The organism is Sphingomonas sp. GW822-FHT03G08 (assembly GCF_058801135.1).
Window position 1 is genome coordinate 3409422 of sequence record NZ_JBXAMZ010000001.1, and the last position, 223634, is coordinate 3633055.

Here is a 223634-nt window from a genome sequence, read left to right on the forward strand (position 1 = left end):
GCGTCACCGCGAGCAAGCTCGGCCTGCCGTCGGACCTCGACAATTGGGGTGGCTTCCCGGCGGCGCGTGCGCGCTTCCTCAAGTCGGCCCAGGCGGCGAACGCCAATCTGCTGGTGATCTGCGGCGACAGCCACAATGCCTGGGCGTTCGACCTCGGTCAGGACGGCAAGCCGGCCGGCGTCGAGTTCGCCGGGCACAGCGTCACCTCGCCGGGCTATGAGAATGGCAGCAGCACCGATCCCAGGATCATTGCCGCCGCGCTCGTGGCCACCAATCCCGAGCTGAAATGGTGCGACACCAGCCGCCGCGGCTATATGGCGCTCACGCTGACGCCGGAAAAGGCGACCAACGACTGGGTGTTCATGGACACCATCCTCCAGCGCACCACCAAGGCGAGCGTCGGCCATACCGCGACGGTGACGCGCGGCCGGAACGTGATGGCCTAGGCCAGCAGCAACGCCGCTGCCAGGATCGCCGCCCCGCCCAGCAGCGCGGCGGCGATCCATCCGGTAGCGGTGCGGATTGCCGCTGCTGTAGCCGCGTCGCCAACCGGCTCCGCCTCGATCCGCCGTATCGCCGCGCGCACCAGCCGGGGTGCATCGTCACCCAGCCCGGCCAGCGTCCAGGCGAGCATCCCGCCGCTCGCCGCCAGCCGGCCCGGCGCGAAGCGCTCCGCCACCAGCCGCGCCTGCGCCCGCCGGATCGCGCCCGACAGGTCGAAGCCCGGCGCGATCCGCGCCAGCACCCCGTCCATCGTCATGAAGGCCTTGAACACCAGCAGCAGGTCGGGCGGCATCACCAGCCCTTCCTCGCGCAGCAGCCGCAGGAAATCGGGCACCATCTCGGCCATCACGATCCGCCCGCCGCCATGGCGCTGGACGATCTGCTCGGCGGCGCGGTCGATCGTGCGACGGGGCACGCCATGCCCTTCGGACCAGAGCGCCAGCGTCTCGGCCAGTGCGCGCGGATTGCCCGAGGCGAGCGACATCACAAAGCCCAGGAATTCCTCGCGCCGCCCCGGCCCTACATGGCCGATCGATCCCAGGTCGAGCAGCGCCAGCCTGTTGCCGGGCAGGCACAGCAGATTGCCGGGATGGGGATCACCGTGGAAGCGGCCATGGATCAGCACCATCTCGATGACGAGGTCGGCGCCGAGCTCGGCGATCGCGCGCGGGTCGATCCCGCGTTCCTGCAGTGCTTCCGCCGAGAGCGGCTTCACCCCCTCGATATAGTCCATCACCAGCAGCGTCTCGCTGGTCCACTCCCAATGGATCTCGGGCACTACCGCGCCGGGCTGGTTGGTCAGGTCGGCGCGGATGCGATCGGCGTTGCGCCCTTCCTGGGTGAAGTCGAGCTCCTCGAGCATCGCCTGGCGCAGCTGCCGGGCAAGCGCGACCGGCTCGAAGCGCCGCGCCTCGGCGCTGCTCCGCTCGACCAGGGCGGCGAGCTCGGCGATCAGCCGCATGTCCGCTTCCATCGCCTTGCGGATGCCCGGGCGGCGGACCTTGAGCACCACTTCGCGCCCGTCCTTGAGTTGGGCGCGGTGGACCTGCGCCATCGACGCGGCGGCAAGCGGTGCGGAATCGAAGCGCGCGAACGCTGCCTCGGGCGGCTCGCCGAGCGCTTCCTCCACGGCGGCGCGGATCGTCTCGAAGTCGAGCGTCGGCGCATCGCTGTGGAGCTGCTCCAGCTCGGCGATCCATTCGGGCGGCAGCAGGTCGCCGCGCGTCGCCAGGATCTGGCCGATCTTGACGAAGCTCGGCCCCAGCGCCTCCAGCGCCAGCCGGGTGCGGCGGGGCAGGGGCACGCCGCCATCGGGTTCGTCGCCTTCGCCGGCGAAGCCCAGCCGGGCAAGCAGCACGCCAAGCCCGAAGCGGGTGGCGACCCCGGCGATCTCGCGAACGCGGTGCTGGTCTCGAGCGGTGGCGGCAATCAGCTTGATCATGCCCCGCCAACGCGAGTGCCGGACGAACGCTCCCTAGCCGGTGCGGCCTTCGAGCTTCAGCAGATAGTCTTTGGCGTCCAGCCCGCCGGCGAAGCCGGTGAGCTTGCCGGACGATCCGATCACCCGGTGGCAGGGCGCGACGATCGAGATCGGGTTGCGGCCATTGGCGGCACCTACGGCACGGGATGCCTGGGGGCGGCCGAGCTTCATCGCGATCTCGCCATAGGAACGCGTCTCGCCGAAGGGGATGGCGAGCAGCTCGGCCCAGACCGATTTCTGGAAATCGGTACCGCGGAAATCGAGCGGAAGGTCGAACGCCGTCCGGCTGCCGGCGAAATATTCCTTCAGCTGTGTCTCGGTAGCGGCCAGCACGGGATGATCCGCGCCTTCGGCAACCGCGCCCAGCTTCACGCGATCGGGGGAGTCATTCTCCCACAGGATCGCCACCAGCCCCTTGCCGCTGGCGACCAGGGTGAGGTCGCCGACCGGCGAGGGGATCGTCTTGCTCGACAGGGTCATCGGGTTTCTCCTTCCCTGTCGATATGGCCTGCGCCGGGCCGAGCTACTTCCCGGCGCTTGCCACCAAAGCCTCAGTCGAGCGACTTGCTGGCCTGCTCGAACATGTCCTTGCTCAGCCCCGGCGTCGCGACGATCCGCTCCAGCTCGGCGCGCATCTTGGCGGCGCGGCCCGCGTCGAAGCGCTTCCAGCGGCCGAGCGGCGGGACCAGCTTGGCGGCGGTCTGCGGGTTGAGGCGATCGAGCGCGATCAGCTGGTCCGCCACGAAGCGATAGCCCCGGCCCGACACGTCGTGGAACGCCCGCTGGTTGACGCTGAACGCACCGATCAGCGCACGGGCGCGGTTCGGATTGGCGAGGGTGAAGTCCTTGTGGTTCGCCAGTGCCTCGACGGCCTGCGCCGTATCGTCGCGCGAGGACAGCGCCTGGGTCTGGAACCACTTGTCGAGGACCAGAAAATTGCTCTGGTAGCGTTGGTAGAAGGATTCGAGCGCCTCTGTGCGTTTTTCCGAATTGCCGTTTACCAGCGTGGTAAGCGCGCCCTGGCGGTCGGTCATGTTGTCCGCCGCCTGGAACTGGCCATAACCGAGCTCTGCCGCGTCCGCCGCGCCGCTGGCGGCGATATAGCCGAGCGCCACCGTCTTCACCCGGCGCGCGCCCTTGGCCGCGGGCGAATATTCGAAGCGATTGGCCTGCGCCCCGTCATAGGCCGCGCGCCACTCCGCATTGAGCGCCTTGCCGAGATCGCCGCGCAGCGCCTCGCGCGCCGCGAAGATCGCGTCGGGATCGACTACGCCCATCTGGTCGCCGATGAAGCTGTCCGACGGCAGCAGCACCGCCTCGGCGATGAACGCCTGGTCGAGCGACGCGTCGGTGAGCGTGTTGCGCACCGCCTCGATCACCGCGCCATGCTCGCCCTTGCCGCTGGTCACCGCGGCGACCAGCGTATCGAGCATCAGCTGCTGCATCGCCTCGTAGCGGGCGAAGGGATCGTCATCATGCGCCGAGAGGAAGGCGAGGTCCTTCGCCGTCCGGTTGGTCTCGACGATCACCGGCGCCGAGAAGCCGCGGTTGATCGACAGCACCGGCGTCTCGGAGAGGTTCTCGAACACGATCTCCTGCGCCGCGTCCTTCAAAAGCACCAGCTGCTCGTCGCACATCGGCCGCCCGGTCACGCCGCCAAACAGCTTGAGCTTGAGCGGCAGCACCATCGGCTCCTTGACCGGCTGGCCCGGCGTCGGCGGCACGCTCTGGGCGAGCTTGAGACGCGCGCGCCCGCCTTCCTGGGTCAGGTTGGCCGAGACGCGCGGCGTGCCCGCCTGGCTGTACCAGCGGCGGAACTGGGTGAGGTCGACGCCGCCGGCCTCTTCCATGCAGCGCACGAAATCCTCGCAGGTCGCCGCCGTGCCGTCGAACCGGTCAAAATAGAGATCGGTCGCCGCGCGGAACTTCTGCGGGCCCAGGATGGTCGACATCATCCGGATCACTTCGGCGCCCTTGTTGTAGATGGTCGCCGTGTAGAAGTTCGAAATCTCGATATATTCGTCCGGGCGCACCGGATGCGCGAGCGGCCCCGAATCCTCCGGGAACTGCGAGGCGCGCAGGCCGCGCACATCCTCGATCCGCTTGACCGCCTTGCTGCCCTGGTCGCCCGAGAAGCTCTGGTCGCGGAAGACAGTGAAGCCTTCCTTCAACGAAAGCTGGAACCAGTCGCGGCAGGTCACGCGGTTGCCCGACCAGTTGTGGAAATATTCGTGCGCGACCACCGCGGCGATCGCGTCGTAGTCATAGTCGGTCGCGGTGTCGGGATCGGCGAGGATGTAGCGGCTGTTGAAGACGTTCAGCCCCTTGTTCTCCATCGCGCCGAAATTGAAATCATCGACCGCGACGATGTTGAACACGTCGAGATCATATTCGCGGCCATAGACGCTCTCGTCCCACGCCATCGATAGCTTGAGCGCGTGCAGCGCGTGATCGGTCTTGGGGAGGTCGGCTTCGCGCACCCAGATGCCGAGATCGACCTTGCGGCCGCTCATCGTGGTGAAATGCCCCTTGTTCGCCACCAGGTCGCCGGCGACCAGCGCGAACAGATAGCTCGGCTTGGGGAAGGGGTCATGCCACTCGGCCCAGTGGCGGCCGTCTTCGGCATCGCCCCCCTCACAATCTCCTTGGGCGATCGGATCGCCATTGGCGAGCAGCACCGGGAAGCGCGCCTTGTCGCCGGTCATGCGGACCTTGTACTTCGACAGCACGTCCGGCCGGTCCGGGAAGAAGGTGATGCGGCGGAAGCCCTCGGCCTCGCACTGGGTGCAGAGCATGCCCGACGAGGCGTAGAGCCCCTGCAGCTGGGTGTTGCGCTCGGGCGCGATCGTCACGACCGTCTCGATCACATGGGCGGTGCCGGTGAGCGGGATCACCAGGTCGGGCCCGTCCATCGTCCAGCCCTGCGCCTCGACGCCGTCGACGAGCACCGATTCCGCCGCCAGCGCATCGCCGTTGAGCACCAGCGGGCGATCATGCGCGCCGTTACGCTCGACCTTGAGCGTTGCGCGGACCTTGGTCGCGGTGGGGTCGAGATCGAAGTCGAGCGCGATCTCGGGAACAAACCAGTCCGGCGCGCGATAGTCTTCGCGACGAATGATCTGCGGGGCCTGCGGTGCGATGCGTGCGTCTGCCATGATCCCTCGGATATAGGGGCAACTATTGGATTGGGGACACCTAATTTGGTCGGGATCCCGGCTATTTTGCATCGTCATCCCCGCGCAGGCGGGGATCCATTGGCGTTGCGACCTGTGAGACTCACTGCGGCCAGCCAGAATGGATCCCCGCCTGCGGGGGGATGACGGCAGGTTTCAACGGCTCGCCGCGACTTCAATCTCCGCGCGCCGTCACGATATCTGCCGACTTGCGCCTGCGCCAAGCCGTGCTACCGAAGCGATATACCGAGTTTCTGCCGAGAGGTTCCCCCCAACATGATCCGCAACTCCATGCCGCTCGCCCTTGCGCTGTTGCTGGCGATGCCCGCCTATGCCCAGGATGCGGCCCCGGCACCTGCGCCGACTCCGACCGCCGCCGAGCGCAATGCGATCATCAATGCCGAGCTGCCGGCCGACCAGGCCGCGCTCAAGAGCCATGTGATGTTCCTCGCCTCGGACGCGCTCAAGGGCCGCGAGGCGGGCAGCAACGAGTTCAACATCGCCGCCCAATATGTCGCGTCGCAATTCTATGCGGCGGGCCTCAAGCCGGCGGGCGATGACGGTGGCTATCTGCAGAACGTGCCGCTGATCAGCGCCAAGCTCGACGGCCCCGGCACCTTCTCGCTCACTCGCAAGGGCGGCACGCCGGTCGCGCTCGAATTCGGCAAGGACTTCGTCTCCTCGGCCAATCCCGAGACGCCTAATTACACCGTCACCGCGCCGGTGGTGTTCGTCGGCTATGGCATCGTCGGCCAAGGCCGTGACGACTATAAGGGCGTCAATGTGAAGGGTAAGATCGTCGCCTATTTCGGCGGCGCGCCCGAGAGCTTCCCCGGCGAGGTTGCCGCGCATTTCTCCAACCCGGCTTCCAAGTCGGAGATCGCGGCGAAGCACGGTGCGGTCGCCACGATCACGCTCGAATCGCCGCGCACCGCCAAGACGCGCCCGTTCAGCGTCTATGCCGGCGCGGTGGCGCGCGCGCGCTTCACCTGGGGCAATGCCAACGGCACCGGTCATATCGCCGCGCCGGGCACGCCTTCGGCCGGCACGGTCAGCCTGGTCGGCGCCGAGAAGCTGTTCGCCGGCGCCAAGCAGAAATGGGCCGATATCGCCAAGGCGGCGGAAGCCGATGACGCGAAGTTCAAGGCCGAGGCGCTGCCGGTGAGCATCACCGTCGCCGCCAAGACCGCGCTGACCCCGGTGCAGAGCTACAATGTCGCCGGCATGCTGCCGGGCAGCGACCCGGCGCTGTCGAAGGAAGTCGTGGTCCTTTCCGCGCATCTCGATCACATCGGTGTCGGTCGCCCGGACAAGACCGGCGACACGATCAACAACGGCGCGCTCGACGACGCGGTCGGCATCGCCTCGCTGATCGAGGAAGCCAAGCGCTTCAAGACGGCCGGCACCAAGCCGCGCCGCTCGATCCTGTTCCTCGCGGTCACCGCCGAGGAGAAGGGCCTGGTCGGCTCGGACTATTTCGCCAACAACCCCACCGTGCCGCTGTCGAGCATCGTCGCCGATGTGAACCTCGACATGCCGATCATCACCTACAAGTTCCAGGACATCGTGGTGTACGGCGCCAGCCACTCGACGCTCGGCCCGATCGTCGAGCGCGCCGGCAAGGCGATCGGCGTGCCGCTGTCCGACGATCCGCTGCCCGGCGAGAACATCTTCGTCCGTTCGGACCATTACAACTTCGTTCGCAAGGGCGTGCCCTCGGTCTTCCTGTGGCCGGGTGCCGGCGGCCCGGGCCGCGCGGCGATCGATCACTTCATGAAGAACCACTATCACCAGCCTTCGGACGAAGTCGGCCAGTTGCCGGCGATCGACTGGGAATCGGGCGTGCGCTTCGTCGATGTGAACTATCGCATCGCCCGCGAGATCGCCGATGGCGACCAGAAGCCGGTGTGGAACAAGGGCGATTTCTTCGGCCTCACCTATGAAGGCGCGGGCGCGAAGTGATGATGAAGCGCGCACTCCTGCTCGCCGCGACCCTGCTCGCCGCGACTCCCGCTTTCGCCCAGGACCTCAGCAAGGACGAGGCGGCGCTCAAGGCGCATGTCCAGTTCCTCGCCTCGGATGCGATGAAGGGCCGCGACACCGGTTCGCCGGAGCTGACCATCGCCGAGCAATATGTCGCGGCGCAGATGCTCGCCGCCGGGCTCAAGCCGGCGGGCGTGGACGGGACGTGGTTCCAGCCGGTGCCGCTGGTCGCCTACAAGTCGGCCGATCACGGCACGCTCGTCATGACCCGGGGCGGCGTCCAGACCCCGCTCGAATGGGGCAAGGACTATGTCGCCCGCGCGGTGCCGTCCAACCCCAAGGTCGCGGTTGCCGGGCCGGTGGTGTTCGCCGGCTATGGCAGCGAGGCCGAATATAAGGGGCTGAACGCCAAGGGTGCGATCGTCGCGGTGCTGCGCGATTCGCCGCACGACCTGCCGAGCGACATCCGCGCGCATTCGTCGCAGCCCGACCAGCAGGCGGCGGTTGCCGCTCGCCATGGCGCGGTCGGCGTGATCCTGCTCGAGGGCAATGCCCGCCACGCGATCTTCCCGTTCGCGGTCAGCGTCGGCTACGCCCAGAGCGAGGCGATGACCTGGGCCGGATCGGACGCGGGCGGCGGCGCGCCGCCCTTCGCCTATCTGGGCTTTGACGGCGCGGCGAAGCTGTTCGCCGGCTCGAAGATCAAGTGGGACGCGGTGCTCGCCGCCGACAAGGCGGACAAGAAGCTGCCCACCGGCGCGATCGGCGTGACGATCACCGGCACCGCCAACACCGCGATCCGCAAGCTCAGCGCCAACAATGTCGCCGGCCTGCTGCCGGGCACCGACAAGGCGGGCGAATATGTGGTGATCTCCGCCCATCTCGATCATGTCGGCGTCGGCAAGCCCGATGCGAAGGGCGACACCATCTATAACGGCGCGATGGACAATGCCGTGGGCACCGCCTCGATGCTCGAGGTCGCCCGGCGTTTCCAGGCATCGGGCAAGGCGCCGAGCCGCTCGATCCTGTTCGTCGCGGTGACGGCGGAGGAGAAGGGGCTGGTCGGCTCCGAATATTTCGCCGCCAACCCGACCGTGCCCAAGGGATCGATCGTCGCCGACGTCAATCTCGACATGCCGATCCTGACCTACAATTTCGTCGATCTCGTCGCGTACGGTGCGGATCGCAGCACGGTGGGCAAGATCGTCGAGCAGGCCGCGGCGGCCGAGGGCGTCAAGCTGGTGCCCGATCCCACGCCAGAGGAAGCGAGCTTCGTCCGCTCGGATCACTACAGCTTCGTCAAGGCGGGCATCCCCGCGGTCTCGCTCGACCTCGGGCCGGGCGGCGAGGGGGCTGCCGCGACCAAGGAGTTCCTCGACAAGCACTACCACCAGCCTTCGGACCAGGTGGAGCTGATCAACTGGAAGCAGGGGCTGCGCTTCGTCGGCCTGAACTATGCGATCGCCCGCGCCATTGCCGATGGCGCGGACAAGCCGGTGTGGAACAAGGGCGACTTCTTCGGCACGCTGTACAAGGGCCCGATGGCTAAATGATCCTGCGCCGCCTCCTCCTCGCCGCCGCGCTGCTCGCGGCACCGCTCGCGCATGCGCAGACGGCGCCCCAGCCGCTGCCGCCCGAACAGGCGGCGCTGAAGGGGCATGTCCAGTTCCTTGCCTCGGATGCGATGCGCGGGCGCGAGGCGGGGACGCGCGACTATGAGATCGCGGCCGAATATGTCGCGGCGCAGATGCTCGCGATCGGGCTGCAGCCGGGGGTGGAGGGCAGCTGGTTCCAGCCGCTCAAGCTGGTGGCGTTCAAGCCGGCCGAGAAGGCGAAGTGGAGCCTGGTGCGCGGGTCGAGCGAGATCCCGCTCCAGTTCGGCATCGACTTCGTCAACACGCCGGCGCCGGCGACCCCGGACTTCAAGGCCGAGGGCGGGATGGTCTTTGCCGGCTACGGCATCGTCTATCCCGAGGGGAAGCGCGACGATTACAAGGGGCTCGACGTGAAGGGGAAGATCGTCGCGATCCTCCCCGGTGTGCCCAAGGGGCTGCCCAACGAAGTCGAGGCGCATTTCGGCGACGACGAGCAGAAGGCGGCGATCGCGCAGGCCAAGGGCGCGGTGGCGGTGGTCGTGCTGGAGTCCGTCGCGCAGCGCGAGCAGTTCCCGTTCGAAGCGATCGTTCCCTATTACGACTATGAGCGGAACAGCTGGGCGCGGCCGGACGGCACCGCCTTCGCCATCGCCGCGGGGGCGCCGCCGGTCGGCTATGTCGGCGGCACCGGCGCCGAGAAGCTGTTCCAGGGCGCGAAGATCAAATGGTCCGAGGTGCTGGCCGCCGAGCGCAAGGGCACGAAGATCCCGACCGGTCCGCTGATCGGCACGCTCAAGGTGGCGAGCAAGACGCGGCTGGTGACCCAGTCGACCCGCAACGTGGTCGGGATGATCCCGGGCAGCGATCCCACGCTCAAGGGCGAATATGTCGTGCTCTCCGCGCATCTCGATCATGTCGGGGTGGGCGACGCGGTGAACGGCGACCGCATCTATAATGGCGCGATGGACAATGCGGTGGGCGTCTCGACGATGCTCGAAGTGGCGCGCAAGTTCATCGCCTCGGGCGAGAAGCCGAAGCGCTCGATGCTGTTCGTGGCGCTGGCGGGCGAGGAGAAGGGGCTGCTCGGCTCCGACTATTTCGCGCATTATCCGCCGGTGCCGAAGGACAAGCTGGTCGCCGACGTCAACATGGACATGCCGATCCTCACCTATCCGCTGGTCGATGTGGTGGCGCTGGGCGGCGAGCGCTCGAGCCTGGGGCCGGTGATCGCGGCGGCGGCGGCGACCGAGGGGCTGAAGGTCGTGCCCGATCCGAGCCCGGAGGAGATGTTCTTTGTCCGCTCCGATCATTACAGCTTCGTCAAGTCGGGCGTGCCGGCGGTGTCGCTCGATACCGGGCCGGGCGGGCAGGGCGCCGAGGCGCAGAAGAAGTTCCTGGCCGAGAATTACCACAAGCCCTCCGACCAGATCGACCTGCCGTTCGACTGGAACTCGGCCGCCAAGTATATGCGGCTGAACTATGCGATCGCCCGCACCCTCACCGACGCGCCCGAGCGGCCGCGCTGGAACAAGGGCGATTTCTTCGGGGTCCAGTTCGGGGGCTATGGAGCGGAGTGACCTCTGCCCCCCTCCCTGGAAGGGAGGGGCCGGGGGTGGGTGGATTCCCGCGATGGGGCGGCCATTGCATCTTTGGCGGCAGTATTGCCTGGACGCGACCCACCCCTCGATCCCCTCCCTTCCAGGGAGGGGAAGCTAGATGCGGCTGCTGGTGTTCGGTCCGGGCTATAGCGCCAGCCACCTGATCGCGCGGCTGGCGGGGCAGGCGGAGATCGCCACCGTCACCCGTGAGGACTTCGCCGGGCGGGCGGGCGAGATCGCGGGTGCCACGCACATCTTCTCCACCGTTCCGCCGGGCGAGGATGACCCTGTCCTCGCCGCGTACGGCGCGCAGATCGCCGCGTCGGGCGCGTGGATCGGCTATCTCTCCTCGACCGGCGTCTATGGCGATACCGGCGGCGCCTGGGTGGACGAGACCGCGCCCACCGGCACCGGACGCCGGACCGCGCGCAGCGACGCTGACGCCGCCTGGCTGGCGCTGGGTGCCCGCGTCTTCCGCCTGCCCGGCATCTATGGCCCCGGCCGCTCGCCGCTCGACCGCATCCGCGCCGGCGAGGCCAGGCGGATCGACGTGCCGGGACAGGTGTTCAGCCGGGTGCATGTCGAGGATATCGTGGACGGCGTGATCGCCGGGTTCGACGGTCCGCCCGGCGCCTATAACCTTGCCGACGATTGCCCCGCGCCGCAGAGCGACGTCCTCGCCTATGGCTGCGCGCTGCTCCGCCTGCCGGTTCCGCCGCTGGTGCCGCTCGAACAGGCGAACCTCAGCCCCCAGGCCCGCGCCTTCTATGCGGAGAACCGGCGCGTCGCGAACGGGAAGGCGAAGCGCATTCTCGGCTGGCGCCCGCGCTATCCGGATTACCGGTTGGGCCTGCGCGCCTTGAGCGCCACGACCAGCCCGGCGACCACCAGCACCGCGCCGCCGGCCGCCAGCCACGACCAGCGATAGCCCTCGAACAGGGTGGAGAAGAGCATCGCGATCACCGGGATCAGTACCCCGGTATAGGCCGCCTTGGCCGGGCCGATCGTGCGGATCAGCCGGAAATAGAGGCTGAAGCTCACCGCCGATCCCAGCACGCCGAGATAGAGGATGCCGCCGGCATAGCTCGGCCGCCAGTCGAACACCGGCGCGCCGACCGTGGCGAGCGCGAACAGCGCGTCGAGCACCGCGCCGCTCAGCATCGCCCAGCCGAGCATCGTCGCCATCGGATAGGCCCTGGCGGTGCTCGTCGCCTGCATGACATTCGCCACCGACGCGCACATCACGCCGCCCAGCGCGATGCCGATGCCGAGCAGCGCCGCATGCGGCCCGACCGCGCTCAGCCGCGCCTCATGGACGAACAGCAGCGCGACGCCTGCCACCGCGATGGCGGAGCCGATCACCAGCTGGCGGCCCATCTTCTGGCCCAGGAAGATCCGCGCCAGCACCGCATTGGGCACCAGCAGCAGCGCATAGACCACCGCGACCACGCCCGAGGTGATGTACTGCTCCGAACGGTAGACCAGGTTGAAGTTGAGCACGAACTGCGCGAGCCCGAGCAGCACCGCGAAGCCGATGCCGCGCGTATCCATCGCCAGGCGCTCGCCGCGCAACAGCGCCCAGCCGAGCATCGTCACGCCCGCCACGGTGAAGCGATAGGTCACCGACCAGCTCGGCGGTACCACCAGCAGCTGGTCGCGGATCACGATCCAGGTCGAGCCCCAGATCAGCGTGACGATCGCGAACGGGATCAGGACGCTGAGGCGCGTCGATTGGGGAGCTGGTTCCGCGTTCACAGCGCCGCGATGGCGTCGGCCAGCGGCCGGATCGCGTCCTCGCTCTGGTCCCAGCTGGTCACCAGCCGCACTTCGCCTTCGGCCCAGTCGTAGAAGTCGAAGCCGAGCGCACGCAGCGCCGCGGCTTCCGCCGGGCTCACCTTGAGGAACACTTCGTTGGCCTGGACGGCGTGCACCAGCCGCTCGCCCGCCGCCTGCGCCAGCAGCGCCGCGCCGGCATTGGCCGCGCGGCCGTTGCGGAGCCACAGATCGTCCTCGAGCAGCGCGAGGATCTGCGCCGCCAGATAGCGGCCCTTGGAGAAGAGCAGCCCTGCGCGCTTGCGGCGATAAAGCGTGGCGTCCGCCAGCTCGGGCTTGAAGAACACCAGCGCCTCGGCGCTCATCCCGCCATTCTTGACGAAGCCGAAGCTCAGCGCGTCGACGCCCGCGCGCCAGGTCACGTCACCCGGATGGCAGCCGAGATGCGCGACGGCATTGGCGAAGCGCGCGCCGTCCATGTGCAGCCCGAGCTTGCGGTCCTTCGCCAGCGCCCCGATCGCCGCGACCTCGTCGGGCGTATAGGCCAGGCCATATTCGGTCGCGTTGGTGATCGAGATCGCGTGCGGCTGGACCTGGTGGACGTCCGGCCGGATCGGATCGATCACCGCGCGGATCGCTTCCGGGGTCAGCTTCGAGCCTGCGCCTTCGCCGACCAGCAGCTTGGCGCCGTGCGTGTAGAATTCGGGGGCGCCGCATTCGTCGACATTGATGTGCGCATCGCGGTGGCAGACCACGCCGCCATAGGGCGGGCAGAGCGCCGCCAATGCGAGGCTGTTCGCCGCCGTGCCGGTCGGCACCCAGAGCGCGCGCACCGCAGTGCCGAACAGGTCCGAGAACGCGCCGTCGAGCGACTGCGAGTATTTGTCGCCGTCATAGGCCGTGTCGAGCTGGTTCACCTTGCCGAGCGCGGCGAAGACCTCGGGGCAGACGGCGGCGGCGTTGTCGGAGAAGAAGCGCATGGGGAGGTCCATGCGAGGACCGCGCACCAAGGTCAACAAACCAGTGCCGCAGCCAGGTCCCTCACTCGTTCCCGTTACCCCAGTCGTATAGCGATGTGCTGCTTTCATCCCTGCCGGAGGGCGGCCCGCCGCCCCTGAGGAACTGGATGACGCACCAGAGCATCAGCGCGCCGATCGGGAGTATCCACCAAAGACTGCCCATGGACTTGTCTCGCGTGCAAGTGGCTCCGGGGGCAGGGCTATCGGAAATGGACGGCGAGCGGAAGGGCTGGTCAGGGGGCGTTACCCGACATTAGCTCAATCGATCCCCGGCGAAAGCCGGATGCCGATACCTGCTAGGGCTGGCGCTTCCTTATGGTCATCGATTTGAAATAGCCCTCGGACCCTGGCCCCACCCACAGGCCGATGCCCCCTTCCTCCGCGGGAAGCTTCAGGTCGTTGACGATCAGGCTCGGCTGGCCGGCGCCATTGATGTAGAGTTGCGCGGTGGTGCCGCGGACCACGAGCTTGAGCCTGGTCCATGCGCCGGATTCCAGATCGGCATAGGATTCATATTGTCCCGGATGCTCTTTCCGCAGCCGATGCCAGGGATAGTCGGGATGGGAGATATATTGGGTGCTGTGATTGCGCCGCAGCTGGTCGGTGGCCCTGCCATTGGTCGGGCGGATGTAGATGGCCTCGAATTTCTTCGAATCCTCCGAAATCCGGAAGGCGATTCCGACGAACCCCCTGGCATCCGTATCGTTCTTGACCGGTTGCCCGGCCAGCACCAGGTCGATCGTGAAATCCCTGGCCTGAACCCCATCGAGGCGCGCGAACGTGGCATCACTCGTGGCACCGGCCCGAACGACCTCCAGGCGAAGCGCGCGCGCACCACGATACCTCACGCGGGAAGCATCGACACCGACTGCAGTGATCTCCGCTCTGTCGAGCGACATGCTCCTTGCGGATGTCGCCGCGCGTTCCCGGGATTGCGCGGACGTACCGCCGGACGATGCAGCGAGCACCCCGAGGCACAATGCCGCGAGTTTCAAGGATCGGACTCTGGTGTCTCTCATCATCGGTGCGCTTTCCCCAGGTTGGATTCGCTATCCGTGCGCGCAGTATCCATCCATTGCCGTTCGTTCGGCGCCGCCCTTGCTGCTGCCAAGCTGAACGGAGGACGGCCAAGGCCCCCAAACCCGGGCGGTACCAGCTTTCAGTTTCCTTGGTTCCCCGGCGAAGGCCGGGGCCCAGGTCCGACGAACCATCGATGGCGCGGGAACCTCTTGAACGACATTGCAACTGGGCCCCGGCCTTTGTCGGGGAACTGGATTTCGATACGCCCTAGCGCTCCTCGCCCCGCCGGTCATCCGGCCGCGCGCGATCCTGCGGTCCCGGCGTATCCGGTGCACGGTCGCGGCGCGGGCGGCGGTCCTCGGCCGGGCGTGCGTCGATCGGCGCTTCGCCCTGCTCGTCGGGATCGACGCCCTGCGGCACCACCTGGGTCTCGATGCCCGATCCCTGGATGAACTCGCCGACGCCGTTCAGCACATCGTCGAGCGTGGTATCATTGCCGTCGGGTTCCACCGTCGGCTCGGGCGGCGGGATGCGCAGGTCGAGCGCGCGGGTCATGAAGTCGCGCCAGACGCGTGCCGGCAGGCCGCTGCCCGACAGGCCGGGATTGGGCGAATTGTCGTCATTGCCCAGCCACACGCCGCAGACGATGCCGCCCGCATAGCCGATGAACAGCGCGTCGCGATTGTCCTGGGTGGTGCCGGTCTTGCCATAGGTCGGGATCGGCAGCGCCGCGCCGCGTCCGGTGCCGGCCTCGACCACGGTACCGAGCAGGCTGCGCAGGTCGTCGAGCTGGCGGCCGTTGAACCGGGTCGGCCCGCCCAGGCGCCGCGCGAGCCAATCGCTCGCCGCCTCGTCCTCGCTCAGCCCCTGCGGGCGCACCGGATAGGAGCCGTTGGCGACCGAGGCATAGGCGGCGGTCAGCTCGAGCAGCGAGACGGTGGAGGTGCCGAGTGCGATCGAGGCGTCGTCGCCAATCGGGGTGGAGATGCCGAGGTCACGCGCCGCCTGGGTCACCGCGCGCACGCCGAACTTCTGGGTCAGCCGCGCCGCCACGACGTTGGACGAGCGGGCAAAGGCGCGGCGCAGCGTGATCTCGCCGGCGTAATCGCCGTGGGAGTTCTCGGGCTTCCAGTCGCCGATCTGGACGGGGCTGTCATCGACCATGCTGTCCGGCTCCATCCCGCCGCGCAGCGCGGCGAGATAGACGAACAGCTTGAAGGTCGAGCCCGGCTGGCGCCGTGCCTGGGTGGCGCGGTTGAACGGGCTCTCGCGATAGTTGCGGCCGCCGACCATCGCGATCACCCGGCCATCGGGATGCATCGCCACGATCGCGATCTGCGACTTGTTGAGCCCGGCGCCGCGCACCGCGCGCTCGGCGGCCTGCTGCGCGCTCAGCTCGAGCGTGGTCTGCACGGTCTGCTCGGTGCCGACGCCGCCGGCGCGGTCGCGCGCCTGGGGCAGCACCCAGTCGGCGAAATAGGTGCCGTTTGGCAGGTCGTCCTCGGACTTGGTGACGTTGAGCACCGCCGGGCGGATCGCGTCCGCCTTCGCCCTGGTCAGCAGCCCGGCATCGACCATCGAGGCGATCACCAGCTTCTGCCGGTCGCGCGCGCCCTTGAGGTTGCCGGTCGGCGCGAGGCGCGACGGGGCCTGCACCAGCCCGGCGAGCAGCGTCGCCTGGCTCAGGCTGAGGCCTTCGGGCTCGACGCTGAAATAATGGCGGGCGGCGGCGCGCAGGCCATAGACGTTGTCGCCGAAATAGACGTTGGAGAGATAGCGCGAGAGGATCTCGTCCTTGCTCAGCCAGGCTTCCAGCCAGAAGGCGATCAGCACTTCCTGCGCCTTGCGCCCGAAGGTGCGCTGCGAGTTGAGGAAGGCGTTCTTGGCGAGCTGCTGGGTGATAGTGCTGCCGCCCTGCGAGCCGCCGTCGCTGGTCACATTGTGGACGAAGGCGCGCATGATGCCGCGCGGATCGACGCCCCAATGGCCGTAGAAGCGCCGGTCCTCGATGCCGACGAACGCGTTGCGCACATAGTCGGGCAGCCTGGTCGCATCGACCGGGGCGGCGATCACCGCGCCGCGCCGGGCGATCGGCTTGCCCTCGGCGGAGAGCAGGGTGATCGAGGGCGGCGCCGGCGGCTGCAGCGACTTGGAGAGCGGCGCGGTCAGCGCCAGCCAGCCGACCGCGAGGAAGAACAGCACCAGCAGCCCGGCGATCGCCCAGCTCGCATAGCGCAGCCAGCTGCGCTTCTTGAGCACCACCGGCAGGTTGGTCGTGTAGCCGCCGGCGGGCAGCGGCGCGGCCGGGCCGGGCTGGATCGGCGGGGGTGGAGGCGGCGGCGGAGTCGCGGCGCGGCGCCAGCGCGGGGCATAGTCCTCGGGCGCGGGCATGCCACCCGACAGCTCGAGCGGCGGTTCGGGCTTTTGCGGCGTCACGCGCTTCAGGGCTTCGCCGATCCCCGCGCCGATCTTGTCGATCGAGGGCGGGCGCCAGGCACGCGGCTCGGGCTTCGGCGCCGGTGCGGGCGTCGGATCGGCATCGTCGCCGCCCCGGCGCAGCGGGAAGCGCACGTTCCGGGGATCGTTGCCGTCAGCCATTACTCGTCGAATCCGCCGCGTGCATGGCGCCCTTCTAGCGCAGCATCTGTGTTACTACAATAATACAGTTGATTACGAGACCGGCACGAATGCCAGGTGCTGGTAATCATAGCTGAAATCGGCGAGCGGCGAGAGCGCCTCCATGGTGATGCCGGTGATCCTGCCGTCCTTGACCTGGAAGCGGACGATCGCGTCCTCGCCGGCATCCTTGGCGAAGCGGGTGCGGAAGGTGTCGGGCCCCCAGGGCTCGAGCACGCTCTTGAACACCGGGGTCGGCGTGAAGTCGATCCACAGCTTGCCCGCCTTCTGGCTAACGACGACATCGCCGTACCAGGGATCGCGGTAACGCCCCGCATAGCTCGCCAGCGGCAGCGAGGGCGCGCCGGCCGGCGCCTTGTCGATGCCGCCCTCGACGCCGGCCAGCGCCTCGTCCTGCGCGGCCTTTTGCCGGGTCCGGTAGCTGGCGACCCAGTCGAACGCCGGCGCGTCGATCAGCCGGTCGAGGATCGCGTTGCGGATCGCGGCGGAGACGCTCTCCTCGACATTGCTCAGCACCGAGACGCCGATGCCGCGCGACGGCAGCATGCCGCTGTAGGTGACCTGGCCGGAAAGCCCGCCGCTGTGCTGGACCAGCCGCATGCCGCGGTAATCCTGGACGAACCAGCCGAGTGCATAGGCAGCAAGCACCGGGCGGGCGGGGTTGGTGTCGGTCGGGCCGTCGCTCGCCGAGGTGATCGTCTGCGGCTTCCACATCTCCTTGGCCTGCGCGGTGGACCAGAGCTGCTTGCCGTCGGGCAGCTTGCCCTGGGCGAGCTGGACCTGCAGCCACTTGGCCATGTCGCTCACGCTGGCGTTGATGCCGCCGGCGGCGTCGACCATCTTGCCTTCGTCGGGCTGCACCACTTCCTGCTTGCCGATCCCGCGCACCGGCGGCCCGAGCCGGGCATGGCGGCCGGCGACATTGTCGGTCTTGAGCGAAAGGCGCGAGCCGACCGCGTCCGTCATGCCGAGCGGGGCGAAGATCCGCGTCTCGACGAACTTGTCCCAGGGCGTGCCCGAGACGCGCTCGATCAGCAGCCCGGCGACGATGTAGAGGATGTTGTCATAGTCATAGCCGGCGCGGAAGCCGCGCGCGGGCTTGAGATGGGGCAGCGCGTTGAGCACGTCGGCGGCGACGTGGAGGCCTGCCGGGAAGAACATCAGGTCGCCGGCGCCCAGGGGAAGACCCGAGCGGTGGACCAGCAGGTCGCGCACCGTCATCATCTGGGTGACCGCGGGATCGGACATGCGGAACTCGGGCAGGTGCTTCACCACCGGGTCTTCCCAGCCGAGCTTGCCCTCATCGACCAGCAGCGCGAGCGCGGCGGCGGTGAACGCCTTGGAATGCGAGGCGATGCCGAAGCGGGTATGCGCATCGACCGCGCCGGGCTTGCCGAGGGTGCGGACGCCATAGCCCTTGGTGAAGGCGGGCATGCCGGGGCGGACGATCGCCACCGCGACGCCGGGCGTCTCGAACGCGGTGAGGAAGGGGGCGACGATCGCATCGATCGCCGCTTCGTCGAGCGCCGCCGCCAGCGCGAGGCGGGGGAAGGCGACCGTAGCCGCGCCGCCCAGCGAAAGCGCCAGCGCGGTGCGCCGGTCGATGGTGAAACCGCTCATGTTCCTATTCCCCGCAAGACATGGTTTGCGAGGATGCTAGCGCGCGCCTCTCGCTTCGTCACCCCGGCCTTGCCCCGCAGAAGAAGAAGCGGGATCCCGGCTCAAGGCCGGGATGACGGGGCAGGGAACACCAGAACAGGGCTACGCCAGCAGCTCCACATCCCAGTAGAGCCAGTCGCGCCAGGTATCGTGGAGATAATTGGGGGGATAGCGCCGGCCATGCTCCTGGAGCTGCCAGCTGGTCGGCCGTATCGGCTGGAGATAGAGGGGCATCGCGGCCTGCTGGGGAGTGCGCCCGCCCTTCTTGAGGTTGCAGGGCGCGCAGGCGGTGGCGACATTTTCCCAGGTGGTGCGCCCGCCCTGGGCGCGGGGAATGACATGGTCGAAGGTGAGGTCGCGGTGGCTGCCGCAATATTGGCAGGCGAACTTGTCGCGAAGGAACAGGTTGAACCGGGTGAAGGCGGGGAATTGCGAAGGTCTGACATATTGCTTGAGCGCGATGACCGAAGGAAGCTTCAGCCTCGCGCTGGGACTTCGCACCTCGCGTTCGTAATAGGAGACGACATCCACTCTATCGAGGAACAGCGCCTTGACCGCCGTCTGCCAGGGCCAGATGCTCAGCGGATAATAGCTCAGGGGCGTATAATCGGCGTTGAGCACAAGGGCAGGGCAGCTGTCCGGATGGCGGATCAGATCGGGATGATACATGCGCTCCCTCGCCCAGTTCGTGGTGGCACGCATCTCGCCGAGAAGCGTGACGCGGTGATGACAGCATATGCCGCGACTCGCGGTCAAGGGCCGTTCTGATGGTTGTCCACACCAGATTTGCACCGAGCCCGACGGGGCGCCTCCACCTCGGCCATGCCTGGTCGGCGCTGCAGGCGCACGACTTCGCGCGGGCGAACGGCGGGGCGTTTACCCTGCGTATCGAGGACATCGACGGCACCCGCTCGCGTCCCGAGCATGTCGAGGCGATCCTGCGCGATCTGGAGTGGCTGGGGCTAGGCTGGGACGGCGAGGTGACGTTCCAGTCCCGGAGGCTTGGCCTGTACGAGGAAGCTCTCGACGATCTGCGCGCGCGCGGCCTGCTCTATCCCTGTTTCTGCACCCGCGCCGACATCGCCGCGAGCCTGACCGCTCCGCACGGTCCCGACGGCGCGCTCTATCCGGGGACGTGCCGCGGGCTTGAAGCGCCCGACCTGAGCAAGCCCCATTGCTGGCGGCTGGATGTGGCGAAGGCGCTGGCGTCGCTCGGCGATCCCGAACTCCTATGGCACGACGCCTTTGCCGGCCAGGTCCGCGCCGACCCCGCCTCGGCCGGCGACGTCGTCCTCGCCCGCAAGGACGCGCCGGCCAGCTATCACCTCGCGGTCACGGTCGATGACGCCGCGCAGGGTGTCACCCATGTCGTGCGCGGGGTGGACCTGTTCGCCGCCACCCATGTCCACCGCCTGCTCCAGGCGCTGCTCGGCCTGCCGACACCCGAGTATCGCCACCACCCGCTCCTCCTCGGCCCCGACGGCACCCGCCTCGCCAAGCGCCACGGCGCGCCCAGCCTCGAGGCGATGCGGCTGGCGGGGGAGGATGGCCGCGCGCTCGCCGAGCGATTGCGCGCAGGACAACTGCCAGTTGGCATCGCCGCGGCACAGGCGTAGAGTCCGCGCATGATCTTCCTGGCCTTCCTGCTGCTCGCGGCGATGTTCGCCACCCTGTTCATCCTCATCAAGGGGCTGGTGAACATGGCGCAGACGACGAGCCAGGACCTTGAGGGCACCGGCGACGGTCCGAGCCCGCGCGCGCTCAAATCGCAAAAGCTGATGCAACAGCGCATCCTGTTCCAGGCGATCGCGATCGCCGTGATCGCGCTGATCCTGATCATGATGTCGGCCAAGGGCTGACGCGCGGGGCCACTGGCCCTTCATTCCCAAGGTTGCCTGCAATGACTCTCCAGACCTGGTGGCTGTTCGTCATGGCCGTGTTCCTGCTGTCGGGAACGCCGGGGCCGAACATGCTTCATATTCTCCAGCGCAGCGTCGATTTCGGCCTGCGCCGCACCGTCGCCGCGATGGCCGGGTGCCTGGCCGGGCTGGTGACGATCCTCGCCGCGTCGGCTGCGGGCCTGACGGCGCTGCTGCTCGCCATTCCCGGCGCGTTCGAAGTGCTGCGCTGGGGCGGCACCGCCTATCTGGTCTGGCTCGGCATCAAGGCATGGCGCGCCGACCCGACGCCGCTCGACGTCGGCGACGATGCCGCGCTCGCTGACCGGCGCCTCACCGCCGCCCAGCTGTTCCGCGGCGGCTTCGCGATCAGCATCTCCAACCCCAAGGCGCTGCTCTTCGCCGCCGCCTTCTTCCCCCAGTTCGTCAGCGCCGCCGCGCCCAAGGCCCCGCAGTTCGCGATACTGGTGCTCACCTTCGCCGTGGTCGAATGCTTCTGGTATCTGGTCTATGCGCTGGGCGGCCGCGGACTTGCCCGTCATCTCGAGCGGCCGTCGCTCAAGAAATGGTTCAATAGACTTACCGGCTCGATCTTCATCGGCTTTGGTGTGTTGCTGCTACGTTTCCGGCACAACTGAGTCCGCGGCGCTTCCTATAAGTTTGGGGTAAACAGGAGGATGCCCCATGACCTTCGGAACTTTCATCGCGCCTGACACCACGCTTCACGACGTCCCGGATCCTGCCGCCAAGCTCGGCGTGCCGATCCTCTCGGGCTATCAGACGCGCCACCAGATATCGGAGCTGCTCGGCCAGAACCGCATCTTCGATTCGATCGCCGAACGGGTCCGCCTGCTCAGCCTCGCCTATGAGGACCAGTGCTCGCCCCAATATTATTACGACATCGTCCGCACCCTGCGCGACTTCAACGGTCAGTTCGATCGGCTGGTCGAAGTCGGCGTCTATATGGGCGGCTCCACCGCCTATCTCGCCGGCTGCATCGATGCGTTCGACTTCGATCTCGACCTGGTCGATTTCCGCTCCGAATTCCTGCTCTTCACCTATGAGCGCGTCCGCCGCATGTTCCCGGAAGCCGCGCGCCGTATCCGCCTCTTCCATGGCGACGTGCCCAGCTATGTCCGCCATGTCATGCTCGAGGAGCGCGGCCGCCGGAACATCGTCCATCACGACGGCGCGCATGATTTCAACCAGGTGGTGAAGGACTTCTCCGCCTTGTCCTTCGCGAGGGAGGATCTGGTAGCGCTGATCGCGCAGGACACGCATCTGCGTGGCACGCTCGAGGAGATGAACTTCGTCGATCTGGCGCTCTACGCGGTGTTCGGCACCGAGCTGAACTATGCCTCGATCGGCGTCGCCTATCACGGCGATACCGAGATGACCCGGCCCAACCGCTTCCAGGGCAATTACTTCATGCCCGGCGTGGCCGAGGGGGTGGTGCTGCCGATGGCGGCCAACCAGTTCCTCTATCCCCATCCCGCGCTGGGGATGGAGCATTTCCTGCCGCCGCGCCGCGCGGATATCGCCCGGGCCGCCTGATCCGGCTTCCCCCGTCATCGCCCGGGGCGTAGAGTCCCGGGCGATGGTCAAGCTCAACAAGATCTACACCCGCACCGGCGACGACGGCACCACCGGGCTGGTGGACGGCTCGCGCGTCTCCAAGGCGAGCCTGATCATGGCGGCGATCGGCGATGTCGACGAGGCGAACTGCACGATCGGCGTCGCCCGCGCGACGCTCGGCCATCATGCGTTCGGCGGCATGCTAGCGCACATCCAGAACGACCTGTTCGACCTGGGCGCCGATCTCGCCACGCCCGCGGGGATCGAAGGCGCGCTGCGCATCACCCCCGGCCAGGTCACCTGGCTCGAGGAGCGGATCGACCATATCAATTCGGCTCTCGAACCGCTGACCAGCTTCGTCCTTCCGGCCGGCGCTCCAGGTGCCCCGGAACTCCATCTCGCCCGCGCCGTCACCCGTCGGGCCGAGCGCACCGCTGTCGCCGCCGGCGCCGGGGTGCAGCCGCTGGCCTATCTCAACCGCCTGTCCGATCTGCTGTTCGTCGCTGCCCGCGCGGTCAACCAGAGCGAGGCGGGGGACGTACTCTGGGTGCCCGGCGCGTCGCGCTGAGCATTTTCTAGTCAGGCGGAATCGCCTGACGACCCGGAAAATGCGAAAAACAAAAGATAAATCGCACGGATTCGATCTAATTCGAATCCGCGCGAAGCGATACCTTGGCATAGCTTTGCGCCAGGCCGGTGCGCGCTATCTCCCGGTAAATGAACAGGCTTTTGCGTGAACAAAATCGCGGGGGCTTTCGTTGACTCGACTACCGGGGGCAATCCGGACACCTATATCTCGCCGGTTGACGGTGATTGCGCGCGCCGCTAGGAGAACATAATGAGAACGGAAACGGGATCCGCTCCGGCTTCCAGCGCGCTCGGCGCGAAGTTCCTTCGCACCCGCGGGCTGAGCGAAGCGCTGGTCCGGCCGCTCTCCGATGCCGACGCGACGATCCAGTCGATGGACGATGCCTCGCCCGCCAAATGGCACCTCGCGCATACGACCTGGTTCTTCGAGACCTTCGTGCTGCGCGATCATGTGCCGGGCTATGCGCTGCACGACACACGCTGGCCCTTCCTGTTCAACAGCTATTACGAAGCCGAAGGCCAGCGCCACGCGCGTCCTCGCAGAGGAATGCTCTCGCGCCCCAGCCTCGACGAGGTGCTGGCGTACCGCGCCCATGTCGATGCCGCGCTGGCCGATGCGCTCCCCGATCTGCCGCCGGCGGCGCAGGCGCTGGTCCTGCTCGGCTGCAATCATGAAGAGCAGCACCAGGAACTGCTGCTCACCGACATCCTCCACCATTTCTCGGTCAATCCGCTCGAGCCCGCCGTCTGGCAGGGCGCGCCGAAGGTTCCGGTGGCGATGCCCGGCCCGGTCGGCTGGATCGAGGGGCGTGCCGGCCTGGTGGATGCGGGATTCGATTCAAGCGATTCAACATTTTCGTTCGATTGCGAGGGGCCGCGCCACCAGGCACTGCTTACGCCGCATGCGATTGCCGACCGCACGGTCACCAATGGCGAATGGGCGGCGTTCCTCGCCGATGGCGGCTATCGCGACCCGCGCCACTGGCTGTCGGATGGCTGGGCCTGGGTGAAGTCGGAGGGGATCGAAGCGCCGCTCTACTGGCGCCGAGACGGCGATGTCTGGACCCGCTTCGGGCTCGACGGCCGGCGCCCGGTCGATCCCGCTGCACCGGTTACCCATGTCAGCTTCTTCGAGGCGGATGCCTATGCCAGCTGGGCCGGCGCGCGCCTGCCCAGCGAGTTCGAATGGGAAGCGGCGGCATCCGCCTTCGACCCTGCGGGCGGCAACCAGCTCGACGCCGCCGGCCCGATCGAGCCGCGCCCGTCCACCGGCGGCCCGGCCTTTTTCGGCGATGTCTGGGAATGGACCGGCAGCGCCTTCCGGCCCTATCCCGGCTTTCGTCCGGTCGAGGGTGCGGTCGGCGAGTATAATGGCAAGTTCATGAGCGGGCAGTTCGTGCTGCGCGGCTCCTCCTGCGCCACGCCGCGCGGCCATAGCCGGGCGAGCTACCGCAACTTCTTCTACCCCCATCAGCGCTGGCAGTTCACCGGCGTGCGCCTAGCGAAGGACCTGTGATGGGTTCCGGGCGCCAGCACCCCTTCATCGTCATCCCCGCGCAGGCGGGGATCCAGGGTTTCTCTTGCGCGTCGCCCGGGGCTCTGGATCCCCGCCTGCGCGGGGATGACGGACAAAGCAGAAAGGCCGGCCGATAATGCTGAAACAGGAACTCGAAGACGGCCAGTCCAGCCTGGCCGATCCGCATTTCCGCGCCGATGTGCTGAGCGGCCTGGAAGCGCGGCCGCGGGCGATCCCGGCGCGCTGGTTCTATGATCGCCGCGGCTCGGAACTGTTCGAGGAGATCACCCGGCTCCCCGAATATTACCCCACCCGCACCGAGACCGAGCTGCTCCGCCAGACCGGCCCCGAGCTGGGCGCGCTGGCGGCGCGCGGCGCGGCGGTGGTCGAGTTCGGTTCGGGTTCCTCGGTGAAGACGCCCTTGCTGCTGCGGGCGATCGATCCCGCCGCCTATGTCCCGATCGACATCTCGGGCGATTTCCTCCGCCAGTCCGCCGCCGAGCTGGGCCAGGCCTTTCCGGGCCTGCCGGTCTATCCGGTCGAGGCGAATTTCCTGCGCCCCGTGCCGCTGCCCGAGCAGGTGACCGGCATGCCCAAGCTCGGTTTCTTCCCCGGCTCGACGATCGGCAACATGCAGGCCTGGCATGCGGTCAACCTGCTGCGCGCGATGCGCGAATGGCTGGGCGACGGCGCACGGCTGCTGATCGGGATGGACCGGGTCAAGTCGCCCGACGTGCTGGTGCCGGCCTATGACGATGCCCAGGGCATCACCGCAGCGTTCAACCTCAACCTGCTCGAGCGGATCAACCGCGAGCTGGACGGCACGATTCCGGTCGAGGCCTTCCGTCACGTCGCGCTGTGGAACGACGATGCCGCGCGGATCGAGATGCATCTCGAAGCGGTGCGCGACATGGAATTCACCGTCGAGGGCCGGCCGTTCCACATGGCGGCGGGCGAGACGATCCACACCGAGAACAGCCATAAATATGGCCGCAACGGTGCCCGCATGCTGCTGCGCGCCGGCGGCTGGACCCCGATCCGGGAGTGGACGGACGACAATGACTGGTTCGCGCTGATCCTCTGCGAAGCCCAGCCGCTGCGGGTGGCGCCGTGATTGGAACGGGCACTGCGTAGCCAGGCTCCTCGTTCCCCGGCGAAAGCCGGGGAGCGGGAACGGCTAAGTGCCTAAGGCTTCAATTCAGCGCCCGGCGCCGGTCCAGGCTGCGGCCGAACGCGACGAACAGGTAGATCGCGGCCGGCACCAGCACGATGCTCAGCACCACCTTGCTCAGCATCTGGCCGACCAGCAGTTCGCCGATCGGGAACACGCCGTAAAAGGCGACGGTGATGAAGATCAGCGTGTCGGCGATCTGGCTCAGCACCGATGCGATCGCGGCGCGCAGCCAGAGCAGCTTGCCGCCGCCGCTCTTGAGCGCGGAGAAGATGGTGACGTTGAGGATCTGCGAGATGCCATAGGCGATGATGCCGCCCAGCCAGATGCGCGGGGTGCCGCTCATCATCATCTCGAAGGCGTGCAGCCGGTCGGGCTCCATGCTCGGCGAGGCGGGGAGTGCCAGCACCAGCATCGAGAGCAGTACGGAAGTGACCAGCGGGACGAAGCCGATCAGCACCAGGCGGCGGGCGGTGTCCGGTCCGTGCAGCTCGGCGACGGCGCTGGAGACCGAGACGAGCAGCAGGAAGGCGAAGATGCCGGCTTCCACGGCAAGCGGGCCGACGCCCACCCAGTTGCCGATCTGCGAGATCGGACCGAGCGAGACCTGCTTGTTGCCCAGCACGCCGGCAATGCAGACCATGCCGCCATAGAAGATCGACAGGAAGAAGAGCGAACGCGGGATGCGAATGGTGTCCATGGGCGGACGCTAGCGAGAAATGCCCGCATCGCAAGCCCCGGGGTCATGGACCTCGGGCACCCACTGGGTGGCAACGGGCTTCCAATGTAGGGAATGTTCGCGCATTGTTCCTTGGTTGCCGCCTCTCGGGGTGGCGCCGCTCTTTGAACCGTCGATACGCTGACATTTGCGCCGGAGTTCCGGTGTGAAATCAATGCGTCGCCCTGCAACGCGCACCGGTCCGGTGTGAACTTCCGTGTCGCCTGGCGTTTGGGCGCAACTTTCGACTCCGCAGGATTCCTGCTGTTCCTGGCCGGGTTCCATAGCATCCGGCGGGATATTGCAGGCGCGCTCCGCACAAGCTTCGCAAGCGTCCGCGTATGGATGTGTCCGCTTGTGCGGGGAATGGAGCGGCTGGGCTCTGGCCTTGCGCCCTCCAGCGTGTATGGTGAGAGACTTGGGCGTTTGCCTGGGGGAATAAGCAGTTGAATCAGTTTCCGATCGGCATCTTCGGCGTGGTCGCGATCCTTGGGATCGCTTTCCTGTTCTCGTCGAACAAGCGCGCGATCAATCTGCGCGTGGTCGGCGCGGCCTTTGTCCTCCAGGCGGGCATCGCCGCGCTGGTGCTGCGGACCAGCTGGGGCCAGGCAGCGCTGCACGGCCTGTCCAACGGTGTCTCGGCGCTGCTCGGCTATGCCGGCGCCGGCACCAGCTTCCTGTTCGGCCCGCTCGCCAAGCCCGAGCTGGGCGGCCAGAGCTTCGCGATCGCCGCACTGCCGGTGATCATCTTCTTCGCGGCGCTCGTGTCGATCCTCTACCATCTGGGCGTGATGCAGTTCGTCGTCCGTTGGATCGGCGGCGCGATCGAGAAGGTGGTCGGCACCACCAAGGTCGAATCGCTGTGCGCAGCCGCGAACATCTTCGTCGGCCAGAGCGAATCGCCGCTGGTGATCCGCCCCTATCTCGCCCGGCTCACCCCGTCGCAGCTGTTCGCGGTGATGAGCGTCGGCATGGCGGGCGTCGCCGGCACTATCCTGGCCGCCTATGCCAGCCTGCTTGGACCGGCCTCGCTGCCCTATCTGCTCGCCGCCTCGTTCATGGCGGCGCCGGGCGGCCTGTTGATGGCCAAGATCATCATGCCCGACGAGCCGGTGAAGGCGGGCGAGCTTCCGCTCGGCGACGATGCCGAGGACGCGGCGATCAAGGTCGCCGAGCATGACATCGAGGAAGAGCGCGCTGCCAACATCATCATGGCGGCTGCTTCTGGTGCCTCGACCGGCGTGAAGATCGCCGTCGCGGTCGGTGCGATGGTGCTGGCCTTTGTCGCGCTGGTCGCGCTGGCCAATGGCCTGCTCGCCGGTGCCGGCAACTGGATCTACGACCTGACCGGCCATGCCGCCTGGGCGGGCTTCCTGCAGAATCTGAGCTTCCAGAAGATCATCGGCACGATCTTCGCCCCGGTCATGTACCTGCTCGGCATCTCCTGGCACGAGGCGACCGCGGCCGGCGGGCTGTTCGGCACCAAGGTGGTGCTCAACGAGTTCGTCGCCTTTATCGACCTGGGCGGGATGACCGATCTGGCGCCGCGCACCCGCGCGATCATCACCTTCGCGCTGTGTGGCTTCGCCAATTTCAGCTCGATCGCGATCCAGATGGCGGCCACCGGCAGCCTGGCGCCGAACCAGCGGCCGATGATCGCCAAGCTCGGCATCCGCGCGCTGCTCGCGGGCAGCCTGGCCAATCTGATGAGCGCGGCACTGGCGGGCCTGCTGCTGCCCTGATCCCTTGCGGGGTGCCGGCGTTAACCTTTTGGATACCGGCACCTCGTAAAACTACGTATATTCGCAGGCACAACGCTGCGCCGGGGGCGCGCTGTACCTGCCAAGAACAACCGACATCGGATGGAGAGCGGGTCGCGCGCCATCGAACGTACGTGCCGTGGATGCTCCGCGGCCTGGCGTCGGATGTGCGCTCTCCAGCACCTCAGTACCTGGAGTAAAGCGTGACCAATTTCATTGCCACCTGTCCGGACGCCCGTCCGCTCCGCATCCTGCGACGACCGCCGCCCACACCCGGCGAGGAGGCGCTGGCGCGGGTTCGGGACTGCCTGGCACTGGCCTTTGAACCCGCCACCGCCGCCGGTTCGCATGCGTCGCGGCATTTACCACGCCTCGTTGCGACTACGAAACGTTCCAGACATCTGACGGAAGCATATTCTCCGCGGGTCACAACAATCACGCCGTCGGAGGCCGACATCCGCACCGAAATCTCCTTCCAGCCCGAAGTGCCGACCATGGACCGCAGAACCGACGACCGTTCGAAAATCTCGGTCTATCGATCGGCGATGCTGCGATGGGATGGCTATGAGGCGCTGTGCCTGATCCGCAACATCTCGCCGGGTGGGCTGATGGGCAAGCTCCACACCAGCCTGCCGCCCGAGGAGCCGGTGACGGTGGAGATCCGATCGGGAAACCATATCGCGGGCCGCGTCGCCTGGTCGGCTGACGGTATGGTCGGCGTGCAGTTCGACGAGAAGATCGACGTGCTCGAGGTGCTGCATGCGCCGGTGCACGGCGAGCCCGGCCTGGTCCAGCGCATGCCGCGGCTGCACATCGCGTGCCCGGTAAGCCTGGTGGCCGAGGGCATGCGGGTGAGCGTCACCCTGATCGACGTGTCGCAGGGCGGAGTGAAGGTGGAAGCCGATTTCCTGCGCGAAGGCGACGAGGTCGTCGTCGGCGTGCATGGGCTTGAGGGCCGCCGCGGCATCGTGCGCTGGGCGCATGACGGTCGCGCGGGGATCGCCTTCCTTGCGGCGATCCCGTTCGACACGCTCGCCAAATGGGCGCTCGACCGCCAGGCCGAGCTGGCGGAAGCCGGCGGCGCCTAGCGCGTCGGCACCGGCTCCGCGCCCGTATAGTCATAGAAGCCGCGCTTGGTCTTGCGGCCATACCAGCCGGCTTCGACATATTTCACCAGCAGCGGCGCCGGGCGGAACTTGGGATCGCCGGTACCCTCGAACAGCACGCGAGTGATCTCGAGGCAGGTGTCGAGGCCGATGAAGTCGGCCAGGGTGAACGGCCCCATCGGATGGTTGAGGCCGAGCTGGCAGGCGGCGTCGATGTCGGGAATCGTCGCCACGCCCTCGCCCAGCGCGAAGCACGCCTCGTTGAGCATCGGCATCAGCACGCGATTGACGATGAAGCCGGGCGCGTCGTTCGCATGGACGATGCGCTTGCCGAGCGACTGGCCGAACTTCTCGACCGCGGCGACGGTGGCGTCCGACGTGGCAAGGCCGCGGATCAGTTCGATCAGGCCCATCACCGGCACCGGATTGAAGAAGTGCACGCCCATGAAGCGCGCCGGATCGGGCGATGCCTGGGCGAGGCGGGTGATCGGGATCGACGAGGTGTTGCTCGCCAGGATCGCGTCGGCGCCCAGCACCTTGCCCACCGCCTCGAAGATCTGGCGCTTGATCGCTTCCCGCTCGGTCGCCGCCTCGATCACCAGGTCGCAGGGTGCGAAGGCATCGGTGCCGCCGACACAACGGATATTCGCCAGTGCCGCCTCGGCATCGGCGGCGCTGATCTTTTCCTTCTCGACCGCGCGGGCGAGCTGCTTGGCGATTCCGGCCTTGCCCACTTCGGCGCGCGCCTGATCGACGTCCGAGAGCAGCACGGCATAGCCCGCCTGGGCCGAAACCTGCGCGATGCCCGCGCCCATCTGCCCTGCACCGATAACGCCAACCGTCTTCATGCCGTCTCTCCTTTGGGCCGCTCCTATCGATTCGGAGTCGAATCGGCTAGGCTTGGCGCATGCTGCTGCTCGCTCTCCTCCTCGCCGTCCCGGCCCCGCAAGACGATCCCGAAAAGCTCTACGGCGACTGGGTGGTGGCCTGCGACAATCTGCATGGCTGCGAGATGACTTCGCTCCAGCCGGGCGACCAGCCGGTGCCCGAGGACGATTCGGCCTGGGACGCCAGCATGTCGCTCACTCGCGCTGCCGGTCCGGCCGGCGGTTTCACCGTCGAGGTCTGGGCATCCGGCAAGCTGGGTGGCAAGGTCACGCTCAAGATCGACGATGCCGCGCTCGCCACCGCGCTCGCCAAGGATGAGAGCGTGATCTTTACCGGCGCCGACGCGGCGCGGATCGCCGCCGCCATGCCCAATGGCAAGGCGCTGGTGGTGACGGGCGCAGACGGCAGGGTTGCCGCGCGCATCTCGCTTGCCGGCTCCTCGGCGTCCCTGCGGCATATCGATGCCAATCAGGGCCGAGCCGGTACCGTGACCGCAGTGGTGGCCAAGGGTAGCAGGCCGGCCGGCGTCGTGCCTGCCGCTCCGGTAGCCGAGCGGGTCATGGGGATTCGCCCTGCAGGTGCGCCGGCCGTCGTGACCAAGGCGATGCGCGCGGGCATGGAAAAGCAGAGCGAGTGCGGCGGGCTCTATGACGGCGCCGACAGCGTGCCCGAGGTCGAGACCTTCGCGCTCGGCGGCGGCAAGACGCTGGCGCTGCTGCCCTGCGGCGCGGGGGCCTATAATTTCAGCAGCGTCGCCTTCATCGTCGCGGGCGGCAAAGCGGTGCGCGCCGTGTTCGATGGCGGCGACGGCACGCTGGTCAATGCCGGCTTCGGCAACGGCCGGCTCTCCAGCTACAACAAGGGGCGCGGCGTTGGGGATTGCGGCAATGCCGAAGTCTATGTGTGGGATGGACGGCGCTTCCGGCTGATCGAGGCACGCTCGATGGGCGAGTGCCGCGGCTCGTCCAATTGGCTTATCACCTACCGCGCGACGGCGGTCTTCCGCTGAAAGTTGCGGGCGCGTCCCACTGGCCCTATGGGGCCGGCATGACCAACGCCCCCGATCCCGCACTGCTTGCCAAGGCCGAAACGCTCACCGAGGCGCTGCCCTATCTGCAGCGCTATGCCGGTGCGACTTTCGTCGTGAAATATGGCGGCCACGCGATGGGTGATCCGGAGCTGCAGCGCGACTTTGCCGAGGACGTGGTGCTGCTCAAGGCGGTGGGCATCAACCCGATCGTCGTCCATGGCGGCGGCCCGCAGATCGGCGCCATGCTCAAGCGCCTCGGCGTCGAATCGAACTTCGTCGGCGGCCTGCGCGTCACCGATGCCGAGACCGCGCGCATCGCGGAGATGGTCCTGGCCGGCTCGATCAACAAGGAAATCGTCAGCTGGATCGGCGCCGCGGGCGGTCGCGCCGTCGGCATCTCGGGCAAGGATGCCGGCTTGGTCACTGCCGAGAAGGTCACCGGCCGCGAGGCCGATCCGCTCCAGGGCATCGAGCGCCATGTCGACCTGGGCTTTGTCGGCGAGCCGACCGGCGTCAATCCGGCGATCCTGCATTCGCTGGCGGCGCAGGGCTTCATCCCGGTGGTCGCGCCGATCGCGCTGGGCGCGGACGGCCACACCTACAACATCAATGCCGACACGATGGCGGGCGCGATCGCCAGCGCCTGCGGTGCGTCGCGCTTCTTCCTGCTGACCGATGTCGCCGGCGTGCTCGACAAGCAGGGCGAACTGCTGACCGATCTCGATCCTGCACGCGTCGATGTGCTCAAGGCCGATGGCACGATCAAGGGCGGCATGATCCCCAAGGTCGAAACCTGCGTCAACGCGGTGAGGTCGGGCGTTGACGCGGCGGTGATCCTGGACGGGCGCATCCCGCACGCGATGCTGCTCGAGATCTTCACCCGCCAGGGCGCGGGAACGCTGGTCCACGCCTGATCCGGCAAGCGCCGGGGTTGTTGCGGGGCGCGGCCTTGCCTAAGTTCCCGCCCAACCATTCTCGGAGATCGCCTTGTCCTTTCTCATCATGCTCCTGCAGGTCGCGCAGTATCTGCTGTGGGTGCTCAGCTGGATCATCATCGTCCAGGCGATCCTGTCCTGGCTGATCGTGTTCAACGTGATCAACACGTACAACGACTTCGTCCGCTCGGTGTGGCAGACGCTCGAGGCGATTACCCGGCCGATTTATCGGCCGATCCGGCGGATCATGCCCGATTTCGGCGCGCTCGACCTGAGCCCGCTGGTCGCCCTGCTGCTGATCATCATCCTCAAGGACTATGTGCTGAACTGGGCGATCGCCCAGCTCGCTCCGGCCGTCTACTGATCGGCCGGTGCCGGCCTGGCGGCGCATCGCGGACGGGATCGAGATCGCGGTCCGCGTGACGCCGCGCGCGTCGCGCGATGCCTTCCTTGCCGGCACCGACGCGCATTTCGTGGCAAGGCTCGCCGCGCCGCCGGTCGAGGGTGCGGCCAATGCGGCGCTGGTGCCACTGGTCGCCAAGGCGTTCGGGTTAGCGAAGCGCGAGGTGACGCTGATCGCGGGCGATACGTCGCGGCTCAAGCGACTTCGTGTCGAAGGCGACCCCACAGCGCTGGAAGAAGTGGCGCAACGTCTCTATGGCGGGGCGCATGACGGCTGACATCATCGACGGCAAGGCGTTCGCTGCGGGACTTCGCGCCCGCGTGGCCGAACTGGTTCCCGCATTCCAGGCGGCGGCAGGGCGCGTGCCCGGCCTAGCCGTGGTGCTGGTCGGCGAGGATCCGGCGAGTGCGGTCTATGTCCGCTCCAAGGGCAAGCAGACCCGCGAGTGCGGCATGGAGAGCTTCGAGTACAAGCTGCCCGCCGAGACGACGCAGGAAGCACTGATCGCGCTGGTCGATCAGCTCAATGCCGATCCGGCAGTGGACGGCATCCTCGTCCAGCTGCCGCTGCCGAAGCATATCGACGAGCAGGCGGTGCTGCTGCGGATCAACCCGGACAAGGACGTGGACGGCTTCCACCCGGTCAATGCCGGGCGGCTGGCGACGGGCCTGCATGGCTTCGTTCCCTGCACGCCGCTCGGCTGCCTGATGCTGCTAGAGGACCGGCTGGGCGATTTGACCGGGCTCGATGCGGTGGTGATCGGCCGCTCGAACATCGTCGGCAAGCCGATGGCGGCGCTGCTGACCCGGGCAAGCGCGACGGTGACCATCGTCCATTCCAGGACGCGCAACCTGCCGCATTATCTGAAGCATGCCGATATCGTCGTGGCAGCGGTGGGCCGGGCGCACTTCGTCAAGGGCGAGTGGCTGAAGCCGGGCGCGACCATGATCGATGTTGGCATCAACCGCACCGATGCGGGCCTGGTCGGCGATGTGGATTTCGACAGCGCGGCGAGCGTGGCGGGGGCGATCACGCCGGTGCCGGGCGGCGTCGGTCCGATGACCATCGCCTGCCTGCTGCGCAACACGCTGGTGGCGGCGCACCGCAATGCGGGCGTAACGCTGGAGAAGGGCACGATATGATCCTTGCCGCGCTGATCCTTCAGGCCACTGCTCCGCAGACTGCAGTGGATGCCGAGCGGGCGTTCAATGCCGCTGCGCAGGCCAAGGGGCAGTGGACGGCGTTCCGCGAATTTGCCGCGAGCGATGCGACGATGTTCGTGCCGCAACCGGTGAAGGCGCAGGATTGGCTGAAGGATCGCAAGGACCCGCCCAAGTCGGTCGAGTGGTGGCCGACGGCGAGCTATGTCTCGTGCGACGGCAGGTTGGCGGTGAATACCGGTGGCTGGAAGCGGCCGGACGGGTCGGTGGGTTATTTCAGCACGGTGTGGCGCAAGGAAACGGGCGGCAGCTGGAAATGGATCGTCGATGGCGGGGACGCCCTGAAGGAGGCGCGACCGCGCCCGGCCGAGCCGATCGTCGTACGGGCGACCTGCGGACCCGACGGGGGGAGCATCTCATCGATTGCCGCACCCGCCGATGCGAAGGTCGGTTATGGCGAGTCGCCCGATGCAACGATCAGCTGGTACTGGCAGGTTACGCCTGACGGCGCGCGGCACTTCAACGCCTCGATCTGGAACGGCGAGGCAGATACCTCCGTCCTGACCGACGACATCGCGGCGCCCGCCAAATGATCGAGCTTTTCATCTCCACCTTCATCACCTTCTTCGTGGTGATCGATCCGCCGGGCTGCGCGCCGATCTTCGCGGGGCTGACTGCGGGCACCAGCGTGGCGCATCGCCGCGCCATGGCGCTGCGTGCGGTGGTGGTCGCGGCGATCATCCTGTTCGGCTTCGCGCTGTTCGGCGAGGCGCTGCTGCGTGCGCTCGGCATCAGCCTCAATGCCTTCAAGATCGCCGGCGGCATCATGCTGTTCCTGATCGCGCTCGAGATGGTGTTCGAGAAGCGAACCGAGCGGCGCGAGGACCGGGCCGAGAAGATCAAGGCCGAGGAACCGACCGACATCTCGATCTTCCCGATGGCGATGCCGATGATCGCGGGGCCGGGTTCGATCGCCTCGACCATGCTGCTGATGTCGCAGAACAACGGCATCGAGCGCACCGCCGTGGTGCTGGCGGCTATGGCGGCGATTCTGGTGCTCACCCTGCTTGCGCTGCTGGCCGCGGGCCCGTTGATGCGGGTGGTCGGCGCCAAGATCGAGGCGGTGGTGTCGCGGCTGCTCGGCGTGTTGCTCGGCGCGCTGGCGGTGCAGTTCGTGATTGACGGGATCAGCGCCGCGCTGGTCGCCGGGCGGGCGGTTACGGGGCACTAGGTTTCGTCATCCCGGCCTTGAGTCGGGATCCCGCTTCTTCTTTGGCAGCCAGACAGCGGGACCCCGGCTCAAGGCCGGGGTGACGGTGTAGGTTAGCGAGTAGCGGCCTTCGCCGGCGCATCCGGCAAGTCGTAGCGGATCTTCCACAGCTGGAACGGCAGCGGCGTGCCCGGGCGGACTTCGCGCAGCGTCACCGGCTCGAGCCAGTTCGGCACCTGGCCCTTGATCAGCTGGGAGTAGAAGCCGTTGGGGCCGCGGGCGCGGTAGAGCGTCGTCTCGGACATGTTCGGGCAGATCAACAGATACTGCGCGCCATGCGCCTTGGCGATCGGGCGGAAGTTTGGCGTCGGCCAGGTGAAGGCGTGGTGGACGTCGAGGATCGCCCGGCCGTTGCGATGATAGGGGCCCGCGATCGCACTGTGGTGCGTGGTGACGATCAGGCGCGGCCCGAGATCGACATGGGTGAAGATCGTCGCGGCCGGGATGTCGTTGAGCATGCGCAGGTTGCTCAGCCGGGCGCAGGCGGCATTGGCGGCGACGATCTTGTCCGGTGCGGCAGGCTTGCCCGGCTTCACGCCCTTGTCCGCCGAGAAGAAGGGCACGACCAGGCCGGCCCAGAGGCCCGACAACAGCAGGAAGGCGAGGACGGTGCCGAACACCCGGATCAGCACGCCGAGGATGCGCGCGGGCACCGCGCCGATCCAGCGGGCGAAGGGCTCGCGGATGCCCAGGAACCAGGGCACGATCACCACCAGCAGCGCGACCGAGCCGGGCACGGCGAGCAGCTGTGCGGCCGGGGCGGCGCGGACCTGCCAGAGCAGCATCGCGCTGGCGAAGGCAGTGAACAGTGCAACCGCCGCCCAGCCGACCAGCGCCTCGCTGCGGCGTGCGCGCCAGGTGGCGAACAGCGCGCCGATCACGCCGATTACCGGCAGCACCGCCATCGGGAAGGCGGTCTTGAAGGCGTGCTTGTAGATCGGCCGCGCCTCGCGGACATTGTTGAGCCAGGTATTGGCCAGCTCGTCGGACACCTGCTCGGGTCGGCCCAGGCATTGCGGGAAGAGCAGGGCGAAGCCGGCGACGATCACCGCGCCGGCGGCCGCGGCCACGGCGAGGCGGACCCAGCGATTGGCCGGGTTGAGCAGCGACAGCCCGAACAGCAGCGCGCCGGCGGCGATCATGACGGTGAGCCAGACCGGGGTGAGCGCGTCGCAGCGCAGCACCTGGTTGGCGTTGGAGGCGAAGACCGCGAAGCCGAAGGCCGAGCCGCCGCCGAGAGTCAGCGCATAGACCTGCATGCGGCGGACATCTTCGCGGTCCCAGATCCAGCGCAGCGCGATGATCGCCCCGGCCATCGCGCAATAGGGCAGCATCTCGAGCCCGATAGTGAGCGAGGCGGCGCTGGCCAGGCCGACGGTGGCGCCGCCGCGGGCGCGCTTCGGGTCCGCCAGGCCGGCGACGGTGAGCGCCAGGAAGGCAAGCTGCCAGCCATGATGATCGATCCGCATCGGCGCGTACATCGACATGGTCGAGGTGCAGCCCATCAGCACGACCAGCGCCACCGGCCAGGCCCAGGGCGCGATCAGCCGGCGTACCGCGAGCGACAGCCCGGCCATCGCCACCGACAGGGGGAGCAACGGCGCGAGTCCGCACGCCCAGCGCTCCGCCGTGGCGATGCCGACGAACGGCTTGAAGGCGAGGATCAGCCCGGCGAGCGGCAGGTCGACCAGGCGCGACCAGTGGATGTCCGCTCCGCCCAGCGCCGGATCGAGGCGATACTGGCGAAGGTCGTACCAGCCCTGGCCGGCCAGCCAGGCGCGGACCTGCATCAGCCGCATATTGTCGTCGGTATCGCCGAGCAGCAGCCAATAGATGTTGCCCTGGCGATCGTGGAGGAACCAGGCGACGACGCAGAGCCAGAAGAGCGCCATCCAGCGCAGCCAGTTGCGGTCCAATTCTCGATCGAGGCGGAACCCGCCCAGTACGTCCGGCTTCAAAATCGCTTCCCTCGCATTGATGCAGGCATTAGGGCCGGCGCTCGGCACTGGGCAAGCGATAGTGACAGCAGTACTCAAGCGATTTGAAGAGATGTGGGCGAATGGCGTGCTGGGGCAGCTCGTCCGCTTCGGCATTGTGGGACTGGCGTCGACTTTCGTCTATGCCCTGGTCTACTGGCCGCTCGCCACCTATGCGATCCCGCCGGTGCTCGCCTCGATCGCGGGTTTCCTGGTCGCGGTCGTGTTCGGCTATGTCTTCCACAGCCGCTGGAGCTTCAAGGGGCATGAGGCCGAAGGCGGCGTCGGCACCCAGTCCAAGTTCGTCGCGGTCCAGTCGGTCGGCATGGCGATGAACGCTACCTTCACCTGGATCTGCACCGGCCCGCTGCATCAGCCGACCTGGGTTCCGCTGCTGCCCGTGGTCTTCGTGACCCCTGTCGTTACCTTCGCGCTCAACCGTTATCTGGTGTTCAAATAAGATGGACCGCATCGTCTACGAGCGCATGGCCGCGCATGACACCACCCATTGGTGGTACCGCGCCCGCCGCGAGATCCTTTCCGACTATCTGACGCGCTACGGCGCACTTCCAGACGGCGCGCGCATCCTCGAGATCGGCTGCGGCACCGGCCACAACCTGCCGATGCTCGCCCAGTTCGGCGAGATCGACGCGATCGAGATCGACGAGACCGCCGCCGCCAAGGCGAGCGAGCGGCTGGGCAAGCAGGTCGGCTCCTCGCCGCTGCCCGAGCTGACCGGCGTGGCCGATGCGAGCTACGACCTGGTCGCGGTGCTCGACGTGGTCGAGCATGTCGAGGACGATGTCGCGGCATTGAAGGCGATCGCGCGCGTGCTCAAGCCGGGCGGCAAGATCCTGATTACGGTGCCCGCGCACCAGTGGATGTGGAGCGCACATGACGTGGTGAACCACCACAAGCGCCGCTATTCCAAGGGCACGCTGGTCGCTTCGCTGCAAAAGGCGGGGCTGGGCTGGCGCAAGCTGCGCTGGTTCAACTCGCTGCTGTTCCCGGTCGCCGTGGCGGCGCGCTTCGTCGGCAAGCTGACGGGCAAGGACGACAGTGACGATTCGCCGCCACCCAAGCCGCTCAATGCCGCGTTCGAGGCGGTGTTCGGGCTGGAGCGCCACCTGCTCGGCCGGCTGCCGATGCCGCCGGGCCTGTCGATCATCGTGCTGGCCGAGCCGAAGAAGTAACCGTCATCCCGCCTTTCGCCAGGATGACGGAATTGGACTAGCTCTCGCTGCGCGGCGTCACCGGCGAGACGCTGACTTCGCCCGAATCGGCGTAGCGATAACCGAGCGAGGCGTGGCCCATCACGGGGCCGGCGACATCCGCCACGATGTAGAGCGGACGGCGCTTGGACTCGACGTACAATCGGCCGAGATATTCGCCGATCATGCCGAGCACGAACATCTGCACCGCGCCTAGTACCACCACGACCAGCATCAGCGAGGTCCAGCCCGGGATCGCCGCGCCCATCAGCCAGCCGGCGACGATGTAGAGCACCAGCAGCGCCGACAGGCCGGTGAGGATCAGGCCGACATGGCTGGCGAAGCGCAGCGGCGCGGTCGAGAAGCCGGTGATCGCGTCGAGGGCGAAGCGGATCATCTTGCCGAGCGGGTATTTGGTCTCGCCGGCATGGCGCTCGTGCCGGTCATAGGGGAAGGGCACCTGCTTGAAGCCCACCCAGGCGACCATGCCGCGGATGAAGCGCGCCTGCTCGGGCAGCGACAGGAAGGCATCGAGCGCGCGCCGCGTCATCAGGCGGAAGTCGCCGGTGTCGAGCGGGATCGGCGTGTCGGTGATCTTGTCGAGCATGCGGTAGAAGAAGGCAGCGGTGATCTTCTTGAAGATCGTCTCGCCGTCGCGCTTGCGGCGGACGGCATAGACCACGTCGGCACCCTGCGAGCGCATCGCGGCGCGCATGTCGGTCAGCAGCTCGGGCGGATCCTGGAGATCGGCGTCGATGATCAGAATCTCGTCGCCCGAGCAGAGGTCGAGCCCGGCGGTGAGCGCGAGCTGGTGGCCGTGGTTACGCGACAGGTTGATCGCGACGAGGCGGGGGTCGCCGGCCGAGAGGCGCTGCATGACTTCCCAGCTCTTGTCGCGCGAACCGTCGTTGATCAGCACGATCTCGTAATCGTCGCCCACCGCTGCCTTGGCCGCGCCGGAGACGCGACTGTGCAGCATCTCGAGACACTGCTCTTCATTGTAGCAGGGGATGACGACGGAGAGCTTGGGACGCTTTTGCATGACCGGACGCTCTAACGCTGCGACGGGCCGACGTCGAGCGGCCCGTTGCACAGGCTTGTGGACACGGATGTTTGCATCCGTTGCGCGAGTCGTCCTTCGGCGGAAGCCGGAAACGATATCGTCCGCGAGAGCGGCGCGGTTGCGCCAGCAGACGCATCCAACCGCGAAAGGTTGCGCGGCTCCATCGCGCCCGTGGCGGAACCCGCGCATTTCCGGGCGTTCGCGCAGTGCTGCGCTTGGGATCCACTGAGTCAAAGAGCGGCCCTGAGGCTGTAAGAACATTAGCGGAACAAGGCCCTGTAGGACAGGCCTTTCACCCGGCGACCTCGTTACGGGGTTGACGCTCTTTGCCCCCGCGCCTAACGAACACGCGATTGAGAATCACTTGCATTAGCATAAAGGGGTTTACGGGCATGGGGCGGCATATCGCGCTTGGGGTCAGTCTTTGGGCGTTGGCGGCGGCATTGCCGGCGCAGGCGCAGGACAAGAAGGACGCCGAGCAGCAGGACTCGACGATCACCGTCACCGCCACGCGCATCCCGGCCGACGTCAAGGAAGTGCCCGCCACGGTCACCGTGATCGACGAGCGCAAGATGGCCGATGAGCTGACCACCGACATCAAGGACCTGGTCCGCTACGAGCCCGGCATCAGCGTGCCGCGCGGCCCAACCCGCTTCGGCGCGGCGCAGGGCACCACCGGCCGCGCGGGCAATGAAGGCTTCGTCATCCGCGGCATCGGCGGCAACCGCGTGCTGATCCAGGTGGACGGCGTGCGCGTGCCCGATGGCTTCGCCTTTGGCGCGCAATCCACCGGGCGCGGCGACTATGTCGACCTCGGCCTGGTCAAGTCGGTCGAGATCCTGCGTGGCCCGGCATCGGCGCTGTACGGCAGCGATGGCCTGGCTGGCGCGGTGAGCTTCACCACCAGCGACCCCGCGGACTTCCTGCAGGGCGACAAGAAGGTCGGCGGGCTGGCGCGCGCCGCCTATAGCTCGGCGGACGATGAATTCTCCGAGACCGGCGTGATCGCCGGCCGCTTCGGCGACCTGTCCGCGATGGTCGCCTATACCCGCCGTGACTATCACGAGCTCGACAACAAGGGCACTACCGGCGGCATCGGCACGGCCCGCACCGAGCCCAATCCGCAGGACGGCCACTCCAATGCGGCGCTCGGCCGGCTCGTCTATGAGCCCGACGCACACAACCGCTTCCGGATCACCGGCGAATATGTCGACAGCCGGCTCGCCACCAATGTGCTGACCGGGCTTACGCCGCTGCCGGCCACCGGCACCACCATCGACCTGCTGCAGGCGCGCGACACCAGCAAGCGCGGCCGCATCGCCGGCGACTGGACCTGGAACGGCGAAGGCACACTCGAGTTCGCGCGGCTGAGCGGCTATTGGCAGAACAGCAAGGATCGCCAGTTCACCGACGAGGACCGCAGCCCCGTCGCCGATCGCGAGCGGCTCAACACCTTCGAGAACCGCGTCTATGGCGCCTCGGGCGAAGTGCGCCTCGGCTTTGGCGCGGAAGACGGGCTGCGCGCCAAGCTGACCCTGGCCGGGGATATTAGCTGGACCAACCAGAAGGGCCTGCGCGACGGCGTGACTCCGCCGGCGGGCGAGACCTTCCCGACCCGTGCCTTCCCCGAGACCGACTATATGCTCGCCGGCCTGGTCGCCGCTGCGGAAGTCACCTTCGGGCCGCTGACGCTCTATCCCGCTCTGCGCTTCGATGCGTACAAGCTGACGCCGGAGAAGGACCCGCTGCTGCCGACCTTCGTCGCATCGGGCCAGGACGGATCGCGCGTTTCGCCCAAGGTGGGCGCGGTGATCAAGCTGACCGAAGGCGCCCGGCTGTTTGCCAACTATGCCCAGGGCTTCAAGGCGCCCGAGCCGAGCCAGGTGAACAACTTCTTCGCCAATCCGCCGGTCGGCTACACCAGCATCTCGAACCCGAACCTGAAGCCCGAGACCAGCGAGAGCTTCGAAGGCGGCTTCCGCTATTTCAACGACTTCGTTTCGTTCGACCTGACCGGCTTCTACGCCCGCTATCACGACTTCATCGACCAGGTGGAAACGACCGGCCGCCCGTTCCCGTCGCCGGCCAATCCCTGGATCTACCAGTGGCGCAACCTGGGCGGGGTGAAGATCCGCGGCTTCGAGGCGCGCACCGAAGTGCGCCCGGTGCAGGGCGTAACCGCGACGCTGGCGCTGTCCTATGCCCATGGCGACACGATCGGCACCAATGGCGCGAAGCTGCCGCTCCAGTCGGTCGATCCGCTCAAGGTGGTGGGCGGCATCGGCTATGACGCGGCCGACCGGCGCTTCGGCGGCCGGCTGATGGCGACCTATGGCGGGCAGAAGGAGATCGCCCGGACGCGCGGATCGAGCTGCTACACCGGCACGGCGCCGGGCTGCTTCACCGGCACCGACTTCGTCACGCTAGACCTCACCGCCTATGTTCGCGTGACCAACGACGTGACGCTGCGCGGCGGCGTGTTCAACCTGACCGACCGCAAATACTGGCTGTGGCAGGACATTCGCGGCCTGGCCGCGAGCTCCACGGTGCGTGACGCCTATACCCAGCCGGGCCGCAACGGCTCGGTCTCGATCAGCTATCGTTTCTAACCCCGCTTCTGAGGACCAAGATCATGAAGCTGCTGCTCCCGATTGCCCTTTCGCTGCTCGCGCCGATGCCGGCGCTGGCCCAGACCACCAGCGCCGCTCCGGTGGCAAAGTCCGCCTTCGAGGCGGACCGCGCCGACATCCTGGCGATGGCCGGCACCTACAAGGTGAAGTTCGACATGCAGGAGAGCACCTCCTGGCGTGCCGACTACACCCCGATCCCGGTGAAGGTGTCGGGCGGCAACGAAGTCGTCCGGGTGATCGAGGACAATGGCAAGACCATCCGCCTCCAGCACCTGCTCGTCGTCGACATGGGCGAGGGCAAGAAGATGGTGATCAAGCACTGGCGCCAGGACTGGCAGTATGAGCCGGCGAAGGTGCTGGTCTATTCGGACCGCGACGCCTGGACCTGGACCGACGTGCCCGCCGCCGAGCGCAAGGGCGCCTGGTCGCAGACCGTCTACCAGGTGGATGACTCGCCGCGCTATGGCGGCTGGGGCAAGTGGGTTGCGGTTGGCGGCCAGCGCCGCTGGGTGTCGAACGAGACCTGGCGCCCGCTTGCCCGGCGCGACGCGGTGCGCGGGCCGGTCTATGACCGCTATCTGGGCGTCAACCGCCATGCCGTCTCGCCGGCCGGCTGGATCCACTGGCAGGACAATCTGAAGATGGACGGCGCCACCACGCCGGTCGTCCAGGAATATGTCCTCAACAGCTACACCAGGTTCAGCGACTTCGATGTGAAGGCGGCGGACGATTACTGGGCGGCGACCAAGGGCTATTGGGCAGCGATCCGCGGTGAATGGGACCGGATCGCCGCGACGAAAAAGGGCATCCGCATCACCGAGGAAGCCGATCACGGCACGGTGATCGCCGGCCGCGTGCTCGAGATCGCCGACGAGATCCAGCAGGGCAAGACCAGCGAGGCCGACGGCATCAAGACCGCCAAGGCGCTGATGGATCAGGCGACGAGGGCCGCCAACTAGAGTTCCCCCTCGGGAAAAGGCCCGCTTTCCTTGGTCGGAGCGGGTCGGGGGTGCGCACAGTTCCCAAGCCCGTGCGCACCCCCTTTTTTACCTGCGTTACAGCGCGGCGAGCATGAAGGTCAGCAACTCCTCGTAGCGCAGGCTGTAGCGCTCCCCGCCCGGCACGAAGGGCCTCAGGACGTTGTCGTCATCGTCCAGAAGCTCCGGCTGATCCGCCCATGTGTCGTGGCAGAAGAGGCCATAGGCGTGGGCGTCCAGCCCTTCCTGGGCAAAGGCGTCCCGCACTTCCTGCGCGATGACGCCGAAATGCCACCGGGCATCGTCGCCCTTGTCGGCGACGGCGTCCCGGAACTTGTAGGCGCGGACCAGCGCCTTGCAGCGGATGGCGGCCGCGCGCTCCGCCGCGTCGAGGTCGCGGATCTGCTCCTTGGCATTGGCGTCGGAGGTGGAGATCGTGCCGCTGGCGGCATAGATGGTCGACCAGCGCAGCGGCCCGGAGCCGTTGGTGACGGTATTATCCGCACCGGGCTCGATCGCATTGCCGCCGCCGCGACCGACGAAGAGCAGCGTCACGCCATGGCCGCCCAGGGCGATGCCGCCGGCCGCATTGTCGTTGGTGAGATAATGATCGCCGGTGGCCGAGGTCTGGAAATAGCCGACCCGGGTGCCGTTCGCCCTTTCGAAACGGAGCTGGACGACATCCGATCGGAAGTTCGCCGCGATGTTCGATGCCGCGACGATGCTGGCGGACTGGATATTGATGCAGGGATCGCTCGGTGTCGGGTTGATGCCGAAGCCGATGCGGCCCGAGCGGATGCAGACCACGCCGGACAAGGTACCGTTGATATCGCCCTCGACGTCGATCAGCGTGCCCGAAGCGTTGGCACCGAAATAGGTGCCGAGCTTTCCGCCGGTGGCGATGCGGGATGCGATCAGGGTGGCGCGGCCGCGCTCGACATGCACCTGCCGGGCGGCGCCGGCGACGACCTGGCACCCTGCCATCAGCAGGTTCTTCGTGGTGTCGGCGCCGTTGTAGTAGAGGTTGTACTGGCCGGGATTGGCTTCGAAGTGCGAGCCGAAATAGTTGATGTTGCCGGCATCGTCATGTTCGGTGACCTTGATCCCGTCGCTGTCGGTTCCGAGCTGGTTGTTGCCTTCGATCTCGGAATTGAAGAAGTTGACGATGCCGTTCGGATTGGCGTGCGAATAGCCGCCGCGATCATTGTTGATCGCGCGGAGCCCGAAAAAGCCCAGACTGTTGGGCGCGAAACTGGCCGTTTCGCTCAGGTGGAAGCCGAAGCCGCTGTCGCGAAGCGTCAGGCCGTAAAAGTCGCTGATCAGGCCACCGGTGGTTTTCAGGGCGTAGTCATAGCTCGAGACCAGGCCGTCCTGGACATAGACATCGGCGGTGTCGTTGACGGCGATGCCGACCGAGCTGGTCGTCGTGCTGCGGTCCGGGCCGGTGAGATTGAGGTTATGGAGCCGGAGGTTCAGCCGATACTCCGGAGCCGGGTCGCTCAGGTCGCCCAGTTTCAGCGCCGGCCCATCCTGCGTCGACGTAATCTTGACGTTGCCGGCGTCCAGCGCCGCGGGGCCGCCGAGGTCGCCCTTGATGACGATCGGTGTGGTGATCGTGGTCGGAGTGGTGGGGAAGGAAGGCAGGGACATCGCGATCTCCTTTGGTTGCGAATCGATGTTCCCATTATGTTCTTAGTCAGAATCCTACATTGCAAGCGCCGGAATCAAGGGCGCCGGGCCGGCGGATGACGGGCAATGGGCTTGACCAATGTAATAGTACAACATAACGGTGATTTTTGCGCTGCGGCATGTGCGGCGGCGCGCTATGGTCGTGTTGGCGATATGAGCTTGCGGTATCAGCGGAGCGCCTGGGCGCGTGGCGGAGGTCGGCTTGCCGGCCTGCGCGCGCTCTGGGCGGCGATGCTGCTGCTTACGCTGTTCGCCTTTGGCTGGCAGAGCTTCGTCACCCAGACCCATCGGCATTTCGGGCAAGCTGGCGTTTCGCTTGCGCTGTCCGTCCAGCAGCTGGGCGGGACCCGCGTCGAGAAGGGTGGGCAGGCGCCGGCCGATACGCCGGACAATTGCCCGATCTGCCAGGAAATCGCGCATGGCGGCGCCTATCTGCTGCCCGCGCCGATCGCCTTCCAGCCGCCGGCGGCGCTTGCCGCCTGGTTTGCCGTCACCCTGCTGCTCGCGCTGGCGCTGCGCCAGCAATCGCATGCCTGGCGCAGTCGCGCGCCGCCCCTCCGCTCCAAGGCCTGAACCCACATAGTCGCGAAGGGCAGAGCATGCCCTCGCACCCCGCCGGGCCGCTGATGCGTGCCCGACGCCAAGGTCCTTGGAGTTTGTCTACATGCGTTATCTCTTCCTGCTGGGCGCGGCTTCCGCTGCCCTGATCCCGGCCGTCGCTTCCGCGCAGGACGCGCCTGCCTCGCCGCCCAAGCCTGACAGCAACACGATCATCGTCACCGGATCGCCGCTCGGCTCGCAGACGCCGACGATCGTCGCCACGGTCGATCGCGACACGATCGTCCAGACCGGCGGCGGCAATATCGCCGATGCGCTGAGCCAGGTGCCCGGGATCGCCGGCACCGGCTTTGCCTCGGGCGCGAGCCGGCCGATCATCCGCGGCATGGACGCGACGCGCGTGCGCATGCTCGAGGATGGCAGCAGCGCTTCCGACGTCTCCGATATCGGCCCCGATCACGGCGTGCCGATCGATCCGCTCTCGGCGCGGCGCATCGAGGTTGTGCGCGGTGCCGCGACGCTGCGCTATGGCAGCCAGGCGATCGGCGGCGTGGTCAATGTGCTCAACAACCGCGTGCCGACCGAGCTGCCGACCAAGGACCTGTCGGGCGAGCTGAGCGGCAGCTATGCGACCAATGCCGATACCTGGCAGACGGCGGGCCTCGTCGATGCCAAGGCTGGCGACCTCGCGCTGCACGCCGACGGTTTCTATCGGCATGCCGGCGACTATGAGACGCCGCTCGGCACGCAGGAGAACAGCTTCGTGCGCGGCTGGGGCGGGTCGCTGGGTGGTTCGGTGTTCTTCGGGCCGGACAAGGGCAGCCATATCGGCGCCGCGGTGATCCACTACGACAGCGAATACGGCATCCCGGCCGACACCGCCTGGATCGACATGCGCCAGACCAAGGTGATCGGCCGCTCGTCGTTCGCGCTGGGCGACGGGCTGCTCAAGTCGCTCGACGTCGATGCCAGCTATGGCGATTACCAGCACCAGGAGAAGAACCCGGACGGCTCGGTCAACACGACCTTCAAGAACAAGGAGTTCGACAGCCGCGCCGAGCTGCTGCTCGGCCAGATCGGCTTCCTCTCCAAGACCGCGCTCGGCATCCAGGTGGGCCACCGCGACTTCTCGGCGATCGGCGCGGACAGCTCGTATTTGTCGCCGGCGACGTCGCAGAGCGAAGCGGCCTATCTGTTCACCGAGATCCCGCTGAGCGGTGTGCTGCACATCCAGGCGAGCGGGCGGGTGGAGAATGTCCATATCGAGGGCACGCCGGCATCGGACGTGTTCACCAAGCGCGACTATACGCCGTTGAGCGGGGCGATCGGCGCGCTGCTCGAAGTGACGCCGGCAGTGAAGCTGGGCGTGACCTTCTCGAGCACGGGCCGCGCGCCGGCGCTGACCGAGCTGTTCGCGCGCGGCGGGCATGACGGGCCGCAGACTTTCGAGACGGGCGACCCCGCGCTCAAGATCGAGCGGGCCAATTCGCTCGAAGGCACGATCCGCGTGAACTCCGGGCCGTTCCGCTTCGAAGGCAGCGTCTATGGCACCTGGTTCCACAACTACATCTATGGCGACCTGACCGGGCGGACCTGCGACGATGACGGCGCGTGCGTGGTCGGCGACAGCGAGGAGCTGAAGGAGCTCAACTACGGCCAGCAGGGCGCGCATTTCTGGGGGCTGGAGGGCGACCTGCGCTACCAGCTGTTCAAGACTGCGGCCGGCGGGCTCGAGGCACATGTGCTGGGCGATTATACCCGGGCCAAGCTCGACGACGGCAACAATGTCCCGCGCATCCCGCCTTACCGGATCGGTGGCGGGCTCAACTGGAAGAGCGACCGGTTCGATGCCGGCTTCCTGTGGATGCATGTCGGCGAACAGGACAAGTTCGGCGTCTTCGACACCCCGACCGACGGCTACAACAACCTCAGCGCCAATCTGGCGGTGCGGCCGTTCAAGAGCCAGCCGGGGATCGAGCTGGCGATCGTGGGCCAGAACCTGACCAACGACGTGATCCGCAACGCATCGGCCTTCAACAAGGAAGATGTGGTGATGCCGGGGCGCACCGTCCGCTTCGTGCTGCGCGTCGCCACCTTCTGAGCCGCCGTGCCGCCGCCGTGACGGGTTCGCGGCGGCGGTGCCGCGCAGGGAGATTCCCATGCGTTGCGTACCGCGGGACAGGGGCGTGTCGCGGCTCGACTGGTTCGAGCGGGCGGCGGCGAGTGCGTCGATCCTGTGCCTGATCCATTGCGCCGGGCTGCCGCTGCTGCTGGCGGTGCTGCCGGCATTGTCGCGCGTGCTCGCGCTCCCCGAGAGCCTGCATCTGTGGCTGCTCGCCTTTGCCGTGCCGGCTTCGGGATCGGCATTGTTCTTCGGCTTCCGCCAACACCGGGCGTTGTGGCCGGTCCTCGCCGGCACGATCGGGCTGGCCCTGCTGGCTGTCGGCGCGTTGCTGCTGGAGGGCGGGCGATACGAGACGCTGGCGACGATGGCGGGGAGCATCAGCCTGGTCGCCGCGCATGTCGGCAACTGGCGGCGGCGCCATGGCGGGCGGCCGCATGGCGGGTAGGAAGCGCGGCGCCGGCTTCCTCCACGAGCGGGTGCTGCGGCTGCTCGAGCTGCGCTACCCGCGGCCGCTGACCGGGCTCGAGCTGGTCGAGATGCTGCTCGACACGGGCGAAGTGGTGCCGCCGAGTCAGGTCTATCGCGCGCTCAAGCGGCTGATCGACGCGGGCGAGGCGTGCAAGGTGCTGGTCGCGGGCGGCTATGTGCCGGCCGGTCCGGCGCCAGCGATGCTGTTCTGGTGTCGCGGCTGCGGGACGGTGCACGCGGTGGCGTGTCCCGAACTGTTCGCGCGGCTGGAGGCGGGGGCGACTGAGGCGGGGATGCGCGACGTGCGCAGCGTGATCGAGGTGCCGGGGCTCTGCGGCAGGTGCGCAGGGCGGAACCCGGCCTAGCTCCGCTCGGCCGAGCTCACCACATCGGCTGCGCGGAGCGCCGCGAGCAGGCGCATCAGATGCGCGGCGTTGCGCACTTCCAGGTCCATCGTGTTGGTGTGGAACGTGGTGTCGCGATTATCCATGCGCAGGCCGAGGATGTTCGCCTTTTGCTGGCCGATCAGCGTGGCGACCGCGCCGAGCGCGCCGGGCTCGTTCTTGAGCGTGATCTCGATCTGAGCGATGCCGCCCTCGGCCTTGTCGCCCCAGGTCAGATCGACCCAGTCTTCCTCGATCGTGTCGGCCAGGCTCGGGCAATCGATGCGGTGGACCTCGATCGGCTCGCCGGGGCGGCGGATGCCGACGATGCGGTCGCCAGGCACCGGGCGGCAATCGGGCGAGAAATGGAAGGCCACGCCGGGCGTGAGGCCCTTGATCTCGATCGCGTGCTGCTGCGGCGGCAGGTCATGCTCGTCCTCGCCCTCGGTCGAGCCGGGCATCAGCGCTTCCATCACCTGGAAATCGGTGAACTGGCGGCGCGCGATCGCTTCCATCAGCGTCGCCTCGTCCTGGACCTTGAGGCGCTTGAGCGCATCGGGGATCGCGCTTTCGCCCGGCGGCGTCGGCAGGCGCTCGACGATCTCGTCATAGAGCTTGCGGCCGAGCGCGATCGTCTCCTCGCGCTCCTTCAGGCGGATATGGCGACGGATCGCCGCGCGCGCCTTGCCGGTGATCGCGAAGTTGAGCCAGTTGGCCTGCGGCTCCTGCGCCTTGGAGCGGAGGATCTGGACCTGGTCGCCCTGCTCGATCTCGGTGCGCAGCGGCACGACGCGGCCATTGATCTTGGCGCCCACCGCCTGGTCGCCCAGGTTCGAGTGCACCGCATAGGCGAAGTCGATCGGCGTCGCGCCCTTGGGCAACTGGATAAGCTCGCCCTTCGGCGTGAAGGCGAAGATCCGGTCCTGGTACATCGCCATCCGGGTATGCTCGAGCAGTTCTTCGGGGCTGTCGGCATGCTCGAGGATTTCGATCAGGTCCTTGATCCAGCTGACCTGGGTATCCGGACGGACATTGCTGGTCTTGTAGGCCCAGTGGGCGGCGAGGCCGTACTCGGCCTGGGCATGCATGTCGCGCGTGCGGATCTGGATTTCGATGCGCGTGTCGCCAGCATGCATGATCGTGGTGTGCAGCGAGCGATAGCCGTTGCGCTTCGGCGTGGAGATGTAATCCTTGAACCGGCCCGGCACCATCGGCCAGCGGCGGTGGATCACGCCAAGCGCGCGATAGCATTCCTCTTCGGTATCGACGATCGCGCGGAAGGCCATGATGTCCGAAAGCTGTTCGAGCGACACGTGCCGCTCCGACATCTTCTTCCAGATCGAATAGGGATGCTTCTCTCGGCCGGTGATCTCGGCATCGATGCCGCCGCGCGAGAGGAGCAGTTTCAGGCCCGAGGAGATCTTGGCGATCCGGTCCTCGCCCTCGACCTTGAGGCTGTCGAGCAGCTTGGAGATCGATTCATAGGCTTCGGGCTCGATCTCCCGGAAGGCGAGCGTCTGCATCTCCTTCATGAACTCGTACATGCCGATCCGCTCGGCGAGCGGCGCGTAGATCTCCATCGTCTCGCGGGCGATGCGCTTGCGCTTGTCCGGGTTCTTGATGTGGACCAGCGTGCGCATGTTGTGCAGCCGGTCGGCCAGCTTGACGAGCAGCACGCGGACATCGTCCGACATGGCGAGCAGGAATTTCCGCAGATTCTCGGCGGCGCGTTCGCTCTCGGTCTGCGCCTCGATCTTGGAGAGCTTGGTGACGCCATCGACCATGCGCGCGACATTGTCGCCGAACAGGCGCTGGATGTCCTCGGGCGTGGCAACCGTGTCTTCCACCGTGTCGTGCAGGATCGCCGTGACGATCGTCTCGTCATCGAGGTGCAGGTCGGTGAGGATGCCGGCCACTTCGATCGGGTGGCTGAAATAGGGGTCGCCCGAGGCGCGCTTCTGGGTGCCGTGCGCATTCACCGAGAAGACATAGGCCCGGTTGAGCATAGCTTCATCGGCATCGGGGTCGTAGCTGAGGACCCGGTCTACAAGTTCATATTGACGCAGCACGATATCTAAATGGGGCGCTGCGCTGCTGCTTTGCAATGAAATTGAGCGCGATCCGGGAATTTCGGACCGCGCTCAATCACTTTAGCCGAACTGGTGTGGCGCCGGCGCCATAGGCTCAGTGCGCCTTGGCGTTGCACTTCTCGAGGCTGGCAGCGTCGAAATCGGTGCCATTGGCGCGGAAGGCCGAAAGCTTGCCGACTTCACGGGCGACGAGCTCGCAGACGATGCCGTCGCGGGCATTGGCCTTGGCGGCGGTGCAGGTGCCGCCATTGCACTTCCAGAGGGTCGAGCGGGTGACGAGGCTGGCCTTGGCCGGCGCGCTCACCGGAGTGGCGGCGTAATAGCCGTTCGGGGCACCCTGCGCGATGCCGGCGGCGGGGACGAGGGCCAGCGTGGCCGCGGCCGCTGCGGCGAAGAAGCGGGTCATGGAAACCTCCTGGGGTCGAATCACACTGCAACGGGTGTTGCGACTCAATATCTAATTGACACAAAGGTAAGTTGCAACGAGAAACTATTGCTGCAATGCAAGAAGTTACGGCATTCCGTAGCGTCATAAATTGCGATAGGGTGACAAGTCATGGGTGGTGCCATTCGAGAGTCCCTGCGCCAGCTGGCGAATGACTGCAGCCTTCCGGCGGCACTGGAAGCGATGGGCGAGCGCTGGTCGTTCCTGATCCTGCGCGGCTCGTTCAACGGGCTTCACCATTTCGAGGAATTCCAGTCCGAGCTGGGCATCGCGCGCAACATCCTCGCCAATCGGCTGGCGCGTCTGGTCGACAAGGGAATCCTGGTCCGCGAGCCCTGCGCCGACGATCGCCGCAAGATCGAATATCGCCTGACCGACAAAGGCTATGCGCTGCTGCCGGCGATGATCGCGCTCAGGCAATGGGGCGAGCGCTGGGAGACCGGCACCCCGGCCTATCCAGTGCTGGTCGATGCCCGCGACAGCCGCCCGATCCGGCCGGTGCAGGTGCTGAGCCATGACGGGCGCGCGCTGGGCAAGGGCGACCTGCTCTGGGCGCTGCCCGAGGACGTTGTGCGCGACGAGGAACTGGCCGAGGTGAAGGCGGCGGAGTAAATCTCTTATCCTCCCCCTGGCGGGGAAGGACTGAAGGTTAACCGCCCAACGCCTCCAGCCGGGCGCGGACGCCATCCGGGATCGGCTTCGACTTGCGCGTTTCCAGGTCGACATGGACGCTGACCATCTCGATCTCGGTGTGCAGCTCGCCGGTACTGGCGTGGCAGAGTTCGATGCGCATCGTCATGCTCGAGGTGCCGATGCGCTCGACGCGGGCGAAGCCTTCCACCATGTCGTCGAAGACGAAGGGCTTGCGGTAATCCACGCGCGCTCTGACGACGTTGAACTCGGCGTCGAGCCAGTCGGGGCCGATATCGCCCAGGTCCGCCCAGCGCCAGAATTCGCCGAGGGTGACGTCGGCATATTCGAGATAGCGCGAGTTGAAGACGATCTTCTGCCCGTCGATCTCGGAATAGCGGACACGGAAGCGGGTGGAGAATTGGAAGCCTGGGCGCATGGCGGTGGGTTGGCGCGGTGTGGGTGGCGCGTCAACCTGGGCGGTTCCCCGGCGAAGGCCGGGGGGCAGGATTTCGCTTCCGTGTCGCCTGAGGCCCTGGGCCCCGGCTTCCGGGGAACAGGAGGGAAGGCTAGGTCAGCAGCTTGACGCCGACGATCGCCAGCACCGTCGCCAGGATCGGCGTGAGCACCCGGTCGGACACGCGGGTCGCGATAAGGCTGCCGACGACGATGCCGGGGATCGAGCCGAGCAGCAGCGCCACCAGCAGGTTCAGATCGACCGAGCCCATCGACCAGTGGCCGAGCCCGGCGATGAAGGTGAGCGGCACGGCGTGCGCTATGTCCGAGCCAACCAGCCGGGCGACCGGCGAGCCGGGATAGAGGACGAGCAGGGCGGTCATCCCCAGCGCGCCGGCGCCGACCGAGGTGAGCGAGACCAGCACGCCAAGTACCACGCCGAGCAGCACGGTGAGCGCCGCCACCACCTGCTCGTCGAGCTTGGCGAAGCGCCGGCCCGCGGCGCGGACGATCTGGACACGGAACAGCACTGCAACTGCGGTGAATACCAGCGTGGCGCCGAGAATGACGGAGATCAGGTGCCCGGTATCCTTGGCGTCGCGGTGGGCGGCGGCGAGATAGAGCAAGGTGAGGATCGTCGCGGGTACGCTACCGGTCGCCAGCCGGCGGACCACTCGCCAATCGACCGAGCCGCGCCAGCCATGAACGGCGGTGCCGACCGCCTTGGTGCCCGAGGCATAGAGCAGGTCGGTGCCGACCGCGGTGGCCGGGTGGAAGCCGAAGGCGAGGACGAGCAAAGGCGTCATCAGCGATCCGCCGCCAACCCCGGTCAGCCCGACAAGCAGGCCGACCAGGATCCCGGCCAGCGAATAGAGCAGGTCGATATGCAGCACTGGCTGGGCTCAGCCTGCCTTTGCCGGGGTGTTGACGCCCATCGACTTCAGATACTGCTTCACGTTGCGCGCCGCCTGGCGCAGGCGCTGCTCGTTCTCGACCATCGCGATGCGCACAAAGCCCTCGCCATTCTCGCCGTACCCGACGCCGGGCGCGACCGCGACCTTGGCATGGGTGAGCAGCTGCTTGGAGAATTCGAGGCTGCCGAGATGCGCCAGCGCCGGGGGCAGCGGTGCCCAGGCAAACATCGAGGCGGGCGGGCTGGGGATATCCCAGCCGGCGCGGCCGAAGCTTTCGACCAGCACGTCGCGGCGCTTGTGGTAGAGTTGGCGGTTCGCCTCGACGATGTCCTGCGGGCCGTTAAGCGCTGCGCAGGCAGCGGCCTGGATCGGCGTGAAGGCACCGTAGTCGAGGTACGACTTCACTCGGGTCATCGCCGCGATCAGCTTCTTGTTGCCCACCGCGAATCCCATGCGCCAGCCGGCCATCGAATAGGTCTTGGAGAGCGAGGTGAACTCGATTGCCACGTCCTTGGCGCCCTTGACCTGCAGGATCGAGACAGTCGGCTTGCCGTCGAAATAGAGCTCGGAATAGGCGAGGTCGGAAAGGATCCACACCTTGTTCTCGCGCGCCCAAGCGACGAGCCGCTCGTAGAAGGCGAGGTCGACCGTCTCCGCCGTCGGGTTCGACGGATAGTTGACCACCAGGATCGAGGGGCGCGGCACGGTGAAGGCGATCGCGCGCTCGAGGCTCTCGAAATAATGCTCGTCCGGCGTGGTCGGCACCGCGCGGATCGTCGCGCCGGCGAGGATGAAGCCGAAGGTGTGGATCGGGTAGCTGGGGTTGGGTGCCAGCACGACGTCGCCCGGCGCGGTGATCGCGGTGGCGAGGCTGGCCAGGCCCTCCTTCGAGCCCATGGTCACCACGACTTCGGTCTCGGGGTCGATCTCGACCCCGAAGCGGCGGGCGTAGTAATTCGCCTGGGCCCGGCGCAGGCCGGGAATGCCGCGCGACTGGGAATAGCCGTGCGCATCGGGCTTCTGCGCGACTTCGACCAGCTTCTCGATCACGTGTGGCGGCGGCGGCAGGTCCGGGTTGCCCATGCCGAGATCGATGATGTCCTCTCCCGCCGCACGCGCCGCTGCCCGCATCGCATTCACTTCGGCGATGACATACGGGGGCAGGCGCTTCATGCGGTAGAATTCTTCGGACATTTCCTCATCTCTCAGGGGTTGGAGCGCGGCACGACGCTGTACCGTTCGGGTTCCCTACGCCATGTTCGCGTCTGCGGGAATGACGAGTTGGATGTGGTGCGCTAAAGCAGCGCTTGAAGAGGATGCGCATGGCCGAGACGACGACCCCGCCGATTCCCGACCTGGAAGACCTGCAGCACTGGACCTGGGTGCTGGGCCGGGCCCAGCAGATGATGCTGGAACACGGCTTCGACTGGGTGGAGCACATGCCGGCGGCGCCGCCGTTCGGCGCGCTGCTCGATCCGACGGCGGCGGTGAAGGCGAGCACCGATTTCTGGGCGGACACGATGAAGCTGTGGCAGCGCTTCCTCGACCCGAGCCATGCCGAGCCTTTCGAGGAATCGCCCGAGCAGGCGCGCGACAAGCGCTTCAAGGCGCCGCAATGGCGCGAGGAGCCGGTGTTCGACTTCCTGCGCCAGAGCTATTTCGTGATCGCCGATCACATGCTGCGTGGCATCGACGCGATGGAGGGGATGGATTCGAAACAGAAGGAGCAGGTGCGCTTCGCGACCAGGGGATTCATCGATGCGCTGAGCCCGACCAACTTCCCGGCGACCAATCCCGAAGTGCTCGAGAAGATCGTCGAGACCAAGGGCGAGAGTCTGCTCAAGGGCCTGTCCAACATGATGGGCGACATGGCCAAGGGCCAGATGACCCAGACGGCGGAAGGCGCCTATGAGCTGGGCCGCAACCTGGCGATGACGCCGGGCAAGGTGGTCAAGCGCACGCCGCTCTACGAGCTGATCCAGTATGCGCCGGCCGAGGGCGCCAAGCAGGTCTACGCCACCCCGCTGCTGATCTTCCCACCCTGGATCAACCGCTTCTACATCCTCGATCTCAACCCCGAGAAGAGCTTCATCCGCTGGGCGGTGGAGCAGGGGCTGACCGTGTTCGTCGTCTCGTGGAAGTCCGCCGATGCCACGATGAAGGACGTGGTGTGGGACGATTTCGTCGAAGGCGGGCAGATCGACGCGATCGACACGGTCCGCGATCTGCTCGGCGTCGAGGGCGTGCACACGATCGGCTATTGCGTCGCCGGCACCACGCTCGCGGCGACCCTGGCGGTGCTGCACGCGCGGGGCGAGGCAAGGAAGGTGGCGAGCGCGACCTTCTTCACCGCGCAGGTCGATTTCTCCGAGGCCGGCGAGCTCGGCATGTTCGTCGATGACGACCAGCTGGCGATGATCCGCAACCTGAGCGCCGACGGCTTTCTCGACGGGCGCTACATGGCGGCGACGTTCAACCTGCTGCGCGGCCGCGACCTGATCTGGAACTACGTCACCAACAACTACCTGATGGGCAAGGACTATGCCCCGTTCGACCTGCTCCACTGGAACTCGGACGTGACCAACCTGCCGGCACGCTGGCACATGAGCTACCTGACCGACCTGTACCGCGACAACAAGCTGGTCCAGCCCGGCGCGCTGACGATCAACGGGACGCCGCTCGACCTCTCAAAGGTGCTGACGCCGACCTATGTCCAGGCCGGGCGCGAGGACCATATCGCGCCGGCGCAGAGCGTCTGGAAGATGACCCATTACTTCAAGGGGCCGCTCAAGTTCGTGCTGGCGGGCTCCGGCCATATCGCGGGGGTGGTGAACCCCCCTTCGGCGCAAAAATACCAGTATTGGACCAATTCGGACAAGGTTGAGACGCTCGCGGAGTTCTTTGCGGGCGCAAAAGAGACTAAGGGGAGCTGGTGGCCCGACTGGATCGAATGGCTTGCAGCAATCGATTCGGAAAAGGTGCCGCCAAAGGGCGCTCGCGTGCCCGGCAAGGGGAAGCTTGCGGCGCTGGAAGATGCGCCCGGCAGCTACGTGCGTACGCGCTGATTTATCATCTAATTTGAACGCTTTGTGTATTTTTGTGCACTGCACAATAATGCTTGCAATGCCTGCCGGAAAAGCCTACATGTTGCATCGCAGCAATAGCTTTTAGGGAAGGCATATCATGGCCACCAAGGGACCGAAGACCGGCAAGCCAGCCGCTCCGAAGCCTGCGGCGCGCGCCAAGGCCGCGCCGGCGAAGGTTGCTGCGCCCAAGGCTGAGACGCCCGTGCAGGAGAAGGTTGCCAAACCGATCGTCGAGACGATCGTGGAAGCCCCCGTCGCCGAGCCGGCACCGGTCCTTGCGGACGCAACGCAGGAAGTGACTGAAACTGTTGAAGCCGTGGTCGAGCCGATCGTCGAGGCCGTCACGGAAACCGCAACCACCGCCGTGGAGATCGTCGAAGAGACGGTCGCCGCGCCGGCAGTGAAGGAAAAAGTGATGACCACCATCGAGAACGCCACCGGCAAGGCCCAGGCTCTGTTCGCCGAGTGGAACGACCGCACCAAGGCCGCTGTCGAGAAGTCGACCAAGCTGGTCGAGGAAGCCAATGACTTCGCCAAGGGCAATGTCGAGGCACTCGTCGAGTCGGGCCGCATCGCCGCCAAGGGCTTCGAAGGCCTTGGCCAGGACGCCGCCGAGTATAGCCGCAAGAGCTTCGAAAGCGCGACCGCCGCGCTGAAGAGCTTCTCGTCGGCCAAGACGCCGGCCGACTTCTTCAAGCTGCAGAGCGACTATTTCCGCGGCGCGTTCGACTCGTACGTCGCCGAGGCTTCGAAGAACACCGAGGCGCTGATCAAGCTCGCCAGCGACGCGGCCCAGCCGCTGTCGAACCGCGTTGCCGTCGCCGCCGAGAAGGTGAAGACCGCGGCGTAAGCCGGCGCTTCCCGCCAACCGGCGCAAGCCGGACAAATCGGCGCCGGAAGACACAGGATCAGGGCGGCCTTTCCTTCGGGAAGGGCCGCCCTTTCCTTTTGCGAAAAGCACCCGGCTGTTCTCAATCAGGGTTTACGCGTGCGGCGTGGCCTTGCCCTTGGGGACGCGAGCCCATATTTTCCGCGGCGTGACAGATCCCGTGACATTCGACACCAACATGCCGCTGCGCATGGCCGAGGACGGCAATGACGACGATCGGGGCAACAACCCCTCGATCGGCCTCGCCACGCGTACTCGCACGCGCACCAAGAAGCCGACGCCCTATCGGGTGCTGATGCTCAACGACGATTACACGCCGATGGAGTTCGTCGTGCTGTGCCTGCAGCGCTTCTTCCGGATGGACATGGAAGAGGCGACTCGGGTGATGCTCCACGTCCACCAGCGCGGCGTGGGCGTGTGCGGGGTGTTCAGCTATGAAGTCGCCGAGACCAAGGTGAGCCAGGTGATCGAGTTCGCCCGGCAGAATCAGCATCCGCTCCAGTGCACGCTGGAAAAGGCCTGATCCTTTCCTGACTTTTCGCGTGATTGAAGTTCCCCGGCGAAGGCCGGGGCCCAGCCGCAGTGCAGTTCGAGAGTCTCCGGCGCCGTCGACCGTTCGTTGATACTGGATCCCGGCCTCCGCCGGGGACCGGCGTATGATCGCCCGCTGGACCCGTGATGACGGGCCCTTTGATCGTTACACCCCCGCCTAAGGGCTTGTCCGCGTAGGCGTTTTTCCGGGCGACACAGCTTCGGGGCGAATCGGTAAAAGGCCCTCAGTTCCTGGGAACCGGGGGGTTTTGGGCGGGAACGCAGGGCCGGACGGCGCGACTTGTCACCGCTGACGTCCGGCCCGACTTTTTCCGAGAATCGATGGATGCCGCTCAGCGCGCCCTGGGGAGCCAGCTGAGATCGAGCCCTTCATAGCGATTGACGTAATTGGCGGCGCGGGCGAGCGCGCGTTCGTCGAGCAAGGTGACGCGACCGCCTTCGCGCGCGATCAAATGCTCCTCCTCGAGCTGGCGCAGCATCCGGTTGACGTGCACGGCGGTCAACCCGGTGGCGTCCCCCACTTCCTCCTGCGTCAGTCCCAGCGAGAAGACATTGGCCAGGCTCTTGTCGGTGGCGCGCAGGCGATTGCGCAGCTCGAGCAGCAGCGCGGCGACGCGCGCCTTGGCGCTGGTGCGGCCGAGCGCGGCGAGCCGGTCGGTGAGCGCCACCCGCTCGATCTGCGAATAGACGAACACCATCGCCGAGAGGCGGGGATGGGCGAGCATCAGATCCGACAGCACGCCGCGATCGAACGGGCATACGACGCAGTCCGAAAGCGCGGCGAGTGTCTCGGGGGCTTCCTGATAGACGGCGCTGGAGACGCCGAGCATGTCCCCCGGGAACATGAAGCGCAGGATCTGGCGGCTGCCGTCGTCGAGCAGCACATAGCTCATCATCAGGCCCTTGCGCAGGATGTAGAGCTCGCTGCAGCCCTCATTCTCACGCTGGAGCACCGCCCCGCGACGCACATGCCGCTGGCGTTCCTCCAGTTTTTCGAGCGCATTATGCTCGATCTCGGTCAGATCGATCAGCTCGCTCAGCTTTTCCGCAAAACAACTGCCGGACACGCGATGGCTTCCCCCCACGCGCCGATGCAAAGCAGTGCAATTGAATCAATGCATTAAAATCGATCAAGGGCGCAAAAAACGCCTGCACCCGAGCGGAGCGCCCCCTCAGACTTGCGTGCAGCGGGCGAGCGACTAGAAGCCCGGCATGGACCGTATTCTCATTCGTGGCGGCAATCGCCTCTCCGGCAAGATTCCCGTCTCCGGCGCCAAGAACGCCGCGCTCACGCTGATGCCCTGCGCGCTGCTCACCGACGAGCCGCTGACGCTGCGCAACCTGCCCCGCCTGGCCGACGTCGACAGCTTCGGCCACCTGCTCAACGAGCTGGGCGCCTCGACGGCGATCGAGGGCACGCGGCCGACCGATTTCGGGCGGGTGATGACGGTGCGCGCGGGCAAGCTGACCTCGACGGTCGCGCCCTATGACATCGTGCGGAAGATGCGCGCTTCGATCCTGGTGCTGGGTCCGCTGCTCGGCCGTGCCGGCGAGGCGACCGTCTCGCTGCCCGGCGGCTGCGCGATCGGCAACCGCCCGATCGACCTGCACCTGAAGGCGCTCGAGGCGATGGGCGCCGAGATCGAGATCGCTGCCGGCTATGTGAAGGCAAGCGCGCCGGGCGGGCGACTCAAGGGCGGGCGCTTCAGCTTCCCGGTGGTTTCGGTCGGCGCGACCGAGAATGCGCTGATGGCGGCGGTGACCTGCAAGGGTACCACCGTGCTCGACAACGCGGCGCGCGAGCCGGAGATCGTCGACCTGTGCAACCTGCTCGTCGCGATGGGCGCGCAGATCAGCGGCATCGGCACCGAGCGGCTGGAGATCGAAGGCGTCGATCGTCTGCACGGGGCGACCTATGCGGTGATGCCCGACCGGATCGAGGCGGGCAGCTATGCGTGCGCCGCCGCGATCACCGGCGGTGACGTCGAGCTGGTCGGCGCCGAGGCGAACGACATGCGCGCGACTCTCGATGCACTCGTGCAGGCCGGCGTCACGGTCGAGGAGACCAAGGGCGGCATCCGCGTCGCGGCCAATGGCCCGCTCAAGCCGCTGACGCTGTCGACCGCGCCCTTCCCGGGCTTCGCGACCGACATGCAGGCGCAGTTCATGGCGATGCAGCTGGTTGCCGAGGGCGCCAGCGTGTTCACCGAGACGATCTTCGAGAACCGCTACATGCACGTGCCCGAGCTCGCCCGCATGGGCGCGCATATCGACGTGCGCGGCCGCACCGCCGTGGTGCACGGGCCGACCAGGCTGGTCGGTGCCCAGGTGATGGCAACCGACCTGCGGGCCTCGATGAGCCTGATCCTTGCCGGCCTGGCCGCCGAGGGCGAGACCCAGGTCAATCGCGTCTATCATCTCGACCGCGGCTATGAGCGGCTCGAGGAGAAGCTGCAGGCCGTGGGCGCCGATATCGAGCGCGTCGGCGACGGTTAGGATGCCGCGGGGGCGGGGCATCAGGCTGGCGATGGGATCGGCGGCGCTGCTGCCGGCCCTTGTGCTTGCCGCAAGCTGGTTCCTCGCCTCCAAGATCGCCGCCGGCCATGCATCGGTAGTTACGCCGGCAGCGGCGCCGGCCGAGCAGGTGAAGCTGACGGCACGAGACGGCGTCGCGATCGCCGGCACCTATTGGCCGGGCCGAACGGCGAACGCGCCGGCGGTGCTGCTGCTCCACGGCGTCGGCGCCTCGCGCAACCAGACCGCGCCGATGGCCGAGGCGCTGGTCGCGCAGGGCTATGCGGCGCTGGCGATCGATCTGCGCGGGCATGGCGCATCGACGATCACCGATCACAGCTATGGTCTCGACGAGGGGCTGGACGCACGCGCCGCGTTCGACTGGCTGAAGGCCCGGCAGCATCGCGGCAAGGTGGCGGTGATCGGCGTCTCGCTGGGCGGGGCGGCGGCGCTGATCGGGCGCGACGGTCCGGTGCCGGCCGACGCGCTGGTGCTGGTCGCCGTGTTCCCGGACATCCGCCACGCCATCTACAACCGCATGGCTTCGGTGCTGACGCCGGTGGGCGGGACGATCGCCGAGCCGCTGCTCAGTTTCCAGTCGCTGCCGCGCTACGGCGTCTGGCCCGGGCGCATCGCGCCGATCGCGACGATCCGCGATTTCACCGCGCCGGTGCTGGTGATCGGCGGGGCGTCGGACCGCTACACGCCGCCGACGGAAACCCGCGCGCTGTTCGAGGCGGCGCCGCATCGCAAGGGGCTGTGGCTGGTGCCGGGGCTGAGCCACGGCGAGGTCAGCAACCTGCACGATGCCGAATGGGCCCGGCGGGTGAGCGGTTTCCTGCGCGGGACGATCGGGGCGCCCTAGCGGCTATTCCGCCGCGATCGCGATCGGCGGCAGGTCCTTGCGATGGGCCGAGGCGACCTGGTTCCGGCCATTCTCCTTGGCCTGATAGAGCGCCGCATCGGCCATGGTAAGCAGGTCGCCGGCGGTGCGGGTGGTCTCGGGGATCGAGGCGACACCGAACGAAGCCGAGATCCTGGCATCGTGGATCGCGGACAGCGCCTCGATGCGGGTGCGCAGCATCTCGCCGATCTGCATCGCATCGGCATGGTCGCATTCGGGCAGGATCACCACCAGCTCCTCGCCGCCATAGCGGCAGGCGACATCGGAGGGACGCAGTGCGCCGATGATCGCGCCGGCGACCGCGCGCAGCACGGCGTCGCCCATCGCATGGCCATGCTCGTCGTTGAGCTTCTTGAAATGATCGAGGTCGATCATGATCGCCGAAAGCGGCGTGCCGCTGCGCTCGGCAAGGCTGGCATAGCGTTCCAGGGCATCTTCCATGTAGCGGCGATTGTAGAGCCCGGTCAGGGGATCGCGCAGCGCCTGGGTGCGCAGCTTCTCGCGCAGCGCGATATTGGAGACGGCGAGCGACATCGCGTCGGCGACCGCTTCGGCGAGCGGGCGGATCTCGGCGAGGCGCGCCGTGGCGTCCTCCGCGCTGGTGGCGACCTTGAGCATGCCCTGGATCTCGCCATGGGCCATCATCGGCACTTCGAGCACCGTCAGGCCCGACGCATGATGCTCGCAGCGGAGCATGCCGGGGCCGTTGCCGTTGATATGCGCCTTGCCGCGCTTGAGTGCCCAGCAGAGCGAGGGCGAGAGCGTCTTGAGCAGCCGCTCGTCCTCCGGCCAGTTCCAGCTCGTCGACAGCTCGAGCCGGTCGCGCGAATTGTTGAAGATGTAGAGCGCGCCGCAAAAGCCGGCGAGCAGGGTCTCGACCGTGGCGCGCAGCACGGCATTGGCGTCGGCATAGCCATTGGCGCTCTGCAGCATGTCGGTCATCTGGAGCAGGCGCTGGACGCGGCGGCGCTCCGCCTCGGCTTCGACCGCGGCGAGGCGGCGCTGCTCCAGGCCTTCGTTGTTGCGCGGCGTGGCGAAGACCAGGATCGCCAGGGCGACGCTGCCGGCCAGCATCTCGACCGCATAGGCGATGAACTGGCCGAGTTCGCCCTGCACGAACATGCTCGTGCCGCGCGCGACCATCATCAGGACGACCGAACCGGCAAGCGCCGCCGGCACGACGCGCATCAGCCGGTCAAGCGCTTGGGAGGACTTCGAGTTCATCTTCACCCATCCGAGAGTACCCGCTCGAACGGGCATACCCACTCATTATAGGGCGATCTCGGATGGGGTGGCTCAGCGGGTGGCGGTGCTCATCGAATAGGGGCGGGCGGCCTTGCCGGTCGCCCAGCTTTTGTTGGGAGTGGCGGACATGGTGAACTTCAGCTCGCCGCCGGCGACGATCTCGCCATGGGTCAGATAGCCGCGCGCCAGCGGCTTGCCGTTGAGCGTGAGCTTGCCGACATATTTGTTGGCATCCGACAGGCCCTCGGCAACCACGGCGAAGCGCTTGCCGTTCGGCAGGTTGAGCGCGGCGCGATCGAGGAAGGGGCGGCCGATCACATACTGATTTGAGCCCGGTGCGACCGGATAGAAGCCGAGCGCGGTGAAGACGAGCCAGGCCGACATCTGGCCGAGATCGTCATTGCCCGACAGGCCGTCCGGCGTCGGCTTGTACTGGCTCTCGACAATCTGCTTCAGCCGCTCCTGGGTGCGCCAGGGCTGGCCGGCATAGCTGTAGAGATAGGCCACGTGATGGCTCGGCTCGTTGCCATGGATATACTGGCCGATCAGCCCGGCAATATCCTCGGCATGGCTGTAGTCGATCTTGGAATTGTCGAAGTCGAACATCGCATCGAGTTTCTTCACCACTGCGGCGTCGTTGCCGAGCAGCTTGAACATGCCGGCCTGGTCCTGGGGCACGAACCAGGAATATTGCCACGCATTGCCCTCGGTATAGTCCGATCCGTAGTTGATCGCCGTGGGATCGAAGGGGGTGCGGTAGCTGCCGTCCGACTTGCGGGCGCGCAGGAACCCGGTCTTCGCGTCGAAGCTGTTGCGCCAGTTGCCGGCGCGCTTCTCGAAGGTCGCGGCGATGTCGGCCTTGCCCATCGCGCTCGCCATGCGGGCGATGGTCCAGTCGTCATAGGCATATTCGACCGTCTTGGAGGCCGCTTCCGGCTCCTTGTCGATCGGGACGTAGCCGAGCTTCATATACTGATCGAGGCCGCCATAGGGGCCGTAGGTGGCGCTCTTCACCATCGCATCGAGCGCGGCGTTCGGATCGAAGCCCTTGATGCCCTTGAGATAGGCGTCGGCGATCACCGGGACGGCGTGATAGCCGATCATTGTCCAGGTCTCGCGGCCATGGAATTGCCAGAGCGGCAGGATGCCGAAGGGACTGACCTGCTGGCTGGCGATCAGCGAATTGACGAAATCGGCGTTCTTCTGCTCGCCCTGCGTGAGAAGAAGCAGCGGATGCTCGGCGCGGAACGTATCCCAGAGCGAGAAGGTGGAGTGGAAGGTGAAGCCTTTGGCGGCATGGACCTGATCGTCCGGCCCGCGCCAGCGGCCGTCGGCGTCGGAGAAGACGCTGGGGGCGATCAGGCTGTGATAGAGCGCTGTCGCCGCGATCTTCTGCATCGGCGCCGGACCCTTGAGCTCGACGGCGCCGAGCGCGGTTTCCCAGGCCTTGCGGGTAGCGGCGCGAACGGTATCGAAGCCGCCAGACTCGCTATCGAGATTGGCGATCGCGCCATCCTCATCGACCGCGGAGATCGCGACTTTCACTTCGAGCGGCGCATTGAGTGGCCCGAAATCGAGCCGGGCGACCAACGCGCGTCCGGCAAGCTGTTGGGCGTCGTCGGCGCCGCGGCTCGGGCCCTGGAAGCCGCGATACTCGACCTTCTCCTCCTTGTTGAGGAAGGCATGGCCGGTGAGCGGCCGCGACGGGCGGATCGCGAAGAACAACTTGCGCGCCGGCGCCCAGCCGCGCGTCTCGCGGACGCCCGTGATCGTGCCGTCCGGCCGGATGCGGATCGAGGACCAGAGCGTCTTGCCGGGATAATTGTAGAGCGAGCTGCGCAGATCGAGCAGCAGATGCGCGTCCTTGCCGGCGGGGAAGGCATAGCGCTGCACGCCGATACGGGTGCCCGCGGTCATCTCGGCGCGGATGCCCTGCTTCGCCAGGGTGACGGCATAATAGCCGGGCTTGGCCTGTTCGGTCTGGTGATCGAAGGGCGAGCGATAGTCGTCGGGCTCGATGCCCGCCACCTCGCCCGAGACCGGCTGGATCAGGAAGTCGCCCAGGTCCGAATGGCCGGCACCCGAGAAATGGGTCATCGAGAAGCCCTGGATCGTTGGGTCCTCGTAGCGATAGCCGGCGGCGTGGCTGTAGCATTCGCGGATCTTGCAGGTCGTGTCGGTGTCCGGGCTCAGCTGGATCATCCCGAACGGCGCGACGGCGCCCGGGAAGGTGTGCCCCTCACCACCGGTGCCGATCATCGGATCGACCGATTCATAGGTGGATCCGCTGTCGCTCGTCTGCGCCGAAACCGGTGCAGTGGTGGTGAGCAGCAGGGTGGCGAGCGCGGCGAGGCCGGTGCGGAGCGGGGCGTTCATGAGCGCGGGTTAGAGCATGGCCCGCGCCCGCGTCCAAGCGAGATCAGAGCTTCATCGTGCCGGTATCGATGAACCGTTGATGCCAGGACAGCGCCTCGCCGCAGAGCATCGGCGTCTGCAACCCGTAGCTGCCCTTGAGCGCGCGGTCATAGTAATCGCGGAGCATCGGGCGATAGTCGGGATGCGCGCATTTCTCGATCACCAGCTCGGCGCGGCGGCGCGGGGCGAGGCCGCGCAGATCGGCCAGGCCCTGTTCGGTGACGATCACCTGCACGTCCTGGGCGATATGATCGACATGACTGACATGTGGCACGATCGTGGAGATCTTTCCGTTCTTGGCGGTGGAGCCGGTCATGAAGATCGAGAGATAGGCGTTGCGCGCGAAATCGCCCGAGCCGCCGATGCCGTTCTGGATGCGCGAGCCCATGATATGGGTCGAGTTGACGTTGCCATAGATGTCGGCCTCGATCAGCCCGTTCATCGCGAGGCAGCCCAGGCGGCGGACGAGCTCGGGATGGTTGCTCATCTCCTGCGGGCGCAGGATGATGCGATCGCGGAACTGCGCCATCTCTGCATTGAGCCGCGCCGCGGCATCCGGGCTGAGCGAGAAGGCGGTGCACGACGCCATGCGCAGCTTGCCCGAGGCGAGCAGGTCGAGCATCCCGTCCTGCAGCACTTCGGTATAGGCAGTCATGTCGGTGAAGGGTGAATCGAGCAGCCCGGTGAGCACCGCATTGGCGATGTTGCCGACGCCCGACTGGATCGGCAGCAGGTTCGGGGGCAGTCGGCCCTTGCCGACTTCGTGCTTGAAGAACTCGATGATGTGGCCGGCGATCGCCATCGCGCATTCGTCTGGCTTGGCGAAGGGCAGGTTGCGATCGGGCGCATCGGTCTCGACTACGGCGATCACCTTGTCGGGATCGCAGCGGAAGCTCGGCTGGCCGAAGCGATCGTCGGGGCTGACCAGCGGGATCGGCACGCGGTTGGGCGGCAGCGCCGTGCCGTAATAGATGTCGTGCATCCCATCGAGCGCGGGGTTCTGCCAGCTGTTGACCTCGAGGATCACGGCATGGGCACGATCGAGCCAGGTCTTGTTGTTGCCGACCGAGGAGGAGGGGATCAGCGAGCCATCGGCATTGATGCCGGCGACTTCGATCACCGCGATGTCGAGCGGGCCGAGAAAGCCTTCCCAGGCCATCGGTGCGACCTGGCTCAAATGCATGTCGAGATATTCCATCTCGCCCTTGTTGATCCGCTCGCGCGCGGTGGGATCGGAGTTATAGGGCAGGCGCAGCTCGATGCCGTCAGCCGCGGCGAGCGCGCCGTCGAGCTCGGGGCCGGTCGAGGCGCCGGTCCACACCTTCACCCGCAGGTTGCGCCCTGCCTTGCGCTCGTCGGCGATCCGCTTCGCCAGCGCCATCGGCACCGCCTTGGGATAACCCGATCCGGTGAAACCGCTCATGCCGACGGTCATGTGATCGTCGATGAAGCTGGCGGCCTGCTCGGCGCTGGTGACCTTGGCGGCAAGTCCGGGATGGGCGATACGCGAAGTCATGGGTATCCTCTCGGGCGATGTTGCCCGCTCGCTAGCGCACGGTGGTTGCATGCACGAATGCAGGTTTCGCATGCTGCACGCGCGAGGCGAGCACGGGGCTGACGCGGGGCATCCGGCGCTCTAGGCTGGCGGTATGAAGATCGTCGCGCTGCTGCTGCCCGTCGCCCTTTCGGTTCCCGCGCCCGAGCAGGGCAAGCGCCTGCCGGTGCATATCGGCGGCCGCACCGTGGCCGAGGGGAAGGCGCTGCGCTTCGGCTGGCCGGGAACCTATTTCGAAGGACGCTTCCGCGGCACCGACGTGACCGTGGCCTTCGATACCAGGACCGATTTCTATCGCGTGCTGATCGACGGCAAGGTCTTCCAGACCTTGACCAAGCCTGAGCGGACCGAGCTGCGGGTGAAGGGGCTCAAGCCCGGTGTGCACACGGTCCGGCTGGAGAAGCTGACCGAAAGCCAGGCGGGCGGTGGCATCTTCCTGGGCTTCTTCACCAGCGGCACGCCGATGGCGGCGCCGGCGCTGCGCAACCAGATCGAGTTCATCGGCGATTCGCACAGCGTCGGCTATGGCAACACCTCGCCCACGCGCGACTGCAAGTCGCAGCAGGTGCATGATACGACCGATACCAGCGCGGCGTTCGGGCCGGTCCTGGCGAAGCGGCTGGGCGCGGACTACCGGGTGATCGCCTATTCGGGCTACGGCATCGTCCGCAACTATGCCGGCAAGTTCCCGGGCGAGAACCTGCCCTATCTCTATGCGCGTGCCATTCCGGGCGAGGCCGGAGCCGCCGCGCCGGACAAGGGCTGGCGGCCGGGCGTGATCGTCATCAACCTCGGTACCAACGATTTCTCGACGCCGGTCCATGCCGGTGAGGCCTGGGCGGATGACGCGGCGCTTCGGGCGGACTACCGGGCCAAATACATCGCATTCGTCAGGGCCCGGCAGGCAGCGCAGCCTGGCGCGCGCGTCCTCCTGATGGGCGCCGAGAATTTCTACGCCGATGTTGCCGCCGTCGCCGCCGCGACGGCGGCAACACCGGTGAAGGTGCCAGCGCTCGAAATGACCGGGTGCAACTGGCACCCGTCGCTCAAGGATCACCGGGTGATGGCGGACCTGCTCGCCGCGACGCTCAGAACGCCGAAGCGCTGAGCTTCACATCGGCGCGGACCCAGGCGGCGGCGAAGTCCTTTTCCGCCGTGCCGGCATCCTTGCCTTGCGCCTTCAATGCCTGGACGAGGCCGAACAGCGCCCAGCCGTTGTGCGGATTGCGCTTGAGGTCCTCGCGATACACTGCCTCGGCTTCCGCCGGCGTGTTGCTGCCGAGCAGGGCTGCGCCCAGCAAATGGCGGCTTGGGAAGAACGCGTCCGAAGGCTCGTTGTACGAGAGCGTATCCTCGACCTTCACGGCTTCGCGTAGCGCGGTGAGCGCAGCCGGCCTGTCGTCGCTATCCCAGGCGATCCGCGCTTCCGCGCGCAGCTCGGCGATGCGGAACAGCGGGGCGGCCATGTTCATGCCGGCCAGCGCATCGGCAGGGGCGCCGGCGATCTTCGCCTTGAGCTTTGCCAGTTCCGCCCTGGCTTCCTCGCGCTTGCCCGTGGCGGCGAATGCGATGGTGCGGGCGGAGAGCCAGTTGACGGTAAGGTCGAGCAACCGGGCGTCGGGCTGGGGCTCGGCCAGCATCTCGTCCCAGCGGCCAAAGCGGATCAGCGCCTCGTAGAGATAGCCGATGCTCCAATCCATGCCGGGCATCGCGGCGGCCTGATCGTCGGTGAATACCTTGCGGACGTCGCGCAGCGCCTTGATCGTCTCGGCGCTGCGACCCTCCATCGATGCGGCGGCGGCGAGGAACTGGAGATTGTGCGCCGAATACATCGGGTAATAATCGATCGCCGCGGTCTTCGCGTAATAGGCCTTGTCCGCGGCATCGGCGAGGCGATTGGCCTCGGCCGATTCCTCGTAGCGGCCCACGCGCTGGAGGATGTGCGAGGGCATGTGCACGACATGGCCGGCGCCTGGCATCATCGCCTTGAGCCGTTCGGCGGAGTCGATGGCCTTGCCCGGCGCGGTCGAGGCCTCGACGGCGTGGATATAATAATGGTTGGCGCCGGGATGATGCGGGTTGCGGGCGAGCACCGTCTCCAGCGTCGTCACGATCTCGGGCGTATCCCTGGCCGGGGTGCCGTCGGCGTTCCACAGCTTCCACGGCGTACGGTTCATCTGCGCTTCGGCGAACAGGGTCAGGATGTCGTCATCCTTGGGGAAGGCCCTGGCGGCATCGCGCATCGCGTCGCCGAACGCGGCGAGCAGGGGGGCGCTGTTCGTCGGATCGACCGGCTGGGGGCCGGTGTAGCGCTTCGCCAGCGCGAGGATCAGCGCGCGGTTCGCCGGGGTCGCGGAGGGCGCCATGGCTTCGGCCTTCTTGAGCGCGTCCCAGGCAACCCGGGCCCGCGCCTCGGCCATCATCGGCATGTTGTAGTTGGGACCCAGCGTCAGTGCGACGCCCCAATAGCAGATGCCGCATTTCGGATCGGTCTCGGCGGCCCTGGCGAAGCTGCGCGCGGCTTCGTCATGATTGAACGCCCAGAGCAGGCGCATGCCCTGGTCGAAATAGGCCTGGGCGGCGAGGACCTTGGTACCCGCATCGCGGTGGAAGCTGCCGAGATCGGGGAAGAGCTGGGCGCCGGCCGCCCAATCGGTGAGCGTCTGGGGGAAGCCGTGACCGGCGTGCATGCCGGCCATGTCGCTCGTCTGGGCGACGGCAGGCGGGGCCAGCAGCGGTGCGGCGAGCAGTGCGAGAAAGCGCGAAAGACGGATCATGGCCGAGTTCCCCCTCGGACCGGCAGGATACGCCTTTCGAGCCCTAACCTCAATCAGTCTCCCTGGCAGTTCCCCGGCGAAAGCCGGGGCCCAGGGTCACGAGTGAATCGGCCGGAAACCCTGGGCCCCGGCCTTCGCCGGGGATCCGTTCTCGCAAACCGATGACTCAGACCGCCTTCAGCGCCTCCTCGAAGTCAGCGATCAGGTCGTCGGCATCCTCGACGCCGATCGAGATGCGGACGAGATTGTCGGTGATGCCCAGCGCCTGCTTGCGCGCGTCCGGCACCGAGAGATGGGTCATGCCGGCGGGGTGGCTGGCCAGTGTCTCGGTGCCGCCGAGCGACACGGCGAGCTTGGCGATCTTGAGCGCGTCGAGGAAGGCGAAGGCCTCCTTCTCGCCGCCCTTCAGATAGAGCGAGAAGGTGGAGCCGGCGCCGGTGCAGTGGCGCTTGTAGATGTCCGCCTGGCGCGAGCCTTCCTCGAGGAAGCCGAGATAGCCGACATGCTCGACCTTGGGATGGTTGCGCAGGAACTCGCAGACCTTCACCGCATTCTCGCCGGCACGCGACATGCGCAGTTCCAGCGTCTCGAGGCTGCGGAGCAGCATCCAGGCGGTGTTGGGATCGCAGATCGTGCCGATCGTGTTGCGCATCAGCCGGATCGTGTTGATGTGCTCCTTCGAGCCGAGCACGCCGCCCGCCACCAGGTCCGAATGGCCGCCCGCATATTTGGTCAGCGAGTAGACGACGATGTCGGCACCCTGCTTGAGCGGCTGGGCCCAGAGCGGCCCGAGGAAGGTGTTGTCGATCGCGATCGGCGGCTTGTTGGCGCCGGTGAAGATCGCGTCGCGGCTGGCACGCACGGCCTCGACATCGACCAGCGCGTTGGTCGGGTTGGCCGGGCTCTCCAGATAGATCAGCGCGACATTGCCCGAGGCGGCCTTGCTCAGCACCGCGTCGATTTCCTCGCGGGTGGCGCCGGCGGGAAAGTCGAGCCAGTGGACACCGAAGCGGCCGAGGATGCGCGCGATCAGCGTCTCGGTTGCCGCATAGAGCGGGCCCGAATGGACGATCGTGTCGCCTGGCTTGACCATCGACAGGAACAACGTGGCGATCGCCGACATGCCCGAGGAGAAGGCCAGCGCATCCTCGGCGCCTTCCCAGATGCCGAGGCGATCCTCGAGGATCTCCTGGTTCGGGCCGTTGAAGCGCGAATAGACCAGCCCGTCGGCGCCGCCCGGGCGCTTGCCGGTGACGCCTTCGAAGTGGCGCTTGCCTGCCGCGGCATTGGGGAAGACGAAGGTCGAGGTGAGGAAGATCGGCGGCTTCAGTGAGCCTTCCGAGAGCATCGGATCATAGCCATGGCCCATCATCATCGTGCTGGGCTTGAGCTGGCGGCTGCCGATCTTGTCAGCCGAGGGCTTGGGGCGTCGCCGCGGGGTGCCGCCGGTCGGATCGGCTTCGGTTTCGTCAGTCATGCAGGCTCTCCGGGACTCGGGTTATTTTGTTTCAACTGTAACGATCCAGGCGGAGTTGGGGAGCCTGAAACGTCCTAGAAGCCACAAAGGTCGCGGCGTGGCGGCGGAGCCGGCGGTCTGTCGATCACGTCCATTTCGTCATGCTGAACTCGTTTCAGCATCCAAGGTGCCGCAGGCGGTATCGCTTGCGGGGCGGGCGCGTCGCCCAGCCCGGACTTGGACCCTGAAACAAGTTCAGGGTGACGGTGGATATGGGCTTAGGTGAGCCCGATCAGGCTGATCTGCCGGCCGTAATCCGGCTCCTGCCGGTGCGTCGCGCGGCGGAAGCTGTAGAAATGCTCCGGCTGGGCATAGGTGTCCTGCCCCAGCATCTCGATCGTGCGCAGGCCCGCGGCGGCGAGGCGGGAGGCGGCATAGGCCTCCAGGTCGAACTGCCAGTGATCCTCGCGCCGGCCTTCGGTGAAGAAGCGCTCATTGTCGGGATCGGCATCGGCGAAGCGCTGGAGGAAGCCGAGATCGACTTCGTAGGAAGCACGAGCGATGCACGGGCCGATCGCGGCGACGATCCGATCGCGGCTGGCGCCGAGGGCTTCCATCGCGGCGATCGTCGAATCGGTGACGCCGCCGACCGCGCCCTTCCATCCGGCATGAGCAGCGCCGATCACGCCGGCCTGCTTGTCGGCGAACAGCACCGGCGCGCAATCGGCGGTGAGGATGCCGAGCGCGAGGCCCGGGCGATCGGTGACCAGCGCATCGGCATGCGGGCGCACCCGCTCTTCCCAGGGCTCGGCAACGGTGACGCAATCGGCCGAATGGACCTGATAGAGCGAGACGAGCCGGCCGCCGGGCAGCACCGCTTCGGTCGCGCGGCGGCGGTTCTCGGCGATCAGATCGGGATCGTCGGTGGAGCCGAGCCCGACATTGAGGCTGGCCATCGCGTGGGTGGAGACGCCGCCTTTGCGGCCGAGAAAGCCATGCGCGATCCCGTCCAGCGCGCGGGCGCGGAAAACTTCGACTTCACTCGTCATGCCATCACTCACAATGCGCGGCGCATCAGCCGGTCTTCATCCTCATGCTCGCCGACCAGGAAGATATAGGGGCCGCGGTCCTCGAACCCGTTCTTCTCGTAGAAGCGCTTCGCCCGGTGGTTGTCGATATAGACCGACAGCCAGAGCTCGTCGGCGCCGCGCGCGCGCCCCTCTTCCACGGCCCATTCGAGCAGGACCTGCGCGGCGCCGCTGCCCTTGGCGCGCTCGTCGAGATAGAGCTGGCGGAGTTCGTGGGGGCGCGAAGTCACCGTTGCAGGCAGGGTGAGCGCGCTGGTCTTGGCGAAGCCGGCCAGTCCCTGTTCGTCCTCGGCGAGGTGGAAGCGCAGGTCGGGCTGAGCGAACTCGTCGGCCCAGGCCTCGGGGGTGAAGCCGGCGAAGAAAGCCGCGAGATTCTCCGGCGTGTAGAGATGGCCGAAGGTCGCGGTGAAGCTGACCCGGAACAGCGCGTCGATCGCGGGCAGATCGGCGGGGGTGGCGTCGCGGTAGATCATTCGCTGAATCCTGCCGGTACCGGCCAGCCCGGTGCGGTGAAGGCGATCACCTTGAACAGCTCGCCCATCTGCTCGGGATCGGTCAGCCGCTCGCGATCGGTCGCGAGCTGGCCGGCGCGGTCGGGCGAAGCGAGCGACAGGCTGGCGGTGCGTTCGGTGATGCCGAGGCGGGTGAGGAACTCGCCCTGGGTGACCGGTCCGTGGACGACCAGCCCTTCGGCGCGCGCGGCCTCGCCCAAGGTGGCGAAATCGACATGCGCGGTCAGGTCCGCCTCGCCGGGCTCTTCGAACGGGTTGGCATAGGCATGCCCCCTAACCGCCTGCAGCGTGTCGCCGAGGGCCGGGCCCATATAGCCATAGTCGATGACCAACGCCGCGCCGCCCTGGTCGTTCAGCCGCTTGGCGAGCTGGCGCAGCACCGCGACGCTTGCCGGCGAGGTCTCCATGATCGAGCCGGGCGCGGCATCCTTGTAGTCGCGCGGGATGATCATGTCGAAGCTGCGGTCGCCAGCGATCGGCAGGAATAGCGTGTCCTGGCATGCGATCAGCCGCTCTCGCCAGCCTTCCTGGGTGGCGATGAGCTGTCGGATCGGCAGTGCGTCGAAGAACTCGTTGGCGACGAAGACCAGCGGGGCATCGTCGGGCAGGCCGACCAGGTCGAGATGGAATTCGGCGCCCGGCACGCGCTCGGCCTGGGCGGCGCGCAGCGTCGGGCTGGTCTCGACGAGGTCGACGGGTGGGGCGAGGCCGATGCGCGACATCGCCCGCAGCGCGTCGGCCGCCAGCGTGCCGCGGCCCGGCCCGAGCTCGACATAGCGGATCGGCGGTTGCTCGGCGCGCTGCCAGATATCGGCGATCCACAGTCCGATCAGCTCGCCGAACATCTGGCTCACTTCGGGCGCGGTGGTGAAGTCGCCGCGTGCGCCCAGCGGATCGCGGGTGCCATAATAATGCGCGTTGGCGGCGCCCATGAACTGCGAGAGCGGGATCGGCCCGGCCATGGTGATGGCGCGGGCCAGCCGCTCGGCAAGCAGGGGCTCGGCGGCGTTGGCCGCGCGTTCCCCTGCCGGGGCGTCGAGAGGGTTCTCGCTCAGGCTACGCTCTCCGCGCCGAGGGTGGGCTCGACGCGCTGGCGGCGGCCCTTGGCGGTGACGATCAGATAGATGCCGCCGGCGATCATCGGCAGGCACAGCACCTGGCCCATATGGATGACATGCTCGAAGATCGTGCCGGCGAACTGCGAATCCGGCTCGCGGAAATATTCGACGAAGAAGCGGAAACAGCCATAGCCGAGCAGGAAGATGCCGACGAGCTTGCCGGGCTCGTAGCGCGCCTTGGTGCGCCAGAAGGCGTAGGCGAGGATGGCGAACAGGAGCGCGCCTTCGAGCAGGGCCTCGTAGAGCTGGCTCGGATGGCGGGCGAGCGGGCCGGCGCCGGGGAAGACGATCGCCCAGGGCAGTTCCGCCGGCTTGCCCCACAGCTCGCCGTTCACGAAGTTCGCGAGGCGGCCGAAGAACAGGCCGAAGGGCGCGCAGCAGGCGACATAGTCATGGACGCGCAGCCAGTTCAGCCCCTGCTGGCGGCACATCAGGATGATCGCCAGCGTGGTGCCGATCACGCCGCCATGGAAGGACATGCCGCCGTCCCACAGCCGCAGGATGCGCAGTGGCTCGAGGAACATTTCCGGCGCGTAGAAGATCACATAGCCAAGGCGTCCACCCAGGATGATGCCGAGCGTCGCGTAGAAGACGAGGTCGTCGGCGTGCTTCTTGCTCATCGGGGCGCCGGGTTGGCGGATCATGCGAAGCAGATACCACCAGCCGACCAGGATGCCGGCGATATAGGCCAGCGAATACCATTTGATCTGGAAGAAGCCGAGATCGAGCGCGACCTTGTTCAGGCCGAGATCCTGGAAGTGGATATGGTCGGCCGCCGCGGCAGCCAGGGTGGAAAGCAGCACTGTCGGTCCCTCCGGGTGTAGCGCCCCGATAGAACAGGCTCGGTGCAAACCCAAGTGCATCTTCAACTGGGGCGGGGATGACACATCAAGGGCCGCAGGATAGAGCGGGCGGGATGAAGGTCGATGTCGGCAAGCTCCAGAAGCTGGATCGGCGCACGCTGCTGATCGGCGGCGGCGTGGGCGTGGGGCTGGTGGTCGCCTGGGCGGTATGGCCGCGGACCTATCTCCCCAATCTCACCGCCGCGCCGGGCGAGAGCCTGTTTGGCGCCTGGATCAAGATCGGTACCGACGGGCATGTCTCGGTCGCGGTGCCGCAATGCGAGGAAGGGCAGGGCGTGTTCACCGCCATGCCGCAGATCATCGCCGACGAGTTGGGCGCGGACTGGAAGCTGGTCGGCGTCGAGCCGGCGCCGCTCAATCCGCTCTACGCCAATCCGCTGGCTGCCGAGGAATTGTTCGAGCTGGCGCTGGGCGGCTTGCCCGAGCAGCTGCGCCGCACCCATGCCGCACGTACGGGGCTGATGCTCACCGGTTGCTCGACGTCGATCCGCAGCTTCGAGGATCAGCTGCGCCATGCCGGCGCCACTGCGCGGGTGCTGCTGTGCAAGGCGGCCGCGCGCCGCTGGGGGACGGAATGGCAGAGCTGCGACACCGCCGCAGGCCAGGTGATCCACGGCAATTCGAAGCTCGGCTTCGGCGCATTGGCGGCGGAAGCCGCGGCGGAAAGCGTGCCCGGCGACGTGCCGCTGCGTACCGGCGAGACCAACCGGCTTTTCGGCCAGCCGCTGCCGCGGCTCGACGCGCCGGCCAAGGTTGATGGCAGCCTGGTCTATGCCGCCGATGTCCGTCTGCCGAACATGGTGTTCGCGTCGATCCGGATGGGGCCGATCGGCGAGACAGAGCTGGTGAAGCTGGATCGGGCGGCGGCCAACAGGATCCCCGGCATGCTCTCGATCGTGACCACGAAGGACTGGGTCGCGTCGATCGCCAACAATGGCTGGGCGGCGGAGAAGGCGATCGACGCGATGCGTCCGCGCTTCAAGACGCCCGAGGAGGTGATCAACAATGATTCGATCGCCGATGCGCTGAACGCCGCGTTCGATGCCGATGGCGCCCGCGTTCATGAGGCAGGGAACCTCGCCGCCGATTTCCGTGGCGCCAAGGTGGTGTCGGCCGAATATCGCGTCGATGTAGCGCTCCATGCCGCGCTCGAGCCGATGACCTGCACCGCGCATTATCATGACGGGCTGCTCTCGATCTGGCTGCCGACCCAGGCACCCGGGCTGGCGCGTGCCGCGGCGGCCCGGGCGGTCGGCATCTCGGAAGGCGCGGTGACGGTGCACGCAACGATGGCGGGCGGCTCGTTCGGCGCCAAGCTCGAGCATGAAGTGGCGGCGCAGGCAGCCCTGCTCAGCCAGAGCGTCGGCCGGCCGGTGCAGCTCACCTGGCCGCGCGGCGAGGACATGCGGCACGACCGCTATCGTCCGCCGGCGATCGGGCGGATGACCGGCAAGCTCAATCCGCAGGGACAGGTGACCGGCCTGCTTGCCAAGATCTCCACGCCGGAGACGGGGCGCGAGCTGGCGACGCGGCTGCTCGGCGGCGATCCGGTGGTGCAGGCGTCGCTAGCGCTGCCGGGCAAGGGCGATCCTTCGGCGGTGGCAGGTGCGCAGCCCGCCTATGGCATCGCCAATTATGCGGTGGACCATCATCCGGCCGCGATCGGCGTGCCGACCGGATACTGGCGCTCGGGCGCACACAGCTATACCTGCTTCTTCACCGAGAGCTTCATGGACGAGTTGGCGCATGTCGCCGAGCAGGACGCGGTCTCGTTCCGCATGGCGATGCTCGGCGGCGAGACGCGGCTTGCCCGATGCCTGCAGACCGCAGCCCAGCTCGGCGGCTGGCAGGGCGGGCAGCCCGGCAGCGGCCAGGGCATCGCCTGCCATGCGTTTCGCGGCTCCTATATCGCGGTGATGGCCGAGGCGCGGCTCGAGGGACGCAAGGTCAAGGTCGAGCGGCTGGTAGCGGCTGTGGACTGTGGGCGGGTGGTGAACCCGGACCTGGTCACCCAGCAGATCGAGGGCGGGCTGCTGTTCGGCATGGCGGCGGCGCTCGCGGGTTCGACCAGCTTCACCGAGAATGTCGCGGACGTACGCGAGCTCTCCGAGCTTGGCCTTCCGACACTGGCGGACGCACCGGACATCACCGTCGAGATCCTGCGCAACGGCGCCGATCCCGGCGGCGTGAGCGAGCTCGCGGTACCGCCGGTCGCGCCCGCCATCGCCAACGCGCTGCAATCGGCAAGCGGGGTGCGCTTCCGCGTGCTGCCGCTGCTCTCGGACGCCGAATGACCCTGCCCGCCGATCACCCGCCGGTTGCCGCGCCGAAGATCGGCGTATTGCTGGTCAACCTCGGTACGCCGGACGCGCCGGACGCGCCGTCGGTGCGGCGTTATCTTGGCGAGTTCCTGTCCGATCGGCGCGTCGTCGAGATTCCGCCGCTGCTCTGGCAGCCGATCCTGCGCGGCATCATCCTGCGCACCCGCCCGAAGAAGTCGGCGCATGCCTATCAGCAGGTCTGGCGCGAGGACGGTTCGCCGCTCGCCGCGATCACCAGGGCCCAGGCCCGGGCGCTCCAGGGTGTATGGGGTGCTCAGGTGCTGGTCGATTACGCGATGCGCTATGGCTCGCCCGCGATCGGCGAGCGGATCGCCGCACTGAAGGCGCAGGGTGCCGAGCGCATCCTGATCGCGCCGCTCTACCCGCAATATTGCGGGGCGACGACGGCGACCGCCAATGACAAGGCGTTCGAAGCGCTGGCCGCGCTGCGCTGGCAGCCGGCGATCCGCACGCTGCCGCCTTATCATGACCACCCGGCCTATATCGCCGCGCTGAAGGCGTCGGTGGAGGCTAGCCTCGCGAAGCTCGATTTCGAGCCCGATGCGATCCTGGCCAGTTTCCACGGCATGCCGGCGCGCACGCTGGAACTGGGCGATCCCTATCATTGCCACTGCCAGAAGACTGCGCGGCTGCTGCGCCAGGCGCTGGGCCGCGAACTGGTCATCACCTTCCAGTCACGCTTCGGCCGGGCGAAATGGCTCGAACCGGCGACCGATGCGACGCTGGCGGCGCTGCCGGGCAAGGGCGCGAAGAAGGTCGCGATCCTGGCACCGGGCTTCTCGGCCGACTGCCTCGAAACGCTGGAGGAGCTGGCGATCCGCGGGCGCGAGACGTTCCTCGGCGCGGGTGGCACTCATTTCGCCTATCTCCCCTGTCTCAACGACAGCGAAGGCGGCATGGCGATGTTGCGTACAATTTTGAGCGAGGAGCTTGCGGGCTGGAGCCAGCCTGCCTAGCGTTTCGCGAAACCCCGGTAATTGGAGAGGATAAGGCATGGCACGCGTAGCGATCGTGACGGGCGGCACCCGCGGCATTGGCGAGGCGATCAGCCTTGCCCTCAAGGACGCCGGGATGATCGTCGCCGCCAACTATGCCGGCAACGAGGAGAAGGCCAAGGCCTTCACCGAGCGCACCGGTATCGCTTCGTATAAATGGGATGTGGGCGATTATGACGCCTGCCATGCGGGCGTGAAGCAGGTCGAGGCCGAGCTCGGCCCGGTCGATGTGGTGGTCAACAATGCCGGCATCACCCGCGATGGCACCATCCTCAAGATGAGCCGTGACATGTGGGAGGATGTGATCCGCATCAACCTGGGCGGCTGCTTCAACATGGCGCATGCGGTGTTCCCGGGCATGCGCGCCCGGAAGTGGGGCCGCATCGTCAATATCGGCTCGATCAACGGCCAGGCCGGCCAGTACGGCCAGGTCAACTACGCCGCCGCCAAGTCGGGCATCCACGGCTTCACCAAGGCACTGTCGCAGGAAGGCGCGCGTTTCGGCGTGACCGTGAACGCGATCGCGCCGGGTTATATCGACACCGACATGGTCGCCGCGGTGCCGCCCGAAGTGCTCGAGAAGATCGTCGCCAAGATCCCGGTCGGCCGTCTCGGCCAGGCGCACGAGATCGCGCGCGGCGTTGCGTTCCTCTGCTCGGACGAGGCCGGCTTCGTCACCGGATCGACGCTGTCGATCAACGGCGGCCAGCACATGTACTGATATGACGAGGGCCGCCCCTTGGGGCGGCCCTCAGCCCTCGATACGCTACGCGAGGGAAAAACGGTTCTGCCTTAACAACACCCTTGTCCTAGCGCAGTTCCCTTTATTTTCTCCTGAACGCACTGGTCATCTGGCGTTCATCTTTCCGGCACTGGTCCTCGGGCGCCCAGTCGCTATGAGCGAGCGTGATGCTGTTTCGCTCCGCAATCGCCCTGTTCTCGCTGGCTTTCATCCTGCTGCTGTCGGCGTCGGGGCGCGAGGGCCGCGACCTGTTCGGCAGGACGCCGCGGATGACGGTGGAGCGGGTGCCGCTCGATCTGCACGATCCCGCGCGCACTCGGGTGGGGGCGCTCACCTATCTTGGCGGCATCAGGCTCAGGAGCCCGGAGCGGGCGTTCGGTGGCTTCTCCTCGATGCGGATCAAGGGCGATGACTTCACCCTGCTCAGCGATGGGGGCACCTTCATCCGCTTCCGCATGGGCAAGGACTGGGCGCCGCGCGACGTGCAGTTCGGCGACCTGCCGGATGGCCCGAGAAACGGCTGGCTCAAGGCGGATCGCGATTCGGAATCGATGACCAGCGATCCGGCCACCGGGCAGGTCTGGGTCGGTTTCGAGCAATATAACGCGATCTGGCGCTATGACGCGGACCTTATCCGTGCCGAGCGCAGTGCCCGCCCGCCCGCGATGCGCGACTGGTCGGACAATGGCGGGCCCGAATCACTGGTACGCCTGCATGATGGCAGCTTCGTCGTGTTCGGCGAGACTTCGCGGCCCAAGGGCAGCCGGATCGGTCGCGAGGGGCTGTTGTTTCCCGGTGACCCGACCATTCCGGGCACCAAGCCGGTCCGCTTCGTCTACATGCCGCCCAATGAGCTGTACGACCCCAGTGACGCGGTGCAGTTGCCGGATGGCCGGCTGATCGTGCTCAACCGGCGCTTCTCTGTGCCCGGGCTGTTCACCGCCAAGCTGACCCTTGTCGATCCCCGCGCGATCCGCCCCGGCGCGGTGCTGCGCGGCACCGAGATCGCCACGCTGGCCGCGCCGCTGCTCCACGACAATTACGAGGCGCTGGCAGTGACCCGCGAAGGCGACGACACGATCCTGTGGATCGCATCGGACGACAACCAGCAATTCTGGGAATGGTCGCTGCTGCTCAAGTTCCGGATCGAGTTCGCGAAGCGCTGAGGGTTGCCGGCGGCAGGGGATCGAACCCGCACCCGGTCTCCCGGGATCGCTGTGGCGATACGTCTACCAATTCCGTCACGCCGGCGGAATCCGCACATGCGAAAAGCCCGCCCTCCGCCTGGAGAACGGGCTCGCATTGAGCCGTCGAAGGAACGGGCTGTTAGGCCGCGGTCTTCTCGGCCGACGCCTTGCGCACTTCGCGCTTCAGGCGACGGGCACGCAGCGACAGATCGTCGTCGCTGGTCTTGAGCAGCCAGTTGTCGAGGCCGCCATTGTGCTCGACCGAACGCAGGCCGTGCGTCGAAACGCGCAGGCGCACGCTGCGGCCCAGCGAATCGCTGATCAGCGTGACGTTCTGCAGGTTCGGCAGGAACGTACGCTTGGTCTTGTTGTTGGCGTGGGAAACGTTGTTACCCACCTGCCGGCCCTTGCCGGTCAGCTCGCAAATGCGCGACATCGCTTGATATCCTGGTTTGAGCCCTGGCGAACCACGGCCGGAAAGGCGGCGCGAATAACCGTAATGGGACGGAGCGTCAACCGATTCGCTCGAAGAAACGCCTTGTACCCATGCAACCGCCATGGTTGATGCGGCGTTGATTACGCAAACGATTCAATTGGGGAGATGAAGCGATGCGTGGAATTCTCGTGCTTATCGGACTGATCGCGCTTGCCGTCGTGGTGCTGATGTCGGTCGGCATGCTGCGGATCGAGCAGCAGCAGGGCGCGACCATGCCCACGATCACCTTCGATGCAAAGGGCGGCCAGTTGCCCAAATTCAAGGCCGAAACGGGATCGGTGGGGATCGGAACCACCAACACGACCGTTGCAGTCCCGACGGTAGAGATGAAGAACACCACGGTCACCTTGCCCACCATCGAAGTGAAGCAGGCCGGCGCCACTCCGACGCCGACGCCCGCCGCGAAGTGATGGCAGTGCGCCCCGGACCCATCGTGGCGGCGATCCTGCTGCCGCCGCTGGGCACGTACCTGGCAAGGGGTGCGGGGCGCGACTTCTGGATTACGTGCGGACTGACGGTGCTCGGGTTCCTGCCCGGTGTCGCGTTCGCGCTGTGGAGCGTGCTGCGCGATTCGTCCGCGAAGCCTGCCGAACCGGCAACTGCTTAACTGATCCCCGGCTTTCGCCGGGGAACACTTGGGAAGAACAGCCGTCTCGGCTACGCACCTTTCCATGTTCCCGCTCCCCGAACCGATGCGCCTGGCGCTCGATGCCGCCCGAGCGGCCGCCGAGGCCGGCGAGGTGCCGGTGGGTGCGGTGCTGGTGCATGACGGCAAGGTAATCGCCACCGCGGCCAATGCGCCGCGCACGCTCCACGACCCCACCGCCCATGCCGAGATGCGGGTGATTCGCGCCGCTGCCGAGCGGCTGGGCCGCGAGCGGCTCGAGGACTGCGACCTGTGGGTGACGCTCGAGCCCTGCGCGATGTGCGCCGGCGCGATCGCGCATGCCCGGATCGCGCGGATCTATTACGGCGCCGGCGATCCCAAGGGCGGCGCGGTGGAGCATGGCCCCCGCTTCTTCAGCCAGCCCACCTGCCACCACCGCCCCGAGCTCTACCCCGGCATCGGCGAGGCCGAGGCGGGCGAGATCCTGCGCGATTTCTTCCGCGAACGGCGCGGCTAAGCTGTCATTTCATTGCGCGGATGCAACACCGGTTGCCGCATGGCCCCCTGTGCGGATATGAAGGCGCCACACCATGTTAGCGCCTTTCCCCTGGATAGACGTAGCGATCATCTTCGCGCTGATCGTTCTCAACGGCCTTTTTTCGATGTCCGAGCTGGCGATCGTCTCGTCGCGCACTGCGCGGCTGGAGGCCATGGCTCGGGCTGGTCGCAGCGGTGCGGGCGCCCGTACCGCGATCCAGCTCGCCGCCGATCCGGGCAAGTTCCTCTCCACCGTGCAGATCGGCATCACGCTGATCGGCATCATCGCCGGTGCCTATTCGGGCGCCAGCCTCGGCGAGCCGACCGCGCAGCGAATCGCGCTGCTGGGGGTCAGTGACGAGCTGGCGCATACGCTCGGCATCGCGATCGTCATCGGCCTCACCACCTTCGGCTCGCTGGTCGCGGGCGAACTGGTGCCCAAGCAGTTCGCGCTGCGCTCCCCCGAGCCGATCGCGGTGCTCGTGTCGGTGCCACTGCTGTGGATCAGCCGCCTGACCGCGCCGCTGGTCTGGCTGCTCGATTCGACGACCAAGCTGATCTTCCGCCTGATCGGGCTCGACCGCGAATCGGAGAACCGGGTCACCGCCGAGGAGCTGCACCTGCTGGTCGCCGAGGCCAGCAAGTCGGGCGTGATCGAGGAGCATGAGCGCTCGATCATCTCCAGCGTCGTCCGCCTTGCCGATCGGCCGGTGCGCGAAGTGATGACGCCGCGCACCGATGTCGACTGGGTCGATGTGAACCTCGACGCCGACGGCATCCGCGAGGCGCTGCTGCTCACGCCGCACACCCGTCTGCCGGTGGCCGAGGGCTCGGTCGATACGGTGATCGGCGTGGTCCAGGCCCGCGACATCGCCGCCGCGCTGTTCCGCGGCGAGGCGCTAGACCTGCGCAAGCTGATGCGCGAGGCGCCGATCCTGCCCGATACGGTCGATGCGATGGACGCGCTGGGCGCGCTGCGCCGGGCCGAGGTGCCGATGGGGCTGGTGCATGACGAATATGGCCATTTCGAAGGCATTGTGACCCCGGCCAACCTGCTCGCGGCGATCGCCGGCGAGCTGGCATCGGACGTCGAGCCGGGCGACAATCCCAATATCGTGACCCGCGAGGACGGCTCGCTGCTGGTCTCGGGCCAGATGCCGGCGGACCTGCTGGCCGAGAAGCTCGGCCTCGATCTCGACGAGGACCGCGACTACGCCACCGTCGCCGGCCTGGCGCTGGCGGTGCTCAAGCACCTGCCGACCGAGGGCGAGAGCTTTGTCGAGCAGGGCTGGCGTTTCGAGATCGTCGACATGGACGGGCGCAAGATCGACAAGCTGCTGGTCGACCGGGCGGAGAAGTAACGGGCGGGCGCTGCGCCGCCCGTGCTTCCAACAGCGCGTGCGCGGCGACTCGCGAAAGTACACGAAGTACAGGCCAAGAGCGGGTTTCGCGGCCCGCCATTTCCCCTGTTTTCCCGGGAGCGCGGTGCACCTCGCAACTTTCTTGCGCGGGCGTGATCCTATTTTTCCAACCGGTTCAAGGAGCGGCCGGCCCAGGGGGCTGGCCGCGCCGGCCAGCAGACGAAATCCTGCATTGCAAGCGCGGCAGAGCCGCTCCCCGGCGAAAGCCGGGGTCCAGGGTCGTAAGCGGGACGGCAGAGAAACCCTGGGCCCCGGCTTTCGCCGGGGAACCGAGGAACGGCAGTGTCAGAGCTTTCCGAACACGCCCTCGAAGCCGGCAATGTCTTCCTTCGCCAGGAAGCTTGCCTGCTCGATCCAGCGGTCGCGGTGGATGCGGCCCTGGAAGTCGCCGAGCTTGGCGTCGAGCGCATCGGCTTCCTCGGGAGTGAGCGCCGCGAGCTGGGCGAAGCTGGTGATGCCGACGCTGTTGAGCTTCTCGCCCAGCCGCGGGCCGACGCCCTTCATGCGAGTGAGGTCGTCCGCAGCCGGCGTGGCGGGGGCGACTGCCGGTTCGGGTGCCGCCGTGACCGGTTCGGGCGCGGCTTCGGGCGCGGCCGCGACAGGCTCGGGCTCCGGTGCGGGCGCCGGCTCGGCATGCGCGGGTTCGGCGATGTCCGAAGCGAGCGATGCGGGCGACGCCTCGAGCGGCGCGGCGGCGGCGATGGGTTCGTCGGCGAGCCGCTCCGCGACAGGTGCTTCCTCGACAACGGGCGGAAGCGGCGCCGGGACGATCTCGGCGGCCGGCTCGGGTGCGGTCACGGGCTCGGGCTCCGCAACCGGGGCGGGCGCCGGGGCTACAGGTTCGGGCTCCACAACCGGAGCGGGAATCTCGGCAACGGGCTCGGGTGCCGGCGGGGCGATGGGAGCCTCGGCGAGAGGCGGTGGCGGCGGAGCGACCGGCGGGGTGATCGGACGGGCGGTCGCTTCCTCGCGATATTCCTCGTTGAACTCCTCGATCTCCTCGCGCGCCTTGTTGCGGCGAGAGGCGAGGCGGGCCCCGAAGATCAGAATGAACAGCGCGAAGACCACTCCCGCCGCGATTGCCGCGAACGGGAGGGTCAGCCAGACCGGGGCTCCGTCAAAGAGCGGTTGCGTGCTGTCCATCTGCGCTTTCCCCGTCATGCAAGTTTGCGATTCCGGGCACCTGCATAACGTGGTGCGGCGCAGCGCGACAAGCTAGTCGCTCGACCCCGGCTTGGAGTGTCCCGAATCGGCAAGCTTCACCAGCCGGGTGAACTCGGCCCGCCAGTAGTTGCTGGAGGCCGGCGCGAGGGCGCCGATCTGGGTGTAGCTGTAGCCGTTGAGATATTTGTCGCCGCGCAGATGCTGGCCGAACGCGGCGACCGAGGTGACGAAGGCCATGTCGCCGCTGGGCGCACGGGCGCCCTGCATCAGGCTGGCCGGCACCGGGCGCTCGATCAGCTTCGAGGTCTCGCTGCCGGGCGCCTTGTAGCGGAGTTTGACGAAGGCCATCTCGCTGCCGCTCGAGGCTGCGGTGGCCGGGCGATTGGCATCGTAGCGCCGATCCGGCGTCCACCCCTGGGCATTGGCGGGGACGACTTCGTAGAGCGCGGTCACCTGATGCCCCGCGCCGATATCGCCGGCATCGACGGTATCGTTGTTGAAGTCCTCCTCGGCCAGCGCGCGGTTCTCATAGCCGATCAGGCGATACTGCTTCACCTGGGCGGGGTTGAACTCGACCTGGACCTTCACATCCTTGGCGATGGTGAAGAGCGTGGCGGAGAGCTCGTCGTCGAGCACCTTGCTCGCCTCCATCGCGCTGTCGATATAGGCATAGTTGCCGTTGCCGACATCGGCGATGCGTTCCATCATCGCTTCGTTGTAATTGCCCTGGCCGAAGCCGAGCGTGGTGAGGGTGATGCCGTCGTCGCGGTTCTTCTTCACCAGCGCCTCGAGCGCCTTCTTGTCGTTGATGCCGACGTTGAAGTCGCCATCCGTGGCCAGGAAGATGCGGTTGATCCCGCCTTTCATGTAGTTGGCCCGCGCCACCGAATAGGCGAGCTGGATGCCCTCGCCGCCCGCGGTGGAGCCGCCGGCCGAGAGGCAATCGAGCGCGGCCTTCACATATTCCTTCCTGTAGGTCGGCTCGAGCACCACGCCCGCCGCGCCCGCATAGACGACGATCGAGACGCGGTCCTTCGCGGTCAGCCCGTCGGCGAGCTGGGTGAGCGCCTTCTTGACCAGCGGAAGCTTGTCGGTGTCCTCCATCGATCCCGAGACATCGACGAGGAAGACGAGATTGGCCGGCGGGCGCCCCTTCGCGTCCACGTCATAGCCGCGCAGGCCGATGCGCAGCAGCCTCGTCTCGGCGTTCCACGGCGTGGTCGAGACGTCGGTGGTCACGCTGAACGGCACGTCCTGCGAGGTCGGGCGCGGATAATCGTAGCGGAAATAGTTGATCATCTCCTCGGTGCGCACCGCGTCGGCGGGCACGTCCTGACCCTGGGTCAGGAAGCGGCGGACATTGGAATAGGCGCCGGTATCGACATCGACCGAGAAGGTGGAGACGGGCTGCTCGGCAACCGCCTGGATCGAGGCGACGGCCTTGCCGTCACAGCGCTCGGTATTGCCTGGCGCGCCATAGGGCTGGGGGCCGGCGATCCTGCCGCCGGTTACCACGGGTGCTCCCGCGACATACCCGTTTGCGACGCGCTTCTGGGCGGTGACGCTCAGCGCTTCGGCCATTGGCGCGGACGGCGGCGGCGGCGGAGCCGGCATCGGTTCGGGCGTGGGCATCACCGTCGGCAAGGGCGGCGGAGCATAGGTCGGCACCGGCCGGCGACGGACGGTGTCGCGTGTCCGGTCATTGTCGTCGCGCACGCAGCGGACCGGCGAATGGCGGTCCTGGCTGGCGGCGACCGGCCCTGCCTTGGGCAAGGGCGGCGGCGCGGCGGAGGTGGTGAGCAGGGCGGAACAACCGATCAACAGTGCGGAACGCGACATGGCAACTCTCCCCTTCAGAGTGCGGCGCGCGAGTCGCTGCGCGCCCAGGGATGGAATGTCGCGTTTTCGAGATGAGCGCCAGATGAACGAGATGTTATCATGTATCATTTCAATTTGTGTAATTTGCGCGGATTTGCCGCATTGAATCGGGCGCCGCGGTCTGTCCGGCGGGCAAACCTCCTAAGATAGGAGGGAGAATGTGAGACAGAATTGCTTCAACGGATATCGCCCAGCCAGGTTAAGTTAGGAATGTTCATCCACGGGTTCGAAGGCTCGTGGCTGAAGCATCCCTTCTGGCGCTCGCGATTCCTGCTGGAGCGGCCGGCCGACCTGGTGCTGCTCCGGACATGCGACGTGACTGCGGTGGTGATCGATCTCAGCCGCGGTGTCGGCCCCGATCCGTCCGCGCCGCCACCGCCACCGGCGCCCATGTTCCTTCCCGAGCCGCTGGCCGAGGCCGTGAAGGCCGATCGCGACTATGCCCGGCGGACGATCGCCCGGGCGCATGGCGTGGCGCGTGGGATCTATGAGAGCGCCGGCCAGGGCCTGCCGATCGATGCGCGCGAGGCGACCGCGGTGGTGGCCGAGATCGCCGATTGCGTTGCGCGCAATCCCGGCATGTTCGTCGACATGGCGCGGCTCAAGTCCAAGGACGAATATACCTATCTCCACTCGGTCTCGGTCTGCGGGCTGATGGTCAATCTGGCGCGCCAGATCGGGCTCGACGAAGAGTCGATGCGCGCGATGGGGCTGGCCGGGCTGCTCCACGATGTCGGCAAGACCAGCGTGCCGGCCACGGTGCTCAACAAGCCCGGCCGGCTCGACGATGCCGAGTTCGCGCTGATCAAGCGGCACCCCGAGGCCGGCCATGCGATGCTGCGCGGTGCCGAGGGGATCAACCAGGAGGCGCTGGACGTCTGCCTGATGCATCATGAGAAGATGGACGGCAGCGGCTATCCGTTCGGCCTCAAGGGCGCGGAGATCAGCCTGGCCGCGCGGATGGGCGCGATCTGCGACGTGTTCGACGCGCTGACCTCCGACCGTGCCTACAAGGATCGCTGGACCCCGCTGCGTGCCGTCACCGAGATGTTCGGCTGGACCGGCCATTTCGATCCGGAACTGCTGTTCCAGTTCTGCCGCAGCATCGGCGTGGCGCCGACCGGGCTGCTGGTGCGGATGGCATCCGGCCGGCTCGGCGTGGTGCTGCCCGATGGCGGGCAGGGCCTGCGCAGCATGGTCCGCCTATTCTACTCGGCCGAGCACCGCCGGATGATCCCGCTCGAGGATATCTTCCGCGGGATGAAGGAAGTCGTGGTCGGGCTGGAAAACCCGGCGGACTGGGGCTTTTCCGATTGGGATGCCGCGGTCCGCCTGCTTTCCGAAGGCCATAACGCGCTGCCGGATTCGCAGCGTTAGCCCTCGCGCGCGATCTCCCGCCAGCCGATGTCGCGCCGGCAGAAACCCGTCGGGAACTCGATCGCATCGACCGCTACATAGGCCGCCGCCTGCGCGTCCTTCACCGTGTCGCCCAGCGCGGTCACGTTGAGCACGCGGCCCCCGCTTGCAACCAGCATGTCGCCGTCCATCCGGGTGCCGGCATGGAAGACCTTGGCGCCGGTGGCCTCCGCCTTGTCGATGCCGGTGATCGCGCCGCCGGTCTCGGGCGTGCCGGGATAGCCGTTGGCGGCCATCACCACGGTGAGCGCGGTCTTCGCGGCGAAGGTCGGGGCCGGCTGGCTGGCGAGCTCGCCCTTGGCTACCGCGAGCATCAGCGCGAGCAGGTCGCCGGTGAAGCGCAGCATCAGCACCTGGCATTCGGGATCGCCGAAGCGGGCGTTGTACTCGATCAGCTTCGGGCCGGTCGCGGTCAGCATCAGCCCGGCATAGAGCACGCCCGAATAGGGTGCCCCCATCCGTGCCAGTGCCTCGATCGTGGGGCGGACGATCTCGTCGATCGCCTGGGTCTCCAGCGCCGGGGTGAGCACCGGGGCGGGGCTGTAGGCGCCCATGCCGCCGGTGTTCGGGCCGGTATCGCCATCCCCGACGCGCTTGTGGTCCTGCGCCGATCCGAACGGGACGAGCGTCTCGCCATCGGTCAGCACGAACAGGCTGGCTTCCTCGCCTTCCAGGAATTCCTCGATCACCACGCTGGCGCCGGCATCGGCAAAGATCGCGCGGACCGCGCCTTCGGCTTCCTCATGGGTGAAGGCGACGGTGACGCCCTTGCCCGCGGCCAGGCCATCGGCCTTGATGACGACCGGCAGGCCGAAATCCTCGAGCGAAGCGAGCGCGCCGTCGCGGCTCTCGCAGCGGACATAGCCGGCGGTCGGGATCTTCTCGCGAGCGCACAGATCCTTGGTGAAGCCCTTCGATCCTTCGAGCTGGGCGGGCAGCTTGTTCGGCCCGAACACGGCGATGCCCATGGTGCGCAGATTGTCGCCGAGACCCGCGACCAGCGGTGCCTCGGGCCCGATCACGACGAAGCCGATCGAATGGCGAAGGCAGAAATCGATCACGCCGCGATGGTCGTTCACCGCGATGTCCACGATTTCGGCATGCTCGGCTATTCCCGGATTGCCCGGGGCGGCGTAGAGCCGTTCGAGCAGCGGCGATTGTGCGAGCTTCCATGCAAGAGCATGTTCGCGGCCGCCCGAGCCGAGCAACAGGACATTCATGAGCGACCCCTTCTTCGATACACCAGCGCGGCTCGTAGCCGAGCAGGTGGCGGGCGACAACGCACCGGCGCTATCGGTCAGCGAATTATCTCTGGCCCTCAAGCGAATGGTCGAAGGCGAGTTCGGCCATGTCCGCCTGCGCGGCGAGATTTCGGGCTGGAAGCGGGCCGCTTCGGGCCATGCCTATCTGGCGCTCAAGGATGCCGATGCGGTGATCGACGGGGTGATCTGGCGCGGTGCCGCCAGCGCAATCCCGTTCGCGCCGCAGGACGGGCTGGAGGTGATCGTCACCGGCAAGCTGACCATCTATCCGGGGCGCAGCAAATACCAGATCGTCATCGAGCGGATGGAGCTGGCCGGCGAAGGCGCGCTGATGGCGCTGTTCGAGAAATTGAAGGCCAAGCTCGCGGGCGAGGGGCTGTTCGACCGCGCCCGCAAGCAGCCATTGCCGTACATGCCCAGGGTGATCGGCGTGGTCACTTCGCCGACCGGCGCGGTGATCCGCGACATCCTGCATCGGCTCGCCGACCGCTTCCCGAGCCATGTGCTGGTCTGGCCGGTGAAGGTGCAGGGAGAGGGCGCGGGGCAGGAAGTCGCCAATGCGATCCGCGGCTTCGATGCGCTGGGCGAGGGCAGTGCGGTGCCGCGGCCCGACCTGCTGATCGTCGCGCGCGGCGGCGGCTCGATCGAGGATCTCTGGGCGTTCAACGAGGAGGTCGTGGTGCGCGCGGTCGCCGACTGCCGAATCCCGGTGATCTCCGCCGTCGGCCACGAGACCGATACCAGCCTGTGTGACTATGCCGCAGACCTGCGCGCGCCGACGCCGACCGCGGCGGCCGAGATCGCGGTGCCGGTGCTGGCGGACGTGCGCCACACCATCGCGACGCTCGCGCACCGCACCGAGCGCTGCGTGCGCCGCTATCATGAGCGCGCCGGCGAGCGGCTGGCGGCCTTGGTCCGCGTGCTGCCGCGCCGCGACGCGCTGCTCGGGCCGCAGCGCCAGAAGATGGACGATCTCGGCGGCCGGCTCGATCGCGCGCTGGAGCGCCGCGTCACCGTGGCGCGCGGGGTGCTCGATCGCTCCGCGGGCGCGCTGCGCCCGGCGATGCTCGACCAGAAACTCTCCGCGGCGCGGCAGCTGCTGGAAGGGATCGGCCGGCATCTTGACCTGGTTCATCCCAATCGCCCGCTCGAGAAGGGCTATGCCTGGGTCGAGGCGCGCGGCACCAGGAAGGTGATCGGCACCGCCGACGCCGCGCGCGGCGCCGGTGCCGTGACGCTCCACTTCATCGACGGGGCCGTCGATGCGCGGGTTGAGCGCCCGGGCGCCAAATCCTATGATGCGCCCAAGCCCGAACAGCCCAGCCTGTTGTAAGAGAAGAGCCATTTCGAGGATGCCGCGCCCATGCTGATGTCGAACCCCGTCGCCCGCGCGGCTCGCCTCCACTTCATGGCCAATGGCTTTCGCGTGCTGACCCCGGGCGATCACGTCGTCTGCGCGGTCAGCGGCGAGAAGGTGCCGCTGCAGATGCTGCGCTACTGGAGCGTCGCCCGGCAGGAACCCTATGCCTCCGCCGCGCTGGCGATGCAGGCGATGCAGGGTTGAGGGGGCACCGCTGATGGGACTCGCAGCACGACTGCCCGCCGCCGTTCTGGGCTTCGTGCTGCTCGGCAGTGCCCAGCTTCCCGCCCTGCCGGGCTCCCCGGTCGCGGAGGCGATCGCCGCGCCGATTCCCGCCGCCCCCAATGTCGCCGGGCCCTTCGCCTTCCAGGGCCAGCTGATCCAGGGCGGCGCCGTGATCGGCACCGCGCCCAAGGGCGCCAGCATGCTCACGCTCGATGGGGAACCGGTGCCGGTAACGCCGGATCGCAAGTTCCTGATCGCCTTTGATCGCGACCATGGCCCGAGCGCAACGCTGATCGCGACCATGGGCGACGGCAGCCAGCAGCGCCAGGTGCTGGCGATCGCGCCGCGTGCCTGGGATATTTCACGTTTGGATACACTTCCGAAATATCCGGTGCCGCGTCCGGAGTTCGAGCGGGTGCGCCCGGCCGAGCTCGCGCAGATCAACGCGGCGCGGAAAATGCAGACCGATGCGACCGGCTGGCGGCAGATGCCCTTCTTCTGGCCGGCGGTTGGGCGCATCTCCACGCTGTTCGGTTCGCAACGCATTTATCGCGGTGAGCCGGGGTCCTATCATTCCGGGATCGACATCGCCCGGCCGACCGGCACGGCGGTGCTTGCGCCGGCCGATGGCGTGGTCATCCTTGCTGCTGCCAAGCCCTTCACATTGGAGGGGAATTTGCTGATGATCGATCATGGCGCGGGGCTCAACAGCGCCTTCATGCACCTGTCGCGAATCGACGTGAAGCTGGGCGAGCATGTCCGCCGGGGCCAGCCGATCGGCGCCGTGGGGATGACGGGGCGCGCGACGGGGCCGCATTTACACTGGAGTCTCAAGTGGCGTGACGCGCGGATCGATCCGCTGCTTGTCGCGGGGTCGATGCCTGTTATCGATTGAGGCGCGAATGTGTCGCGCTGCAACATAAAGCAACATAAAACGAGGTTGTTGCGCAATATTCTGCCCGTTGTTGTGGCATTTTGGCTACAGGTTTGTTGAAAGCGCGCGCAGCATGGCCTTCCCAGTTTACAGGGAGGGGGTCCACATTCACGATCCGTTCAAGCTTCGCCATCCCGACACGTGAGTTGCACACGAATGGATGGTGAAGCGGGGAGACAATCCGGCTGTAAAACAGCCGGACAACAGAGGGATCATCATGAAGAACTCGCAGATCACCCTGCGCGGTAGCACGGCGCTGTTTGCGCTCGTACTCGCGGGCGCGACGGCGGCTACGCCGGCTTTCGCCCAGACCACGCCGACGCCGACCCCGTCGACGACCGTCCCGACCACTCAGGACAGCAGCAGCCAGGACGAAGGCACGATCGTCGTCACCGGCTCGATGTTCCAGAGCGCCGCCGGTGCGGCGACCCCGTCGCCGGTCACCGTCGTGACCGCCGAGAATCTCGACAAGCGCGGCATCTCGACGGTGCAGGACGCCATCCAGTCGCTCGCTTCGAACAACGGCCCGGCGCTGACCAACAGCTTCTCGGCCAACGGCGCGTTCGCTGCCGGCGCTTCGGCAGTGTCGCTGCGCGGCCTTTCGACCAACTCGACGCTCGTGCTGTTCGACGGCCTGCGCGCGGCCTACTACCCGCTCGCCGACGACGGTTCGCGTAACTTCGTCGACCTGAACACCATTCCCGACGACATCATCGAGCGCATCGAAGTGCTGCGCGACGGCGCTTCGTCGACCTACGGCGCAGACGCGATCGCGGGCGTGGTCAACATCATCACCAAGAAGGAAGTGAAGGGCTTCAGCGCACGCGCCGAAGCAGGCATTTCCGATCGCGGCGACGCTCCGAGCTATCGCCTGACGGCTTCGGCCGGCACCGGCGACCTCGATGAGGACGGCTACAACGCCTATATCTCGGGCTTCTGGTACAAGTCCGAAGCGCTGATGAACAAGGATCGTCCGTATCCGTACAACTCGGACGACCAGCAGGGCATCTGCTTCGAGGGTCACTGCGGCGGCACCTCGGTCCGCAACGCGATCAACCCGGCCACCGGCCAGGTCGCGCTCAGCACCGGCGCCAACTTCATGGTTCGCCCGTACGACATCACCAACACCACCACGCCTGCTGGCAGCCGTTACCAGAACCTGAGCGGTTGCGGCATCGGCACGCTGGTCAACCTGACCGCGGCGCAGCAGACCGCGACGTCGCCGTCTTCGGTCTGCCAGTATGACGCGACCAACCTGTGGGGCACCATCACGCCGAACATCGAGCGCTTCGGCGTTTCGGGCCGCGTGACCGCTCGCCTGGGTGACACGATCGAGGCATATGCCGAGGTCAACTTCATGCAGAGCAGCGTGGACTACACCGGCTTCCCGGCGACCATCTACGGCACTGCGCCGACCGGCATCAACTTCCCGACCTTCGCGACCAACTCGAACACCGTTCCGCCGCGCGCGGCCGGCTCGGGCATCCTGGCGCTTCCGGTCTATGTCTGCGCCCGCGCCAACGGCGCTTCGGCGACGATGGTCAACGGCGTCCCGACGGTTCCGGGCTGCACCGCGGCCAATGGCACGCTGAACCCGAACAACCCGTTCGCGGCAGCCGGCCAGGTCGCTCGCCTGATCGGTATGGACACCAGCGAAGTCACCTATAACGCGACCCGCAACCGTGCATATCGCGGCGCCCTCGGCGTCACCGGCAACCTCACCGACAACATCACCTTCAACGTCGGTGCGACTGCGATGCACACCGACCTGCGTCGCACGCAGGACGGCTATGTCTACATCCAGCACCTGCTCGATGTGATCGCGGACGGCACCTACAACTTCCGCAACCCGTCGGCGACGCCGCAGTCGGTCCGTGACTATCTGACCCCGGTCAACGTCACGAACGCCAGCTCGGATCAGTTCCAGTTCCAGGCGAGCGTCAGCGCTGCCGTGGTCGACCTTCCGGGTGGCCCGCTGCAGATCGGTGTCGGCGGCTCGATCCGTTACGAAGCCGTGGATGCCCCCAGCGGCAACTCGGACATCAACGGCCCGACCCAGCGCTACTTCACGCTGAACGCCTTCGGCACCAGCGGTAATCGTACCATCAGCTCGGCCTTCGCCGAACTCGATGCGCCGATCACCGAGTGGATCGGCCTGAACGCTTCGGGTCGCTATGACCGTTACTCGAGCGGCCAGGACGCCTTCTCGCCGAAGGTCGGCCTGAAGGTCACCCCGATCAAGCAGATCGTGGTGCGCGGCACCTACTCGCGCGGCTTCCGTATCCCGTCGTTCGGCGAAGCTAACGCTCTCCCGACCACCGGCTACGTCACGCCGTCGTCGAGCGCGTTCACCAACGCCTATCTGTCGCAGTACGGCGCGGCCTGCACCGTGGCCAACTTCGCAGCGGGCTGCCCGGCCTATGTGAAGCAGAGCTATGGTCTGACCACGCTCGCCAGCCCGAACCTGAAGCCCGAAAAGTCGCGCAGCTGGACTGCCGGCGCGATCTTCGAGCCGGTGCGCGGCATCTCGTTCACCGTCGACTACTACAACATCGAGAAGACCGGTGCGATCACCTCGCCGGATACCGGTTCGGCGCTGCAGGCATATTATGCCGGCACGGCGATCGATCCAACGATCACGATCATTCCGGACGCGCCGGACATCAACAACCCGACCGCGAAGCCGCGTGTTGCGTTCATCCAGTCGACGCTGATCAACGCCGACACGATCAAGGCGGAAGGCCTGGACTTCACCGCCAGCGCCGACTTCAAGGTCACGGATGGCTTCCGCGTCTCGACCTCGGTCGAAGCCAGCTACATCCTGAAGCTGTCGACGATCGTGAATGGTGTTGAGCAGCGCTATGACGGCACGCTCGGCAACTTCAACCTGACCTCGGGCAACGGCACGCAGAAGTGGCATGGCAGCTGGCTGACCACGCTCGACTTCGGCAGCCTGCAGGTGAACGGCACCGTCAACTATTTCGGCGGGTACAACCTGTCCGCGATGGACCAGGGCGATGCCTATAAGGATTGCGGATCGAGCCTCGGCATCACGCCGTGCGACGTCAGCGATTACATCACCTTCGACATGAGCGCTCGCGTGAAGATCAACGACAAGTTCACGATCTACGGTGTCGTGAACAACGTCTTCGATCGCCTGCCTCCGATCGATCCGGTCACCTACGGTGCCAACAACTACAACGCAGTCCAGGGCGGCAACGGCATCCTGGGCCGCTATCTGAAGATGGGCGTGAAGGTGAACTACTAAGTCTCACCGGACTGCCAGACAAAATGGGGGCGGCTCCTTCGGGAGCCGCCCCTTTCTTTTGCCTGCGATAGCGGGAAGCATCCGCCGCCCCGGAGCCAGCCGGAACGGCGGAAGGTCAGGCGACCGACAGCGCCAGCGCCCCGTCGCCTTCGTCGATCTTCACCGTCGATCCGTCCTTCACGTCGCCGCGCAGGATCATGTCGGCCAGCGGATCCTGGAGGTAGCGCTGCACCGCCCTTTTCAGGGGACGCGCGCCATAGACCGGATCGTACCCCACCCGACCCAGCCAGGCGCGGGCGGCATCGGTCAGGTCCAGCCCGATCTTGCGATCCTTGAGCAGCTTCGCGACGCGGTTCACCTGGATGTCGACGATCGGCGCCATGTGCTCGGCCGCCAGCCGGTGGAACAGGATGATCTCGTCCAGCCGGTTGAGGAACTCCGGGCGGAAATGCGCGCGGACGATCTCCATCACCTGCGGCTCGATGCTCTCGACCGACTGCCCCTCGCCGAGATTGGTGAGGAACTGGCTGCCCAGGTTCGAGGTCAGGATCACGATCGTGTTCGAGAAATCGACCGTGCGGCCCTGGCCGTCGGTCAGGCGCCCGTCGTCGAGCACCTGCAGCAGCACGTTGAACACGTCGCCATGCGCCTTCTCGACCTCGTCGAACAGCACGACCTGATAGGGCCGCCGCCGTACCGCCTCGGTCAGTACGCCGCCTTCCTCATAGCCGACATAGCCGGGAGGGGCGCCGATCAGCCGCGCGACCGCGTGCTTCTCCATGAACTCGCTCATGTCGATGCGCACCATCGCGTTGGGATCGTCGAACAGGAATTCGGCGAGCGCCTTGGTCAGCTCGGTCTTGCCGACGCCCGTCGGGCCGAGGAACAGGAAGCTGCCCAGCGGCCGGTTCGGGTCCTGCAGGCCGGCGCGCGAGCGGCGCACCGCGGTTGACACGGCCTTCACCGCATCGGCCTGGCCGATGACGCGCTTGCCGAGCTGCTCCTCCATGTTGAGGAGCTTCTCGCGCTCGCCTTCCATCATCTTGTCGACCGGGATGCCCGTCCAGCGCGCGACCACCGCGGCGATGTCCTCGGCGGTCACTTCCTCGCGCAGCATCGCGCCGCGGCTGGTGTTCCGGGCCTCCGCCAGCTGTTTCTCCAGCGCCGGAATCGCGCCGTAGCTGAGCTCGGCCATCTTCGCGAGATCGCCGGCGCGCTGCGCCTGGTCGAGCTCGCCGCGCGCGGCGTCGATCTGCGCCTTGATCTGCGCCTCGGCGTTGATCTTGTCCTTCTCGCCCTGCCAGCGCGTGGTCAGCTCGGCCGATTGCTGCTTGAGGTTGGCGAGTTCGCTCTCAAGCGAGGCGAGCCGGTCCCTGGACGCGGCATCGCTCTCCTTCTTCAGCGCTTCGCGCTCGATCTCAAGCTGCATGATCCGGCGATCGAGATTCTCGATCTCCTCGGGCTTGGACTCGACTTCCATGCGGATGCGCGACGCGGCCTCGTCCATCAGGTCGATCGCCTTGTCGGGCAGGAAGCGGTCGGTGATGTAGCGGTTGGACAGCGTGGCCGCCGCGACGATCGCGCCGTCGCTGATCCGCACGCCGTGGTGCAGGTCGTACTTCTCCTTGATCCCGCGCAGGATCGAGATCGTATCCTCGACCGTCGGCTCGCCGACGAACACCGGCTGGAAGCGCCGCTGCAGCGCGGGGTCCTTCTCGACGTACTTGCGATACTCGTCGAGCGTGGTCGCGCCGATGCAGTGCAGCTCGCCGCGGGCGAGCGCCGGTTTGAGCAGGTTGCCCGCGTCCATCGCGCCCTCGGTCTTGCCCGCGCCGATCAGCGTGTGCATCTCGTCGATGAACAGGATGATATGCCCTTCCGCGGCCTTGACCTCGTCGAGGACGCCCTTGAGCCGCTCCTCGAACTCGCCGCGATATTTCGCGCCGGCGATCAGCGAGCCCATGTCGAGCGACATGAGCGCGCGGTCCTTCAGCGTATCGGGCACGTCGCCATTGGCGATGCGCAGGGCGAGGCCTTCCGCGATCGCGGTCTTGCCGACGCCAGGCTCGCCGATCAGCACCGGATTGTTCTTGGTGCGGCGCGCCAGGATCTGGATGGTGCGGCGGATCTCCTCGTCGCGGCCGATCACCGGATCGAGCTTGCCGGCCCGCGCGGCTTCGGTCAGGTCGCGCGCGAACTTCTTGAGCGCGTCATAGCGATCCTCGGCGCCCGCCGTATCGGCGGTGCGCCCGCCGCGCAGCTGGTTGATCGCCGCATTGAGCGCCTCAGGCCGCGCGCCAGCCGCCTGCAACGCCTTGCCCGCCGCCGTATTCAGCGACAGCGCCAGCGCGACGAGCAGCCGCTCGACCGTGACGAAGCTGTCGCCGGCCTTCTGGGCGATCTGCTCGGCCTGGTCGAGCACGCGCACGGTGTCGTTGTCGAGCCCGGGTTGCTGCTGCGCGCCGCCACCCGAGACCGCGGGGATCTTGGAAAGCGCCAGATCGGTCTCGCTCAGCGCACGCTTCGCGTCGCCGCCGGCGGCGTTGATCAGCCCGCTGGCCATGCCCTGCTCGTCTTCGAGCAGCGCCTTCAGGAGGTGTTCGGGGGCAATCCGCTGATGGCTCATCCGGATCGCGACGGTAAGCGCCGACTGGAGGAAGCCCTTGGCGCGGTCGGTGAATTTCTCGAGGTTCATGCTCGTCCCTGTTGGTTCCTGCCCCGCGAGATAGTGTTGCAAAGATGCAACACAAGGGGCGCTTCCTGCGCTAGTCGTAACATGTAGTGACACAGCCGCCCGCGCCAAGTCACGGCGTGCGCTGGGCTTTGTTGCTTGTCCGAAACCTGTCACCGCACCGTCGCGCAAATGACATGCGGGCTACCCGATGTTGCAACGCACAATCCCTAGCGCCCGTGCAGCGGGGCATTGGGGCCCTGCCAATATTTTTCAGGGAAACATGCATGCGCAAGGCTGCAATCTGGCTGCTCGCCGGTACTTCGATTCTGATTTCCGGCACGGCGATGGCGCAGGACGTCCAGCCGGTCGCGCCGGCCTCGGCCGCCGACGAAGGCGGTGAAGAGGGCCAGATCGTCGTGATCGGGCGCGGCGAAACCCGTCAGGTCCAGCAGATCTCGGCGAGCGACATCGCCGAGCTCGCGGCCGGCACCAGCCCGCTCAAGGCGATCGAGAAGCTGCCCAGCGTCAACTTCCAGTCGGCCGATCCGTTCGGTGCCTATGAATGGGCGCAGCGCGTCTCGATCCGCGGCTTCAACCAGAACCAGCTCGGCTTCACGCTCGACGGCATCCCGCTCGGCGACGCCAGCTATGGCAACGTCAACGGCCTGCACATCAGCCGCGCGATCAGCAGCGAGAATGTCGGCGAGGTCCGCGTCTCGCAGGGCGCCGGCTCGATCGGTACCCAGGCGACCAACAATCTCGGCGGCACGCTGGAATTCTTCTCGCGCGATCCGTCGGACAGCTTCGGCCTCCATGCCGAGGGCACCTATGGCAGCGAGAACACGGTGCGCCTGTTCGGCCGTATCGAGAGCGGCGACCTGGGCGGCGGCGTGAAGGCCTATGCCTCCTATGTCTATTCGGACATGGACAAGTGGAAGGGCTGGGGTTCGCAGCGCACCAACCAGGCCAACGGCAAGATCGTCGCCCCGGTGGCCGCCGGCATCCGCCTGGTCGGCACGATCAGCTATTCGGATCGCCGCGAGAACGACTATCAGGACCTGTCGCTCGGCATGATCCAGCGCCTCGGCTATGACTGGGACAATATCTCGAACAACTATGCCCTGGCGGTGCGCATCGCCGACATCGCCAACAATCGCGGCGACACCGGCGCCCCGGTCTCGAACGCGGCCGCCGGCACGGTCTATCCGGCGCCGATCACCTCGGTCGACGATGCCTATTTCAACGCAGCGGGCCTGCGCCGCGACTGGCTGGGCTCGTTCGGGGTCGAGGGCGACACCGGCGGGCTGAACTTCGCGCTCAAGGGCTATTACCACAACAACCACGGCCAGGGCCTGTGGTACACGCCGTACGTCCCGAGCCCGGGTGCCGGCGCCTCGCCGATCTCGATCCGCACCACCGAATATGACATGGACCGCAAGGGCGTGTTCGGCCATCTCACCGGCGAGATCGGCGGCAACAACGCGCTGACCGTCGGCGCCTGGTACGAGAACAACGCCTTCCAGCAGGCCCGCCGCTTCTACGCGCTGAGCAGCCGCACCGAAGTGACCCGCGACAGCCTCGACTTCCAGTCGAACCCGTTCGCGACCCAGTGGGACTATGACTACACCACCGACACCTTCCAATATTATGTCCAGGACAAGCTGACGCTCGGCGCGCTGACGCTGAACCTGGGCTGGAAGGGCTTCAGCGTGAAGAACCAGGCCGATCCGAACGTCGCCGGCAGCCTCGCCTCGGGCGAGATCAAGGTGACCGACTGGTTCCAGCCGACCGCGGGCTTCAACTTCCGCCTCGGCAGCGGCGCCGAGCTGTTCGGCGGCTTCAGCCAGGTGACCCGCGCCTTCACCGCCTCGGCCACCACCGGCCCGTTCGCCACCACCCAGGCCGGCTTCAACGCGCTGCTCTCGGGCTCGACCAAGCTCAAGCCCGAACAGTCGGACACTTATGAGCTCGGCGGCCGCCTGCGCTCGGGCCCGTTCACCGGCTCGCTGGCCGGCTATTATGTCAACTTCCGCAACCGCCTGCTCGGCGTGACCACGGGTGCCGGCATCGTCGGCAATCCGGTGACGCTGCAGAATGTCGGCGACGTCCGCTCGCTCGGCTTCGAGGCGACCGGCGATCTGCGCCTGGGCAGCGGTTTCGGCGCCTTCGTGTCGTACAGCTACAATGACTCGACCTATCGCGACGACGTCCGCAACGCCGCCGGCACGCTGCTCGCGGCGACCAGGGGCAAGACCGTGGTCGATGCGCCCAAGCACCTGCTCAAGGGCGAGCTGACCTATGACCTGGGCGGCTTCAACGCCCGTGTCGGCGCCAACTATATGAGCAAGCGCTACTTCACCTACACCAACGACCAGTCGGTCGAGGGCCGCGTCGTGGTCGATGCCACGCTCGGCTACAAGTTCGACCTGGCCGGGCGCCAGCTCGAGATCCAGGCGAACGCGACCAACCTGTTCGACAAGAAGTACATCTCGACGATCGGCACGAACGGCTTCGGCAATTCGGGCGACAACATGACGCTGATGGTCGGCGCGCCGCAGCAGTTCTTCGTGACGCTCAAGGCCGGCTTCTAGGCGGCTTCTCTCTCCCGGACAGCAGGGAGGGAAGGGAAAGGCCGGGGCGAAAGCTCCGGCCTTTTCCGTTTGGGAGCGTCGCCGCCCAGTCCCGCCGTCACCCTGAACTTGTTTCAGGGTCCAAGGTTGGGCTTGGCGACAGCCTCGATAATCGAGCGCTGTCGCCCGCCGCGCGTTGGATGCTGAAACAAGTTCAGGGTGACGGTGATGGGAGATCAGTTCTTCTTCGGCGCAGCCACCGGAATCGTGATCACCGCCGGCGACCGTCCCGGAGCCGCAGCGGGCGCCCCCGCGGGCCGCGGGGCCTTGGGCGCGTCCTTGGCGAAGCGCTCGCCGAAGCTGTTGCCGACATACCAGCGCGGTTCCTGATCGGCATCGGCGATCTCGCGCGCGATCAGGTAATTGATCTTCGCGAACTTGGCGCCGGCCTTCCAGTCGAAGGGCTGGCGGATGTCGTCGCTCACCTTGTGGTAGTTGGTCTTCAGGAAGTCGCGGAACGCCTTCTCGCCGCCATTCTTGAAGCCGGTGACGAGGAACACCGAAGGCACGCCCGCCTTGACGAAGCTGTAGTGATCCGAGCGCAGGAACAGCTGCTCCTCGGGCATCGGATCGGGCGACAGGGTGACGCCCATCTTCGCCGCCGCGCGCTCGACGATCGGGCCAAGCGTCGAATGCTCCGCGCCGAAGGCGACGACGTCCTGGAAGTCGTAGAGCAGGATCGGCATGTCGAGATTGACGTCGGCCACCACCTTGCCGCTGCCGACCACCGGATAGCGGGCAAGATATTCCGAGCCGATCAGCCCGTCCTCCTCCGCGGTCAGCGCGACGAACAGGATCGAGCGACGCGGCCGCTTGCCGCTCTGGGTGAAGGCGCGGGCGGCTTCCAGCATCGAGGCGACGCCGGCGGCATTGTCCATCGCGCCGTTGAAGATCTTGTCCTCGCCTTCCACGTCGAGCTGGGTGCCCTCGTGATCGAGATGCGCGGAGAGCACGACATATTCATTGGCGAGCTTCGGGTCCGATCCCGGCAGGATGCCGATGACGTTGTTGCTCTTCTTGATGGTGACGGTGCTGGTCCGCTGCAGCGTGACCTTCTGCTTGAGCGCGAAGCTTGCCGGCGCCGCATCCGGCTTGGCGAGCGCGGCGTAGAGCTGCGCCGCACTGGTCGGCGCGCCCTTGAACAGCGCGTCGGCGGCGAGGCCCTTGATATAGGCGCCGATCTTGAGCCCGGGGTCCTCGCCCTTGGGGAATCCCTTTGCGTCGAGCCAGTTGCTCTGCGGCATCTGGAAATAGCTGATTGCCTGCGCCCAGGGGAAAGCGCCCTTCAGATTCTCGGGCGTCACCAGATAGATCATGCCGAGCGCGCCGTGCTTGCCGGCGATGCCCGGCTTGTCGATCTTGCCCGGCGCCATGCCCGGCGGCGTGCCGATCAGGGCGACGACGAACTTTCCGGTCACCTCGAGCCCGGCATAATCCTCCTCGCGGCCATGGCCGACGAACACGGCGTCGGCGGTGAGGGTCTGGGTCTCGTCGCCATAGAGCGGGCTCGGCCCGAACAGCACATCCTCGCCGCCCGCGAATTTCTTCGTGCCGATCGTCGCCGAGGCCGGTTTCTCGGCATCGAGCACATAGTCCGCGATGTTGACCGGCTGGTACCAGCCCTGGGTGCCGCCCGGCTTGAAGCCCATCGCGTCGAAGCGACTGGAGACATAGCGCGCCGCGATGTCGAAGCCTTCGGTGCCGTTGTCGCGTCCGCCGAGCAGGTCGTCGGCCAGGAACTCGACATGCGCGCGCACTTCGTCCGGGCTGAACACCGGCTCGCTTTGCGCCCAGGCGACAGCGGGCGCGAGGCCGAGCGACAGCGCGGCGATAAGAGGCTTCAGGCGCATGGATACTCCCGGAATGGCGCGATTTTTCCGCAGGCTAGAGGAAATGAAAGGCGGCGCAACTGACTTGCGGAGGTCATACACCGCGTTATGCTCGACCCCATCCAGACCGTTCGGGGGAATCAAGACAGATGAAATCGTTCCTGATGCTTTGCAGCGCGGCCAGCTGTGCGCTGGCGATCGGCGCCGCGATGCCGGCCGCTGCGCAGCAGGCACCTGCCGCCGCGCCGGCCACCGCTGAGGCCAAGCCGGTGCCGGTCGCCGAGCTCGTGAAGAAGGTCGACATCCCGTATGAGAGCTTCACGCTCAAGAACGGCCTGCGCGTGCTCGTCCACACCGATCGCAAGGCGCCGATCGTCGCGGTTTCGACCTGGTACGATGTCGGCTCGAAGCATGAGCCGACCGGCAAGACCGGCTTCGCCCATCTGTTCGAGCATCTGATGTTCAACGGCTCGGAAAACGCCCCGGGCGATTTCTTCGAGCCGCTCAAGCAGGTCGGCGCCACCGATTTCAACGGCACCACCAGCTTCGATCGCACCAATTATTTCGAGACCGTGCCGCGCCCGGCGCTCGATCGCGCGCTGTTCCTCGAGAGCGACCGCATGGGCTATCTGCTCGGCGCGATCACCCAGGACGTGCTCGATGAGCAGCGCGGCGTCGTCCAGAACGAGAAGCGCCAGGGCGACAACCAGCCTTATGGCCTGGTCTATTACAAGGTGCTCGAGGAACTGCTCGGCACCACGCCCTATGGCCATAACGTCATCGGCTCGATGGCCGATCTCGATGCCGCCAGCCTCGACGACGTGAAGAACTGGTTCCGCTCCCACTATGGCCCGAACAACGCGATCCTGGTGCTCGCCGGCGATATCGACGCGAAGGAAGCAAAGCCGCTCGTCGAGAAGTATTTCGGCGCGATCCCGGCCGGCCCCAAGAGCGTGCTGCCCAAGGTGACCGTGCCGACGCTGCCTGCGGCCAAGACGGTGACGATCAAGGACAGCGTGGCCGCCACCCTGATCCTGCGCAGCTGGGCGGTGCCCGGCCTGAACGACAAGGATGCGGTGCCGCTCAGCGTCTTCGCCTCGGTGCTCGGCGGCCTCGCCAGCTCGCGGCTCGACAATGAACTGGTCCGCAAGGACAAGACCGCGGTGCAGGTCTCGTCCGGTATCCAGTCGATGGCGCAGCTCGGCATCTTCACGGTCCAGGCCGTGGTGAAGCCCGGTGTCGACCCGGCGGTCGTCTCCAAGCGGCTCGACGAGATCCTCGCCGATCTGCTCAAGAGCGGCCCGACCGCGGACGAAGTGACCCGCGTCGCCACCACCAAGGTCTCGGGCCGTATCTCGGGGCTGGAATCGGTCGGCGGCTTCGGCGGCAAGGCCGTGGCGCTGGCTTCGGGCGAGCTCTATTCGAACGATCCGCTGTTCTTCAAGAAGGAGCTGGAGGCGACCGCGAAGGTCACGCCGGCCGAAGTGAAGGCCGCCGCGAACAAGTGGCTCAACCGCCCGGCGCTCACCGTGATGGTCGTCCCCGGCCAGCGCGAGGCCTATCAGGAAGCGACCGCGGTCGCCGCCAAGCCGGCCGAGGGTCCCAAGGCCGAGCCGGTCAAGGGCACGCGCGGCGCACTGCCGGCGGTGTCGCCGATCGGCGACCTCGTCTTCCCGAAGGTGGAGCGCACCAGGCTCTCCAACGGCATCGAGCTGATCTACGCCAACCGCACGGCGGTGCCGGTCACCCAGGTCGAGATGAGCTTCGACGCGGGCGTTGCCGCCGATCCGTCGGAGAAGCTGGGCACCCAGCGCCTGACGCTCAACATGATGGACGAGGGTACCACCAGCCTCGATTCGACGGCGCTGGCCGAAGCGCGCGAGCGCCTCGGCGCCGGGATCAGCTCGGGCAGCTCGGCGGACCGCACCTATCTCAGCGTCGACGCGCCGAGCCCCAATCTGGCGGGCGCGCTCGATCTGTTCGCCGATGTCGTCGAGCGTCCTGCCTTCGCCCCGGCGGAGCTGGAGCGCGTGCGCGGCCAGTCGCTCACCGGCATCGCCCAGGAGCTGACCACCCCGCAGAGCCTCGCTGCCCGCATGACCCCGCGCGTGCTCTACCCGGCCACCAGCCCCTATGCGAAGCTGGGCGCCGGCTCGGGTGACCCGGCGGTGGTCAAGACGATCACCCGCGACGATCTCGTCGCCTGGCACAAGGCGTGGATCCGCCCGGACAAGGCCAAGATCTTCGTCGTCAGCGATCGTCCGCTCGCCGAGATCAAGGCGGCGCTCGAGGCGCGCTTCGGCGGCTGGAAGGTCGATGGCCCGGCGGGCACCAAGGCGTTCGCCGCCGCCAGCCAGGCGGTGACGCCCAAGATCATCCTGATCGACCGGCCGAACTCGCCCCAGTCGCTGATCGTCGCGGCGCAGCTCACCCCGGTCGATCCCTTCGCGGACACGCTGGCGGTGGCGACCGCCAACCAGGCGCTCGGCTCGGGCTTCCTGTCGCGCATCAACATGGACCTGCGCGAGGCCAAGCACTGGTCCTACGGCGCCGGCGGCGGCTTCAACTTCATGGAGCACGCGGTTCCCTACACGATCAGCGCCCCGGTCCAGGCCGACAAGACGGGCGATTCGATCAAGGCGATCCAGCAGCAGGTGAAGGACTTCCTCACCACCAAGGGCGTCACGCCCGAGGAGCTGACCCGCGAAGTCAACGGCTCGACTCGCGAACTGCCCGGCCGCTTCGAAACCTCGGACGCGGTGCTCAACGCGATGCAGCAGAACGACATCCGGCGCCGTCCGGACGACTATTTCAGCACCATCGCGCAAAAATATCGCGCGCTCACCATTCCGCAGCTTGACGCTGCGGCACGCGCGGCTCTCGACCCGAACAAGTTCGTTTACGTGGTCGTGGGCGACGCTTCCAAGGTCCGGCCGCAGCTTGACAGCATCGGCCTCCCCGTCGAGGTGGTTCCGGCAGCGTCGCTGGCGAGCACCAAGCCGGCGGGCAACTAATCAGGAGAGCTCTCATGGCGAATGTGGATGGCAGCTGGAACACGGTCGTGAAGTCGCCGCTCGGCGACCAGGCGGCGGTGTTCACCGTGACCAGCAACGGCGATACCTTCACCGGCACCTTCTCGGGCGCGATGGGCAATGCCGAGGCCAAGGACGGCAAGGTCGATGGCGACAAGCTGACCTGGTCGATGGACGTCTCGGTTCCCATGCCGATGACGCTGACCGGCGAAGCGACCGTGGACGGCGACACGATCACCGGCACCGTCACCGCCGGCGCGTTCGGCGCTTTCCCGCTCACCGGCTCGCGCGCCTAAGCACGCGGCCGCAAGGCTAGACGAGGCGCCCGTCCCGCACCCGCGGGGCGGGCGCCTTGCTTTTGGGCTTCTCAAGCCCCTCCCCTTCAGGGGAGGGGCTTTCATAGGCCCTGCACTCCGCTATGGGCTGAACCCGGGTTCACAAAAGGGGATGACATGGCGGGCGGTCTGGTCGCATTGCTGGATGACGTGGCGGCGATAGCCAAGCTGGCGGCGGCGTCGCTCGACGATGTCGCGGGCGCCGCGGGCCGCGCCGGCACCAAGGCGGCGGGCGTGGTGATCGACGATGCCGCGGTCACCCCGCGCTACGTCGTCGGCCTCACCCCGGACCGCGAGCTGCCGATCATCTGGAAGATCACGCTCGGGTCGCTGCGCAACAAGCTGCTCTTCATCCTGCCGGTGGCGCTGCTGCTCAGTGCCTTCGCCCCCTGGGCGGTCACCCCGTTGCTGATGCTCGGCGGCTCCTATCTCTGCTTCGAGGCGGCCGAGAAGATCATCGAGGCGCTCGCCGGCCATCATGCCGAAGAGGAAGTTGCCGAGATCGCCAGCCCGGAGGAGCTCGAGCAGCGCCAGGTCAGCGGCGCGGTCCGCACCGATTTCATCCTCTCCGCCGAGATCATGGCGATCGCGCTCGCCGAGCTGCCCGACGCCTCGCTGCCGATGCGTGCCGCGGCGCTGGCGGCGGTGGCGATAGCGATCACTATCGGCGTCTATGGCGTGGTCGCGCTGATCGTGAAGATGGATGACATCGGCCTGCACCTCAGCCGTAAGCCGTCGGCCGGCGCGCGCCAGCTCGGCGCCGGGCTGGTCAAGGCGATGCCGGTGCTGCTCACCGCGCTGTCGCATATCGGCGTGGCCGCGATGGTCTGGGTCGGCGGCGGCATCCTGCTGCACGGGCTCGAGGTGTTCCACCTCGGCGCGATCCCGCACTTCGTCCACCATATCGCCGAGCTCGCCGGCCATGCCGTGCCGTTCGCCCAGGGCTTCGTGGAGTGGCTGGTCGGCGCGATCGGCGTGGGCATCTGCGGGCTGATCGTCGGCGCGGTGATCGCGGGGGTGCTCCACCTGGTACCGAAGAAGAAGGCGGCGCACTGACCTTAAACTCCCCTCCCTGGAAGGGAGGGGAAGAATCAGCCCCGCTTCACGCGCGTGACATGTCCCATCTTCCGCCCCGGACGCACATCGCCCTTGCCGTAGAGGTGCAGGTGCGTGCCCGGCTCGGCGAGCAGCTCGGCCCAGCGATGGGCGTCCTCGCCGATCAGGTTCTCCATCTCGATCGCGGTGCCGGTAAGCCCGGTCGAGCCCAGCGGCAGGCCGCAGATCGCGCGGATATGGTTCTCGAACTGCGAGCACTCGGCGCCTTCGATCGTCCAGTGGCCGGAGTTGTGCACGCGCGGTGCCATCTCGTTGAACACGGGGCCGTCCTCGGTTGCGAAGAATTCCAGCGTCAGCACGCCGACATGGCCCAGCGCCTCGGCGACGCGGCCGGCCAGCGTCGCCGCTTCGGTCCAGTGGCGGGCGATCTCGGCGGGAGCGGGCACGGTCGACTTGTCGAGGATGCCGTCCTTGTGCTCGTTCCAGGGCGGCGGATAGCTCGCCAGCGAGCCATCGACGCCGCGCACCGTGATGATCGAGAATTCGTGGCTGAACGTGACGAAGCCCTCGAGGATCGCCGGACGCTCGCCGATCTCCTCCCAGGCGCTCGCCGCTTCGGCCGCGTCGCGGATGCGCACCTGGCCCTTGCCGTCATAGCCGAGCCGCAGCGTCTTCAGGATCGACGGCGCGCCGATCTCGGCGATCGCCGCCTCGAGCTGCTCGCGCGTTTCGACCAGCGCCCAGGGTGCGGTGCGCCCGCCAAGCGCCGCGACGAACGCCTTCTCCCGCGCGCGGTCCTGCGCGATCGACAGGCTCTGCGCGCCGGGGCGCACCGGCACCTTGCCGGCGAGGAACTCGACCGGGCCGACCGCGATATTCTCGAACTCATAGGTGATCACGTCGCACTGGGCGGCGAGCTCATCGAGGACGATGCGGCTGTGATAATCGGCGCGGGTGTAGCTGGAAGCGGTCTGGGCGGCGACGCTCTCCTCGTCGGGCGCCAGCACATGGGTGCGATAGCCGAGCTGGGCTGCGGCGACCGCGAGCATGCGGCCGAGCTGGCCGCCGCCCAGGATGCCGATGGTCGAGCCGGGGGGAAGCGCGCCGCTCATTCGGGGTCGATCGCCACGCTCTCGGTCTGCGCCGCGCGCCACGCCTGGAGGCGTTCGCTCAGCGCCTCGTCCGACGTCGCCAGGATCGCGGCGGCGAGCAGGCCGGCATTGATCGCGCCCGCCTTGCCGATCGCCAGCGTGCCGACGGGGATGCCGCCGGGCATCTGGGCAATCGAGAGCAGGCTGTCCATGCCCTTCAGCGCCTTGGACTCCACCGGCACGCCCAGCACCGGCAGGTGCGTCATCGAAGCGGCCATGCCGGGCAGATGCGCTGCGCCGCCGGCGCCGGCGATGATCACCTTGAGCCCGCGATCGGCCGCGCCGGTCGCATAGTCATAGAGGCGCTGCGGGGTACGGTGCGCGCTGACCACCTTGGTCTCGTGCGGCACGCCGAGCTTCTCGAGCACTTTGGCGGCGTGGTGCATCGTCTCCCAATCGGAGGTGCTGCCCATGATGATGCCGACCAGAGGTGCCACGTCTTGCCCCAAGCTGTTGGAAGCGCGCTGACTAGAGCGAAGGGCGGGGGAGGGCAACACCCTTAACTCCCCTCCCTGGAAGGGAGGGGCGGGGGGTGGGTGGAATGCGCGCGATACGGAAAGGCCTGGCGATACGGCTCCGTATCACCAGGCCCTGACCCACCCCTCGGTCCCCTCCCTTCCAGGGAGGGGAAGAAGGATCACCGCTCGCTCAGATAATAACGATCCACCGCGTTCAGCTCGTCGTCCAGCTCATAGACGATCGGTGCGCCGGTCGGGATCTCGAGGCTGACGATCTCCTCGTCGGGAATGCCCGAGAGATGCTTGACCAGCGCGCGCAGCGAATTGCCGTGCGCCGCGATCAGTACGCGCTTGCCGGCCTTCAGCTCCGGCGCGATCGTCTCTTCCCAATAGGGCAGCACGCGCGCGATCGTGTCCTTCAGCGATTCGGTCTGCGGGATCGGCACGCCGTGATAGCGCTCGTCCTTGGCAAGGTCCCAGGGCGAGCCCTCTTCCGGCAGCGGCGGCGGCACGTCGAAGCTGCGGCGCCAGATCTTCACCTGCTCGTCGCCATGTTTCGCAGCTGTTTCCGCCTTGTTGAGCCCGGTCAGACCGCCATAATGGCGCTCGTTGAGCTTCCAGCTCTTCTCCTCTGGCAGCCACAGCCGGCCCATCGCTTCCAGCGCGAGGTGCAGCGTCTTGATCGCGCGGCTCTGGAAGCTGGTGAAGCACAGGTCGAAGTCGAGCCCCTTCTCCTTCATCAGCACGCCTGCGGCGGTCGCCTCGGCGACGCCCTGCTCGGTCAGGTCGACGTCCCACCAGCCGGTGAAGCGGTTCTCGAGGTTCCAGGCCGACTGGCCGTGGCGGATCAGGACAAGCGTGGGCATCGGGGAACTCCTTGCAACCGGTTGAGGGCGCTCTTAGCGGCAGCAGCGACAGGGACAAGCGCAAGGGAGTCGCAAGATGGCGATCATTCGGCAAACTCTGGTGTATCAAGGCTCCGGCGGCCCGTTCGAAGGCGTGATCGCCTATGAGGACGAAGTGACGACGGCGCGCCCCGGCGTGCTCGTCCTGCCGAACGTGCTCGGCCAGAAGGAAGCCGACAACGTCCATGCCGAGAATCTCGCCAAGCTCGGCTATGTCGCGCTGGCGGCCGACGTCTATGGCCAGGGCAAGCGGACGCAGCACGGCCCCGATGCCGGCGTCTACATGAACGAGCTCAACGCCGATCGCGCGCTGCTGCGCGACCGGCTGGAGGCATCGCTCGAGGCGCTGGCCAGCTTCGGCAATGTCGATCCCGGCAAGCTGGCGGCGATCGGCTTCTGCTTCGGCGGCAAATGCGTGCTCGACATGGCGCGCAGCGGCCTGCCGATCCTCGGCGGCGTTTCCTTCCACGGCGTCTATGACCAGCCGAACTATTTCACGGTCTCGCCGATCAAGACGAAGCTGCTGGTCTGCCATGGCTGGGAAGACCCGATCGCCCCGCCCGAGAAGACCGTGGCGCTGGCGCAGGAGCTGACCGAATCGGGCGCCGACTGGCAGATCCACGCCTATGGTCATGCCGGCCATGCCTTCACGGACCAGGACCGCAAGGAGTCCAAGGTCCCCGGCGTCGTCTATGAGCCCAAAGCCGATCGCCGCAGCTGGCAGGCGATGACCAACTTCCTCGAAGAGGTGTTCGCCTGAGCAGCGGGATTCCCGCGCTGCCCCCTCGCTGATCCCCGACGTTCGCCGGGGATCAGCGCACCGAAAGGCTGATTCATTGATCCGCACCGCTGATCGAGTCGGGACTTGGAAGAGATGACGCCGCCCCGCCCCAAGCTGCTGGACCGCGTCACCACCCGCACGGTCGACGAGGCGGAAGTCGTCGCCTCGGTGCTGCTGGCGATCGCGGTGGCGCACTGGCTGGGGGCGGCGAACGTCTATTGGGCGGCCTTTGCCGGTTATATGGTGATGCGCGGCCATGCCGGCGAGACGCTGGTGCGCGGGCTGCTGCGAGTCACCGGCACCGGCGCGGGTGGCCTGCTCGCGCTCGCCGCCGCGCCGTTCCTCGGCTGGTGGCCGGCCGCCGCGGCGGCCTTGTTCCTGGTCGGCGGCGGCGCGCTCTATGCGGCGATCACTGCCAGGCGCTCCTATGCCTGGCTGTTCTTCGGGCTCACCTTCGCAATGGTCGTGCTCGACAAGCTTGCCCATCCGCACGTCGCGCTTGCCAGCTTCGTCGAGACGCGGGTGCTGGAGACGGTGGCGGGCACGCTCGCCTGCGTCGCGGTCAGCCTTGCCTCCACGCTCACCCTGCGCCGGCGCTGGCCGGCGACGCCCGCGCCGCGTCCCGCCGGGCTCGGCTGGCACCCGGAAGCCGCGCGGCACGCGCTGCAGGCGGCGACCGCGCTGGCGCTGCTTGTCGGCCTGTCCGCCTGGCTGCATGTCCCGGCGCTGTCGCAGGCCGCGATCGGGATCATGGCGGTGATGCTGGTCCCCGCCGATTCGATCGGGGCGAGCGGGCTGCTGCCGGTCAGCCGCCGGCTGGTGCAGCGCTTCCTCGGCTGCCTGGCCGGTGCCGCGCTCGCCGCGCTCTTCCTGTTCGTCGCGCACGGATCGGCGCCGCTGCTGGTCCTCGGCACCGTGATCGGCGTGGTGATCGGCAAGCATCTCGAAAATGGCGACCATGCCCATCGCTATGTCGGCACCCAGTTCGCGCTGGCGATTCTCATCGTGCTGGTGCCGGACAGCTATGCCGATGCCGAGATCGGCCCCGCCCTGATGCGACTCGCCGGGGTGCTGATCGGCTTCGCGGTGCTCGAGCCGGTGCTGCTCGCCTGGCACTGGATCGCGCCGCGCCGGCAAGTAGTGCAACAGTCAAACAGCGACGGGCCCGGCGATATCTAAGGAAACCGGCGAGTCGCCCCGGATGGTTAACGAAATGCCTCCAGCAGCAACTAGGATTCATCCGTAAGGTGCGACTACCATAAGGGTCTGCGCCGAATATTCGCGGGTCCTTGCCCGGTTCATAAACCCCTCACGACAGCAGCCGAGCGGTTGCAGAAGCAGGGGATTGCAGACCATGTCGAAGACCACGATCGCGCTTGAAGCCGCCGTTGCCACCGTCCTTGAGAACACCCCCAAGGATGCGCCGCAGACCAATCGCCAGCGCGTCACTGTCGACCGTGCCTTCGCTCAGATCCTCAAGCTGATCGCCCCGCGCATCCGCCATTTCGTCCGCCAGTATGGCCTCACCGCGCACTGGGAAGACGCCGAGCAGTGCTGCGCCATCGCGGTGCACCGCGCGATCGAGAGCTATGACCCCACCAAGGCGCAGTTCACCACGTTCGTGAACTGGCAGATCCGCGGCGAGCTGCAGAGCCTGCGCTTCCGCCTGATGACCGACCAGCGCCCCTCGGCGAAGAAGGTCGAGGCGACCACGATTTCGCTCTCCGCCCTTGCAACTTCGCCCGACGGTGACGAGATCTCGCCCGAAGCGATGATCGAGGACGAGGATGCGCTGGGCCGCACCGAGGCCGGCGCGTCGGACTATCTCGCCGAGGGCGCGGTTTCCGACCTGATCGACGCCTATGTCGACCAACTCCGCAAGGTGGGTATCGAATCCCTCCGCCGCCGCCCCCGCGCCAAGGGTGCCGATGCGCCCGTCCGCCGCTCGGGCCCGTTCAAGACGGTCGATCCGGTCGAGATGGAGAAGCTCGAAGCCAAGCTGCAGCGCGACCGCGAGATCGTCGAGCGCCGCATCTTCGAAACCGCCACGCTCGACGAGATCTCGAACGACACCGGCGTAACCAAGGAGCGCATCCGCCAGATCACCAAGCGCGCCACCAAGACGCTGGTCGAGATCGCCACCGAGCAGCCCCGCTTCGCCGTGATGGCCGAGGATGCGCGCCGCGCCATGCCGCCGGCTCGTCCGCGCCGCAGCGCCGCGGTTGCCGCCGCCAAGGTCTCGCTGCTCCCCGATCCCAGCGCGCTCCACAACCGCCTGGCCCATGTCGAAGCGATCGAGGCCGAGCGCCGCTCCTACATCACCCCGGCGCTGCCGGTGATGCAGCTGGTGATGCACTGATCCCGCGCACCGGGCTGCACTGAACCGGAAAAGGCCGAGGCTGGGTGCCTCGGCCTTTTCCGTTTCCGGCGTTGGATCGGTCCTAGACCACCCGCGACAGGAAGCGGCTGAACGGATCCTCGCGATAGTCGCCGAACGGGCCGCAATCGGTGAAGCCGAACTGGCGGTAGAGCGCATGGGCGGCGTCGAATGCGTCGCCCGATCCGGTTTCCAGGCTCACCCGCTTGTAGCCGCGCGCGCGGGCGGTGGTCAGGATGTGTCCGACCAGCTTGGCCCCGGTGCCGCGGCGCAGATGCTCGGAGGCGGTGCGCATCGACTTGATCTCGCCATGCTCCGAATCGAGCTCGCGCAGCGCCCCGCAGCCGAGCAGGTCCTCGCCATCCCATACGCTCCAGAAGGTCACGTCGGGCGTGGCGAGGCCGGAGAGGTCGAGGAAATGGCAGCTGTCCTTGGGCGAATTCGCCAGCATCCCGGCGAAATGCGTCTCAAGCAGCGCACGGACCCGCGAATCGTCGAGCCCGCCCTCGCGGATTTCCATTTCCTGCTCCCCCTTCTTGTTTTCCTTGGGCTCAGATCTCGTCGATAAATCCTGCCAAAGTCTCAAGACACGAGTGCGCCAGCGTCTTGCACCGCGCCGGCGACCAGGCGAACTCGGGGTCCGCATTCACTTCGTGGTCCTTGAACGGCATCTCCAGCGTCATCGAGACCGCGCCGAAGCGCTCGGCGAGCTGGTTGGTCGACATCGAGAGATTGGCCTGGCCCGGCGCCGACTTCTCATAGCCCAGGTCGAGCTGGAAATCGGGGGTCTGCTTGGCGAGGCGGCGGGCATATTCGTAGAATTTCTCGCCATGTTCGTCGGTCCAGGACGCGATGCCCTCATAGCCGGCCAGGAAGTTGGCCGGGATCGCCTCGTCGCCATGGATGTCCATCGCGAAATCGACGCCGGTCCCGTCCATCGCCGCCTTGACGAGGAACACCTCGGGGCTCTTCTCCATCGTCGGCGCATGCCATTCGCGGTTGAGGTTGATGCCCGCCGCGTTGGTGCGCAGATGGCCGCGGCGCGAACCGTCGGGGTTCATGTTCGGCACGATGTGGAACACGGCCTTTTCGCGCAGGGCGAGCGCGGTCTGGTTGGTCGGATCGGTCAGGAACTCGAGCGCGCCTTCCATCCACCACTCGGCCATGGTCTCGCCCGGATGCTGGCGGGCATAGAGCCACACGGTCTTGGGGCCGGTGCCGAGCGTCAGCAGGTCCATCGGCTGGCCGTCGAGCGTCTTGCCGAGCTCGCGGTGCGCCACGCCGGGCATCAGCGCCATGCGGCTGACCAGGTCGTGGTGCCGCTCCATCGAATAGGGCGCGAAATAGGCGAACCAGACGAGATCGGTGTCGATCTCCTTGGTGAAGGTCAGCACGCCGTCGGCATAGGACGAATCGGCCGTCCGCCACGCCTCGCGGTCGGTCGACCAGCGCGCCTTGTAGCCCGGCCAGCCGAACGCATAGGCCGCGTTCCCCGCGTTCAGCAGGCGGAAGGTGAGCTTGCGCCCCTTCGCGCCCGCCACGCGGAAATGGAACCACTGGTAGAAGTCGGACAGGTGATCGGTGACGATCTCGAGGTCGACGCGGTCGCCCTCGATGCCGACGAGGCGGATGTTGCCGGAATCGAAACCGGAATTGATCTGGATGGTCATTTCACCGTGATAGTGATGCCGGACTCGCCGGGGAAGTCCTTGAACAGCGCCCGGGCCATGCGTGCCGCCGCAACCGCCGGCTGGTCGGGATCGGTGCCGCTCACGCTGCCGCTCTGGGCGCGGCCTTCCCACACCGTGGTGTTGTCGCTGCGCCGGCGCAGCTGCACCCACAGCTCGGTCTGGTAGAGCTCGCGCACCTTGCCGCCGATGCCGAATCCGACATCGCCGCCAACGCCCACGCCGCCGCGGCGCCCGCCGCTATAGCTGCCGCCGCCGACGCCGATGGTGACGGGCGGCGGCTCCTTGAAGGCGCCCTTGCTCGTGCGGCGGAAAGCGACCGCGGCGATATAGCCCGAGGGCGTGCTGCTCACCGACTGGACATAGCCCAGCCGCTCCAGCTCGGCACGCACCGCGTCCGAATAGGCCTGGTATTCGGGCCCGAACGTATCGGTGTTGGCCATCGGCTCGACCGCCACCGTGGTGCGCTCCAGCGGCGCGCCCAGATGGTAGCGGGTCACGTCGATCGGCTGGGGACGATAGGTGGGAGCGCAGGCCCCCAGCGCGACGAGCAAGGCGATGCTGAGCGGCTTCTTCACGCGACGAACTCCTGTTTCGCGAACGGAACGTCCCCGTTTGCCCTCCAACACCGACCGCGTCGAGTCGGTTCCGTAGGGCGATCGGGCGACTCCTGCCTTGACTTGCCCGGGATCGGACACTAGGCGAGCCCCTCTTTTCCGGCATTCCAAATTTGAGAAGCGAATCGGTCATGAAGATCGTGAATTCATTGAAGTCGCTCAAGGATCGGCATCGCGACAACCGCGTGATCCGTCGTCGTGGGCGCATCTACGTCATCAACAAGACCCAGAAGCGGTTCAAGGCCCGCCAGGGCTGATCCTGCGCGTGGAGGCCCCGTCGGCCGTCATCTTCGACGTCGGCAACGTCCTCTACGACTGGAATCCGCGGTACTTGTACGAGCGCCTGATCGGTGACGATCGGGCGCTCGACGCGTTTCTGGGTAACGTTGCCACCAAGGCGTGGCATTTCCAGCACGATGCTGGTCGCCCCTTTGCCGAGACCTCGGCAGAGCTGGCCGCCGCGCACCCCGAGTTCGCCGAGATGATCGCGCTCTGGGGTCCGCGATTCGACGAGCAGATCCCGCATGCGTTGCCGGGCATGCCGGAGCTGGTCACGGAGCTCGACGAATCGGGCGTGCCGCTCTTCGCGATCACCAATTTCTCGGGCGAGTTCTGGCCGCCCTTCCGCAACCGCGAATCGGCCTTGTTCGATCGTTTCCGCGACGTGGTCGTCTCGGGCGATGAGAAGCTGGTGAAGCCCGATCCCGCGATCTACGCGCTGGCGCTTGCCCGATTCGGGCTGGCGGGATCGGATGCGGTGTTCATCGACGATCGCGAGGACAATGTCGCCGCGGCCAATGACGCGGGCATCCATGGCCTGCTGTTCACCGGCGCGGACAAGCTGCGCGCGGACCTGAAAGGCCTGGGCCTCCTCTGAGCCCTTACCCGTTCCCCGGCGAAAGCCGGGGCCCAGGGTTTCTCGTCCGAATCGCTTGTGGTCCTGGGCCCCGGCTTTCGCCGGGGAACCAGCTTAATTCAGCACCGGCAGCAGCGAATCAGATCGCGTCCGGGCCTTCCTTGCCCGGGTGGTTCTTCAGTTCGTCGCCGACCAGGGTCACCACGTGCAGCACGTTGGTTGAGCCCGGCGTCTTGAACGGCACGCCGGCGCAAAGCACCACGCGGTCGCCCGATGCGGCGATGTGATGGCGCAGCGCCATCCGCTTCGACTTGGCGACCATCTCCTCGAACGAATCGACGTCGCGGGTGTGCACCGCGTGCACGCCCCACAGCAGGCCGAGCCGGCGCGCGGTGTCGATATGCGGGGTCAGCACCAGGATCGGCACCGCCGGACGCTCGCGGGCGATGCGGCGCGCGGTCGAGCCCGAGCTGGTGAAGCAGGCGATGCCCGATGCCGAAACCGTCTTGGCGATGTTCTTCGCCGCTTCGGCAAGGGCATCCGCGGTTGTGGGATCGGGGCGCAGCACGGTGAAGTGGACGCGGTCGCCATGCGCGGGGTCGCGCTCCACCGCATCGGCGATCGAGTTCATCATCGCCACCGATTCGACCGGCCACTTGCCCGCGGCGCTCTCGGCCGAGAGCATGATCGCGTCGGCGCCGTCGTACACGGCGGTGGCGACGTCCGAGACTTCGGCGCGGGTCGGCGACGGGCTCTCGATCATCGATTCGAGCATCTGGGTGGCGACGATCACCGGACGGCCCATGCGGCGGGCGGTCTCGACGATGCGCTTCTGCAGCGGCGGCACGGTCTGCGGCGGCAGCTCGACGCCCAGGTCGCCGCGCGCGACCATCACGCCGTCGCACTGCTCGACGATCTCGTCGAGGCGGGCGATCGCCGAGGGCTTCTCGATCTTGGCGAGCAAAGCCGCCTTGCCGCCGATCAGGCGGCGGGCTTCCATCAGGTCCTCGGGGCGCTGGACGAAGCTGAGCGCGATCCAGTCCGCGCCCTGCTCGACCGCGAAGGCCAGGTCGCTGCGGTCCTTCTCGGTGAGTGCCGCGAGCGGCAGCACCATGTCGGGCACGTTCAGGCCCTTGTTGTTCGACAGCGGGCCGCCGACCTCGACGATCGTGGTCAGCCGGTCGGGCGCGACCGAGATCACGCGCAGCACCAGCTTGCCGTCATCGAGCAGCAGGCGGGCATTCTCGTGCGCCGCCTCGAAGATCTCGCGGTGCGGGAGTTCCACACGGGTGGCGTCGCCCGGCGTCTTGTCGCGGTCGAGGATGAATTCGTGGCCGGTGACCAGCTGCACCTTGCCGTCGGCGAACTTGCCGACGCGCAGCTTCGGCCCCTGAAGGTCGGCCAGGATCGTGGTCGGTCGCCCGAACTTCTTCTCCAGGCCGCGGATCGCCTCGAACAACGGCACCTTCGATGCCTGGTCGCCATGGCTCATGTTGATGCGGAACGCGTCGGCGCCGGCTTCGAACAGCTTGGCGATCATCTCCGGGGACGCGCTGGCGGGGCCGAGCGTCGCGAGGATGCGAACCTTGCGGGTGCGGGGGCTGATTGCCTTTGTCATCGTTGTCATATCCTCGGCTTGTGCCTCGGTGCCTCTAACCTCATATCGCACAGGATCAACCGCCGAGGTGGAAAATGGACGAACTCGATCATCTGGATGACGCTACCGCCGCCAAGGCGTTCCGCACGCTTGTCCGCCACCTCCGCCATCGCACCGATGCGCAGAACATCGACCTGATGGGCCTTGCCGGCTTCTGCCGCAACTGCCTGGCCGACTGGATCACCGAGGCGGATCCGTCGATCGCGAAGGACGAGGCGCGCCGCATCATCTACGACATGCCCTTCTCGGAGTGGAAGGCGCAGCACCAGGGCGAGGCAACGCCCGAGCAGATCGCCCGGATGGAAGAGAGCCTCAGGAAGAACGAAGTCCGCGACGAGGAACTGGACGAAGCGCTCGATGAGAGTTTCCCGGCTAGCGACCCGCCTTCGATGACCGAACCGGGCCGCTGACCGGCTTTGCCGGCGGCTTGCCCGCGCCGTGTGTCGGTGGCTTGGGCAGCGCGCGCGGGGGCAGGGGCGCCAGCTTCCACTTCATCGCCTTGCCCACCGCCGCGCGCCAGATGTCATAGCCGGTACGGGTCATGTGCAGCCCGTCGCCGAGGAACAGTTCGGGGCGCGGCCTGCCGTCCGGCCCCAGCATCTGCGGCACGATGTCGACATAGCCGAGCAGCGGATCGGTCGCGGTGTATTCGCGCACCAGCGCGTTGGTCGCGCGGATGCCGTCGATCAGCCGCCAGCGCGAGATACTCGGCTTGATCGAAAGGAACAGGATGCGCGTGCCGGGCAGCTTCGCCCGGATCCTGGCCACCAGCGCCTGGAAATCGGCGAAGACCTCGTCGGGGGTGTGGCCCGCCTCCAGGTCGTTGTCGCCGGCGTAGAAGACCACCGTCTTCGGCGCATAGGGCGTGACGATGCGATCGACATAGCGCACGCTGTCCGGGATCGTGGAGCCGCCGAAGCCGCGGTTGATGACATTGTGGCCCGGGAAATCCTTGGCCAGGTCGGTCCACATCCGGATGCTCGAGCTGCCGAGGAACAGCACGCCGCCTTTCGCCGGCCTGGCGACCGCGTCGCGCGCCTCGAACGCGGCGATCTCGGCGGCGAAGGGCTGCTTCTCGACCGGGATCGGGGCGGGGCGGATCGGAGCCGGCACGCGCATCGTCGGCGGCAGCTGCACCGGCACGGCCGGTTTGGTCTGCGCTAGGACGGTGGCGGGCTGCAGGACAAGCGTCAGGGCGGCGAGAAGCGGGATTCGGCGGAAAAACGGCATGGCCCCGGGATAGCCGTCCCTGCCGCCGGGGGCAATCGACCGAAATGGATGGGGATGCGACCAGCGCGGAGCACGCGGATTGCGAGCTTGTGACTACAGGCGTAAACGTTCTTCATGACCCGCCTCGCCTCCCTTCTCGCCCTGTCGCTCCTGCTTGCCGGCGGCCCGGCGCCGGTCCGTGCGCAGGCGGCGGATCCGTCCGCCGAGATCGACAAGCTGATGGCGCCGTGGAGCAGGCCGGACCGGCCGGGCTGCGCGGTTTCCGTGATCCAGGGTGGAAAGTCGCTCCACGCGCGCGGCTACGGCGCCGCCAATGTCGAGGCGGGCATCGCCAACACGCCCGACACCGCCTTCCACATCGCCTCGCTTTCCAAGCAGTTCACGGCTTTCGCGGTGCTGCTGCTGCAGAGCGAGGGCAAGCTCTCGCTCCAGGACGATGTGCGCAAATATGTGCCTGAGCTGCACCGCTTCGCTCGGCCGATCACGCTGGCCCAGCTCCTGCACCACAGCAGCGGGCTGCGCGACCAGCTCAGCCTGTTCTGGCTGCAGGGGCGGCGCGGCGAAGACAGCGTCACCCAGCAGGACGCGCTGCGCGTGATCTTTGGCCAGCGCGAGCTCAATTTCGCGCCGGGCACGGCCTTTGGCTATTCCAATTCGAACTACACGCTGCTCGCGCTGGTGGTCGAGCGTGTCTCGGGCAGGTCCTTCGCCGATTTCCTCGCCGAGCGGGTGTTCCGGCCGCTCGGGATGGACCACAGCTATGTGGTCGACGACTATCACCGCATCCGCGCCGGCCAGGCAATGCCCTATGCGGCCGGCGAGAAGGAGGGGGCGCCTGGGGACAAGCTGCCCGAGCGCCGCTTCCTGCCCTATGCCAGCTATGGCTCCACCGATATCCGCTCCACCGCCGCGGACCTCGCCCGCTGGGCGGGCAATTTCCACGATCCGAAGGTCGGCGGCAGGGCGATCATCGACGCGATGCTGAAGGCCGATCCGGTCACCGGTTACGGCGGCGGCCTCTATATCGGCACGCATCGCGGCCTGGCGATCGCCGGGCATAGCGGCATCGATCCGGGTTTTGTCGGCCACTTCCTGGTGGTTCCCGCACAGGGCCTTTCGGTCTCGCTGGTCTGCAATATCGAGACCGAGGACCCCGTCTTCCTGGCGCGCCGCATCGCCGATCTCTATCTGGGCGGCCCCTTCACCGATCCGCCGCGCCCGGAAGTGAAGCTCGCCCCGGCCGAGCTGCGGCGCGTCGCGGGCAACTACCGCGATCCGCTCGGCGTCGGCTTCCTGATCGAGGCGCGCGAGGGAAAGCTGTGGATGCAGGGTTTCGCGCCGATGGTCGCGCGCGGCGCGGGCGCCTTCAGCGTGAAGGACGCGCCGGTGGCGATCCGCTTCTCCGGAGAAGTGCCGGCGCGCACGCTGACGATCGACGGCCCCGGTGGCGCCCAGGTAGCGACGCGCTATGTGAAGCGGCGCGCGGTGGCGCTCACCCCGGCGGGCATGGCCGACTATCTCGGAACCTATTACAGCCCCGAGCTCGCCACGCTGGTGACGGTCGCGCGGCGCAAGGATGCGCTCTGGATCATCGGGCCGGGCTGGGAAGCCAGGATCAGCCAGCCGCCCGAGAAATATCGCGAGCACGATATTTTCGACACCGACTCGGTGACCGGCACGGTCCGCTTCCGTCGCGATGCGCGTGGCAGGGTGGTCGCGCTGACCAGCACCAATGGCCGCATCGTCAACCTGCGCTTCCTGCGCGTGACCGGGTTGCCGCAGCTTGGCGCGCTTGGGGGTTGAGCGGCGGGGCCGGCTCCGATAATCGCGCCCCTTTCCCGACTCTATTCTTCCAGGAGCTTCCACCTTGTCCGATTCGATTTCCGCCGAGCAGCTGCGCCTTTTCATCGAGCGGATCGAGCGCCTCGAGGAAGAGAAGAAGGGCATCGCCGACGACATCAAGGATGTCTATGCCGAAGCCAAATCGACCGGCTTCGACGTGAAGACGATGCGCAACATCGTCCGCCTGCGTAAGATGGAGAAGCATCACCGCGACGAGGCGGAGATGCTGCTCGAGACCTACAAGCAGGCGCTGGGCATCTAGGACAACGCGTCATCCCGCCCCGGCCCCGATCCGGGGCGGGATCTCGTGCCACGGGCCGGGCAATTGCCGCCTGAGGTCCCGGCTTTCGCGGGATGACCCAGTGGGCCGGGATGCCGAAATGGGGCAGGCATTGCCCATCCCCCCGCGCCTGGCCTAAAGCCGCGCGACCAGATTCATAGAGAAGCGCAATGGCAGGCCATTCCAAGTTCAAGAACATCATGCACCGCAAGGGCGCGCAGGATAAGAAGCGCTCGAGCATGTTCTCCAAGCTCAGCCGCGAAATCACCGTCGCCGCCAAGATGGGCTTGCCCGATCCGGACATGAACCCGCGCCTGCGTGCCGCGATCGCCGCCGCCAAGGCGCAGTCGATGCCCAAGGACAACATCCAGCGCTCGATCGACAAGGCGAGCAAGGGCGATGCGGAGAATTACGAAGAGATCCGCTACGAGGGCTTCGGCCCGGGCGGCGTCTCGCTGATCATCGAGGCGCTGACCGACAATCGCAACCGCACCGCCACCAATGTGCGCACCGCGGTTTCGAAGAATGGCGGCAATCTCGGCACCGCCGGCTCGGTGAGCCACGGCTTCGACCGGATGGGCCTGATCAACTATCCCGCCAGCGCCGGCGACGCCGAGAAGGTATTCGAGGCGGCGCTCGAAGCGGGTGCCGAGGACGTGACCTCTTCAGAGGACGGCCACGAGATCTGGACCGCCCAGGGCGATCTCCACGAAGTCGCCAAGGCGCTCGAGCCGGTGCTCGGCGAGGCCGAGGGCGCGAAGCTCGCCTGGCGCCCGCAGACCATGGTCGATGTCAACGAAGACGACGCGACCAAGCTGTTCAAGCTGATCGACGCGCTCGACGATGACGACGACGTCCAGACCGTCTGGGGCAATTACGAAGTCTCCGACGCCGTGATGGAGAAGCTGGGTTGATCCAGTAAAAGCCCCTCCCCTTCAGGAGTTGCAGGCCGGTCATGCCCCGGGCATGACCTAAACGATGCGGGGCATCGTTTGCCTGCAACTGAGTTGGGGTGGGGCAGTGCTGACAGAGAAAGAACTTCTCGATCGAGCCCATCAAATGCGCCGCAACCCCACGGAGCTGGAGGTGCGGGTCTGGCGGCACCTCTCCAACTCCCGGCTCGGCCACAAATTCCGCCGCCAGCATGTGATCTTTCCGTACATCTGTGACTTCTTCTGTCCGTCGAAAGCGCTGGTCGTGGAGATCGACGGCGACACGCATGACGCGCCGTACGATGCGCGTCGTGACGTACGCCTTGCGACCAAGGGATTTGCGACGGTGCGATTCACCAACCACGAAGTCTGGGACAATCTGGACGGGGTCATAGCTTCGATCGCGAGCGTCCTTGCCGAGCGACCGGATCGCTGGTCCGGCATGCCCCACCCCAACCCCTCCCCCGAGGGGGAGGGGCTAGCCAAGCCGCAACCAAAGCCCCTCCCCTTCAGGGGAGGGGTTGGGGTGGGGCCTATCCTCAATCCTGAAAGCTCGACAAAATGATCATCCTCGGCCTCGATCCCGGCCTCGGCACCACCGGCTGGGGCCTGATCCGCGCCGAGGGCAATCGCCTGTCGCACCTCGCCAACGGCAAGCTGAAGACCGATACCAAGGCGGCGCTGCCCCGCCGCCTCGCGCATCTCGATGCCATGCTCGCCGCGCTGATCGCCGATCACGCGCCGGAAGCGGCGGCGGTCGAGGAAGTGTTCGTCAATTCCAATGCCCAGTCGACGCTCAAGCTCGGCCAGGCGCGCGGCGTGGTGCTGTGCGCCGCCGCGCGGATCGGCATCGATGTCGGCGAGTACAAGCCGAGCACGGTCAAGAAGTCGGTGGTCGGCGTCGGCAATGCCGAGAAGGAGCAGGTCCATGCCATGGTCTCGCGCCTGCTGCCCGGGGTGAAGATCGACGGGCCGGATGCGGCGGACGCGCTCGCCGTGGCGATCTGCCACGCGCACCATCTCGCCAGCGCGCGGCTGGGGTTGCGTTGAGTTTTTCTATCTCGTCACCCCGGCCCTGAGCCGGGGTCCCGCTGCCTCGCTCCCAGACGAGAGAAGAAAGAAGCGGGAGCCCGGCTCAAGGCCGGGATGACGGTGGAGATGAATCTAGGCAGCCAGCGCCAACCCCGCTCCATCCTCGTCATCATTGGAAGCCTCACGCCTCACCGGCCGAACCCGCCGCGCCCGCGTTGCCCGGCGCCCGATCGGCAACCGTGCCGCCACCCAGCCGCGCACCACGCCCAGTCGCAGCGTCGATGCCGCCGCTACCGTCACCACAAGCGCATCGACCAGCGCGCTGATCTCGAACATCGAGACCCAGCCGGCGATCTCGGGCATCGCCATGGTGAACAGGCGAAGGCCATCCTCCTCGAGGAACCAGAAGCACAGCAGCCCGATCACTCCGAGCAGCGCCCAGGTGATGACTGCGCCGCGCTCGATCCGCGCCAGCCGCGCCGCCGGCCATTCGACCAGCACCCGGCGCAGTATCCGCCCGATCGGCGTGCCTTCCGCCAGCGCCAGCATGCACCAAAGCCCAAGCAACGCGACGAACATCGAAAATCCCCCAATTCCCTGTCCGTGAATTGGGGAGGCGCGCGGCATTCCGCCAGAGCAGCCGGGGTGATTTCGCTTTCCTACACCCCGTTGTTCCGCTTATGTACCGGCCATGCGCCAGGCTCTCCCTTGTCCATCGATCCCGCTTCATGCGCGCATGCGTGGGGACTCAAGAGATTCAACATTTTTGCCCGGCTGCCCGGCTGGACAGGAGGGGGAGGCGGCATGATCGCGCATCTCAAGGGCCGCATCGAAGCGACCGGGATCGACAGCGTCGTGATCGACGTCAACGGCGTCGGCTATCTCGCCGGCGCTTCGGCGCGCACCCTGGCGGCGCTCGGTGCGGTCGGCGAGTTCGCGACGCTGCATACCGAGATGCTGGTCAGCGAGGACTCGATCCGGCTGATGGGCTTCGCCACTGCCGCCGAGCGGGACTGGTTCCGCCATCTGACCAGCGTGCAGGGCGTCGGCGCCAAGGTCGCGCTGGCGATCCTTTCGATCCTGTCCCCTGAGGAAGTGCAGACCGCCGTCGCCCGTGCCGATGCGGCGATGATCGCCCGCGCCAATGGCGTCGGGCCCAAGCTCGCCCAGCGCATCGTCAACGAACTCAAGGACAAGGCCGGTGGCGTCGCGCTCGGTGCCAGCGCCGGCGGTGCGGCTCCGGCGAGCGGCGCGGCGCAGGACGCCGTCTCGGCGATGCTCAACCTCGGCTTCAAGCCGGCCGAGGCGAGCGCCGCGGTCAATGCCGCCGCCGATGAGCTGGGCGCGGGCGCCACGCTCGACGCCTTGGTCCGCCTCGCCCTGCGCAAGGCCGCCAAGTGACCACCCGCACCGCCGCCTGCCGCTGCGGCCAGCTCCGCGCCGAATGCACGGGCGAGCCGGTGCGCGTCTCGGTCTGCCACTGTCTCAACTGCAAGCGGCGCAGCGGATCGGCCTTCGCCGTGCAGGCGCGCTTCCCCACGGATCAGGTGACGATAACGGGCCAGTCGACCGAATGGCTCGCCCCTTCGGAGAGTGGCGGTGCGCCGGCCAGCTTTCACTTCTGCCCGGTTTGCGGCGGCAATGTCTGGTACAGCGGCGGCGGCATCGCCGACACCATCGCCATTCCCATCGGCCATTTCGCCGACCCCGCTTTCCCGGCGCCGAGCATCTCGGTGTTCGAGGACCGGCAATGTGCCTGGCTCAGCATCACCGGCGTGGTCGAGCATTATGACTGAAAGGTCAGAGCAGAGGCGTCACCAGCCGCTGGCCCGCGAAATGCGCGTCGAGATTGGCGAGCACCAGCTTTCGCATCTCGGTGCGGCTTTCCTCGGTGGCGCTGCCCTGGTGCGGGGTGAGGACGACCCGGTCCATCGCCTTGAGGGCGTCGGGCACCTGCGGCTCATGCGCGAACACGTCGAGTCCGGCGCCGGCGATGCGGCCCTCGGCAAGGGCGGCCACCAGCGCCGCCTCGTCAACCAGGCTGCCCCGGGCGATATTGACCAGCACGCCGTCCGGCCCCAGCCGGTCGAGTATCTCGGCATCGACGATGTTCTGCGTGTCGCTCCCGCCCGGCGCCGCGATAATCAGCACGTCGCTGGCTTCGGCGAGCGCACCGATGTCGGGCACGAAACGCCACGGCACCGGCTTTGCGCTGCGGGCAGTGTAGAGCAGCTCGCCGGCGAAGGGCGCGGCGCGAAGGGCAATGGCGTGGCCGATCCGGCCCAGCCCGAAAATGCCGATGCGCCGACCGCTCGCCCGGCGCCCCAGCGGCGCGCTCCAGCCGCCGTTGCGCACCAGCGCGTCGTTCGCGGCAATCCGCCGGTGCACCGCGAGCATCAGCGCGATGGCAAGATCGGCGACATCCTCGGTCAGCACGTCCGGGGTCAGCGTCAGCGGAATGTTGCGAGCTCGCAGCGCCGCTGTGTCGATGCCGTCATGGCCGATGCCATGGATCGCGACGATCTCCAGATCGGGCAGCTGGTCGAGCAGCGCCGCGTCGAGCTTCGCCATGCCGCCGCCCACCACGGCGCGGATGCCGGGCACGGCCTCGCCTTCGTGCAAGGTGAAGCGTTCGGCCAGCGCCGCGCGGAGCGGGGCGGGCACGTTCGAGATCAGCAACAGGTCGGGGCGGGGCATGCACCGGCCCTAGCTCCTAGGGTGCAGGCAGGATAGGGCAGCGCGATGGAAATCGAAGTCAGCGCCGAGGCCAAGGACAAGTCGCTCAACCGCAAGGTGGCGATCACCGTGGTCGTGCTGTCGGTGTTCATGGGCCTGTGCGGGATCAAGGACGGCAATATCGTCCAGGCGATGCAACAGGCCCAGTCGGCCTCGGTCGACAAGTGGAATGAATATCAGGCGACCAAGACCAAGCAGCATGTCGCCGAGGCGAGCCGCGTCCAGATCGCCGCGCTCGCCGACCCGAAGCGCGCCGCCCCGGTCCTCGCCGGACTCGACGCCGATATCGCCAAGTACAAGGCCGAGGCGCCTCGCCTGGCCGCCGATGCGAAGGCGCAGGGCGACCAATATGACGCGCTCAATGTCCATGACGACCAGTTCGACGCCAGCGACGCGGCGGTCTCCACCGCCATCTCGATCGCGGCGGTGGCGGCGCTGGTCGAGAGCGGGTGGCTGCTCTGGGCCGGCTGGGCCTTCGGCGCCTTCGGCCTGTTCATGGGGCTATGCGGGTTCCTCGGCTGGGGTTTCCACCCGGCGCTGCTGAGCGGGGTGCTGGGGTGAGTAGGAGGGGAATCCATGAATGATGCGATAACCTTGCGTGCTCTGGCGTTGATCGAGGGCACGGACGACCCCGACGGTCTCAGGAAGATCGCGGCCAATGCCCGACGCCAGGGCAATGAAGTCGTTGCCCGTGCAGCAAAATTGCGCCTGTATTCTGTGTTGCCTTCGGAGGAGCCGGGCACGCTGGAATATGATGTTTGGCAGAGCATTTTTGCACTGGAAGGAACGCTTAGCGAGGAGCGGGGCAAGACCGTTCGCCTCTCCAGGACACGGCAGAAAATTTCCCGGGACCTTGAACAGCAAACCGTTGAGGATCTCGTGCTCGGAAAGCAGTCTGAAGGTTTCGATTTGCTGGTAGAGCGCGACATGGGTGAGCTGACATTTGAGGCATTGGCGCTTCGCCACCCGGATCGATTTGAAGCAGCGATACTCGACGCAGCAAAGTCGCGGCTGAGTGCCGCCGGTCTAGACGAACAAGGTAAAAAGTGACCGACACCGATCGCCTCCTTTCCTCCGGCCGACGCGCCGATGACGTGGACGCCGCGCTGCGCCCGAAGAGCCTCGACGAGTTCGTCGGCCAGCGGGCGGCGCGCGAGAATCTCCGGGTGTTCATCGATGCGGCCAAGTCGCGGGGCGATGCGCTGGACCATGTCCTGTTCTTCGGCCCCCCGGGGCTGGGCAAGACCACGCTCGCCCAGATCATCGCCCGCGAGATGGGGGTCGGCTTCCGCTCCACTTCGGGTCCCGTCATCGCCAAGTCCGGGGACCTCGCCGCGCTGTTGACCAATCTCGAGGATGGCGACGTCCTGTTCATCGACGAGATCCACCGGCTGAATCCCGCGGTCGAGGAAGTCCTCTATCCGGCGATGGAGGACCGCGCGCTCGACCTGATGATCGGCGAGGGGCCGTCGGCACGCAGCGTGCGGATCGACCTGCCGCGCTTTACCCTGGTCGGCGCCACCACCCGCCAGGGGCTGCTCACGCAACCGCTCCGGGATCGCTTCGGCATCCCGGTGCGCCTCAATTTCTATGGCGTCGATGAGCTGGAGAAGGTGGTCACCCGCGCCGCCACGTTGCTCGATCTCCATGTCGCCCCCGATGGCGCGCACGAGATCGCGCGGCGCTCGCGGGGCACGCCGCGCATCGCCGGCCGGCTGCTGCGCCGGGTGCGCGACTTCGCCAATGTGCTGGGCGAGGATGTGGTGCATGCCCGGGTGGCCGATCAGTCGCTCACCCGGCTCGAGGTGGACGCGCTCGGCCTCGATGCGATGGACCGGCGCTATCTGATGATGATCGCCGATATCTACAAGGGCGGTCCGGTCGGCGTGGAGACTCTGGCGGCGGGGCTCAGCGAGCCGCGCGACACGATCGAGGAAGTGATCGAGCCCTATCTGATCCAGATCGGGATGATCGCGCGGACGGCGCGCGGACGCTGCCTGAATGCGGCGGGATGGAAGCATCTCGGGCTCAATCCTCCGTCCACCGCGCAGGAAGGGCTGTTCGACTGAGGCAAGGGGTTCCCCCACGGTAAGCGCTGCGTTAGGGGCCGGGCATGGACGTCCGTTTCGCCCCTGGCCGGTTCGAGGGCCTCGAGCATCATTTCGTCCTGCGTGTCTATTTCGAGGACACCGATCTCAGCGGCGTGGTCTATCACGCCAACTATCTCAGGTTCATGGAGCGGGCCCGCTCGGATATGCTGGCCCTGGCCGGCGTCGACCAGCGCGCCGTCCATGAGGCCGGCACCGGCGCCTATGCGCTGCGCGAGGCGAACATTCGATTCCGGGCGCCGGCGCGCCTGGGTGACGAACTGGTGGTGGTCAGCCGGCTGGTCCAGCTGGGCCCCGCCGCAGTGGATATTCATCAACGAGTCATGCGCGACGTTACCATATTGGCCGAAGCGGAAGTCGAGGCGGTGTTCGTCTCCCCGTCCGGGCGGCCCCGCCGGCAGCCGGCGGAATGGATGGATCGATTCGCGCCGCTGGTCTGGAAGGGGAACTGAACCGATCATGGAATTTATCAGCACCGACGCCGCAACCATGTCGCCGATCGGCCTGTTCCTGCAGGCGGACTGGGTGGTGCGCGCCGTGATGATCGGCCTGCTGCTCGCCTCGCTATGGACCTGGACGATCATTCTGAGCTTCGGCTTCCGGGTCAGCTCGGTGAAGAAGGCGATCGACAAGTTCGAGGGCGAATATCGCGAAGCCGACGATATCGACGAGTTCCACCGCCGCGCCGCCGGCCGCGAGCAACCGATCGCTCGGGTCTTCGCCGCCGGCGTCACCGAATGGCGCCGCTCGACCTCGGGCAAGGCCATCGACCGCGAGGGCACCCGTGAGCGCCTGGCCACCGCGATGGGCGCGACGATCGCGAACGAGATCGACAAGCTGGCCGACCGGCTGAACTTCCTCGCCACCATCGCTTCGGCGGCGCCGTTCATCGGCTTGTTCGGCACGGTGTGGGGCATCATGCGCAGCTTCACCGGCATCGCCAAGGAGCAGAGCTCGTCGCTCGCCGTGGTCGCGCCGGGCATCGCCGAGGCCCTGTTCGCCACCGCGATCGGCCTGTTCGCCGCCATTCCCGCGCTGATCGCGTACAACCGCTATTCGCACGCCGTGAACCGCGTCGAGGCGCGGCTCAACCGCTTCGCCGACGGCTTCCACGCGACGCTCAGCCGTCGCCTGGAGATGGAGGCCTAAGCCGGTGTCGATGCATCTCCCTTCGAACAAGGGGCGCGGCCGCCGCGCGCCGATGGCCGACATTAACGTCACGCCGCTGGTCGACGTGATGCTGGTGCTGCTGATCATCTTCATGGTCACGGCACCGCTGCTCACCGCCGGCGTGCCGGTGAACCTGCCCGAGAGCCGCGCCAAGCCGGTCGACCAGGACCAGAAGCCCGTCCAGATCTCGATCGACGACAAGGGCCAGGTGTTCGTCGACAACGAGCTGACCGCGGACGCCGCGCTGCCCGCAAAGCTCGAGGAAATCGCCGGCCGCGCGCCGGGCCCGGACGGCAAGCCGGTCGCGGTGTTCCTGCGCGCCGATCAGGGCCTGGGCTATGGCAAGGTCATGAAGGTGATGGGCGAGCTCAACCATGCCGGGCTCAACCGCGTCTCGCTGATCACCGACGCGAGCAGCAAGCCGTGAACCGGACCGAGGGAGCAGGGCTGACCGTTGCGCTGATCGGGCATGTCGCCCTGTTCGGCCTGTTGTCGGTCGGTTTCCTCGCCACCCCCAATCCGATGAAGCTGAAGCCGACGCCGATCGAAGTCGCGCTGGTCGATCAGGTCGCGCTGGAAAGCACGTCGCCGACGCCGACCAGCGAGGAGCCGGCCGCCAAGCTCTCGCCGGTGGAAGCGCCGATCGAGCCGGACAGCGCGCCGCCCGAGCCCGCGCCCAATCCCCAGCCTATCGCCAAGCCGCAGCCTGCCCCGCCCAAGCCGGCACCGGCGCCCGATGCGGTAAAGCCCGCGCCGAAGACGCCGCCCAAGGCAGCCCCGGCTCAGGCGCCGTCGCGCCCGTCCAACCGCCCGGTCGCGCCGACCGGCCGGCTCGACGGCCTGCTCAACGGCATCAACGACAAGCCGGCAAAGAGCACGTCGGTCACGCCGCCGGCCGCCACGGTCGGGCCGGAGCAGAAGGCTGCGCTCAGCGCCGCGATCATCCGCCAGATCCGCCCCCATTGGGCTCCGCCCAGCGGCGCCGATTCGGACAAGCTGCGCACGACGGTGACGGTGCGCCTCAACGAGGACGGCTCGCTTGCGGGCGAGCCGCGCGTCACGGCGCAGACCGGCATCACCGACAGCAACCGCGCCCAGGCCGATCTCGCCCGGGACCGCGCGATCCGAGCGGTGAAGCTGGCGGCCCCTTTCAAGCTGCCGCCGCAATTCTACAGCGCGTGGCGAGTCATAGCCCCGGTTTTGTACGAGGACCTGTGAAGATGAAATTTGCCCATCTGACGATCGCGGCCCTGCTGGCGAGCACCGTGGCCACCGTCGCGCAGGCGCAGGATGTGCCGGCGCCCGCGCCGATCCCGACCCCGGACCAGGACACGCCGCTCAGCGTCGATGTGAGCAACACGGCGGCCAAGGATCTCGTCATCGCGATCCCGGCGATGCCGACCTCGCAGTCGGTCGACACGCCGGCGGGCCCTACCGATCAGCTTGGCGCCAAGCTCGCCCAGGTGGTCGAGGACGATCTGCGCAACACCGGCCTGTTCAAGACGCGCGGGCCCTCGGCCAGCCGCGGCATCGCGTACAGCGAAGTCGCCGCGCCCAACTATGGCAGCTGGAACGGCAATCAGGCGATCATCCAGGGCTATGTCCGCGCCAATGGCAACGGTTCGCTGACCGTGGGCTGCTACCTCTACGACGTGCTGCTGCAGAGCGAGCTGGTGCGCCAGGGCTTCGTCGTCTCGCCGGGTGACTGGCGCCGCGCGGCGCATAAGTGCGCCGACGCGGTCTATTCGAAGCTGACCGGCGAGGGTCCCTATTTCGACAGCCAGGTGGTGTACGTCGCGGAGACCGGCCCCAAGAACAAGCGTCGCAAGCAGCTGGCGATCATGGACCAGGACGGTGCCAACCACCGCTTCCTGACCAACGGACAGTCGATCGTGCTGACGCCGCGCATGTCGCCGAAGCAGAACGCGATCGTGTACATGAGCTACACCCAGCGCAAGCCGTCCATCTATGTCTATGACATGGCGGCGCGCTCGAACCGGCTGCTTGTCTCCAATGTCAGCCTCAGCTTCGCGCCGCGCTTCTCGCCGGACGGCCGCTGGGTGCTGTTCTCGATGTCGCAGGCCGGCAATACCGACATCTATCGCATCGCGGCGGCGGGCGGCGAATCGCAGCGGCTCACCAATTCGCCGGGCATCGATACCGGCGGCAGCTATTCGCCCGACGGCTCGAAGATCGTGTTCGAGAGCGATCGCGGCGGCACCCAGCAGCTCTATGTGATGAACGCCGATGGCTCGAACCAGCACCGGATCAGCTTCGGCGGTGGCCGCTACGCCACGCCGGTGTGGAGCCCGCGCGGCGACCTGATCGCCTTCACCCGCACCGGCGGCGGCGCCTTCCGGATCGGCGTGATGAACCCTTCGGGCGGCGGCGAGAAGCTGCTGACCAACAGCTGGGGCGACGAGGCACCGAGCTGGTCGCCCAACGGCCGCGTGCTGATGTTCTTCCGTTCGGCCCAGGGTTCGGGCCGGCCGGACCTTTGGTCGGTGGACCTCACCGGCACCAATGCGCGGCGCATTCCCACGCCGCTCGACGGATCGGATCCCAGCTGGGGACCGATTCGCCCCTGAAACGTTACCGCATCTGTGCTAGCGTCCGGGCAAGCGGACGAGATGCGACCAGAGAAGGAGGAAAGACCATGTCCAAGATCACGACTGGCCTGGTGCTCGGCATCGCGCTGATCGCCACTGCGGGTTGCACCAAGAAGCGCAATGTCGCCGACATTCCGCCCGCGCCGTCGGATACCGGTCCGGTCAATGCCGGCGAGGGCGACAGCGACACGGTTGCGGCGCCGATCAACGAGCAGTTCCGCCGCGAAGTGGCGAGCGACACGATCCACTTCTCGTTCGACCAGTATGACATCGATCCGGAAGCGCGCGCGATCCTGGACAGCCAGGCGCAGTGGCTGACCAGCCACCCGAACACGCGCATCACGATCGAGGGGCATTGCGACGAGCGCGGCACCCGCGAGTACAATCTCGGCCTGGGCGATCGCCGCGCCAATGCCGCGAAGAACTACCTCGCTTCGCGCGGCATCTCGCCCGCGCGGATCACCACGATCAGCTATGGCAAGGAGCGCCCGATCGCGCTCGGCTCGGACGACGCCAGCTGGGCACAGAACCGCCGCGCTGTGACCATCGTCATCAGCTGAGGCGTTTCGCCTGACAGGAAACGGGCCGCCGGACCAATTCCGGCGGCCTTTTTCGTGTTCAGGGCTGGCGAGGCAGCGGCAGTGCCGGGCCTTCGCCGCGGGCGAAATAGTCGAGCCGGATCACCGCGCCCTCCGCATCGCGTACCGGAAGGAAATAGCTGAGCTCGTCGGGCACGAAGCGGAGCGCGCCGTCGCTGCCCAGCACGGCCGGGATGCCGCCGCGATTGGGGCGGCTGATCACCAGCCTGCCGTCCTGCACCGCGATCGTGCGGGACGTTGCCGGATCGCTGCCATAGCTGCCGGCAAGCGGCCTCAGCGATTCGGCTGGAACGGCGCTGGGGCGTGGCAGCGGATAGGGCTTGCCGATCACGATCGCCGCCATTCGCCGGGCGAGCGTCTGCGCGTCGAAGCTGTCGCTGTTGGCCAGCACCACCACCGTCGCGTCTCCGGCGGGCAGGTAGAACAGCGCCGAGGTGAAGCCGTTGATCTGGCCCGTATGCCCGATCGCGTCCTGACCGCGGATCTGCCAGCGATAGAGGCCCAGCCCATAGCGCTCCTGCACACCGACGCTTGCCAGCGCAGGTTTGCTCATCTCGGCAAAGCCAGCTGTGCCGACCACCCGGCCCTGCGACAAGGCCCGCATCCAGCGCAGCAGGTTCGCAGCCGTCGAGCGGAGTGATCCGGCGGTCTTGGGGATCGAGACGTTGAACGGCGCGGCATTGCGCAGCACGCCCTTGTCACTGGAATAGCCGCTCGTCCGGCCGGGCACGATGTCGTCCAAGCGGTCATAGGCGGTTTCGGCCAGTCCGAGTGGCACGAACAGGCGCGTCCGCATCGCCTCGTCCCAGCTTTGCCTGGTCACTTTCTCGATCACTGCCGCGAGCAGGATATAGCCGGCGTTCGAATAGCGCTGCGCGGTACCGGGCTCGAAGGCGAGTGGTCGCGCGGCGATCCGCCGCACCTGCTCGGCGATCGGTACTTCGCCATTGCCGAAGGGCGGCTGCGGCACTGCGTCGGTCTCGCTGACGCCGGCAGTATGGCTGAGCAGCTGGCGCAGCGTGATCCGCGGATCCAGAGGCAGGTCGCTCAGGTAACGCACCGCCGGCGCATCGAGCGAGACTTCGCCGCGTGCCGCCATCTGGACGAGCAGCGCGCCGGTGAAGCTCTTGGTGATCGAAGCGATGCGAAACACCTGGTCGGGCGCGAGCGGCACGCCCAGCTCGACTTCGGCCATGCCGCGTGCCTTGCGATAGAGCACCGTGTCGCCCCGCGCGATCAGCACCACCGCGCCCGATCCCTTCGCATCGATTGCCGCGGCCATCGCCGAATCGGCATCGCGGGCGATCATTGCGGGGGAGGGCTGGGCCCAAGCCGGCGTCGCCAGCATCACGGTGCAGAGCATGGCAGGCAGAAAAGGTCGCATCGATTCCCCCTCTCGAACGGCGGGCACTCTCTCGAATGCGGATGAGCCGGGCATGAACCGCATTCCGATTCCGCTTGCGGGGCGTTCCGACTCGATATAAATACGATATCATAATTTCGGGAGGTAATGATGACTGACGTTCGTAGCGCCGCGCCGGCACTGCGCCAGAGCAGCGAGAAGACTGCAACCACGGCAAGCGGCTATGGCATGCTGCTCGTGGCGCTGCTCGCGATTGTCGCGGCGGGCGCGGCGCTCTCGCAGATCGACCGCATCGCCGACTGGATCGTGATCACCACGCTCCTTGTCGCGATCCTCGTCGAGCTGTTCGTGCTGTGCGGCTTCTACCTGCTCCAGCCCAACCAGGCGGCGGTGATCACGCTGTTCGGCGACTATCAGGGCACCGATCGCACCACCGGTCTGCGCTGGGCCATGCCGTGGCTGATCAAGAAGAAGGTCTCGGTGCGCGCCAACAACATCATTTCGGAGCGCATCAAGGTGAACGACCTGCGCGGCAACCCGATCGAGATGGCGGCGCAGGTGGTGTGGCGCGTGACCGACACGGCGCAGGCGCTGTTCGACGTCGACGACTACAAGGCGTTCGTGAACGTCCAGATCGAAGCGGCGGTGCGCACCATCGGTTCGCGCTACCCCTATGACGATTTCGAGCATCAGGAAGTCACGCTGCGCGGCAATCACGACCAGGTCGGCACCGAACTGCGCGGCGAGCTGATCGAGCGGCTGCGCGTCGCCGGCATCACCGTCGACGAGTGCGGCTTCACCCATCTGGCCTATGCCCAGGAGATCGCGGGTGCGATGCTCCGCCGCCAGCAGGCCCAGGCCGTGGTCGCCGCCCGCCAGACGCTGGTCGAAGGCGCGGTCGGCATGGTCGAGATGGCGCTGGCCCAGCTTTCGGCCAAGGACGTGGTGCATCTCGACGACGAGCGCCGCGCCGCCATGGTATCGAACCTGATGGTCGTGCTGTGCGGCGAGCGGGATACCCAGCCGGTGGTCAACACGGGCTCGCTCTACCAGTAAGTATCAAGGCGTCCCCCGTGTCCGAACCGCCCCAGAAGAAAGCTTTCCCGCTCCGGCTCGATCCCGCGCTCTATGCGGCGATCGAGCGGTCGGCGGCGGCCGACCTGCGCAGCGTCAATGCCCAGGTCGAATGCCTGCTGCGCGAGGCGCTGGGGCGCCGGGGCGTGAAGCTGGCCGAGCCGGTGCGTGCCCGGCGCGGCCGACCGCCCAAGGCAAGGGAAGACGAAGCATGACCCGGCCCCGGCGTCCCGATGCATGGTTCGTCCGGGTCCGCCGGGGCGCCAAATACAACATCACGCCGTGCACGCGGCAGGGCGGGGCGGTCACCATCGCCTATGTGCTGTTCAGCGTGGCGCTTACCCCGGTGATCCTTCCGCCCGAGCCGGTGCGGGTCGCCGCCTGGCTGATCCTGTTCCTTGCCGCGACGGCGCTGTTCCTGGTCGTCGCCTGGCGCACATCCTCGCCTGCCGCGGACGACGGCAAGGCTGACTGAAAGGGTTTCGCGATGTTGCTCGCCACGCATATCCGCCGCGTGCATCTCCCCTATGTGCTCGGCATCGCCGGGCTCGCGCTGGTCGCCGGCATCGCCCTGGCGCTGTTCCAGTGATGGGCGCCCGCTTCCGTGAGCAGGGCTCGGTTCGCCCCGGCTATTGGTTCCGTCCCAAGCGCTTCGGCCTGGGTGCGGTGCCGGTCACCTGGCAGGGCTGGGCGGCGACCTTTGCCTTTGTCGCGATCGTCGGCCTGATCGTCAATTTCGCGACGCACCGCGATCGGCTGTGGCTGGTGCTGCTCCTGCCGGTGATCGGCGCTTATCTGTGGCTGATTGCCAGCAAGACCGATGGCGACTGGCGTTTCCGCTGGGGCGGCGATGCGTAACGAACGATCAGTGCCCGGCACTGGAAGGAGAGGGACCATGCGGTCGAACAGCTGCCCGAAATGCCAGGGCTCGATGGAGGAAGGTTTCACGCTCGCCGATCGCGATAGCTATCGGCGGACAACGGGCTGGGTAGCCGGGCCGCCCCGCAAGGCGCTGCTGCTCGGCCTCAAGCTGCCGCACAAGCCGATCAGCATCCAGACCTGGCGCTGCCCGCGCTGTGGCTTCCTGGAGAACTACGCCAAGGGCTAGGCGGCGCGTCGCGCGCGGTTCCGGCCAGGGACGCAAGAAGGGAGGTTTCGCATGACTGGCAACGCATTCCGGGTTCGCCCCGGCCATTCTTCTCTGAAGGTTGTGCTGGCGCTGGCATTTGCCGCCGTGCCTCAGGCCTTTGCGCAGCAGGCGCCCGCGGGTGTCGAGATCACCGCGCCGGGGCCGCAGGGGGATCTCGCCGGCACGCTGATCGATCCAGACCCCAAGGCGCCGCTGGTGCTGATCGTGCCCGGCTCCGGCCCCACCGATCGCGACGGCAACAACCGTTATGGCGTCGCCGGCGGGCCCTATCGCCAGCTCGCCGATGGGCTGGCGAAGCGCGGTGTCGCCACGCTGCGTATCGACAAGCGCGGCATGTTTGGCAGCAGGGCGGCGGTCGCGGACGGCAATCATGTCACGATCGCCGATTACGCGGCGGATGTCCGCGCCTGGATCGAGGTCGCGCGCAAGCGTACCGGCCGTTCCTGCATCTGGCTGGGCGGGCATAGCGAGGGCGGGCTGGTCGTGCTCGCCGCCGCGCAGCAGCCCGAAGGGGTGTGCGGCGTGGTGCTGGTCGCTGCCGCCGGGCGGCCGCTCGCCGCGATCATGCGCGCGCAGTTTCGCGCCAATCCGGCCAATGCACCTTTGCTCGAGCCGCTGCTGTCGCTCGTCGACACGCTGGAGAGCGGCAAGCATGCCGACACCGCCGCAATGCCGCCGCCGCTGCCCGCCTTGTTTCCGGATTCGGTGCAGGACTTCCTGATCGACCAGTTCCGCTATGATCCGCCCAGGCTCGCGGCGTCGCTGAAGGTGCCGCTGCTCGTCACCCAGGGCGATCGCGACATCCAGATCGGTGTGCCGGACGCCCAGGCGCTTGCCGGGGCAAGGCCGGGTGCCAGGCTCGCGATCGTGCCGGGGATGACACATGTGCTCCGCATCGCCGCGAGCGAGGAGCGGATGGCGAGCATCGCGACCTATGGCGATGCGTCGCTGCCCGTTGCCCCGGCGCTGGTCGATGCCATCGCCGGGTTCGTCACGGAGAAGCGTTAGGCCAGGGCCTCGTCAAGCAGGCGAGCAAGGCGAAGGCCGCCCTTGATGACCTGGGTGCGTGCCTCGGGCACCCACTTCTCGATCATCGGCTCGGTGATCGCGATGCGGGTGGTGATCGGCTTGCAGGTCTCGCCGCCATTCAGGTCGGCATAGACGGTCTTGGCCAGCTCCCAGCTGTCCTTGCCCCAGTCCTGCACGGTGCCCCCGCCCAGTTCGGCGCGGTCCTTGCGGCTATAGGTGCGCACGATGCTCGGGCCCGAGGTGATCGCACGCTCGGCGAGCAGCCCGTCCCACACCGAATGGAGGTTCAGCCGGTCGGTGGTGTAGATGCCATAGCTGACCTGCGCCTTGTTGCCGCCGGCGTCATGGTCGTGCTCGGCGCCGTGCAGCGGCTGGCCGATATCGCCGACGAAATGGACGAGGAAGAGCAAGGCCTTCACCCGCTCGACCTGCGGCGCCTTGCGGTCCTTGAGGATCTTCACGTCGCGCTCGATCTGGGCGGAGACGCAATTGCCGTCCTTGCATTCGGCGGTCACGTCGAACGGCTTGCAGACGTCGGCGTCCTGATAGTGCCAGACCGAGGCGTAGCGCCAGTCATTGCCCAGCTTCTTGATGCAATCGGCCCAGACCGAAGCCTCTTCGATATTGGTCGCGGGGCAGCCCTCGGTCTTGAGCAGGTCGGTGTGGCGGAGCAGCTGGGTGATCTTCGCGCGGGTGGCCGGGGCGACGTTGCGCCAGGCGATCGCGGCGACCGTCTGGTGGCCATATTCCCAATAGGCGTTGGCGGGCGCGGCGAAGCCGATCAGGGCCGCGAGGATCACGAGAAAGCGCATCAGACTACTCCAGAGGCAGGCGCTGTCTCCCTAGCAGGATGTTCGGGCTTCGCCAGCCGGTTGAGTCCGATCAGCGGGCGCAGCCAGCCGATCCGTCGGCCGATCAGATAGGTCGCGGCACAGACGCTCGCCGTGCCGCCGAGCAGCAGCGCGAAGTCGAGCGGGGCACTCAGGTGCAGCGGCAGCGAATACCAGGCGATCAGCACGATCGCGGGATGGTGGACGATGTAGAAGGGGAACACCGCCTCGGCGAGCGGCTTGCGCAGCGGATGATCGCGGTTCCAGCGCGTCTCGGCAATGTGGAACAGCGCGAGGATCATGCCCCAGGCCATGGCGGTGCGGGCGGCGCGATCGAGCGCCATCACTTCATGCGGCGGCACGCTGGCGCCCGGCCAGGCCAGCTCGACCGATACGACCACCGCGCCGGCCAGCGCCGCCATCGCCGCGCCCGGCTTCCAGTTGCGCGCGATCGCCGCCCATAGTCCGGGCGATCCCGCCAGCGCGAAGCCGAACAGGAAGATCGGCACATATTGCGCATGTCCGCCCCAGTCGCGCAGCAGCCCCTGGCGTTCGGGCGCCACGAACAGCAGCGCCAGCCGCGCTACCGCCAGTGCCGCCACCGGCACCCAGAGCAGGCGGCGACCCTGGGTGAGCCATTCCGCCGCTGCGTCGATCGCGCGCAGCGTCCGCCCGCCAGCGCGCGCCAGCACCAGCGCGAGCAGCAAGGTGTAGGCGGCGAGATAGGCGACGAACCAGAGATGCTCCCAGCTCGGGAACTCGCGGCCCCAGAAGATGCCGCTGCGCCAGTAATCGAGCGCCCAGAAATGGAGATAGCCATGGGGATAGCCATTCTCCATCACCCGCACCCACATCTCGAGCGGCACCAGCACCGCCATGCCGAAGGCCAGCGGGATGAGCAGCCGCAGCGCACGGCTCCGCGCGAAGTCGCCGCGCGCGCGGTCATAGAGCTTGCGCGAGGCATAGCCGGAGACGGCGAACAGCAACGGCAGCCGCCAGGGGGTGAGCAGCGCCATGGGCGGGATCAGCCACTGGAAGGCATAGCCGGTCTTGATCACCCAGTCCCAGGGCGAGAAGGCCATGGCGATGTGATAGAGGATCAGCAGCCCGAACGCAGCGATCCGCAGCCAGTCCATGCCGTAATGGCGCTGGCTGGTTCGCGGTGCAGCTACGGGAACAGGATCGTGCCGCATCAGGCCTCGGGCTAATCGAACAGCCTGCAAGCTTAACCCGGGTTGCTTAGCATCGCGTAAAGCGCGGGGCGCGCATCTGCACGGAATCTCGATATTCTGGCGACTGGCCCCCCGGGACCAAAGCGCCTATATGGCCGCCATGTCCGTACGTCCCTGGCGCGATATCGTCCGGCGGCCCAGCCGTCAGATCATGGTGGGTAATGTGCCCGTTGGCGGCGATGCGCCGGTGACGGTGCAGACCATGACCAACACTGCCACCTCCGATGCCCGCGCGACGATCGACCAGATCCGCCGCTGCGAGGATGCCGGCGTGGATATCATCCGCGTTTCCTGCCCGGACGTCGAATCGACCGCGGCGCTAAAGCAGATCGTCCGTGCCAGCCGTGTGCCGATCGTCGCGGACATCCATTTCCACTACAAGCGCGCGCTCGAAGCCGCCGATGCCGGCGCCGCTTGCCTGCGCATCAATCCGGGCAATATCGGCTCGGCCGACCGCGTGAACGAAGTGGTCAACGCCGCCAAGGCCAATGGCTGCGCGATCCGCATCGGCGTGAATGCCGGCAGCCTCGAGAAGGACCTGCTCGAGAAATATGGCGAGCCGTGCCCCGAGGCGCTGGTCGAATCGGCGCTCGACCATATCAAGCTGCTCCAGGACCGTGACTTCCACGAGTTCAAGGTCGCGGTGAAGGCGTCGGACGTGTTCCTGGCCGTCGCCGCATACCAGCAGCTCGCCGACGCAGTGGATTGCCCGCTGCACCTCGGCATCACCGAGGCGGGCGGGTTCGTCGGCGGTACGGTCAAGTCGGCGATCGGCATCGGTTCGCTGCTGTGGTTCGGCATCGGCGACACGATCCGCGTCAGCCTTTCAGCCGAGCCGGAGGAAGAGGTCCGCGTCGGCTTCGAGATTTTGAAGGCGCTCGGTATCCGCAATCGCGGTGTCCGCGTCGTCAGCTGCCCCAGCTGCGCGCGCCAGGGCTTTGACGTGATCCGCACGGTGCAGGCGCTCGAGGACCGGCTCCAGCACATCCGCACGCCGCTGTCGCTCTCGGTGCTCGGCTGCGTGGTCAACGGTCCCGGCGAAGCGCGCGAGACCGATATCGGCCTCACCGGCGGCGGCAATGGCAAGCACATGGTCTATCTGTCGGGCGTCACCGATCACACAGTGAACGATGCCGACATGCTCGATCACATCGTCAAGCTGGTCGAGGCCAAGGCGGCGGAGATCGAGGCGGCCAGCGAGGCCGCTGCGCAAGCCGCGGAGTGACCGCACGGCAGCGCGTGGTCGCGGCGCTGCTCGCCGCCTGCGCGGGCATTGCGCTCTATTCGATCATGGACGCGGTGATGAAGGGGATCAGCCTCGTCATCGGCGCCTATGCCGCGATCTTCTGGCGGCTGGTAGCGGGCGCGGCGATCATGACGCCGCTGTTCGCCTTTTCCGGGCAGCGCCTGCCGTCGGCCCGGGTGCTCCGCATCCATGCGATCCGCAGCGTGGTGATCGCGGTGATGGCGATCGCCTTCTTCTGGGGGATCGTCCGCGTGCCGCTGGCCGAGGCGATCGCGCTCACCTTCATCGCCCCGCTGATCGCGCTCGCGCTCGCCGCGGTCTTCCTGCACGAGAAGATCGGCACCCGCTCGATCCTCGGCTCGCTGCTCGGCCTGGCCGGGGTCGGCATCATTCTGGCCGGGCAACTCGGCGCGCCGCACCGGCCCGATTCGGCGCTGGGCATGATCGCGATCCTCACCTCGGCGGTGTTCTACGCGGTCAATCTCGTCATCGCGCGGCACCAGGCGCAGCAGGCCGGGCCGATCGAGATCGCCTTCTTCCAGAACTGGATCATCCTCGGCCTGTTCGCGCTGCCGGCGCCCTGGCTGCTGGTGATGCCGGCACCCGGCCAATGGTGGCTGGTGGTGCTGGCGGCCGGCCTAGCGATCGTCTCCCTGCTGCTGCTGTCCTGGGCCTACGCCAGGGCGGAGGCCCAGGTGCTGCTCACTGTCGAATATACCGCCTTCATCTGGGCGGCACTGATGGGCTGGCTGTTTTTCCGCGAGCCGCTCACGCTACTCACCATCGGCGGCACCTTGCTGATCGTCGCCGGATGCGTGATGGCGGCGCGCAGCAAGCCCGGCATCGCCGAGCCCGAAGTGGAGCCCGCCCTTTCATGATCGCCATCCGCACCGCCACCCCCGACGACGTCGCGCTGATCCTCGGCCTGGTCCGCGAGCTTGCCGTCTATGAGCGCGAGCCCGACGCGGTGGTCGCGACCGAGGCGATGCTGCACAAGGCGCTGTTCGAGACCCGCGTTGCCGAAAGCCTGATCGCCGAGCTGGACGGCGTGGCCGTGGGCTTCGCGCTGTTCTTCCACAATTTCTCGACCTGGACCGGCAAGCCCGGCATCTATCTCGAAGACCTGTACGTCACCCCCGACGCGCGCGGCGCGGGGGCGGGCAAGGCGCTGCTCCGGCATCTGGCGGGCATCGCGCTTGACCGGGATTGCGGCCGCTTCGAATGGTCGGTGCTCGACTGGAACACGCCGGCGATCGATTTCTACCGGGCGATGGGCGCCGAGGCGATGGAAGAATGGACCGTGCAGCGCGTTGCGGGCGATGCGCTGCTCAAGCTGGCCGGACGCGGCTGATGGCGATCGACCAGGGCCTGGTCGATTGGGTGGCGGAGGCGATGGAGCCGATCGGCACGGTCACCTCGAAGCGGCTGTTCGGCGGCGCGGCGCTCTATTGCGACGGGCTGGCCTTCGCGATCCTCGCCTTCGACGCGCTGTGGCTCAAGGCGGATGCGGAGAGCGATGCCGAATGGGGCGATGCCGAGCGCTTCTCGGTCACGCGCGAGGACGGCAAGGTCCAGTCGCTCAACTATCGCCGCGCGCCCGACGAGACCTATGACGATGCCGACGAACTGCGCCGCTGGGCGCTGCTCGCGCTCGATGCGGCCCGTCGCGCACCGCCGAAGAAGCCCAAGGCAAAGCCAAGGAAGCGCTGACCGCATTCTTTGTCATGCTGAACTTGCGTCGGCATCCAACGTGCGGCGCGGGGAAGCGCTCGAGCCTCTTGCCCCTTCCTCGCGAAGGGTTCGACCCTGAAGCCAGTTCAGGGTGACGATCGCCTAGCCGCCGCCCAGCACGTTGATCGTGAACGCCAGGATGCCCAGGTTGAACACGAACGCCGCCAGGCAGTGCGCGGTCACCACGCGGCGCAGGCGCCGGCTGGAGATGGTCACGTCGCTGGTCTGGAAGGTCATGCCCAGGCAGACCGCGAAATAGAGGAAGTCCCAGTAATCGGGCTCCTTGGTGTCCGGGAATTCCAGCCCGCCCGAATCGGCGCCGTTCCGTGCCGCCGTGTAGAAGATATGCGCATAGTGCAGCGCGTAGATGGTGTTGCTGAACGTCCAGCTCAGCGCCAGTGTGCCGAGGATCGCGGGCAGCGCCCAGGGGTTGGACTTGATCCCGCTCAGCACTTCGGCGGCGATCGAGGTGAACACAGCGGCGCCCACCATTACCGTGATCAGCAGCAGCATCGGCCGGTTGGCATCGTTGCGGCAGGCGCTCTCACGCATCCCGCTGGCGCGGTGGCTCAGCAGGGGTATCGTCGAAATCAGGAAGGCGGCCGCGCCGATATCGAAGGCCAGCATGACGCCGAAATGCAGGCCAACCGCCGGCAACAGGATCCAGCCAGACGCGAGGGTCGCGGCGAGGAACAGCAGGAAGCGCGGCGGCGCCACGACATTGCCGATGCCGCGGCGATGCGGCGCGCTCATGCCCGGCGCACCCAGCGCGGGTTGATCGCACCCACCACGGCAAGCGCGAGCAGCGCCATCCAGCCATAGCTGTGCGCCTGCATCATCCAGGGATGGTGCGGTTCGCTCAGCAGGAACCAGAGCGAGACCAGCCCGCCTGCCGCCAGCGGCACGGCGGTAAGCTTGGCGACCAGGGTTCCGCGCCATGCCAGCAGCGACAACATCAGCTCGCCGATGCCGAGCAGCGCGAACTTGGTGCGCACCACGACGAACAGCATGTCGAACAGGCTCTGGGCATCGGGGCCGACCGGCAGGATCTGGAGCAGGATCACGCCCTCGACCTGGTCGAACAGCGCGGCGGCGAACAGCACGCCCATCGCGGCGAGGCCCAGCGTGCGTGCGCCGTGGCGCAGCGCCCAGGCGCCGAGGACCAGGAAGGTCGCGTAAGCGGGGATGAAGACGAGCGCGTCCCACCAGCTCGCGCTCAGCTGCGCGATGCGGAACTTCTCCGAACAGGGCGGGGCGCCGAACAGTTCGGCGAGCTCGGCGGGATTGCGGACCAGCTCGAGCGCAATGATCGGCCCGGCACCATGGGTGGGGCCGCAGGCGACGAGGTCCGGGATGCGCCCGAACCCCATCGACGCTGCCAGCGTCGCCAGCCCGGCCACTGCGCACAGTCGCCAGGCCAGCGCGCCATTCAAGCCGCGGCGGCCTCCTTGGCCTTCTTCGCGGCTTCGATCGCTTCGATCACGATCTTCTTGGCTTCCTCGGCATCGCCCCACTGGCCGATGCGCACCCACTTCTCGGACTCGAGGTCCTTGTAGTGCTTGAAGAAGTGCTCGATCTGCTGGAGCACGATCGAGGGCAGGTCCTGCCGCTCGCCGATGTCCGAATAGTAAGGGAAGGTCGAGTCGACCGGCACGCAGATCAGCTTCTCGTCGCCGCCGGCCTCGTCCTCGAGCTTGAGCACGCCGATCGGGCGGGCGCGCACGACGCAGCCCGGCACGAAGGGCGAGCGCGCGATGACCAGCGCATCAAGCGGATCGCCGTCGGGCGACAGGGTGTGCGGCACGAAGCCGTAATTCGCCGGATAGCGCATCGGAGTGTGCAGGATGCGATCGACGAAGAGCGCACCGCTCTCCTTGTCGAACTCATACTTCACCGGCTCGCCGCCGACCGGCACTTCGATGATGACGTTCAGGCTGTTCGGCGGATCATCACCCACCGGAATAAGATCAATACGCACGCTGCTGTTATCCCTTAGCTGGGCGGTTGCGCCCCTCCGGCCTCACTTGGGCTGGAGGAGTTTGTCCAGGCCAGCCTCTCCTTCGCTTGTTTTTTCGAGGTGCGGATAGCGCAGCCCGTCATGATAGTCGATGGCCACGTCGCGGTAGCGCGAACCGCGCTTCACGGTGAGCTTGATCGGCTCCTTGCTGCCCTTGGCGGCCTTCACCGCGTCCCGCAGCTTGTCGCCGCTGAACACCGCGCCGTTCACCGCGACGATCTCGTCGGCCAGGGTGATGCCTGCGTCGAACGCCGGGCTGCCCCACATCACGCCCGTAATGCCCTTGGGCCCGATCGACAGGCCGATCGAATAGGACAGGTCGGTGGCGGTCTTGGGCGTCACCTTGTTGGGGGTGTCGTTATAGACCAGCTTGTAGCCGTTGCGCTCGAACCCGCTGAGCGGCGCATGCTCCGACACGTCGTTGACACGCTCCTTGAGCAGCGTGCGCCAGTCATAGGGCAGGACCTGGTTGAGCGTCGCGACGACATCGTCGAACGTGTAGGTCAGCTCGCCGAAATCGCCGTCACGGCCGCCGAAGAAGATATGCGCGAAATCGTCGATCGACTTGGTGCCGCCCGACTTCTCGCGCAGGATCGAATCGACTTCCATCCAGATCAGCAGGCCTTCGTTGTAATAGTCCTCGCTGCGCTGCCAGCTCACCCAGCCCTTTGGCGAACGCGGGGTGATCACCGGATCGTTGGTGGTGTCGCCCATCGGGCGCCAGGTGCGGCCCTGGCGATTGTCGAGGTTGGCGGCGATATTGGCATAGGCATCCAGGGTATCGGCCTTGCTCACCAGCCCAGAGCGCGCCTGTAACACATAGCCCCAGAACTGGGTCTGGCCCTCATAGACCCACAGCAGCGAGCCGCGCATCGGCACGCGATAGTCCGGGGTCCACAGGTCGGCGCCGCGGCGGAACTTGCCGTCCCAGCTATGGGTGTATTCGTGCGGCAGCAGGTTGCGGCTGGTCGCCTTCTCGTCCCACTTGGTGAAATAGCCCAGGCCCGTGCCGTTCTCCGAGCTGCGGTGATGCTCCACGCCGATCCCGCCCAGTTCCTCGCTGATCGAGAGCAGGAAGCGGTAGTGATCATAATGCTCGACGCCGAAGGTCTTCACTGCCTGGTCGACCAGCTTGGCATGCGCCGCGATCTGCTCGGGCTTGGCGGCCAGCTCCTCGGCACTGTCGGCATAGGTCTCGACGGTCACGCGGTCGCTCAGCGTGAGCTGGCGGTAATAGCGGCCGGCGAGCACCGGCGAGTCCATCAGGATGTCGTAGCTGGTCTTGTCATAGCTGTAGACATTGCCGGCCACCTTGGCGTCCACCGCCGAGCTGGCGGTCCAGCCCTGGGGATAGGTCACCTTCGCCTGGATCGGCACGCGGCGGACGAAATAGCCGGCCGGATAGAGGCTCAGCGAGAAGAACTGCAGGCTCATCAGGTTGGGCGTCATCACGATGCGGCCCTGGTCGCCCACGGTGGCCGAGACGAAGTTGAAGCTTACATCGAGCTTCTTCGCGCCCGCCGGCACGTCGATGTGGAAGGCATAGACGTCCACGGGATCGCGCTTCCACGGAATCACCTTGCCGTTCGCCTTGATGACGAGACCGCCGACCTTCTCGATCTCGCCGCGCGGGCCGTGCTTGCCGGGAATCCACTTCGGATAGAGCAGCACCATGTGCCCGCTCTTCGCGACCGGGATCGTCTCCTTCACGTTGAAGATGCCGCGCGTGATGTCGGTCGCGTCGATGTCGAGCGTCAGCGTGCCGGGATAGGCGACGTCGCGCGCATCGGGGATGGTGTTCGGATAGGGCGCGGTCTGCGCCGGCGCCGATTGGACCACCGAATTCTGGGCGATGGCGGGAGCGGAGACGGAGGCGAGCAGGGCAGCTGCGGCAAGCGCACGGATCATCGGTGGAAGCGACCTCTCATTTTCGAGTGGGAGGGTCATAGGACCCTGCGGGCGGAAGCGTAAAGACCTGCGCGTGACAGCAATCCTTCACGGGACGCTAACCATTGCGCGCTACTCGTTTCCGCCATGTATCACGATCCCAAGCTGACGGCGGAAAGCCAGGCCGATCCGCGGCCCCGCTCGGCGGTGAGTACCGGTGTCGGCATGGCGGGCCTGGCCGGCATGAGCCTGTGGACCGCGATCGCGACTTTCTACGGCATGGACGGGCCCTATTCGGCACTGGTCAATGTCGTCGCCTGTGCCCTGCCGATGGTGCTCTGGTCGATCTTTATCGACAAGGTCCACCTGAACCGCAGCACCGGTATCGACTGGTCCTCGAAGCGTACGCTCAGGGATACGCTCGACATCTCGATCACCAAGCTCACCGGCCTTTGGCTCACCTGGGGCGGGATCGCGCTGATCTATGCCACGTTCCGCTTCTGGTGGACGGGCCGCTACGCCAATTTCGGCTGGTCGATCTGGTGCATCGAGATGGCGGCGCCGGCGCTGTTCCTGCTCTCGATCCCCTATGTCCTGTGGCTCGATCGCAAGCTGGTCCAGCCGAAGGACGGCGCCTGGCACCTCGGCGCATGGCTGATGGGGGTCAAGGAGCCGATCGACATGCCGGCGATCCAGAACCATCTGCGCAGCTGGGCGATCAAGGGCTTCTTCCTCGCCTTCATGCTCTCGATCGTACCGCCCAATTTCGGCGATTTCGTCGGTTGGAACTTCGCGCGCATGTTCGACAGCCCGGCGGTGATCGCCAATTACTGCATCAGCTTCATGTTCGTGATCGACGTGGCCTTCGCCACCGCCGGCTACATCCTGACGATGCGCCCGCTCGATTCGCACATCCGCAGCGCCACGCCCTATGCGGCGGGCTGGACCGCGGCGCTGATCTGCTACCCGCCCTTCGTGCTGATGAACGAAGGCGGCGTGCTCGATTATCACCCGGGCAGCGCCGACTGGACCTTCTGGTTCGCCAATCATCCCTGGATCCTGGGCGGGCTCGGCGCGGTGCTGGTGGTGCTGACCGGCATCTATGCCTGGGCGACGATCGCCTTCGGCCTGCGCTTCTCCAACCTCACGCACCGCGGTGTCCTGACCCATGGGCCGTACGCGTGGAGCCGCCACCCGGCCTATCTGTCGAAGAACCTGTTCTGGTGGCTCTCGGGCCTGCCCTTCCTCGCCACCACCAGCTGGGTCGAGGGGCTGCGCAACGCGGCCATCATGGGCGTGGTCAGCGGCATCTATTATTGGCGCGCCCGCACCGAGGAGCTGCACCTGGGTGCCGATCCGGCCTATCAGGAATACAGCGCCTGGATGCAGCGCAACGCCCCGGTGCCGCGCTTCTTCGCCTGGGTGGGTAGCAAGCTGCGGCCGGCCTGATCCACTCCGTCATGCTGAACTTGTTTCAGCATCCAGCGCGCCTCGGAAGATATCGTTGGTGGAGAATTGGACCCTGAAACAAGTTCAGGGTGACGGTTGGTGATACGCGGCGATCACCAGTCCCCCGCAGCCCCCATCCACAGCGACACCGCCGCCGCCGCCGCCGTCTCCGCCCGCAGGATCCGCGGCCCCAGCGCGATCCCGATCGCTTTCGGATGCGCCCGGATCGCCTCGCGCTCGCTCTCGTCGAACCCGCCCTCGGGTCCGATCAGGATCGCCGCCGGTCCCGGATTGGCGCGCATCGCGTCCACCGCCGGCACGCCGCCGGTCTCGTCGGCGAAGAACAGCACCCGCTCCTCGGGCCAGTCGCGCAGCAGCGCGGGCAGCTTCACCATCTCGTCGAGCCGGGGCAGGGCGGTGCGCCCGCATTGCTCGGCCGCCTCGATCATGTGCGCACGCAGCCGCTCGAGGTTGAGCTTGTCGACCACCGCGCGCCGGGTCAGCACCGGCACCAGCCGGTCGACCCCCAGCTCGCAGGCCTTTTCCGCGATCCAGTCGATCCGTCCCTTCTTGATCGGCGCTGCGCACAGCCACAGGTCCGGCACCGGCTCGCGCTCGCGCAACTGGTCGGTCACTTCGAGGATCAGGTCGCGCTTGCCGATCGAGCGCGCCACCCCGGCCCATTCGCCGGTGCGATCGTCGAACAGCTTGATCGCCTCGCCGATCTTTATCCGCATCACCGAGATCAGATAATGCGCCTGCGGGCCGTCGATCTTGATCTCGCCGGGCGAAAGCTCGGTCTCGACGAACAGGCGCGGGGCGGACTGGGGCGGCCAGGCGGGCGTAGCGGGCATGGCAATGCTCTAGACTGGAACCCAATCCGGTTGAATCATTTTCCTGTCACCCCGGCCGTGAGCCGGGGTCCCGTTTCTGCTTGGTTTGGAAACAGCGGGACCCCCGGGTCGAGCCCGGGGTGACGAGAAAAGGCGGCCTTAGTCGCCCATACCACCCATGCCACCCATGCCACCGCCCGAGCCCATGCCGCCACCGCCATAGCCGCCGCCACCGCGACGCCCGCCGCCGCCATGTCCACCGCGTCCGCGACCACCACCGCTGCCGCGCTTGCCGGGCCTGAAGCTCGCCTTCTCGATCTTGGGCAGTTCGGACTTCTCCAGCTTGCCGTCGCCATTCTTGTCGAGCAGCGCGAAGCGCTTGTCGGCGGCGACGCGGAACTCGCGCGCATCCACGCCGCGGTCGAAATTGGTGTCGGCCACCACCACCGGCTCGGGATAGTCGAAATAGCCGAAGCGGGCGGCGCCCTGCGCGACATAGGCAGGCGCACGCTTCTGGCCGTCGCCATCGCCTTCGGTGCTTTCCGGCTGGTCGCCCATATAGCCGCCGACGCTGATCATCGGCGCGACCACCGTCTCGTAATTCTCGATCTCCTCGGGATCGAGCTCGCCATCCTTGTTCTTGTCGAGCGTCGCGAAGAAGCGCGCCGCATCGGCTTCCATTTCGTCCTGGGTAAGCACGCCGTCATGATTGGCATCGGCCTTGTCGAACCAGATATTGGGCGCGTCCGGCCCGCGGAACGGCTCGCCCATCGGGCTGATGAAGAAGCTCGGCGCATCATCGGCCAGGGCAGGGGTGGCGACAGCGGCGAGCGTCAGGCTGGCGAGGAAAAGGCGCATCGACTGTTTCCCGGGTGAAATAAAGGCAACCCGCGCCTGCGCCCGCTTTGTCGCAGGAGTATGCCAGAATGTTGCGGGCTTGATCTTTGGCGCGCAGGCGCGGAGGGACAGGCCATGGCCGAAGCGCAGCAGATCGTACCCGATACCGAGCATCGCGGGCTGGTGGGCCTGCTCCCCGCCGCCGCACGACCCTATGCCCTGCTCGCCCGGTTCGACCGGCCGATCGGCTGGTGGCTGCTGTTCTGGCCCGGCGCCTGGGCGGTCGCGCTGTCGGGCGGTGCGGTCGAGCGCTGGGATCTGATCCTCTGGCTTCTCCTCGGCAGCATCGCGATGCGCGGCGCCGGCTGCGTGTTCAACGACATCGTCGACCGCGATCTCGATCGCCAGGTCGCCCGCACCCGCAGCCGCCCGGTGGCGAGCGGCGCGGTGTCGGTGAAGGCTGCCCTGCTCTGGCTCGGCCTGCTCTGTCTGGTCGGGCTGGTCGTCTGGTTCCAGCTCCACTGGCCGGCGCGGCTGGTGGCGCTCGCCAGCATCGCGCCCGTCGCCGCCTATCCCTTCATGAAGCGGATCACCTGGTGGCCCCAGGCCTGGCTCGGCATGGTCTTCTCCTGGGCGGCTCTGGTCGGCTGGGCCGAGATCGGCACCCAGCCCTTGCTCCCGCTCGCCTTGCTCTATGCCGGCTGCATCGCCTGGGTGATCGGCTACGACACCATCTATGCGATCCAGGATATCGAGGATGACGCGCTGGTCGGCGTCCGCTCCTCGGCCCGCGCGATGGGCGCGCATATCCAGGGCGGCGTGACGGCGTTCTACGTCGTCGCGATAGCCTGCTGGGGCGCCGCGATCTGGCAGCTCCGCCCCGACTGGCTCGCGCTCCTCGCCCTGCTGCCGATGGCGCTCCACCTGCTCTGGCAGGTCGCGACGCTCGACACCGCCGACGGCGCCAACGCGCTCGCGCGCTTCCGGTCGAACCGCAATGCCGGGCTGCTGATGTTCGCCGCCTGCTTCGTCGTCGGCCAGACGCTTTGACTGCTGCCGCTTTGACCTTCGGCCCCGGCATACCTAAGTCGGCGCGATGCTGACCATTTCCGAAGCCTGTGAACGCGCCGCCGATGTCGTCGCGCGGGCGCGCCGGGCGGGCGCCGATGCCGCCGATGCCGTGTTCGCCGCCGACAGCTCGCAGTCCGTCTCCGTCCGCATGGGTGCGCTCGAGGATGTCGAGCGTTCCGAGAGCGAGGAACTCGGCCTGCGCGTCTTCATCGGCCAGCGCTCGGCCAGCGTCTCCACCTCGGACCTGAGTTCGGCCGCACTCGATATGCTGGTCGAGCGCGTCGTCGCGATGGCGAAGGAAGCGCCCGAGGACAAATGGGCCGGCCTCGCCCCGCAGGACAGGCTGCTCCACGGCGCCCCGCCCCAGCTCGATCTCGACGACGGCGCGCATGTCGATCCGCAGAGCCTCAAGGCCCTGGCCGAGCGCGCCGAGCAGGCCGCGCGCAGCGTCGAGGGCGTCACCAACAGCGAGGGTGCCAGCGCCGGCGCCTCGCGCTCGGTGATGACGCTCGCGACCAGCCACGGTTTCACCGGCGGCTATGCCCAGACCAGCCACGGCATCTCGGCCAGTGTCCTCGCCGGCGCCGGCGGCAACATGCAGCGCGATTATGCGCACCATTCGGCCCGCCACGCCGCCCAGCTCGAGGCGCCCGAGGCGATCGGCACGCTCGCCGGCGAGCGCGCGGTCGCCCGGCTCGATCCGGCCAGGATCCCCAGCGGCGCGATGCCGGTCGTCTTCGATCGCCGCGTCTCGGCCGGGCTGATCGGCCATTTCCTCGGCGCGATCTCGGGTGCCGCGATCACCCGCAAGACCAGCTTCCTGCTCGATCGGCTCGGCCAGCAGGTCTTCGCCAGGGGCGTGACGATCCGCGACGATCCGCACCGCCCGCGCGGGCTGCGCTCGCGCCCCTTCGATGGCGAGGGGCTGCCGGTCCAGCCGGTCAAGCTGGTCGATGCCGGCATGCTCGAGACCTGGCTGCTCGAAAGTGCCTCGGCCCGCCAGCTCGGTCTCGAGCCGACCGGCCATGCCTCGCGCGGCATCGGCGGCGCGCCGGGCGTGGCGCCGTCCAACCTCTATATGGAAGCCGGCCATATCCCGGCGGAAACGCTGGTCGGCGAGATCGACTATGGCATCCTGGTCACCGAGCTGATCGGCCAGGGCGTCAACGGCGTCACCGGCGACTATAGCCGCGGTGCCGCCGGCTATCTGATCGAGAAGGGCGAGATCACCCGCCCGGTTTCGGAGATCACGATCGCGAGCAACTTGAAGGACATGTTCCTCGCGATGACCCCGGCGAACGACCTCGAGTTCCGCTACGGGATCAACGCGCCGACGATCCGCATCGACTGGATGACGATCGCCGGTGCCTGAAGCCGGCCTCGCCTCCGAAGTCGCGGCGATCGCCGCGGAGGCGGGCCGCCTCGCCATGACGCGCTGGGAGACCGAGTTCAAACGCTGGGAGAAGGTGCCCGGCAGCCCGGTCTGCGATGTCGATCTCGAATTGGACGCTTTGCTCCGCGAACGGCTGAGTGCGCTGCTTCCCGATGCCGGCTGGCTGTCCGAGGAGACCGCCGATAGCCGCGCGCGGCTCGACGCCCGGCGCATCTGGGTGGTCGATCCGATCGACGGCACCCGCGACTATCTCCGCCACCGTCCCGGCTGGTCGGTCTCGGTCGCGCTGGTCGAGGACGGCGCGCCGGTGATCGGCGTGCTCGATGCGCCGGCGCGCGGCGAGCGCTGGATCGCCGAAGCGGGCAGGGGCGCCGCGCGCAACGGCGTGCAGCTCCACGTCACCCCGCGCGACCAGCTTGCCGGATCGCGCATGCCGACCGACCATTTGCCCAAGGTCGATGCCGACCTTGTGATCGTCGACAAGCCCAATTCGATCGCGCTGCGCATCGCGATGGTCGCGGCGGGCGAGGCGGACCTGCTCGCCACGATCCGCTGGGGCAATGAATGGGACGTCGCCGCCGCCGTGCTGCTGGTGCACGAGGCCGGCGGGGTGATCACCGACGTGCTCGGCCAGCCGCTCGCCTTCAACACGCCGAGCGCCAAGGCCTTCGGCCTGCTCGCGAGCGCGCCGGGCATCCACGAAGCCGCGATCGAGCGACTGGCGCACCGCGCGCGGGAAGCGCTGGAGAGCTAGTTAGTTTCCTCCCTTAAGTTCCCCGGCGAAGGCCGGGGCCCAGTTTCGGCGCAGCTGGTTGGCGCGGTCTAACCTCTCAGGCAACATTGCAACTGGGCCCCGGCCTTCGCCGGGGAACAGCTGATACTATTCCGTCATCAGAACTTCACCGCCCCGCCACCGCAATCAGCGCCGTCGAGGGTATCGGCAACACCGCTTGCCCATCGGCCATACGCCGCACCTCCTCGACCACCGCCGCCTGCTGCTCCGCATCCAGCGCCACCCAGTCCGGGCTCATCCCGAACAATTCGTCCGGCGTGTCGAGCTGCGACACGTCCAGCACGAAATCATGCGTCACTTGGCTGATCTCCGGCGCCGCGAACCCGGCATCGACCATCGCGGCCGACAGCCATTCGGGATCGCCCAGCGCCACCGCGCCCTCGGGCAGCCTGGTCTTGCCGTCGAGCCTGGGGAACAGTCGCCGCCGGATCTGCGAGAGCAGCAGGAACGTCGCCGCGCCTTCGCTCCGCCAGGTGGCGAGTACACCCAGCCCGCCGGGTTTCGTCACCCGCGCCATCTCGGCCAGCCCCTTGCGCCAGTCGGGGAACATGATGACTCCGAAGATCGAGAAGCTGATGTCGAAGCTCGCATCCGGCAGGTCGAGCGCCTGCCCGTCCATCACCTCCGCATCGACATTGGACAGCTTCGCGGCGGCGATCCGCGCGACCATCCCGGCCGAGAAATCGGTGGCGAGCACATAGGCGCCGCTCCGCGCAGCGGCCAGCGTCAGCGCTCCGGTCCCCGCCGCCACGTCGAGCACCTGCATGCCGGGCGTCAGCGTCACCCGCGCCAGCGCCGCCTCGGCGAACTGCGCGGTGAAGGGATGGGCGGTGCGCTCGTAATTGGCCGCCGTCTCGTCCCAATGCGCGGGGTTCTCGTGCTTCTTCTCGGTCATTGGCTGCCTTTCGCGAATCATGTAACAATACAAGTATCATGAAAGCACGCGCTTGCCAACCGGCCCGGCGCGCCCGAGGAAAGACAGGATGCGAAAGGACAGCCGCCTATCCCGGATGCTCCATGTGCTGCTCCACATGGCGCGGCACGACGGGCCGATGACGTCGGAGCACATCGCCCAGATGCTCCAGACCAATCCGGTGGTCGTCCGCCGGACGATGGCGGGGCTGCGTGATGCGGGCTATGTCCGCTCGGAAAAGGGCCATGGCGGCGGCTGGGCGATCGCCGCCGATCTCGACAAGGTCTCGCTGCTCGACATCCACCGCGCCGTCGGCGGCCCGACCCTGTTCGCGATCGGCAGCGAGCATGCGAACCCGGCCTGCGCGGTCGAGCAGGCGGTCAACGAAGCGCTGGACGATGCGCTGCGCGAGGCGGAGGCTTTATTGGTGGCGCGGCTGGGCTCGGTGAGCCTGGCCGAGCTGGCCCGCAGCTTCGACGCGCGCTGCGCGGCGGGCGGCTGGCCGCATTAGGCCCTGCCAACATACTTCTTCAGTTACCCGGCAAAGGCCGGGGCCCGGTTTCGGCGAAGCTGGTTGGGGCGGTCTACCCTCGCGGGCGACAGTGCAACTGGGTCCCGGCCTTCGCCGGGGAACAGTTGGAAGCACGACGCGCCCGGATAGGCCCGCGCCTAGCCCTCTTCGCCCTGATACTTGATCTGCAGGAACCGCCCGCGCGTCGCGAGATTGTCGAGGTCGCCCTGCGCCAGCTGCGCGGTCATCTCGGCGATCTCGTCGTCGATCAGCTGCAGGCCCTGGGCAAGCTGTTGGTCCGGGGTGAGGCCGTTGCGCTCCACCCGGCGCAGCGGCTCGGGTACGCGGCCATAGCCCTTGACCAGCTCGGGCAGCTGCTCGCCGACCAGCTTGCGCACTTCCACCGCCGCCGGGCTGTTCTCGTCGAGCGTTGCCAGCTGCGGCGCCAGCGTCTCCAGCTTCACCCCGATCGAATCGACCAGCCCGCGCACCGGCGAGGGCAGGGCCGGGCGCTGCGTCTCCAGCCAGCGCTCGGTCGAGCGCGGCAGCGCCTTGAGCGGGATCTCCGCCAGCTTCTCGACATTCACCGGCGTGCTCGCCGGCATTACGGCGAAGAGCATCGTCGCCGCGATCATCAGCACCGCCACCAGCATCGCGCCCATGATGCCCAGCGGCGCCACGATCAGTGCAAAGGCGATGGCGCCGACGAGGATCGCGCCGTCCGCCGCCGCGATCCGCCCGAGCCGGCGGACCACTTCGGCCTCGCGGTGCTGGCGGTTGCGGCTGGAGACGGCCAAGTCGGTGCGGCTGCGCACGCGGTCCAGCGTGCTCCCGATCCGGTTCAGTTCGCGATCGACATCGGTGGGCACGGCTTACATCGCCTCCAGCTTGAACGTCTCCGCCCCGCCCGAGACCTGGTTCTGCGAAGCCCCCTCGGCGCGGGCGATATAGCCCTTCGACTTCTCGACTTCGTTCGACAGCGTGTTGACCGTCACCTTCATGTTGTCGAGCGCCTTGAGCTTGAACGTGTCGATCGCGTCCATCGTGTCATAGATGTTCTGGAAGGCACGCTGCAGCGTCTCGACCGGGATGGTCGAGTTCGCCGCCTGTTCGTGGATCGCCGCCGACTGGCTCTTGAGCAGCGCGCCGGTCGAATCGATCAGCCCCGCGGTGGTGCTGTTCAGCGCGGTGATCTGGTCGAGCACCAGCTTCTGGTTGGTCAGCGCCTGCGCCACGGTCACCGCGGTACGCAGTGCCGAGACGGTGGTGGTGCTGGCGCGGTCGACGCCCTTCACCAGCTCGACATTGTTCTTCTTGACCAGGTCGAGCGCGAGATAGCCCTGCACCGTCACCGCCATCTGGGTGAGCAGGTCGGTGGTGCGCTGGCGGACATAGAAGAGCGCGGTCTCGCGCAGCGCCTTGGCCTTGGCGGGATCGGTGTGATCCAGCTCGTTGGCCTTGTCCTCGATCTTCGCGTCCATCGCCTTGGACAAGTAGATCATCTGCTCCAGCCGCCCCATCGACGCCCAGAGATTCTGCCGCTCGGTATCGATCGCGGCATTGTCCATCAGCAGCTCGTCCTTGCCGTTGGCCAGGCTCTTGAGGATGCCGTTGATGTGCGTCTGCGACGACTGGTACTTGCGGAAATATTGCTGCATCCCGCCGCCGAACAGCTTGGACAGGAAGCCCTGGCTGCCGCCGATCAGCTTGCCGTTCTGGCTGGGATCGAGCTCCTCCACCTTCTTGCGCAGCGCGAGCAGGTCGGCGCCGACGCCGTCATTGCCCATCGCCTTGACCGGCCGGTCGAGGAAGCGGTTGGACTGGCCCGCCGCGTCGCGGATCTCCTTCTGCCCCATCGCCGCGATCGCATCGACGCGCTTGCCGAACTCGGGGCTGTTGACGTCCTGCGCGACGAGATCCTCGATGAAGCTGTCGACGCGGGTCTCCAGCTCGGTCTTCTTGGTATCGTCCACCGGCACCAGCCCGGCTGCCTTTTCCGGCGCGACGACCTTCACCGGCTCGGGCGGGGTCAGCACCAGATCCTGTTCGGCCACCAAGGTCTCGCTTGCCATTCTCGCGTCTCCAAACTGTCCGGCCTAAGCATAGGGTGATCCGGACAACAGTCCAACTGTGTCGTTTATATAATACACCCACGGGCCAAGCCAAGGGGCGCTTATTTGCTCTCGGTCTTCACCCGGCTCGAGCGATAGATCTGCTCGCCGTCGCGCAGCGGCGTGAGGCTGCAGCCGTTCTGCGGCTCGGCCCCGCCGGCGCAGAAGCGCGCGCCCTCGGCCGCGCCGGTCGCCGATTCCGCCGTCTTGCCCTTCTCCGCGCTCAGCCGCACCGGCTCGCCCGATCCGGCGACCAGCACATGGCAGCTGCCGCTGCTCGAATCGCGGCAGGTCAGCAGCAGCGTGCCGGTGGTGAAATCGGCATCGAGCACCAGGTTCACGCTCTGCTTCTCGGTGGTCGTCGCGCCCGAGCAGCCCGCCAGCAGCGCCAGCCCGAGCAGCGCCATTCCCTTGTTCATTCCCTTACTCCCTTGCGTGCCACACCCGGCAGCGCCGCTTGTGATATAGCTATATATCACACTCTGTTCGCGTCACCCCGAAACAGCTGGGCTGGAACCACGGGGCTCAGCCTTGCTCCCGCCCGGCCCGCAGCGTCCGGCCCCACCAGGTCAGCTCGTCATAAAGGTGCTGGGTCCAGCGTGCATCCTTGTCGTCCGGCGCGAAGCGGCCGCCGGTCACCTTGCTCCACACGCTCATGATGTGCACCGACGCTTCCAGCGGCGCCATGCGCAGCTCGCGCGCCACCATCGTCGCCTGCTCGATCGATCGTGCCGCGCCATTGCCGCCATAGCCGACAAAGGCCACCGGCTTGCGGTGCCATTCGGCATAGACGAAATCGAGCGCGTTCTTGAGCACCGCCGGCAGCCCGTGATTATATTCGGGGCAGATCAGGATATAGCCGTCGGCGCTCGCGATCTTCTCCGCCCAGCGCTGCTGCAGCGGGTCCTGATAGTCCCCCGCCGCCGGCGGCTTGGCAAAGGCATAGAAGGGCAGGTTCCAGTCCTTGAGGTCGATCAGCTCGGGATCGAGCTCCGGCCGCGCCGCCGCGCCCTCGACCACCCATTGGCCCACCGGCTCGGCCATCCGCCCCTCGCGGATGCTCCCCAGGATGACGAGGATCTTGAGCGGCTCGGCCATGGTCTTCCCTTCATGCGGTTCGCGCTGTCCTACACGGCGCCTTTGTGGTTCAGAATGTCCGATGCGCGCACTTGCTCCAATCCCCCCATTTGGTGAACCCGGCTCCCCTTGCCGCCGGCAATGCGCCTGCCCATCTCCCCTGGGAGGCACCCCGCGTGCACGCATGGGGATTCAAGGGATTCAACATTTTCGGGGCGGCAGGTCTCGAAAGCCGCGGCGAATCACCGGGCTTCCCGCAACGCACAAATTGCTGTACGGGCCCGCCAACTTACTTCCAGGATAGCATCATGAACCTCCGCAACGTGGCGATCATCGCGCACGTCGACCACGGCAAGACCACGCTCGTCGACCAGCTCTTCCGTCAGTCCGGCACCTTCCGCGACAACCAGCGCGTCGAAGAGCGCGCGATGGATTCGAACGACCTCGAAAAGGAGCGCGGCATCACCATTCTGGCGAAGCCGACCTCGGTCGAGTGGGCGCCTCCGGGTGGCGGCGAGCCGGTTCGCATCAACATCGTCGACACGCCCGGCCACGCCGACTTCGGCGGCGAGGTGGAGCGCATCCTCTCGATGGTCGACGGCGTGATCCTGCTGGTCGATTCGTCGGAAGGCGCGATGCCGCAGACCAAGTTCGTCACCGGCAAGGCGCTCAAGCTCGGCCTGCGCCCGATCGTGGTCGTCAACAAGATCGACCGTTCGGACGCGCGCGTGCAGGAAGTGCTCGACGAAGTGTTCGACCTGTTCGTCACGCTCGAAGCCAATGACGACCAGCTCGACTTCCCGGTGCTCTACGCCTCGGGCCGCAACGGCTATGCCTCGGACGATGCCGATGCGCGCGAAGGCACGCTGCAGCCGCTGTTCGAGAAGATCGTCGAGCATGTGCCGCCGCCCGCGCTCGACCAGGACGCGCCGTTCAGCTTCCTCGTGACGCTGCTCGATCGCGACAACTTCCTCGGCCGTATCCTCACCGGCCGCGTCCAGTCGGGCACGGTCAAGCTCAACCAGCCGATCCATGCGCTCGACATGGACGGCAAGGTGATCGAGACCGGCCGCGCCTCGAAGATCATGACCTTCCAGGGCCTGGAGCGCGTGCCGACCGACGAAGCCAAGGCGGGCGACATCATCTCGCTGGCCGGCCTGACGGTCGCCACCGTGTCGAACACCATTGCCGACACCACGGTATCGACGCCGATCCAGGCGCAGCCGATCGATCCGCCGACGCTGTCGATGCGTTTCGCGGTGAACGATTCGCCGATGGCCGGCCGTGAAGGCTCGAAGGTCACCAGCCGCATGATCCGCGACCGTCTCGAGCGCGAAGCCGAGAGCAATGTCGCGATCAAGGTGACCGAGAGCGAGGACAAGGACTCGTTCGAAGTCGCCGGCCGCGGCGAACTCCAGCTCGGCGTGCTGATCGAGACGATGCGCCGCGAGGGCTTCGAGCTCGGCATCAGCCGTCCGCGCGTGCTGTTCGGCGAGGACGAGAACGGCAAGAAGACCGAGCCGTACGAAACCGTCGTGATCGACGTGGACGATGAATTCTCGGGCACGGTCGTCGACAAGATGAACCAGCGCAAGGCCGAGATGACCGACATGCGTCCCTCGGGCGGCGGCAAGACCCGCATCACCTTCTCGGCGCCGTCGCGCGGCCTGATCGGCTATCATGGCGAGTTCCTGTCGGACACCCGCGGTACCGGCATCATGAACCGCCTGTTCGAGAAGTACGGCCCCCACAAGGGCCAGATCGAAGGCCGCAAGAACGGCGTGCTGATCTCGAACGGCAATGGCGAAGCGCAGAGCTACGCCCTGGGCCCGCTCGAAGAGCGCGGCATCCTGTTCGTCGGCCATGGCGAGGCGCTGTACGAGGGCATGATCGTCGGCGAGAACGCCAAGACGGAAGACCTTGAGGTCAACCCGATGAAGGCGAAGCAGCTCACCAACTTCCGCGCTTCGGGCGGCAAGGACGACGCCGTCCGCCTCACCCCGCCGAAGAAGATGACGCTGGAGCAGGCTATCGCGTACATCGACGATGACGAGATGGTCGAGGTCACCCCGACCAAGATCCGCCTCCGCAAGCGCCACCTCGACCCGCACGAGCGCAAGCGCGCCAGCCGCGCGAAGAACGCGGCCTGAGGCTCGAAGACACGAAAGGCGCCGGAGGGAAACCCCGGCGCCTTTTGCTTTGGGGGAGCTTCCTCGCGGAAAGGCGGGGAGGGTGCGCGCGAATGCAAATGGGTCATTTGCGCGTTAACTTCGCTTGATTTCAGCGCTCCCTTTGCCATCCTCCAGGCGGGGCGGAGGGGGCGATGCCGAGCTGGTGGGGATCACTTAAGGCGATATTCGTTTCGGGCGGCGCGTTTCTTGGAGGCGGGGCCGTCGCGGTCGGTGCTGCCTATGACAAGATCAAGGATACGCCAGGCACGGATTGGTCTGACGCCTGTATCGCCGCCTTTACGCCCGGCTTCCCCCTGATCGGTAGCATCGCCGCGATCCTCGGTTTCGTGGCGACAGCGGCGCAATTGCTCGGGCCGAGGCCGGTCACGGCAAAGGAAGCCTTGGCGATCGTCACCGACGACGGAGACCGGACGCGAGCGCTGGCCGAGGAGACGCTTGCCAACACGGCGTTGCAGGGTGCGGAATCGGAGCAGCGCGACGCTGGGATGTCCGCACAGCTGGATGAAATCCTTGCGATCCTCAAGCAACAGGGCGGTGTCGGCGGGCAGCAGCTCGAGACCGCGGCGCGCACCGTCCAGCAACTCGCCGGATCGGAATCCGCCCGCGACCGCGAGATCGCGAACGAGGCGACCAGCGGCGACCCGGAAGGCGCCTACCGGGCGCTGGTTGCCGAAGCCGAAGCCGGCAAGCGCCGCAACGCCGAACGGTTCCGCCAGGCCGCGCGTCTCATCGCGCCATTCTCCCCCGGCAAGGCGCGTGACGCCTATCGATCCGCGGTCGAGCTCGATCCCGAGGATCTGTGGAGCTGGATTGAATTGGGCCGGCTGGAGGCGGTTTACTCTTCGCTCGCAGAGGCCCGAGCTTGTTTCTCCTCGGCACTTCAACGAGCTCCCGACGAGCGGAACCGGAGTGTGCTGCATAATGAGTTCGGCGACATTCTAATCGCAGAGGGGGAATTGCGCCTCGCTCGGGCTCAATTCGAGGCCGGCCTCGCCATCTCCGAACGACTGGCCGCGCAGGATCCGGAAAACCGCTTGTGGCAACATGACCTGACGGTGAGCTGCAACAAGCTCGGCAACGTCGAGGTGGCATCGGGCAATCTGGGGGCGGCGCGCGAACGTTACGAGGCAGGGCTTGCCATTTGTGACCGGCTTGCTGCGCAGGAGCCGGAGAATCGAGCGCTGCAGCGCGACCTAACGGTCAGCTACAATAAACTCGGTGACGTTGAAATGGCGTCGGGCAATTTGGGCGCAGCGCGTGAGCGTTTCGAGGCAGGGCTTGCCATTCGTGCACGGCTAGCTTCGCAAGAGCCGGGGAACGGCGAGTGGCAGCGCGACTTGTCCGTGAGCCACGACAGGCTGGGCAACGTCGAGATGGCGTCGGGCAATTTGGGCGCGGCACGTGAATGGTTTGAGACAGGTCTTGCCATTGCCGAGCGGCTAGCCGCGCAGGAGCCAGGAAACAGCGAGTGGCAGCGTGACCTAGCGGTGAGCTATGACAGGCTCGGCAACGTCGAGGCAGCATCGGGCAATTTGGGCGCGGCGCGCGAGTGGTTTGAGACGGGCCTCGCCATTTGCGAGCGGTTGGCCGCGCAGGAGCGAGAGAACGGCGTGTGGCAGCGTGACCTGTCGGTTAGCTACGACAGGCTCGGCAATCTAGAAGTCGCGTCGGGCAATTTGGACGTGGCACGTGAACGGTACGAAGCCGGCCTTGCTATTGCCGAGCGGCTGGCGGCGCAGGAACCGGGGAACAGTGAGTGGCAGCGCGACCTGGCGGTTAGCTACGACAGGCTCGGCAATGTCGAGGTGGTGTCAGGCAATATGGACACGGCGCGAGAATGGTTCGAGGCCGGCCTCGCCATTTGCGAGCGGCTGGCGGCGCAGGAACCGGGGAACGGCGTGTGGCAGCGCGATCTTTCGGTGGGCTATAATAAGCTCGGTGATGTCGAGGTAGCGTCAGGCGATCTGGATGTAGCGCGTGAACGATTCGAGGCGGGGCTTGCCATTCGCAAACGGCTTGCAGCGCAGGCGCCGGAGAACAGCGACTGGCAGCGTGATCTGGCTGTGAGCTATAATAAGCTCGGCGATGTCGAAGGGGCGTCCGGCAATCTGGGCGCGGCACGCAAACGATTTGAGTCGGGATTCGTGATTTCCGAACGGCTGGCGGCCCAGGAGCCAGAGAACAGCGAGTGGCAGCGCGACCTCTTCGTCAGCAACGCCAAGCTGGCGGCGCTTGCCGAAGCTGAGGGGGATGCCGAGGGGGCTCTTGTTCGGTTCGAAGTTGCCGAGAAGATGATGTTACGCTTGGCGGAGCGCTCGCCGGATCATCCCAGCTTCGCGCGCGATCTTGCGTTGGTTCGCAATGAAATCTCACGATTACGGACGACGGATAGGTGAGTCCGATTCTCCGGAGCGCTGGCGCCATTTGAGATATCGCGCTTCGCGATTTGCTTAGCCCCGAGATCGGGCGTGAGAATGGGAGAGGCAGAGTCCGCAAAGGCTGCTGACCACGCTCGCGCCGCCTTCGAGTGATTTCTCCACCCCAAGGGCTTCCCTACAGGCGGTTATCCATGGTTAGCTCCGTCTAGTCCCCGGTGGATGGGCGGAGTTTTTGATGCTGCTTGTGGTGCTGGTCCTGATTGCCGCGCAGGATGCGCCAGGCACCGTCAACCAGCCCAGGCAGGCGGCGGACGGCAAGCAGAGCTGGTCGATCCTCAACGATCCCTGCACCAGCGGCCCGCCGCGCAAGCAGAACGAGATCCTGGTCTGCGGCCAGGGCGCCGATTCGGTGCCGCGCCTGCCCTTGCCCGACGAGCGCGGGCCGCCCGACCGGCCGATGCCCAGCAACCCGGATGTCGCCGGCATCGGGGCGCTCAACGCCTCGATCGCGCCCTGCGCGACGCGGTCGGAAGGCTGCACCACCGGGATCAACATCTTCGGCATGGGTACCGCGCTGATCCGCGGCATCGGCAAGATCGTCGATCCGAACAGCTGCTGCGAGGAGCCCGGCGAGTCGACCAATCCGGTCAAGCTGGTCGGCGATGCGATCGGCGGGGTCGGGCGGGTGTTTCGGAAGAAGCCCGACAAGTCCGGCCGCGTCGCGATCGACCTGGACAACCTCCCGCCTCCAGAGCCCGCGGGGCTGCGCGATCTGGACATCCAGCTGCCCCTTCCTTGACCGTTGGCACCGGTGTCATCTAGCTCCTCGCGGCAAAGAGGATTCAGGAGGGATGGATGTCGAAATGGATGCTCGCCGGGCTCGGCCTGGTGCTTTCGGCCGGCATGGCCCAGGCCCAGACCCAGACGGGACCGCAGACGACCTCGCAAGTCGTGCCTTCCGAGCGTCCGCCGGCGGTGCCGATCAAGGCGTCGAAGATCATCCTGGTCGGCGATTCGACCACCCAGGTGCTGTCGGGCTGGGGCGGCAGCTTCTGCGCCTATCACGTCACCAGTTTCGCGGCGTGCGTGAACCTGGCGCGGGGCGGGCGGAGTACCTATAGTTATCGGGCGGAGGGCAGCTGGGATCTGGCGCTGGCCGAGATGAAGACGCCGGGCTTCGTGAAGACCTATGTGCTCATCCAGTTCGGTCATAACGACCAGCCGGGCAAGCCGGGCCGCTCGACCGATCTCGCCACCGAGTTCCCCGCGAACCTGCGGCGCTATGTGGCGGAAGCGCGGGCGGCCGGTGCCGAGCCGATATTGCTCACGCCACTTACGCGAAGGCAGTTCAAGGACGGAAAGCTGGACCGCGATCTCGAGCCCTGGTCGGAGTCGATCCGCAAGGTTGCTACTGAGTTGAATGTTCCGCTGATCGATTTGAATAAGCGCAGCGCGGACGCTGTCGAAGCACTGGGCTCCTCCATGGCAAACCGCTTCGCCCAGGTGCCGCCGGTGCGGGAAGTCTCGGCAGCCGCGCTGACCGGGACAACGATCGCGAACCCCACCGCCGTTGCCGCCTCGCTGGCGGCGCCGCAGAACAACGCTGCGGTGGAGCCGCTTGGCGATGCCAAGCTGGCCTTCGACTATACCCATCTCGGGCCGGTCGGTGCCGATTTCTTCTCCAAGATGGTTGCGGACGAACTTGCGGTGGCAGTGTCGAAAATGCGCCCGCTACTCGTGCCCTGAGGGTTTCGGCGGCCCGCGGGATTGCGGGCCGCCGGACGAGAGCTCAGTGGCGGCGGAAGCTTCGGCTGAGTGCAATCGAGCGGCCGCCGAATCCGGTCGAGGCCCGGCTGGCGCTCCAGCCGCCATCGCTGCGGACGCGGCTGTAGTTGTGCGAGGCGATTGCTCCGTCGGACTTGCCGACGACGCTGGTGCCGCGGCTGACATTGCCCTGGCCGTCCCGCGTGACGGTCCGCGAGCCTTGGTAATTGGGCCGGTCGACCGTGGTCGAGTGCGACGACTGGGCATGGGCGGGCAGGGCGATCAGGGCCAGGGGTGCGATAAACAACAGGCGCTTCATGGCTTTTCTCCGTGGGTTGCTGCTCCCCTAACGGTCGACTGGAAGATTCCCTTCGCGGTCCATTTCGATCCGACGTCGCTCCCGCCATGCGCGGCGGCGTTCGAAGCGCTCGCGGATCGCCTGGGCCTGCGGGCTCTCGGAAATGGCGCGAGCGATCGGATGCGGATCGCCTTCGTCGCGCAATTGCCGGGCACGAGCGGCGATCTCGGGATGCCGTTCGGCGACGCGGCGACGCAGCGCCTCGCGCTGCTCGGGCGGCATCGCCTCGATATGGGCGCGGATCGCCGCGCGCCGCTCCAGCCGGTGGATGAGGATGGGGTTGGTCTCCTCCGGAACAGCTGACGGAGTCGCCTGCGGCGCCGGTTTTGCCAACCTGGGTCGCGGGGGATGCACCACGGGCGCTGGCCTGGGGGCGGGCGAGAAGACAGCGGCGATGGCGGGGAGCGGATCCGGCAGCTTGCCGAGTACACCCGAGGCTGCCGCCGCAGCGCTGGTGAGCAGCAGCACGCCCGCTCCGGTGAAGAGCGCACGGTGGCGGCGGATACTTCCCCGCAGCGTCCGTCGTGGCGGGGGCAATTGGCCGGCCAGTGCCACCGCCGTCACGTCCCTGGCGAATCCGGCACGCAATGGCGGCGGGCTTGCCCGGTCGAGTGCGGCACGTTCGCCGGCGGTGAAGGGCTCGCCGCTCATGCCGCGTGCTCCAGCGATACCAGACCGCGTGCCGCCAGTGCTTCGCGCATGGCGGTACGGGCTCGAAGCAGGAGGGATTCGAAAGCCTTGAGGTTCATGTCCATCGCGGTGGCTGCGGCGTGGTTCGGCAGCTCCTCATAATAGGTCAGCACGATCGCCGCGCGGTGACGCTCGCGCAAAGCGCCGAGTGCCGCCACCGCCTGCGCCCGTAGCCGCTCGGCATCGAGCAGCGCGTCGGCGGCGGGGCTTTCATCGGCGCGCTCGGGCACGGCTTCGTCGCTGGCGAAGCGTCGGCGGCGTAGCCGATCCAGGCACAGGTTCATCGCCACCCGCGTCAGCCAGGCCGCGATCCCCGAGCGGCCGGTCTTCCATCCGCCCGCCTGGCTCCACAGCCGCAACAATGCTTCCTGCGCCACGTCCTCGGCCTCCGCGGCATCGCCGATCATCCGCCACGCGATGCGATGCAGCCGCTCGGCATGCAGATCGACGAGATGCGAGAAGGCCACCGCATCGCGCCGTGCGATCCGGGCCATCATCGCGTCGTCATCGCCACTCTGCATCAACACCCGACCGGCATAGACTGTCCTGCACTGCAGGGCCTTAACGGCCGGCGGCGCAAAACCCTTCGCGGCTTTTTCGGGTCAGGCGTCGCCCAGTTCGAGGATCACCGCCCACTCGTCCTCGCGCACCGGCGTCACCGAGAGGCGGGACTGGCGCAGCACCTCCAGCTTCGCGAGCCGGGGCTCGGCCTTGAGCATCGCAAGGGTGACAGGCTTGGCTAGCTTGCGCACGGGCTTCACCGCCACGCTCGCCCATTTGCCGTCGTCGCCATCCGGCTGCCAGGCGCGGGTGATCTCCATGATCCCGACCGCAGCCTTCTCCGTGTTCGAATGGTAGAACAGCGCCAGGTCGCCCGGCTCCATCTCCTTGAGGAAGTTGCGCGCGGTGTAGTTGCGCACGCCGTTCCACTCGGTGGCGCCCTCCTTGAGCAGGTCATCCCAGCCATAGACATCGGGTTCGGAGCGCAGCAGCCAGTATCGCATGCCCGGGGCTTAGCCGCCTAAACCGCCGCTTAACAACCGATTCCGAACCAGTTCAGCCACCGGGCGTTATCTCCATAACCTCAGCGCCGCGACTCGTCCCTCCTCGGGCAGCCGGAGGCGCCATCAGTTGAGGAGGATATGATGTTCAAGTTCACGCAGAGGGTGGTGCTCGGCTTCGCCATGGGTGCCGCGGCACTCACCGCCTTCGCACCGTCGGCCGAGGCGCAGCGCTATCGCGGCGGCTATTATGGCGACCGCCACCATTATCGCGGCCATGACGATACCGGCACCGCGATCGTCGCGGGCATCGCCGGCCTGGCCATCGGCGCCGCGATCGCCAACAACAATGACCGCCGCTACGACTATGATCGCGGCTATTACCGCGATCACGGCTACTACCCGACCGACGGCTATTACTACCGCAACCACTACCGCTCGTATCGCGGCTGGTGCGAGACCCGCCGCGTCTGGGATCCGTATCTCGATCGTCCGGTCCGGGTGCGTTACTGCCGCTAACACTTTCAGGGGGGTGGTCACCGGCCACCCCCTTGTTACGCTGCGGCCATGGGCACCGATTCGCACCTGCAGCCGCAGCTCGCCGCCGATCCTTCCGATCCCTATCGGCGGGAGGCCCAGACCTTTCCGGAACTCAATGACGACATGGCCGGGCGCGTCGCCGCGTTCGGCAGCGTCGAGGACTGGCCGGATGGCGGCATGCTGTTCGAGCGGGGCGAGCGCAGCGTCGACTTCTTCCTGGTCCTCGAAGGCGCGGTCGAAGTGCTCGATGCGAATGCCAAGGGCTGCGAGCATGTCGTCCATGTCCATGGGCCGCGCCAGTTCACCGGCGAGCTCGACCTGTTCAACGACCGCAAGATCCTCGTCTCCGCCCGGGCACGACCGGGCACCAGGGTCGCCCGGGTCGAGCGGCTCGATTTTCGCCGGCTGATCGCATCCGAGCCGGATATCGGCGAAGTGGTGATGCGCGCCTTCATCCTGCGCCGGGTGGGGATGATGCTCCATGGCGAGGCGGGCATCGCGCTGATCGGGCCCGCGCACGGCGCCGCCACCGCGCGGATCGAGAGCTTCCTGCGCCGCAACGGCCTGCCGCATCGCCAGATCGACACCGAGACCGACGCCGATGCCGGCGGCTTCCTCGAATGTTTCCAGCTCAGCCCCGAGGATCTGCCGGTGGTGGTGGTCCGCGGCCAGACGCTGCGCCGGCCGAGCAACGGCCAGGTCGCCGATGCGCTGGGCCTCACCGTCGAGCTCGACCCGAGCCATGTCCACGACGTTGCCGTGGTCGGCGGCGGACCGGCAGGGCTCGCCTCGGCGGTCTATGCCGCCTCGGAAGGGCTCGATACCATCGTCATCGAGTCGATCGCGCCGGGCGGACAGGCGGGGACCAGCTCCAAGATCGAGAACTATCTGGGCTTCCCGACCGGCATCTCGGGCCAGGCGCTGGCGGGGCGGGCGCAGGTGCAGGCGCAGAAATTCGGGGCGCGGCTGCTGATCTCGCGCGGCGCGGTGGGGCTCGACTGCTCGCAGACGCCATTCACCGTTCGGCTCGACGACGACACCGAGATCAAGGCCCGCGCCGTGGTCGTCGCCACCGGCGCCCGCTACCGCAAGCTCGACCTGCCCAATTATGCCGCGCTGGAAGGCAATGGCATCTATTACGCCGCGACCAACATGGAGGCCGGGCTGTGCGCCGGACAGGAAGTGGTGGTCGTCGGCGGCGGCAATTCGGCGGGGCAGGCGGCGATCTACCTCGCGCGCAGCGCCGGGCACGTCCATGTGCTGGTCCGCGGCAAGGGCCTGGCCGAGACCATGTCGCGCTATCTGATCGACCGGATCGAGGCATCGGACCGGATCACGCTCCATCCCTTTACCGAAGTGACCGAGCTGGAGGGCGAGCGGCACCTGGAAGGGCTGCGCTGGACCGACCGCAAGACCGGCGAGACCAGCCGCCGCCGGGTGGGGGCGCTGTTCGTCATGATCGGCGCGGTGCCCTCGACCGACTGGCTCGAGGACTGCCTGGCGCTCGATTCCTCCGGCTTCGTGCGGACGGGCAGCGGCGAGACCTTCTTCTGCTCGTCCAAGCCCGGCATCTTCGCGGTCGGCGATGTCCGCTCGGGATCGGTGAAGCGGGTCGCGTCCGGGGTGGGCGAGGGATCGGTGGTGGTCTCGTCGATCCACCGTTATCTTGAAAGCCTGCGCCAATAGCGGCAAAGGGCTCGGCCATGAGTGATACGCCTCCGGACCGCCTGTCGGTCAACCAGAACAGCCCCTTTTTCCAGCGCGAACTGCTGGAGCGCGGCATCGGCATCCGCTTCAAGGGCGTCGAGCGCCGCGACGTCGAGGAATATTGCATTTCCGAAGGCTGGATCCGCGCCGCGCTGGGCAACAAGGTCGACCGCAAGGGCAACCCGCTGACCATCAAGCTGAACGGCCCGGTGGAAGCCTGGTTCGAGCGCCCGGCCGCCGGCGAAGCGGAAGAGACGGCCGAGGGCTGATCTTCGGCCGGTTGGCTGCGCGATTCATTGAATCTCTTGATACCCCCACGCATGCGCGCGGGAGCACGGTTTCGTGCGCCTCGGGGGGTGTTCGACGATGAGAAAGAGCCTGTCGGGGGTGGCAGGCGGAATCCTACATTCCTAGCCCCTCCGCGCAGGAAAGACGGAGCATCAGAATTCCTCGTCACCCTGAACTTGTTTCAGGGTCCAAGGTCGGGCTTGGCCATGGCCTGGCGGATCAGGCGGTATCGCCTGCCGCGCGTTGGATGCTGAAACAAGTTCAGCATGACGGTGAGTTTGGGGCGGCGGTTCGGCAGTTCGCGGGCCGGCGCAGGTTCAGTCCGGACTTTCGAAGCTTGGCTGCCTCACCGGCGTCGCAACCCCGAACATGTTTCAGGGTCCAAGGCTGGGCCGGGCCGTAGCCTGGCGGATCAGGCGGCGTCGCCCGCCGCGCGTTGGATGCTGAAACGAGTTCAGCATGACGGTGGGGGTTGGGGCAGCGGCTCGGCAATTCCCAGACGCGGTGCCAGGTCGTTCCATTCGGGGTTCTGGCGTTCGATCAGGTTGAGCTTCCAGTCGCGGTGCCAGCGTTTGAGCTGCTTCTCGTGGGCGATGGCCGATTCCATGCATTCGGCGACTTCGTACCAGACCAGCCGGTAGACCCGGTGCTCGTGCACGAAGCCACCCGTGATGCCATTACGATGCTGGAAGAGCCGGCCGGGCAGGTCCGAGGTTACGCCGATATAGATCGTGCCTCTCGGACCGCTGGCGAGGATATAGACGCAGGGTGTTCGTTCCCGCGTCATCGGTTCATCCCCCGAACACCGCCCGTGCCGCGTCCTCGAAGGCCTTGAGCGCGGCCATGTGGGGGAAGGGGCCGTGGCTGATGCGGGCCACGCCGGTTTCCGCCACGGCCTTCGCCTCGGGCGCGCCGGGGAAGGCCATGAAGTTGACCGGGAGCGGCACGGCCTTGGCCACGCGCTCGAGCAGCGCCAGGTCGGCCAGGCCGGGGACGAAGAAGCCGCTGGCGCCGGCATCGGCATAGGCCTTGCCCCGCTCGATCGCCGCATCGGCCATCGCCGCGTCATGCGTGTCGCCCGGCGCGATCAGGAAGATGTCGGTGCGGGCGTTGAGGAAGAAATTCGGGCCCACCGTCCAGCGGATCGCGGCGATGCGGGCGGATTGCTCCGCGACGCCGTGCATCACCCGCGCCGCGGTGCCGTTGCTGGCGACGACCTGGTCTTCGAAATTGCAGCCGATCGCGCCGGTGGCGGCAAGCTTCTCGACATTGGCGGCAACCGCATCGGGATCGACGGCATAGCCGCCCTCGAAATCGACGCTGACCGGCAGCGCCACCGCGCCGACGGTGCGCCGGGCATTGGCGAGCGCGAGCTCGAGCGGCAGCGCCTCGGCATCGTCAAAGCCATGCGCGGTCGAGACCGAGGCGCTGCCGGTGGCGATCGCCTTCGCCCCCGCGCGCTCGGCGACGCGGGCGCTGCCCGCGTCCCACACGTTGAACAGGATCACCGGATCGCCGGGCACGTGCAGCGCGGCGAAGCTCTGGAACTTTGCGGACATTTGGGAACCCCTCTTGTTCTCTTATTGTTCTAGATCGGCATCAGAACAACCGCAAGAGTCCGTAGCGTCCTTTTGTGTTGGGTGGCGTTAGCTGGTGCGGGTTTCGCGACAGGTGCCGCGTGTTTGCGCTACCACCCCGGCGCGTGCCGGGGCGGCGGTGCAAGATGGAAGCGCAGTCGGCTCAATGCAGGCGGGTGCTCGCCGGGGCGTTGCGGCGAATCGGGTTCGCCGGGGCGTCCGCCACCTGGAACTGCGCGGCACTGTCGGCCAGTACCTCGACTTCGTCGCTGAGCTTGCGCGCGGTGGCGGAGGTTTCCTCGACCATTGCGGCGTTCTGGCGGGTGGTGGCGTCCATCGTGCCGATCGCGCTGCTGATCCGGCCGATCGCGGCGGCCTGGGTCTGGTTGTCCTCGGCCATGGCGCCGAGCAGCTGGTGGACCTGGGCGACATGCTCCGAGATGCTGCCGAGCGCGCCATCGACCTTGCCGACCGCGCCGACGGCGTTCTGGATGTCTTCCTGGGTGACGGTCAGCTGCTCGCGGGCGCGCTTGGCTTCCTCTTCCGCGCGCATCGCCAGCGCGGAGACGAGATCGGCGACCACGGCGAAACCGCGGCCCGCCTCGCCGGCACGGCCGGCTTCCACAGCGGCGTTCATCGCGAGCACGCGGGTCTGGAAGGCGATCTTGTCGAGGCCCTCGATCACATCGTCGATGCCCTTGGCGCTGTCCGACACGCGTCCCATCGCGCCGACGACTTCATCGGCCACGGTGCGGCTCTCGCGCACGGTGAGGATCGCTTCGTCGGCACGGGCGACGACGCCGTCGGCGCTGATCGCGATCGCCTTGAGCCGGTGGTCCATCTGGCCGATCGCCTCGCTGGTCTGCTCGAGGCTGGCGGCGGTGCTCTCGGTGCGGCGGGCAAGGTCTTCCGACGCGGCGGCGATCTCGCTCGAGGCGAGGCGGATCGCCTCGGTGCCCATGCCGACCGAGCCGATCAGCTTGCTCAGGCTTTCCACGGCCTGGGTGAAGTCGGCCTCGAGCGCGGCATAGGCGGCGGGCAGGTGCCCGGCGATGCCGCTGCGCAGATCGCCCCTGGCGAGCGCGGAGAGGCTGGCGCTGACCGTCTCGATGACGGTGGTGAGCTCGGCCTCGTGGCGCGCGCGCTCGGCGGCGGTGCGCGCTTCGATCTCGGCGCGCTGGCGGGTCTCGGTGTTGAGCGCGTCGATCAGCCCGGCGAGCTGGGCCGAGAGGAAGACGAGCGCACCGGTCTCGGCGATCAGGATCACCGCGTGGAGCAGGATGCGGCCGAGGCCGCCGCCGTTGAGGAACACCCAGTCGGGCACCAGCATGCCGAGCCCGAGATGGTGGAGCGCGACGACGGCCGCGCCGGCGACGATCGCGCGCCAGTCGACCAGCATCGCCGTGGTGGCGAGCGAGGCGAAGAACAGCATGTGCAGGTCGACCTGCCAGGGCTGGCCCTGGAAGACGAACAGCATCACCGCGGGCTGGGCGACCATCGTCATGGTCACCACCATGCGGGCCTGCGCATCGGTGCGGCCGCCCAGCGCCAGCCAGATCGGCCAGGCGGGCAGCGCCAGCGCGAGGAACAGGGCGATGCCCTCATTGCCCACGCTGGTGAAGAAGGTGCCGACGACGGTGGCAAGCGCCATCACGCCCATCAGGGCGGCGAGCAGCTTCATGCCCATGCGGCGCATCGCGTCGAGGGAGAGTTCGGTCATTGCTGGGGTTCCATCTGGAATTCGCCGCAGATGCGCGGCGATACGCTGACGAGAATCATGCCGCGGCGGAGCGCGGCGGGGAGCAGGCGGGCACGATCGCCCTCGACGAAGCGCGAGCGCGGCAGCGGGCCCACGGCGCCCGGGGTCCCGCCGGCTGCCAGGGCGGCATCCTCCACCGTGGCGGCGCTGGCCGGATAGAGCGGCACGAGCAGCATCGTGCCGTTCACGGGCGGCGCGAAGATCAGCAGGCCGGGGGCGAGCAGCAGCAGCGCCTGCCACGCGAGTGCGAGGGGCAGGCGGCCACGCGGCTTGGCTGTCGCCGGAGAGGCTGGGTGCTGGTGCACCCTCCATTATAGAAAAATCGCGGGCGCGCCGGTCCGGTCACGCCCGCGACTGCGGATTTTTCCTGAGGTGCGGCGCCTAGTGGACGAAGCGCGCGACGACGTCGCGGTAGCTGCGGCTCACCTTCACCTGCGCGCCCGAATCGAGCACCAGGAAACACTCGCCATTGGTGTGCGGCTTGACCTGGCGGACCAGGTCGAGGTTCACGATGGTCGAGCGGTGGACGCGCTGGAAGCGGCGCGGATCGAGCCGCTTCTCCAGGTCCTTCATCGTCTCGCGCAGGATCAGCGTGTTGTCGCCGGTGTAGATGCACATGTAATCGCCGGCCGCGTCGATCCGCTCGATCGTGTCGACGTCGACGCGGAAGATCTGGCCGCGATCCTTGATGTTGATGAGCTTCTCGAAGCGGCTCGACGCCATCTCGCCATCGACGGCGGAGGCGGCGATCTCGTCGGCCGCGTCGGGCGCGACTTCGGCGAGTACTTCCTTGAGCTTCTCGATCTCCTCGACGCCGCGCTTCTCGCTCAGGCGCTGGCGCACCCGCTCGATCGTGTCGGCGAGCCGGGCGGGTTCGACCGGCTTCATGAGGTAGTCCATCGCCTGCGCCTCGAAGGCGCGGATGGCATGATCGCTATAGGCGGTCACGAACACGAACAGCGGCGGTTCGACTTCCATCAGGCCCTGGACGACGGAGAACCCGTCGAAGCCGGGCATCTGGATGTCGAGGAAGACAAGGTCTGGCTTGTGCGTCTTGATCGAACGGATCGCTTCGCGCCCGTTCGAGCATTTGTCGATGATCTCGACATCTTCATGTTCCTGGAGCCGGAGCTCGAGCCCCTGAATTGCCAGGGATTCGTCGTCTACCAGGATGGTCCGAATGGTCATGCGGCCTCTCGATTAGGTTCCTCGATCTGGAACGGTATCTCGATCTCAACGCTGAACCCCTTCCCTGGGTCCGAACGCGCTTCAAATCGATGGTCAGGCCCGAAAGCCTGGGCCAACCGCTCCTTGATATTGGCGAGCCCCACGCCGGTTGAAAGAGTCGGCCGCTGCTTGGCTTCGATCAATCCCGGACCCGTGTCGGATACGGTGATCTGCACCCGTTCTCCGGCGAGCCGAGCGGAGACGGTGATTTCGGCGCCCTCTTCCTGCGGGGTCACCGCATATTTGATCGCGTTCTCGACCAAGGGCTGGAGCAGCAGCGACGGCAGCCGCGCCTTGGCGACGCGCTCGTCGATCTCGAACACCGGGCGCAGGCGATCGTCGAAGCGCATCTTCTCGATCTCGAGATAGAGCTTCAGCGTCTCGGCCTCCTGCTGGAGCGTGACATGCGCGGTCGGTTCGTTGGCGAGCGTGTAGCGCAGGAAGGAGGAGAGGCGGCTGAGCATGATGTTCGCCCGCTCGGTCTGCTTGAGCAGCACCAGCGTCGAGATCGAGTTCAGCGTGTTGAACAGGAAATGCGGGTTGAGCTGGTAGCGCAGCATCGCGAGCTGGGCCTGGCTGGCCTGCATCTCCAGCGCCTGCATCTGGTCGATCTGGCGCTCGACCACCAGGTAGAAGTTCACCGCGAAATAGAGCGCCGACCAGCCGGCCAGCACGGTGAAGTTGATGAACACCGTGCCGACGACGAGATTGATCGAGATGCTCGGCTCCGGCATCTTGATGAAGGAATAGATGAAGGCATCGAGCACAGCGTAGATCACGGTGGCGGTGCCGAGCGTCGCCAATGTCAGCAGGATCGCGGGGATGCGCGGCAGCCGGCGGTACGTGCCGTACAGCGTCGAGAGCAGCAGCGTGAGGCAATAGCCGATGATCGCCTCGATGATCACCGCGATCACGCCTTCGACGCTGAAGCCGTTGGACAGCGACACCACGGTGCGCAGCAGCAGATAGCCGGTCCAGCCGCCCGCCTGGAGCATCCAGAAGGCGCGGTTCTTGTCCTCGAAGAACGGACGCGACAGCGCGACCGGAGGCTTTACCGGCTGCGCGAAGAACGGAGAGCTTGGGTCGAGGGTCGCCACGAACCCGCCTCTACCATCGGCGCGGCGCGAGGGCAAAACCGTGAGTGCCCGAAACGAAAACCGCCGCCCCGGTTGCCCGGAGCGGCGGAATTCGTTGCCGTCAGGCGGGTCGCTTAGAAAGCGACGACCAGCGAGCCGGTGATCGAGCGCGGCGTGCCGATGATGGCGTTGCCGACCGAGTAGCGGTTCGGCAGGCCGACGAAGCCCGACGAGCCCGACAGGCCGCCAACGTAGAACCGGTCGAACAGGTTGCTAACGTTGAGCTGGAAGTAGGTCTTCTGGTTGTCGAGCAGCTTGCCCAGGTTGAAGCGGACGTCGAGGTCGACAACCGCATAGGCCGGGATCTTCGCATAGTAGATCACGTACTGCTGCGCGCTCGGGCAGAGACCGCCGCTGATGGTGCCAGCGCAACCATAGACCGGCAGGTTCTCGTCGTTGACGAAGCGCGGGCCGGTGTACTTCGACTGCACGCCGATGTCGAACAGGCCGATGGTGCCCTGGACGCGGCCACCGACGGTCCAGTCGGGCGAGCCGCCTTCACGCTTGCCGGCCGTCTGGAAGTAGTTGACGGTGCCGGTCGAGGTCACGCCGGCCTCGATGTTGTCCTTGATCTTCGAGTGCAGGTACGAAGTGAAGGCATAGACCGTCAGGTCGCGGACCGGACGATAGGCGATCGACGCTTCGAAGCCATACTTATCGACGGCGCCGAGGTTGCGATACACGCTGGTGTCGCTTTCGATGTCGTAGACCGAGACGGTGCGGTTCTGGAACTTGGTGTACCAGCCCGACAGCTGCGCCTGGATGCTGCCGGTGTTGTAGCGGAAGCCACCTTCGAAGCTGTCCGTGGTTTCCGGCACCGGCTTCGCCTGGGGCGAACCGGCCGCATAGTAGAACGAGTTGTACAGGTTGTCGGTGCCCGGGACCGAGAGGCCCTTCGCATAGCTGGCATAGACGCTGTAGCCGTCACCGAACTTGTAGGTGACGCCGACGTTCGGAAGCGCGCGGTTGTAGTTGAAGGTGCGCTTCTGCGGCGGGGCGAAGCCGACGACGCAGGCGCGGGTGGTGATGGCGCACGAACCGGTGGTCGGACGGACGACCGTGCCGACCGTGGTCACGCCCGGCGCGAAGTAGGTGTAGGGGTTGGCGGCCGCATAGGCGGCAACCTGGCTCGGCGAGATGCACGAGACGTTGCCGTTGCCCTGCACGGTGAAGCAGCGCTGGTCGAGACGACGCTCGAAGAACGGTGCACGGACGCCGACCTTGACGATCAGCTTCTCGTCCATGAACTGGCCGCGATATTCGCCCGACACCTGGTTGAGCATCGCGATCGACTTGCGGTCACGCTTCTCGATCAGGGCGCCCTTCGAGTCCAGGATCCCGTTGTTGACCGGGAACACGTCGAACGGCTCGCCGTCGGTGCCGACCAGGCCGGCTTCGCCGGTCTGACGGTGACGACCATAGTCGAAGGTGTAGGTCAGGCGAACGCGGTTGTTGTCGTTCAGGTCGTAGATCAGGTTGGCGACTGCGCCGAAGCGGCGGGTCTGGGTCTGGCTCGGCGCGATCGCGAGGATCGTGTCGAGGGTGTCGCCGTCACCGTTCAGGTCGCGGCCGACATAATAGCCGAAGCCGCCCGGCGAACCGTTGCCGGTGTTGCCGGTGGTGTTGATCACGCCGGTGTAGGTGCCCGCGCCGCAGGTGCGCAGCGTGGTGCTGCCCTGGGTGCCGCAGCCCTCGAGCAGGCTGACCGTGCCGCCGCCATTGGCCTTGGTGTACTGGTAGCTGGCGTCGAGCGTGAAGACGAGGCTGTCGGTCAGCGAGAAGCGCGAACCGAAGCGCAGGCTGCCCGTGTTCGACGGGTTGTAGCGACGATCGAATTCCTGGCCGCAGCTGGCGCCGGCGGTCGGAGCAGCCGGAGCGGCCGACGGCGTGTCGGCGAGACCCGGACGTGCCGCGGTGTTGATCGTGCACGGATAGTTGATGTTGTAGTAGCGCTCGTCGCGGTTCCACGGGAAGCGGTTGGCGCTGTTCGGACCGGTGATGCGGGTGCCCAGGCCCTGGATGAAGGCCGGGGTGGTCGGGGTCGCCGGAACGAGGGTGTAGCTCGCATAGCGATCGGTGCGCAGCGGAACCGAACCGAAGAAGTTGTTGCGGTTCTCGTTGTACTGGCCGGCGAGCGAGACGAAGTCGCCATTGTCGCCCAGGCTCTTGTAGATGCGGCCGTTATACTGCTGCTTCTTCAGGCGGCCATAGTTGTTGAACGGCTGGCGGGCTTCGAGGTTCGAAGCCGAGAAGAAGGCGCGGACGCCGGTGTGGGCGATGTCGCCGGTGTCGACCATGCCGAACATGCGGAACATCGGACGGCTCATGTTGTTGCCGATGCCGATATAGTCACCATAGGTGCCCGACAGCATCGCGCCGAACTGCTCCGAGGGAACGCGGGTGCGGATGTTGACGGTGCCGCCGACGGCCGATGCGGTGGGGCTGTCCACGTCGGTGGTGCCCAGGTTCACGCTCACCGATTCGAGCGTTTCCGGATCCTGCTGCTGGTTGGTGTAGATCGCATAGTTGCCGGTATCGTTCAGCGGAATGCCGTCCAGCGTCTGCGAGATGCGCGAGCTGTCGAAGCCGCGGATCGTGAAGGTGCCGCCCGCGGCGCCCGTCGCGTCGTTGTTCTGGAAGCTGACGCCCGGAACCAGGTTGATGATTTCGTTGACCGTCTGGCCGGGGCGCTGGCGCGAGATCGTCTCGGCGCCCACCGTGACGCGCGTCTTCGGCTCATCGGGGATGGTGATCTGACCCGTGTTCACACGCGAACCGGTGACGACGATTTCCTCGCCCTCGAAGTCCGCGGAACCGGTCGACTGCGCGAAGGCGGCCCCCGGGATCAGCAGCGCGGCAAAAGCCACGCCCGCAAAAAGCTTGGTGCGCATTAGAGGTGTTTCCCTTTCGGTGTGTGCTTATCGTGTGCACTGAACGCGGTGCGGTTCACCGTCGTCGCCGCCCATGCTATTGTTTTATGTCGGTCCTGTGACAGTCAATCCGAGTCATGCTGGGGCGGGCTGTTAATCTGTAATTCAGGATTGTTGCGTTGCAAAAAAGTCACGCCACCGTGGCGACGATTTGCAGCCATTCGCTCTCGGAAATGACGCGAATCCCGAGGTCCGCGGCCTTTTTCAGCTTCGATCCGGCGCCGGGCCCGGCAATCACCAGATCGGTCTTCGCGGACACCGATCCGGCGACTCGCGCGCCCAGCGATTCGGCCTGGGCCTTGGCTTCGTCGCGACTCAGCGCCTCCAGCGTGCCGGTGAAAACTAGCGTTTTTCCCGAGACTTCCGATTCGCGGGTTTCGACGATGTAGGGCGGCGGCGCCACCTCGCGCAGCAGGTCGTCCCACACCGCGCGATTGTGCGGCTCGTGGAAGAAATCCGCCAGCGCCTGGCCGACCGCACCGCCGACATTCTCGACGCCGATATGCTCGGCGATGGCCTTGTCGAGCCGGGCGCGATGCTTGGCCTCGGTCTCGCCGATCTGGGGCGGGGTGGCATCGCGCAGCGCGATCACCTCGTCGGCCAGCGCCTGCAGCGCGGGCAGGGTGGTGTAGCGCTTGAGCAGGTCGCGTGCCGTGATCGCGCCGATATGGCGGATGCCCAGACCGAACAGCAGCCGCGCCGCGTCGGGCGCGCGCTTGGCTTCGATCGCGGCGATCAGCGCATCGACCGACTTCTCCTGCCAGCCTTCGCGCCCGAGCAGCTCCTCGCGGTGCGCGGCAAGGCGGAAGATGTCCGCCGGCTCGGCGATCCAGCCGAGATCGAGGAACTCGACCAGCGTCTTCTCGCCCAGCCCCTCGATGTCGAGCGCGCCGCGGCTGACGAAATGCTTGAGCCGCTCGAGCCGCTGGGCCGGGCAGATCAGCCCGCCGGTGCAGCGGATATCGACTTCGCCTTCCTCCGCCACCGCTTCGGAATTGCAGATCGGGCAATGGGTCGGGAAGGCCCAGGGCTCGCGTGCCTCGTCGCGGGTAAGGTTCTCGACGATCTGCGGGATCACGTCGCCTGCGCGCTGGAGGACGACGCGGTCGCCGGGGCGCACGCCGAGCCGCGCGATCTCGTCGGCATTGTGCAGCGTGGCGTTGGTGACGACGACGCCGCCGACAGTGACCGGCTCGAGCCGCGCCACGGGCGTGAGCTTGCCGGTGCGGCCGACCTGGATGTCGATCGCGCGCAGGATCGTCTGGGCGCGCTCGGCGGGGAATTTGTGCGCCAGGCCCCAGCGCGGGAAGCGGCCGACGAAACCGAGTCGCGTCTGCCAGTCGAGCCGATCGACCTTGTAGACCACGCCGTCGATGTCGAAGGGCAGGTCGGCGCGCACCGCTTCGATCTTCCGGTACTGCGCCAGCGCGGCGTCGAGATCGACGGGGCCGACGAACAGGTCCGAGACCGGGAAGCCCATCGCCTCGATCGCGCGGATCACCGCGACCTGGGTCTCGCCCGGCAGCGCCGTGACTTCGCCCCAGCCCCAGGCCCAGAAGCGCAGGGGGCGCGAGGCGGTTACGGTCGCGTCCTTCTGGCGCAGCGAGCCGGCGGCGGCGTTGCGCGGATTGGCGAACTGGCGGGCTTCCTTGCCGCTTGCCTCGGCCTCGGCGAGCAGCCTGGCATTCAGGGCGGCGAAATCCTCCTTGGCCATATAGACTTCGCCGCGCACCTCGAAGATTTCGGGCGCACCGCTGATCTCATGCGGGATGTCCCGGATCGTGCGCGCATTGGCGGTCACGTCCTCGCCGATCTGGCCGTCGCCGCGGGTGAGCGCCTGGACCAGCTTGCCGTTCACATAGCGCAGCGAGCAGGACAGCCCGTCGATCTTGGGCTCCGCGGTCAGCGCGACCGGCTCGGCATCGCCAAGGTTGAGAAAGCGGCGGACGCGGCCGAGGAAGTCGGCGACATCCTCGTCGTTGAAGCCATTGTCGAGGCTGAACATCGGCCGGGCATGGGCGATCTTGGACAAGGCGCCCGACGGCGCCGCGCCGACCAGCTTCGACGGCGAATCGGCGCGGACCAGATCGGGGAAGGCCGCCTCGATCGCGGTGTTGCGCCGCATCAGCGCGTCATAGTCCGCGTCGCTGATCTCGGGCGCATCCTCGGCGTGGTAGAGCCGGTTGTGGTGCGCGATTTCGGCGGCGAGCTTCTCGAGCTCTGCTGCTGCCTGTTCCGGAGTCTGGGGAAGCGGATTCATGGCGCCGGGGTTAGGCTGGCGGGCCTGCCACGATCAAGCTTGAAGACGTGCGGAGGCGTAACGATAAAGTGGGGAATGCGCCTGATCCGGATTGCTCTCGCTTCGCTGCTCTGGATCGTGGTGGCGTTCTGCCTCGTCGCCACGGCCGCGCCCTTCTTCCTCGATCGCATCTACTATACCGGGCCGGTCAGCGGCCATTTCGACGGCAAGCGCTTCTTCAACCCGGACGGCGGCGATGCGCTCGATATTTCCGCCACGCGCCGCAACAAATTGCTCTGGCAGCAGATATTCGGCGATCCGACGCGACCGGCCTGGCCCGACAAGGTTGCGGTGACGCCCTCCAAGCCGCCGGCCAGCGTGGAGGGTGAACGGATGCGCGTGACCTGGATCGGCCATGCCAGCGTGCTGGTGCAGGCGAGCGGGCTCAACATCCTCACCGACCCGGTGTGGAGCGAGACGGTCGGCCCCTATGGCTTCGGCCCGAAGCGGGTGGCCGAGCCCGGCGTGCGCTTCGAGGATCTGCCGAAGATCGATATCGTCCTCGTCAGCCACAATCACTACGACCATATGGACCTGGCGACGCTCAAGCGGCTCTGGGACCGCGACCATCCGATCATCGTCACCAGCCTGGGCAACGACACGCTGCTGCATCAGGCGGGGATTCCGTCGCCGCCGATGTTTGATTGCGGCGATTGCCCGGGTGTCGTCGCGCGCGACTGGGGCGAGGAAGCGATCGCGATCCGTTCCGAGGAGCCCGAGAAGGGCAAGCCGTATCGGGCGCCGCGGCCGGCGGTCGTCCATGTGACGCGCAGCCACCATTGGGACAGCCGCTGGTTCGCCGATCGCAATCGTGCGCTCTGGTCGAGCTTCTTGGTGCGGCTGCCGTACGGCAATTTCTTCTTCGCCGGCGATACCGGCCTCGGCGACGGCAAATGGCCAGCCGAGGCAGCGGCGCTGGGTCCGATCCGCTTCGCTGCGATCCCGATCGGTGCCTTCCGCTTCGATGAAGGGCAGATGGAGAGCGGCAGCCATATCGGGCCGAAGGACGCGATCCGGGTATGGGACGGGCTGGGCCGCCCGCCTTCGCTGGCGGTGCATTGGGGCACCTTCCGCCTGTCGCGCGAAGGCTATGCGACCCCGCCGAAAATGCTGCGCGGCATGATGCAATGCGCGGGCGAGGATCCGGCCAGCTTTGCCGCGCATCCGATCGGGCAGGGCTTCGAGGTGCCGCCGATGGGTGCTGCGCCGCGCGCGCCCGATTATGCAGGGCTCGATCGCTGCATCCGAAACGGGAATTTCGACGCGCTGCGCTGACTTCCGCTTTGGCGCGGATGCGCTAGGCTGCGGCCTCTCGAAGGGGGAGAGACAGATGCGCAAGTTCATTGCCCTGGCCGTGATCGCGGCAATGGGGATCGCCGCCGCGCCGATCCAGGAGAAGCAGGAAGGCAAGCTGCCCAACAAGGGCCGCGACATGATGCTGTCGATGGGCGCGGGGATGAAGGGCAATAAGCTCGAAAAGGCGATCGCCAAGGCCGCGGAATCGCCGCTCGGCAGCAAGGCGAATCCGGTGCGCGAGAACATGCCCGAGGGGGAAGTCGCCTATCTGCGCAAGCTGCGCTGCGAGGATGGCACCGCGCCGAAATTCGATCGCGCCGGCAATGTCGGCGAAGGGCCCTATGGCTTCATTGTCGATCTCTACAAAGTGACCTGCCCCGGCAAGGACGCGGTCGATGTCCATATCGACATGTATCATGACGGCGGCGAGACGCGGCCGGTGCCCGGCTTCACCATCGTCAACTGAGCGCCGCGGGGGCCGTTCCGTTTCGGGCGGCCTCCGTATCTTTCAGGTGCTTGAAGGGACTCGGCGCCCGGGTTTATCCTCCCGCGAATCCGGGAGGGGGTCCCACGTGAACGACCGCGCCGCCAGCGCCGTGCGAAGCTATGACACGACCATCGACCGCGCCGGCCTGGCGCTGGGCGTGGGCAGTATGTTTGCCGGGCTGATCGTGCTCGGGCTGCTGCTGCTCGGCGGCAAACGCGACCCGCTCAGCCTGGTCGGCGGCTGGATGATCGGCAGCCTGATCGCCGGCATCGCGATCACCGCGGTGGGCGGGCCGGTCTGGGTGGCGATGCATGTCGCCGGGCTGCGCCGCGCGCGCCATGCCGCGCTGGTCGGCGCGCTGACCGCGCTCGCCATCTTCATCGGCGCGCAGACCTATGGCTTCGGGCTGTTCGAGATGCCGCCGATGGACAATCGCGCGCTCGTGCTGCGCTGGCTCAGCGCGCTGGCGACCAGCGGTATCCTGGCCCTGTTCGCTGCCGCTACCGCCACGCTGATGTGGCGCATCGCCTATCGTCGCGAATATTGACGCCGGCTGATCGGCGCATGCCCGAGCGGCATGCGCCGTGGCGGGTCACGCCTTGCACGCGCCCAGGCGCTTGCCGGTCAGGCGGATCGTCATCGACGATTCCTTGGTCTGGCCGGGCATGGTCATGCTGCGCTTCATCGTCAGGTCATAGGCGTTGGGACCCTGGGTGCCGCTGATCGACACGCGCGACGGGCCCGCCGGCGTGGTGCATTCCATCACCGCATCGACCTTGCCCGCCTTCGAAGCGAATTTGGGGAAGCGGCAGATGCTCTGCATCGCCGGGAATTGCGTGACGTCGAACGGCTTGACGTCCTGCGCGGTGCGGCAGCCGCTGCGCATCCGCGGCGGCTTGCCGATCTCGGCCTTGAGCGGGGCGACCTTCTCCTCGGGTGCGCCGCCGGCCTCGAGCGCGACCAGCTGCTCGCCTTCCTCCCACTGGCCCGCCGACTGGCCGGGCGCCTTGGTCTCGGCCGCCGCGCTCTGCTTGGCGACTTCCTCCATGCTGGCATTTTCCAGCTGGATCACCCCGGTCTGACGCGCGCTCTCCTCGGTCGAGGGCCCCTGGTTGCAGGCGGCGAGCGGGAGCAGCGCTCCGGCAGCGAGAATCGTCAGACGCATGATGTTCCCCTGGGGTTGGCGTGCGGGGCAGCCAGAACGGAACTTGCGGGGGATTACAAGGGGCGATTGGCGCCGCGGTCGGCGGGATACCCGGGACCCGCAATGAATTTGAACCAAATAGGTTCATTTGTTCTTGATATGTTCCATGGGGTCCCCACGTTGCTGCCCGGGGAGAGGTGGCACATGAAATTGAAGCGATCGAATTCCCGAAGGGCTGAGAGCGCCTTCGCGATCTATCTGCGGACGGGGTATCGTGCGGCGGCGGGCGTCGAGTTCAAGTTCAACCCCTGGCACGATACCGGGAACGGCCGTTTCACCTTTGTCGGACAGGGGCGGTTCTATCCGAATGGCTATGCGCCGCAGGATCACACGCAGCGCGACCGCGAGGCCGGCGCCAAGCTGATACGCGAAGATTATGGAGGGCGGCGGCAGCCGTCGGAGCGCGATCCCTATGTTCCGGATCGCAGCGATCTGAGTCCCTGGCATCCGGCGAACTGGAAAGTTTACGTTGTTCGACCGGGCGATAGCCTGACCAGCATCGCACGCATGCGGAAGGGGCTGACCGTTGAAGATCTCGCAGGGCTGAACCGCATTCCCGTGGGCAAGTTGCGCATTGGGCAAATGCTTATGTTGCCAACACAGCGCTCGTTGGATGAGGGGCGGGATGCTCGCAGCAAGTTCATGGCCCTGGCACTGTATATGGGAACCCATGATGGGCGGATGCCGCCCAACCCCGCGAAGCCTCCCTCGATTGAAGATCAGGCGAGAGAAACTCACACAAGGCTATCGAAGAATGGCTATCATTATGAACTTGATCTGTTGCTTCGGACCAAGCGTGTTCGTGGAGTTCTGACTCTTAATCCGGGGCAAGGGCGCTCTCGTCCCAATCAATTGGCTGCGGGCGGGGCGGATCGCCTGCCAACCGACCAAGGTGGGCATTTCATCGCGCGCCGCTTTAACGGCCCCAAAGAACCCTTCAACCATTTCGCTCAGGACTATTCATTCAACAAGAGCGAGTATGCCACGCTGGAGAATAAATGGGATGCGGCAATACGCGCGGGGCATCAGGTCAAAGTCGATATCAGTGCACATTACGAAAAGCTCTCACTCCGGCCGTCGGTGATCGAGGTCCGCTTCTGGATCGATGGCCAGTATAATATCCGACGGTTTCCCAATGCCGCGCAAAGGAAGCAACCATGAATGAGCAAGCACTGGAGAAGGGGCTGCAAGACATCGGGCAGGCGATTGCGGACGAAATCGGTGGCAACCCCGATGGAGCGTTCCTTTATGCCATCGCGAAGCCGGGGATGATGATGCAATCGCTTTTCCTTGATCGGGGCGATTACGTCGAATGTTTCATGGTCAGCGAGGCGCTGTCCGATGCGCTGTTTGGAGTTTGGTATGCCGCCGAACCGGGAAAGGAATGGGCGGTCCTATCCTATGTGATAACCGGTAATTCTTTTGATGCCGGTTTCGAGTTTCCAAACGAGATTCCGGAAGATGAGTGGCCGGAAGATCGGCGTGATCGCGTGCTCCGAGAAAGATACGGTGACAAGCCGATAAAATATCCTCCGCCGCCTGATGGTTGATTGGCCGCCTGCCCAATTGCCTGAGCCTCCCCCGCTTCCCATATTCCCCGCGATGGCAATCCAGATTCGCACCAGCCTGGCCGAGCCCGAGACCGGGCAGAGCTTTGTCCCCCACCGTCCGCAGCGCCCTGACAAGCTCGAGGGCGGGCGGCCGTTCAAGCTCGTCAGCGAATATGAGCCCTCGGGCGATCAGCGGTTCGCGATCCCCGAGCTGGTCGAGCAGGCGCGGCAGGGGGAGCGCGATCAGGTGCTGCTCGGCGTCACCGGCTCGGGCAAGACCTATACCATGGCCAAGGTGATCGAGACGCTGCAGCGCCCGGCGCTGGTGCTGGCGCCGAACAAGATCCTGGCCGCGCAGCTCTATGGCGAGATGAAGTCGTTCTTCCCGGAGAACGCGGTCGAGTATTTCGTCAGCTATTACGACTACTACCAGCCCGAAGCGTACGTTCCCAGATCGGACACCTATATCGAGAAGGAAAGCTCGGTGAACGAGGCGATCGACCGGATGCGCCACTCGGCGACGCGTTCGCTGCTCGAGCGCGACGACGTCATCATCGTCGCCTCGGTGTCGTGCCTCTACGGTATCGGCTCGGTCGAGACCTATTCGGCGATGATCTTCGATCTGAAGAAGGGCCAGTCGGTCGATCAGCGCGAGGTGATCCGCAAGCTGGTCGCGCTCCAGTACAAGCGCAACGACGCCGCCTTCGGGCGCGGTGCCTTCCGGGTGCGCGGCGACAGCCTGGAGATCTTCCCCTCGCACTATGAGGACAGCGCCTGGCGCATCTCCTTCTTCGGCGACGATATCGAGGAGATCACCGAGTTCGACCCGCTGACCGGCGCGAAGGTGGCGAGCCTCGACTATGTCCGCGTCTTCGCCAACTCGCACTATGTGACGCCCGGGCCGACGATGAAGCAGGCGATGGAGGGCATCCGCCACGAGCTGAGCGAGCGGCTCAAGGAGCTGGAGGCGGAGGGCAAGCTGCTCGAGCACCAGCGGCTGGAGCAGCGCACGAATTTCGACCTCGAGATGATCGCCGCGACGGGCAGCTGCGCGGGCATCGAGAACTACTCGCGTTTCCTCACCGGACGCCTGCCCGGCGAGCCGCCTCCCACGCTGTTCGAGTATCTGCCGGAGAACGCGCTGCTGTTCGTCGACGAGAGCCACCAGACGATCGGCCAGATCAACGGCATGTCGCGCGGCGACCATCGCCGCAAGGTGACGCTGGCCGAGTACGGCTTCCGCCTGCCGAGCGCGATCGACAACCGGCCGCTGCGCTTCAACGAATGGGAGGCGATGCGTCCGCAGACCGTCTATGTCTCGGCGACGCCGGGCGGCTGGGAGATGGAGCAGACCGGCGGCGTGTTCGTCGAGCAGGTGATCCGCCCGACCGGGCTCATCGATCCGCCGGTCGAGATCAAGCCGGTCGAGGAGCAGGTCCAGGACCTGATCCAGGAGTGCAAGGCGACCACGGCCAAGGGTTATCGCACGCTGGTGACGACGCTCACCAAGCGCATGGCCGAGGATTTGACCGAATATATGCACGAGGCGGGCGTGAAGGTCCGCTACATGCACTCGGACACCGAGACGCTGGAGCGCATCGAGCTGATCCGCGACCTGCGCATGGGCGTGTACGACGTGCTCGTCGGCATCAACCTGCTGCGCGAGGGCCTCGACATCCCGGAATGCGGCCTCGTCGCGATCCTCGATGCCGACAAGGAAGGCTTCCTGCGCAGCGAGACCTCGCTGATCCAGACGATCGGTCGCGCGGCGCGCAACGTCGAGGGGCGGGTGATCCTCTATGCCGATCGCATGACCGGCAGCATGGAGCGCGCGCTTGCCGAGACCGGCCGCCGCCGCGAGAAGCAGGAGGAATATAACCGCGAGCACGGCATCACGCCGGCGACGATCAAGCGCAATATCGGCGACATCATCGCGCACGTCGCCTCGAAGGACCAGGTGACGGTCGAGATCGACGCCGACCGTCCGCACATGGTCGGCCACAACCTGCGCGCGTATATCGAGGAACTCGAGAAGAAGATGCGCGACGCGGCGGCGAACCTCGAGTTCGAGGAAGCCGGGCGCCTGCGCGACGAGATCCGTGCGCTCGAAGCCGAGGAGCTCGGCCTGCCCGAGGACCAGCGCAAGGCGCCGGTCATGGGGCGGTCGAACGAAGGCAAGCCGGGCACGCGCAAGACGCGCTACGGCAAGGTGCAGAAGAAATGGGGCGGGAAGCGCTAGGCACGTCGCCACGCGCCGGCGGGCCGTTTCGTCGCCGCGGCGGTTGAGCCCTTCCGGTACTTCCCCCATAAGGCCGGGCATGCGCCGCCAATTGCTCGTCTTCGCCTCCGCGCTTGCCATTGCGGGCTGTTCGGAAACCCCGCCCATCGTGCCGCCGCCGGCACCCCGGCCGGTTCCCGTGCCCACGCCCGCTCCGGCACCCGCGCCCGCGCCGACCCCCACGCTGGGTGCCGACTGGCGCGATTGGCCGCTGACGCCCGGGACCTGGGCCTACAAGCAGGACGGGCGCGGCTCGGTCGCGCTCTATGGCGTGGCCGGGGCCGAGGCGGAGCTGATCCTGCGCTGCGACAATGCGCGCGGCCGGGTGGTGCTGTCGCGCCGCGGTGACGGTGCGGCGAACCTGACGGTGCGCACCACCAGCACGCTGCGCCAGCTTCCCGTCCAGCCGCTGCCTGCCGGCGCCACGCCCTGGCTGGCCGCCGATCTGGGGCCGCGCGATTCCGTCCTCGACGCCATGGGCTATAGCCGCGGGCGCTTCCTGGTGGAGGGCAGCGGGCTGCCGACCCTGGTGGTGCCGGCCTATGCCGAGATCCTGCGCGTCGCCGAGGATTGCCGCAGCTAGGCTGCGGGTCGCGGCGGCGGGCCTTTGGTAGCGATGCCGGGGGTGCCCGGGCCGGCTTCCGGCCCAGAATTCCAGAATCGCTCAGAAAAAGATTTTATACAAGACTTGTTCTGCGACTCGCGGTGATTCAAATAGTTGGCGTGCCCTTCGAGTGCACAGGCTTCTTCAACTAGCGAAAGGAGGTGATCCGATGTCTCATGGTTCAGCAATGGGGTCGGTTCAGTTCGTTCGGGAGACGCACCGCTAAGCTTCAGGCGCGATCGGAAGCCCTCCGATCGTACGGCGCCGGGAGGTATTCTCCTCCAATCAACGGCATCAGTCCGAAGCAAAGCGGTCCGCATGGTCTCCCGGGCTGGAGCTTCCGGCCGCTGACCATGTCGGAGGTCGCCGGGTCGTCGGGAGACGCCCCGGCGACCTCTTTCATTTTGGGGAAGGCGAGATGATCGATCGCGGCAGCCCGGCATGGCGCTGGATCCGCATTGCGGGCGGTGGCCTGGTGCTGGGCCTGATCGGCGTCGTCATCGGCAACCTGCTGTTCCCGGGCTCGGGAGCCGGCGAGGCACAGGCCCCGGCGCTGCTGCGCGACTTGCCCGGCGAATATGCCAAAGCGAGCCCGGCGCTGACGGCGCGGCTGCGTGCACGCTTCCCGAGGGGCAGTGACGAAGCAGCGCTGATCCGCGAGCTTGCCGCACAGGGTTTCACGGTCAGCCCGCCCTCGCACGGTGCCGACTGGCGGCGGGAGGGCTTCCCCTGCATCGAGATCGCCCGCGTCTGGTGGCAGGCCGACGCCGGCAGGATCACTGCGATCGAAGGCCTCAGGAACGCGATCTGCCCCTAGCGCGGATCGAAGATCGACCAGCCGGTGTGATGGACCAGCCGCTCGAGCGCCAGCGTGCCGAGCTGCGAATTGCCGCGCTCGTTGAGCCCCGGCGACCAGACCGCGATCGAAGCGATGCCAGGAGCGACCGCGAGGATCCCGCCGCCCACGCCCGACTTGCCCGGCAGGCCGACGCGGAAGGCGAATTCGCCCGATCCGTCATAATGGCCGCAGGTGAGCATCAGCGCGTTGATGCGGCGGGCGCGGCGCGTCGAGACGATGCTGAGCCCGGTATCGGGCTGGACCCCGCCCGCCATCAGGAAGCGGCCTGCGCGGGCGAGCTGGCGGCAGCTCATCGCGATGGCGCATTGGTGGAAATAGACGCCGAGCACTTCCTCGGCCGGGCGATGGAGGTTGCCGAAGGCGCGCATATACTGGGCAAGCGCGAAGTTGCGGAAGCCAGTGTCCTGCTCCGCCCGGGCGACGGTTTCGTCGACATGGATCGCCTCGTCGCCCGCCAGTCCGCGCACGAAGCGCAGCATCTCGCCGATGACTTCACGCGGGGCGCCGCGGCCGAGCAGGACATCGTCGACCACGATCGCGCCGGCGTTGACGAAGGGATTGCGCGGGATGCCGTGCTCGGTCTCGAGCTGGACGATCGAGTTGAACGCGCTTCCCGAAGGCTCGCGGCCGACGCGCTGCCAGAGCTGGTCCCCCACCGCGCCCAGCGCCTGGGTGAGCGCGAACACCTTGGAGACCGACTGGATCGAGAAGGGCAGATCCGCGTCGCCGGCGGCATATTCGCTGCCGTCCGCAAGGGTGATCGCGATGCCGAAATGCGCCGGATCCACGGCGGCGAGGGGCGGGATATACTGGGCCGGGGTGCCGCGATCGGGCGCTGCGGCCATCTCGGCGGCGATATCGGCAACGATCCGCGACAGGCTTTCCATCTGCCCTTGCTAGACGGCGCCGGCGCGAACGCAAATCATCGCGCCGAAATAGCCGCCGGCGCCCCGCCGCGCCCGACTAGGGGTTTGCCGGTTCGCCGGTGCTCTTGGCGACGCCGGAGGTGATCTGCCCCATCTGCGACGCCGCGCTGCGGTTGCCGCGGCCATAATAGAGGCCGGAAAGATAGGCACGGTCGCTGGCGGTCAGGGTCGTCGGGCCGGGCAGCGCGCCGGGCTCGAACAGGCGCAGGATGGTGTCGTCGTCGGTCGCCAGCTTTTCGGGGCGGCTCTGCATCAGGCCGCGCATCGCGGCATAATCGGCCACCTGCATCAGGTTCTTGCCGAGCGTCGCGCGCGTCTCGATCACGACATAGGCGAGCTCGATCTGCTGCTGGGTGGACTGGTTGATGATCGATGCCTGGGGGATGCGCAGCACCGGCTTGCCGTTGCCGATGGTGATCCGCGCGCCGTTCCCGCTGGTGTCGCTGTCGCTCGAACGGGATTCGCCGATCATCTGGCCATCCTCGTTATGGATGCGCGTGACGGTCCAGCTGCGCGCTGCCGCCGTGGAGGCGAGCAGGCGCTTGCGCTTGGTGGGGTCCATGTCGGTGAACTGGGTGGGATAGAGGCGGTAGAGCTCGCGAGTGAATTCGCGGCCGTCATCCACGATCACCACCACCAGATTGGGCCGGCACCTGGCGTCGCCGGGCTTCGCGCCCGCCTCCGTCGCCACCTTGCGAATGCGCGCGGCGACCTTCTGGGCATAGACATCGGTAAAGCCCGAGACGAAGGGGCAGACCTCGTCGCCGTAGCGCGCGAGCTGTCCCTCCACCGGCACCGACATCCGGCCGACCAGCGCCCGTGCCTGCTCCTTGGCATCGAGCACCTTGCCGCGGACGATGATCGTCGACTGGCCGTCGGAATCGGCGCGGTCCTGCGCGAAGGCCGGGGTGGCGAGGAGCAGCGCAGCCGCGCCGATTGCTTGAGACAGTTTCCGCACAGGTACCTCGTTGAACAAAGTGCGGCCCTTGTATCGCAAGCGATTGCGGCGGCCAACGGCGCGATGGGGTCTTTGCACCGCTCCGGAGCGAGCCGTTTCGATACCCGGACGGGGTCAGCGGGCGGGAAGGAGACGGAGCAGCCGCACATTGCCGGCGAACCCCGCGGAGCCAAGCACCAGCTTGTTGTTGCCGTCGAGCAGCGAGACCGGGGCGGGGAGGCGCAATTTCTGCCAGCCGGGCTTGCCGGGCACCGCAAGCGTAACCGGGGCGCCGCCGTTGAGCGTGATCCTCAGCGGGCCGCCGGTGTCGGATTTCACTTCGATCTCCACCGCGAAGCTGCCGCCGCCCTCGGCCACCAGCGTGTAGCGCATCCATTCGCCGGGCACGAAGTCGCTGACATACAGGCTCTCGCCCTCGCCACGGGCGATGTCGACCCCGTCGTTGCGCCAGGTCCGCCCGTTGTTCCACAGCGTGCGCGCCTTGCCGGTGGAGACATGGTAATTGGCGTTGTCGCTGTCGTGATAGGCGACGCCGTCCGGGCCGAGATCATAATCGGTGGCGCCGATCTCGGCGCCTTCGGCGGCTACCCCGAGCGGTGCGAAGGACCGGGGGCTGGGATCGTGCGGCTGGCGCAGCATCGCGTCGACCACGTCGGGATGGAAGACATTGTTCTCGTGCCGGATGTCGTGCCGGGCGAGCTGCATCAGCGTGGCATAGGCTTCCTCGGCGGTCGGGCGCGGGCCCTTGGCGGTCCAATAGGCGACCAGCTTCGCCCAGCCGGGATTGGGCACGATCTCCAGCGGGTTGTTGAAGCCGATCTTCTTGAGCGGCCAGAAGGCCCAGCCGATATCGTGCTTCTCGACCAGGCTGATCGCATCGCGGAACCAGACATTGGAATTCTCGCCCGATTCCCCCAGCCAGAGCGGCATGTCGTAGGTCTCGCGCAGCTTGAGCACGCCGGCGATCGAGGCTTCGTCGTTGGTGTTCCAGTATTTGTGGAAGCTGAGCGCGGTGTTCTTGTCGGCGAAGGGCAGCAGGCCCTGGTAATTGTTGCCCCAGCAATTGCCCTCGATGATGATCATGTGGCGCTTGTCGACCTGGCGGATCGCGGCGGCGATATCGGTATAGAGCTGCTTGAGCGGGGCGTTGCTCGTCTCCTTGCAGCCATGGTCGCCGCCGGGCGCGGTGAAGTCCCAATTGGGCTCGTTGAGCACGTCATAGGCGCCGATGCCGGGTTCGTCGGCGTAGCGCCGGGCAAGCTCGCGCCACAGTGCGATCGTCTTGCGGCGGTTCTCGGCGTTCTGCCACAGCGAAGGCTTGTCGGGATCACGGTCGGCGATCGGCAGGTCGTTGCCCTGGCCGCCGGGCGCGGCGTGCAGGTCGAGGATCAGGTACATGCCGTTCGCCCTGGTCCAGGCGAGCAGCGTGTCGATGCGCTTGAAGCCGTCCTCCAGCCAGCTGTCCTTGCCTGCGACGGGTTCCTTCTCGATCGGCAGCGTGAGCAGGTTGTAGTGGAGCGGCAGGCGGACCGAGTTCATGCCCCAGCGCGCCATCATGTCGATGTCCGCCTTGCGCGTGTGGTTGTCGATCCAGGCCTTGTAGAATTCCGCCGTCTTCTCCTCGCCGATCAGCTCGGCGATCGCGGCGCGGATGCGATATTGCTGGCCCGAGCCCAGCTGGCCGAGCTGGAGCATATAGCCTTCCTGCAGCATCCAGCCGCCCAGCCCCATGCCACGCAGCAGCACCGGGTTGCCGCTCTCGTCGACGATGCGCTGGCCATCGGCGCGCAGGAAGGTCTGGGCTGACGCTGGCAACGTTGTCATGCAAGCGAGCAAGGCGAGCGCGAGCTTCTTCATTCCGGGCGGTCCTCTCTGTTCGGTTTTGGAGGAACCTAGCGCGAAGCGCGGTTGAGAGCGATCACAATTGTCGATGGGGATGGCGCCGGAAGGCGGTTCTTGGCCTGTACTTCGTGTACTTCCGATTCGGATCAATCGATGATCGGGTGCTTGTCGCGCAGGCGATCGGCGATGCGCTCGATCGCGTCATTCTCGTCCGCCTCGCCGCCGGGGGTAATCGACCAGTTGCAATGCGGATGGGTCTCGGCGCTGTAGCGCTTCACCGGGCCGATGACGTTGCGCCAGCGCCGCCGCGTGCCACCCACTTCGCGCAGCAGGATGGCGAGAAACTGGTCGGTAAGGTCGAGCGCGTTCATGCGCCTTCCGCCGCCAGGCCCTTGAGCCGGTAGAGCATCTCCAGCGCCTCGCGGGGGGACAGGCTGTCGATGTCGAGCGCGCCGAGCTCGGTGCGCAGTACATCGACCGCTTCTTCCTCTTCCACTGCGGTGGCGGCGAATAGCGGCAGGTCGTCCAGCCCCGCCGCGAGCCCGCCGGTCTGGGCGCGGCCGGCCTCGAGCTTGTCGAGTACGGCCTTGGCGCGCTTGATCGTGATCGGGGGCAGGCCGGCGAGGCGCGCGACGGCCAGGCCATAGCTGCGATCGGCCGGGCCCTCGGCGACTTCGTGGAGGAGGACGAGATCGCCCTTCCACTCGCGCGCGCGGACATGGTGGAGGGTGAGCGCGTCGCAGCGCTCGGCCAGCCGGGTCAGCTCGTGATAGTGCGTGGCGAACAGGCAGCGGCAGCGATTGTCCTCATGGATCGCCTCGACCACCGACCAGGCGATGGCGAGGCCGTCATAGGTCGAGGTGCCGCGGCCGACCTCGTCGAGGATGACGAAGCTGCGCGGCGTCGCCTGGGCGAGGATCGCGGCGGTCTCGACCATCTCGACCATGAAGGTAGAGCGGCCCCGGGCGAGGTTGTCGGAAGCGCCGACGCGGCTGAACAGCCGGTCGACCATGCCGAGCGTCGCGCGGGCGGCGGGGACGTAGCTGCCGGCCTGGGCCAGCACCGCGATCAGCGCGTTCTGGCGCAGGAAGGTCGACTTGCCGCCCATGTTCGGGCCGGTGACCAGCCAGAGCCGGCTGCTCTCGGACAGGTTGCAGTCATTGGCGACGAAGCGCCCGCCGCTCTTCGCCACGGCGTCCTCGACCACCGGATGGCGTCCACCCTCGATCTCGAAACAGGCATGCTCGACGAGATGCGGGCGGGCCCAGCCGCCTTCGGCGGCGCGTTCGGCGAGGCCGGCGGAGACATCGATCCGGGCGAGCGCGTCGGCGGTACGGGCAATGGTCTCGCGGTCGCCGAGCGCCCGGTTGGTGAGGTCCTCGAGATGCGTGGCTTCGGCGGCGAGCGCATGGGCGCCGGCCTGGGTAACCTTGACCGCGACGTCGTGGAGCTCGGGCGCGTTGAAGCGGACCACGCCGGCCAGCGTCTGGCGATGGGTGAAGCCGCTGTCCTGCGCCATCAGCGGATCGGCATTCTTGGCCGGCACTTCGATATGATAGCCGAGCACGCCGTTATGGCGGATCTTGAGCGAGCCGATGCCGGTTCGGGTGCGATACTCGGCCTCGAGCGCGGCGATGGCGCGGCGGCCGCCGGCGCCGGCGTCGCGCAGGTCGTCGAGCGCTGCGTCATAGCCCTCGGCGATGTACCCGCCATTCGCGGCATCGACCGGCGGCTCCGGGACGAGCGCGCGGCTGAGCAGGTCGATCAGCGCACCGTGGCCGCGCATCTGCGGGATCAGGTCGGCGAGCAGTGGCGGAATGCCGGTCGCCTGGAGCCTTTCGGCAAGGCGCCAGGCGCCGTCCAGGCCGTCGCGCAGCTGGCCAAGGTCGCGCGGGGAGCCGCGCCCTGCGGCGAGACGGCCGAGCGCGCGGCCGATGTCGGGCATGGCCCGCAATGCGCCGCGGACCATGTCGCGTAGCAGGGCGTCGTCATGGAAATGGGTGACGAGATCGAGGCGGGCCTCGACGCCAGGGCGGTCCATCAGCGGCGCGGCGATGTCGCTGCCAAGCAGGCGCGCGCCGGCGCCGGTGACGGTACGGTCCACGCTGTCGAGCAGGCTGCCCTTGCGGGTGCCCGCCGAGCTGACGGTGAGTTCCAGGCTCTCGCGCGTCGCGGCGTCGATCGCCATCGCCGCTTCGGTGCGGGTGACGCGGGGCGGGCGCAGAAAGGGCAGCGAGCCCTTGGCGTTATGCTCGAGATAAGCCGTGAGGCCGCCCGCCGCGGCCAGCGCGGCACGGGAGAATTGCCCGAAGCCGTCGAGCGTCGCCACGCCGAACAGCCGCTTGAGCCGGTCCTCGCCGGCGGCGCTGTCGAAGTCGATGCGCGGGCGGGTGACGGTGGCGAGTTCGTCGAAGGACGATCCGTCGCCGACCACGGTTTCGGCGGGAGAGAGGCGGGCGATCTCGGCGCCGGCGCGGTCGGTCGTCGTCTCGATGATCTCGAAGCGGCCGGTGGAGATGTCGGCGCAGGCGATTGCGACGCTGCCGCCCGCTTCGCCGATCGCCGCGCACCAGTTTGCGGTGCGGCTGTCGAGCAGCGATTCCTCGGTCAGCGTGCCGGCGGTGACGACGCGGACGATGGCACGGTTGACCAGCGCCTTGGAGCCCATGCGCTTGCGCGCTTCCTCCGGCGTCTCGGTCTGGTTGGCGATGGCGACGCGGTGGCCGGCCTTGATCAGGCGGGCGAGATAGCCCTCCATCGCATGCACCGGCACGCCGCACATCGGGATGCGCTCGCCGTCATGCTCGCCGCGCGCGGTCAGTGCGATGTCGAGCACCGCGCTGGCGATCTTGGCGTCCTCGAAGAACAGCTCGAAGAAGTCGCCCATCCGGTAGAAGAGCAGGCAATCCTCGGCCTCGGCCTTGAGCGCCAGATATTGCGCCATCATCGGAGTGGGAGCGGTGGAGGACATGTCCGTTCCGGACTAGCCGAACGTCCCCGCCGATCAACACCTGCTCGTCGCTTTTCTGGGGAAAAGCGAGATGTGCGGTTTTCCGCACGGTTGCGCGAAATTATCAGACCAGGAACGCGGCAAACCTAGCGTCATTTGGCGGATTCCGCGCATTGCGACCTCGGAAACGCCCCCCTAAAGGAGGGGTAATCCGGGAGAGAGAAATGTCTGAGGAATCGAACGTCCAGTTTTCCGAGCGCGAGGCGCTGCTGTACCATTCGGAAGGACGTCCGGGTAAGATCGAGATCATCGCATCCACGCCGATGGCGACGCAGCGCGACCTCGCGCTGGCCTATTCGCCCGGCGTCGCCGTGCCGGTGCGCGCGATCGCCGAGGATCCGGCGACCGCCTATGACTATACCGCCAAGGGCAATCTGGTCGCCGTGATCTCCAACGGCACCGCGATCCTGGGCCTCGGCAATCTCGGCGCGCTGGCTTCCAAGCCGGTGATGGAAGGCAAGGCCGTGCTCTTCAAGCGCTTCGCCGACGTCGATTCGATCGACATCGAGCTGAAGACCGAGGACGTCGATCGCTTCATCGACGCGGTCGAGCTGATGGAGCCGACCTTTGGCGGCATCAACCTGGAGGACATCAAGTCCCCCGAGTGCTTCGTGATCGAGCAGACCCTGCGCGAGCGCATGAACATTCCCGTGTTCCATGACGACCAGCACGGCACCGCGATCATCGCCGCCGCCGGCCTGATCAACGCGCTCCACCTGACCGGGCGCGACATCAGGACGACCCGCGTTGTGGTGAACGGCGCCGGCGCGGCCGCGATCGCCTGTGCCGAGCTGATCAAGGCGATGGGCCTGCCGCACGACAATCTGCTGATGCTCGATCGTACCGGCGTGATCTACCAGGGCCGCGAAGGCATCAACCAGTGGCAGTCGGCGCATGCCGTCTCCACCGAGCGCCGCACCCTGGCCGATGCGCTGGAAGGCGCCGATGTTTTCCTGGGCCTCTCGGCCGCGGGGGCGCTGCCCGCCGAGCTGCTCAACCACATGGCGCTCAAGCCGATCATCTTCGCGATGGCCAATCCCGATCCCGAGATCACGCCGCCGGAAGCCAAGCGGGCCCGTCCGGATGTGATCATCGCCACCGGACGTTCGGACTATCCGAACCAGGTCAACAACGTGCTCGGCTTCCCGTTCATCTTCCGCGGCGCGCTCGACGTGCGCGCGACGACGATCAACGACGCGATGAAGGTCGCCGCCGCGCAGGCCATCGCCGAGCTCGCCCGCCAGCAGGTGCCCGAGGAAGTCGCCGCGGCCTATGGCACGCAGCACAGCTTCGGCCCCGACTATATCATCCCGGCGCCGTTCGATCCGCGCCTGATGGAACTGGTGCCCGCCGCCGTCGCGCAGGCGGCGATGGACTCGGGCGTGGCAACCAAGCCGATCACCGACATGAACGCCTATCGCCAGACGCTGCGCGCGCGCCTGAACCCGACGACGTCGGTGCTCAGCCTCGCCTATGAGGGCGCCAAGGCCAATCCGAAGCGCGTCATCTTCGCCGAAGCCGAAGAGGAAGTCGTGCTGCGCGCGGCGATCGCCTTCAAGGATGGCGGCTATGGCACGCCTGTGCTGGTCGGCCGCGAGAGCGTGCATGATCGGCTGCGGGTGCTTGGCGTCAATCCCGACGACTTCGAGGTCCACAACAGCGTCAACTCGCCGCTGGTGCCGGAAATGGTCGAGTTCCTCTATGCCCGCTTGCAGCGCCGCGGCTATCTCCGCCGCGACGCGGAGCGGATGGTCAATCGCGACCGCAACATCTTCGGTGGCCTGTTGCTCCAGCTCGGCCATGCCGATGCGATGATCACCGGCGTGACCCGCACCTGGGCCGAATCGATGCGCCAGGTGAAGCGCGTGATCGATCACCGCCCGGGCCAGACGCCGTTCGGCATGCACGTGCTGGTCGGCCAGTCGCACACCGTGTTCATCGCCGACACCACGGTGAACGAGCGGCCCAGTGCCGAGGAACTGGCCGACATCGCGGAGGGCGCTGCGACGGTTGCCCGTCGCATGGGCCATGAGCCGCGTGTCGCCTTCCTCAGTTACTCCAATTTCGGCAATCCCGAAGGCCAGTGGCTCGACAATGTCCGCGGCGCGATCAAGATTCTCGACGGGCGCGCGGTCGAGTTCGAATATGAGGGCGAGATGTCGCCGGACGTCGCGCTCAACGAGCGCCAGCTCGCCAACTATCCCTTCGCGCGGATCTCTGGCCCGGCCAATGTGCTGATCATGCCCGGCCTGCAGTCGGCCAACATCTCGGCCAAGCTGCTTCGCGAGCTGGGTGGCGATTCGACCATCGGCCCGATGCTGATCGGCATGGAGAAGCCGGTGCAGATCGCGCCGATGACTGCCACGGCCAGCGAACTGGTGACGCTGGCGGTGCTGGCTGCGGGCGGGATTGCCCGCTGATATAGCACGATAAAACACCTCTTGCCTGTTACATTTGTAGCATGCTACAAATGTAACAGGTTGAGGGAGGTCGAGTCGTGATCGAATCGCTGCCGCGCCGCGAGCGCGAGGTATTCGAGGCATTGTGCAGCCTGGGTGAGGGCACCGCCGCCGCCGTGCGCGGGGCGATGGCCGATCCGCCCAGTGACTCCGCGGTGCGCACCCTGCTCGGCCGGCTCGAGGCCAAGGGGCTGATCGGCCACAGCGCGCGCAACCAGGCCTATGTCTATGCCCCGGTGCCACAGGCCGATGCGGTGGCGGAGACGGCGCTGCAGCGGCTGGTGCAGACCTTCTTCCAGGGTTCCGCGGCACGCGCCGCCACGGCGCTGCTCGGCATGGAGACCCGGCTGACCCGGGATGAGATCGACGAGCTCCAGCGCGCGATCGACGAAGCACGGGGAGAAGCGAAATGAGCTTCGACCTGCTGATCGAGCTTGGCTGGAAATCCTCGCTGGCCTGTGCCGTTGCATTGTTCGCGAGCCATGCGCTGCGCGGGCGGCCGGCGGCGCAGCGGGTCGCGATGCTGCGTGCCGGGGTTGTGGCGCTGCTGTTGCTGCCGCTGCTGATCCTCACCGTGCCCGCGCTCGAGATCGCGGTGTTGCCCGCGAGCGCGCCGTTGCCGGCACTGCCGGAGGCGGCGGCTGCCGTCGTCTTGCCCGTGGCGACGGCAGCGCCCGCGCCCGAGATCGACTGGATCGCCCTTGCCTACATGATGGGTGGCACGCTCATCCTGCTTCGTCTCGCGCTCGGCCTGTTCACGCTGCACCGTTGGACCCGCCATGCGGTGCCCGTCTCCGATCCCGTGTGGATGGAGGCGATCGCACGGGCCGCCGAACCCTTGAGGCGGCCCGTGCGACTGCTCGTCTCGCCGCGCGTGCCCTCGCCGCTGAGCCTGGGCGTGGCGCCGGCGACGATCCTGATCGGACCCGATACCGAGCGTTCGCCCGACCGCGCCGCCGCGGTGGTTGCTCATGAGATGGCGCATGTCCGCCGCTTTGACTGGCCGGTGATGCTCGCCGCGCGGGTCGCGCTGGCGCTGTTCTGGTTCAATCCGCTCGCCTGGCTGCTAGTTACCGAGCTTGCCCGCCAGACCGAACTGGCGGCGGACGAGGATGCGGTGACGCGGGTGGCGCGGGCCGATTATGCGCAGACGCTGCTGGCGGTGGCCGGCGGCTGCGGCGCGCATTCGGCGTGCGGCATGGCGGTGACACGCAGCGCGCTTGGCCGGCGGATCCGGCTTGTGCTCGACGCGGCGCCGCGCAAGCCGGCGAGCGGGCTGCTCTGCACCGCGCTGATCGGCAGCATCCCGCTGGGCATCGCGCCGCTGGCGGCGATGCAGCTGGTCGAGAAGCCCTACGTGCAGGTGCCCCACATGGGCGGTGACCTGCGGGCGGCATTGGCCAGGCTCGAGACGCAGCCGAACCCGGCGCCGGGCGCGCTCAGGTTCCGGGCGGCGGCACCCGCCACGCAGGAGCGCCGACCGCTGCGTGCGCCGCGCGCTGTCGGGCCGGAGCGGGCTTCGCTCGTCGCGCCGACTGTCGCCAGGCAGGAGCGTGCTCCGCTCGTCACGCCACCTGCCGATGTCCGGGAGCAGGCGCCTCTTGATCGCAAGCCTGCGCCGGCAAAGCCTCCTGTGCCCGGCATGGAGGAGGTTTACCTGAGCGGGGCCAAGGCGCGCAGCATGGTCAAGGCGTCGCTGGAGGCAAGCAAGCCGGAAGCGAGTGCGCCGATCAAGCTGTCCTGGAAAACCGGGCCGGATGTGAAGGCCAAGGTGGCGCAGTTGATGGAGGCGGCGGGCCAGTTGCGCGCGGCGGCAAAGGAATATCGTGAAAAGGCGCAGGACCCCGGCCTCTCGCTCGATATCCGACAGGGGTACCGCAATGCCGCAGAGACGCTGCGGACCGAGGCCTGGAAAATGATGAAGCAGGCGGAGCAGATGAAGGGCGTCCTCTAGCCTCGCGCTGACCCAGCACCACCGAACCAAAGCGCGGCTTTCGCGCCACGGAGCCGGCTTGCCCGGCGCACTGAAGGGAGAATGACGATGCGTTCGATCCTGTTCCTGTCCCTTGTCCTGGCTGGCACCTGCGCGGCGCGGGAGCCCATGCAGCGGCCCGAGCCGTCGGCCCGGCTGGCCTATGCCGACCTTGCCCTCGACACCCCGGCGGGCCGCGACGTGCTGCGTGCCCGGGTGGAGACCGCGGTGCGCGCCTTTTGCCGGGCGCATGGCGATACCGTCACGCCGCAGCTGATCCGCAACGAGACGGGCTATTGCCTCGACACGCTGCGCCAGTCGATGGCCGACGCCATGCCCGAGCCGGTGCGTCGCGCCTATTATCGGCGTTAGGCCTCTCCAACATCGCTCGGGCGGCGACTCGCGAAAGTACACGAAGTACAGGCCAAGCGCGGGGTTTGGGGCGCCTCAAATTGATGCAATTCCCGCCAACGCCGCGCATCTCGCAACAATCTTGCGAGCGCGCGATCCTATTTTCCCAACGGCATCAAGGAGCGGCCGGCGATGGCGCCGGCTGCTCCAGCCCAGCAGGCCAGATCCTACATTGCAAGCGGCGTCAGCCGTCGATGCTAATCCCCAGCGAAGCGTTGACCAGTCCGCCATCGACCGTGATCGTGTCGCCCACGACATAGTCGCCGGCGCGGCTGGCCAGGAAGATCGCGGCGCCGGCCATGTCCTCGTCATAGCCGATGCGCCTGGCCGGGATCGCCTTGGCGACTTCGCCGCCATGGTCGCGCGCCGCCTTGTTCATGTCGCTTGCAAAGGCGCCGGGGGCGATCGAGGTGACGTTGATATGGTCGCGGATCAGCCGGGCGGCCATGCGCTTGGTCAGGTAGATCAGCGCCGACTTGGAGGCGTGATAGCTGTAGGTCTCCCAGGGATTGAGCCGCTGGCCGTCGATCGAGGTGATGTTGATCACCTTGGCCGGGCGCTCCGCCGAGCCGCCGGCCTTGAGCAGGTCGAACAGGGCCTGGGTGAGGAAGAAGGGGGACTTCACATTGAGGTCCATCACCTTGTCCCAGCCCTTTTCCGGGAAGGTGTCGAAGGGCTCGCCCCAGGCGGCGCCGGCATTGTTGACCAGGATGTCGAGCCGCTCCTCGCGCTCGGCAAGCGCAGCGGCGAGGGCCTTGCAGCCTTCCACGGTCGACACGTCCATCGGCAGGGCGATGCAGTTCGGGCCGAGCGCGGCGGCGGTTTCCTCACAGGCCTCGGCCTTGCGCGACGAGACATAGACCTTGGCGCCCTGGGCGACATAGCCCTCGGCGATCATCCGGCCGATGCCTCGCGAGCCGCCGGTGACGAGTGCGATCCGGCCGTCGAGGCGGAAGAGCGTGCTTGTGTCCATTCTGTCCTCTCCAAATTCGTCATCCCGGCGAAAGCCGGGATCCTGTGCGGCTCTTTCGCCGCGCTTCCGCCTGAGATCCCGGCGTTCGCCGGGATGACGGCTATTCTCTTCTACCCGCCCCGCTTCAGCGTCTCGCGGGCAATGATCAGCTGCTGGATCTGGCTGGTGCCCTCATAGATCCGGAACAGGCGGACATCGCGGTACAGCCGTTCGATGCCATAGTCTGCGATGTAACCGGCGCCGCCGAAGATCTGCACGGCGCGGTCGGCCACCCGGCCGACCATCTCGCTGGCGAAATATTTGGCGGCGGCGGCTTCCATCGTGGTGTTCTGGCCGGCGTCCTTGGCGGCGGCGGTCTCCAGCACCAGCGCCTTGGCGGCCAGGGCCTCGGTCTTGGAATCCGCGAGCATCGCCTGGATCAGCTGGTGCTCGGCGATCGGCTTGCCGAACTGCTTGCGCTCGCTCGCATAGGCCACGCAGTCGGCAATCAGCCGCTCCGCCACGCCGACGCACACCGCCGAGATATGGAGCCGGCCGCGGTCCAGCACCTGCATGGCGATCCTGAAGCCCTCGCCCTCGGCGCCGAGCCGGTTGGCGGCGGGGACGGGGGTGTCGTCGAACACGACATCGGCCACCCTTGCGCCCTTCTGGCCCATCTTCTTCTCGGGCTCGCCGATGCTCACCCCGGGCAGGTCGCGCGGCACCAGGAAAGCGGAGACGCCGCGGCCCCCCGGCTCGTCGCCGGTGCGGGCCATGACGGTGAAGAGCTCGGCCTTGTCGGCATTGGTGATGAAGCGCTTGGTGCCGGTGAGGCGGTAGACATCGCCATCCTTAACCGCCCGGGTCTTCACCGCGCCGCTGTCCGATCCGACATCGGGCTCGGTCAGGGCGAAGCTGGTGACGATCTCGCCGCTGGCGATCCTGGGCAGCCACTGCGCTTTCTGTTCCGGGGTGCCGGCCATGACGAGGCCCTGCGAGCCGATGCCGACATTGGTGCCGAAGCTCGAGCGGAACGCCGGGGTGGTGCGGCCGAGCTCGATGGCAACCCTGCACTCCTCGAGCATCGTCAGGCCCAGGCCGCCATAGTCCTCCGAGATCGACAGGCCGAACAGGCCGAGGGCCTTCATCTCGTCGATGACCTCCGCCGGGATGGCGTCGGCGGCCTCGACCTCGCCCTCCAGCGGGCGGAGGCGCTCGCTGACGAAGCGGCGGATAGTGTCGATCAGCGTATCGAAGACTTCGGGGTCGAGCGCCATTGCTTCACGTTCCTCAGGTTCGAAGCGGGACGCTATACCGCCAGCACAGGCTTGGGCAAGCCATACCCGATGTTCCAATCTGTTCCGGTTGACCCTCCGGGTGCGGCACCTATGCTGCGCGGCAAACGGGTCGAGAGGGAACGCAAGGGCATGGACACCAACCAGGCGGCAGTGCCCCCGACACGGCGAATCCGCACCCCCATCATGCTCGCCTATGGCTTCGGCACGGTGGCTTACGGCGTGAAGGATTTCTGCTTCTCGACCTTCCTGCTGTTCTTCTTCAACCAGGTGCTCGGCCTGCCGGCGACCGAGGTGGGCTTCGCGATCATGTGCGCGCTGCTGCTCGATGCGGTGGCCGATCCGGCGATCGGTTTCCTGTCGGACCGGACGCGGAGCCGCTGGGGGCGGCGCCATCCCTGGATGTATGCCTCCGCCATCCCGATCGCGGTGGGCTGGATCCTGCTGTGGAACCCGCCCTCGCTCTCGCATGGCAACATGCTGCTCTGGGTATTCGCCATGTCGGTGCTCGTCCGCACCGCGGTCTCGGCGTACGAAGTGCCGAGCCAGGCGCTGACCCCGGAACTTTCCGCCGATTACGAGGAGCGGACCCGGATCATGTCCTATCGCTTCCTGTTCGGCTGGGCCGGCGGGCTGGTGATGATGATCCTTGCCTATTCCTGGCTGCTCGGGCCCTCCCCGGGCCATCCCAACGGCCAGCTTGTCCGGGAGAACTACCCGGCCTTCTCGCTGGTGAGTGCCGGGCTGATGGTGTTCGCGATCCTGGTTTCGGCCTGGGGCACGCACGGCGAGATCAAGCGGCTGCCCCGTGCCGAGGGCACGCGCCAGTCGCTCGGTGCGCATTTCGGCGAGCTGGGCCGGACGGTGCGGAACCGCGCCTTCCTGATCCTGATGGCGGCGGGGCTCTGCTATTATTGCGCGCAGGGCGTCAGCTTCGCGCTGTCGAGCTATATCTACGCCCATGTCTGGCGCTTCCAGAACCAGGACTTCACGATCATCGCCTTCTCGCTGCTGGTCGGTGCCTATTTCGCCTTTCTCGTCGCGCCCCGGGTCTCGCGCCGGCTGGGCAAGCCCAGGGCGGCGATGTGGCTGATGGCGGCGGCCGCCTTCTGGGTGGCGCTGCCCTATGTCCTGCGCCTCGCTGGACTGTTTCCCGAGCCCGGCACGACGTGGATGCTGCCTTCGCTGTTCGTCATCTACGTCCTCAATGTGACGTGCAGCATCTCGGCGACGATCCTGGGTTCCTCGATGATGGCCGATGTCGTCGAGCACTCCGAGATCGAGACCGGGCGGCGCAACGAGGGCGTGTTCTTCGCCGGCGCCTTTTTCGTGCAGAAATGCTGCAGCGGCCTGGGCATCTGGGCGACCGGCATGCTGCTCGACCTGGTCGACTTCCCGGCGGTGGCCAAGGTGGGGCAGGTCGCCCCGGCGGCAGTGGATCGGCTGACCATCCTCTTCTCCGTCCTCTACGCCGTGCTCGCCCTGGCGGCGGCGGGCCTCTATCGCTTCTTCCCCTTCGGCAAGGCCGAGCATGAGGCCCGGGTGGCCGTGCTTGCCGGCCGAAGCGCGGAAATGTCCGCCGAGGGCTGACCCCCCGGCGGACATCCTTTCCTCCCCAGGAAAGTCGTTCCTCATCCCCTTCCGCCATCCCCGACCAAGCAGGGATGGCGCGGGGGAAGAGGGAAAGTCGGCGTCCTCAGGCCACGCGGCCCAGGCGGTGATAGAGGTTGGCGTATTTCACGCTCTCGGGAGCGTCCTTCACCTTCTCGAGATGGGTCGCCACCGCGTCGCGGATGAGGCGGAAATCCTCGGTCGAGAAGACGGCGCGGCTGCGCTGGGGTTCGGTCATGGCAATCACTCCTTTCTCAGGTTTCAGGCGGCTTCGGTGGTGACGAACTGGGCGGCTTCGGTGCTCTCGGCCAGCGCCGTGGTGCTGCTCGATCCGCCCGCCAGCGTGGTGGCGATCGCATCGAAATAGCCGGTGCCGACTTCGCGCTGGTGGCGGGTCGCGGTGTAGCCGTTTGCCTCGGCGGCGAACTCGGCCTGCTGCAGCTCCGAATAGGCCGCCATGCCGCGATCCTTGTAGCCCCGGGCCAGCTCGAACATGCCGTAGTTGAGCTGGTGGAAGCCCGCCAGGGTGACGAACTGGAACTTGTAGCCCATCGCGCCGATCTCGCGCTGGAAGCGGGCGATGTCGTCCTTGTCGAGATTCTTCTCCCAGTTGAAGCTGGGCGAGCAATTGTACGCCAGCATCTTGTTGGGGAACTCCTTCTTGATCGCCTCGGCGAAGCGGCGGGCATCGTCCAGGTTCGGCTTCGAGGTTTCCCACCACAGCAGGTCGGCATGCTCGGCAAACGCCAGGCCGCGCTTGATGCAGTGATCGACGCCGGTGCCTTCCCTGAGGCGGAAGAACCCTTCCGGGGTCCGCTCGCCGGTGAGGAACTCGCGGTCGCGCTCGTCGACATCCGAAGTGATCAGGCGCGCGCTCTCGGCATCGGTGCGGGCGCAGATCACCGTCGGCACGCCGGCGACGTCCGCCGCAAGCCGCGCCGCATCGAGGTTGCGGATATGCGCCTGGGTGGGGATCAGCACCTTGCCGCCGAGATGGCCGCACTTCTTCTCCGAGGCGAGCTGGTCCTCGTAATGCACGCCCGCGGCGCCGGCGGCGATATAGGCCTTCATGATCTCGAAGCAGTTGAGCGGCCCGCCGAAGCCGGCTTCGGCATCGGCGACGATCGGCATGAACCAGTCGCGCTTGGCGCCGCCTTCCATATGCTCGATCTGGTCGGCGCGCTGGAGCGTGGCGTTGATCCGCTTTGCCAGCTCCGGGCCGGCATTGGCGGGATAGAGCGACTGGTCGGGGTACATCTGGCCGGCGGTGTTGGCATCGGCCGCGACCTGCCAGCCCGACAGGTAGATCGCCTTGAGCCCGGCGCGGACCATCTGCATCGCCTGGTTGCCGCTGAGCGCGCCCAGGGCGTTGATGTAATCCTCGGTCTGGAGCAGCTCCCACAGCTTCAATGCGCCGCGGCGGGCGAGCGTGTGCTCGATGGGGAGCGAGCCGCGCAGCCGCTCGACATCCTCCGGCGTGTACGGACGCACGATGCCGTCGAACCGGCCGGTGGGGGCGGGGATCAGGTCTTCGAAGCGCGTCGGCATTGTGTGTTCCTTGACTAGGTTGCCCAGTCTGTATGGATATTTCTTGAGTCCCTTTGCAGTCGATGTGTGCATTCGTGAGGGTCTGGGTGTTGAGGCGGCTTTCCTTTGTCTTGAAAGGTTGTAAATTATTTACAATTTGGATCGACTCGTTCGGAGTGAACGTATCGGGAACATTTGGTGTAGGACAGCATCTATTCTCCTCCCTGGAAGGGAGCGGCAGGGACGGTTGGGGGCCTGGCGATACGGATGAGTCTGGTGTGACTGCACCCTATCGCGAGCATTCCACCCACCCCCGCCCCCTCCCTTCCAGGGAGGATAGTTTTTGAAGGCGGAATTGGATGGCCGAACAGAAGCTCTTCGCGGGACATGCCGTGCGCCGGCTGCGGCGGCAGCTGCTGCTGACCCAGGCGGCGATGGCCGAGGCGCTGGGGGTGTCGGCCAGCTACCTCAACCTGGTCGAGCGCAACCAGCGGCCGGTTTCCGCCGCGCTGATGCTGCGGCTGGCCGAAGTGTACGACTTCGATCCGCGCAAGCTGGCGGCGGCCGAGCCGGGCGGGGGGATGGAGGCGCTGCGGCGGCGGCTGGCGGATCCGCTGTTCGCCGATCTCGAGATCGACCGGCAGCAGATGGAGGAATGGCTGGCGGGCGCGCCGGGCGGGGCGGAGGCGTTCGCGCGCGCCTATGACCGGCTGGGCGGCGGCGGGCCGGCGGCGGATGCGGGGGCGGGCGATCCCGGGCGGCAGGTGCGCCGCGAGGTCGAGCGCTGGCGCAACCATTTCGCCGATCTCGACGCCGTGGCCGAGGCGCTGGCCGACGAGCTGCGCCAGACCGCCGGCGATCCCTATGGCGCGATGGCCGAGCGGCTGCGGGTGCGGCACCAGCTCTCCGTGCGCATCCTGCCGGCGGACGTGATGCCGGGGCTGCTCAAGCGGCTCGATCTGCATGCGCGGCAGGTGCAGCTCTCCGAGCTGCTCGACGTGCCGGGGCGGACCTTCGCGCTGGCCGAGCGGCTTTCGCAGGAAGCGCGGGGCGAGATCGAGGCGCTGGTGCGCGGTGCCGGGCTCGATCGCGCGGGCGAGCGGCTCTACACGCGGCATCTGGTCGGCTATTTCGCGGCGGCACTGGTGATGCCCTATGGCCGGTTCCTGCGGGCGTGCGAGCAGAGCGGCTATGATATGGAAGTGCTGCAGCGACGCTTCGGGGCGAGCTTCGAGCAGGTGGCGCACCGGCTGACCACCTTGCAGCGGGTGGGCGCGCGCGGCCTGCCCTTCTTCCTGATGCGGATCGACCGGGCAGGGCAGGTCTCCAAGCGCTTCGCCGGGGCGAGCGGATCGGCGCTGGTGGAAGGTCCCGGCCTGTGCCCGCTATGGAACCTCACCGAAGCGTTCGGCCGGGCGGACGAGACGCTGCGCCAGCTGGTCGAGACCGAGGACGGTGCGCGCTGGTTCACGCTGGCCCAGGCGCGGACCCCGCAGGGGGCGCGCGGGGTGAAGGCGCGCTTCTCGATCGGCATCGGGCTGGCGGCGGCTGAGGCGCGGGTGCTGTCCGCGGCGCGGGGCGTCGACCTGGCGGGCGAGGCGGTGCCGGTGGGGCTGGGCTGCCGGGCCTGTACCCGGCCGGATTGTGCGCAGCGCAGCGCGGTACCGGCGGGGCGCGCGGCGCTGGCGAGCGAGCGGGAGAGCGGGGTTACGCCGTTCGGCTTTGCGGGGGATTAGGCGCGCAGAGGCATGGCAGGCATCCCCCTTGTGGAGGCCTGCTTCATCGGTAGAATTCCAACATGCCCGGCCTGCTGATGATCTATCTGCTTTTCTTCTTCGCGGCGCTGATCGGGGTGCTGCCTGTCTTCGCGATCGCCTATCTGCTGCGCAACCAGCGGTTCAATGCATGGGTCTGGGCGTGGCTGGGCACCGGCGTCGGCGTCGTCCTGATCCTGCAGGTGACGGGTGTCATCTGGACGGTGCTCAGCTGGCAGTAGCTTCCGTCACTGGTGAGCGGGCGCTGACGAACGGGCGCGAGAGTTCGGGTTTGCGGGGGACCAGGGCCAGACGTTCCGTGCGATCAAAGACTGGAAGCCGGGAATGGCCCATGGCAGGATCGAGCGATGTGGTGGTGGAAGCTCAATCGGCAGCAGAAGCTGCGAAGGGTGGCGGTGTCGCTGTGGACCACGCCTATCGTCATGCTCTTCCCGCTCTGGCTTGGATATATTTTCTACCCCTCCCTGATCCTGGAAGCGCCGGAGGTGTTTTTCCTGTTTTTCGTCATACCCTTTGGCGCGGCTGCGTTTCTCTATTGGCTCGCTGCGCGCACGCCTGCCGGCTAGTTCTCGCTCATCGCCATTCCCAGCTGCGTAGGGAGAGCGGTATGTTTCAGATCGCGCTTTTCCGGCGAGCGAGCGCCCTTGAGGTCTGCGTGGGATTAGCACCGGAAGCGCGGCAATCGCGCTAACGCCGGTGCGGGCGACCGGATAGGAAGGGCGCGCAATTCCAGGGGGACGGGCGATGTCGATGAGCATGATCACGATCAATTTCCAGAACGCGATGCTGACGACGACGACGTCGCAGATCCTTGTGCAGAACGGCAATTTCGCGCTCGACACGACGAGCGCCCTGTCGATGTCCGGCACGCTCTCGTTCTCGTCGCTCTACATCACCTCGGGTGCGATCAACTTCAATGTCGAGAGCGGGACCAGCTTTGCCGCGAACATTATGGTGCCGCTGAATGCTCCCGGTGGCGCGCCGGTGCTCGAGATCACCAATTTCGCCGGCACCGTGATCGTGACCTGGCCGACGGCGATGGGTCTGCAGACGCAGACATTGATGTCGGGCGATCCGATCACGCTCAACGGTTTTGTGAACTAGCGCGCGCGATCGGCTTTGCTGTTCCCCGGCGAAGGCCGGGGCCCGGGGTAACCGAGCGAGACGGCAGAGAAACCCTGGGCCCCGGCTTTCGCCGGGGAGCAGTTTGGGGTGTTTGGGTTACGCCGCCTGTTCGGCCAGCAGTTCCGCCAGCTGGGCGAACTGTTCGGGCAGGCCTTCGCTGCCGCCGATATTGGCGTCGAGCGCTTCCTTGGAGGGGTGGCGTTCGTGGAAGGTGAGCAGGGTCTTGCCGTCCCGCTCCTCGAAGGTGACGGTGGAGATCGGGCCGTCCTCGCTCTCCTCGTTGGTCCAGACGATGCGCTGGTTGGGGACCACTTCGACGTACTTGCCGAAGAATGCCCAGACCTGGCCGCCCTCGCCGTCGAACTCGATGCGATAGCCGCCGCCGACGCGGACATCGAGCTCGCGGACATGCATCGGCGCGCCGAGCGAGGCGGGTACCCACCAGCGCTGGAACAGCTCGGGCGTGGTCCAGGCGCGCCAGACGAGGTGCGGCGGGGCGTCGAACAGGCGGGTGGCCTCGACTTCGGTGTCCGAGGTGCGCGTCACCTTGGTGGCGCCGAGTTCAGTGGCGTTCAGGCTCATCCAAATTCTCCTGGGCTTTGAGTTCCGCGATGACCTGGTCGAGCGCATCGAAGCGCGCGTTCCAGAGCTGGTGATAGCCGGCGATCCAGGCCGCCTCGTCGGCGAGGCCCTGCGCGCCGAGCCGGCAGGTGCGCACCCGGCCGATCTTCTCGGTGACGACCAGCCCGGCGCGCTCGAGGACGTGGATATGCTTCTTCATGCCGGTGAGGGTCATGTGGAAGCGTTCGGCAAGATCGGTGATCGACGCTTCCGCGCGTGCGAGTTGCTCGAGCACGCCGCGGCGCGTGGCGTCCGACAAAGCGGCGAAGGAAGCGTCGAGGCGGGCGGCGGCTGAAAACTGAACCATGTGGTTCAGTGTTAGCCTATCGCGGATTTGCATGCAAGCGCAGGGAACCGTGTGCGGCCGCTGCCGGTTGCCCCTGCCGAGAGAGGAGCATCCCCATGGAACCATGCAGCTGCATCGCGGGCGGTTGATCGATCATATCCAGCTGGTCGTGCGCGACCTGGGCGCCAGCCGGCGTTTCTACGGGAAGGTGTTCGAGGTGATCGGCGTGCCGATCGCGGGCGAGGGCGAGGATTATTTCTGGGCGGACGAGCTGTTCATCTCGATCGCCGACAGCGAAGCGGCGGCGGGCAAGCTCACCGGCAGGCACCATATCGCCTTCCAGGCCAGGGACCGGGCGATGGTCGACCGCTTCCATGCCGAGGGGCTGGCGGCGGGCGGCACCGACAATGGCGCGCCGGGCGAGCGGCCCTATCATCCCGGCTATTACGGCGCTTTCCTGATCGATCCCGACGGCAACAATATCGAGGCGGTGTTTCACGGCCCGGCCGAGGTTTCGGCGGAGAGCGTGGTGGTTACGTTCGAGGCGTAATCTCAGGCCGGCTCGGCGGACGAGGCCGCGGGTTTCCTGCGCGAACGCCGGCGGCGGGGCTTCCCGCTGATGAAATCGTTGATCCACCAGGCGACGAGGACCATGCTGATGACGATCTGCGCCGAGTACAGGGCGCGCACTATGCTGTGATTGGGCGCGATGTCCCCGAAGTTCGCGGTGGTCGCCCCGCCCAGGCTGAAATAGAGAAAGTCGAGATAGCCGAGCTTCGCCTTCGCTGCGGTGACATAGGCAGCGAACGCATCGTACAGCCTGCCGTTGAGATCGTAGATCGAGAGCTGGTGGTCCGACAGGCGCTTCTCGAGCGCGGCGGTCTCCCTGAGCCGGGCCAGATAGGCCTGCTGCGCGGGCTGGCGCTGGAACGCGTTCAGGTTCTTGAGGATGTGGTCGCTGGCATCGATGTCCGCCTGGATCGCCTTGACCCTGAGCTCCGCCGCCTTGATTGCCAGGTCCGCATGCCTGATGGCATCGGGGCCCGCCGGAAGCTCCTCGTTGGTCCTGGCGTGATGGGCGTCGAGAATGTCCTGCTGCTGCCTGGCGATCGCGGCGAGCTGGCTGTCGAACGGCGCGGTCCTGGACTTGCGATAGGCCTCGGCCTGGCGCCACATGCTGGCCTGGAACGGCACATTGTCCTGCTGCTCCGCCTTGCGCCGCGCGTCGAGCGCCCGGCGTTCGCCGTCGATCACGGCGGTGCGCGCCTGGAGATCGCGATAGGCGCCGCGGATCCGGGCGACGGCGGCATCGACATCGGGATCGGTGAATTGCGGCAGCGGGCGGCCCGAGGTGACGCTGTAGGAACGCGCGGCGGCATAGAGATCGAGCGGCAAGTCGTTGAGCTTGCTCTCGACGCGGAAATAGTCGGGCCGCCACTCCCAGATCTGCTGATAGACGAACGCCATCCCGACGACCTGCACGGCCAGGGCGATCGATTTACAGTGTCGGCCAATCCGGCCGGACCAGGTGCGCTTCATGTTTCCCCCGATGCCGCGGACCATAGGGGGCGGGCGCCGGGGGAGGCAATGGCGCCTGGCCGGCCTCAGCCCCTCTCCCGCATTTCCTTGAGCCAGCGGGCGCGGAGCTGGGCGGCGCTGCCGGGGATCGATGCGTCGAGGAACTCCGCCGCCAGGATCCGGTCGAGCCGGAAGGTGCGGAAATCGGCGCGCAGCTCGCACCAGGCGAGGACCATGCGGGTGGCGTCGGCATAGCCGATCATCAGCGGCCAGACCGTGCGGCTGGTCGCCCGGCCCTGCTCGTCGGCATAGTCCAGGCGCAGCTTGCGGCCGGCGCGGATCCAGGCGCGCAGCTGGGTGGCGTCGATGCCGTCGACCGGGCGATCGAAGGCGGGCACCGCGCGAGCGGCGGGATTGCCGAGGAACGGGCGCATCTCCTCGGGCAGCACCGCGGCGATCTTGGCGAGCAGGTCGCTGGCGGCGCGGGCGAGGCTCTCATCGGCATGGCCGGCGACCCAGGTGGCGCCGAGCGCGACCGCGTCGATCTCGTCGGCGGTGAGCATCAGCGGCGGCAGGTCGAAGCCGCTTTCGAGGACATAGCCGACACCCGCCTCGCCGCGGATCGGCACGCGCTGGCCGATCAGCGCGGCGATGTCGCGATAGACCGAGCGCTTCGACGTCTCGAGCTCGGCGGCGATCGCGTCGGCGGTCACCGGGCGCGGGGAGCGCCGAAGGATCTGGACGATCTGGAAGAGGCGATCCGCTTTCCGCATTTGCTTGTTCCTTGGCGGCGCCAGCCCGCTCCCCCACCCAGTGTTAGGTGAACAGCGCCCCGCGCTGTTCAGGTCATGCCGGGGGCATGACCGACCTAACACTCCCATAGAATACTGCCGTTGGGAGGCCGGGTGGGGGAGCGGGCCGGCACCGCAAATCTACTGCCACGCTGCTGACACCATGCTGGCAGCAGCGTGGCAGTAGGTCGAGTCCCGACACAGACAAACGGGAGTTCGGGACATGACGACGAAGACCTATCAGGGCAGCTGCCATTGCCGCGCGGTGACGTTCGAGGCGGATATCGACCTCGCGGCGGGCACCGGGAAGTGCAATTGCAGCTATTGCCGCAAGCGCCGCAACTGGGGCGTGGTGCTCAAGCCCGACCAGTTCCGGCTGCTCTCCGGCCGCGATGCGCTGGGCGAATATCAGTTCGGCACGAAGAGCGGGCATCACCGCTTCTGCGTCTATTGCGGGATCGCGCCGTTCGGCGACGGGCATGTCGAGGCGATCGGCGGCGATTTCGTCTCGGTGCAGGTCCTGTGCCTCGACGATGTGCCGCTGGCAGAGCTGGAGGCGGCGCCGGTCCGCTATGCCGACGGTCTGCACGACGCCTGGTGGCAGGAGGCCGAGGAGAAGGCGATCCTGTAGGAAGAGGCCGGCGGACGCGCCGGAGTTCTTCGCGGCCAATAGGCGGCGGATTTATTGAAGAGGACAATTATCAGATTGCGGATGTCGGCGCGGAGTAACTTGCGCTTCCGCTGTTCATGGTTACTATTTCCTTTGTTCGGGTAATCATGAGCTGGGGGGTAGCATGATATTTCGTTCGCATCTGACGGTTTTCACTCTGGTGGCGGCGTGCGCGCCGCTGCCTGTTCTGGCGCAGGGCGCCGAAGCCGTGTCCGGTTTCCGGAACGGGCTGAAGGGGCGGATCGTCGAGCAGCGCGCGCAGGGCGTGGATCCGCAGCGCGATTCGGCCAACAAGATCGATGCCGGCTATTATCGGCTGCGTTTCGAGCAGACCGCCATCGCCGACGCGGCGATCTGCCCGCGCGCGGCGTTCAAGTCGGGAGAAGAGTTCGCGAAATGGCGAAGCGACGAGGGCGGGCTCTACCAGCAGATCTTCGACAAGAAGGGCGTCTGGAGCCTCACCGCGCGGGTGGGCCTGCGCGCGCGGGGAAGCGAGCGGACGTCGCGCGAGCTGCGCCTGATCGCGGTCGAGAATCCCGAGGAGAAGAACTGCAAGCTGAAGATCGCCGGCAGCCAACAGGGCGATGACGATGTGCTGGACGCGGCTTCGCTGCTGGTACCGTTCGACCCGACCAACACGATCTACGAGGACCGGCTCACGGTCGCGTTCAAGTCGGTCTACAAGCTGGAGCCCAACAGCCAGCGGCTCGACCAGCTCTGGGCGGGGATCAACCTGTTCGCCACCACGATCTCGGCGGGGCTCGGCCCGATCGTCGGCGCGGCGACCCCGCTGGGGAAGACCGAGACGGCGAAGCTGCTGACGACCGATGTCGAGACGGAAGCGCCGGCCAGCTTCGAGGCCGACCCCGGCCAGGGCACCCGGGCGAACCGGGTGTTCGTCTATCTGGGGTTCCCGCCGCTGCCCAGGACGCTCCCCGCGACGCTCACGGGCGGCATGACGATCTCGCTCAACTATCAGGCGTCGCTGTTCCGCAAGGGGCAATATTATTCGACGACCTTCACCCAGACCAATCCGATCCGCGCCAATGAGGTGCTCAACGCGACGCCGATCCCGGCCGAAGCCGCGGGGGGCAATTTGCGCACGGTGCGCCAGGCGCTGGCGACGGGCGTGTTCGACGGCCTGAACAATGCCACTTCGGCCGCGGGCTTCGACGGGGCCTGCTCGACCGCCCGGCCGGCGCTGAAGGCGCTCGACCTGTCCGAAGTCGATATCGATGCGTTCCTCTGGGCGGTCGCGGCCAGGTCCAGCCATGAAGCGGTGCGCGATCATCCCGGCAAGCTCACCTGTTTCGGTACCGAGGGGCGCGCCAATCTGGCCAAGCTGGGGGTCGTCGTCACCGATGAGGTGCCGCCGCCGCCACCCACGACGCAGGCGCCCCTTCTGGCGATGCATGCCGCGATGACCAGCTTCGGCGGGATCATCCAGGCGCCCCCGGGGACGCCGCTCAATCCCGACCTGACGGTGCGCTTCGCCGACAAGATCAGGATCGTCCTGGCCGACGATGCGGCGCAGGCGCTGATGCCGCAGTCCGAGATCAGCTTCGAGCGCCCGCGCGACGAAGCGCTGACTCTGCTCAACCAGAACTTCTCCAATATCGGCTGCTTCGCGCCGCGACAGGGCAGCGATACGCTGATGCTGCCGCTGCGGCCGAACTTCTTCCCACTCCCGGCCAATGGCCGGGCGGCGGCGGCGCTGGTGCTGTCTCGCGAAGCCACGCCGCGACCCTTCATCTTCTCGTTCGGCTTCGATCCGGTGCTTCAGGGCGGGAATGCGAAGATCGCGACGATCCTGATCGGACGGCGCGGGGCGGGAACCGATGATGTGGTCAAGGAACTGACCGTCAACCGGCGCCCGAAGAGCTGCACCGAGACCTGGATGAACGACGCGTTCAATCCCTGAGGCCGGGTGCGGCGGAGCCGTGGAAAATGCGAAAGGCGGGGGCGCGAACCCCGGCCTTTCCGTTTGCGTGGACCGGCGATCAGAAGGACGTGCTGAGCGTGCCGAACACCTGGCGCGGGGCCGAGGAGTGGAACACCACGATGCTGCCCGCCGCGTCGTCCGGCGCGAAGACGCTGCTGTCGAAGTTCGACGCGTAGCGCTTGTCGGTCAGGTTGGTGACGTTCAGGGAAAGCTTGAGGCTCTTGAGCCCGGCGAGATCGCCGAAATCATAGCCCATGCCGAGATCGACGGTGGTGTAGCCGCCGAAGCTCTGGTCGTTGGTGTAGGTATAGTAGCGGCGGCCGGTATACTTGCCCTGGACCGAGGCGGAGAAGCCGCCGGTGTGGAGGGTGAGCACGCTGGCAAGCATCTCCTTGGGCGTGTCCACCTGCTGCTTGCCGGCAGTCATCTTCACCACGCAGGTGGTGGTGCACCAGTTGAGATTCTCGTCATAGGTCGATTTGTTGTACGACGCCGAATTGTACCAGCTCAGCCAGGGCGTCGCCTTCCACAGCACGCCGAGCTCGACACCCTTGCTGGTGACGCCGCCGGCATTGTGGAAGCTGTTGCCGCAGCCCGGGTTCTGCTGCTGGTTGGTCGGGCAGGGGTTGTACTGCAGCAGGCGGTTCTCGAACTTGACGTAATAGCCGCTGAGCGCGACCTGGAGCGGGCCGCCGACATAGCGATAGCCGCCCTCGACGCTCTTCGAGGTTTCGGGCTTGAGATACTGGCCCTGCTGGTTCCACACGGTCTGCGAGACCGACTGCGGCCCGAGTTTGAAGCCGCCCTGGTACATGGCCATGTTTTCTGCATAGCTGGCGAACAGCTCATGGCCGGGCGCGACGTTCCAGTGGACGCCGACCTCGGGAAGGAAATTGTCCTTGGCGACCAGCGAGCCGGTGGCGAACTGGCTCGAGGCGGGCGGCGCGGTGACGGCGATGCCGCGGATCGCATAGGCGTTCGAGCGCGAATAGGTGCTCTTGAAGCCGAAATCGACGGTCAGCGCGTCGTCGAACAGGCGCACCGTGTCCTGCACGAAGAACTGGTGGGTCTTCCAGCGGGTCTCCTGCACCCACTGGGCGGTGTTGGGCACGCCGCCGAGGAACTGGGCGAGGCTGAACACGCCGGTGACGTTGGTCCAGATATAGCGCGCGGCGCTGCTGGTGTTCTGCTCGACCCACAGGCCGGCCTGGAGCTCGTTGAAGCCCAGCTTCCAGGTCAGGCTGCCGACCACGCCGGTGCGATCGATCGTGTAGCGCGTGTCGCGGATCTGGACGGGCAGGTCGTCCGCGGTCGATGTGGTGCCCTGGTTCGACAGGCCCGCGATCCAGTTGTTGCCCGCGCCCTTGTCATTGTGATGATAGACCTGGGTGCGGACGCTGAGGTTGCCGGTCAGGTCGAAGTCGCCGGCCAGGTAGAACAAATTGTCGTTGCGCAGGATCTGGCCGTTGGTGAAGGTGACGTCCGAGTTCTTCTGCGGCGAGGGGGCGGCGGCGCACTTGATCGGCGTGGTGGTCACCGTGCAGGCGGCGACGCCGAGATAGCGGTTCCAGTCGGGCGCATAGCCGGCCCAGTCCCAGCCGAGCCGGTTCAGCATGTCCTTCGACAAATAGGGATCGTCGGCCTGGTTGGTGCGCGACACGTCGGCGAAGGCCGTGATCCTGATGCCATCGGCCTGGTACTGGAGCTTGGCGTTGAGCTGCTTGCCGTTCGACCAGTTATAGGCACCCTGGTTCACGAACAGGTCCTGCTCGACATATTGCGCCGAGACATAGGCCGAGAAGCCGCCATGCTCGCCGGTGTCGATGCGGACGAAGCCGCGACGGCTCTTCTCGCTGCCGGCGGTGATGCTGGCCGAGACGCCCATTTCCTTCTTCGGATCGCTGCTGAAATAGGTCAGCGCGCCGCCCAGATTGCTGGTCGAGGGGATGGCCAGGCCGGCGATGCCGGTGGCGAGATCGGCGCGGCCGAGATTCTCCGAGATCAGCGCGCGGCTGATCGTGAGGCCGTTGTAGTTGTTATAGGCACCGTCGCCGAGCGGCATGCCGTCGAGCGTGTAGCCGAGATGCGTGGTGTTGAAGCCGCGGACCTGCAGGGTGAGCGACTGCTCGTTGGTGCCGAGCGCGTCGATCGACTGGGCGCTGACACCCGGCAGGAAGTTGAGCGCCTTCTGCACGCTGGTGCCCGGCGGCAGCGTGTCGAGGTTCGAGGGGAGCAGGGTGGAGACCGAGCGGGTCTGGCCGCTGCCGATCACGACGATGGTGGCGTCGCTGCCGGTGTCCTCATCGGCGACGGCGACGGTGTTGTCGGCGGTCTGGGCATGCGCGGCGGGCGCGAGCGAAACCAGCGCGGCCGAGGCCATCAGAACGGCATAAGCGTGGCCATGGCGCAGCCGGCGGCGCGAAAATTCGGTCATGTGATCTTTCCCATCCCGGCGACCGGCTGGCCGCCCTCGACCGGGCGGCTAGGCAGGGTTGGGGACGGTACCGTTACGGGAGCGCGACAGTTTGATGACGCGGGGGCGGTTGGCCATGTTGCGTTGCCAAATGGCAACAATCCGCAAGGTTCGGGTTGGCGCTTTCGCTCCGGGGAACGGAGCGTCCGGTGCCGTTTGCAAGCAATCGCGGGCAAGCGTCGGTTTTTGTTGCTGCAGCACCGTGAACATGCAGGATGCCGCCCGAAAGAGGGGAGAGCGTTTCATGCGTCGAGTGGTGCGTTTCGGATTGATGGGGCTGCTGGCATTGGGAGCCGCCGCGCCGGCCGCGGCCAGGGGGCCGGACATGGATGCCGCGGTGAAGGCGGCGATGGCCGAGACCGGGGCGAAGGGCGTCGCGGTCGCGCTGATCGACAAGGGCAAGGTCGTCTCGGTGAAGACCTGGGGCGATCGCAACGCCAAGGGCGATCCGCTGACGCCCGACACGATCATGTACGGCGCGTCGCTGACCAAGGCGGTGTTCGGCTATCTGGTCACCCAGCTGGCGGAAGAGAAGAAGCTCGATCTCGACGCGCCGATCGCGGCGATGCTGCCCAGGCCGATCCCCGACTACGGCAATCTCGATGCCTATGGGCATTGGGGCGACCTGGCCGGCGATGCGCGCTGGCGGAAGGTGACGCCGCGCCACGTGCTCAACCACGCCACCGGTTTCGCCAATTTCGCGGTGCTCGAGCCCGACGGCAAGCTGCGCTTCCACTTCGATCCGGGCAGCAATTACGGCTATTCGGGCGAGGGCATCTCGCTGCTCCAGTTCGGGGTGGAGAAGGGGCTGGGGCTGAGCGTGGAGGCCGAGCTGCAGCGCCGCTTCTTCCAGCCGCTGGGCATGACCCGGACCAGCCTGATCTGGCAGGACAGCTTCGGCACCAATTTGGCGGACGGCTGGGACGAGAACGGCAAGACCGAGCCGCATGACGACCGCAGCCGGGTGCGCGCGGCGGGATCGATGGACACGACGATCCACGACCTGGCGATCCTGGCGGCGGCGATGGTGCGCGGCCAGGGCCTGTCACCGAAGTGGCGCGCCGAATATGTGCGCGGCACCCAGAAGATCCCGAGCCGGACGCAGTTCCCGACGCTGAACAACCCGGCCAAGCCGGGCGAGGGAACGCGCGCGAAGGCGGCGCTGGGCGTGATCGCCTTTACCGGGCCGCAGGGCGCGGGCTGGCTGAAGGGCGGGCATAACGAGGTGACCGCGAACACTTTGGTCTGCCTGGAGAAGGGCCAGCGCTGCGTGCTGATCCTGGGCAATGACGTGCGGATCGAGAAGGCCTTCCCGAAGCTGGTGAAGGCGGCGCTGGGCGATACCGGCGTGCCCTATGCCTGGGAATATGGCTTCAAGGACTGAGGCCGGAGGGTTGCGGCAGCCGGTGGCGCGCCGGCTGCCGCCTTCGCGCGACCCTCAGGGTTTGCCCGGCGCCGAGGACAGGTCGAATTCGGTGAGCGGCTTGCCGTAATAGTCGCGCACGACCAGGCGCACGGGCTTCACGTCGAACGGCATCGGATAGACATAGGTCAGCGGGGCGGTGCCGTCTTTCTCCAGATAGACGCTGGTCGTCATCCGGTCCGTGCCGTCGCGGCCATAGCCATTGCCGTCATGCTTGTAGGACTGGCCGTCCGAGCCGATGAGGGTCCAGCTGTTATAGTTGTTCCAGATGCTGCGCCGGATCGTCTGGTCGTTGCGCATCGTCAGCGTCACTTCGACTGCGCCCGAGCGCTGGCGGCGGACGGCGTCGAGCCGGGTGAGGAAATAGCCGGTGTTGCGGAAATCGCCGGTGACGCTTGCTGACGTCGCGGCCGGGGCGGGCGTCGGTGCCGGAGCCGGCGTCGGCGTTGGGGCCGGCGCAGGTGCCGGTGTGTCCTTCGTGGTCGCGGTGCCCGTCTTTCCCGTCGATGCCGGTGCCGGCGCCTTTCGCCGCGGCTGCACGGGGATATCGACACTGGTCGCGGCCTGCGCCTTGAGCAGCAGGCCCTGCTTGGGCTGGGCCAGTTCCTTGATCGTGATCGAGCTGACCATTTCCTGCTGGGCGCGCGGCAGGTCGAACGAAGGCGTGACGACGACTTCCTTGAGCGCCGCGACCGGAGAACTCGGCGCATAGACGATCTGCTTCGCGACGGTCCTGGTCGCGGCGCCGGCGCCGCTGTTGAGGGTGAACTCGAAGACGGACTGCGGCGGAAGCGACACCACCGTCTTGTTCTTCGCGGTGATGCTCACCGTCATGCTGGTGGGTGTCTTGTACTGCAGCTCGCTGACCCGCACGGTCCAGCGGCCCAGGCTGAAGAACCCCTGGTCGTTGAACTTGATGGGATCGCCGCTGGTATCGGGCGGCGGGGTATCGGCCGGCGGAGGGGTCTGCGTTGGCGTTGGGGTCGCGCCCGGCGGCGCCGGCAGGTCGACGACGGCGTTCGCCTGGCTTGCCGGGAAGAGCGGGCCCCGGATCCTGTCGATCGTGGTGACCTTGACCGATTTTAGCTTGGCCCGGTCCGCCGCGGGCAGGCGGAAGGACGCGTAGACGACCACTTCCTCGCCCGTCTTGACCTGCGGGGGAAGGGAGGAGCCGGGCATGGTCGTCCGCGCGAAATCGGCCTTGGGATTGCCGGTGGAAGGCGGGCGTGGGGCGCCGGCGGACAGGATGTCGTAGCTCAGCCCCGTCGCCTCATGGCTGCTCGCGCCGTTCAGGCTGAGCTGGAACGAACCGCTGGCGGTCTGCGGCAGGGGCGAAGCGTTCTTCGCGGCGATGGCGACGATGACGTTCGGGGTCTTCCCGTCGTCTTCCGGGCTATAGTAGACGCCGGCCTTGCGCAGCAGCCATCTGCCGAGCGTCTGCGGCTGCGCGCTGGCGAGGGTGAAGCCGGCAAGCGTGGCCTCGGGTGGCGGGGCCGGCGTCGGGTTCGGGTCCGATCCTGGCCCCGGATTGTTGGAGCCGCCGCCAGCCTCCTTCACCAGAAGCCGTATGCGGGGAAGGCCGTGGTCTGCCTGGAACTCGCTTGTGTAGCTGCTTGCCCATTGCCGCGGCGTGACCTCCGCGCTCACCAGCAGCGCCCGGCCGTTATAGGTCGCGCTGATTTCGTATTTGTCGGGCCGCAGGCCGCTTATGACATGGCCCTCGCCGCCCGTGTAACGCGCAGTGCGCGTGATCGGGGTGCCGCCGCCCACGGGTTTCGCCGTGACGACGACCTTGGACAGGTCCAGTGTTTCATAGGTCTGGGCAATGACGTTGATCACGCCGCCCAGGCCATAGTCGCTCAGCCGATCGGGGTTTCCCCGCAGCTCGACGAAGCGGAGCTGGAAGTTGCGGGTCGCGCCGGTGGCGCTGCTGAACTCCTCGCTGGTTTCGGGCAGCAGCTCGAACCGCCAGCCCCGATAGACGGCATAGGCATAGCCGGACCACTTGCCCTTTGGCTGGGTGACGGCAACGCGGTAATAGCCCTTGTCGTCGGTGGTGGTTGCCTTGTTGCTCTGGTTGTTGGTGCCGCCGCCGTCGGACGTGTAATAGGCCGAGACCTCGGCATTGGGGATGCCCTGGCCGTTCTCGTCGGTGACGCGGCCCTGCATATAGGTGTCTTCCTGCGCGGCGGCATCGACCGCCACCATGCAGGCCAGGGCCGCGAGGGAGACCGAGGCGGTCCGAACAAATCCCACCTGATACATGCTTACTCTCGCCACAGAAGATTTGAGCGGGACGCTGCTCCCGTGGCGACGGGCGGGACAGTAATAAGCGATGAAAGCGGAGCGTCGCGATGCGGGGCCCGCGGCGGCGCTAGCGGGCTGGCTCCGCCCGGCTCTGCAGATAGGCGATGATGTCCGCGCGATCGAGCGGATCGGAGACGCCCGAGAATTGCATGGTCGTGCCGGGGACGCGCCCGGCGGGATTGGCGATCCAGGCGTCGAGCGTCTGCGCGTCCCATGTGCCGCCGGCGTCGCGCAGGGCGGCCGAATAGCCGAAGCGCTGGCTGTTCCGCCCCATCGGCCGGCCATAGACGCCGTAGAGATTGGGGCCGCCAAGGTCGGGCGCGCCCGGGTTGATCCGGTGGCATGCCGCGCACCGCCCGAACTTGCGCGCGCCGATCTCGGCATCGGCTACCTTGAGCAGCGCCTCGAGCGACGGGTTGGGCCCGGCCTTTCGCAGCCGCGCGTCATGCTGGTCGCCCGAGCATCCGGCGAGGAGGGCGGTGGCGATCAGGGCACCGGCGGAAGCGACGCGCGCGAACATGGCGCGGAGCTAGGGGCTCCCGCGCCCGGTTCCCATGGGACGAATTGTCCGGGTGGTCAGGCGCCGGCGGCGGTGAGCCTGTCGAGCTGCGCCTTGCCGAGCGTGACGTTCCAGCTGCCGACCAGCTCCTCGGCCTGGGCGACCGAGGTGGCGCTGGCGATCGGCGCGGTGACGCCGGGCTGGGCGGCGAGCCAGGCCAGGGCGATCTGGGCGAGGGTGGCGCCGGTCTCGGCGGAGATTTCGTCCAGCGCGGCGAGCATGGCCGGGCCCTTGCCCTCCATGAACGCGGTCATCCGGCCGCCACGCACCGATTTGCCGAGATCGGCCTCGGAACGGTACTTGCCGGTGAGATAGCCCGAGGCGAGCCCGTAATAGGGCACGCAGCCGATATTATACTCGACGCACAGGTCCTGCAGCTCGCCTTCGTATTTGTGGCGGCTGAGCAGGTGATATTCGTTCTGCAGCGCGCGGTAGTGCGGCAACCCCTCGCGCGTGGCGATGTCGAGCGCGGACTTGAGGCGCATCGCGTGGAAGTTCGACGCGGCGATCGCCTGGACCTTGCCGGCCTGGATCAGCTTGTCGAACGCGGCGAGGACTTCCTCCTGCGGCACGTCCTCATCGTCCTGGTGCGCGAAATAGAGATCGATCGTCTCGACGCCGAGCCGCTTGAGGCTGGTGTCGCAGGCCGCGGCGATGCGCGCCGGGGCGAGCTTGGTGCCGCCCTCGCCATCGAGCATGCCGACCTTGGTGGCGACCTTGACCTTGCCCTGCTTGCCCGAGCCCTTCAGCCACTCGCCGATGATCGCCTCGGACTCGCCGCCCTGATGGCCGGGGACCCAGGCGGAATAGACATCGGCGGTGTCGACCAGCGTGCCGCCGGCCTCGGCGAAGCAGTCGAGGATCGCGAAGCTCGTCGCCTTGTCCGCGGTCCAGCCGAAGACGTTGCCGCCGAGGATCAGCGAAGGCGTCTGGATCCCGCTGGCGCCGAGGTCGCGAAGGGTTGTCATTGCTGGTTTCCGGTGCTGGCGTTGATGTCGGTCGCGGCCGCCGCCGCATCGAGGTCGCGCGACTGGCTGGCGCTCAACCCGCCATGGCCGTCATCGGAGCCGTCGCCGCCGCAGGCCGCAAGTGCGAGGAGCAGGAGGAGCGGGGCGAGACGCATGGCTTATTCGTCGCCCGAGCCTTCGTCGCCCGAACCGGCAGCGCCCGCGGCATTGCCGACCGGGACGGCCTGGTCGTAGTTGCTCTCGGCAGCGCCGAAGGCAGCGTTTTCGGCGGCGTTCACGTCGCCCACGGCTTCGCCCATCGTATTGCTGTCGCCGGCGACCGATTCATTGGCCTCGGCGGCCTCGTTCTTCGCGCTCTTGCCGCATGCCGAGAGGCCGAGCAGCGCGACCGCCGCGAGCGGGAGGAAGATCTTGCGCATGACGGGGACCCTTTTGCCGGAAAATTGCTCGCGCCAAGGGCTAACGGGGGCTGGACTCGCGTGCAAGGCGCATGCGATGCGTTGACCCCATATAAAGATATCTTTATATGTCTAACTGCCATGCAGCAGGCCCTCGCCATCTTCCGTGCCCTTGCCGATTCGACGCGGCTGCGCATCCTTGCGCTCGTCCGCTCGATGGAGCTGAGCGTGGGCGAGCTGGCGCAGGTGCTCGGGCAGAGCCAGCCGCGCGTCAGCCGGCATGTGAAGATCCTGTGCGACGCCGGGCTGCTCGAGCGGCGAAAGGAAGGCAGCTGGGTGTTCGTCGGCCTGGGCGCCGATGCCAAGGTGGCGCCGGTGCTCGCGGCGCTCGACCAGTGGAGCGAAGCCGATCACTGGATGGTCGCCGACGAGGCGCGCCTCGCGGCGGTGCGCGCCGACCGGGCGAGCGCGGCGGCCGAATGGTTCGAGAGCAATGCCGGCGAATGGGACGCGATCCGCTCGCTCCATGTCGCGGAGAGCGAAGTCGAGGCCGCGATGGCCCGGGCGCTGGGGGACGGCGAGATCGGCTATCTGGTCGATATCGGCACCGGGACCGGGCGGATGCTCGAGTTGTTCGCGCCGCGTGCCGAGCGGGCGCTGGGTATCGACCGCTCTTCCGAGATGCTGCGGCTTGCCCGCGCCAAGCTTTCCGAGCAGGGACTGGCCAATGCCGAGCTGCGCCAGGCCGATCTCTATGCGCTGCCGATCCAGGATGGCGGCGCCGATCTCGCTATATTGCATCATGTGCTCCACTTCGCGCAGCAGCCCGGTGCGGCGATCGGCGAGGCGGCACGCGTGCTGGCCCCCGGCGGCCGGCTGCTGATCGCCGATTTCGCGCCGCATGAGCGCGAGGAACTGCGCAGCAAGGACGCGCATACGCGCCTCGGCTTCTCGGACGAGCAGGTGCTCGGCTGGTTCGAGGCGCATGGGCTCGCTCCGATCCAGGTGGAAACGCTGGTGGGCGGCGAGCTGACGGTGAAATTGTGGCTCGGTCGCAAGACCGGGCAGGTGAATGAAAAGGTGAGGGCCGCATGACTATCCTGGACCCGCTGGCGGCGCCGCTCTTCGCGGATGTGGCGGGCGATATCGACGTGAGCTTCGAATTCTTCCCGCCCAAGACGGAGAAGATGGAGGAGACTTTGTGGGAGTCGATCGAGACGCTGAGCCCGCTCGGGCCGCGTTTCGTCAGCGTTACCTATGGCGCCGGCGGCACGACCCGCGAGCGCACCCACAATACGGTGGCGCGGATCGCGCGCGAGACCGGCATCCCGGCAGCCGCGCACCTCACCTGCGTGGAAGCGACGAAGGAAGAGATCGACCAGGTCGCCCAGGAATATTGGGCGGCGGGCGTGCGCCACATCGTGGCGCTGCGCGGCGATCCGCCGCGGGCGGGCGAGAAGTACCAGACCCATCCGGGCGGCTATGAGAATGCGGCGGACCTGGTGGCGGGGCTGCGCAAGCTGCATCCGTTCGAGATCTCGGTCGCGGCCTATCCCGAATGCCATCCGGATTCGCCCAATCCGACCGCGGACATCGAGAATTTGAAGCGCAAGATCGACGCCGGCGCCAACCGCGCGATCACCCAGTTCTTCTTCGAGCCCGACACCTTCTTCCGCTTCCGCGACGATGCGGCCAAGGCCGGCATCGACGCGGAGATCGTGCCGGGGATCATGCCGGTGATGAGCTTCGCCAGCGTGGTGCGCATGGCGGCGATGTGCGGCACCGAAGTGCCCGGCTGGATGGAGCGGCTGTTCGAGGGGCTCGACGAGCATCCGGCGGCGCGCCAGCTCGTCTCGGCGACGCTGGCGGCGGAGCTGTGCCGCAAGCTCTATGCCGGCGGGGTGCGCCAGTTCCACTTCTACACGCTGAACCGTGCGGAGCTGAGCTACGCGATCTGCCATCTGCTGGGCGTGCGGCCGAAGGTCGGCGCCGAGATTGTGGCGGCCTGAGCCGCATATAACCACCCGTCATGCTGAACTTGTTTCAGCATCCAACGCGCAACGGGCGATGGATTCGCGGGTGGAGAGTTGGACCCTGAAACAAGTTCAGGGTGACGAGGAATTTGGACGATGACTGCACGCGAGAAACTGCTGGCCGAGGCCGCCAAGCGCATCCTGATCACCGACGGGGCGTTCGGCACCGAGATCCAGAACTGGAAGCTCGACGAGGCCGCCTATGCCGGCGATCTCGGGCTGAGCCATGACCAGAAGGGCAACAACGACATCCTCGCGCTGACCAAGCCCGAGGTGCCGGCGAGCATCCACCGCGCCTATTTCGAGGCGGGGGCGGACATCGCCGAGACCAACACCTTCTCGGCCAACCGGATCAGCCAGGCCGATTATGGTGCCGAGCATCTGGTGCGCGAGATCAATGTCGAGAGCGCCAAGCTCGCGCGCAGCATCGCCGACGAATTCGAGGCGAAGGATGGCCGTCCGCGCTTCGTCGCCGGCGCGCTGGGGCCGACCAACAAGACGCTGTCGCTGAGCCCGGACGTCAACGATCCCGGCTATCGCGAGATCGACTTCGATTACCTCAAGGACGTGTACCGCGAGCAGATCGACGCGCTGGTCGAAGGCGGCGTCGACTTCATCCTGATCGAGACGGTGTTCGACACGCTCAACGCCAAGGCCGGGGTGATGGCGGCGATCGAAGCGGGCAACGACCTGGGCCGCGACCTGCCGATCATGCTGTCGATGACGCTGACCGATCTTTCGGGGCGCAACCTGTCGGGCCACACCGTCGAGGCGTTCTGGCATGCGGTGCGGCATGCGAAGCCGCTGACGATCGGGCTCAACTGCTCGTTCGGCGCCGAGCAGCTGCGCCCGCATGTGAAGACGCTGTCGGGCATCTGCGACACGCTGATCATGGTCTATCCCAACGCCGGCCTGCCCAACGAGCTCGGCGCCTATGACGAGGAGCCGGTGACCACCGCCGGGCTGGTCAAGGAATGGGCCGATGCCGGACAGGTCAATGTGCTGGGCGGCTGCTGCGGCTCGACGCCGGCGCATATCAAGGCGATCGCCGATGCCGTGGCCGGGCTGCCGGCGCGGCCGATCCCCCAGGTCGCGGTACGCACCCGGCTGGCCGGGCTCGAGCCGTTCACGATGGCGGCGGCCTAGCCGTCACCCCGGTGAAGGGGCCCATCAAAGTACTACTTTGATGGGGGCCCGATTGCCGGGGCCTCGCAGTTTTATAGCGTGCGCATGCGGCACGAGATCCCGGCTTTCGCCGGGATGACGATTGGAAGAACAGAATGACCACCGCCTCCTCCACCAACTTCGTCAATATCGGCGAGCGCACCAACGTCACCGGATCGGCGCGGTTCAAGAAGCTGATCATGGCCGGCGACTATGCCGCCGCCGTGGAAGTGGCGCTGCAGCAGGTGGAAGCCGGCGCGCAGGTGCTCGACGTCAACATGGACGAGGGCCTGCTCGACGCGTTCGAGGCGATGACCACCTTCCTCAAGCTGATCGCCGCCGAGCCCGACATCGCGCGCATCCCGGTGATGGTCGACAGCTCCAAGTGGGACGTGATCGAGGCGGGCCTGAAGTGCGTGTCGGGCAAGCCGATCGTCAACTCGATCAGCATGAAGGAAGGCGAGGCGCAGTTCCTCGAGCATGCCCGCAAGTGCATGCAATATGGCGCGGCCGTGGTCGTCATGGCGTTCGACGAGACCGGCCAGGCCGACACCCAGGCGCGCAAGGTCGAGATCTGCGAGCGCGCCTACAAGCTGCTGGTCGGCATCGGCTTCCCGCCCGAGGACATCATCTTCGATCCCAATGTGTTCGCGGTGGCGACAGGCATCGAGGAGCATAACAACTACGGCGTCGATTTCATCGAGGCGTGCCGCGAGATCAAGGCGCGCTGCCCGCATTGCCATATCTCGGGCGGCCTCTCGAACCTGAGCTTCTCGTTCCGCGGCAACGAGCCGGTGCGCAAGGCGATGCACTCGGTGTTCCTCTACCACGCGATCCCCGCGGGCATGGACATGGCGATCGTCAATGCCGGCCAGCTCGACGTCTATGACCAGATCGAGCCGGAACTGCGCACCGCCTGCGAGGACGTGATCCTCAACCGCGACCCCGAGGCGGGCGACCGCCTCGTCGCGCTCGCCGAGAAGTTCCGCGGCACAGATGCGACGGCCGAGAAGCAGGCGGCGGAATGGCGCGGCTGGCCGGTCGAGAAGCGGCTCGAGCATGCGCTGGTCAAGGGCATCGACGCGCATGTCGTCGAGGATACCGAGGAATGCCGCGCCGCGCTGATGGGCAGCGGCGGCCGCCCGATCCAGGTGATCGAAGGCCCGCTGATGGACGGCATGAACGTGGTCGGCGACCTGTTCGGATCGGGCAAGATGTTCCTGCCGCAGGTGGTGAAGTCCGCCCGCGTGATGAAGAAGGCGGTCGCGCACCTGATGCCGTTCATCGAGGCGGAGAAGGAAGCCGGCTCCAAGGCCAAGGGCCGGGTGATCATGGCGACCGTTAAGGGCGACGTGCATGATATCGGCAAGAACATCGTCGGCGTCGTCCTGCAGTGCAACGGCTTCGAAGTGATCGACATGGGCGTGATGGTGCCCTGGTCGGACATCCTCAAGGCCGCGAACGAGAATGACGCGGACATGATCGGCCTCAGCGGCCTGATCACGCCTTCGCTGGACGAGATGGTGACCGTCGCCGAGGAGATGCAGCGCGCGCAGATGACGATGCCGCTGCTGATCGGCGGCGCGACCACCAGCCGCGTCCATACCGCGCTGCGCATCGAGCCGGCGTATACGGGCCCGGTGGTGCATGTGCTCGACGCGTCGCGTGCGGTCGGCGTGGCGACGGCGCTCGTCTCGGAGACGCAGCGCGACGACTATGTCGCCAAGGTCGCGGCCGAATATGAGCAGGTGCGTGCAGCACGCGCCGGGCGCGGGCAGAGCGAGCTGCTGCCGCTGGAGAAGGCGCGCGACAACGCCTTCGAGGCGGACATGACCCTCAAGCCGGGCAAACCGCGCATGCCGGGCGTTCACACGTTCGACGACTGGGACCTGAAGGACCTGCGCGAGTATATCGACTGGACGCCGTTCTTCCGCGCCTGGGAGCTGGCGGGCAATTATCCGGCGATCCTGACCGACGAGGTGGTCGGCGAGAGCGCGTCCAGCCTGTTCGCCGACGCCCAGAAGATGCTCGACACGATCATCGCCGAGAAGTGGCTGACCGCGCGCGGCGTCGCCGGGCTGTGGCCGTGCCGCCGCAAGGGCGACGACATCATCGTCCATATCGGCGACGAGGAGCATGTTACCCTGCCGATGCTGCGCCAGCAGATCGCCAAGCGCGAGGGCCGGGCGAACATGTGCCTGGCGGACTTCATCGACACCCAGGGCGACTGGATCGGCGGCTTCGCGGTCTCGATCCACGGCATCGAGCCGCATCTCGCGCGCTTCAAGAACGCGATCGACGATTATTCGGACATCCTGCTCAAGGCGCTGGCCGACCGCCTGGCCGAGGCGTTCGCGGAGCGACTGCACCAGTTCACCCGCACGTCGCTATGGGGTTATGCCGAGGGCGAGCAGCTCGACAATGCCGCGCTGATCAAGGAAGAATATCGCGGCATCCGCCCGGCGCCGGGCTATCCGGCCT

The 223634-nt window shown here is 67.1% G+C and carries 213 protein-coding genes and 1 tRNA gene (2 of these 214 cut by a window edge); 122 read left to right on the top strand and 92 right to left on the bottom strand.

Features of this window, described 5'->3' with window-relative positions; translation table 11 throughout:
* Positions 1–446, top strand: the 3' portion of a protein-coding gene (locus AC1RJ5_RS16015; RefSeq protein ID WP_342249526.1) for an alkaline phosphatase D family protein. It extends 1174 nt beyond the left edge of the window; the window shows 446 of its 1620 coding nt (coding positions 1175–1620); its start codon lies beyond the left edge, outside the window; its stop codon occupies positions 444–446.
* On the opposite strand, the gene AC1RJ5_RS16020 is transcribed toward AC1RJ5_RS16015, so the two are convergent.
* From AC1RJ5_RS16020 to pepN, 3 genes are all read right to left on the bottom strand, one after another.
* Positions 443–1945: an ABC1 kinase family protein gene (locus AC1RJ5_RS16020; RefSeq protein ID WP_493114330.1), complete on the bottom strand. Its 1503-nt coding sequence runs from the start codon at positions 1943–1945 to the stop codon at positions 443–445. The two genes, AC1RJ5_RS16015 and AC1RJ5_RS16020, sit on opposite strands and share 4 nt — an antisense overlap.
* Before the next feature lie 33 nt (positions 1946–1978).
* Complete coding sequence (locus tag AC1RJ5_RS16025) at positions 1979–2464, bottom strand: methylated-DNA--[protein]-cysteine S-methyltransferase (protein WP_493114332.1); 486 nt, start codon at positions 2462–2464, stop codon at positions 1979–1981.
* A 71-nt stretch (positions 2465–2535) separates the two neighbouring features.
* Positions 2536–5139 (bottom strand): aminopeptidase N, encoded by a 2604-nt coding sequence (gene pepN, locus AC1RJ5_RS16030; RefSeq protein WP_493114334.1) that lies wholly within the window; start codon positions 5137–5139, stop codon positions 2536–2538.
* Positions 5140–5433: 294 nt separating this feature from the next.
* Here pepN and AC1RJ5_RS16035 point away from each other — a divergent pair, with 294 nt between their 5' ends.
* From AC1RJ5_RS16035 to AC1RJ5_RS16050, 4 genes are all read left to right on the top strand, one after another.
* Positions 5434–7119 (top strand): M28 family metallopeptidase, encoded by a 1686-nt coding sequence (locus AC1RJ5_RS16035; RefSeq protein ID WP_493114336.1) that lies wholly within the window; start codon positions 5434–5436, stop codon positions 7117–7119.
* A 2-nt stretch (positions 7120–7121) separates the two neighbouring features.
* A complete protein-coding gene (locus AC1RJ5_RS16040; RefSeq protein ID WP_311768413.1) occupies positions 7122–8693 on the top strand; it encodes a M20/M25/M40 family metallo-hydrolase in 1572 nt (523 codons plus the stop codon).
* Positions 8690–10312 carry a M28 family metallopeptidase gene (locus AC1RJ5_RS16045; RefSeq protein ID WP_493114339.1) on the top strand — a complete coding sequence of 541 codons (1623 nt, stop codon included), beginning with the start codon at positions 8690–8692 and terminating at the stop codon, positions 10310–10312. The genes AC1RJ5_RS16040 and AC1RJ5_RS16045 overlap by 4 nt, the downstream gene beginning before the upstream one ends.
* A gap of 139 nt (positions 10313–10451) precedes the next feature.
* Positions 10452–11261 carry a Rossmann-fold NAD(P)-binding domain-containing protein gene (locus AC1RJ5_RS16050; protein WP_493114341.1) on the top strand — a complete coding sequence of 270 codons (810 nt, stop codon included), beginning with the start codon at positions 10452–10454 and terminating at the stop codon, positions 11259–11261.
* On the opposite strand, the gene AC1RJ5_RS16055 is transcribed toward AC1RJ5_RS16050, so the two are convergent.
* From AC1RJ5_RS16055 to AC1RJ5_RS16080, 6 genes are all read right to left on the bottom strand, one after another.
* Positions 11171–12088 carry a DMT family transporter gene (locus tag AC1RJ5_RS16055; protein WP_493114343.1) on the bottom strand — a complete coding sequence of 306 codons (918 nt, stop codon included), beginning with the start codon at positions 12086–12088 and terminating at the stop codon, positions 11171–11173. The genes AC1RJ5_RS16050 and AC1RJ5_RS16055 overlap by 91 nt on opposite strands.
* A complete protein-coding gene (locus AC1RJ5_RS16060) occupies positions 12085–13086 on the bottom strand; it encodes a threonine aldolase family protein (RefSeq protein ID WP_493114345.1) in 1002 nt (333 codons plus the stop codon). Before AC1RJ5_RS16060 ends, AC1RJ5_RS16055 begins: the two co-directional genes overlap by 4 nt.
* Before the next feature lie 335 nt (positions 13087–13421).
* Positions 13422–14024: a hypothetical protein gene (locus AC1RJ5_RS16065; RefSeq protein ID WP_493114347.1), complete on the bottom strand. Its 603-nt coding sequence runs from the start codon at positions 14022–14024 to the stop codon at positions 13422–13424.
* Between the two features lie 388 nt (positions 14025–14412).
* Positions 14413–16536 (bottom strand): transglycosylase domain-containing protein, encoded by a 2124-nt coding sequence (locus AC1RJ5_RS16070; RefSeq protein ID WP_493114712.1) that lies wholly within the window; start codon positions 16534–16536, stop codon positions 14413–14415.
* 279 nt (positions 16537–16815) lie between these two features.
* The gene (locus AC1RJ5_RS16075) at positions 16816–18402 is read right to left on the bottom strand and encodes a serine hydrolase (protein ID WP_493114349.1); all 1587 of its coding nucleotides are present in this window, start codon (positions 18400–18402) and stop codon (positions 16816–16818) included.
* Between the two features lie 141 nt (positions 18403–18543).
* Positions 18544–19110 (bottom strand): HNH endonuclease, encoded by a 567-nt coding sequence (locus tag AC1RJ5_RS16080; protein ID WP_184164112.1) that lies wholly within the window; start codon positions 19108–19110, stop codon positions 18544–18546.
* Positions 19111–19208: 98 nt separating this feature from the next.
* Between AC1RJ5_RS16080 and gluQRS the strand changes: the two genes are divergently transcribed.
* From gluQRS to egtD, 7 genes are all read left to right on the top strand, one after another.
* Complete coding sequence (gene gluQRS / locus AC1RJ5_RS16085) at positions 19209–20057, top strand: tRNA glutamyl-Q(34) synthetase GluQRS (RefSeq protein ID WP_269573073.1); 849 nt, start codon at positions 19209–19211, stop codon at positions 20055–20057.
* A 9-nt stretch (positions 20058–20066) separates the two neighbouring features.
* A complete protein-coding gene (locus tag AC1RJ5_RS16090; protein ID WP_184000342.1) occupies positions 20067–20300 on the top strand; it encodes a twin transmembrane helix small protein in 234 nt (77 codons plus the stop codon).
* A 41-nt stretch (positions 20301–20341) separates the two neighbouring features.
* The gene (locus AC1RJ5_RS16095) at positions 20342–20977 is read left to right on the top strand and encodes a LysE family translocator (RefSeq protein ID WP_342249512.1); all 636 of its coding nucleotides are present in this window, start codon (positions 20342–20344) and stop codon (positions 20975–20977) included.
* 46 nt (positions 20978–21023) lie between these two features.
* Complete coding sequence (locus AC1RJ5_RS16100; protein WP_342249511.1) at positions 21024–21893, top strand: class I SAM-dependent methyltransferase; 870 nt, start codon at positions 21024–21026, stop codon at positions 21891–21893.
* 43 nt (positions 21894–21936) lie between these two features.
* Positions 21937–22482: a cob(I)yrinic acid a,c-diamide adenosyltransferase gene (locus AC1RJ5_RS16105; protein ID WP_269573070.1), complete on the top strand. Its 546-nt coding sequence runs from the start codon at positions 21937–21939 to the stop codon at positions 22480–22482.
* Positions 22483–22752: 270 nt separating this feature from the next.
* Entirely contained in the window at positions 22753–24018 is a 1266-nt protein-coding gene (egtB, locus tag AC1RJ5_RS16110; RefSeq protein WP_269573069.1) for an ergothioneine biosynthesis protein EgtB, read from the top strand.
* 136 nt (positions 24019–24154) lie between these two features.
* The gene (gene egtD / locus AC1RJ5_RS16115; RefSeq protein WP_493114353.1) at positions 24155–25132 is read left to right on the top strand and encodes an L-histidine N(alpha)-methyltransferase; all 978 of its coding nucleotides are present in this window, start codon (positions 24155–24157) and stop codon (positions 25130–25132) included.
* A 79-nt stretch (positions 25133–25211) separates the two neighbouring features.
* Here the strand turns inward: egtD and AC1RJ5_RS16120 are convergent, their stop codons facing one another.
* Positions 25212–25889 carry a queuosine precursor transporter gene (locus tag AC1RJ5_RS16120; RefSeq protein ID WP_184164132.1) on the bottom strand — a complete coding sequence of 226 codons (678 nt, stop codon included), beginning with the start codon at positions 25887–25889 and terminating at the stop codon, positions 25212–25214.
* Between the two features lie 464 nt (positions 25890–26353).
* Between AC1RJ5_RS16120 and AC1RJ5_RS16125 the strand changes: the two genes are divergently transcribed.
* Together AC1RJ5_RS16125 and AC1RJ5_RS16130 are read left to right on the top strand one after the other, a co-directional pair.
* The gene (locus AC1RJ5_RS16125) at positions 26354–27649 is read left to right on the top strand and encodes a NupC/NupG family nucleoside CNT transporter (RefSeq protein ID WP_184164135.1); all 1296 of its coding nucleotides are present in this window, start codon (positions 26354–26356) and stop codon (positions 27647–27649) included.
* 512 nt (positions 27650–28161) lie between these two features.
* Positions 28162–28755 (top strand): PilZ domain-containing protein, encoded by a 594-nt coding sequence (locus tag AC1RJ5_RS16130; RefSeq protein WP_493114356.1) that lies wholly within the window; start codon positions 28162–28164, stop codon positions 28753–28755.
* On the opposite strand, the gene AC1RJ5_RS16135 is transcribed toward AC1RJ5_RS16130, so the two are convergent.
* A complete protein-coding gene (locus tag AC1RJ5_RS16135) occupies positions 28752–29621 on the bottom strand; it encodes a 3-hydroxyacyl-CoA dehydrogenase NAD-binding domain-containing protein (RefSeq protein WP_269573066.1) in 870 nt (289 codons plus the stop codon). The two genes, AC1RJ5_RS16130 and AC1RJ5_RS16135, sit on opposite strands and share 4 nt — an antisense overlap.
* 59 nt (positions 29622–29680) lie before the next feature.
* Here AC1RJ5_RS16135 and AC1RJ5_RS16140 point away from each other — a divergent pair, with 59 nt between their 5' ends.
* From AC1RJ5_RS16140 to AC1RJ5_RS16170, 7 genes are all read left to right on the top strand, one after another.
* Complete coding sequence (locus tag AC1RJ5_RS16140; protein ID WP_493114358.1) at positions 29681–30670, top strand: DUF1176 domain-containing protein; 990 nt, start codon at positions 29681–29683, stop codon at positions 30668–30670.
* Positions 30671–30708: 38 nt separating this feature from the next.
* Entirely contained in the window at positions 30709–31605 is an 897-nt protein-coding gene (gene argB, locus AC1RJ5_RS16145) for an acetylglutamate kinase (RefSeq protein WP_269573064.1), read from the top strand.
* A gap of 88 nt (positions 31606–31693) precedes the next feature.
* Complete coding sequence (locus tag AC1RJ5_RS16150) at positions 31694–31990, top strand: YggT family protein (protein ID WP_184165130.1); 297 nt, start codon at positions 31694–31696, stop codon at positions 31988–31990.
* Positions 31991–31997: 7 nt separating this feature from the next.
* Positions 31998–32306, top strand: coding sequence for a DUF167 domain-containing protein (locus AC1RJ5_RS16155; protein WP_493114360.1), 309 nt, complete (start codon positions 31998–32000; stop codon positions 32304–32306).
* Complete coding sequence (gene folD, locus AC1RJ5_RS16160) at positions 32296–33171, top strand: bifunctional methylenetetrahydrofolate dehydrogenase/methenyltetrahydrofolate cyclohydrolase FolD (RefSeq protein WP_493114362.1); 876 nt, start codon at positions 32296–32298, stop codon at positions 33169–33171. Before AC1RJ5_RS16155 ends, folD begins: the two co-directional genes overlap by 11 nt.
* Complete coding sequence (locus AC1RJ5_RS16165; protein ID WP_269573061.1) at positions 33168–33782, top strand: Cif family virulence factor; 615 nt, start codon at positions 33168–33170, stop codon at positions 33780–33782. Before folD ends, AC1RJ5_RS16165 begins: the two co-directional genes overlap by 4 nt.
* Positions 33779–34420, top strand: coding sequence for a MarC family protein (locus AC1RJ5_RS16170; RefSeq protein ID WP_184164160.1), 642 nt, complete (start codon positions 33779–33781; stop codon positions 34418–34420). The genes AC1RJ5_RS16165 and AC1RJ5_RS16170 overlap by 4 nt, the downstream gene beginning before the upstream one ends.
* A gap of 92 nt (positions 34421–34512) precedes the next feature.
* On the opposite strand, the gene AC1RJ5_RS16175 is transcribed toward AC1RJ5_RS16170, so the two are convergent.
* Entirely contained in the window at positions 34513–36351 is a 1839-nt protein-coding gene (locus AC1RJ5_RS16175) for an AcrB/AcrD/AcrF family protein (RefSeq protein ID WP_493114714.1), read from the bottom strand.
* A 127-nt stretch (positions 36352–36478) separates the two neighbouring features.
* Here AC1RJ5_RS16175 and AC1RJ5_RS16180 point away from each other — a divergent pair, with 127 nt between their 5' ends.
* Both AC1RJ5_RS16180 and AC1RJ5_RS16185 read left to right on the top strand, forming a co-directional pair.
* Entirely contained in the window at positions 36479–36895 is a 417-nt protein-coding gene (locus AC1RJ5_RS16180; RefSeq protein ID WP_311768414.1) for a GtrA family protein, read from the top strand.
* Between the two features lies 1 nt (position 36896).
* Complete coding sequence (locus tag AC1RJ5_RS16185) at positions 36897–37628, top strand: class I SAM-dependent methyltransferase (RefSeq protein WP_342249507.1); 732 nt, start codon at positions 36897–36899, stop codon at positions 37626–37628.
* A gap of 37 nt (positions 37629–37665) precedes the next feature.
* Here the strand turns inward: AC1RJ5_RS16185 and AC1RJ5_RS16190 are convergent, their stop codons facing one another.
* The gene (locus AC1RJ5_RS16190) at positions 37666–38688 is read right to left on the bottom strand and encodes a glycosyltransferase family 2 protein (protein WP_342249506.1); all 1023 of its coding nucleotides are present in this window, start codon (positions 38686–38688) and stop codon (positions 37666–37668) included.
* Positions 38689–39101: 413 nt separating this feature from the next.
* Between AC1RJ5_RS16190 and AC1RJ5_RS16195 the strand changes: the two genes are divergently transcribed.
* A complete protein-coding gene (locus tag AC1RJ5_RS16195; protein WP_493114366.1) occupies positions 39102–41318 on the top strand; it encodes a TonB-dependent hemoglobin/transferrin/lactoferrin family receptor in 2217 nt (738 codons plus the stop codon).
* A 23-nt stretch (positions 41319–41341) separates the two neighbouring features.
* On the top strand, positions 41342–42298 hold the full coding sequence (locus AC1RJ5_RS16200) for a DUF6607 family protein (protein ID WP_493114368.1): 957 nt from the start codon (positions 41342–41344) through the stop codon (positions 42296–42298).
* 96 nt (positions 42299–42394) lie between these two features.
* On the opposite strand, the gene AC1RJ5_RS16205 is transcribed toward AC1RJ5_RS16200, so the two are convergent.
* A complete protein-coding gene (locus AC1RJ5_RS16205; RefSeq protein ID WP_493114370.1) occupies positions 42395–43966 on the bottom strand; it encodes a tail fiber domain-containing protein in 1572 nt (523 codons plus the stop codon).
* 192 nt (positions 43967–44158) lie between these two features.
* Between AC1RJ5_RS16205 and AC1RJ5_RS16210 the strand changes: the two genes are divergently transcribed.
* The 4 genes from AC1RJ5_RS16210 (at position 44159) to AC1RJ5_RS16225 (ending at position 47521) form a co-directional block, all read left to right on the top strand.
* Complete coding sequence (locus AC1RJ5_RS16210) at positions 44159–44578, top strand: DUF2946 family protein (protein WP_269573056.1); 420 nt, start codon at positions 44159–44161, stop codon at positions 44576–44578.
* Between the two features lie 91 nt (positions 44579–44669).
* Positions 44670–46664: a TonB-dependent receptor domain-containing protein gene (locus tag AC1RJ5_RS16215; RefSeq protein ID WP_493114372.1), complete on the top strand. Its 1995-nt coding sequence runs from the start codon at positions 44670–44672 to the stop codon at positions 46662–46664.
* A gap of 58 nt (positions 46665–46722) precedes the next feature.
* The gene (locus AC1RJ5_RS16220) at positions 46723–47133 is read left to right on the top strand and encodes a MerC domain-containing protein (protein ID WP_493114374.1); all 411 of its coding nucleotides are present in this window, start codon (positions 46723–46725) and stop codon (positions 47131–47133) included.
* Positions 47084–47521 (top strand): Fur family transcriptional regulator, encoded by a 438-nt coding sequence (locus tag AC1RJ5_RS16225; protein ID WP_269573053.1) that lies wholly within the window; start codon positions 47084–47086, stop codon positions 47519–47521. Before AC1RJ5_RS16220 ends, AC1RJ5_RS16225 begins: the two co-directional genes overlap by 50 nt.
* Here AC1RJ5_RS16225 and AC1RJ5_RS16230 read toward each other — a convergent pair.
* Positions 47518–49608, bottom strand: a complete 2091-nt coding sequence (locus tag AC1RJ5_RS16230; protein ID WP_493114376.1) for a RelA/SpoT family protein — start codon at positions 49606–49608, stop codon at positions 47518–47520. The genes AC1RJ5_RS16225 and AC1RJ5_RS16230 overlap by 4 nt on opposite strands.
* A gap of 115 nt (positions 49609–49723) precedes the next feature.
* Positions 49724–50035, bottom strand: a complete 312-nt coding sequence (locus AC1RJ5_RS16235) for a CC_3452 family protein (protein ID WP_184164190.1) — start codon at positions 50033–50035, stop codon at positions 49724–49726.
* A gap of 150 nt (positions 50036–50185) precedes the next feature.
* Between AC1RJ5_RS16235 and AC1RJ5_RS16240 the strand changes: the two genes are divergently transcribed.
* Complete coding sequence (locus AC1RJ5_RS16240; protein WP_184164193.1) at positions 50186–50686, top strand: winged helix-turn-helix transcriptional regulator; 501 nt, start codon at positions 50186–50188, stop codon at positions 50684–50686.
* A gap of 37 nt (positions 50687–50723) precedes the next feature.
* On the opposite strand, the gene AC1RJ5_RS16245 is transcribed toward AC1RJ5_RS16240, so the two are convergent.
* The 3 genes from AC1RJ5_RS16245 to AC1RJ5_RS16255 form a co-directional block, all read right to left on the bottom strand.
* Positions 50724–51143, bottom strand: coding sequence for an acyl-CoA thioesterase (locus AC1RJ5_RS16245; protein ID WP_269573051.1), 420 nt, complete (start codon positions 51141–51143; stop codon positions 50724–50726).
* Between the two features lie 130 nt (positions 51144–51273).
* Complete coding sequence (locus tag AC1RJ5_RS16250; protein WP_269576518.1) at positions 51274–52050, bottom strand: sulfite exporter TauE/SafE family protein; 777 nt, start codon at positions 52048–52050, stop codon at positions 51274–51276.
* Positions 52051–52062: 12 nt separating this feature from the next.
* Positions 52063–53268 (bottom strand): LL-diaminopimelate aminotransferase, encoded by a 1206-nt coding sequence (locus AC1RJ5_RS16255; protein ID WP_184164199.1) that lies wholly within the window; start codon positions 53266–53268, stop codon positions 52063–52065.
* A gap of 122 nt (positions 53269–53390) precedes the next feature.
* Here AC1RJ5_RS16255 and AC1RJ5_RS16260 point away from each other — a divergent pair, with 122 nt between their 5' ends.
* The 3 genes from AC1RJ5_RS16260 to clpS all read left to right on the top strand — a co-directional run bounded on the left by AC1RJ5_RS16260 (position 53391) and on the right by clpS (position 56572).
* The gene (locus tag AC1RJ5_RS16260) at positions 53391–55139 is read left to right on the top strand and encodes a PHA/PHB synthase family protein (RefSeq protein ID WP_493114717.1); all 1749 of its coding nucleotides are present in this window, start codon (positions 53391–53393) and stop codon (positions 55137–55139) included.
* A gap of 118 nt (positions 55140–55257) precedes the next feature.
* Positions 55258–56010, top strand: coding sequence for a phasin family protein (locus AC1RJ5_RS16265; protein WP_493114380.1), 753 nt, complete (start codon positions 55258–55260; stop codon positions 56008–56010).
* Positions 56011–56239: 229 nt separating this feature from the next.
* Positions 56240–56572 carry an ATP-dependent Clp protease adapter ClpS gene (gene clpS, locus AC1RJ5_RS16270; RefSeq protein WP_184165141.1) on the top strand — a complete coding sequence of 111 codons (333 nt, stop codon included), beginning with the start codon at positions 56240–56242 and terminating at the stop codon, positions 56570–56572.
* A gap of 361 nt (positions 56573–56933) precedes the next feature.
* Here the strand turns inward: clpS and AC1RJ5_RS16275 are convergent, their stop codons facing one another.
* A complete protein-coding gene (locus AC1RJ5_RS16275) occupies positions 56934–57668 on the bottom strand; it encodes a Crp/Fnr family transcriptional regulator (RefSeq protein WP_493114382.1) in 735 nt (244 codons plus the stop codon).
* 145 nt (positions 57669–57813) lie between these two features.
* On the opposite strand from AC1RJ5_RS16275, the gene murA reads away from it, so the two are divergent.
* Positions 57814–59097, top strand: a complete 1284-nt coding sequence (gene murA / locus AC1RJ5_RS16280) for a UDP-N-acetylglucosamine 1-carboxyvinyltransferase (RefSeq protein ID WP_184164208.1) — start codon at positions 57814–57816, stop codon at positions 59095–59097.
* Positions 59098–59128: 31 nt separating this feature from the next.
* Positions 59129–59980, top strand: coding sequence for an alpha/beta hydrolase (locus AC1RJ5_RS16285; RefSeq protein ID WP_493114384.1), 852 nt, complete (start codon positions 59129–59131; stop codon positions 59978–59980).
* Positions 59981–59983: 3 nt separating this feature from the next.
* On the opposite strand, the gene AC1RJ5_RS16290 is transcribed toward AC1RJ5_RS16285, so the two are convergent.
* The 3 genes from AC1RJ5_RS16290 to scpC all read right to left on the bottom strand — a co-directional run bounded on the left by AC1RJ5_RS16290 (position 59984) and on the right by scpC (position 65195).
* Positions 59984–61243 (bottom strand): GGDEF domain-containing protein, encoded by a 1260-nt coding sequence (locus tag AC1RJ5_RS16290; RefSeq protein ID WP_269573047.1) that lies wholly within the window; start codon positions 61241–61243, stop codon positions 59984–59986.
* Positions 61244–61315: 72 nt separating this feature from the next.
* A complete protein-coding gene (locus AC1RJ5_RS16295; RefSeq protein ID WP_493114386.1) occupies positions 61316–63640 on the bottom strand; it encodes a GH92 family glycosyl hydrolase in 2325 nt (774 codons plus the stop codon).
* 43 nt (positions 63641–63683) lie between these two features.
* Entirely contained in the window at positions 63684–65195 is a 1512-nt protein-coding gene (gene scpC / locus AC1RJ5_RS16300) for a succinyl-CoA:acetate CoA-transferase ScpC (protein WP_493114388.1), read from the bottom strand.
* A gap of 133 nt (positions 65196–65328) precedes the next feature.
* On the opposite strand from scpC, the gene AC1RJ5_RS16305 reads away from it, so the two are divergent.
* Positions 65329–66342 (top strand): SGNH/GDSL hydrolase family protein, encoded by a 1014-nt coding sequence (locus AC1RJ5_RS16305; protein ID WP_493114390.1) that lies wholly within the window; start codon positions 65329–65331, stop codon positions 66340–66342.
* On the opposite strand, the gene AC1RJ5_RS16310 is transcribed toward AC1RJ5_RS16305, so the two are convergent.
* The 6 genes from AC1RJ5_RS16310 to lgt form a co-directional block, all read right to left on the bottom strand.
* Positions 66323–68011: a hypothetical protein gene (locus tag AC1RJ5_RS16310; protein WP_493114392.1), complete on the bottom strand. Its 1689-nt coding sequence runs from the start codon at positions 68009–68011 to the stop codon at positions 66323–66325. The two genes, AC1RJ5_RS16305 and AC1RJ5_RS16310, sit on opposite strands and share 20 nt — an antisense overlap.
* A 166-nt stretch (positions 68012–68177) precedes the next feature.
* Entirely contained in the window at positions 68178–69488 is a 1311-nt protein-coding gene (locus tag AC1RJ5_RS16315; protein ID WP_493114394.1) for a cystathionine gamma-synthase family protein, read from the bottom strand.
* Positions 69489–69745: 257 nt separating this feature from the next.
* Complete coding sequence (gene pgeF, locus AC1RJ5_RS16320; protein WP_493114396.1) at positions 69746–70516, bottom strand: peptidoglycan editing factor PgeF; 771 nt, start codon at positions 70514–70516, stop codon at positions 69746–69748.
* Positions 70517–70524: 8 nt separating this feature from the next.
* Positions 70525–71028, bottom strand: a complete 504-nt coding sequence (locus tag AC1RJ5_RS16325) for a GNAT family N-acetyltransferase (RefSeq protein WP_269573040.1) — start codon at positions 71026–71028, stop codon at positions 70525–70527.
* Positions 71025–72029 (bottom strand): class I SAM-dependent methyltransferase, encoded by a 1005-nt coding sequence (locus AC1RJ5_RS16330; RefSeq protein ID WP_269573039.1) that lies wholly within the window; start codon positions 72027–72029, stop codon positions 71025–71027. Before AC1RJ5_RS16330 ends, AC1RJ5_RS16325 begins: the two co-directional genes overlap by 4 nt.
* Positions 72030–72118: 89 nt before the next feature.
* On the bottom strand, positions 72119–73048 hold the full coding sequence (lgt, locus tag AC1RJ5_RS16335) for a prolipoprotein diacylglyceryl transferase (protein ID WP_493114399.1): 930 nt from the start codon (positions 73046–73048) through the stop codon (positions 72119–72121).
* Positions 73049–73101: 53 nt separating this feature from the next.
* Here lgt and AC1RJ5_RS16340 point away from each other — a divergent pair, with 53 nt between their 5' ends.
* The 4 genes from AC1RJ5_RS16340 (at position 73102) to AC1RJ5_RS16355 (ending at position 78293) form a co-directional block, all read left to right on the top strand.
* Positions 73102–75342, top strand: coding sequence for a xanthine dehydrogenase family protein molybdopterin-binding subunit (locus AC1RJ5_RS16340; RefSeq protein WP_493114401.1), 2241 nt, complete (start codon positions 73102–73104; stop codon positions 75340–75342).
* A complete protein-coding gene (hemH, locus tag AC1RJ5_RS16345) occupies positions 75339–76346 on the top strand; it encodes a ferrochelatase (protein ID WP_493114403.1) in 1008 nt (335 codons plus the stop codon). Before AC1RJ5_RS16340 ends, hemH begins: the two co-directional genes overlap by 4 nt.
* 37 nt (positions 76347–76383) lie before the next feature.
* Entirely contained in the window at positions 76384–77106 is a 723-nt protein-coding gene (phbB, locus tag AC1RJ5_RS16350; protein WP_493114405.1) for an acetoacetyl-CoA reductase, read from the top strand.
* Between the two features lie 188 nt (positions 77107–77294).
* A complete protein-coding gene (locus tag AC1RJ5_RS16355; protein ID WP_493114407.1) occupies positions 77295–78293 on the top strand; it encodes an esterase-like activity of phytase family protein in 999 nt (332 codons plus the stop codon).
* Positions 78294–78297: 4 nt separating this feature from the next.
* Here AC1RJ5_RS16355 and AC1RJ5_RS16360 read toward each other — a convergent pair.
* Together AC1RJ5_RS16360 and rpmB are read right to left on the bottom strand one after the other, a co-directional pair.
* Positions 78298–78378, bottom strand: a tRNA-OTHER gene (locus AC1RJ5_RS16360).
* 75 nt (positions 78379–78453) lie between these two features.
* Positions 78454–78750 carry a 50S ribosomal protein L28 gene (gene rpmB / locus AC1RJ5_RS16365; RefSeq protein WP_116839891.1) on the bottom strand — a complete coding sequence of 99 codons (297 nt, stop codon included), beginning with the start codon at positions 78748–78750 and terminating at the stop codon, positions 78454–78456.
* Between the two features lie 173 nt (positions 78751–78923).
* On the opposite strand from rpmB, the gene AC1RJ5_RS16370 reads away from it, so the two are divergent.
* From AC1RJ5_RS16370 to AC1RJ5_RS16385, 4 genes are all read left to right on the top strand, one after another.
* The gene (locus AC1RJ5_RS16370) at positions 78924–79220 is read left to right on the top strand and encodes a hypothetical protein (protein WP_184164256.1); all 297 of its coding nucleotides are present in this window, start codon (positions 78924–78926) and stop codon (positions 79218–79220) included.
* 23 nt (positions 79221–79243) lie between these two features.
* Complete coding sequence (locus AC1RJ5_RS16375) at positions 79244–79417, top strand: YqaE/Pmp3 family membrane protein (RefSeq protein ID WP_269573033.1); 174 nt, start codon at positions 79244–79246, stop codon at positions 79415–79417.
* An 85-nt stretch (positions 79418–79502) separates the two neighbouring features.
* Positions 79503–79934, top strand: coding sequence for a nucleoside deaminase (locus tag AC1RJ5_RS16380; RefSeq protein WP_269576517.1), 432 nt, complete (start codon positions 79503–79505; stop codon positions 79932–79934).
* 73 nt (positions 79935–80007) lie between these two features.
* Positions 80008–81315, top strand: coding sequence for a hemolysin family protein (locus tag AC1RJ5_RS16385; RefSeq protein ID WP_184164262.1), 1308 nt, complete (start codon positions 80008–80010; stop codon positions 81313–81315).
* 345 nt (positions 81316–81660) lie between these two features.
* On the opposite strand, the gene AC1RJ5_RS16390 is transcribed toward AC1RJ5_RS16385, so the two are convergent.
* Both AC1RJ5_RS16390 and AC1RJ5_RS16395 read right to left on the bottom strand, forming a co-directional pair.
* Positions 81661–82518 carry a helix-hairpin-helix domain-containing protein gene (locus tag AC1RJ5_RS16390; protein WP_493114411.1) on the bottom strand — a complete coding sequence of 286 codons (858 nt, stop codon included), beginning with the start codon at positions 82516–82518 and terminating at the stop codon, positions 81661–81663.
* 72 nt (positions 82519–82590) lie between these two features.
* Positions 82591–84378, bottom strand: coding sequence for a vWA domain-containing protein (locus tag AC1RJ5_RS16395; protein ID WP_493114413.1), 1788 nt, complete (start codon positions 84376–84378; stop codon positions 82591–82593).
* A 210-nt stretch (positions 84379–84588) separates the two neighbouring features.
* On the opposite strand from AC1RJ5_RS16395, the gene AC1RJ5_RS16400 reads away from it, so the two are divergent.
* Entirely contained in the window at positions 84589–85794 is a 1206-nt protein-coding gene (locus AC1RJ5_RS16400) for an HD-GYP domain-containing protein (protein ID WP_342251532.1), read from the top strand.
* On the opposite strand, the gene purD is transcribed toward AC1RJ5_RS16400, so the two are convergent.
* The gene (purD, locus tag AC1RJ5_RS16405) at positions 85791–87053 is read right to left on the bottom strand and encodes a phosphoribosylamine--glycine ligase (protein ID WP_493114415.1); all 1263 of its coding nucleotides are present in this window, start codon (positions 87051–87053) and stop codon (positions 85791–85793) included. The genes AC1RJ5_RS16400 and purD overlap by 4 nt on opposite strands.
* On the opposite strand from purD, the gene xseA reads away from it, so the two are divergent.
* The 4 genes from xseA (at position 87052) to AC1RJ5_RS16425 (ending at position 92882) form a co-directional block, all read left to right on the top strand.
* Positions 87052–88428 carry an exodeoxyribonuclease VII large subunit gene (gene xseA / locus AC1RJ5_RS16410; protein WP_493114417.1) on the top strand — a complete coding sequence of 459 codons (1377 nt, stop codon included), beginning with the start codon at positions 87052–87054 and terminating at the stop codon, positions 88426–88428. The genes purD and xseA overlap by 2 nt on opposite strands.
* Before the next feature lie 30 nt (positions 88429–88458).
* Positions 88459–88659 carry a DUF2093 domain-containing protein gene (locus tag AC1RJ5_RS16415; RefSeq protein ID WP_269573027.1) on the top strand — a complete coding sequence of 67 codons (201 nt, stop codon included), beginning with the start codon at positions 88459–88461 and terminating at the stop codon, positions 88657–88659.
* A 13-nt stretch (positions 88660–88672) separates the two neighbouring features.
* Positions 88673–89575, top strand: coding sequence for a M23 family metallopeptidase (locus AC1RJ5_RS16420; RefSeq protein ID WP_269573026.1), 903 nt, complete (start codon positions 88673–88675; stop codon positions 89573–89575).
* A 256-nt stretch (positions 89576–89831) separates the two neighbouring features.
* Positions 89832–92882, top strand: a complete 3051-nt coding sequence (locus AC1RJ5_RS16425) for a TonB-dependent receptor domain-containing protein (protein WP_269573025.1) — start codon at positions 89832–89834, stop codon at positions 92880–92882.
* Positions 92883–92997: 115 nt separating this feature from the next.
* Here the strand turns inward: AC1RJ5_RS16425 and clpB are convergent, their stop codons facing one another.
* On the bottom strand, positions 92998–95577 hold the full coding sequence (clpB, locus tag AC1RJ5_RS16430) for an ATP-dependent chaperone ClpB (protein ID WP_342251348.1): 2580 nt from the start codon (positions 95575–95577) through the stop codon (positions 92998–93000).
* 263 nt (positions 95578–95840) lie between these two features.
* Here clpB and AC1RJ5_RS16435 point away from each other — a divergent pair, with 263 nt between their 5' ends.
* Positions 95841–98147 carry a TonB-dependent receptor gene (locus AC1RJ5_RS16435; RefSeq protein ID WP_493114420.1) on the top strand — a complete coding sequence of 769 codons (2307 nt, stop codon included), beginning with the start codon at positions 95841–95843 and terminating at the stop codon, positions 98145–98147.
* A gap of 215 nt (positions 98148–98362) precedes the next feature.
* Here AC1RJ5_RS16435 and AC1RJ5_RS16440 read toward each other — a convergent pair whose 3' ends face one another.
* Complete coding sequence (locus AC1RJ5_RS16440; protein ID WP_493114422.1) at positions 98363–100036, bottom strand: M20/M25/M40 family metallo-hydrolase; 1674 nt, start codon at positions 100034–100036, stop codon at positions 98363–98365.
* Positions 100037–100164: 128 nt separating this feature from the next.
* Between AC1RJ5_RS16440 and AC1RJ5_RS16445 the strand changes: the two genes are divergently transcribed.
* The 3 genes from AC1RJ5_RS16445 to AC1RJ5_RS16455 all read left to right on the top strand — a co-directional run bounded on the left by AC1RJ5_RS16445 (position 100165) and on the right by AC1RJ5_RS16455 (position 104438).
* Positions 100165–103029: a M16 family metallopeptidase gene (locus AC1RJ5_RS16445; protein WP_269573021.1), complete on the top strand. Its 2865-nt coding sequence runs from the start codon at positions 100165–100167 to the stop codon at positions 103027–103029.
* Positions 103030–103043: 14 nt separating this feature from the next.
* A complete protein-coding gene (locus tag AC1RJ5_RS16450; protein WP_269573020.1) occupies positions 103044–103343 on the top strand; it encodes a hypothetical protein in 300 nt (99 codons plus the stop codon).
* A gap of 156 nt (positions 103344–103499) precedes the next feature.
* On the top strand, positions 103500–104438 hold the full coding sequence (locus AC1RJ5_RS16455; protein ID WP_493114424.1) for a DUF808 domain-containing protein: 939 nt from the start codon (positions 103500–103502) through the stop codon (positions 104436–104438).
* Between the two features lie 35 nt (positions 104439–104473).
* Here AC1RJ5_RS16455 and AC1RJ5_RS16460 read toward each other — a convergent pair whose 3' ends face one another.
* From AC1RJ5_RS16460 to gpmA, 3 genes are all read right to left on the bottom strand, one after another.
* Complete coding sequence (locus AC1RJ5_RS16460) at positions 104474–105550, bottom strand: 5-(carboxyamino)imidazole ribonucleotide synthase (RefSeq protein WP_493114426.1); 1077 nt, start codon at positions 105548–105550, stop codon at positions 104474–104476.
* Entirely contained in the window at positions 105547–106002 is a 456-nt protein-coding gene (purE, locus tag AC1RJ5_RS16465) for a 5-(carboxyamino)imidazole ribonucleotide mutase (protein ID WP_269576516.1), read from the bottom strand. The genes AC1RJ5_RS16460 and purE overlap by 4 nt, the downstream gene beginning before the upstream one ends.
* Before the next feature lie 224 nt (positions 106003–106226).
* Entirely contained in the window at positions 106227–106913 is a 687-nt protein-coding gene (gpmA, locus tag AC1RJ5_RS16470; protein ID WP_269573017.1) for a 2,3-diphosphoglycerate-dependent phosphoglycerate mutase, read from the bottom strand.
* Between the two features lie 76 nt (positions 106914–106989).
* On the opposite strand from gpmA, the gene AC1RJ5_RS16475 reads away from it, so the two are divergent.
* The 3 genes from AC1RJ5_RS16475 to AC1RJ5_RS16485 all read left to right on the top strand — a co-directional run bounded on the left by AC1RJ5_RS16475 (position 106990) and on the right by AC1RJ5_RS16485 (position 110092).
* Positions 106990–107712, top strand: a complete 723-nt coding sequence (locus tag AC1RJ5_RS16475) for a dienelactone hydrolase family protein (protein WP_342251353.1) — start codon at positions 106990–106992, stop codon at positions 107710–107712.
* A 114-nt stretch (positions 107713–107826) separates the two neighbouring features.
* Positions 107827–108912 carry an FUSC family protein gene (locus AC1RJ5_RS16480; RefSeq protein ID WP_493114429.1) on the top strand — a complete coding sequence of 362 codons (1086 nt, stop codon included), beginning with the start codon at positions 107827–107829 and terminating at the stop codon, positions 108910–108912.
* A 175-nt stretch (positions 108913–109087) separates the two neighbouring features.
* Positions 109088–110092, top strand: coding sequence for a sigma-70 family RNA polymerase sigma factor (locus AC1RJ5_RS16485; protein ID WP_342251355.1), 1005 nt, complete (start codon positions 109088–109090; stop codon positions 110090–110092).
* 82 nt (positions 110093–110174) lie between these two features.
* Here the strand turns inward: AC1RJ5_RS16485 and AC1RJ5_RS16490 are convergent, their stop codons facing one another.
* Genes AC1RJ5_RS16490 through AC1RJ5_RS16500 form a run of 3 tightly spaced genes read right to left on the bottom strand, consistent with a single transcriptional unit; the run spans position 110175 to position 112376 of the window.
* Positions 110175–110630: a GNAT family N-acetyltransferase gene (locus AC1RJ5_RS16490; protein ID WP_269573013.1), complete on the bottom strand. Its 456-nt coding sequence runs from the start codon at positions 110628–110630 to the stop codon at positions 110175–110177.
* Positions 110631–110661: 31 nt separating this feature from the next.
* On the bottom strand, positions 110662–111780 hold the full coding sequence (locus AC1RJ5_RS16495; protein ID WP_493114431.1) for a M14 family metallopeptidase: 1119 nt from the start codon (positions 111778–111780) through the stop codon (positions 110662–110664).
* Positions 111777–112376: a DUF4136 domain-containing protein gene (locus AC1RJ5_RS16500; RefSeq protein ID WP_269573011.1), complete on the bottom strand. Its 600-nt coding sequence runs from the start codon at positions 112374–112376 to the stop codon at positions 111777–111779. Before AC1RJ5_RS16500 ends, AC1RJ5_RS16495 begins: the two co-directional genes overlap by 4 nt.
* Before the next feature lie 170 nt (positions 112377–112546).
* Here AC1RJ5_RS16500 and ykgO point away from each other — a divergent pair, with 170 nt between their 5' ends.
* Both ykgO and AC1RJ5_RS16510 read left to right on the top strand, forming a co-directional pair.
* The gene (ykgO, locus tag AC1RJ5_RS16505) at positions 112547–112672 is read left to right on the top strand and encodes a type B 50S ribosomal protein L36 (protein ID WP_086130464.1); all 126 of its coding nucleotides are present in this window, start codon (positions 112547–112549) and stop codon (positions 112670–112672) included.
* Positions 112673–112680: 8 nt separating this feature from the next.
* The gene (locus AC1RJ5_RS16510) at positions 112681–113292 is read left to right on the top strand and encodes an HAD family hydrolase (RefSeq protein ID WP_342251356.1); all 612 of its coding nucleotides are present in this window, start codon (positions 112681–112683) and stop codon (positions 113290–113292) included.
* Positions 113293–113410: 118 nt separating this feature from the next.
* Here AC1RJ5_RS16510 and pyk read toward each other — a convergent pair whose 3' ends face one another.
* A complete protein-coding gene (gene pyk / locus AC1RJ5_RS16515) occupies positions 113411–114889 on the bottom strand; it encodes a pyruvate kinase (protein ID WP_269573009.1) in 1479 nt (492 codons plus the stop codon).
* Between the two features lie 74 nt (positions 114890–114963).
* Here pyk and AC1RJ5_RS16520 point away from each other — a divergent pair, with 74 nt between their 5' ends.
* Positions 114964–115338, top strand: a complete 375-nt coding sequence (locus AC1RJ5_RS16520) for a DUF1244 domain-containing protein (protein ID WP_342250661.1) — start codon at positions 114964–114966, stop codon at positions 115336–115338.
* Here the strand turns inward: AC1RJ5_RS16520 and AC1RJ5_RS16525 are convergent.
* On the bottom strand, positions 115301–116158 hold the full coding sequence (locus AC1RJ5_RS16525) for an SGNH/GDSL hydrolase family protein (RefSeq protein WP_493114435.1): 858 nt from the start codon (positions 116156–116158) through the stop codon (positions 115301–115303). The genes AC1RJ5_RS16520 and AC1RJ5_RS16525 overlap by 38 nt on opposite strands.
* Positions 116159–116272: 114 nt before the next feature.
* Between AC1RJ5_RS16525 and AC1RJ5_RS16530 the strand changes: the two genes are divergently transcribed.
* From AC1RJ5_RS16530 to ruvC, 5 genes are all read left to right on the top strand, one after another.
* The gene (locus AC1RJ5_RS16530; RefSeq protein WP_493114437.1) at positions 116273–117961 is read left to right on the top strand and encodes a serine hydrolase domain-containing protein; all 1689 of its coding nucleotides are present in this window, start codon (positions 116273–116275) and stop codon (positions 117959–117961) included.
* Positions 117962–118025: 64 nt separating this feature from the next.
* Positions 118026–118262: a DUF2312 domain-containing protein gene (locus tag AC1RJ5_RS16535; RefSeq protein ID WP_183999475.1), complete on the top strand. Its 237-nt coding sequence runs from the start codon at positions 118026–118028 to the stop codon at positions 118260–118262.
* A 188-nt stretch (positions 118263–118450) separates the two neighbouring features.
* Positions 118451–119194 (top strand): YebC/PmpR family DNA-binding transcriptional regulator, encoded by a 744-nt coding sequence (locus tag AC1RJ5_RS16540; RefSeq protein WP_269573005.1) that lies wholly within the window; start codon positions 118451–118453, stop codon positions 119192–119194.
* A 64-nt stretch (positions 119195–119258) separates the two neighbouring features.
* Positions 119259–119777 (top strand): endonuclease domain-containing protein, encoded by a 519-nt coding sequence (locus tag AC1RJ5_RS16545; protein WP_493114439.1) that lies wholly within the window; start codon positions 119259–119261, stop codon positions 119775–119777.
* Complete coding sequence (ruvC, locus tag AC1RJ5_RS16550; protein WP_269573004.1) at positions 119774–120262, top strand: crossover junction endodeoxyribonuclease RuvC; 489 nt, start codon at positions 119774–119776, stop codon at positions 120260–120262. Before AC1RJ5_RS16545 ends, ruvC begins: the two co-directional genes overlap by 4 nt.
* A gap of 114 nt (positions 120263–120376) precedes the next feature.
* Here ruvC and AC1RJ5_RS16555 read toward each other — a convergent pair whose 3' ends face one another.
* Complete coding sequence (locus AC1RJ5_RS16555) at positions 120377–120823, bottom strand: hypothetical protein (RefSeq protein WP_493114441.1); 447 nt, start codon at positions 120821–120823, stop codon at positions 120377–120379.
* Between the two features lie 225 nt (positions 120824–121048).
* Here AC1RJ5_RS16555 and ruvA point away from each other — a divergent pair, with 225 nt between their 5' ends.
* Both ruvA and AC1RJ5_RS16565 read left to right on the top strand, forming a co-directional pair.
* Positions 121049–121645, top strand: coding sequence for a Holliday junction branch migration protein RuvA (ruvA, locus tag AC1RJ5_RS16560; RefSeq protein ID WP_269573002.1), 597 nt, complete (start codon positions 121049–121051; stop codon positions 121643–121645).
* Positions 121642–122040, top strand: coding sequence for a GFA family protein (locus tag AC1RJ5_RS16565; RefSeq protein ID WP_269573001.1), 399 nt, complete (start codon positions 121642–121644; stop codon positions 122038–122040). Before ruvA ends, AC1RJ5_RS16565 begins: the two co-directional genes overlap by 4 nt.
* A 4-nt stretch (positions 122041–122044) precedes the next feature.
* On the opposite strand, the gene AC1RJ5_RS16570 is transcribed toward AC1RJ5_RS16565, so the two are convergent.
* Positions 122045–122941: a 2-hydroxyacid dehydrogenase gene (locus AC1RJ5_RS16570; protein WP_493114444.1), complete on the bottom strand. Its 897-nt coding sequence runs from the start codon at positions 122939–122941 to the stop codon at positions 122045–122047.
* A 45-nt stretch (positions 122942–122986) separates the two neighbouring features.
* Between AC1RJ5_RS16570 and AC1RJ5_RS16575 the strand changes: the two genes are divergently transcribed.
* The 9 genes from AC1RJ5_RS16575 to pal all read left to right on the top strand — a co-directional run bounded on the left by AC1RJ5_RS16575 (position 122987) and on the right by pal (position 129427).
* On the top strand, positions 122987–123541 hold the full coding sequence (locus AC1RJ5_RS16575) for a DUF4337 domain-containing protein (RefSeq protein WP_269572999.1): 555 nt from the start codon (positions 122987–122989) through the stop codon (positions 123539–123541).
* 15 nt (positions 123542–123556) lie between these two features.
* On the top strand, positions 123557–124030 hold the full coding sequence (locus AC1RJ5_RS16580) for a hypothetical protein (RefSeq protein ID WP_493114446.1): 474 nt from the start codon (positions 123557–123559) through the stop codon (positions 124028–124030).
* Positions 124027–125049: a Holliday junction branch migration DNA helicase RuvB gene (gene ruvB / locus AC1RJ5_RS16585; protein WP_269572997.1), complete on the top strand. Its 1023-nt coding sequence runs from the start codon at positions 124027–124029 to the stop codon at positions 125047–125049. Before AC1RJ5_RS16580 ends, ruvB begins: the two co-directional genes overlap by 4 nt.
* 44 nt (positions 125050–125093) lie before the next feature.
* Complete coding sequence (locus AC1RJ5_RS16590) at positions 125094–125540, top strand: YbgC/FadM family acyl-CoA thioesterase (RefSeq protein WP_269572996.1); 447 nt, start codon at positions 125094–125096, stop codon at positions 125538–125540.
* A gap of 7 nt (positions 125541–125547) precedes the next feature.
* On the top strand, positions 125548–126237 hold the full coding sequence (gene tolQ / locus AC1RJ5_RS16595) for a protein TolQ (RefSeq protein WP_269572995.1): 690 nt from the start codon (positions 125548–125550) through the stop codon (positions 126235–126237).
* Positions 126238–126241: 4 nt separating this feature from the next.
* The gene (gene tolR, locus AC1RJ5_RS16600; RefSeq protein ID WP_493114449.1) at positions 126242–126685 is read left to right on the top strand and encodes a protein TolR; all 444 of its coding nucleotides are present in this window, start codon (positions 126242–126244) and stop codon (positions 126683–126685) included.
* On the top strand, positions 126682–127476 hold the full coding sequence (locus tag AC1RJ5_RS16605; RefSeq protein ID WP_493114451.1) for a UCP034077 family protein: 795 nt from the start codon (positions 126682–126684) through the stop codon (positions 127474–127476). The genes tolR and AC1RJ5_RS16605 overlap by 4 nt, the downstream gene beginning before the upstream one ends.
* 2 nt (positions 127477–127478) lie before the next feature.
* Positions 127479–128846, top strand: coding sequence for a Tol-Pal system beta propeller repeat protein TolB (tolB, locus tag AC1RJ5_RS16610; RefSeq protein ID WP_342250670.1), 1368 nt, complete (start codon positions 127479–127481; stop codon positions 128844–128846).
* 68 nt (positions 128847–128914) lie between these two features.
* Positions 128915–129427, top strand: coding sequence for a peptidoglycan-associated lipoprotein Pal (gene pal / locus AC1RJ5_RS16615; RefSeq protein ID WP_184164375.1), 513 nt, complete (start codon positions 128915–128917; stop codon positions 129425–129427).
* A 58-nt stretch (positions 129428–129485) separates the two neighbouring features.
* Here pal and AC1RJ5_RS16620 read toward each other — a convergent pair whose 3' ends face one another.
* On the bottom strand, positions 129486–130850 hold the full coding sequence (locus AC1RJ5_RS16620; RefSeq protein ID WP_342250671.1) for a serine hydrolase domain-containing protein: 1365 nt from the start codon (positions 130848–130850) through the stop codon (positions 129486–129488).
* 129 nt (positions 130851–130979) lie between these two features.
* On the opposite strand from AC1RJ5_RS16620, the gene AC1RJ5_RS16625 reads away from it, so the two are divergent.
* The 6 genes from AC1RJ5_RS16625 to AC1RJ5_RS16650 all read left to right on the top strand — a co-directional run bounded on the left by AC1RJ5_RS16625 (position 130980) and on the right by AC1RJ5_RS16650 (position 134061).
* Positions 130980–131885, top strand: a complete 906-nt coding sequence (locus tag AC1RJ5_RS16625; RefSeq protein WP_269572991.1) for an SPFH domain-containing protein — start codon at positions 130980–130982, stop codon at positions 131883–131885.
* A gap of 17 nt (positions 131886–131902) precedes the next feature.
* Complete coding sequence (locus AC1RJ5_RS16630; RefSeq protein WP_184164383.1) at positions 131903–132118, top strand: type II toxin-antitoxin system antitoxin; 216 nt, start codon at positions 131903–131905, stop codon at positions 132116–132118.
* On the top strand, positions 132115–132378 hold the full coding sequence (locus tag AC1RJ5_RS16635) for a hypothetical protein (protein ID WP_493114454.1): 264 nt from the start codon (positions 132115–132117) through the stop codon (positions 132376–132378). Before AC1RJ5_RS16630 ends, AC1RJ5_RS16635 begins: the two co-directional genes overlap by 4 nt.
* Positions 132379–132491: 113 nt before the next feature.
* The gene (locus AC1RJ5_RS16640) at positions 132492–132761 is read left to right on the top strand and encodes a hypothetical protein (protein WP_269572989.1); all 270 of its coding nucleotides are present in this window, start codon (positions 132492–132494) and stop codon (positions 132759–132761) included.
* Positions 132762–132798: 37 nt separating this feature from the next.
* The gene (locus AC1RJ5_RS16645) at positions 132799–133011 is read left to right on the top strand and encodes a PF20097 family protein (protein WP_269572988.1); all 213 of its coding nucleotides are present in this window, start codon (positions 132799–132801) and stop codon (positions 133009–133011) included.
* Positions 133012–133062: 51 nt separating this feature from the next.
* Positions 133063–134061 carry an alpha/beta hydrolase gene (locus tag AC1RJ5_RS16650; RefSeq protein ID WP_493114457.1) on the top strand — a complete coding sequence of 333 codons (999 nt, stop codon included), beginning with the start codon at positions 133063–133065 and terminating at the stop codon, positions 134059–134061.
* On the opposite strand, the gene AC1RJ5_RS16655 is transcribed toward AC1RJ5_RS16650, so the two are convergent.
* Both AC1RJ5_RS16655 and AC1RJ5_RS16660 read right to left on the bottom strand, forming a co-directional pair.
* Complete coding sequence (locus AC1RJ5_RS16655) at positions 134058–134894, bottom strand: S1/P1 nuclease (RefSeq protein ID WP_493114459.1); 837 nt, start codon at positions 134892–134894, stop codon at positions 134058–134060. The genes AC1RJ5_RS16650 and AC1RJ5_RS16655 overlap by 4 nt on opposite strands.
* The gene (locus tag AC1RJ5_RS16660; protein WP_493114461.1) at positions 134894–136105 is read right to left on the bottom strand and encodes an acyltransferase family protein; all 1212 of its coding nucleotides are present in this window, start codon (positions 136103–136105) and stop codon (positions 134894–134896) included. The genes AC1RJ5_RS16655 and AC1RJ5_RS16660 overlap by 1 nt, the downstream gene beginning before the upstream one ends.
* Positions 136106–136244: 139 nt before the next feature.
* Here AC1RJ5_RS16660 and ispG point away from each other — a divergent pair, with 139 nt between their 5' ends.
* Genes ispG through AC1RJ5_RS16680 form a run of 4 tightly spaced genes read left to right on the top strand, consistent with a single transcriptional unit; the run spans position 136245 to position 139100 of the window.
* On the top strand, positions 136245–137369 hold the full coding sequence (gene ispG, locus AC1RJ5_RS16665; protein ID WP_184164397.1) for a flavodoxin-dependent (E)-4-hydroxy-3-methylbut-2-enyl-diphosphate synthase: 1125 nt from the start codon (positions 136245–136247) through the stop codon (positions 137367–137369).
* On the top strand, positions 137366–138268 hold the full coding sequence (locus tag AC1RJ5_RS16670; RefSeq protein WP_342250676.1) for a DMT family transporter: 903 nt from the start codon (positions 137366–137368) through the stop codon (positions 138266–138268). Before ispG ends, AC1RJ5_RS16670 begins: the two co-directional genes overlap by 4 nt.
* A complete protein-coding gene (locus AC1RJ5_RS16675; RefSeq protein WP_493114464.1) occupies positions 138265–138741 on the top strand; it encodes a GNAT family N-acetyltransferase in 477 nt (158 codons plus the stop codon). The genes AC1RJ5_RS16670 and AC1RJ5_RS16675 overlap by 4 nt, the downstream gene beginning before the upstream one ends.
* Positions 138741–139100 carry a TfoX/Sxy family protein gene (locus AC1RJ5_RS16680; protein WP_493114466.1) on the top strand — a complete coding sequence of 120 codons (360 nt, stop codon included), beginning with the start codon at positions 138741–138743 and terminating at the stop codon, positions 139098–139100. Before AC1RJ5_RS16675 ends, AC1RJ5_RS16680 begins: the two co-directional genes overlap by 1 nt.
* A gap of 123 nt (positions 139101–139223) precedes the next feature.
* Here the strand turns inward: AC1RJ5_RS16680 and AC1RJ5_RS16685 are convergent, their stop codons facing one another.
* From AC1RJ5_RS16685 to AC1RJ5_RS16700, 4 genes are read right to left on the bottom strand one after another with little or no spacing between them, the layout of a single operon-like run.
* A complete protein-coding gene (locus AC1RJ5_RS16685; protein ID WP_269572983.1) occupies positions 139224–139874 on the bottom strand; it encodes a DUF1345 domain-containing protein in 651 nt (216 codons plus the stop codon).
* Positions 139871–140554 carry a hypothetical protein gene (locus AC1RJ5_RS16690; protein ID WP_269572982.1) on the bottom strand — a complete coding sequence of 228 codons (684 nt, stop codon included), beginning with the start codon at positions 140552–140554 and terminating at the stop codon, positions 139871–139873. Before AC1RJ5_RS16690 ends, AC1RJ5_RS16685 begins: the two co-directional genes overlap by 4 nt.
* Positions 140551–141099, bottom strand: coding sequence for an inorganic diphosphatase (ppa, locus tag AC1RJ5_RS16695; RefSeq protein ID WP_269572981.1), 549 nt, complete (start codon positions 141097–141099; stop codon positions 140551–140553). The genes AC1RJ5_RS16690 and ppa overlap by 4 nt, the downstream gene beginning before the upstream one ends.
* A gap of 42 nt (positions 141100–141141) precedes the next feature.
* Entirely contained in the window at positions 141142–143046 is a 1905-nt protein-coding gene (locus AC1RJ5_RS16700; RefSeq protein WP_493114469.1) for a M61 family metallopeptidase, read from the bottom strand.
* Between the two features lie 126 nt (positions 143047–143172).
* On the opposite strand from AC1RJ5_RS16700, the gene AC1RJ5_RS16705 reads away from it, so the two are divergent.
* Positions 143173–144474, top strand: a complete 1302-nt coding sequence (locus AC1RJ5_RS16705) for a methyltransferase family protein (RefSeq protein ID WP_493114471.1) — start codon at positions 143173–143175, stop codon at positions 144472–144474.
* A 113-nt stretch (positions 144475–144587) separates the two neighbouring features.
* On the opposite strand, the gene AC1RJ5_RS16710 is transcribed toward AC1RJ5_RS16705, so the two are convergent.
* Together AC1RJ5_RS16710 and AC1RJ5_RS16715 are read right to left on the bottom strand one after the other, a co-directional pair.
* Positions 144588–145328, bottom strand: a complete 741-nt coding sequence (locus AC1RJ5_RS16710) for a 16S rRNA (uracil(1498)-N(3))-methyltransferase (RefSeq protein WP_493114473.1) — start codon at positions 145326–145328, stop codon at positions 144588–144590.
* Between the two features lie 138 nt (positions 145329–145466).
* A complete protein-coding gene (locus AC1RJ5_RS16715) occupies positions 145467–146165 on the bottom strand; it encodes an EF-hand domain-containing protein (RefSeq protein ID WP_493114475.1) in 699 nt (232 codons plus the stop codon).
* 114 nt (positions 146166–146279) lie between these two features.
* On the opposite strand from AC1RJ5_RS16715, the gene ubiA reads away from it, so the two are divergent.
* Genes ubiA through AC1RJ5_RS16730 form a run of 3 tightly spaced genes read left to right on the top strand, consistent with a single transcriptional unit; the run spans position 146280 to position 149362 of the window.
* Entirely contained in the window at positions 146280–147194 is a 915-nt protein-coding gene (gene ubiA, locus AC1RJ5_RS16720) for a 4-hydroxybenzoate octaprenyltransferase (RefSeq protein WP_269572976.1), read from the top strand.
* 46 nt (positions 147195–147240) lie between these two features.
* Positions 147241–148587 carry a TldD/PmbA family protein gene (locus tag AC1RJ5_RS16725; protein ID WP_493114478.1) on the top strand — a complete coding sequence of 449 codons (1347 nt, stop codon included), beginning with the start codon at positions 147241–147243 and terminating at the stop codon, positions 148585–148587.
* Positions 148580–149362 carry a 3'(2'),5'-bisphosphate nucleotidase CysQ gene (locus AC1RJ5_RS16730; RefSeq protein ID WP_269572974.1) on the top strand — a complete coding sequence of 261 codons (783 nt, stop codon included), beginning with the start codon at positions 148580–148582 and terminating at the stop codon, positions 149360–149362. Before AC1RJ5_RS16725 ends, AC1RJ5_RS16730 begins: the two co-directional genes overlap by 8 nt.
* A gap of 145 nt (positions 149363–149507) precedes the next feature.
* Here the strand turns inward: AC1RJ5_RS16730 and AC1RJ5_RS16735 are convergent, their stop codons facing one another.
* Positions 149508–150296: a class I SAM-dependent methyltransferase gene (locus AC1RJ5_RS16735; protein ID WP_493114480.1), complete on the bottom strand. Its 789-nt coding sequence runs from the start codon at positions 150294–150296 to the stop codon at positions 149508–149510.
* Positions 150297–150384: 88 nt separating this feature from the next.
* On the opposite strand from AC1RJ5_RS16735, the gene AC1RJ5_RS16740 reads away from it, so the two are divergent.
* Positions 150385–150825 carry an Rrf2 family transcriptional regulator gene (locus tag AC1RJ5_RS16740; RefSeq protein ID WP_269572972.1) on the top strand — a complete coding sequence of 147 codons (441 nt, stop codon included), beginning with the start codon at positions 150385–150387 and terminating at the stop codon, positions 150823–150825.
* A gap of 158 nt (positions 150826–150983) precedes the next feature.
* Here AC1RJ5_RS16740 and AC1RJ5_RS16745 read toward each other — a convergent pair whose 3' ends face one another.
* The 4 genes from AC1RJ5_RS16745 to AC1RJ5_RS16760 all read right to left on the bottom strand — a co-directional run bounded on the left by AC1RJ5_RS16745 (position 150984) and on the right by AC1RJ5_RS16760 (position 154034).
* A complete protein-coding gene (locus tag AC1RJ5_RS16745) occupies positions 150984–151694 on the bottom strand; it encodes a hypothetical protein (RefSeq protein ID WP_342250686.1) in 711 nt (236 codons plus the stop codon).
* 3 nt (positions 151695–151697) lie between these two features.
* On the bottom strand, positions 151698–152897 hold the full coding sequence (locus AC1RJ5_RS16750) for a toxic anion resistance protein (protein ID WP_184164449.1): 1200 nt from the start codon (positions 152895–152897) through the stop codon (positions 151698–151700).
* 101 nt (positions 152898–152998) lie between these two features.
* On the bottom strand, positions 152999–153355 hold the full coding sequence (locus AC1RJ5_RS16755; protein ID WP_269572970.1) for a hypothetical protein: 357 nt from the start codon (positions 153353–153355) through the stop codon (positions 152999–153001).
* 106 nt (positions 153356–153461) lie between these two features.
* Positions 153462–154034, bottom strand: a complete 573-nt coding sequence (locus tag AC1RJ5_RS16760; protein ID WP_269572969.1) for an NADPH-dependent FMN reductase — start codon at positions 154032–154034, stop codon at positions 153462–153464.
* Between the two features lie 287 nt (positions 154035–154321).
* Here AC1RJ5_RS16760 and typA point away from each other — a divergent pair, with 287 nt between their 5' ends.
* The 4 genes from typA (at position 154322) to AC1RJ5_RS16780 (ending at position 160329) form a co-directional block, all read left to right on the top strand.
* Positions 154322–156163: a translational GTPase TypA gene (typA, locus tag AC1RJ5_RS16765; RefSeq protein ID WP_269572968.1), complete on the top strand. Its 1842-nt coding sequence runs from the start codon at positions 154322–154324 to the stop codon at positions 156161–156163.
* 173 nt (positions 156164–156336) lie between these two features.
* Positions 156337–158601 (top strand): tetratricopeptide repeat protein, encoded by a 2265-nt coding sequence (locus AC1RJ5_RS16770; RefSeq protein ID WP_342250688.1) that lies wholly within the window; start codon positions 156337–156339, stop codon positions 158599–158601.
* A gap of 217 nt (positions 158602–158818) precedes the next feature.
* Positions 158819–159382, top strand: a complete 564-nt coding sequence (locus tag AC1RJ5_RS16775; protein ID WP_493114485.1) for a hypothetical protein — start codon at positions 158819–158821, stop codon at positions 159380–159382.
* A 56-nt stretch (positions 159383–159438) separates the two neighbouring features.
* Positions 159439–160329 (top strand): rhamnogalacturonan acetylesterase, encoded by an 891-nt coding sequence (locus AC1RJ5_RS16780; protein WP_493114487.1) that lies wholly within the window; start codon positions 159439–159441, stop codon positions 160327–160329.
* 43 nt (positions 160330–160372) lie between these two features.
* Here AC1RJ5_RS16780 and AC1RJ5_RS16785 read toward each other — a convergent pair whose 3' ends face one another.
* The 4 genes from AC1RJ5_RS16785 to AC1RJ5_RS16800 form a co-directional block, all read right to left on the bottom strand.
* Positions 160373–160666: a hypothetical protein gene (locus tag AC1RJ5_RS16785; protein WP_493114489.1), complete on the bottom strand. Its 294-nt coding sequence runs from the start codon at positions 160664–160666 to the stop codon at positions 160373–160375.
* Between the two features lie 27 nt (positions 160667–160693).
* Positions 160694–161356, bottom strand: a complete 663-nt coding sequence (locus AC1RJ5_RS16790; RefSeq protein WP_493114491.1) for a hypothetical protein — start codon at positions 161354–161356, stop codon at positions 160694–160696.
* On the bottom strand, positions 161353–161916 hold the full coding sequence (locus AC1RJ5_RS16795; RefSeq protein ID WP_269576513.1) for a sigma-70 family RNA polymerase sigma factor: 564 nt from the start codon (positions 161914–161916) through the stop codon (positions 161353–161355). Before AC1RJ5_RS16795 ends, AC1RJ5_RS16790 begins: the two co-directional genes overlap by 4 nt.
* Positions 161917–161997: 81 nt before the next feature.
* Entirely contained in the window at positions 161998–162399 is a 402-nt protein-coding gene (locus AC1RJ5_RS16800) for an EVE domain-containing protein (protein WP_493114493.1), read from the bottom strand.
* A gap of 141 nt (positions 162400–162540) precedes the next feature.
* Here AC1RJ5_RS16800 and AC1RJ5_RS16805 point away from each other — a divergent pair, with 141 nt between their 5' ends.
* From AC1RJ5_RS16805 to AC1RJ5_RS16815, 3 genes are read left to right on the top strand one after another with little or no spacing between them, the layout of a single operon-like run.
* On the top strand, positions 162541–162915 hold the full coding sequence (locus AC1RJ5_RS16805; RefSeq protein ID WP_184164478.1) for a hypothetical protein: 375 nt from the start codon (positions 162541–162543) through the stop codon (positions 162913–162915).
* Between the two features lie 48 nt (positions 162916–162963).
* Positions 162964–164622, top strand: coding sequence for an FAD-dependent oxidoreductase (locus AC1RJ5_RS16810; RefSeq protein ID WP_493114495.1), 1659 nt, complete (start codon positions 162964–162966; stop codon positions 164620–164622).
* 17 nt (positions 164623–164639) lie between these two features.
* Positions 164640–164912 (top strand): DUF3297 family protein, encoded by a 273-nt coding sequence (locus AC1RJ5_RS16815; RefSeq protein WP_269572961.1) that lies wholly within the window; start codon positions 164640–164642, stop codon positions 164910–164912.
* 473 nt (positions 164913–165385) lie between these two features.
* On the opposite strand, the gene AC1RJ5_RS16820 is transcribed toward AC1RJ5_RS16815, so the two are convergent.
* The 8 genes from AC1RJ5_RS16820 to ligA all read right to left on the bottom strand — a co-directional run bounded on the left by AC1RJ5_RS16820 (position 165386) and on the right by ligA (position 175820).
* On the bottom strand, positions 165386–165718 hold the full coding sequence (locus tag AC1RJ5_RS16820) for a GIY-YIG nuclease family protein (RefSeq protein WP_493114497.1): 333 nt from the start codon (positions 165716–165718) through the stop codon (positions 165386–165388).
* A gap of 4 nt (positions 165719–165722) precedes the next feature.
* Positions 165723–166490, bottom strand: coding sequence for an isocitrate lyase/PEP mutase family protein (locus AC1RJ5_RS16825; RefSeq protein ID WP_493114499.1), 768 nt, complete (start codon positions 166488–166490; stop codon positions 165723–165725).
* A gap of 181 nt (positions 166491–166671) precedes the next feature.
* A complete protein-coding gene (locus AC1RJ5_RS16830; RefSeq protein ID WP_269572958.1) occupies positions 166672–168228 on the bottom strand; it encodes a methyl-accepting chemotaxis protein in 1557 nt (518 codons plus the stop codon).
* Entirely contained in the window at positions 168225–168572 is a 348-nt protein-coding gene (locus tag AC1RJ5_RS16835) for a hypothetical protein (protein WP_493114501.1), read from the bottom strand. The genes AC1RJ5_RS16830 and AC1RJ5_RS16835 overlap by 4 nt, the downstream gene beginning before the upstream one ends.
* A 76-nt stretch (positions 168573–168648) precedes the next feature.
* Positions 168649–169455, bottom strand: coding sequence for a LytR/AlgR family response regulator transcription factor (locus AC1RJ5_RS16840; protein WP_269572956.1), 807 nt, complete (start codon positions 169453–169455; stop codon positions 168649–168651).
* On the bottom strand, positions 169452–170489 hold the full coding sequence (locus AC1RJ5_RS16845; protein WP_269576512.1) for a sensor histidine kinase: 1038 nt from the start codon (positions 170487–170489) through the stop codon (positions 169452–169454). Before AC1RJ5_RS16845 ends, AC1RJ5_RS16840 begins: the two co-directional genes overlap by 4 nt.
* Before the next feature lie 215 nt (positions 170490–170704).
* Positions 170705–173521 (bottom strand): TonB-dependent receptor, encoded by a 2817-nt coding sequence (locus AC1RJ5_RS16850; RefSeq protein ID WP_342251288.1) that lies wholly within the window; start codon positions 173519–173521, stop codon positions 170705–170707.
* A gap of 169 nt (positions 173522–173690) precedes the next feature.
* The gene (ligA, locus tag AC1RJ5_RS16855) at positions 173691–175820 is read right to left on the bottom strand and encodes an NAD-dependent DNA ligase LigA (RefSeq protein WP_493114504.1); all 2130 of its coding nucleotides are present in this window, start codon (positions 175818–175820) and stop codon (positions 173691–173693) included.
* Positions 175821–175895: 75 nt separating this feature from the next.
* On the opposite strand from ligA, the gene AC1RJ5_RS16860 reads away from it, so the two are divergent.
* The 3 genes from AC1RJ5_RS16860 to AC1RJ5_RS16870 all read left to right on the top strand — a co-directional run bounded on the left by AC1RJ5_RS16860 (position 175896) and on the right by AC1RJ5_RS16870 (position 178189).
* The gene (locus AC1RJ5_RS16860) at positions 175896–177134 is read left to right on the top strand and encodes an MBL fold metallo-hydrolase (RefSeq protein WP_269572953.1); all 1239 of its coding nucleotides are present in this window, start codon (positions 175896–175898) and stop codon (positions 177132–177134) included.
* 55 nt (positions 177135–177189) lie between these two features.
* Positions 177190–177621 carry a hypothetical protein gene (locus AC1RJ5_RS16865; RefSeq protein WP_269572952.1) on the top strand — a complete coding sequence of 144 codons (432 nt, stop codon included), beginning with the start codon at positions 177190–177192 and terminating at the stop codon, positions 177619–177621.
* A 106-nt stretch (positions 177622–177727) separates the two neighbouring features.
* The gene (locus tag AC1RJ5_RS16870) at positions 177728–178189 is read left to right on the top strand and encodes a hypothetical protein (protein WP_184164510.1); all 462 of its coding nucleotides are present in this window, start codon (positions 177728–177730) and stop codon (positions 178187–178189) included.
* 45 nt (positions 178190–178234) lie between these two features.
* On the opposite strand, the gene AC1RJ5_RS16875 is transcribed toward AC1RJ5_RS16870, so the two are convergent.
* Complete coding sequence (locus tag AC1RJ5_RS16875) at positions 178235–178807, bottom strand: DUF3617 domain-containing protein (RefSeq protein WP_269572951.1); 573 nt, start codon at positions 178805–178807, stop codon at positions 178235–178237.
* A 183-nt stretch (positions 178808–178990) separates the two neighbouring features.
* On the opposite strand from AC1RJ5_RS16875, the gene AC1RJ5_RS16880 reads away from it, so the two are divergent.
* The 5 genes from AC1RJ5_RS16880 to AC1RJ5_RS16900 all read left to right on the top strand — a co-directional run bounded on the left by AC1RJ5_RS16880 (position 178991) and on the right by AC1RJ5_RS16900 (position 184095).
* The gene (locus tag AC1RJ5_RS16880; protein WP_493114507.1) at positions 178991–180007 is read left to right on the top strand and encodes a LysM peptidoglycan-binding domain-containing protein; all 1017 of its coding nucleotides are present in this window, start codon (positions 178991–178993) and stop codon (positions 180005–180007) included.
* The gene (locus tag AC1RJ5_RS16885) at positions 180004–180396 is read left to right on the top strand and encodes a hypothetical protein (protein ID WP_493114509.1); all 393 of its coding nucleotides are present in this window, start codon (positions 180004–180006) and stop codon (positions 180394–180396) included. Before AC1RJ5_RS16880 ends, AC1RJ5_RS16885 begins: the two co-directional genes overlap by 4 nt.
* A gap of 52 nt (positions 180397–180448) precedes the next feature.
* A complete protein-coding gene (gene uvrB / locus AC1RJ5_RS16890; RefSeq protein ID WP_184164515.1) occupies positions 180449–182635 on the top strand; it encodes an excinuclease ABC subunit UvrB in 2187 nt (728 codons plus the stop codon).
* Positions 182636–182714: 79 nt separating this feature from the next.
* On the top strand, positions 182715–183257 hold the full coding sequence (locus AC1RJ5_RS16895; RefSeq protein ID WP_493114511.1) for a hypothetical protein: 543 nt from the start codon (positions 182715–182717) through the stop codon (positions 183255–183257).
* A gap of 439 nt (positions 183258–183696) precedes the next feature.
* Positions 183697–184095 carry a hypothetical protein gene (locus AC1RJ5_RS16900; RefSeq protein WP_342250717.1) on the top strand — a complete coding sequence of 133 codons (399 nt, stop codon included), beginning with the start codon at positions 183697–183699 and terminating at the stop codon, positions 184093–184095.
* Here the strand turns inward: AC1RJ5_RS16900 and AC1RJ5_RS16905 are convergent.
* From AC1RJ5_RS16905 to mutS, 5 genes are all read right to left on the bottom strand, one after another.
* A complete protein-coding gene (locus AC1RJ5_RS16905; RefSeq protein ID WP_269572945.1) occupies positions 184092–185024 on the bottom strand; it encodes a glutaminase in 933 nt (310 codons plus the stop codon). The two genes, AC1RJ5_RS16900 and AC1RJ5_RS16905, sit on opposite strands and share 4 nt — an antisense overlap.
* Before the next feature lie 76 nt (positions 185025–185100).
* On the bottom strand, positions 185101–186021 hold the full coding sequence (locus tag AC1RJ5_RS16910; RefSeq protein ID WP_269572944.1) for a hypothetical protein: 921 nt from the start codon (positions 186019–186021) through the stop codon (positions 185101–185103).
* Positions 186022–186135: 114 nt separating this feature from the next.
* Positions 186136–187845 (bottom strand): cellulase family glycosylhydrolase, encoded by a 1710-nt coding sequence (locus AC1RJ5_RS16915; protein WP_493114514.1) that lies wholly within the window; start codon positions 187843–187845, stop codon positions 186136–186138.
* 164 nt (positions 187846–188009) lie between these two features.
* Positions 188010–188234, bottom strand: coding sequence for a hypothetical protein (locus AC1RJ5_RS16920; protein ID WP_184164533.1), 225 nt, complete (start codon positions 188232–188234; stop codon positions 188010–188012).
* Entirely contained in the window at positions 188231–190810 is a 2580-nt protein-coding gene (gene mutS, locus AC1RJ5_RS16925) for a DNA mismatch repair protein MutS (RefSeq protein ID WP_493114720.1), read from the bottom strand. Before mutS ends, AC1RJ5_RS16920 begins: the two co-directional genes overlap by 4 nt.
* 227 nt (positions 190811–191037) lie before the next feature.
* On the opposite strand from mutS, the gene AC1RJ5_RS16930 reads away from it, so the two are divergent.
* From AC1RJ5_RS16930 to AC1RJ5_RS16945, 4 genes are all read left to right on the top strand, one after another.
* Positions 191038–193293 (top strand): NADP-dependent malic enzyme, encoded by a 2256-nt coding sequence (locus AC1RJ5_RS16930; RefSeq protein WP_184164537.1) that lies wholly within the window; start codon positions 191038–191040, stop codon positions 193291–193293.
* Between the two features lie 77 nt (positions 193294–193370).
* Positions 193371–193745 carry a BlaI/MecI/CopY family transcriptional regulator gene (locus AC1RJ5_RS16935; RefSeq protein WP_493114516.1) on the top strand — a complete coding sequence of 125 codons (375 nt, stop codon included), beginning with the start codon at positions 193371–193373 and terminating at the stop codon, positions 193743–193745.
* Positions 193742–195286, top strand: a complete 1545-nt coding sequence (locus tag AC1RJ5_RS16940) for a M56 family metallopeptidase (RefSeq protein WP_493114518.1) — start codon at positions 193742–193744, stop codon at positions 195284–195286. Before AC1RJ5_RS16935 ends, AC1RJ5_RS16940 begins: the two co-directional genes overlap by 4 nt.
* 87 nt (positions 195287–195373) lie before the next feature.
* The gene (locus AC1RJ5_RS16945) at positions 195374–195676 is read left to right on the top strand and encodes a UrcA family protein (RefSeq protein ID WP_342250720.1); all 303 of its coding nucleotides are present in this window, start codon (positions 195374–195376) and stop codon (positions 195674–195676) included.
* 223 nt (positions 195677–195899) lie between these two features.
* Here AC1RJ5_RS16945 and AC1RJ5_RS16950 read toward each other — a convergent pair whose 3' ends face one another.
* Positions 195900–196688, bottom strand: a complete 789-nt coding sequence (locus AC1RJ5_RS16950) for an SDR family oxidoreductase (RefSeq protein ID WP_269572939.1) — start codon at positions 196686–196688, stop codon at positions 195900–195902.
* 110 nt (positions 196689–196798) lie between these two features.
* On the bottom strand, positions 196799–197944 hold the full coding sequence (locus tag AC1RJ5_RS16955; protein ID WP_269572938.1) for an acyl-CoA dehydrogenase family protein: 1146 nt from the start codon (positions 197942–197944) through the stop codon (positions 196799–196801).
* A gap of 150 nt (positions 197945–198094) precedes the next feature.
* On the opposite strand from AC1RJ5_RS16955, the gene AC1RJ5_RS16960 reads away from it, so the two are divergent.
* Positions 198095–199552, top strand: coding sequence for an MFS transporter (locus AC1RJ5_RS16960; protein WP_342250722.1), 1458 nt, complete (start codon positions 198095–198097; stop codon positions 199550–199552).
* 106 nt (positions 199553–199658) lie between these two features.
* Here AC1RJ5_RS16960 and AC1RJ5_RS16965 read toward each other — a convergent pair whose 3' ends face one another.
* Positions 199659–199811 (bottom strand): hypothetical protein, encoded by a 153-nt coding sequence (locus AC1RJ5_RS16965; RefSeq protein ID WP_180147184.1) that lies wholly within the window; start codon positions 199809–199811, stop codon positions 199659–199661.
* Positions 199812–199834: 23 nt separating this feature from the next.
* Positions 199835–201121 carry an isocitrate lyase gene (gene aceA / locus AC1RJ5_RS16970; RefSeq protein ID WP_342250723.1) on the bottom strand — a complete coding sequence of 429 codons (1287 nt, stop codon included), beginning with the start codon at positions 201119–201121 and terminating at the stop codon, positions 199835–199837.
* A gap of 338 nt (positions 201122–201459) precedes the next feature.
* Between aceA and AC1RJ5_RS16975 the strand changes: the two genes are divergently transcribed.
* The 4 genes from AC1RJ5_RS16975 to AC1RJ5_RS16990 all read left to right on the top strand — a co-directional run bounded on the left by AC1RJ5_RS16975 (position 201460) and on the right by AC1RJ5_RS16990 (position 203979).
* A complete protein-coding gene (locus tag AC1RJ5_RS16975) occupies positions 201460–202836 on the top strand; it encodes a helix-turn-helix domain-containing protein (protein ID WP_493114522.1) in 1377 nt (458 codons plus the stop codon).
* A gap of 62 nt (positions 202837–202898) precedes the next feature.
* Complete coding sequence (locus AC1RJ5_RS16980; protein WP_269572934.1) at positions 202899–203096, top strand: hypothetical protein; 198 nt, start codon at positions 202899–202901, stop codon at positions 203094–203096.
* 126 nt (positions 203097–203222) lie between these two features.
* On the top strand, positions 203223–203441 hold the full coding sequence (locus tag AC1RJ5_RS16985) for a hypothetical protein (protein ID WP_269572933.1): 219 nt from the start codon (positions 203223–203225) through the stop codon (positions 203439–203441).
* A gap of 178 nt (positions 203442–203619) precedes the next feature.
* Entirely contained in the window at positions 203620–203979 is a 360-nt protein-coding gene (locus AC1RJ5_RS16990) for a hypothetical protein (protein ID WP_493114524.1), read from the top strand.
* 117 nt (positions 203980–204096) lie between these two features.
* Here AC1RJ5_RS16990 and AC1RJ5_RS16995 read toward each other — a convergent pair whose 3' ends face one another.
* Entirely contained in the window at positions 204097–204582 is a 486-nt protein-coding gene (locus AC1RJ5_RS16995; RefSeq protein ID WP_269572931.1) for an SRPBCC family protein, read from the bottom strand.
* The gene (locus AC1RJ5_RS17000) at positions 204563–204928 is read right to left on the bottom strand and encodes an ArsR/SmtB family transcription factor (RefSeq protein WP_493114526.1); all 366 of its coding nucleotides are present in this window, start codon (positions 204926–204928) and stop codon (positions 204563–204565) included. The genes AC1RJ5_RS16995 and AC1RJ5_RS17000 overlap by 20 nt, the downstream gene beginning before the upstream one ends.
* Positions 204929–205031: 103 nt before the next feature.
* Between AC1RJ5_RS17000 and AC1RJ5_RS17005 the strand changes: the two genes are divergently transcribed.
* Positions 205032–205457: a VOC family protein gene (locus AC1RJ5_RS17005; protein WP_493114528.1), complete on the top strand. Its 426-nt coding sequence runs from the start codon at positions 205032–205034 to the stop codon at positions 205455–205457.
* Positions 205458–205459: 2 nt separating this feature from the next.
* On the opposite strand, the gene AC1RJ5_RS17010 is transcribed toward AC1RJ5_RS17005, so the two are convergent.
* A complete protein-coding gene (locus tag AC1RJ5_RS17010; protein ID WP_493114529.1) occupies positions 205460–206446 on the bottom strand; it encodes a potassium channel family protein in 987 nt (328 codons plus the stop codon).
* Positions 206447–206511: 65 nt separating this feature from the next.
* Positions 206512–207198 (bottom strand): helix-turn-helix transcriptional regulator, encoded by a 687-nt coding sequence (locus AC1RJ5_RS17015; RefSeq protein WP_493114530.1) that lies wholly within the window; start codon positions 207196–207198, stop codon positions 206512–206514.
* 241 nt (positions 207199–207439) lie between these two features.
* On the opposite strand from AC1RJ5_RS17015, the gene AC1RJ5_RS17020 reads away from it, so the two are divergent.
* On the top strand, positions 207440–207847 hold the full coding sequence (locus AC1RJ5_RS17020) for a GFA family protein (protein ID WP_269572927.1): 408 nt from the start codon (positions 207440–207442) through the stop codon (positions 207845–207847).
* Between the two features lie 163 nt (positions 207848–208010).
* A complete protein-coding gene (locus AC1RJ5_RS17025; RefSeq protein ID WP_269572926.1) occupies positions 208011–209807 on the top strand; it encodes a hypothetical protein in 1797 nt (598 codons plus the stop codon).
* Positions 209808–209886: 79 nt separating this feature from the next.
* On the opposite strand, the gene AC1RJ5_RS17030 is transcribed toward AC1RJ5_RS17025, so the two are convergent.
* Positions 209887–212262 (bottom strand): TonB-dependent receptor, encoded by a 2376-nt coding sequence (locus AC1RJ5_RS17030; RefSeq protein ID WP_493114532.1) that lies wholly within the window; start codon positions 212260–212262, stop codon positions 209887–209889.
* 283 nt (positions 212263–212545) lie between these two features.
* Between AC1RJ5_RS17030 and AC1RJ5_RS17035 the strand changes: the two genes are divergently transcribed.
* Positions 212546–213685, top strand: coding sequence for a serine hydrolase domain-containing protein (locus AC1RJ5_RS17035; RefSeq protein ID WP_269572924.1), 1140 nt, complete (start codon positions 212546–212548; stop codon positions 213683–213685).
* Positions 213686–213739: 54 nt separating this feature from the next.
* Here AC1RJ5_RS17035 and AC1RJ5_RS17040 read toward each other — a convergent pair whose 3' ends face one another.
* The 5 genes from AC1RJ5_RS17040 to AC1RJ5_RS17060 form a co-directional block, all read right to left on the bottom strand.
* Positions 213740–215980, bottom strand: a complete 2241-nt coding sequence (locus AC1RJ5_RS17040; protein WP_493114534.1) for a carboxypeptidase-like regulatory domain-containing protein — start codon at positions 215978–215980, stop codon at positions 213740–213742.
* Between the two features lie 118 nt (positions 215981–216098).
* Positions 216099–216551: a c-type cytochrome gene (locus tag AC1RJ5_RS17045; protein WP_269572922.1), complete on the bottom strand. Its 453-nt coding sequence runs from the start codon at positions 216549–216551 to the stop codon at positions 216099–216101.
* Positions 216552–216607: 56 nt separating this feature from the next.
* Positions 216608–217558 (bottom strand): aldo/keto reductase, encoded by a 951-nt coding sequence (locus AC1RJ5_RS17050; RefSeq protein WP_493114536.1) that lies wholly within the window; start codon positions 217556–217558, stop codon positions 216608–216610.
* The gene (locus AC1RJ5_RS17055) at positions 217555–217713 is read right to left on the bottom strand and encodes a hypothetical protein (RefSeq protein WP_269572920.1); all 159 of its coding nucleotides are present in this window, start codon (positions 217711–217713) and stop codon (positions 217555–217557) included. Before AC1RJ5_RS17055 ends, AC1RJ5_RS17050 begins: the two co-directional genes overlap by 4 nt.
* A gap of 3 nt (positions 217714–217716) precedes the next feature.
* Positions 217717–217977 carry a hypothetical protein gene (locus AC1RJ5_RS17060; RefSeq protein ID WP_269572919.1) on the bottom strand — a complete coding sequence of 87 codons (261 nt, stop codon included), beginning with the start codon at positions 217975–217977 and terminating at the stop codon, positions 217717–217719.
* Positions 217978–218097: 120 nt separating this feature from the next.
* On the opposite strand from AC1RJ5_RS17060, the gene AC1RJ5_RS17065 reads away from it, so the two are divergent.
* The 4 genes from AC1RJ5_RS17065 to metH form a co-directional block, all read left to right on the top strand.
* Entirely contained in the window at positions 218098–219051 is a 954-nt protein-coding gene (locus AC1RJ5_RS17065; protein ID WP_184164612.1) for an ArsR/SmtB family transcription factor, read from the top strand.
* Positions 219048–219965 (top strand): methylenetetrahydrofolate reductase, encoded by a 918-nt coding sequence (metF, locus tag AC1RJ5_RS17070; protein WP_269572918.1) that lies wholly within the window; start codon positions 219048–219050, stop codon positions 219963–219965. The genes AC1RJ5_RS17065 and metF overlap by 4 nt, the downstream gene beginning before the upstream one ends.
* Before the next feature lie 120 nt (positions 219966–220085).
* A complete protein-coding gene (locus tag AC1RJ5_RS17075; RefSeq protein WP_493114540.1) occupies positions 220086–221135 on the top strand; it encodes a homocysteine S-methyltransferase family protein in 1050 nt (349 codons plus the stop codon).
* Positions 221136–221269: 134 nt separating this feature from the next.
* A protein-coding gene (gene metH / locus AC1RJ5_RS17080; protein ID WP_493114542.1) for a methionine synthase crosses the window boundary here: on the top strand, positions 221270–223634 show its 5' portion. The gene runs 248 nt beyond the window's last position; only the first 2365 of its 2613 coding nucleotides appear in the window; its start codon is at positions 221270–221272; its stop codon lies beyond the right edge, outside the window.

Coding starts and splice junctions, on each gene's coding strand:
- AC1RJ5_RS16020 (WP_493114330.1), bottom strand. CDS start 1,945: ATGATCAAGCTGATTGCCGCCACCGCTCGAGACCAGCACCGCGTTCGC.
- AC1RJ5_RS16025 (WP_493114332.1), bottom strand. CDS start 2,464: ATGACCCTGTCGAGCAAGACGATCCCCTCGCCGGTCGGCGACCTCACC.
- pepN (WP_493114334.1), bottom strand. CDS start 5,139: ATGGCAGACGCACGCATCGCACCGCAGGCCCCGCAGATCATTCGTCGC.
- AC1RJ5_RS16035 (WP_493114336.1), top strand. CDS start 5,434: ATGATCCGCAACTCCATGCCGCTCGCCCTTGCGCTGTTGCTGGCGATG.
- AC1RJ5_RS16040 (WP_311768413.1), top strand. CDS start 7,122: ATGAAGCGCGCACTCCTGCTCGCCGCGACCCTGCTCGCCGCGACTCCC.
- AC1RJ5_RS16045 (WP_493114339.1), top strand. CDS start 8,690: ATGATCCTGCGCCGCCTCCTCCTCGCCGCCGCGCTGCTCGCGGCACCG.
- AC1RJ5_RS16050 (WP_493114341.1), top strand. CDS start 10,452: ATGCGGCTGCTGGTGTTCGGTCCGGGCTATAGCGCCAGCCACCTGATC.
- AC1RJ5_RS16060 (WP_493114345.1), bottom strand. CDS start 13,086: ATGCGCTTCTTCTCCGACAACGCCGCCGCCGTCTGCCCCGAGGTCTTC.
- AC1RJ5_RS16065 (WP_493114347.1), bottom strand. CDS start 14,024: ATGTCGCTCGACAGAGCGGAGATCACTGCAGTCGGTGTCGATGCTTCC.
- AC1RJ5_RS16070 (WP_493114712.1), bottom strand. CDS start 16,536: ATGCCCGCGCCCGAGGACTATGCCCCGCGCTGGCGCCGCGCCGCGACT.
- AC1RJ5_RS16075 (WP_493114349.1), bottom strand. CDS start 18,402: ATGAGCGGTTTCACCATCGACCGGCGCACCGCGCTGGCGCTTTCGCTG.
- AC1RJ5_RS16080 (WP_184164112.1), bottom strand. CDS start 19,110: ATGTATCATCCCGATCTGATCCGCCATCCGGACAGCTGCCCTGCCCTT.
- gluQRS (WP_269573073.1), top strand. CDS start 19,209: ATGGTTGTCCACACCAGATTTGCACCGAGCCCGACGGGGCGCCTCCAC.
- AC1RJ5_RS16090 (WP_184000342.1), top strand. CDS start 20,067: ATGATCTTCCTGGCCTTCCTGCTGCTCGCGGCGATGTTCGCCACCCTG.
- AC1RJ5_RS16095 (WP_342249512.1), top strand. CDS start 20,342: ATGACTCTCCAGACCTGGTGGCTGTTCGTCATGGCCGTGTTCCTGCTG.
- AC1RJ5_RS16100 (WP_342249511.1), top strand. CDS start 21,024: ATGACCTTCGGAACTTTCATCGCGCCTGACACCACGCTTCACGACGTC.
- AC1RJ5_RS16105 (WP_269573070.1), top strand. CDS start 21,937: ATGGTCAAGCTCAACAAGATCTACACCCGCACCGGCGACGACGGCACC.
- egtB (WP_269573069.1), top strand. CDS start 22,753: ATGAGAACGGAAACGGGATCCGCTCCGGCTTCCAGCGCGCTCGGCGCG.
- egtD (WP_493114353.1), top strand. CDS start 24,155: ATGCTGAAACAGGAACTCGAAGACGGCCAGTCCAGCCTGGCCGATCCG.
- AC1RJ5_RS16120 (WP_184164132.1), bottom strand. CDS start 25,889: ATGGACACCATTCGCATCCCGCGTTCGCTCTTCTTCCTGTCGATCTTC.
- AC1RJ5_RS16130 (WP_493114356.1), top strand. CDS start 28,162: ATGGACCGCAGAACCGACGACCGTTCGAAAATCTCGGTCTATCGATCG.
- AC1RJ5_RS16135 (WP_269573066.1), bottom strand. CDS start 29,621: ATGAAGACGGTTGGCGTTATCGGTGCAGGGCAGATGGGCGCGGGCATC.
- AC1RJ5_RS16140 (WP_493114358.1), top strand. CDS start 29,681: ATGCTGCTGCTCGCTCTCCTCCTCGCCGTCCCGGCCCCGCAAGACGAT.
- argB (WP_269573064.1), top strand. CDS start 30,709: ATGACCAACGCCCCCGATCCCGCACTGCTTGCCAAGGCCGAAACGCTC.
- AC1RJ5_RS16150 (WP_184165130.1), top strand. CDS start 31,694: ATGCTCCTGCAGGTCGCGCAGTATCTGCTGTGGGTGCTCAGCTGGATC.
- folD (WP_493114362.1), top strand. CDS start 32,296: ATGACGGCTGACATCATCGACGGCAAGGCGTTCGCTGCGGGACTTCGC.
- AC1RJ5_RS16165 (WP_269573061.1), top strand. CDS start 33,168: ATGATCCTTGCCGCGCTGATCCTTCAGGCCACTGCTCCGCAGACTGCA.
- AC1RJ5_RS16170 (WP_184164160.1), top strand. CDS start 33,779: ATGATCGAGCTTTTCATCTCCACCTTCATCACCTTCTTCGTGGTGATC.
- AC1RJ5_RS16175 (WP_493114714.1), bottom strand. CDS start 36,351: ATGGCGCTCTTCTGGCTCTGCGTCGTCGCCTGGTTCCTCCACGATCGC.
- AC1RJ5_RS16185 (WP_342249507.1), top strand. CDS start 36,897: ATGGACCGCATCGTCTACGAGCGCATGGCCGCGCATGACACCACCCAT.
- AC1RJ5_RS16190 (WP_342249506.1), bottom strand. CDS start 38,688: ATGCAAAAGCGTCCCAAGCTCTCCGTCGTCATCCCCTGCTACAATGAA.
- AC1RJ5_RS16195 (WP_493114366.1), top strand. CDS start 39,102: ATGGGGCGGCATATCGCGCTTGGGGTCAGTCTTTGGGCGTTGGCGGCG.
- AC1RJ5_RS16200 (WP_493114368.1), top strand. CDS start 41,342: ATGAAGCTGCTGCTCCCGATTGCCCTTTCGCTGCTCGCGCCGATGCCG.
- AC1RJ5_RS16205 (WP_493114370.1), bottom strand. CDS start 43,966: ATGTCCCTGCCTTCCTTCCCCACCACTCCGACCACGATCACCACACCG.
- AC1RJ5_RS16210 (WP_269573056.1), top strand. CDS start 44,159: ATGAGCTTGCGGTATCAGCGGAGCGCCTGGGCGCGTGGCGGAGGTCGG.
- AC1RJ5_RS16215 (WP_493114372.1), top strand. CDS start 44,670: ATGCGTTATCTCTTCCTGCTGGGCGCGGCTTCCGCTGCCCTGATCCCG.
- AC1RJ5_RS16220 (WP_493114374.1), top strand. CDS start 46,723: ATGCGTTGCGTACCGCGGGACAGGGGCGTGTCGCGGCTCGACTGGTTC.
- AC1RJ5_RS16225 (WP_269573053.1), top strand. CDS start 47,084: ATGTCGGCAACTGGCGGCGGCGCCATGGCGGGCGGCCGCATGGCGGGT.
- AC1RJ5_RS16235 (WP_184164190.1), bottom strand. CDS start 50,035: ATGACCCGCTTCTTCGCCGCAGCGGCCGCGGCCACGCTGGCCCTCGTC.
- AC1RJ5_RS16240 (WP_184164193.1), top strand. CDS start 50,186: ATGGGTGGTGCCATTCGAGAGTCCCTGCGCCAGCTGGCGAATGACTGC.
- AC1RJ5_RS16245 (WP_269573051.1), bottom strand. CDS start 51,143: ATGCGCCCAGGCTTCCAATTCTCCACCCGCTTCCGTGTCCGCTATTCC.
- AC1RJ5_RS16255 (WP_184164199.1), bottom strand. CDS start 53,268: ATGTCCGAAGAATTCTACCGCATGAAGCGCCTGCCCCCGTATGTCATC.
- AC1RJ5_RS16260 (WP_493114717.1), top strand. CDS start 53,391: ATGCGCATGGCCGAGACGACGACCCCGCCGATTCCCGACCTGGAAGAC.
- AC1RJ5_RS16265 (WP_493114380.1), top strand. CDS start 55,258: ATGGCCACCAAGGGACCGAAGACCGGCAAGCCAGCCGCTCCGAAGCCT.
- clpS (WP_184165141.1), top strand. CDS start 56,240: ATGGCCGAGGACGGCAATGACGACGATCGGGGCAACAACCCCTCGATC.
- murA (WP_184164208.1), top strand. CDS start 57,814: ATGGACCGTATTCTCATTCGTGGCGGCAATCGCCTCTCCGGCAAGATT.
- AC1RJ5_RS16285 (WP_493114384.1), top strand. CDS start 59,129: ATGGGATCGGCGGCGCTGCTGCCGGCCCTTGTGCTTGCCGCAAGCTGG.
- AC1RJ5_RS16290 (WP_269573047.1), bottom strand. CDS start 61,243: ATGAACTCGAAGTCCTCCCAAGCGCTTGACCGGCTGATGCGCGTCGTG.
- AC1RJ5_RS16295 (WP_493114386.1), bottom strand. CDS start 63,640: ATGAACGCCCCGCTCCGCACCGGCCTCGCCGCGCTCGCCACCCTGCTG.
- scpC (WP_493114388.1), bottom strand. CDS start 65,195: ATGACTTCGCGTATCGCCCATCCCGGACTTGCCGCCAAGGTCACCAGC.
- AC1RJ5_RS16305 (WP_493114390.1), top strand. CDS start 65,329: ATGAAGATCGTCGCGCTGCTGCTGCCCGTCGCCCTTTCGGTTCCCGCG.
- AC1RJ5_RS16310 (WP_493114392.1), bottom strand. CDS start 68,011: ATGATCCGTCTTTCGCGCTTTCTCGCACTGCTCGCCGCACCGCTGCTG.
- AC1RJ5_RS16315 (WP_493114394.1), bottom strand. CDS start 69,488: ATGACTGACGAAACCGAAGCCGATCCGACCGGCGGCACCCCGCGGCGA.
- pgeF (WP_493114396.1), bottom strand. CDS start 70,516: ATGACGAGTGAAGTCGAAGTTTTCCGCGCCCGCGCGCTGGACGGGATC.
- AC1RJ5_RS16325 (WP_269573040.1), bottom strand. CDS start 71,028: ATGATCTACCGCGACGCCACCCCCGCCGATCTGCCCGCGATCGACGCG.
- AC1RJ5_RS16330 (WP_269573039.1), bottom strand. CDS start 72,029: ATGGCCGGGCCGATCCCGCTCTCGCAGTTCATGGGCGCCGCCAACGCG.
- lgt (WP_493114399.1), bottom strand. CDS start 73,048: ATGCACTTGGGTTTGCACCGAGCCTGTTCTATCGGGGCGCTACACCCG.
- AC1RJ5_RS16340 (WP_493114401.1), top strand. CDS start 73,102: ATGAAGGTCGATGTCGGCAAGCTCCAGAAGCTGGATCGGCGCACGCTG.
- hemH (WP_493114403.1), top strand. CDS start 75,339: ATGACCCTGCCCGCCGATCACCCGCCGGTTGCCGCGCCGAAGATCGGC.
- phbB (WP_493114405.1), top strand. CDS start 76,384: ATGGCACGCGTAGCGATCGTGACGGGCGGCACCCGCGGCATTGGCGAG.
- AC1RJ5_RS16355 (WP_493114407.1), top strand. CDS start 77,295: ATGCTGTTTCGCTCCGCAATCGCCCTGTTCTCGCTGGCTTTCATCCTG.
- rpmB (WP_116839891.1), bottom strand. CDS start 78,750: ATGTCGCGCATTTGCGAGCTGACCGGCAAGGGCCGGCAGGTGGGTAAC.
- AC1RJ5_RS16370 (WP_184164256.1), top strand. CDS start 78,924: ATGCGTGGAATTCTCGTGCTTATCGGACTGATCGCGCTTGCCGTCGTG.
- AC1RJ5_RS16380 (WP_269576517.1), top strand. CDS start 79,503: ATGCGCCTGGCGCTCGATGCCGCCCGAGCGGCCGCCGAGGCCGGCGAG.
- AC1RJ5_RS16385 (WP_184164262.1), top strand. CDS start 80,008: ATGTTAGCGCCTTTCCCCTGGATAGACGTAGCGATCATCTTCGCGCTG.
- AC1RJ5_RS16390 (WP_493114411.1), bottom strand. CDS start 82,518: ATGGACAGCACGCAACCGCTCTTTGACGGAGCCCCGGTCTGGCTGACC.
- AC1RJ5_RS16395 (WP_493114413.1), bottom strand. CDS start 84,378: ATGTCGCGTTCCGCACTGTTGATCGGTTGTTCCGCCCTGCTCACCACC.
- xseA (WP_493114417.1), top strand. CDS start 87,052: ATGAGCGACCCCTTCTTCGATACACCAGCGCGGCTCGTAGCCGAGCAG.
- purD (WP_493114415.1), bottom strand. CDS start 87,053: ATGAATGTCCTGTTGCTCGGCTCGGGCGGCCGCGAACATGCTCTTGCA.
- AC1RJ5_RS16415 (WP_269573027.1), top strand. CDS start 88,459: ATGCTGATGTCGAACCCCGTCGCCCGCGCGGCTCGCCTCCACTTCATG.
- AC1RJ5_RS16420 (WP_269573026.1), top strand. CDS start 88,673: ATGGGACTCGCAGCACGACTGCCCGCCGCCGTTCTGGGCTTCGTGCTG.
- AC1RJ5_RS16425 (WP_269573025.1), top strand. CDS start 89,832: ATGAAGAACTCGCAGATCACCCTGCGCGGTAGCACGGCGCTGTTTGCG.
- clpB (WP_342251348.1), bottom strand. CDS start 95,577: ATGAACCTCGAGAAATTCACCGACCGCGCCAAGGGCTTCCTCCAGTCG.
- AC1RJ5_RS16435 (WP_493114420.1), top strand. CDS start 95,841: ATGCGCAAGGCTGCAATCTGGCTGCTCGCCGGTACTTCGATTCTGATT.
- AC1RJ5_RS16440 (WP_493114422.1), bottom strand. CDS start 100,036: ATGCGCCTGAAGCCTCTTATCGCCGCGCTGTCGCTCGGCCTCGCGCCC.
- AC1RJ5_RS16445 (WP_269573021.1), top strand. CDS start 100,165: ATGAAATCGTTCCTGATGCTTTGCAGCGCGGCCAGCTGTGCGCTGGCG.
- AC1RJ5_RS16450 (WP_269573020.1), top strand. CDS start 103,044: ATGGCGAATGTGGATGGCAGCTGGAACACGGTCGTGAAGTCGCCGCTC.
- AC1RJ5_RS16455 (WP_493114424.1), top strand. CDS start 103,500: ATGGCGGGCGGTCTGGTCGCATTGCTGGATGACGTGGCGGCGATAGCC.
- AC1RJ5_RS16460 (WP_493114426.1), bottom strand. CDS start 105,550: ATGAGCGGCGCGCTTCCCCCCGGCTCGACCATCGGCATCCTGGGCGGC.
- purE (WP_269576516.1), bottom strand. CDS start 106,002: ATGGGCAGCACCTCCGATTGGGAGACGATGCACCACGCCGCCAAAGTG.
- gpmA (WP_269573017.1), bottom strand. CDS start 106,913: ATGCCCACGCTTGTCCTGATCCGCCACGGCCAGTCGGCCTGGAACCTC.
- AC1RJ5_RS16475 (WP_342251353.1), top strand. CDS start 106,990: ATGGCGATCATTCGGCAAACTCTGGTGTATCAAGGCTCCGGCGGCCCG.
- AC1RJ5_RS16480 (WP_493114429.1), top strand. CDS start 107,827: ATGACGCCGCCCCGCCCCAAGCTGCTGGACCGCGTCACCACCCGCACG.
- AC1RJ5_RS16485 (WP_342251355.1), top strand. CDS start 109,088: ATGTCGAAGACCACGATCGCGCTTGAAGCCGCCGTTGCCACCGTCCTT.
- AC1RJ5_RS16490 (WP_269573013.1), bottom strand. CDS start 110,630: ATGGAAATCCGCGAGGGCGGGCTCGACGATTCGCGGGTCCGTGCGCTG.
- AC1RJ5_RS16495 (WP_493114431.1), bottom strand. CDS start 111,780: ATGACCATCCAGATCAATTCCGGTTTCGATTCCGGCAACATCCGCCTC.
- ykgO (WP_086130464.1), top strand. CDS start 112,547: ATGAAGATCGTGAATTCATTGAAGTCGCTCAAGGATCGGCATCGCGAC.
- pyk (WP_269573009.1), bottom strand. CDS start 114,889: ATGACAAAGGCAATCAGCCCCCGCACCCGCAAGGTTCGCATCCTCGCG.
- AC1RJ5_RS16520 (WP_342250661.1), top strand. CDS start 114,964: ATGGACGAACTCGATCATCTGGATGACGCTACCGCCGCCAAGGCGTTC.
- AC1RJ5_RS16525 (WP_493114435.1), bottom strand. CDS start 116,158: ATGCCGTTTTTCCGCCGAATCCCGCTTCTCGCCGCCCTGACGCTTGTC.
- AC1RJ5_RS16530 (WP_493114437.1), top strand. CDS start 116,273: ATGACCCGCCTCGCCTCCCTTCTCGCCCTGTCGCTCCTGCTTGCCGGC.
- AC1RJ5_RS16540 (WP_269573005.1), top strand. CDS start 118,451: ATGGCAGGCCATTCCAAGTTCAAGAACATCATGCACCGCAAGGGCGCG.
- AC1RJ5_RS16545 (WP_493114439.1), top strand. CDS start 119,259: ATGCGGGGCATCGTTTGCCTGCAACTGAGTTGGGGTGGGGCAGTGCTG.
- ruvC (WP_269573004.1), top strand. CDS start 119,774: ATGATCATCCTCGGCCTCGATCCCGGCCTCGGCACCACCGGCTGGGGC.
- AC1RJ5_RS16555 (WP_493114441.1), bottom strand. CDS start 120,823: ATGTTCGTCGCGTTGCTTGGGCTTTGGTGCATGCTGGCGCTGGCGGAA.
- ruvA (WP_269573002.1), top strand. CDS start 121,049: ATGATCGCGCATCTCAAGGGCCGCATCGAAGCGACCGGGATCGACAGC.
- AC1RJ5_RS16570 (WP_493114444.1), bottom strand. CDS start 122,941: ATGCCCCGCCCCGACCTGTTGCTGATCTCGAACGTGCCCGCCCCGCTC.
- AC1RJ5_RS16575 (WP_269572999.1), top strand. CDS start 122,987: ATGGAAATCGAAGTCAGCGCCGAGGCCAAGGACAAGTCGCTCAACCGC.
- AC1RJ5_RS16580 (WP_493114446.1), top strand. CDS start 123,557: ATGAATGATGCGATAACCTTGCGTGCTCTGGCGTTGATCGAGGGCACG.
- AC1RJ5_RS16590 (WP_269572996.1), top strand. CDS start 125,094: ATGGACGTCCGTTTCGCCCCTGGCCGGTTCGAGGGCCTCGAGCATCAT.
- tolQ (WP_269572995.1), top strand. CDS start 125,548: ATGGAATTTATCAGCACCGACGCCGCAACCATGTCGCCGATCGGCCTG.
- tolB (WP_342250670.1), top strand. CDS start 127,479: ATGAAATTTGCCCATCTGACGATCGCGGCCCTGCTGGCGAGCACCGTG.
- pal (WP_184164375.1), top strand. CDS start 128,915: ATGTCCAAGATCACGACTGGCCTGGTGCTCGGCATCGCGCTGATCGCC.
- AC1RJ5_RS16620 (WP_342250671.1), bottom strand. CDS start 130,850: ATGCGACCTTTTCTGCCTGCCATGCTCTGCACCGTGATGCTGGCGACG.
- AC1RJ5_RS16625 (WP_269572991.1), top strand. CDS start 130,980: ATGACTGACGTTCGTAGCGCCGCGCCGGCACTGCGCCAGAGCAGCGAG.
- AC1RJ5_RS16635 (WP_493114454.1), top strand. CDS start 132,115: ATGACCCGGCCCCGGCGTCCCGATGCATGGTTCGTCCGGGTCCGCCGG.
- AC1RJ5_RS16640 (WP_269572989.1), top strand. CDS start 132,492: ATGGGCGCCCGCTTCCGTGAGCAGGGCTCGGTTCGCCCCGGCTATTGG.
- AC1RJ5_RS16645 (WP_269572988.1), top strand. CDS start 132,799: ATGCGGTCGAACAGCTGCCCGAAATGCCAGGGCTCGATGGAGGAAGGT.
- AC1RJ5_RS16650 (WP_493114457.1), top strand. CDS start 133,063: ATGACTGGCAACGCATTCCGGGTTCGCCCCGGCCATTCTTCTCTGAAG.
- AC1RJ5_RS16655 (WP_493114459.1), bottom strand. CDS start 134,894: ATGCGCTTTCTCGTGATCCTCGCGGCCCTGATCGGCTTCGCCGCGCCC.
- AC1RJ5_RS16660 (WP_493114461.1), bottom strand. CDS start 136,105: ATGCGGCACGATCCTGTTCCCGTAGCTGCACCGCGAACCAGCCAGCGC.
- ispG (WP_184164397.1), top strand. CDS start 136,245: ATGTCCGTACGTCCCTGGCGCGATATCGTCCGGCGGCCCAGCCGTCAG.
- AC1RJ5_RS16675 (WP_493114464.1), top strand. CDS start 138,265: ATGATCGCCATCCGCACCGCCACCCCCGACGACGTCGCGCTGATCCTC.
- AC1RJ5_RS16680 (WP_493114466.1), top strand. CDS start 138,741: ATGGCGATCGACCAGGGCCTGGTCGATTGGGTGGCGGAGGCGATGGAG.
- AC1RJ5_RS16685 (WP_269572983.1), bottom strand. CDS start 139,874: ATGAGCGCGCCGCATCGCCGCGGCATCGGCAATGTCGTGGCGCCGCCG.
- AC1RJ5_RS16700 (WP_493114469.1), bottom strand. CDS start 143,046: ATGATCCGTGCGCTTGCCGCAGCTGCCCTGCTCGCCTCCGTCTCCGCT.
- AC1RJ5_RS16705 (WP_493114471.1), top strand. CDS start 143,173: ATGTATCACGATCCCAAGCTGACGGCGGAAAGCCAGGCCGATCCGCGG.
- AC1RJ5_RS16710 (WP_493114473.1), bottom strand. CDS start 145,328: ATGCCCGCTACGCCCGCCTGGCCGCCCCAGTCCGCCCCGCGCCTGTTC.
- AC1RJ5_RS16715 (WP_493114475.1), bottom strand. CDS start 146,165: ATGCGCCTTTTCCTCGCCAGCCTGACGCTCGCCGCTGTCGCCACCCCT.
- ubiA (WP_269572976.1), top strand. CDS start 146,280: ATGGCCGAAGCGCAGCAGATCGTACCCGATACCGAGCATCGCGGGCTG.
- AC1RJ5_RS16725 (WP_493114478.1), top strand. CDS start 147,241: ATGCTGACCATTTCCGAAGCCTGTGAACGCGCCGCCGATGTCGTCGCG.
- AC1RJ5_RS16735 (WP_493114480.1), bottom strand. CDS start 150,296: ATGACCGAGAAGAAGCACGAGAACCCCGCGCATTGGGACGAGACGGCG.
- AC1RJ5_RS16740 (WP_269572972.1), top strand. CDS start 150,385: ATGCGAAAGGACAGCCGCCTATCCCGGATGCTCCATGTGCTGCTCCAC.
- AC1RJ5_RS16750 (WP_184164449.1), bottom strand. CDS start 152,897: ATGGCAAGCGAGACCTTGGTGGCCGAACAGGATCTGGTGCTGACCCCG.
- AC1RJ5_RS16755 (WP_269572970.1), bottom strand. CDS start 153,355: ATGAACAAGGGAATGGCGCTGCTCGGGCTGGCGCTGCTGGCGGGCTGC.
- AC1RJ5_RS16760 (WP_269572969.1), bottom strand. CDS start 154,034: ATGGCCGAGCCGCTCAAGATCCTCGTCATCCTGGGGAGCATCCGCGAG.
- typA (WP_269572968.1), top strand. CDS start 154,322: ATGAACCTCCGCAACGTGGCGATCATCGCGCACGTCGACCACGGCAAG.
- AC1RJ5_RS16770 (WP_342250688.1), top strand. CDS start 156,337: ATGCCGAGCTGGTGGGGATCACTTAAGGCGATATTCGTTTCGGGCGGC.
- AC1RJ5_RS16775 (WP_493114485.1), top strand. CDS start 158,819: ATGCTGCTTGTGGTGCTGGTCCTGATTGCCGCGCAGGATGCGCCAGGC.
- AC1RJ5_RS16780 (WP_493114487.1), top strand. CDS start 159,439: ATGTCGAAATGGATGCTCGCCGGGCTCGGCCTGGTGCTTTCGGCCGGC.
- AC1RJ5_RS16785 (WP_493114489.1), bottom strand. CDS start 160,666: ATGAAGCGCCTGTTGTTTATCGCACCCCTGGCCCTGATCGCCCTGCCC.
- AC1RJ5_RS16790 (WP_493114491.1), bottom strand. CDS start 161,356: ATGAGCGGCGAGCCCTTCACCGCCGGCGAACGTGCCGCACTCGACCGG.
- AC1RJ5_RS16795 (WP_269576513.1), bottom strand. CDS start 161,916: ATGCAGAGTGGCGATGACGACGCGATGATGGCCCGGATCGCACGGCGC.
- AC1RJ5_RS16800 (WP_493114493.1), bottom strand. CDS start 162,399: ATGCGATACTGGCTGCTGCGCTCCGAACCCGATGTCTATGGCTGGGAT.
- AC1RJ5_RS16805 (WP_184164478.1), top strand. CDS start 162,541: ATGTTCAAGTTCACGCAGAGGGTGGTGCTCGGCTTCGCCATGGGTGCC.
- AC1RJ5_RS16810 (WP_493114495.1), top strand. CDS start 162,964: ATGGGCACCGATTCGCACCTGCAGCCGCAGCTCGCCGCCGATCCTTCC.
- AC1RJ5_RS16815 (WP_269572961.1), top strand. CDS start 164,640: ATGAGTGATACGCCTCCGGACCGCCTGTCGGTCAACCAGAACAGCCCC.
- AC1RJ5_RS16820 (WP_493114497.1), bottom strand. CDS start 165,718: ATGACGCGGGAACGAACACCCTGCGTCTATATCCTCGCCAGCGGTCCG.
- AC1RJ5_RS16825 (WP_493114499.1), bottom strand. CDS start 166,490: ATGTCCGCAAAGTTCCAGAGCTTCGCCGCGCTGCACGTGCCCGGCGAT.
- AC1RJ5_RS16830 (WP_269572958.1), bottom strand. CDS start 168,228: ATGACCGAACTCTCCCTCGACGCGATGCGCCGCATGGGCATGAAGCTG.
- AC1RJ5_RS16840 (WP_269572956.1), bottom strand. CDS start 169,455: ATGACCATTCGGACCATCCTGGTAGACGACGAATCCCTGGCAATTCAG.
- AC1RJ5_RS16845 (WP_269576512.1), bottom strand. CDS start 170,489: ATGCTCCAGGCGGGCGGCTGGACCGGCTATCTGCTGCTGCGCACCGTG.
- AC1RJ5_RS16850 (WP_342251288.1), bottom strand. CDS start 173,521: ATGCGCACCAAGCTTTTTGCGGGCGTGGCTTTTGCCGCGCTGCTGATC.
- ligA (WP_493114504.1), bottom strand. CDS start 175,820: ATGAATCCGCTTCCCCAGACTCCGGAACAGGCAGCAGCAGAGCTCGAG.
- AC1RJ5_RS16860 (WP_269572953.1), top strand. CDS start 175,896: ATGCGCCTGATCCGGATTGCTCTCGCTTCGCTGCTCTGGATCGTGGTG.
- AC1RJ5_RS16865 (WP_269572952.1), top strand. CDS start 177,190: ATGCGCAAGTTCATTGCCCTGGCCGTGATCGCGGCAATGGGGATCGCC.
- AC1RJ5_RS16875 (WP_269572951.1), bottom strand. CDS start 178,807: ATGCGTCTGACGATTCTCGCTGCCGGAGCGCTGCTCCCGCTCGCCGCC.
- AC1RJ5_RS16880 (WP_493114507.1), top strand. CDS start 178,991: ATGAAATTGAAGCGATCGAATTCCCGAAGGGCTGAGAGCGCCTTCGCG.
- AC1RJ5_RS16885 (WP_493114509.1), top strand. CDS start 180,004: ATGAATGAGCAAGCACTGGAGAAGGGGCTGCAAGACATCGGGCAGGCG.
- uvrB (WP_184164515.1), top strand. CDS start 180,449: ATGGCAATCCAGATTCGCACCAGCCTGGCCGAGCCCGAGACCGGGCAG.
- AC1RJ5_RS16895 (WP_493114511.1), top strand. CDS start 182,715: ATGCGCCGCCAATTGCTCGTCTTCGCCTCCGCGCTTGCCATTGCGGGC.
- AC1RJ5_RS16900 (WP_342250717.1), top strand. CDS start 183,697: ATGATCGATCGCGGCAGCCCGGCATGGCGCTGGATCCGCATTGCGGGC.
- AC1RJ5_RS16905 (WP_269572945.1), bottom strand. CDS start 185,024: ATGGAAAGCCTGTCGCGGATCGTTGCCGATATCGCCGCCGAGATGGCC.
- AC1RJ5_RS16915 (WP_493114514.1), bottom strand. CDS start 187,845: ATGACAACGTTGCCAGCGTCAGCCCAGACCTTCCTGCGCGCCGATGGC.
- AC1RJ5_RS16920 (WP_184164533.1), bottom strand. CDS start 188,234: ATGAACGCGCTCGACCTTACCGACCAGTTTCTCGCCATCCTGCTGCGC.
- mutS (WP_493114720.1), bottom strand. CDS start 190,810: ATGATGGCGCAATATCTGGCGCTCAAGGCCGAGGCCGAGGATTGCCTG.
- AC1RJ5_RS16930 (WP_184164537.1), top strand. CDS start 191,038: ATGTCTGAGGAATCGAACGTCCAGTTTTCCGAGCGCGAGGCGCTGCTG.
- AC1RJ5_RS16940 (WP_493114518.1), top strand. CDS start 193,742: ATGAGCTTCGACCTGCTGATCGAGCTTGGCTGGAAATCCTCGCTGGCC.
- AC1RJ5_RS16945 (WP_342250720.1), top strand. CDS start 195,374: ATGCGTTCGATCCTGTTCCTGTCCCTTGTCCTGGCTGGCACCTGCGCG.
- AC1RJ5_RS16950 (WP_269572939.1), bottom strand. CDS start 196,688: ATGGACACAAGCACGCTCTTCCGCCTCGACGGCCGGATCGCACTCGTC.
- AC1RJ5_RS16955 (WP_269572938.1), bottom strand. CDS start 197,944: ATGGCGCTCGACCCCGAAGTCTTCGATACGCTGATCGACACTATCCGC.
- AC1RJ5_RS16960 (WP_342250722.1), top strand. CDS start 198,095: ATGGACACCAACCAGGCGGCAGTGCCCCCGACACGGCGAATCCGCACC.
- AC1RJ5_RS16965 (WP_180147184.1), bottom strand. CDS start 199,811: ATGACCGAACCCCAGCGCAGCCGCGCCGTCTTCTCGACCGAGGATTTC.
- aceA (WP_342250723.1), bottom strand. CDS start 201,121: ATGCCGACGCGCTTCGAAGACCTGATCCCCGCCCCCACCGGCCGGTTC.
- AC1RJ5_RS16975 (WP_493114522.1), top strand. CDS start 201,460: ATGGCCGAACAGAAGCTCTTCGCGGGACATGCCGTGCGCCGGCTGCGG.
- AC1RJ5_RS16980 (WP_269572934.1), top strand. CDS start 202,899: ATGCCCGGCCTGCTGATGATCTATCTGCTTTTCTTCTTCGCGGCGCTG.
- AC1RJ5_RS16985 (WP_269572933.1), top strand. CDS start 203,223: ATGTGGTGGTGGAAGCTCAATCGGCAGCAGAAGCTGCGAAGGGTGGCG.
- AC1RJ5_RS16990 (WP_493114524.1), top strand. CDS start 203,620: ATGTCGATGAGCATGATCACGATCAATTTCCAGAACGCGATGCTGACG.
- AC1RJ5_RS16995 (WP_269572931.1), bottom strand. CDS start 204,582: ATGAGCCTGAACGCCACTGAACTCGGCGCCACCAAGGTGACGCGCACC.
- AC1RJ5_RS17000 (WP_493114526.1), bottom strand. CDS start 204,928: ATGGTTCAGTTTTCAGCCGCCGCCCGCCTCGACGCTTCCTTCGCCGCT.
- AC1RJ5_RS17005 (WP_493114528.1), top strand. CDS start 205,032: ATGCAGCTGCATCGCGGGCGGTTGATCGATCATATCCAGCTGGTCGTG.
- AC1RJ5_RS17010 (WP_493114529.1), bottom strand. CDS start 206,446: ATGAAGCGCACCTGGTCCGGCCGGATTGGCCGACACTGTAAATCGATC.
- AC1RJ5_RS17015 (WP_493114530.1), bottom strand. CDS start 207,198: ATGCGGAAAGCGGATCGCCTCTTCCAGATCGTCCAGATCCTTCGGCGC.
- AC1RJ5_RS17020 (WP_269572927.1), top strand. CDS start 207,440: ATGACGACGAAGACCTATCAGGGCAGCTGCCATTGCCGCGCGGTGACG.
- AC1RJ5_RS17025 (WP_269572926.1), top strand. CDS start 208,011: ATGATATTTCGTTCGCATCTGACGGTTTTCACTCTGGTGGCGGCGTGC.
- AC1RJ5_RS17030 (WP_493114532.1), bottom strand. CDS start 212,262: ATGACCGAATTTTCGCGCCGCCGGCTGCGCCATGGCCACGCTTATGCC.
- AC1RJ5_RS17035 (WP_269572924.1), top strand. CDS start 212,546: ATGCGTCGAGTGGTGCGTTTCGGATTGATGGGGCTGCTGGCATTGGGA.
- AC1RJ5_RS17045 (WP_269572922.1), bottom strand. CDS start 216,551: ATGTTCGCGCGCGTCGCTTCCGCCGGTGCCCTGATCGCCACCGCCCTC.
- AC1RJ5_RS17050 (WP_493114536.1), bottom strand. CDS start 217,558: ATGACAACCCTTCGCGACCTCGGCGCCAGCGGGATCCAGACGCCTTCG.
- AC1RJ5_RS17055 (WP_269572920.1), bottom strand. CDS start 217,713: ATGCGTCTCGCCCCGCTCCTCCTGCTCCTCGCACTTGCGGCCTGCGGC.
- AC1RJ5_RS17060 (WP_269572919.1), bottom strand. CDS start 217,977: ATGCGCAAGATCTTCCTCCCGCTCGCGGCGGTCGCGCTGCTCGGCCTC.
- AC1RJ5_RS17065 (WP_184164612.1), top strand. CDS start 218,098: ATGCAGCAGGCCCTCGCCATCTTCCGTGCCCTTGCCGATTCGACGCGG.
- metF (WP_269572918.1), top strand. CDS start 219,048: ATGACTATCCTGGACCCGCTGGCGGCGCCGCTCTTCGCGGATGTGGCG.
- AC1RJ5_RS17075 (WP_493114540.1), top strand. CDS start 220,086: ATGACTGCACGCGAGAAACTGCTGGCCGAGGCCGCCAAGCGCATCCTG.